The sequence below is a fragment of the Nonomuraea sp. B19D2 genome (genome assembly GCF_040137845.1).
Lineage (GTDB): Bacteria > Actinomycetota > Actinomycetes > Streptosporangiales > Streptosporangiaceae > Nonomuraea.
This window is the reverse complement of the sequence record NZ_JBEFAK010000004.1, coordinates 56,109-282,809: the sequence shown is the minus strand read 5'-3', so window position 1 is coordinate 282,809 and position 226,701 is coordinate 56,109. Positions and strand designations below refer to the sequence as shown.

The 226,701-nt window shown below is 69.9% G+C and carries 214 protein-coding genes, 2 tRNA genes and 2 pseudogenes (2 of these 218 running past the window's edge); 100 read left to right on the top strand and 118 right to left on the bottom strand.

Features of this window, described 5'->3' with window-relative positions:
- A protein-coding gene (locus ABN273_RS10650; RefSeq protein ID WP_349448516.1) for an alpha/beta fold hydrolase crosses the window boundary here: on the top strand, positions 1-1,233 show its 3' portion. It extends 168 nt beyond the left edge of the window; only the last 1,233 of its 1,401 coding nucleotides appear in the window; its start codon lies beyond the left edge, outside the window; it ends in the stop codon at positions 1,231-1,233.
- 34 nt (positions 1,234-1,267) lie between these two features.
- Here the strand turns inward: ABN273_RS10650 and ABN273_RS10645 are convergent, their stop codons facing one another.
- Positions 1,268-1,717 carry a MarR family winged helix-turn-helix transcriptional regulator gene (locus ABN273_RS10645; protein ID WP_349448515.1) on the bottom strand — a complete coding sequence of 150 codons (450 nt, stop codon included), beginning with the start codon at positions 1,715-1,717 and terminating at the stop codon, positions 1,268-1,270.
- A gap of 67 nt (positions 1,718-1,784) precedes the next feature.
- Here ABN273_RS10645 and ABN273_RS10640 point away from each other — a divergent pair, with 67 nt between their 5' ends.
- The gene (locus ABN273_RS10640) at positions 1,785-2,663 is read left to right on the top strand and encodes an MBL fold metallo-hydrolase (RefSeq protein WP_349448514.1); all 879 of its coding nucleotides are present in this window, start codon (positions 1,785-1,787) and stop codon (positions 2,661-2,663) included.
- A gap of 267 nt (positions 2,664-2,930) precedes the next feature.
- On the opposite strand, the gene ABN273_RS10635 is transcribed toward ABN273_RS10640, so the two are convergent.
- The gene (locus tag ABN273_RS10635) at positions 2,931-4,688 is read right to left on the bottom strand and encodes an ABC transporter ATP-binding protein (RefSeq protein WP_349448513.1); all 1,758 of its coding nucleotides are present in this window, start codon (positions 4,686-4,688) and stop codon (positions 2,931-2,933) included.
- Positions 4,689-5,098: 410 nt separating this feature from the next.
- A complete protein-coding gene (locus ABN273_RS10630; protein ID WP_349448512.1) occupies positions 5,099-6,787 on the bottom strand; it encodes an ABC transporter ATP-binding protein in 1,689 nt (562 codons plus the stop codon).
- A 142-nt stretch (positions 6,788-6,929) separates the two neighbouring features.
- Here ABN273_RS10630 and ABN273_RS10625 point away from each other — a divergent pair, with 142 nt between their 5' ends.
- From ABN273_RS10625 to ABN273_RS10605, 5 genes are all read left to right on the top strand, one after another.
- Positions 6,930-10,421, top strand: a complete 3,492-nt coding sequence (locus ABN273_RS10625) for a nitrate reductase subunit alpha (protein WP_349448511.1) — start codon at positions 6,930-6,932, stop codon at positions 10,419-10,421.
- An 81-nt stretch (positions 10,422-10,502) separates the two neighbouring features.
- Positions 10,503-12,149: a nitrate reductase subunit beta gene (gene narH / locus ABN273_RS10620; protein WP_349448510.1), complete on the top strand. Its 1,647-nt coding sequence runs from the start codon at positions 10,503-10,505 to the stop codon at positions 12,147-12,149.
- Positions 12,146-12,712, top strand: coding sequence for a nitrate reductase molybdenum cofactor assembly chaperone (gene narJ, locus ABN273_RS10615; protein ID WP_349448509.1), 567 nt, complete (start codon positions 12,146-12,148; stop codon positions 12,710-12,712). Before narH ends, narJ begins: the two co-directional genes overlap by 4 nt.
- The gene (gene narI / locus ABN273_RS10610) at positions 12,709-13,389 is read left to right on the top strand and encodes a respiratory nitrate reductase subunit gamma (RefSeq protein ID WP_349448508.1); all 681 of its coding nucleotides are present in this window, start codon (positions 12,709-12,711) and stop codon (positions 13,387-13,389) included. The genes narJ and narI overlap by 4 nt, the downstream gene beginning before the upstream one ends.
- A 48-nt stretch (positions 13,390-13,437) precedes the next feature.
- Positions 13,438-14,058 carry a phosphotransferase gene (locus ABN273_RS10605; protein WP_349448507.1) on the top strand — a complete coding sequence of 207 codons (621 nt, stop codon included), beginning with the start codon at positions 13,438-13,440 and terminating at the stop codon, positions 14,056-14,058.
- Between the two features lie 8 nt (positions 14,059-14,066).
- Here ABN273_RS10605 and ABN273_RS10600 read toward each other — a convergent pair whose 3' ends face one another.
- On the bottom strand, positions 14,067-14,750 hold the full coding sequence (locus ABN273_RS10600) for a phosphotransferase (protein ID WP_349448629.1): 684 nt from the start codon (positions 14,748-14,750) through the stop codon (positions 14,067-14,069).
- Between the two features lie 101 nt (positions 14,751-14,851).
- Between ABN273_RS10600 and ABN273_RS10595 the strand changes: the two genes are divergently transcribed.
- The 3 genes from ABN273_RS10595 to ABN273_RS10585 all read left to right on the top strand — a co-directional run bounded on the left by ABN273_RS10595 (position 14,852) and on the right by ABN273_RS10585 (position 16,931).
- Positions 14,852-15,067: a hypothetical protein gene (locus ABN273_RS10595; RefSeq protein ID WP_349448506.1), complete on the top strand. Its 216-nt coding sequence runs from the start codon at positions 14,852-14,854 to the stop codon at positions 15,065-15,067.
- Between the two features lie 173 nt (positions 15,068-15,240).
- Positions 15,241-15,780, top strand: a complete 540-nt coding sequence (locus ABN273_RS10590) for an RNA polymerase sigma factor (RefSeq protein WP_349448505.1) — start codon at positions 15,241-15,243, stop codon at positions 15,778-15,780.
- Positions 15,777-16,931 (top strand): CU044_5270 family protein, encoded by a 1,155-nt coding sequence (locus ABN273_RS10585; RefSeq protein WP_349448504.1) that lies wholly within the window; start codon positions 15,777-15,779, stop codon positions 16,929-16,931. Before ABN273_RS10590 ends, ABN273_RS10585 begins: the two co-directional genes overlap by 4 nt.
- 30 nt (positions 16,932-16,961) lie before the next feature.
- Here the strand turns inward: ABN273_RS10585 and ABN273_RS10580 are convergent, their stop codons facing one another.
- Entirely contained in the window at positions 16,962-17,585 is a 624-nt protein-coding gene (locus ABN273_RS10580; protein WP_349448503.1) for a TetR/AcrR family transcriptional regulator, read from the bottom strand.
- Positions 17,586-17,665: 80 nt separating this feature from the next.
- Here ABN273_RS10580 and ABN273_RS10575 point away from each other — a divergent pair, with 80 nt between their 5' ends.
- Entirely contained in the window at positions 17,666-19,099 is a 1,434-nt protein-coding gene (locus ABN273_RS10575; protein WP_349448502.1) for a DHA2 family efflux MFS transporter permease subunit, read from the top strand.
- On the top strand, positions 19,096-19,881 hold the full coding sequence (locus ABN273_RS10570) for an SDR family NAD(P)-dependent oxidoreductase (protein WP_349448501.1): 786 nt from the start codon (positions 19,096-19,098) through the stop codon (positions 19,879-19,881). Before ABN273_RS10575 ends, ABN273_RS10570 begins: the two co-directional genes overlap by 4 nt.
- A gap of 1 nt (position 19,882) precedes the next feature.
- Here the strand turns inward: ABN273_RS10570 and ABN273_RS10565 are convergent, their stop codons facing one another.
- From ABN273_RS10565 to ABN273_RS10525, 9 genes are all read right to left on the bottom strand, one after another.
- Positions 19,883-21,037 carry an RtcB family protein gene (locus ABN273_RS10565; protein ID WP_349448500.1) on the bottom strand — a complete coding sequence of 385 codons (1,155 nt, stop codon included), beginning with the start codon at positions 21,035-21,037 and terminating at the stop codon, positions 19,883-19,885.
- A 101-nt stretch (positions 21,038-21,138) separates the two neighbouring features.
- Positions 21,139-23,931, bottom strand: coding sequence for an RNA repair domain-containing protein (locus ABN273_RS10560; RefSeq protein WP_349448628.1), 2,793 nt, complete (start codon positions 23,929-23,931; stop codon positions 21,139-21,141).
- Complete coding sequence (locus tag ABN273_RS10555) at positions 23,931-25,727, bottom strand: RNA ligase family protein (protein WP_349448499.1); 1,797 nt, start codon at positions 25,725-25,727, stop codon at positions 23,931-23,933. The genes ABN273_RS10560 and ABN273_RS10555 overlap by 1 nt, the downstream gene beginning before the upstream one ends.
- Positions 25,728-26,045: 318 nt before the next feature.
- Positions 26,046-27,554: an AAA family ATPase gene (locus tag ABN273_RS10550; protein ID WP_349448627.1), complete on the bottom strand. Its 1,509-nt coding sequence runs from the start codon at positions 27,552-27,554 to the stop codon at positions 26,046-26,048.
- A gap of 103 nt (positions 27,555-27,657) precedes the next feature.
- Entirely contained in the window at positions 27,658-27,783 is a 126-nt protein-coding gene (locus tag ABN273_RS10545; protein ID WP_349448498.1) for a hypothetical protein, read from the bottom strand.
- Positions 27,784-28,073: 290 nt separating this feature from the next.
- A complete protein-coding gene (locus tag ABN273_RS10540) occupies positions 28,074-28,823 on the bottom strand; it encodes an SDR family oxidoreductase (protein WP_349448497.1) in 750 nt (249 codons plus the stop codon).
- A 14-nt stretch (positions 28,824-28,837) separates the two neighbouring features.
- Positions 28,838-29,425, bottom strand: a complete 588-nt coding sequence (locus ABN273_RS10535; RefSeq protein ID WP_349448496.1) for an NADPH-dependent FMN reductase — start codon at positions 29,423-29,425, stop codon at positions 28,838-28,840.
- A complete protein-coding gene (locus ABN273_RS10530) occupies positions 29,422-29,724 on the bottom strand; it encodes a hypothetical protein (protein ID WP_349448495.1) in 303 nt (100 codons plus the stop codon). The genes ABN273_RS10535 and ABN273_RS10530 overlap by 4 nt, the downstream gene beginning before the upstream one ends.
- 23 nt (positions 29,725-29,747) lie before the next feature.
- Positions 29,748-31,253, bottom strand: coding sequence for an MDR family MFS transporter (locus ABN273_RS10525; RefSeq protein ID WP_349448494.1), 1,506 nt, complete (start codon positions 31,251-31,253; stop codon positions 29,748-29,750).
- Between the two features lie 86 nt (positions 31,254-31,339).
- Here ABN273_RS10525 and ABN273_RS10520 point away from each other — a divergent pair, with 86 nt between their 5' ends.
- Positions 31,340-32,083 carry a TetR/AcrR family transcriptional regulator gene (locus tag ABN273_RS10520; protein ID WP_349448493.1) on the top strand — a complete coding sequence of 248 codons (744 nt, stop codon included), beginning with the start codon at positions 31,340-31,342 and terminating at the stop codon, positions 32,081-32,083.
- Positions 32,084-32,222: 139 nt separating this feature from the next.
- Here ABN273_RS10520 and ABN273_RS10515 read toward each other — a convergent pair whose 3' ends face one another.
- Positions 32,223-32,570 (bottom strand): darcynin family protein, encoded by a 348-nt coding sequence (locus ABN273_RS10515; protein WP_349448492.1) that lies wholly within the window; start codon positions 32,568-32,570, stop codon positions 32,223-32,225.
- A 40-nt stretch (positions 32,571-32,610) separates the two neighbouring features.
- Here ABN273_RS10515 and ABN273_RS10510 point away from each other — a divergent pair, with 40 nt between their 5' ends.
- Both ABN273_RS10510 and ABN273_RS10505 read left to right on the top strand, forming a co-directional pair.
- Positions 32,611-33,186 carry a TetR/AcrR family transcriptional regulator gene (locus tag ABN273_RS10510; RefSeq protein ID WP_349448491.1) on the top strand — a complete coding sequence of 192 codons (576 nt, stop codon included), beginning with the start codon at positions 32,611-32,613 and terminating at the stop codon, positions 33,184-33,186.
- A gap of 20 nt (positions 33,187-33,206) precedes the next feature.
- A pseudogene (locus tag ABN273_RS10505) lies at positions 33,207-33,654 on the top strand (NUDIX hydrolase).
- 284 nt (positions 33,655-33,938) lie between these two features.
- On the opposite strand, the gene ABN273_RS10500 reads toward ABN273_RS10505, so the two are convergent.
- Entirely contained in the window at positions 33,939-34,622 is a 684-nt protein-coding gene (locus ABN273_RS10500; RefSeq protein ID WP_349448490.1) for a carboxymuconolactone decarboxylase family protein, read from the bottom strand.
- An 80-nt stretch (positions 34,623-34,702) separates the two neighbouring features.
- Between ABN273_RS10500 and ABN273_RS10495 the strand changes: the two genes are divergently transcribed.
- Together ABN273_RS10495 and ABN273_RS10490 are read left to right on the top strand one after the other, a co-directional pair.
- Positions 34,703-34,900, top strand: a complete 198-nt coding sequence (locus tag ABN273_RS10495; protein WP_349448489.1) for a hypothetical protein — start codon at positions 34,703-34,705, stop codon at positions 34,898-34,900.
- A 16-nt stretch (positions 34,901-34,916) separates the two neighbouring features.
- Complete coding sequence (locus ABN273_RS10490; protein WP_349448488.1) at positions 34,917-35,093, top strand: hypothetical protein; 177 nt, start codon at positions 34,917-34,919, stop codon at positions 35,091-35,093.
- A 343-nt stretch (positions 35,094-35,436) separates the two neighbouring features.
- Here ABN273_RS10490 and ABN273_RS10485 read toward each other — a convergent pair whose 3' ends face one another.
- The 3 genes from ABN273_RS10485 to ABN273_RS10475 form a co-directional block, all read right to left on the bottom strand.
- Positions 35,437-36,177 (bottom strand): succinate dehydrogenase/fumarate reductase iron-sulfur subunit, encoded by a 741-nt coding sequence (locus tag ABN273_RS10485; RefSeq protein WP_349448487.1) that lies wholly within the window; start codon positions 36,175-36,177, stop codon positions 35,437-35,439.
- Between the two features lie 85 nt (positions 36,178-36,262).
- Positions 36,263-38,191, bottom strand: a complete 1,929-nt coding sequence (locus ABN273_RS10480; protein WP_349448486.1) for a fumarate reductase/succinate dehydrogenase flavoprotein subunit — start codon at positions 38,189-38,191, stop codon at positions 36,263-36,265.
- Positions 38,188-38,937, bottom strand: coding sequence for a succinate dehydrogenase cytochrome b subunit (locus ABN273_RS10475; protein WP_349448485.1), 750 nt, complete (start codon positions 38,935-38,937; stop codon positions 38,188-38,190). Before ABN273_RS10475 ends, ABN273_RS10480 begins: the two co-directional genes overlap by 4 nt.
- Before the next feature lie 134 nt (positions 38,938-39,071).
- Here ABN273_RS10475 and ABN273_RS10470 point away from each other — a divergent pair, with 134 nt between their 5' ends.
- From ABN273_RS10470 to ABN273_RS10440, 7 genes are all read left to right on the top strand, one after another.
- A complete protein-coding gene (locus ABN273_RS10470; RefSeq protein WP_349448484.1) occupies positions 39,072-40,001 on the top strand; it encodes a LysR family transcriptional regulator in 930 nt (309 codons plus the stop codon).
- 33 nt (positions 40,002-40,034) lie between these two features.
- Entirely contained in the window at positions 40,035-41,168 is a 1,134-nt protein-coding gene (locus ABN273_RS10465; protein WP_349448483.1) for a PP2C family protein-serine/threonine phosphatase, read from the top strand.
- The gene (locus ABN273_RS10460) at positions 41,165-42,310 is read left to right on the top strand and encodes a sensor histidine kinase (RefSeq protein ID WP_349448482.1); all 1,146 of its coding nucleotides are present in this window, start codon (positions 41,165-41,167) and stop codon (positions 42,308-42,310) included. The genes ABN273_RS10465 and ABN273_RS10460 overlap by 4 nt, the downstream gene beginning before the upstream one ends.
- Complete coding sequence (locus tag ABN273_RS10455; protein ID WP_349448481.1) at positions 42,303-42,752, top strand: response regulator; 450 nt, start codon at positions 42,303-42,305, stop codon at positions 42,750-42,752. The genes ABN273_RS10460 and ABN273_RS10455 overlap by 8 nt, the downstream gene beginning before the upstream one ends.
- 186 nt (positions 42,753-42,938) lie before the next feature.
- Positions 42,939-43,724, top strand: a complete 786-nt coding sequence (gene sdhC / locus ABN273_RS10450) for a succinate dehydrogenase subunit SdhC (protein WP_349448480.1) — start codon at positions 42,939-42,941, stop codon at positions 43,722-43,724.
- Positions 43,725-43,736: 12 nt separating this feature from the next.
- Positions 43,737-45,635 (top strand): fumarate reductase/succinate dehydrogenase flavoprotein subunit, encoded by a 1,899-nt coding sequence (locus tag ABN273_RS10445; RefSeq protein WP_349448479.1) that lies wholly within the window; start codon positions 43,737-43,739, stop codon positions 45,633-45,635.
- The gene (locus ABN273_RS10440; RefSeq protein WP_349448478.1) at positions 45,632-46,384 is read left to right on the top strand and encodes a succinate dehydrogenase/fumarate reductase iron-sulfur subunit; all 753 of its coding nucleotides are present in this window, start codon (positions 45,632-45,634) and stop codon (positions 46,382-46,384) included. The genes ABN273_RS10445 and ABN273_RS10440 overlap by 4 nt, the downstream gene beginning before the upstream one ends.
- A 44-nt stretch (positions 46,385-46,428) precedes the next feature.
- Here ABN273_RS10440 and ABN273_RS10435 read toward each other — a convergent pair whose 3' ends face one another.
- The 12 genes from ABN273_RS10435 to ychF form a co-directional block, all read right to left on the bottom strand.
- Positions 46,429-47,712: a hypothetical protein gene (locus ABN273_RS10435; RefSeq protein ID WP_349448477.1), complete on the bottom strand. Its 1,284-nt coding sequence runs from the start codon at positions 47,710-47,712 to the stop codon at positions 46,429-46,431.
- A 79-nt stretch (positions 47,713-47,791) separates the two neighbouring features.
- Positions 47,792-48,358, bottom strand: a complete 567-nt coding sequence (locus ABN273_RS10430) for a hypothetical protein (RefSeq protein ID WP_349448476.1) — start codon at positions 48,356-48,358, stop codon at positions 47,792-47,794.
- Positions 48,359-48,422: 64 nt separating this feature from the next.
- Complete coding sequence (locus ABN273_RS10425) at positions 48,423-48,827, bottom strand: (deoxy)nucleoside triphosphate pyrophosphohydrolase (RefSeq protein ID WP_349448475.1); 405 nt, start codon at positions 48,825-48,827, stop codon at positions 48,423-48,425.
- Positions 48,824-49,918: a C40 family peptidase gene (locus ABN273_RS10420; RefSeq protein WP_349448474.1), complete on the bottom strand. Its 1,095-nt coding sequence runs from the start codon at positions 49,916-49,918 to the stop codon at positions 48,824-48,826. Before ABN273_RS10420 ends, ABN273_RS10425 begins: the two co-directional genes overlap by 4 nt.
- Positions 49,915-50,556, bottom strand: a complete 642-nt coding sequence (locus ABN273_RS10415; protein ID WP_349448473.1) for a hypothetical protein — start codon at positions 50,554-50,556, stop codon at positions 49,915-49,917. The genes ABN273_RS10420 and ABN273_RS10415 overlap by 4 nt, the downstream gene beginning before the upstream one ends.
- 2 nt (positions 50,557-50,558) lie before the next feature.
- Positions 50,559-52,778, bottom strand: coding sequence for a type IV secretion system protein (locus ABN273_RS10410; protein WP_349448472.1), 2,220 nt, complete (start codon positions 52,776-52,778; stop codon positions 50,559-50,561).
- Entirely contained in the window at positions 52,775-55,255 is a 2,481-nt protein-coding gene (locus tag ABN273_RS10405; RefSeq protein ID WP_349448471.1) for an ATP-binding protein, read from the bottom strand. Before ABN273_RS10405 ends, ABN273_RS10410 begins: the two co-directional genes overlap by 4 nt.
- Before the next feature lie 47 nt (positions 55,256-55,302).
- The gene (locus ABN273_RS10400) at positions 55,303-57,960 is read right to left on the bottom strand and encodes a TcpE family conjugal transfer membrane protein (RefSeq protein ID WP_349448470.1); all 2,658 of its coding nucleotides are present in this window, start codon (positions 57,958-57,960) and stop codon (positions 55,303-55,305) included.
- Positions 57,961-58,015: 55 nt separating this feature from the next.
- Positions 58,016-58,261 carry a hypothetical protein gene (locus ABN273_RS10395; RefSeq protein ID WP_349448626.1) on the bottom strand — a complete coding sequence of 82 codons (246 nt, stop codon included), beginning with the start codon at positions 58,259-58,261 and terminating at the stop codon, positions 58,016-58,018.
- A gap of 81 nt (positions 58,262-58,342) precedes the next feature.
- Complete coding sequence (locus ABN273_RS10390) at positions 58,343-59,062, bottom strand: conjugal transfer protein (protein ID WP_349448469.1); 720 nt, start codon at positions 59,060-59,062, stop codon at positions 58,343-58,345.
- A gap of 623 nt (positions 59,063-59,685) precedes the next feature.
- Positions 59,686-59,985, bottom strand: a complete 300-nt coding sequence (locus ABN273_RS10385; protein ID WP_349448468.1) for a hypothetical protein — start codon at positions 59,983-59,985, stop codon at positions 59,686-59,688.
- A gap of 223 nt (positions 59,986-60,208) precedes the next feature.
- On the bottom strand, positions 60,209-61,285 hold the full coding sequence (gene ychF, locus ABN273_RS10380) for a redox-regulated ATPase YchF (RefSeq protein WP_349448467.1): 1,077 nt from the start codon (positions 61,283-61,285) through the stop codon (positions 60,209-60,211).
- A gap of 79 nt (positions 61,286-61,364) precedes the next feature.
- Between ychF and ABN273_RS10375 the strand changes: the two genes are divergently transcribed.
- Positions 61,365-62,621, top strand: coding sequence for a DNA recombination protein RmuC (locus tag ABN273_RS10375; protein WP_502910990.1), 1,257 nt, complete (start codon positions 61,365-61,367; stop codon positions 62,619-62,621).
- A gap of 14 nt (positions 62,622-62,635) precedes the next feature.
- Complete coding sequence (locus ABN273_RS10370; RefSeq protein WP_349448466.1) at positions 62,636-63,142, top strand: DUF6542 domain-containing protein; 507 nt, start codon at positions 62,636-62,638, stop codon at positions 63,140-63,142.
- Here the strand turns inward: ABN273_RS10370 and ABN273_RS10365 are convergent.
- Positions 63,139-64,104, bottom strand: a complete 966-nt coding sequence (locus ABN273_RS10365) for a 4-hydroxy-3-methylbut-2-enyl diphosphate reductase (protein ID WP_349448465.1) — start codon at positions 64,102-64,104, stop codon at positions 63,139-63,141. The genes ABN273_RS10370 and ABN273_RS10365 overlap by 4 nt on opposite strands.
- Positions 64,105-64,204: 100 nt before the next feature.
- On the opposite strand from ABN273_RS10365, the gene ABN273_RS10360 reads away from it, so the two are divergent.
- Positions 64,205-65,113 (top strand): hypothetical protein, encoded by a 909-nt coding sequence (locus ABN273_RS10360; RefSeq protein ID WP_349448464.1) that lies wholly within the window; start codon positions 64,205-64,207, stop codon positions 65,111-65,113.
- Between the two features lie 26 nt (positions 65,114-65,139).
- Entirely contained in the window at positions 65,140-66,354 is a 1,215-nt protein-coding gene (xseA, locus tag ABN273_RS10355; protein ID WP_349448463.1) for an exodeoxyribonuclease VII large subunit, read from the top strand.
- A gap of 55 nt (positions 66,355-66,409) precedes the next feature.
- On the opposite strand, the gene ABN273_RS10350 is transcribed toward xseA, so the two are convergent.
- Positions 66,410-67,027 carry a TetR/AcrR family transcriptional regulator gene (locus ABN273_RS10350; protein ID WP_349448462.1) on the bottom strand — a complete coding sequence of 206 codons (618 nt, stop codon included), beginning with the start codon at positions 67,025-67,027 and terminating at the stop codon, positions 66,410-66,412.
- 79 nt (positions 67,028-67,106) lie between these two features.
- On the opposite strand from ABN273_RS10350, the gene ABN273_RS10345 reads away from it, so the two are divergent.
- Positions 67,107-67,523, top strand: coding sequence for a nitroreductase family deazaflavin-dependent oxidoreductase (locus tag ABN273_RS10345; RefSeq protein WP_349448461.1), 417 nt, complete (start codon positions 67,107-67,109; stop codon positions 67,521-67,523).
- A gap of 144 nt (positions 67,524-67,667) precedes the next feature.
- Here ABN273_RS10345 and ABN273_RS10340 read toward each other — a convergent pair whose 3' ends face one another.
- From ABN273_RS10340 to ABN273_RS10330, 3 genes are read right to left on the bottom strand one after another with little or no spacing between them, the layout of a single operon-like run.
- The gene (locus tag ABN273_RS10340; RefSeq protein ID WP_349448460.1) at positions 67,668-67,937 is read right to left on the bottom strand and encodes an exodeoxyribonuclease VII small subunit; all 270 of its coding nucleotides are present in this window, start codon (positions 67,935-67,937) and stop codon (positions 67,668-67,670) included.
- A 33-nt stretch (positions 67,938-67,970) separates the two neighbouring features.
- A complete protein-coding gene (locus ABN273_RS10335; protein ID WP_349448459.1) occupies positions 67,971-68,501 on the bottom strand; it encodes a DUF4245 domain-containing protein in 531 nt (176 codons plus the stop codon).
- Between the two features lie 11 nt (positions 68,502-68,512).
- Complete coding sequence (locus tag ABN273_RS10330) at positions 68,513-69,121, bottom strand: TetR/AcrR family transcriptional regulator (protein WP_349448458.1); 609 nt, start codon at positions 69,119-69,121, stop codon at positions 68,513-68,515.
- Between the two features lie 233 nt (positions 69,122-69,354).
- Here ABN273_RS10330 and glpX point away from each other — a divergent pair, with 233 nt between their 5' ends.
- Positions 69,355-70,389 (top strand): class II fructose-bisphosphatase, encoded by a 1,035-nt coding sequence (gene glpX / locus ABN273_RS10325; RefSeq protein WP_349448457.1) that lies wholly within the window; start codon positions 69,355-69,357, stop codon positions 70,387-70,389.
- A gap of 51 nt (positions 70,390-70,440) precedes the next feature.
- Here the strand turns inward: glpX and ABN273_RS10320 are convergent, their stop codons facing one another.
- Positions 70,441-71,091 carry a DUF1707 SHOCT-like domain-containing protein gene (locus tag ABN273_RS10320; protein WP_349448456.1) on the bottom strand — a complete coding sequence of 217 codons (651 nt, stop codon included), beginning with the start codon at positions 71,089-71,091 and terminating at the stop codon, positions 70,441-70,443.
- A gap of 121 nt (positions 71,092-71,212) precedes the next feature.
- On the opposite strand from ABN273_RS10320, the gene ABN273_RS10315 reads away from it, so the two are divergent.
- The 3 genes from ABN273_RS10315 to ABN273_RS10305 all read left to right on the top strand — a co-directional run bounded on the left by ABN273_RS10315 (position 71,213) and on the right by ABN273_RS10305 (position 73,876).
- The gene (locus ABN273_RS10315) at positions 71,213-71,827 is read left to right on the top strand and encodes an SDR family oxidoreductase (RefSeq protein ID WP_349448455.1); all 615 of its coding nucleotides are present in this window, start codon (positions 71,213-71,215) and stop codon (positions 71,825-71,827) included.
- A gap of 70 nt (positions 71,828-71,897) precedes the next feature.
- Entirely contained in the window at positions 71,898-72,605 is a 708-nt protein-coding gene (locus ABN273_RS10310; RefSeq protein ID WP_349448454.1) for a DUF998 domain-containing protein, read from the top strand.
- 98 nt (positions 72,606-72,703) lie between these two features.
- Positions 72,704-73,876 carry an MFS transporter gene (locus tag ABN273_RS10305; RefSeq protein ID WP_349448453.1) on the top strand — a complete coding sequence of 391 codons (1,173 nt, stop codon included), beginning with the start codon at positions 72,704-72,706 and terminating at the stop codon, positions 73,874-73,876.
- Between the two features lie 51 nt (positions 73,877-73,927).
- Here the strand turns inward: ABN273_RS10305 and ABN273_RS10300 are convergent, their stop codons facing one another.
- A complete protein-coding gene (locus ABN273_RS10300) occupies positions 73,928-74,866 on the bottom strand; it encodes a Gfo/Idh/MocA family protein (RefSeq protein WP_349448452.1) in 939 nt (312 codons plus the stop codon).
- Positions 74,867-74,917: 51 nt separating this feature from the next.
- Positions 74,918-76,312, bottom strand: a complete 1,395-nt coding sequence (gene pdxR / locus ABN273_RS10295; RefSeq protein ID WP_349448451.1) for a MocR-like pyridoxine biosynthesis transcription factor PdxR — start codon at positions 76,310-76,312, stop codon at positions 74,918-74,920.
- Between the two features lie 68 nt (positions 76,313-76,380).
- Between pdxR and ABN273_RS10290 the strand changes: the two genes are divergently transcribed.
- The gene (locus ABN273_RS10290) at positions 76,381-77,262 is read left to right on the top strand and encodes a DMT family transporter (protein ID WP_349448450.1); all 882 of its coding nucleotides are present in this window, start codon (positions 76,381-76,383) and stop codon (positions 77,260-77,262) included.
- Between the two features lie 26 nt (positions 77,263-77,288).
- Positions 77,289-78,941: a fumarate hydratase gene (locus tag ABN273_RS10285; RefSeq protein WP_349448449.1), complete on the top strand. Its 1,653-nt coding sequence runs from the start codon at positions 77,289-77,291 to the stop codon at positions 78,939-78,941.
- Between the two features lie 216 nt (positions 78,942-79,157).
- Here ABN273_RS10285 and ABN273_RS10280 read toward each other — a convergent pair whose 3' ends face one another.
- Positions 79,158-79,346 (bottom strand): DUF5999 family protein, encoded by a 189-nt coding sequence (locus tag ABN273_RS10280; protein WP_349448448.1) that lies wholly within the window; start codon positions 79,344-79,346, stop codon positions 79,158-79,160.
- 490 nt (positions 79,347-79,836) lie between these two features.
- Between ABN273_RS10280 and ABN273_RS10275 the strand changes: the two genes are divergently transcribed.
- The 4 genes from ABN273_RS10275 (at position 79,837) to ABN273_RS10260 (ending at position 84,842) form a co-directional block, all read left to right on the top strand.
- The gene (locus ABN273_RS10275) at positions 79,837-80,445 is read left to right on the top strand and encodes a superoxide dismutase (RefSeq protein WP_349448447.1); all 609 of its coding nucleotides are present in this window, start codon (positions 79,837-79,839) and stop codon (positions 80,443-80,445) included.
- A 70-nt stretch (positions 80,446-80,515) separates the two neighbouring features.
- Entirely contained in the window at positions 80,516-81,628 is a 1,113-nt protein-coding gene (locus ABN273_RS10270; RefSeq protein WP_349448446.1) for a serine/threonine-protein kinase, read from the top strand.
- Positions 81,629-81,663: 35 nt separating this feature from the next.
- Positions 81,664-83,409 (top strand): serine/threonine-protein kinase, encoded by a 1,746-nt coding sequence (locus tag ABN273_RS10265; protein ID WP_349448445.1) that lies wholly within the window; start codon positions 81,664-81,666, stop codon positions 83,407-83,409.
- A 47-nt stretch (positions 83,410-83,456) separates the two neighbouring features.
- The gene (locus ABN273_RS10260; protein WP_349448444.1) at positions 83,457-84,842 is read left to right on the top strand and encodes a class II fumarate hydratase; all 1,386 of its coding nucleotides are present in this window, start codon (positions 83,457-83,459) and stop codon (positions 84,840-84,842) included.
- Here the strand turns inward: ABN273_RS10260 and trpD are convergent.
- Complete coding sequence (trpD, locus tag ABN273_RS10255; protein ID WP_349448443.1) at positions 84,839-85,891, bottom strand: anthranilate phosphoribosyltransferase; 1,053 nt, start codon at positions 85,889-85,891, stop codon at positions 84,839-84,841. The two genes, ABN273_RS10260 and trpD, sit on opposite strands and share 4 nt — an antisense overlap.
- A gap of 240 nt (positions 85,892-86,131) precedes the next feature.
- Between trpD and ABN273_RS10250 the strand changes: the two genes are divergently transcribed.
- The 5 genes from ABN273_RS10250 to ABN273_RS10230 are packed head-to-tail and all read left to right on the top strand — an operon-like array spanning position 86,132 to position 92,198.
- The gene (locus ABN273_RS10250) at positions 86,132-86,884 is read left to right on the top strand and encodes a 3-hydroxybutyrate dehydrogenase (protein WP_349448442.1); all 753 of its coding nucleotides are present in this window, start codon (positions 86,132-86,134) and stop codon (positions 86,882-86,884) included.
- Positions 86,869-88,725, top strand: coding sequence for a helix-turn-helix domain-containing protein (locus ABN273_RS10245; RefSeq protein ID WP_349448441.1), 1,857 nt, complete (start codon positions 86,869-86,871; stop codon positions 88,723-88,725). Before ABN273_RS10250 ends, ABN273_RS10245 begins: the two co-directional genes overlap by 16 nt.
- Before the next feature lie 55 nt (positions 88,726-88,780).
- Positions 88,781-90,055 (top strand): MFS transporter, encoded by a 1,275-nt coding sequence (locus tag ABN273_RS10240; protein WP_349448440.1) that lies wholly within the window; start codon positions 88,781-88,783, stop codon positions 90,053-90,055.
- A complete protein-coding gene (locus tag ABN273_RS10235; RefSeq protein WP_349448439.1) occupies positions 90,052-91,053 on the top strand; it encodes an alpha/beta fold hydrolase in 1,002 nt (333 codons plus the stop codon). The genes ABN273_RS10240 and ABN273_RS10235 overlap by 4 nt, the downstream gene beginning before the upstream one ends.
- Positions 91,053-92,198, top strand: a complete 1,146-nt coding sequence (locus tag ABN273_RS10230; RefSeq protein WP_349448438.1) for an alpha/beta hydrolase family protein — start codon at positions 91,053-91,055, stop codon at positions 92,196-92,198. Before ABN273_RS10235 ends, ABN273_RS10230 begins: the two co-directional genes overlap by 1 nt.
- Here ABN273_RS10230 and ABN273_RS10225 read toward each other — a convergent pair.
- Positions 92,188-94,185, bottom strand: coding sequence for a glycosyltransferase family 2 protein (locus ABN273_RS10225; RefSeq protein ID WP_349448437.1), 1,998 nt, complete (start codon positions 94,183-94,185; stop codon positions 92,188-92,190). The two genes, ABN273_RS10230 and ABN273_RS10225, sit on opposite strands and share 11 nt — an antisense overlap.
- Positions 94,186-94,255: 70 nt before the next feature.
- Positions 94,256-94,900, bottom strand: coding sequence for an aggregation-promoting factor C-terminal-like domain-containing protein (locus tag ABN273_RS10220; RefSeq protein WP_349448436.1), 645 nt, complete (start codon positions 94,898-94,900; stop codon positions 94,256-94,258).
- A 338-nt stretch (positions 94,901-95,238) separates the two neighbouring features.
- Between ABN273_RS10220 and ABN273_RS10215 the strand changes: the two genes are divergently transcribed.
- The 3 genes from ABN273_RS10215 to ABN273_RS10205 are packed head-to-tail and all read left to right on the top strand — an operon-like array spanning position 95,239 to position 97,822.
- Entirely contained in the window at positions 95,239-95,913 is a 675-nt protein-coding gene (locus tag ABN273_RS10215) for a response regulator (protein WP_349448435.1), read from the top strand.
- Positions 95,910-97,322 carry an ATP-binding protein gene (locus ABN273_RS10210; RefSeq protein WP_349448434.1) on the top strand — a complete coding sequence of 471 codons (1,413 nt, stop codon included), beginning with the start codon at positions 95,910-95,912 and terminating at the stop codon, positions 97,320-97,322. Before ABN273_RS10215 ends, ABN273_RS10210 begins: the two co-directional genes overlap by 4 nt.
- Positions 97,319-97,822 carry a hypothetical protein gene (locus ABN273_RS10205; RefSeq protein WP_349448433.1) on the top strand — a complete coding sequence of 168 codons (504 nt, stop codon included), beginning with the start codon at positions 97,319-97,321 and terminating at the stop codon, positions 97,820-97,822. The genes ABN273_RS10210 and ABN273_RS10205 overlap by 4 nt, the downstream gene beginning before the upstream one ends.
- Positions 97,823-97,826: 4 nt before the next feature.
- Here the strand turns inward: ABN273_RS10205 and phoH2 are convergent, their stop codons facing one another.
- The 11 genes from phoH2 to ABN273_RS10150 all read right to left on the bottom strand — a co-directional run bounded on the left by phoH2 (position 97,827) and on the right by ABN273_RS10150 (position 108,118).
- Positions 97,827-99,095, bottom strand: coding sequence for an RNA 5'-3' helicase PhoH2 (gene phoH2 / locus ABN273_RS10200; protein ID WP_349448624.1), 1,269 nt, complete (start codon positions 99,093-99,095; stop codon positions 97,827-97,829).
- Positions 99,096-99,352: 257 nt separating this feature from the next.
- Entirely contained in the window at positions 99,353-100,114 is a 762-nt protein-coding gene (locus tag ABN273_RS10195; protein ID WP_349448432.1) for an isoprenyl transferase, read from the bottom strand.
- A gap of 51 nt (positions 100,115-100,165) precedes the next feature.
- Entirely contained in the window at positions 100,166-100,666 is a 501-nt protein-coding gene (locus ABN273_RS10190) for a hypothetical protein (RefSeq protein WP_349448431.1), read from the bottom strand.
- Positions 100,667-100,776: 110 nt separating this feature from the next.
- A complete protein-coding gene (locus ABN273_RS10185) occupies positions 100,777-101,139 on the bottom strand; it encodes an SCO6045 C-terminal-like domain-containing protein (protein ID WP_349448430.1) in 363 nt (120 codons plus the stop codon).
- A complete protein-coding gene (locus ABN273_RS10180; protein WP_349448429.1) occupies positions 101,136-101,999 on the bottom strand; it encodes an MbnB/TglH/ChrH family RiPP precursor modification enzyme in 864 nt (287 codons plus the stop codon). Before ABN273_RS10180 ends, ABN273_RS10185 begins: the two co-directional genes overlap by 4 nt.
- 1 nt (position 102,000) lies before the next feature.
- Positions 102,001-102,924 carry a TIGR04222 domain-containing membrane protein gene (locus tag ABN273_RS10175; RefSeq protein WP_349448428.1) on the bottom strand — a complete coding sequence of 308 codons (924 nt, stop codon included), beginning with the start codon at positions 102,922-102,924 and terminating at the stop codon, positions 102,001-102,003.
- Between the two features lie 167 nt (positions 102,925-103,091).
- Complete coding sequence (locus ABN273_RS10170) at positions 103,092-104,885, bottom strand: phosphoenolpyruvate carboxykinase (GTP) (RefSeq protein WP_349448427.1); 1,794 nt, start codon at positions 104,883-104,885, stop codon at positions 103,092-103,094.
- Positions 104,886-105,133: 248 nt separating this feature from the next.
- The gene (gene abmR / locus ABN273_RS10165; protein WP_349448426.1) at positions 105,134-105,655 is read right to left on the bottom strand and encodes an ATP-binding transcription factor AbmR; all 522 of its coding nucleotides are present in this window, start codon (positions 105,653-105,655) and stop codon (positions 105,134-105,136) included.
- A 133-nt stretch (positions 105,656-105,788) separates the two neighbouring features.
- A complete protein-coding gene (locus ABN273_RS10160) occupies positions 105,789-106,967 on the bottom strand; it encodes a C40 family peptidase (RefSeq protein WP_349448425.1) in 1,179 nt (392 codons plus the stop codon).
- A gap of 122 nt (positions 106,968-107,089) precedes the next feature.
- A complete protein-coding gene (greA, locus tag ABN273_RS10155) occupies positions 107,090-107,590 on the bottom strand; it encodes a transcription elongation factor GreA (protein ID WP_043628806.1) in 501 nt (166 codons plus the stop codon).
- A gap of 108 nt (positions 107,591-107,698) precedes the next feature.
- A complete protein-coding gene (locus ABN273_RS10150) occupies positions 107,699-108,118 on the bottom strand; it encodes a DUF4307 domain-containing protein (RefSeq protein ID WP_349448424.1) in 420 nt (139 codons plus the stop codon).
- A gap of 135 nt (positions 108,119-108,253) precedes the next feature.
- Here ABN273_RS10150 and mca point away from each other — a divergent pair, with 135 nt between their 5' ends.
- The 3 genes from mca to ABN273_RS10135 are packed head-to-tail and all read left to right on the top strand — an operon-like array spanning position 108,254 to position 109,634.
- Positions 108,254-109,138 (top strand): mycothiol conjugate amidase Mca, encoded by an 885-nt coding sequence (gene mca / locus ABN273_RS10145; RefSeq protein ID WP_349448423.1) that lies wholly within the window; start codon positions 108,254-108,256, stop codon positions 109,136-109,138.
- Positions 109,139-109,172: 34 nt separating this feature from the next.
- Positions 109,173-109,337 (top strand): tumor necrosis factor receptor family protein, encoded by a 165-nt coding sequence (locus ABN273_RS10140; protein ID WP_349448422.1) that lies wholly within the window; start codon positions 109,173-109,175, stop codon positions 109,335-109,337.
- Entirely contained in the window at positions 109,338-109,634 is a 297-nt protein-coding gene (locus ABN273_RS10135) for a GNAT family N-acetyltransferase (protein ID WP_349448421.1), read from the top strand. It begins immediately after the preceding gene.
- Here ABN273_RS10135 and ABN273_RS10130 read toward each other — a convergent pair.
- Positions 109,617-110,765, bottom strand: a complete 1,149-nt coding sequence (locus ABN273_RS10130; protein WP_349448623.1) for a hypothetical protein — start codon at positions 110,763-110,765, stop codon at positions 109,617-109,619. The two genes, ABN273_RS10135 and ABN273_RS10130, sit on opposite strands and share 18 nt — an antisense overlap.
- A 90-nt stretch (positions 110,766-110,855) precedes the next feature.
- Here ABN273_RS10130 and ABN273_RS10125 point away from each other — a divergent pair, with 90 nt between their 5' ends.
- Entirely contained in the window at positions 110,856-112,808 is a 1,953-nt protein-coding gene (locus tag ABN273_RS10125; RefSeq protein ID WP_349448420.1) for a thioredoxin domain-containing protein, read from the top strand.
- Positions 112,809-112,812: 4 nt separating this feature from the next.
- On the opposite strand, the gene ABN273_RS10120 is transcribed toward ABN273_RS10125, so the two are convergent.
- Both ABN273_RS10120 and ABN273_RS10115 read right to left on the bottom strand, forming a co-directional pair.
- Positions 112,813-114,852, bottom strand: a complete 2,040-nt coding sequence (locus tag ABN273_RS10120; protein WP_349448419.1) for a transglycosylase domain-containing protein — start codon at positions 114,850-114,852, stop codon at positions 112,813-112,815.
- A 219-nt stretch (positions 114,853-115,071) separates the two neighbouring features.
- Positions 115,072-115,545: an Lrp/AsnC family transcriptional regulator gene (locus tag ABN273_RS10115; protein WP_349448418.1), complete on the bottom strand. Its 474-nt coding sequence runs from the start codon at positions 115,543-115,545 to the stop codon at positions 115,072-115,074.
- Between the two features lie 103 nt (positions 115,546-115,648).
- Between ABN273_RS10115 and hppD the strand changes: the two genes are divergently transcribed.
- The 3 genes from hppD to ABN273_RS10100 are packed head-to-tail and all read left to right on the top strand — an operon-like array spanning position 115,649 to position 118,706.
- On the top strand, positions 115,649-116,758 hold the full coding sequence (gene hppD / locus ABN273_RS10110; protein WP_349448417.1) for a 4-hydroxyphenylpyruvate dioxygenase: 1,110 nt from the start codon (positions 115,649-115,651) through the stop codon (positions 116,756-116,758).
- 34 nt (positions 116,759-116,792) lie between these two features.
- Entirely contained in the window at positions 116,793-117,233 is a 441-nt protein-coding gene (locus tag ABN273_RS10105) for an RDD family protein (protein ID WP_349448416.1), read from the top strand.
- Between the two features lie 45 nt (positions 117,234-117,278).
- Positions 117,279-118,706: a M1 family metallopeptidase gene (locus ABN273_RS10100; RefSeq protein WP_349448415.1), complete on the top strand. Its 1,428-nt coding sequence runs from the start codon at positions 117,279-117,281 to the stop codon at positions 118,704-118,706.
- Between the two features lie 10 nt (positions 118,707-118,716).
- On the opposite strand, the gene ABN273_RS10095 is transcribed toward ABN273_RS10100, so the two are convergent.
- Entirely contained in the window at positions 118,717-118,968 is a 252-nt protein-coding gene (locus ABN273_RS10095) for a hypothetical protein (protein WP_349448414.1), read from the bottom strand.
- A gap of 25 nt (positions 118,969-118,993) precedes the next feature.
- Positions 118,994-120,163, bottom strand: a complete 1,170-nt coding sequence (locus tag ABN273_RS10090) for an FIST signal transduction protein (protein WP_349448622.1) — start codon at positions 120,161-120,163, stop codon at positions 118,994-118,996.
- A gap of 171 nt (positions 120,164-120,334) precedes the next feature.
- On the opposite strand from ABN273_RS10090, the gene ABN273_RS10085 reads away from it, so the two are divergent.
- From ABN273_RS10085 to ABN273_RS10070, 4 genes are all read left to right on the top strand, one after another.
- The gene (locus ABN273_RS10085; RefSeq protein WP_349448413.1) at positions 120,335-121,726 is read left to right on the top strand and encodes a sigma 54-interacting transcriptional regulator; all 1,392 of its coding nucleotides are present in this window, start codon (positions 120,335-120,337) and stop codon (positions 121,724-121,726) included.
- A 62-nt stretch (positions 121,727-121,788) separates the two neighbouring features.
- Positions 121,789-122,529 (top strand): hypothetical protein, encoded by a 741-nt coding sequence (locus ABN273_RS10080; protein ID WP_349448412.1) that lies wholly within the window; start codon positions 121,789-121,791, stop codon positions 122,527-122,529.
- Between the two features lie 66 nt (positions 122,530-122,595).
- Positions 122,596-124,560 carry a vWA domain-containing protein gene (locus ABN273_RS10075; RefSeq protein ID WP_349448411.1) on the top strand — a complete coding sequence of 655 codons (1,965 nt, stop codon included), beginning with the start codon at positions 122,596-122,598 and terminating at the stop codon, positions 124,558-124,560.
- Positions 124,561-124,731: 171 nt separating this feature from the next.
- Entirely contained in the window at positions 124,732-125,142 is a 411-nt protein-coding gene (locus ABN273_RS10070; RefSeq protein ID WP_349448410.1) for a YkvA family protein, read from the top strand.
- 3 nt (positions 125,143-125,145) lie between these two features.
- Here the strand turns inward: ABN273_RS10070 and ABN273_RS10065 are convergent, their stop codons facing one another.
- Positions 125,146-126,252 (bottom strand): hypothetical protein, encoded by a 1,107-nt coding sequence (locus tag ABN273_RS10065; RefSeq protein WP_349448409.1) that lies wholly within the window; start codon positions 126,250-126,252, stop codon positions 125,146-125,148.
- 124 nt (positions 126,253-126,376) lie between these two features.
- On the opposite strand from ABN273_RS10065, the gene ABN273_RS10060 reads away from it, so the two are divergent.
- A complete protein-coding gene (locus ABN273_RS10060) occupies positions 126,377-126,931 on the top strand; it encodes a hypothetical protein (protein ID WP_349448408.1) in 555 nt (184 codons plus the stop codon).
- A gap of 57 nt (positions 126,932-126,988) precedes the next feature.
- The gene (locus ABN273_RS10055) at positions 126,989-127,303 is read left to right on the top strand and encodes a hypothetical protein (protein WP_349448407.1); all 315 of its coding nucleotides are present in this window, start codon (positions 126,989-126,991) and stop codon (positions 127,301-127,303) included.
- A 61-nt stretch (positions 127,304-127,364) separates the two neighbouring features.
- Here the strand turns inward: ABN273_RS10055 and ABN273_RS10050 are convergent, their stop codons facing one another.
- The gene (locus tag ABN273_RS10050) at positions 127,365-127,787 is read right to left on the bottom strand and encodes a DUF6292 family protein (protein WP_349448406.1); all 423 of its coding nucleotides are present in this window, start codon (positions 127,785-127,787) and stop codon (positions 127,365-127,367) included.
- A gap of 139 nt (positions 127,788-127,926) precedes the next feature.
- Here ABN273_RS10050 and ABN273_RS10045 point away from each other — a divergent pair, with 139 nt between their 5' ends.
- On the top strand, positions 127,927-128,052 hold the full coding sequence (locus ABN273_RS10045; protein ID WP_349448405.1) for a hypothetical protein: 126 nt from the start codon (positions 127,927-127,929) through the stop codon (positions 128,050-128,052).
- Positions 128,053-128,062: 10 nt separating this feature from the next.
- Positions 128,063-128,497: a hypothetical protein gene (locus ABN273_RS10040; RefSeq protein WP_349448404.1), complete on the top strand. Its 435-nt coding sequence runs from the start codon at positions 128,063-128,065 to the stop codon at positions 128,495-128,497.
- Positions 128,498-128,511: 14 nt separating this feature from the next.
- Here the strand turns inward: ABN273_RS10040 and ABN273_RS10035 are convergent, their stop codons facing one another.
- Positions 128,512-129,651: a cystathionine gamma-synthase gene (locus tag ABN273_RS10035; protein WP_349448403.1), complete on the bottom strand. Its 1,140-nt coding sequence runs from the start codon at positions 129,649-129,651 to the stop codon at positions 128,512-128,514.
- Positions 129,652-129,774: 123 nt separating this feature from the next.
- A complete protein-coding gene (locus ABN273_RS10030; RefSeq protein ID WP_349448402.1) occupies positions 129,775-129,963 on the bottom strand; it encodes a hypothetical protein in 189 nt (62 codons plus the stop codon).
- A gap of 108 nt (positions 129,964-130,071) precedes the next feature.
- Here ABN273_RS10030 and ABN273_RS10025 point away from each other — a divergent pair.
- Positions 130,072-131,178, top strand: a pseudogene (locus ABN273_RS10025) (sensor histidine kinase); the annotation flags it as partial.
- On the opposite strand, the gene ABN273_RS10020 reads toward ABN273_RS10025, so the two are convergent.
- Positions 131,101-134,262, bottom strand: coding sequence for an AfsR/SARP family transcriptional regulator (locus ABN273_RS10020; RefSeq protein WP_349448401.1), 3,162 nt, complete (start codon positions 134,260-134,262; stop codon positions 131,101-131,103). The pseudogene ABN273_RS10025 and the gene ABN273_RS10020 sit on opposite strands and share 78 nt — an antisense overlap.
- A gap of 63 nt (positions 134,263-134,325) precedes the next feature.
- On the opposite strand from ABN273_RS10020, the gene ABN273_RS10015 reads away from it, so the two are divergent.
- Positions 134,326-135,183, top strand: coding sequence for an NAD(P)-dependent oxidoreductase (locus ABN273_RS10015; protein ID WP_349448400.1), 858 nt, complete (start codon positions 134,326-134,328; stop codon positions 135,181-135,183).
- Here ABN273_RS10015 and ABN273_RS10010 read toward each other — a convergent pair.
- Positions 135,180-136,550 (bottom strand): cystathionine beta-synthase, encoded by a 1,371-nt coding sequence (locus ABN273_RS10010; RefSeq protein ID WP_349448399.1) that lies wholly within the window; start codon positions 136,548-136,550, stop codon positions 135,180-135,182. The two genes, ABN273_RS10015 and ABN273_RS10010, sit on opposite strands and share 4 nt — an antisense overlap.
- Before the next feature lie 128 nt (positions 136,551-136,678).
- Between ABN273_RS10010 and ABN273_RS10005 the strand changes: the two genes are divergently transcribed.
- The 3 genes from ABN273_RS10005 to ABN273_RS09995 all read left to right on the top strand — a co-directional run bounded on the left by ABN273_RS10005 (position 136,679) and on the right by ABN273_RS09995 (position 140,418).
- Positions 136,679-137,704 (top strand): SGNH/GDSL hydrolase family protein, encoded by a 1,026-nt coding sequence (locus tag ABN273_RS10005; RefSeq protein ID WP_349448398.1) that lies wholly within the window; start codon positions 136,679-136,681, stop codon positions 137,702-137,704.
- 93 nt (positions 137,705-137,797) lie between these two features.
- A complete protein-coding gene (locus tag ABN273_RS10000) occupies positions 137,798-139,156 on the top strand; it encodes an outer membrane protein assembly factor BamB family protein (protein ID WP_349448397.1) in 1,359 nt (452 codons plus the stop codon).
- Between the two features lie 44 nt (positions 139,157-139,200).
- Complete coding sequence (locus tag ABN273_RS09995; RefSeq protein ID WP_349448396.1) at positions 139,201-140,418, top strand: acetyl-CoA C-acetyltransferase; 1,218 nt, start codon at positions 139,201-139,203, stop codon at positions 140,416-140,418.
- A 73-nt stretch (positions 140,419-140,491) separates the two neighbouring features.
- Here ABN273_RS09995 and ABN273_RS09990 read toward each other — a convergent pair whose 3' ends face one another.
- The 19 genes from ABN273_RS09990 to ABN273_RS09900 all read right to left on the bottom strand — a co-directional run bounded on the left by ABN273_RS09990 (position 140,492) and on the right by ABN273_RS09900 (position 157,684).
- Positions 140,492-140,899 carry a PPOX class F420-dependent oxidoreductase gene (locus tag ABN273_RS09990; protein WP_349448395.1) on the bottom strand — a complete coding sequence of 136 codons (408 nt, stop codon included), beginning with the start codon at positions 140,897-140,899 and terminating at the stop codon, positions 140,492-140,494.
- Positions 140,900-140,952: 53 nt separating this feature from the next.
- A complete protein-coding gene (locus ABN273_RS09985) occupies positions 140,953-141,186 on the bottom strand; it encodes a DUF4287 domain-containing protein (RefSeq protein WP_349448394.1) in 234 nt (77 codons plus the stop codon).
- Positions 141,187-141,354: 168 nt separating this feature from the next.
- The gene (locus tag ABN273_RS09980) at positions 141,355-142,146 is read right to left on the bottom strand and encodes a Bax inhibitor-1/YccA family protein (RefSeq protein ID WP_349448393.1); all 792 of its coding nucleotides are present in this window, start codon (positions 142,144-142,146) and stop codon (positions 141,355-141,357) included.
- A gap of 534 nt (positions 142,147-142,680) precedes the next feature.
- Positions 142,681-142,753, bottom strand: a tRNA-Leu gene (locus ABN273_RS09975).
- A 49-nt stretch (positions 142,754-142,802) separates the two neighbouring features.
- A complete protein-coding gene (locus ABN273_RS09970; protein WP_349448392.1) occupies positions 142,803-143,360 on the bottom strand; it encodes a peptide deformylase in 558 nt (185 codons plus the stop codon).
- Entirely contained in the window at positions 143,357-143,869 is a 513-nt protein-coding gene (locus ABN273_RS09965; RefSeq protein WP_349448391.1) for a glycine cleavage system transcriptional repressor, read from the bottom strand. Before ABN273_RS09965 ends, ABN273_RS09970 begins: the two co-directional genes overlap by 4 nt.
- 78 nt (positions 143,870-143,947) lie before the next feature.
- Entirely contained in the window at positions 143,948-145,264 is a 1,317-nt protein-coding gene (locus ABN273_RS09960; RefSeq protein WP_349448390.1) for an NAD(P)/FAD-dependent oxidoreductase, read from the bottom strand.
- Positions 145,265-145,359: 95 nt separating this feature from the next.
- Entirely contained in the window at positions 145,360-146,154 is a 795-nt protein-coding gene (locus ABN273_RS09955) for a uracil-DNA glycosylase (RefSeq protein WP_349448389.1), read from the bottom strand.
- A gap of 18 nt (positions 146,155-146,172) precedes the next feature.
- Positions 146,173-147,042 (bottom strand): hypothetical protein, encoded by an 870-nt coding sequence (locus tag ABN273_RS09950; RefSeq protein WP_349448388.1) that lies wholly within the window; start codon positions 147,040-147,042, stop codon positions 146,173-146,175.
- The gene (locus ABN273_RS09945; protein WP_349448387.1) at positions 147,039-147,365 is read right to left on the bottom strand and encodes a PadR family transcriptional regulator; all 327 of its coding nucleotides are present in this window, start codon (positions 147,363-147,365) and stop codon (positions 147,039-147,041) included. The genes ABN273_RS09950 and ABN273_RS09945 overlap by 4 nt, the downstream gene beginning before the upstream one ends.
- A gap of 97 nt (positions 147,366-147,462) precedes the next feature.
- A complete protein-coding gene (locus tag ABN273_RS09940) occupies positions 147,463-148,566 on the bottom strand; it encodes a hypothetical protein (RefSeq protein WP_349448386.1) in 1,104 nt (367 codons plus the stop codon).
- 172 nt (positions 148,567-148,738) lie between these two features.
- Positions 148,739-149,686, bottom strand: a complete 948-nt coding sequence (locus ABN273_RS09935) for a Ppx/GppA phosphatase family protein (protein ID WP_349448385.1) — start codon at positions 149,684-149,686, stop codon at positions 148,739-148,741.
- The gene (locus ABN273_RS09930; RefSeq protein WP_349448621.1) at positions 149,677-150,141 is read right to left on the bottom strand and encodes a DUF501 domain-containing protein; all 465 of its coding nucleotides are present in this window, start codon (positions 150,139-150,141) and stop codon (positions 149,677-149,679) included. Before ABN273_RS09930 ends, ABN273_RS09935 begins: the two co-directional genes overlap by 10 nt.
- Before the next feature lie 82 nt (positions 150,142-150,223).
- The gene (locus ABN273_RS09925) at positions 150,224-150,643 is read right to left on the bottom strand and encodes an FtsB family cell division protein (protein WP_349448384.1); all 420 of its coding nucleotides are present in this window, start codon (positions 150,641-150,643) and stop codon (positions 150,224-150,226) included.
- Between the two features lie 143 nt (positions 150,644-150,786).
- Positions 150,787-152,064: a phosphopyruvate hydratase gene (gene eno / locus ABN273_RS09920; protein ID WP_349448383.1), complete on the bottom strand. Its 1,278-nt coding sequence runs from the start codon at positions 152,062-152,064 to the stop codon at positions 150,787-150,789.
- A gap of 105 nt (positions 152,065-152,169) precedes the next feature.
- Positions 152,170-153,108 (bottom strand): nucleoside triphosphate pyrophosphohydrolase, encoded by a 939-nt coding sequence (locus ABN273_RS09915; protein ID WP_349448382.1) that lies wholly within the window; start codon positions 153,106-153,108, stop codon positions 152,170-152,172.
- Positions 153,109-153,111: 3 nt separating this feature from the next.
- Positions 153,112-153,711, bottom strand: coding sequence for a hypothetical protein (locus ABN273_RS09910; protein WP_349448381.1), 600 nt, complete (start codon positions 153,709-153,711; stop codon positions 153,112-153,114).
- Positions 153,712-153,740: 29 nt separating this feature from the next.
- Positions 153,741-157,229, bottom strand: a complete 3,489-nt coding sequence (gene mfd, locus ABN273_RS09905; RefSeq protein ID WP_349448380.1) for a transcription-repair coupling factor — start codon at positions 157,227-157,229, stop codon at positions 153,741-153,743.
- A gap of 92 nt (positions 157,230-157,321) precedes the next feature.
- Positions 157,322-157,684 (bottom strand): signal peptidase I, encoded by a 363-nt coding sequence (locus tag ABN273_RS09900; protein ID WP_349448379.1) that lies wholly within the window; start codon positions 157,682-157,684, stop codon positions 157,322-157,324.
- Between the two features lie 62 nt (positions 157,685-157,746).
- On the opposite strand from ABN273_RS09900, the gene ABN273_RS09895 reads away from it, so the two are divergent.
- From ABN273_RS09895 to ABN273_RS09885, 3 genes are all read left to right on the top strand, one after another.
- Entirely contained in the window at positions 157,747-158,466 is a 720-nt protein-coding gene (locus ABN273_RS09895; RefSeq protein ID WP_349448378.1) for a class I SAM-dependent methyltransferase, read from the top strand.
- A gap of 70 nt (positions 158,467-158,536) precedes the next feature.
- Positions 158,537-159,751: an adenylyl-sulfate kinase gene (gene cysC, locus ABN273_RS09890; RefSeq protein WP_349448377.1), complete on the top strand. Its 1,215-nt coding sequence runs from the start codon at positions 158,537-158,539 to the stop codon at positions 159,749-159,751.
- A complete protein-coding gene (locus ABN273_RS09885) occupies positions 159,748-160,623 on the top strand; it encodes a sulfite exporter TauE/SafE family protein (protein ID WP_349448376.1) in 876 nt (291 codons plus the stop codon). Before cysC ends, ABN273_RS09885 begins: the two co-directional genes overlap by 4 nt.
- Here ABN273_RS09885 and ABN273_RS09880 read toward each other — a convergent pair.
- Positions 160,568-161,641, bottom strand: coding sequence for a glycoside hydrolase family 26 protein (locus ABN273_RS09880; protein WP_349448375.1), 1,074 nt, complete (start codon positions 161,639-161,641; stop codon positions 160,568-160,570). The genes ABN273_RS09885 and ABN273_RS09880 overlap by 56 nt on opposite strands.
- Positions 161,642-161,900: 259 nt before the next feature.
- On the opposite strand from ABN273_RS09880, the gene ABN273_RS09875 reads away from it, so the two are divergent.
- The 6 genes from ABN273_RS09875 to ABN273_RS09850 are packed head-to-tail and all read left to right on the top strand — an operon-like array spanning position 161,901 to position 168,446.
- Positions 161,901-163,181, top strand: coding sequence for a Wzz/FepE/Etk N-terminal domain-containing protein (locus tag ABN273_RS09875; RefSeq protein WP_349448374.1), 1,281 nt, complete (start codon positions 161,901-161,903; stop codon positions 163,179-163,181).
- 8 nt (positions 163,182-163,189) lie between these two features.
- Positions 163,190-164,458 carry a hypothetical protein gene (locus ABN273_RS09870; protein WP_349448373.1) on the top strand — a complete coding sequence of 423 codons (1,269 nt, stop codon included), beginning with the start codon at positions 163,190-163,192 and terminating at the stop codon, positions 164,456-164,458.
- Entirely contained in the window at positions 164,455-165,351 is an 897-nt protein-coding gene (locus ABN273_RS09865) for a hypothetical protein (RefSeq protein WP_349448372.1), read from the top strand. Before ABN273_RS09870 ends, ABN273_RS09865 begins: the two co-directional genes overlap by 4 nt.
- Complete coding sequence (locus ABN273_RS09860; RefSeq protein WP_349448371.1) at positions 165,348-166,202, top strand: sulfotransferase domain-containing protein; 855 nt, start codon at positions 165,348-165,350, stop codon at positions 166,200-166,202. The genes ABN273_RS09865 and ABN273_RS09860 overlap by 4 nt, the downstream gene beginning before the upstream one ends.
- A complete protein-coding gene (locus ABN273_RS09855; RefSeq protein ID WP_349448370.1) occupies positions 166,199-167,536 on the top strand; it encodes a lipopolysaccharide biosynthesis protein in 1,338 nt (445 codons plus the stop codon). Before ABN273_RS09860 ends, ABN273_RS09855 begins: the two co-directional genes overlap by 4 nt.
- 16 nt (positions 167,537-167,552) lie before the next feature.
- A complete protein-coding gene (locus ABN273_RS09850) occupies positions 167,553-168,446 on the top strand; it encodes a sulfotransferase (protein ID WP_349448369.1) in 894 nt (297 codons plus the stop codon).
- Here the strand turns inward: ABN273_RS09850 and ABN273_RS09845 are convergent.
- The 12 genes from ABN273_RS09845 to ABN273_RS09790 all read right to left on the bottom strand — a co-directional run bounded on the left by ABN273_RS09845 (position 168,436) and on the right by ABN273_RS09790 (position 180,119).
- Entirely contained in the window at positions 168,436-169,350 is a 915-nt protein-coding gene (locus tag ABN273_RS09845; RefSeq protein ID WP_349448368.1) for a WecB/TagA/CpsF family glycosyltransferase, read from the bottom strand. The genes ABN273_RS09850 and ABN273_RS09845 overlap by 11 nt on opposite strands.
- Positions 169,351-169,517: 167 nt before the next feature.
- Positions 169,518-170,417: a glycosyltransferase family 2 protein gene (locus ABN273_RS09840; protein WP_349448367.1), complete on the bottom strand. Its 900-nt coding sequence runs from the start codon at positions 170,415-170,417 to the stop codon at positions 169,518-169,520.
- A complete protein-coding gene (locus ABN273_RS09835; protein ID WP_349448366.1) occupies positions 170,414-171,310 on the bottom strand; it encodes a sulfotransferase family protein in 897 nt (298 codons plus the stop codon). Before ABN273_RS09835 ends, ABN273_RS09840 begins: the two co-directional genes overlap by 4 nt.
- A gap of 89 nt (positions 171,311-171,399) precedes the next feature.
- Positions 171,400-172,662, bottom strand: coding sequence for a sulfate adenylyltransferase subunit CysN (gene cysN, locus ABN273_RS09830; RefSeq protein ID WP_349448365.1), 1,263 nt, complete (start codon positions 172,660-172,662; stop codon positions 171,400-171,402).
- Positions 172,662-173,576 (bottom strand): sulfate adenylyltransferase subunit CysD, encoded by a 915-nt coding sequence (gene cysD, locus ABN273_RS09825; protein ID WP_349448364.1) that lies wholly within the window; start codon positions 173,574-173,576, stop codon positions 172,662-172,664. The genes cysN and cysD overlap by 1 nt, the downstream gene beginning before the upstream one ends.
- Positions 173,577-173,595: 19 nt before the next feature.
- A complete protein-coding gene (locus ABN273_RS09820) occupies positions 173,596-174,360 on the bottom strand; it encodes a 3'(2'),5'-bisphosphate nucleotidase CysQ (protein WP_349448363.1) in 765 nt (254 codons plus the stop codon).
- Complete coding sequence (locus tag ABN273_RS09815) at positions 174,360-175,799, bottom strand: sugar transferase (protein WP_349448362.1); 1,440 nt, start codon at positions 175,797-175,799, stop codon at positions 174,360-174,362. The genes ABN273_RS09820 and ABN273_RS09815 overlap by 1 nt, the downstream gene beginning before the upstream one ends.
- Positions 175,800-176,063: 264 nt before the next feature.
- The gene (gene pth, locus ABN273_RS09810; protein ID WP_349448361.1) at positions 176,064-176,648 is read right to left on the bottom strand and encodes an aminoacyl-tRNA hydrolase; all 585 of its coding nucleotides are present in this window, start codon (positions 176,646-176,648) and stop codon (positions 176,064-176,066) included.
- A gap of 65 nt (positions 176,649-176,713) precedes the next feature.
- Positions 176,714-177,328, bottom strand: a complete 615-nt coding sequence (locus tag ABN273_RS09805; protein WP_349448360.1) for a 50S ribosomal protein L25/general stress protein Ctc — start codon at positions 177,326-177,328, stop codon at positions 176,714-176,716.
- 100 nt (positions 177,329-177,428) lie between these two features.
- A complete protein-coding gene (locus tag ABN273_RS09800; protein ID WP_349448359.1) occupies positions 177,429-178,406 on the bottom strand; it encodes a ribose-phosphate diphosphokinase in 978 nt (325 codons plus the stop codon).
- Between the two features lie 64 nt (positions 178,407-178,470).
- On the bottom strand, positions 178,471-179,922 hold the full coding sequence (glmU, locus tag ABN273_RS09795; RefSeq protein WP_349448358.1) for a bifunctional UDP-N-acetylglucosamine diphosphorylase/glucosamine-1-phosphate N-acetyltransferase GlmU: 1,452 nt from the start codon (positions 179,920-179,922) through the stop codon (positions 178,471-178,473).
- Between the two features lie 125 nt (positions 179,923-180,047).
- Positions 180,048-180,119: transfer RNA gene (locus ABN273_RS09790), tRNA-Gln, on the bottom strand.
- Between the two features lie 301 nt (positions 180,120-180,420).
- Between ABN273_RS09790 and ABN273_RS09785 the strand changes: the two genes are divergently transcribed.
- The 4 genes from ABN273_RS09785 (at position 180,421) to ABN273_RS09770 (ending at position 185,378) form a co-directional block, all read left to right on the top strand.
- Positions 180,421-181,359 (top strand): acyl-CoA desaturase, encoded by a 939-nt coding sequence (locus ABN273_RS09785; RefSeq protein WP_349448357.1) that lies wholly within the window; start codon positions 180,421-180,423, stop codon positions 181,357-181,359.
- A 43-nt stretch (positions 181,360-181,402) separates the two neighbouring features.
- Complete coding sequence (locus tag ABN273_RS09780; protein WP_502910993.1) at positions 181,403-182,311, top strand: TetR/AcrR family transcriptional regulator; 909 nt, start codon at positions 181,403-181,405, stop codon at positions 182,309-182,311.
- 171 nt (positions 182,312-182,482) lie between these two features.
- Positions 182,483-184,543 (top strand): RNA degradosome polyphosphate kinase, encoded by a 2,061-nt coding sequence (locus tag ABN273_RS09775; RefSeq protein ID WP_349448355.1) that lies wholly within the window; start codon positions 182,483-182,485, stop codon positions 184,541-184,543.
- On the top strand, positions 184,536-185,378 hold the full coding sequence (locus ABN273_RS09770) for an NUDIX hydrolase (RefSeq protein WP_349448354.1): 843 nt from the start codon (positions 184,536-184,538) through the stop codon (positions 185,376-185,378). The genes ABN273_RS09775 and ABN273_RS09770 overlap by 8 nt, the downstream gene beginning before the upstream one ends.
- Here the strand turns inward: ABN273_RS09770 and ABN273_RS09765 are convergent.
- The 4 genes from ABN273_RS09765 to ABN273_RS09750 are packed head-to-tail and all read right to left on the bottom strand — an operon-like array spanning position 185,353 to position 188,639.
- Positions 185,353-186,006, bottom strand: coding sequence for a cytochrome P450 family protein (locus tag ABN273_RS09765; RefSeq protein WP_349448353.1), 654 nt, complete (start codon positions 186,004-186,006; stop codon positions 185,353-185,355). The two genes, ABN273_RS09770 and ABN273_RS09765, sit on opposite strands and share 26 nt — an antisense overlap.
- On the bottom strand, positions 186,003-187,493 hold the full coding sequence (locus ABN273_RS09760) for a CYTH and CHAD domain-containing protein (RefSeq protein WP_349448352.1): 1,491 nt from the start codon (positions 187,491-187,493) through the stop codon (positions 186,003-186,005). Before ABN273_RS09760 ends, ABN273_RS09765 begins: the two co-directional genes overlap by 4 nt.
- Before the next feature lie 40 nt (positions 187,494-187,533).
- Positions 187,534-187,872, bottom strand: coding sequence for a VOC family protein (locus tag ABN273_RS09755; RefSeq protein WP_349448351.1), 339 nt, complete (start codon positions 187,870-187,872; stop codon positions 187,534-187,536).
- The gene (locus ABN273_RS09750) at positions 187,869-188,639 is read right to left on the bottom strand and encodes a trans-aconitate 2-methyltransferase (RefSeq protein ID WP_349448350.1); all 771 of its coding nucleotides are present in this window, start codon (positions 188,637-188,639) and stop codon (positions 187,869-187,871) included. Before ABN273_RS09750 ends, ABN273_RS09755 begins: the two co-directional genes overlap by 4 nt.
- Before the next feature lie 57 nt (positions 188,640-188,696).
- On the opposite strand from ABN273_RS09750, the gene ABN273_RS09745 reads away from it, so the two are divergent.
- Positions 188,697-189,200 carry a MarR family winged helix-turn-helix transcriptional regulator gene (locus ABN273_RS09745; RefSeq protein WP_349448349.1) on the top strand — a complete coding sequence of 168 codons (504 nt, stop codon included), beginning with the start codon at positions 188,697-188,699 and terminating at the stop codon, positions 189,198-189,200.
- 238 nt (positions 189,201-189,438) lie between these two features.
- Here the strand turns inward: ABN273_RS09745 and ABN273_RS09740 are convergent, their stop codons facing one another.
- The 3 genes from ABN273_RS09740 to ABN273_RS09730 form a co-directional block, all read right to left on the bottom strand.
- On the bottom strand, positions 189,439-191,286 hold the full coding sequence (locus ABN273_RS09740) for an ABC-F family ATP-binding cassette domain-containing protein (protein WP_349448348.1): 1,848 nt from the start codon (positions 191,284-191,286) through the stop codon (positions 189,439-189,441).
- 220 nt (positions 191,287-191,506) lie between these two features.
- Positions 191,507-192,409: a 4-(cytidine 5'-diphospho)-2-C-methyl-D-erythritol kinase gene (locus ABN273_RS09735; protein WP_349448347.1), complete on the bottom strand. Its 903-nt coding sequence runs from the start codon at positions 192,407-192,409 to the stop codon at positions 191,507-191,509.
- Between the two features lie 473 nt (positions 192,410-192,882).
- A complete protein-coding gene (locus ABN273_RS09730; protein ID WP_349448346.1) occupies positions 192,883-193,341 on the bottom strand; it encodes an NlpC/P60 family protein in 459 nt (152 codons plus the stop codon).
- A gap of 517 nt (positions 193,342-193,858) precedes the next feature.
- Between ABN273_RS09730 and ABN273_RS09725 the strand changes: the two genes are divergently transcribed.
- From ABN273_RS09725 to ABN273_RS09705, 5 genes are all read left to right on the top strand, one after another.
- Positions 193,859-194,419, top strand: coding sequence for a hypothetical protein (locus ABN273_RS09725; protein ID WP_349448345.1), 561 nt, complete (start codon positions 193,859-193,861; stop codon positions 194,417-194,419).
- A gap of 87 nt (positions 194,420-194,506) precedes the next feature.
- Positions 194,507-195,043: a hypothetical protein gene (locus ABN273_RS09720; RefSeq protein WP_349448344.1), complete on the top strand. Its 537-nt coding sequence runs from the start codon at positions 194,507-194,509 to the stop codon at positions 195,041-195,043.
- Positions 195,044-195,052: 9 nt separating this feature from the next.
- The gene (locus ABN273_RS09715) at positions 195,053-196,081 is read left to right on the top strand and encodes a COG1470 family protein (protein ID WP_349448343.1); all 1,029 of its coding nucleotides are present in this window, start codon (positions 195,053-195,055) and stop codon (positions 196,079-196,081) included.
- A gap of 1,350 nt (positions 196,082-197,431) precedes the next feature.
- Positions 197,432-198,469 carry a helix-turn-helix domain-containing protein gene (locus ABN273_RS09710; RefSeq protein ID WP_349448342.1) on the top strand — a complete coding sequence of 346 codons (1,038 nt, stop codon included), beginning with the start codon at positions 197,432-197,434 and terminating at the stop codon, positions 198,467-198,469.
- A gap of 35 nt (positions 198,470-198,504) precedes the next feature.
- A complete protein-coding gene (locus ABN273_RS09705; RefSeq protein WP_349448341.1) occupies positions 198,505-198,648 on the top strand; it encodes a hypothetical protein in 144 nt (47 codons plus the stop codon).
- A 768-nt stretch (positions 198,649-199,416) separates the two neighbouring features.
- Here the strand turns inward: ABN273_RS09705 and rsmA are convergent.
- Entirely contained in the window at positions 199,417-200,256 is an 840-nt protein-coding gene (gene rsmA / locus ABN273_RS09700; RefSeq protein WP_349448620.1) for a 16S rRNA (adenine(1518)-N(6)/adenine(1519)-N(6))-dimethyltransferase RsmA, read from the bottom strand.
- Between the two features lie 67 nt (positions 200,257-200,323).
- On the opposite strand from rsmA, the gene ABN273_RS09695 reads away from it, so the two are divergent.
- Together ABN273_RS09695 and ABN273_RS09690 are read left to right on the top strand one after the other, a co-directional pair.
- Positions 200,324-202,342: a serine/threonine-protein kinase gene (locus ABN273_RS09695; RefSeq protein WP_502910987.1), complete on the top strand. Its 2,019-nt coding sequence runs from the start codon at positions 200,324-200,326 to the stop codon at positions 202,340-202,342.
- A complete protein-coding gene (locus ABN273_RS09690) occupies positions 202,342-203,535 on the top strand; it encodes a hypothetical protein (protein ID WP_349448340.1) in 1,194 nt (397 codons plus the stop codon). The genes ABN273_RS09695 and ABN273_RS09690 overlap by 1 nt, the downstream gene beginning before the upstream one ends.
- 64 nt (positions 203,536-203,599) lie before the next feature.
- On the opposite strand, the gene ABN273_RS09685 is transcribed toward ABN273_RS09690, so the two are convergent.
- From ABN273_RS09685 to ABN273_RS09670, 4 genes are all read right to left on the bottom strand, one after another.
- Entirely contained in the window at positions 203,600-204,508 is a 909-nt protein-coding gene (locus ABN273_RS09685) for a ubiquitin-like domain-containing protein (protein WP_349448339.1), read from the bottom strand.
- A gap of 81 nt (positions 204,509-204,589) precedes the next feature.
- On the bottom strand, positions 204,590-205,444 hold the full coding sequence (locus ABN273_RS09680; RefSeq protein ID WP_349448338.1) for a TatD family hydrolase: 855 nt from the start codon (positions 205,442-205,444) through the stop codon (positions 204,590-204,592).
- Positions 205,445-205,526: 82 nt separating this feature from the next.
- A complete protein-coding gene (gene metG, locus ABN273_RS09675; RefSeq protein WP_349448337.1) occupies positions 205,527-207,308 on the bottom strand; it encodes a methionine--tRNA ligase in 1,782 nt (593 codons plus the stop codon).
- 138 nt (positions 207,309-207,446) lie between these two features.
- Positions 207,447-208,667 (bottom strand): glycosyltransferase, encoded by a 1,221-nt coding sequence (locus tag ABN273_RS09670; protein ID WP_349448336.1) that lies wholly within the window; start codon positions 208,665-208,667, stop codon positions 207,447-207,449.
- 99 nt (positions 208,668-208,766) lie between these two features.
- Between ABN273_RS09670 and ABN273_RS09665 the strand changes: the two genes are divergently transcribed.
- The gene (locus ABN273_RS09665) at positions 208,767-210,314 is read left to right on the top strand and encodes a hypothetical protein (RefSeq protein ID WP_349448335.1); all 1,548 of its coding nucleotides are present in this window, start codon (positions 208,767-208,769) and stop codon (positions 210,312-210,314) included.
- Here ABN273_RS09665 and ABN273_RS09660 read toward each other — a convergent pair.
- Both ABN273_RS09660 and rsmI read right to left on the bottom strand, forming a co-directional pair.
- Entirely contained in the window at positions 210,250-211,839 is a 1,590-nt protein-coding gene (locus ABN273_RS09660) for a dolichyl-phosphate-mannose--protein mannosyltransferase (protein WP_349448334.1), read from the bottom strand. The genes ABN273_RS09665 and ABN273_RS09660 overlap by 65 nt on opposite strands.
- 7 nt (positions 211,840-211,846) lie before the next feature.
- Positions 211,847-212,716, bottom strand: coding sequence for a 16S rRNA (cytidine(1402)-2'-O)-methyltransferase (gene rsmI, locus ABN273_RS09655; protein WP_502910986.1), 870 nt, complete (start codon positions 212,714-212,716; stop codon positions 211,847-211,849).
- A 67-nt stretch (positions 212,717-212,783) separates the two neighbouring features.
- On the opposite strand from rsmI, the gene ABN273_RS09650 reads away from it, so the two are divergent.
- Positions 212,784-214,415 (top strand): dolichyl-phosphate-mannose--protein mannosyltransferase, encoded by a 1,632-nt coding sequence (locus tag ABN273_RS09650; protein ID WP_349448332.1) that lies wholly within the window; start codon positions 212,784-212,786, stop codon positions 214,413-214,415.
- Between the two features lie 113 nt (positions 214,416-214,528).
- Positions 214,529-215,713, top strand: a complete 1,185-nt coding sequence (locus ABN273_RS09645) for a hypothetical protein (RefSeq protein ID WP_349448331.1) — start codon at positions 214,529-214,531, stop codon at positions 215,711-215,713.
- On the opposite strand, the gene ABN273_RS09640 is transcribed toward ABN273_RS09645, so the two are convergent.
- On the bottom strand, positions 215,705-216,100 hold the full coding sequence (locus ABN273_RS09640) for a MerR family transcriptional regulator (RefSeq protein ID WP_349448330.1): 396 nt from the start codon (positions 216,098-216,100) through the stop codon (positions 215,705-215,707). The two genes, ABN273_RS09645 and ABN273_RS09640, sit on opposite strands and share 9 nt — an antisense overlap.
- A gap of 49 nt (positions 216,101-216,149) precedes the next feature.
- Here ABN273_RS09640 and ABN273_RS09635 point away from each other — a divergent pair, with 49 nt between their 5' ends.
- Positions 216,150-216,941 (top strand): MBL fold metallo-hydrolase, encoded by a 792-nt coding sequence (locus tag ABN273_RS09635; protein WP_349448329.1) that lies wholly within the window; start codon positions 216,150-216,152, stop codon positions 216,939-216,941.
- A 217-nt stretch (positions 216,942-217,158) separates the two neighbouring features.
- On the opposite strand, the gene ABN273_RS09630 is transcribed toward ABN273_RS09635, so the two are convergent.
- Positions 217,159-217,464, bottom strand: coding sequence for a hypothetical protein (locus ABN273_RS09630; protein ID WP_349448328.1), 306 nt, complete (start codon positions 217,462-217,464; stop codon positions 217,159-217,161).
- Between the two features lie 3 nt (positions 217,465-217,467).
- Positions 217,468-218,166, bottom strand: coding sequence for a TetR/AcrR family transcriptional regulator (locus ABN273_RS09625; protein ID WP_349448326.1), 699 nt, complete (start codon positions 218,164-218,166; stop codon positions 217,468-217,470).
- Positions 218,167-218,241: 75 nt separating this feature from the next.
- Here ABN273_RS09625 and ABN273_RS09620 point away from each other — a divergent pair, with 75 nt between their 5' ends.
- The 3 genes from ABN273_RS09620 to ABN273_RS09610 are packed head-to-tail and all read left to right on the top strand — an operon-like array spanning position 218,242 to position 220,423.
- Positions 218,242-218,874, top strand: coding sequence for a class I SAM-dependent methyltransferase (locus ABN273_RS09620; protein WP_349448325.1), 633 nt, complete (start codon positions 218,242-218,244; stop codon positions 218,872-218,874).
- Positions 218,837-219,589: a PIG-L deacetylase family protein gene (locus tag ABN273_RS09615; protein ID WP_349448324.1), complete on the top strand. Its 753-nt coding sequence runs from the start codon at positions 218,837-218,839 to the stop codon at positions 219,587-219,589. The genes ABN273_RS09620 and ABN273_RS09615 overlap by 38 nt, the downstream gene beginning before the upstream one ends.
- 54 nt (positions 219,590-219,643) lie before the next feature.
- The gene (locus ABN273_RS09610; RefSeq protein ID WP_349448323.1) at positions 219,644-220,423 is read left to right on the top strand and encodes an alpha/beta fold hydrolase; all 780 of its coding nucleotides are present in this window, start codon (positions 219,644-219,646) and stop codon (positions 220,421-220,423) included.
- Here ABN273_RS09610 and ABN273_RS09605 read toward each other — a convergent pair.
- Positions 220,374-221,342 (bottom strand): helix-turn-helix transcriptional regulator, encoded by a 969-nt coding sequence (locus ABN273_RS09605; protein WP_349448322.1) that lies wholly within the window; start codon positions 221,340-221,342, stop codon positions 220,374-220,376. The two genes, ABN273_RS09610 and ABN273_RS09605, sit on opposite strands and share 50 nt — an antisense overlap.
- A 63-nt stretch (positions 221,343-221,405) precedes the next feature.
- Here ABN273_RS09605 and ABN273_RS09600 point away from each other — a divergent pair, with 63 nt between their 5' ends.
- Positions 221,406-221,879, top strand: a complete 474-nt coding sequence (locus ABN273_RS09600; protein ID WP_349448321.1) for a VOC family protein — start codon at positions 221,406-221,408, stop codon at positions 221,877-221,879.
- On the opposite strand, the gene ABN273_RS09595 is transcribed toward ABN273_RS09600, so the two are convergent.
- Together ABN273_RS09595 and ABN273_RS09590 are read right to left on the bottom strand one after the other, a co-directional pair.
- Complete coding sequence (locus ABN273_RS09595) at positions 221,869-222,516, bottom strand: haloacid dehalogenase type II (protein WP_349448320.1); 648 nt, start codon at positions 222,514-222,516, stop codon at positions 221,869-221,871. The genes ABN273_RS09600 and ABN273_RS09595 overlap by 11 nt on opposite strands.
- The gene (locus ABN273_RS09590) at positions 222,513-223,103 is read right to left on the bottom strand and encodes a TetR/AcrR family transcriptional regulator (RefSeq protein ID WP_349448319.1); all 591 of its coding nucleotides are present in this window, start codon (positions 223,101-223,103) and stop codon (positions 222,513-222,515) included. Before ABN273_RS09590 ends, ABN273_RS09595 begins: the two co-directional genes overlap by 4 nt.
- A gap of 268 nt (positions 223,104-223,371) precedes the next feature.
- Here ABN273_RS09590 and ABN273_RS09585 point away from each other — a divergent pair, with 268 nt between their 5' ends.
- Genes ABN273_RS09585 through ABN273_RS09570 form a run of 4 tightly spaced genes read left to right on the top strand, consistent with a single transcriptional unit; the run spans position 223,372 to position 226,201 of the window.
- The gene (locus ABN273_RS09585) at positions 223,372-224,562 is read left to right on the top strand and encodes a Cmx/CmrA family chloramphenicol efflux MFS transporter (protein ID WP_349448318.1); all 1,191 of its coding nucleotides are present in this window, start codon (positions 223,372-223,374) and stop codon (positions 224,560-224,562) included.
- A gap of 5 nt (positions 224,563-224,567) precedes the next feature.
- On the top strand, positions 224,568-225,368 hold the full coding sequence (locus ABN273_RS09580; protein WP_349448317.1) for a maleylpyruvate isomerase family mycothiol-dependent enzyme: 801 nt from the start codon (positions 224,568-224,570) through the stop codon (positions 225,366-225,368).
- A 15-nt stretch (positions 225,369-225,383) separates the two neighbouring features.
- Positions 225,384-225,509, top strand: a complete 126-nt coding sequence (locus tag ABN273_RS09575; RefSeq protein WP_349448316.1) for a hypothetical protein — start codon at positions 225,384-225,386, stop codon at positions 225,507-225,509.
- Positions 225,510-225,547: 38 nt separating this feature from the next.
- Positions 225,548-226,201: a LysE family transporter gene (locus ABN273_RS09570; protein ID WP_349448315.1), complete on the top strand. Its 654-nt coding sequence runs from the start codon at positions 225,548-225,550 to the stop codon at positions 226,199-226,201.
- 201 nt (positions 226,202-226,402) lie between these two features.
- Here the strand turns inward: ABN273_RS09570 and pip are convergent, their stop codons facing one another.
- Positions 226,403-226,701, bottom strand: partial view of a prolyl aminopeptidase gene (gene pip / locus ABN273_RS09565; protein WP_349448314.1) — the 3' end only. It continues 661 nt past the right edge of the window; only the last 299 of its 960 coding nucleotides appear in the window; the start codon falls outside the window, past its right edge; the stop codon is at positions 226,403-226,405.

The following is a 226,701-nucleotide window of genomic DNA, read 5'->3' as shown; positions in this document are numbered from 1 at the left end:
AAACCCGACGGCCGCAAGATCACCCTCAAGCTGGGCCGACTGAAGGCCACCGGCAAGTCGGAAGGCTCGGTCCTGGTGGCCTACGGCGGCCCGGGCGGCCCCGGCATCGCGATCACCCAGTCCAGCCCCGGCTGGTGGGCCAAGCTCCGCGAACGCATGGACATCGTCACGTGGGACACCCGCGGCTACGGCGAGCAGTTCAGCGGCCTCAGCACGGGCCTGCCGTGCGCGTGGACCCGCATCCCCATCCCTGACGCCCCCCGAGACGACGCCGACTTCGGCCGCCTGTCCGACACCAACCGCGGCTACGCCGAGGCCTGTCGCCTCAAGGACCGCGAGCTGTTCGCCAACATGAGCTCGGCGGACCAGGCCAGAGACATGGAGGCGATCAGAAAGGCCCTGGGTGAGGAGCGTCTCAACTACTACGGCGCCTCCTACGCGGGCTTCTACGGCCAGGCGTACGCCCGTCTCTTCCCCAGCCGGGTCCGCACGATGGTCCTTGACGGCACCTGGAACCACAGCGCCGCCGACTGGGGGCACGAGCTGGAGGAGATGGCCAAGTCCAACGAGCAGTTCCTGCGGCGCTTCTTCACCTGGTGCGCCACTAACGACTGCGCGGACGTGCCCGGGCTCTGGCGCACGCTGATCGCCCGAGCCGATCGCACGCCCATCCCCACCAAGACCGCCAATGTCGCCTACAAGGCCCGCGACCTGCAGAGCTTCGCCCTGGCGCTGGCCCGCCAGGGCGCCACGGCCTGGCCCAAGCTGGCCCAGGCGATCCGCAAGGCCGCCAAGGGTGACGCCTCCGACTTCGTGCCGGAGCGGGGTGCCCGCTACCCCGACCAGGCCACGGGTGTCACGGAATGCACCGACTGGCCACGCTTCGCCAACCGCGCCGAAATGTCCGCCACCACGAAACGCCTGCTCCGCCTGGCCCCCAACACCGGCACCGCCAACACGATGGCCTCGGCCACTCTGGGCTGCATCGGCTGGCCCCAGCCCGTCACCAACCCACCCGCCCCTCTCCCCAAGGGCCTGCCGCCGATGCTGGGAGCAGGCGCATGGGGCGAGTCGGACGCGGTAGAACGTGTCCTGTCCCAGGTGCCGGGCAGCGCCACCATCCGCCACGACGGGCCAGGCCACACGCTGTACGGGTTCAATGCCTGCGCCCGCGACAGCATCAACCGCTACTTCACCGACCGCACCCTCCCATCCGCCAAGACGGAGTGCTGACTTGCCGCGGACTCGAGTGAACTGATCAGAGCGTTTACTGCAGCGCCCGGAGGATCAGATCGTTCAGGGCGGCCTGCTCCTGCGGCGTGAACTTGGCCAACGGGGAATCCTCGCTGAGCAGCTCCAGCAGGCGTCCACGCAGGGCGATGCCTTCGGCGGTCAGTACGAGCTGTTTGGCCCGGCGGTCGCTCGGGTGAGGGCGCCGTTCGACGATGCCCTGCTCCTCCAGCCGGTCGACGACGAACGTGGCGTTCGACGGCTCGCACCCCATGCGGTCGGCCAGGTCACGCATGGTCAGCGGGCCGGTGAGCTCGCGTAGCGCCACTGCTTGGGCGGCGGTCAGGTTCAGCGCGCCGGCCCGCTCCCTGATGTGGCCCTCGATCTGCCTGGCCAGAGCGTTGACGAGCCCGCACAGGTTCCGCTCGGCGGCGGCAAGGGCCTCACTGTCGGCGGCGGCAGTGCTGGTGGGCTGGGGCCGGGTCATAGCTAGAAGGATACCTCAAGTGTGCACATTTGCAGCTTGAATAGTTCTAGTTGTAAGTTTCCGAAGCATGAGCACTCACGAAGAGCGTTTGCGTCGGCCGTCCCCCATCCGTTCGCTGGAGCTGGGCGATCTCAAGGTCACCTACGTGCCTGATGGCGTGGTGCGGTTGAAGCCGTACGGATGGTTGCCTGGCACGACAGAGCGGGACTGGTCGGACAACGCCGCCTACCTCGACGACACGGGCAACTTGGTGGCCAGCATTGGTGGCCTGCTGGTGGAGCACGGCGAGAGAGCGCTGCTGATCGATGCCGGGGTGGGACCGCTGTCCCAACCCGACGACCCGGGCAACCCGAGGATCGGCGCGATCGGCGGCGGCGACCTGCTCGACAACCTCGCCAAGCTTGGCCGGCGGCCCGAGGAGATCGAGGCGGTGGCCTTCACCCATCTGCATCTCGACCACATCGGCTGGGCCTGGCACCCCGCGCCCGGCAGCGACCGGCCCGCGTTCACCGGGGCTGACTATCTGTTCGCCGAGCCCGAGTGGGACCAGCGCCACCTGAGCAACGAACAGGGGACGACCAACGAGATGCTGGCCGGGCTCGCGCCCCACGTACGCACTGTGCGCGAGGGCGAGGAGATCTTTCCGGGGGTCCGGGTGCTGCTGACGCCTGGGCACACGGCCGGGCACACCACGTACATGATCACGTCCGGCGACCGGCGGCTGATCGCTTTCGGCGACGCCCTGCACACCTCGGCTCAGATCCGCCACCCGGACTGGTCCGCCGCCCCAGACCTGGACTCGGCGGAGTCCACTGTGCACCGGCACCGACTGGTCAAGGAGCTGATGCGACCGGACACGATCGGCTTCGGCGGGCACTTCGCCGACGTGGTGTTCGGCCGCGTCGACGACACCGCCGACGGCCCCATCTGGGTTCCCGTGGCCTGAGCCCCGCCCCCGACTGCCACCCACTCAGGAGCAGGGGGCCGTCGGGATGCTGTCCGCCACCCACCTCACGAGCCGGTAGCAGTCGAGACACAGTGCGCCGCTCCCCACCCAGGAGGGGCGCACGTCGGGAGGCGGCGCACCAGACGCTCAGGGCGGGATGACCGTCCCAGGGAGGGTGGCTGTCCCAGAGGAAAGGGTGACAGTCCCAATGCGAGGCGACCGTCCCCAGGCGAGGTGGTGCCGCCATCCCCAGACGGGTGGACGTCCTCAGGATGGGGTGGTTGTCGGGGTGCCGTGCCAGCTGGTCCACAGGGCCGCGTACGAGCCGCCCTTCGCCACCAGTTCCTCGTGCGATCCCAGCTCGCTGATCCGCCCATCCTCCACAACAGCCACCCGATCGGCATCGTGCGCCGTGTAGAGCCGGTGGGCGATCGCGATCACCGTGCGCCCATCCAGTACGGCGGCCAGCGACCGCTCCAGGTGCCGGGCCGCGCGGGGGTCGATGAGCGAGGTGGCCTCGTCCAGCACCAGGGTGTGCGGGTCGGCGAGCACCAGGCGGGCGAGGGCGAGCTGCTGCGCCTGGGCGGGCGACACCGCCAGGCCGCCGGAGCCCACCTCCGTCTCCAGGCCCGACGGCAGGGCGAGCACCCAGTCCAGCGCGTCCACCGCCTCAAGCGCCTTCCGCACGGCCGCGTCGTCGGCGTCCGGGCGGGCGATCAGCAGGTTGTCCCGCAACGAGCCCTTGAACACGTGGTGCTCCTGCGTGACCAGCGCCACGTGGCCCCGGAGCTCGGCCAGCGGCAGGTCCACAAGTGGCACCCCGCCCACGGTCACCGATCCGGTACGCGGACCGTGGATGCCCGCCAGCAGCCGCCCCAACGTGGATTTGCCTGCCCCGGAAGGCCCCACCATGGCCAGCCGTTCCCCGGGCTGAACGGTCAGGGACACGCCGTGCAGCACGTCGCGGCCCTCGCGGTACGCGTAACGGACATCAGCCGCCTCCAGCAACTCCTCGGAGGGGCGCGAGGAGCCGGCCACCCGGTCGTCGGGCACGTTGGACACGCCCAGCAGCCGGGCCATGGACGCGCCGCCCACCTGCAGCTCGTCGATCCAGCTCAGGAACCTGTCCAGCGGGTCGATCAACTGCTGCGCGTAGAGCGTGGCGGTGGCCACCTGGGAGAGCGACACCCACCCGTTGGTGTAGAACAGGCCGCCGACCAGCAACGTGGCCACCACCGGGATCACGTAGCCCAGTTCGACGGTGGGATACCACGCGGTGCGGAGCCCGAGCGTGTACCGCTCGGCCGCGAAGGAGCGGCTGATGTCGGTGTCGGTACGCGATCGGCGGCGGGCCTGGAGCCCGAGCGCCTCCACGGCCCGGGCGCCCTCGACGGTTTCGGCCAGTCCTTCGGTCATGTCGGCATAGGCGGCGTTCTCGCGGAGATAGCCGTCCCGTGCCCGTTTCAGGTACCACCGGGTGGAGATCCAGATCACCGGGCCGGCGATCAGCATCGGCAGCATGAGCAGAGGGCTGACCAGCAGCAGCGCGCCGATCGTGATCAGGAAGGTGACCAGGGCGATCAGCGTCTCCGGCACGGCGTGCCGTACGGTCCGGGACAGTGAGTCCACGTCACGGGAGGTACGCGTGATCAGGTCGCCGGACCCGGCCCGCTCGACCGTGGACAGCGGCAGCCCGAGCACCCGGTCCACGAACTCCTCCCGGAGCTCGGCCAGCACCTTCTCACCGAGCCTGGACGAGGCCTGCACCGCGTACCGCACGAGCGCGCCCTGCAGCAGCAGGAAGCCGCCGATGGCGGCGGCCACCACGGCGATGTTGACCCTGACCCCGTACTGGACGTCCTCCACCAACCCGCCGAGCTGCCACGGCACGACCAAGCCCGCGACGGCCGCCAGCCCGTGGAGGGCGAGCGCGATCGCGAGCTGGCGTGGGTAGCGGAGCGTCAGCCGCCTGGCGTAGGCACGCACCTGTTTCCGATCAGCGACCGGCAAGATCTCACGAGCCATCTGGTCTCGCCTCTCCCCCGCATGTCAGACGAGCCGGCTCCCCGCCGGCCGCCCGCTCCCCGCCGGCCGCCCGCTCCCCGCCGGCCGCCCGCTCTCGCCGGCACGCCTGCTCTCCGCTCCAGCCACACCCACACCGCAGAAACACACCCACGCAGCGCACGGACGCGAGAAACACGCCCACGCAGCGCATGGGACCGAACCCACAACTCAGCGGCGGCGCGGTCGAGCCGTGCCCGTGGGTTCGGAACGGTCCCACCGCGGGCCGGGATGTTTCCAGAGAGGCCGACGAGGGCGGCCGGCGAGGAGGGCCGGCCACGAGCGGGCCCTGCCCACACGCCCGGGACACGAGCCGGCCCCGCCCACACGCCCGGAACACGAACGGGCCCTGCCCACACGTCCGCAGCATGGGCTCAGCCCTCTTCACGGGTCACGGTCGCGGCGTACTCCGGCGAGTCGTCCAGCAACTGCCGGTGCGTGCCCTCCGCGAGCACCCGCCCGTCCTCCACGTAAACGACGTGGTCGGTACGGTCGAGCACCAGCGGGCTGGTCGTGCAGACCAGGGTGGTCTTGCCGGCCCTGGCCTTGGCCAGGCGCTCGGCGATGCGGGCCTCGCTGTGGGCGTCGACGGCGCTGGTGGGCTCGACCAGGATGAGCACCTCCGGGTCGGCCAGCAGCGCCCTGACCAGGCGCAGCCGCTGCTGCTGCCCACCTGAGAACTCCCGCCCGCCCTCGGCAACCATGGAAGAGAGGCCGTCGGGCAGCGCCTCAACGATGTCCTCGGCGCAGGCCGCGTGCAGGGCCTGGCGCAGCTCCTCGTCGGAGGCCTCGCCGCGCACGTCCAGCTCGTCGCGCAGGCGGCCGGAGAAGAGCCGGGCGCTGTTGTCGGCGACCAGGATCCGGGAGCGGACCTCCTCGATGGGCAGCGTGGACAGCTCGGCCGCCCCGAACATGACGTCGCCGTCGGCGTAACGGCCGAGCCGGTCGGCGATGGCGATGGCGTCCTCGGGCGCGTTCGCGGCGATCGCCGTGAGGCAGCCGGGCTGGAGGGTGACGCCGCTGTACGAGTCGCGCAGCACGCCGCCCGCGCTGCTCCCGGTGCCGCCGGTGATCTCGGGCTCGATGGACAGGATCCGGATCACGCGCCCGGCCGCCACGTGGCCCTTGGTGAGCTTGTCGGCCATCTCGGTGAGCGTGCGCATGGGCCCGATCAGGAAGACGGCGTAGAGGTAGAAGGCGACGAGCTGCCCCGTGGGGATCTCCCCGGCGACGGCGAACGAGGCGCCGATGCCGGTGACGAGCGCGATGAGCAGGCCGGGCAGCACGATCTGGGCGCCTTCGAGCACCGACTCGACCCCGGCCACGCGTACCCCGGCCTGCCGGACCCGCTGGGACCCGGCGCGGTAGCGCTCGGCGAAGACCTGCTCCCCGCCGATGCCGCGCAGCACGCGGAGCCCGGCGACGATGTCGGCGGCCCTGGTGGACAGGTCGCCGGTCAGCTCGCGCTGCCTGGCCTGCCGCCTGTGCAGGGGCCGGAGCAGCGGCCCGACGGCGACGGCCATCAGCGGCACGCCGAACAGGACCAGCAGCCCCAGCGGCAGCGAGGTCGAGATGAGGATCACGGTGACGGTGACGATCGCCACGACGGAGCCGGTGCCGCGCAGCAGGATGTCCATGGAACTGCCGATGTGGGCGATGTCGGAGTTGCCGACGCTGACGACCTCGCCGGTCGAGAGCCGCTTCGGCAACGTGGCGCCCAGCCTGGCGGCCTGCCGAGCGGTCAACTGCACGGTGCGGTACGCGGCGGCCAGCCAGTTGTAGACCGCCATCCGGTGCCGCATGATCCCCGTGAACGCCTGCAGGAGCCCCAGCGCGAACAGGATCGACGCCCAGCGCAGCAGCGCCCCGGTGTCCTTGGCGGTGACCGCCTCGATCCCCTTCCCGAGCACGGCCGGCATCAGCGCCTGCACCAGCCACCACAGCGTCGCGAAGCCGATGCCCGCGATAAGGGGCGCGCCCTGCCGCCGCGCGGTCCACCACAGGTAGCGGAGCGGGCTGCGTATGTCGGGCACGCCGGGATCGGCTTCAGGAAGGGAGCGCATGGCCTGACAAGGTTGGCAAGGCGCCACCCGGCCCGGCAAACCATTTTCCCCGCCCCGGCACCCTTACAGGCACGTGACCTTTACGAAGTTCAGACATGCACCCTGTGTAACAGAGGGTCACTTTCTGTGATGGAGTGGGGGTATGAGCGCGGAGGATCTCCTGCTGAAGACCGGCCGATTCCTGCGCAGGTCGGTCACCAGCTCCGACTTGCGCACTCTCCACCTGAAGGGCGGCACGGAAGGCGACACCTTCTACCGGGACCGGTGGAGCCACGACAAGGTGGTCCGCTCGACGCACGGCGTGAACTGCACGGGATCGTGCTCGTGGAAGGTGTACGTCAAGGATGGCATCATCGCCTGGGAGACACAGCAGACCGACTACCCGAGCGTGGGCCCGGACCGCCCCGAGTACGAGCCGCGCGGCTGCCCGCGCGGCGCCGCCTTCTCCTGGTACACCTACTCGCCGACCCGGATCCGCTACCCGTACGCCAGGCGCGTCCTCGTCGAGATGTACGCGGAAGCGAAAAAACGCCTGAACGGCGATCCGGTCGCCGCATGGGCAGAAATCACGACAAATCCGGAAAAAAGGCGTAAGTACCAGAGCGCCCGAGGCTGCGGCGGCCTCATCCGCATCACCTGGGACCAGGCCGTCGAGATGATCGCCGCCGCCCACGTGCACACCATCAAGACGTACGGCCCCGACCGGATCGCCGGATTCTCCCCCATCCCCGCCATGTCGATGGTCTCCCAGGCCATCGGCTCCAGGTTCGTGTCGCTGATCGGCGGCACCATGCTCTCCTACTACGACTGGTACGCCGACCTGCCCGTGGCCTCGCCCCAGGTCTTCGGCGACCAGACGGACGTGCCGGAGTCGGCCGACTGGTGGGACGCGGCGTACCTGATGATGTGGGGCGCGAACGTCCCCGTCACCCGCACCCCCGACGCCCACTGGATGGCCGAGGCCCGCTACCGGGGCCAGAAGGTCGTGGTGATCTCCCCCGATTTCAGCGACGCCGCCAAGTTCGCCGACGAGTTCCTCAGCGTGCGGCCAGGCACGGACGGCGCCCTGGCCATGGCCATGGGGCACGTGCTGCTGAAGGAGTTCTTCGTCGAGCGCGAGACGCCTTATTTCACCGACTACGTCAAGCGCTTCACCGACCTGCCGTTCCTCGTCCGGCTCAAGGAGCACGCGGGCGCGTACGTGCCAGGCAGGTTCCTCACGGCCAAGGACCTGGGCTCGGAGCAGGAGGCGGCCGAGTGGAAGACCGTGCTCATGTCGCAGACCGGCGAGCCGGTCGTGCCGAACGGCTCGATCGGCTTCCGCTGGACCGAGTCCGGCGCGGGCCGCTGGAACCTCGACCTGGGCACCGACCCCAAGCTCACCCTGTACGGCGGCGAATCGGCCGAGGTCCTGCTGCCCCGCTTCGACGGCGGCCATTCGGTACGCAGGGGCGTCCCGGTGGCCCGGGCCGGGGACCACCTGGTGACCACGGTGTTCGACCTGCTCCTGGCCCAGTACGGGGTGGGGCGGGACGGGCTCCCCGGCGACTGGCCGGACGGCTACGACGCCGACGAGCCGTACACGCCGGCCTGGCAGGAGAAGATCACTGGCGTGCCCGCGCGACGGGCGGCGAGGATCGCCAGGGAGTTCGCGAGGACGGCCGAGTCCACCAAGGGCCGATGCATGATCATCCTTGGGGCGGGCACCACGCAGTGGTTCCACGGCGACACGATCTACCGGGCGTTCCTGTCACTCCTCCTGCTGACCGGCTGCCAGGGCCGCAACGGCGGCGGCTGGGCGCACTACGTGGGCCAGGAGAAATGCCGCACGCAGAGCGGATGGGCGCTGCTGGCGGGCGCCCTGGACTGGTCGCGGCCGCCGCGGCAGGTGCCCGGCACGCCGTACTGGTACCTGCACACCGACCAGTGGCGTTACGACCACTTCGACGCGGGCGAGCTGGCCTCGCCGCTCGCCACCGGCGAGTTCCGCGGCAAGCGCACCGCCGACCTGGTCACCGAGGCCGTCAAGAACGGCTGGATGCCGATGTCCCCCGCTTTCGACAGGAACCCGCTGGACCTGGGCGACGCCGACGACCCCATCGCCTACACCCTGGAGGAACTCCGTTCGGGCCGGCTCAAACACGCCGCGGAGAACCCGGACGACCCGCGCAACTGGCCCCGCGTGCTCACCCTGTGGCGCTCGAACCTCTTCGGCTCGTCCGCCAAGGGCGACGAATATTTCCTGCACCACCTGCTCGGCACCACCTCCAACCTGGAACACCCCGAGGAGGCGGCCCCGCGCGGGAAGCTGGACCTCCTGGTCACGCTCGACTTCAGGATGACGTCATCGACGGTCTTCTCCGACATCGTGCTCCCGGCCGCCACCTGGTACGAGAAGCACGACCTGTCGACCACGGACATGCACCCGTTCGTGCACGCGTTCAACCCGGCGATCAACCCGCCCTGGGAGACAAAGACCGATTTTTCGGCCTTTCATGCCATCGCTGGGGCCTTCAGCCGGCTCGCCAAGGAGCAGCTCGGCGTACGCAGGGACGTGGTGGCGACGGCGTACCAGCACGACACGCCGGGCGAGCTGGCGGTGACCGGCGGGCCGGAGCTGACGGTGGTGGAGCGCGACTACGGCGCCGTCGCCGGGAAGCTGGCGGCACTCGGCCCGCTCACGGAGCAGCTGGGGCTGCCGGTCAAGGGCGTGACGTTCATGCCCGACGAGGAGGTGGCCTGGCTGGGCCGGCGCTGCGGCCTGGTGCCGTGGGGCGTGGCCAAGGGCAGGCCCGAGCTCGACACCGACGCCAAGGCGTGCGAGGCGATACTCGCGCTCTCGGGCGTGAGCAACGGCAGGCTGGCCGCGCAGGGCTTCAGGCAGCTCGCCCAGCGCACGGGCACCGGCTTCGACGACCTGATCAACGTACGGCACCGCATCGACTTCGCCGACACCCAGGCCAGGCCCGTGCACGTCGCGCCCAGCCCCGAGTGGTCGGGCAAGGAGTCGCACGACCGCCGCTACTCCCCCTTCACGATCAACGTGGAGAACGGCAAGCCCTGGCACACGCTCACCGGGCGCATGCACTTCTTCCTCGACCACGACTGGATGCAGGAGTACGGCGAGTCGCTGCCGATCTACCGCCCCCCGCTCGACCTGGCCGCGCTGTACGGCGAGACCGGCACCCTGCGTTACGTGACCCCGCACAACAAGTGGTCACTGCACTCCGAGTACCAGGACAACCTCCTCATGCTGACCCTGTCGAGGGGCGGCCCCACGATCTGGATGTCGGTGGAGGACGCGGCCGAGCTGGGCGTGGCGGACAACGACTGGATCGAGGCGGTCAACCGCAACGGCGTGGTCGTGGCCAGGGCCGTCGTCTCGCACCGCATGCCGCGCGGCACGGTGTACATGCACCACGCGCAGGACCGCCTGATCGACGTGCCGAAGTCGGCGGCGACCGGCCGGAGAGGCGGCATCCACAACGCGCTGACCAGGGTGCTCATCAAGCCCACCCACATGATCGGCGGATACGCCCAGCTCTCGTACGGCTTCAACTACCTCGGCCCCACCGGGAGCCAGCGCGACGAGATCACCACGATCCGCCGCCGATCGCAGGAGGTGAGGTACTGATGAGCGAACCCGACGCAGTGAGCGGAGTGGACCGTGCGGAACGAACGGGCCGCGTAGCGAAGGAGGAGTGGTGAGCGACCAATGAGCCCGCGGATCATGGCCCAGGTCGCCATGGTGATGAACCTGGACAAGTGCATCGGCTGCCACACCTGCTCCGTCACCTGCAAACAGACCTGGACCAACCGGCCGGGCGTCGAGTACGTCTGGTTCAACAACGTCGAGACCCGCCCGGGACAGGGCTACCCCAGGCGCTATGAGGACCAGGACCGCTGGCACGGCGGCTGGGTGCGCGACAAGAAGGGCCGGCTCAAGCTCAGAGCGGGCGGCCGCCTCCACAAGCTGCTCACCATCTTCGCCAACCCCCTCATGCCCTCAATCCAGGACTACTACGAGCCCTGGACCTACGACTACGAGCACCTCACCAGCGCCCCGCTGTCCGGCGACGTCCCCGTGGCGGCGCCCAGGTCCCTGATCAGCAACGAGCCGATGAAGATCCGCTGGAGCGCCAACTGGGACGACAACCTCGGCGGCGACCCGACGCCCGACCCCGTGCTGGCCAAGGTCTCCGAGCAGGTCAAACTGGCCTTCGAGCAGGCGTTCATGTTCTACCTGCCGCGCATCTGCGAGCACTGCCTCAATCCGTCGTGCGTGGCCTCCTGCCCGTCGGGCGCCCTGTACAAGCGGGTCGAGGACGGCATCGTGCTGGTGGACCAGGACAGGTGCCGGGGATGGCGCATGTGCGTGACGGGCTGTCCGTACAAGAAGGTGTACTTCAACCACAAGACCGGCAAAGCGGAGAAGTGCCATTTCTGCTATCCGCGGGTGGAGGTCGGGCTCCCGACGGTCTGCTCGGAGACCTGCGTCGGGCGTCTGCGCTACCTCGGGGTCCTGCTGTACGACGCCGACCGCGTGAGCGAGGCGGCCTCGGTCGCCGACGAGCGCGACCTGTACGAAGCCCAGCTGGGCCTGTTCATCGACCCGCACGACCCGGCGGTGTCCAGTGCCGGGCTGCCCGCGGACTGGGTGGCGGCCGCACGCAGATCACCCGTGTACGACCTGATCAAGAGGTACCGGATCGCGCTCCCCCTGCACCCGGAGTACCGCACGCTGCCGATGGTCTGGTACGTCCCCCCGCTCTCCCCCGTCGTGGACGCGCTGGCCGAAGGGGGCCACGACGGCGAGGACGCGGGCAACCTGTTCGCCGCCATCGAGTCGCTCCGCATCCCGATCGGTTACCTGGCCGAGCTGTTCACGGCCGGCGACCCGGCGCCCGTGACCGCCGCGCTGCGCCGCCTGGCCGCCATGCGGTCGTACATGCGCGCGGTCAACCTGGGCTACCCACCAGTACTCGCGGACGCGGGCCTGCCGGAGGACGACGTGCGCGACATGTACCGGCTGCTGGCGCTGGCCAGGTACGAGGAGCGGTACGTGATCCCGACCGCCTACGGCAACATCCCGCCGGGCGTCGTGGAGGAGGGCGGGTGCCCTCTCGACTACGACGCGGGACGCGGCACGCAGAGCCCGTTCGGCGAGGCGTCGGGCCGGCCCGTCCCGGTCTCGATCGAGAGCTTCCACGGCCTGAAAGAGCGCCAGACCAGCGACGAGGTCACCCACGACCGGGTGAACCTCCTCAACTGGGACGGCCGCGGCACCCCCGCTGGCCTGTTCCCGCCCAAGAGAGGCCCCAAGAGAGGCCCCGAGAGAGGCCCCGAGAGAGGAAGGCCATGAACAGCGTCATCAGCGGGGCCGTCATCTGGCAAGCCGCCGCGCACCTCCTCGCCTACCCCGACGAGCGCTTCTGGCGCCGCCTCCCGCTGATCAGGGAGGCCGCAGAGCCGCATTTCCGGACGTTCCTGTCAGTCGCCTCCGAGCTCGGCCCCGGCGAGCTGGCCGCGCACTACGTGGAGACGTTCGACCTGCACCGGCGCTGCTGCCTCTACCTGACCTACTACACCGACGGTGACACCCGCCGCCGCGGCCGGTCGCTGGCTGAGCTGAAACAGCGCTACCGCACGGCGGGCTGGGAGCTGATGGACGACGAGCTGCCCGACTTCCTGCCGGTGATGCTGGAGTTCGCCGCGCACGACTCCTCGGGGGCCGCGCTGCTCAAGGAGCACAGGCCGGGGCTGGAGCTGCTGCTCACCGCCCTGACCGACCGCGACTCGCCGTACGCGTACGTGATCGGCACGGTGTGCGCGAGCCTTCCGCCGATCACCGCCGCGGAACGGCTCCAGGCCACGCGCCTGGCCCAGGGCGGGCCGCCGGCCGAGACCGTGGGGCGCTACCTGTGAGGTGGCCGGAGCACCTGCTCTGGGTGGTCGCCCCGTACGTCACCCTGGTGGTCTTCGCAGGCGGGCTGATCTGGCGTTACCGCTACGACAGGTTCGGCTGGACCACCCGTTCGTCGCAGCTCCACGAGAGCCGGCTGCTGCGCGTGGCCAGCCCGCTCTTCCACTACGCCCTGCTCTTCGTGATCGTCGGCCACATCACCGGGCTGCTCATCCCGGTGAGCTGGACGGACGCGATCGGCGTGAGCAACGACGCCTATCACATGAACGCGCTCGTCTGGGGTGGTCTCGCGGGCCTGGGCACGCTGTTGGGGCTGGTCCTGCTGATCTACCGCCGCCGCACCAGCGGCCCGGTGTTCATGGCGACCACGGCCAACGACAAGACGATGTACGCGGTGCTGGCGGCGTCGATCGTGGCGGGCGTGGCGACGACGGTCGCGGGGTTCGTACCGACCGAGGTGAGCTACCGGACCACGGTCGCGCCCTGGTTCCGCGGCGTCTTGATCCTCCAGCCGGACGTCATGGCGATGGGTCAGGCCAACATTCTTTACAAGGTGCACACCGTCATCGGGATGGCGTTGGTCGTTCTTTTCCCGTTCAGCCGCCTGGTGCATGCGCTTTCGGCCCCGTTGGGCTATTTGTTCCGTCCTTACATCGTGTATCGGAGTCGTGTTCGATAGCGTGCCGGGGCGTCTGGGAGGGGCGCGGGTGCGCCAGAATCGACCCTTGTGAAGCACGGGTACACCAACAGCACAGTCGGCGACGGCGCCCTGGTCGTGAAGTGCTACCAGGGCCCGGAGGCGGCTTTCAGGCTCGGCACGGAGAGCAGATACCTGCGCCGCCTGCGCGGCCGCCTCCCGGTGCCCCGCGTGCACAAGGTCACCGAGACGAGCCTGACCACCCGTTTCGTCTCCGGCAGCCACGGCCAGGACCTGCTCGACGAGGGCCACGCCGTGGAGGTGCTCACCGAGTGCGGCCGGATCCTGTCCGACCTCCACCGGCTGGGCATCGTGCACGGCGACTTCGGCCCGCAGAACATGCTGTTCGACCCGGCCACGTTCCGGACGACCGCGATACTCGACTGGGAGTGGGCCCACCCGGGGCGCCCGATCGAAGACCTGGCGTGGTGCGAGTGGATCATCCGCAGCCACCATCCGGAGCACGTCCCACTGCTCCGCCACTTCTTCGCGGCCTACGACGGCCCGGTCCCCGAGTGGGCCGAACGCCAGGAGGCCATGCTGGCGCGCTGCCGTGACCTGCTCGACTTCTGCGCCCGCTGGGAGCCCGGCAGTGGCGGCGAGAAGCTCTGGCGCGAACGCATCGACGCCACCGCGGCCTGGACCGAGTAGCCGCCGCCTCAGCCTGCGGACGGTGCCCGCAGGGCGCGGATCAGCCTCGCGGCGTCGTCAAGCAGCGAGATTTCGCGTTCGGTGAGCGTCGGATTCGCGCCCCTGGACGCCTTGGCCCGCTCGAGCCCCTCGCCGAAGTCCATGGCGCCACCGAGCCCGGCGAGCAGCGCGGCGAGAATCGCCCGCGCCGTCCCGGCGAGCTCGCTGTCCTCATCCACCGCCACCTGCGCGATGATCACGGCCGACATGGCGCAGTCCACCCCTGGCGGCCCTTCCCGGCTGTTGCCCCAGTCGATCACCACGGGCCCTCGGGGCGTCAGCATGACGTTGTCCGGATGCAGGTCGAGATGCAGCACCCGATCATCGGGACCCTCGGACACCCGGGCCGGGATCTCGTGCAACCGCAGCAGCAGCCGCGCGAGAACCTCGCCCACCTCCTCGGGCGTGATCCCCCCGTCGAGCAGCGCCCGCAACATCGTCGGCCCGGTCAACCGCCCCATCACCAGGTCGGTGGCCTGCTGCGCACCGGGATACAGCTCGGGCACCGGGAAGCCGTGCGCGGCCACGTACGCGATGACCTCCGCCTCCCGCCGCGCGTCGAGGTCCACCCGGTAGCGCCGTAACACCCGCTCGCCGTCGATCGCGTATACGTCCGCTGTACGTCCGGACCCCAGCAGCTCACCGACCTCCATACTCACCCGCACTCTCGCTGTATAGCTGCTCTATGGCCCTCATATGGTCCCAACACTGATCGTGGATCAAGAAACACCCCCGGGAGAAAGGCAGATCACGCATGCGCGTTCGTGCAGGCATCGTCGCAGCGGGTATCGCGGCGCTGGCCGCCATCGGCATCGCCGCCCCGGCCCAGGCCGCCGGCTGGACGTACATCGGCGAGTACACCAGCCGCAGCAAGTGCATCGACATGGGCCAGTCGTACCAGCGTGAGGGCTGGGACGAATACAAGTGCGAACAGAACGCCACCGGCTGGTACTACCTCTGGGTCAGGTAGCCCCGAGTACGAACGGCGCCTCCTGATCAAGGGGGCGCCGTTCGGCGTGTGACCAGTGCTTTTCGCCGGACCCCGACGGGCGGAATGGAAATTTCGGCGGAGGTGTAACAACGGGAGGGTTCGGACCACTTCGTGGTGTCAGAAGAACGCATCCCGAACGAAGGGGCTGGGCGGTGACGGATGATGCGCACCGGTTCACCGGCATGTACGACGAATGCCGGCAACGCGTGTGGGCCTACGTGGTCAGTCGCGCCGGGCGGCAGGTGGCGGACGAGGTGGTGAGCGAGACGTTCGCGATCGCCTGGCGGCGGCTGGACGACGTGCCCGAGCCGGCACTGCCGTGGTTGCTGGGCGTCGCCAGGAACGTGCTGCGCGACAACGTACGCGCCGAGGTACGCCGGGAGGCGGTCGCGGCCGAGCTGCGGGCCTGGACCGAGGGCGACGTGGCCGATCAGGTGACCGAGCGACTGGGCGTGCTGCGTGCCCTGGCCACCCTGGCGGAGGACGATCGGGAGATTCTCGTCCTGGTCGCGTGGCACGGGCTGTCGCCGAAGGAGGGCGCGCGGGTCGTTGGCTGCTCGTCGGCGGCGTTCCGCGTACGGCTGCATCGGGCCCGCAAACGGCTCAAGCAGGCCATGGAGGCCAAGGCCACACTCAGGCCGGAAGCATCCTCCCTGCCCCACGTGCGGAACCTCAGCGAGGAGTGGTCATGAACCCCATCGACGAGCTCAGGGCCGCCAGGCCCGCCCATCTCGACGACGACCGGCCCGTCGACCCGCGCACCAGGGCCGCCGAGCTCTCCTGCGCCATGTCGATCCCCAGACCGGCCCCCAGGTCGGCCCCCAGGTCGGCGCGGCGCAGGCGCGGGGTCGCACGGCCCGCGTGGGGGCTGGGACTGGCCGGGGCCGCGGCGGCCGTGACGGCGGCGGCCGTGGTCCTCTCCATGAATGGCACGGCGCCGACGCCGCGCCCGCCCGTCGGCAGCCCCGCAAATGTGCCGAGCACCCAGAAGGTGACGTTGTCGGCCCGGGACGTGCTCCTGGCCGCCGCCGCGAAGGCGGACCGGCAACCGGAGGGCAAGGGCGAGTACTGGCACACCGTGTCGGTGCACCGGACCCTGTTCACCGCCGCCAAGGGCGGTTACCGGGTCCTGGACCAGCGACTAGACGAGGGCTGGACGCCCAGCGCCACCGGCGAGGACCAGAAGCAGTGGGGTCGCATGCAGCCCCTCGGGGCGCGCCCGGCCAGCGAGGAGGACCGGCAGGCGTGGGAGCGGGCCGGGTCCCCCACCGCGATCGAGGTCACGGTCCCCGGGAAGAGCCGGCCCATGGTCCTGCAGACGTCGCCGCGACGGGCCATGACCGGTCACAGCCCCCTGGGGGACGACGACACGGTGTTCTGGCTGGGCCGCAACGTCACCATAAAAGACCTGCGCGAGCTGCCCACCGACCCGGACGGGCTCAAGAGGCGGCTGCTGTCCTGGAAGGGTAAGGACACCGACGTGCCGAAGTCGGGCGACGCGTGGCTGTTCGTGGTCAGCAAGGGGTTGATCATGGACATGCCGGTGACGCCCGAGGTGCGCGGGGCCGCGTTCCGGATGCTGGCCGAGCTCGATGACGTGCAGGTCATCGAGAACGTCACGGACACGCAGGGACGCCGGGGCACGGCGGTGGCGATCAAGGAGCCCACCCAGGGCAACGGCGTGTCGGAGAATCGGCTGATCTTCGATGAGGCGACCGGGCGCGCGCTGGCGAACGAGAACGTCGTGGTGCAGCCGGGCAGCTTCCAGGCCGGCCTCGAGCCGGGCACGGTCTGGAACTCCAACGCGCTGATCGAGGCGGGCTGGACCGACGCCAAGCCCTAGGAGACCTGGCGGGACCCGTCGCGGGCATGATCAGTCCGTACCCCAGGCTCTCATGAAGGTCTGCACGGCGGCGCCCGCCACGTCCCGCAGCTCGCCGGCCGGGATCGTACGGGTGCCCATCTGGGAACGGGCCTCAAGCGGGCCGATGAGCAGCGCCATGAACTGCTCGGCCGCCACGTCGGGATCGGCCGCCCGCAGTCGCCCCGCGAGCGCGAGCCGGGCCAGGCGGTCGGCCAGGGCCTGGTTGAGGCGGTGGGGACCGCTCTCCTTGACGATGCCGAGCACGTCGGGGAAGCGGATCACCTCGGAGTAGAGCAGGCGGCGCAGCGCGCACGAGCGCTCGTCGGTGTGCAGCCGGAGCAGCTCGCCGGCGACGCCCTCCAGCGTGGCGCACAGGTCGTCGCCGGGGCCGGCCAGCGGCTCCAGGGCCGCCAGGCGCTCGTTGAGCGCGGTCTGCGCGGCGGCCTCCATGGCGTTCCTGAACAGGGTGGCCTTGTCCGTCATGTGGTTGTACACCGTCGGTTTGGCCACGCCCGCCTCGTCCGCGATGTCCTGCACGCACGCCTGCGCGTAGCCCAGGCGGGCGAACACGGTGAACGCTCCCTCCAGGATCGCCTGCCGCTTGTCGATGCGTCCCCGCGAGATGGTGGCCATGCCTCCAGATTGTACTTCCGGGTTCAACTTCATGGACATGCCGGTTGCATGCGAACGCATGAGATAACTATGTTGAACCCATGAGTTCAAATGATGATGATCGTCTGGACCCACGGCTGCTGGGGATCATCGGCGTGATCCTGCTCGGCGGGCTGCTGGGCATCCTCAACAGCACGATGGCCGCCGTCGCCGTCGACACCCTGGCCGGAGCCTTCGACACCTCGCTCAGCACGATCGGCTGGACGTCCACCGGGTTCCTGCTGGCCGTGACCGCCACCATCCCGTTCACCACCTGGGCCGTCGACCGGTTCGGTGGCAAGCGGCTGTGGCTGGCGGGACTGGCGCTGTTCCTCGCCGGGGCGCTCGGGGCCGGGCTGGCCTGGAACGTCGGCGCCCTGATCGTGTTCCGGGTGCTGCAGGGGTTCGGGGCCGGGCTGCTGGACCCTCTCGTACTGATCCTGCTGGCCCGCGCCGCCGGGCCGCGCCGGGCCGGGCGCGTGATGGGACTGATGGGCGTGGTCCTGTCGCTGGGCCCGGTGCTCGGGCCGATCGCGGGCGGCGCGGTGCTCTCCGGCCTCTCGTGGCGGTGGATGTTCCTGCTCAGCGTGCCCGTCGGCCTCGTGGCGCTGCTGCTGGCCCTGCGTGCGATCCCCGCGGACGCCGAGGGCGAGGGCCCGGTCCTTGCCCGCCTGGACGTGCTGGGGCTGGCGCTGCTCGGGCCGGGGTTCGCGGCCGTCGTCCTCGCGCTGTCGCAGACGGCCGAGCAGCGCGCGTTCACCGCCTGGCAGGCGCTGCTCCCGCTGGGCGTGGGCGTGGTGCTGCTGCTCGCCTACGCCGGCCACGCACTACGCGGCCGTTCGGACGGCCGCACTCCGCCCCTGATCGACCTGCGGCTGTTCACCAGCCGGGGCTTCAGCGCGAGCGTCACGATCATGGGACTCGGCGGGCTGGCGCTCTTCGCCGCCCTGTTCGCCCTGCCCCTGTACTACCAGCAGGCACACGGGCACGGCGTGCTCGCCGCCGGGCTGCTGATGGCGCCGATCGGGCTCGGCGGGGCGGTCGCCATGCCGCTGGCCGGCCGGCTGTCGGACCGCGTCGGCGCCCGCGGCCTCGCCACCGGCGGCGCGATCGTGGCCGTGCTCAGCGCGCTGGCCTTCACCGGGATCGACGCGTACACACCGGAGGTCTGGCCGGCGCTTGCGGCGTTCACGATCGGGCTGGGCAGCGGGTGCTTCAGCGCGCCCACGATGGGCTCCCTGTACCGGGCGCTGCCGCCGTCCATGGTGGCGCAGGGCAGCTCGGTGCTCTACATGCTCAACCAGCTCGGCGCGGCGCTCGGCGTCGCCGTCGTCACACTCATCCTCCAGACCGCCGGAGACGTGATGACCGGCTTCCACGGCATCTTCTGGCTCGTCGTGGCCGTGATCGTGATCGTCCTGGCCGCCGTCCCGCTCCTGCCGGGCAACCCGCGTACGCAGGCCGTACCGGAAGAAGAGCTGGCGAGGACCGTATGAAGACACTGGTGATCAGCGGCGGCACGGACGGCATGGGGCGGGCGCTCGCCCGCACCTACCTCGAACGCGGCGACGCCGTGGCCGTCATCGGGCGCGACAAGTCCAAAGCCGTCCCCGGGGCGGCGTTCATCCCCGCGGACCTGAGCCTGATCAGCGCGAACCGGCGGGTGATCGAGGAGGTCAACGCCAGCTTCCCGGTCGTGGACGCGCTCGTGCTGTGCGCGCGCTTCTTCCGTACGCACCGGTTCGTGACGGCCGAGGGGGTGGAGGGCACGTTCGCGCTGGACTACCTGAGCCGTTTCCTGCTCAGCTACGGCCTCACCGCGCCCCGGCTCATCGTGAACGTGTCAGGCCCGGGACAGCCGACCGAGCTCATCCGCTGGGACGACCTCATGCTCGAGCGCGGGTACGACGGCGTGGCCGCCCAGTTCCAGGCCGGAAAGGCGAACGACCTGCTGGGCGTGGCCTTCGCCGCGCGGCACGGCGACCGTACCCGATACGTCCTCATGCACCCCGGCGGCGTGTCGACGAGCCTGGCCGGCGAGTACGACCGGGCGACCGCCGCGCACGTGGCGAGACTCAAGAGGCACGGGCTGCCGGTCGGCGAAGGCATCAAACCGATCGTCGCCATGATCGACGCCCCGCCCGCCGAGCCGCTCAGCGCCTTCCTGCGCGAACGCCGGATCAGCGTGGACCACCCGGCGTTCGCCCCTGCCGCCGCAGAACGGCTCCACTCCCGCACGCTGGAGCTGATCGAATCGAGCGTGGCCCCGGCGAGGTGAGCTACCCCTTGTAGTTGAAGATCTGGCGCAGCGTGTGCTGAACCTCCACCAGATCCTCCTGGTCCGCCATCACCTGGTCAATGGGCTTGTACGCCTCCGGGTGCTCATCGACCAGCGCGGCGGCCCGGTTCGCGTTCCAGGTGCGGCCGCTCATCGCCTGGGTCAGGGAGGCCACGGACAGCTCCTTCTTCGCCTTGGTACGCGACATACGCCGCCCCGCGCCGTGCGCGCAGGAGTTGTACGACTCGGGGTTACCGCGACCGCGCACGATGTACGACCGGGCGCCCATCGAGCCCGGGATCACGCCCTCGTCACCGGTGTCGGCCTTGATGGCACCCTTGCGGGTGATCCACAGGCTCTTCCCGTAGTGGGTCTCCTGCTGGGTGAAGTTGTGATGACAGTTGATCGTACGCACCCGCTCCCCCTTGCCGACGACCCGGAACAGGGCGTTGATCAGGACCTTGTCCATCCGGGCACGCGAGGCCATGGCGTAGTGCTGCGCCCACAGCATGTCCTCGATGTACGCGGTGAACTCCGGCGTGCTCTGCACGAGGTACGCCAGGTCCGGATCCTCCAGGCCGACGGCCTGCTGCTTCATCAGCTTCTTCGCGCCCGTGATGTGCATCTGGGCGAGCTGGTTGCCGATGCCGCGCGACCCCGAGTGCAGCACGGTCCAGACGTGGTCCCGCTCGTCGAGGCAGACCTCGACGAAGTGGTTGCCGGACCCGAGGGTGCCGAACTGTTCGGCGACCTTCCTGGTCTGCTTCGGGTTGAGGTCTGTGTGCGGTAGCCCGAGGTCGCTGAGTGCGAGGTCGATGGACGGGTCATCGTGCCCCTTGCCGACGCCGGCGGGAATGCGGTGCTCCACCATCGGCATCAGGGCGGCGAGCGTTTCCGGCAGGTCCGCGGCCGTGAGCGAGGTCTCGGTGGCCACCATCCCGCAACCGATGTCCACGCCGACGGCGGCGGGGATGATCGCGTTCTCGGTGGGGATCACCGAGCCGACTGTCGCACCGATGCCGACGTGCGCGTCGGGCATGAGAGCGACGTGGCCGGAGACGAACGGCAGGCGTGCGGTGCGAGCGGCCTGCATGATCGCGCCTTCGTCGATCTCGCTGGCCCACGACAGCAGGTTCGGTGCGGGCTGGTTCGGCATGGGATGAATCTCCTCACTGGTTCTTGATCAGTGTGGCGTGACCAGGTAAGGAAATCCCACCTATTTTATCGAACGGGGAGTTTCGAGAGGTCCGGAGCTCGTCAGGTCAAGGTGGGTACGGCGCCGCACTCAGCCCGCTCCACCCTGACCCCGGGCAGGCCCCTGGCCCACCGACTGGTGATCTCGGCGAGCTGCGCGGCCTGCGGGGGCGTGTGGCCCAGGCCTATGGCGTACCGCGCTGATCGGGGGCCGGTCCCGAACGCGCGCGGCCAGGCGTGGGCGTCCGGCGCTCCGCTCTCTTCCAGGGCGGCGAGCAGTTCCAGCAGCCGCCCCCGCACCCGGCCGAGGGTCGCGTCAAGCTCCTCGGCACGGTCGGCGCTCACGGTCAGCACCGCCCAGGCCGCGTGACGGCGGTGGAGGGGCGGAGGGGCGAGCAGTTCCGCTGAGCGGCCCTTCTCCGTGAGCTCCCATGCCTCATAGAGCTCTTGAGTGATCAGTTCGAGGCCGCCGGGGGTGACCTGGCGGGCGCAGTTGCGTATGGGATCGCTGGGGGTCATCACCGTGATCGGGGCCGGTTCCTGCGGGGCGGAGATGGGGGTGAGGGCGATCGGGTCTCGCCAGTTCCAGGCGGCCCACGTGCTGAAGAAGAGGCCGGGCAGGTCGCCGGCGGGGCGGTCGCTCTCGCGTACGGTGTGCGCGGCCATGACCGTCCAGGCCAGGCCGGGAAGTCCGCCGAACGGGGCCGAGTCCAGGCCGCGTGCCCGCGCCCACGCCTTCACCTGCCGGGCAAGGCGGGCGAAGCGGGCGTGGTCATGGTCGGCGAAGGCGCGGATCGTGTCCGCGTCGCTGACCGCGCTCATGGCGAGCGCGGCCGCCGGACCCATTTCGGCGCGGCGGGCCAGCGCCTGCTCGGAGGAGAGCGCCCCGGTGGAGACCACGGTCAGATCCACGTCCAGGCCGGCCGCGCGGAACCGCAGGCCCGGCACCCGGGCGCCGATCACCTGGCGCAGCCGGGCGGCGGCGGGCAGCGCCGTCCGTACCCGGGCTTCGACCTCGGCCATGTCCGTTTCGCCGGGCAGCGCCGCCACCAGGTCCAGGTCCGCTTCCGGGAGCTCGCAGCCCATGCGCCGGGATCCGGCGACGTACACGATGCCCGGCTGCAGCACCTCACGCAGCCGCCGCTCCACCTGCCCAGCGTCCGAATCCGGCCGGCTTCCCTCGCCGGCCGCAGCCTCGGGCAGCCAGCGGAGCTCCCCCGTTCCCAGGGTGATCAGCGCTCGCGGGCGCATGGGCTCGTCGGCGCGACGGGACAGCAGCACCAGCTCCCCGACCTGCGCCGTCATCCCGTCCAGGCGAGTCGTGGCGAGGTGCTCCGGATCTTCGGCGCGGCCGAGCGTCAGGTGCGGGGTGAAGCCTTCCAGTCGTCCCTTGCAGCGGGGGAAGCGCCGTTCCAGCGCATGTCGTAACCGAGCCCAGGGCTCCGAGCCGTCGGCGGCGGGGTCGAGCCAGACGGTCGCGTCGTCGCGATGCCGGAAGGCACGCACCCCTTCCAGCCGGGCTGTGAAGGGTTCGACCTCGGCGCTCGCCGCTGCCAGCAACGGCGCCGCCGCCTCGAACTCCGACTCCGGCACGAAGCCGAAGAGCAGGTTGACGTGCGGCGGCCAGCGGTCGTGCTGCGGATCGTGCTTGCGGCGGACGTCCTGGATCGGCGGCCACAGGTCCCGCGGCGGTATCCACGCCACCGCCGTACGTGCCGTCGGCGACACGTCGAGCACGTCGTCGCGGTCGCCACCGGTGACGTCAAGGACCGCCTCGACCCCGTAGTGGTCGGAGACGTACAGCCCCTCGGGGGTGGGTGTGTCGCCGTGCAGGGTCGCCGAGATGACCCGGGGCCGTCCACGGAGCAGGACCCGATCCAGGCGCGCGGCCCGACCGGATCGCGAGGAGATCGCCGCCAGCGGGTTGGCCTGCGGGTCGAAGGTGGGGGTCTGGTCGGGCCCGTGCGCCTCCGTCCAGGCGTCGCGGAGGGCGAGCGCGGATGCGGGGGTATCCGTGCCGTCGTTGAAGTCGCCCAGCAGGATCAGGTCGCCGTCCACGCCGGCCAGCCCTTCGGCGATCCGGGCCAGCTCGGCTCGCCGCCTGGCCTCCCCGTCGCTGGAATGGTCGCTGGTCAAGTGAGTGGCGGCGATGACGAGAGCGCCGGTGGCGGTGTCCACGGTGATGGCGGCCACCGCCTTGTGCGGGCCGAGCTCGTGCCGGGCTGCCTCCCGTACGTGCAGCCGGCTGAGCAACAGCAGGCCGCTGTCGTCGACGTCCGAGCCGTTCGGGTCGGTGCCGATGGTGTAGTGGGCGCGTACCCAGGGGGCGGCCATCAACATCGACAGCAGCGCGGGCTCCGCCTCCTGCAGTGCGATGACGTCCGCGTCAGCCTCCTCCAGGGCCGTCAAGAGCAGCGGGCGGCGCCGGGCAGTGTCGATGCGGTCGCTGTCGTAGCGGTCCCACAGCGTGTTCCACGTCAGCACGCGCGGGGCGGCCGTGGGGGGCCTGTGTCCGGAGTGCTCGCGCCCCGAGACGGGCCGCCATCCGCCGGCGGGGTCCCAGGCGTGCGGGGTCCTGGCCGTGAAGAACGGCGGTCGCAGGCGGCGTGGGTCCCGTGCCCGGCCGGCCTCGCAGCTGTCGATGAGGTCCACGCCTGTGGCGCGGTCCCAGACCAGCTCGCCGTCCGCTTCGACGAACAGCACCCGGTGCCAGGGGATGTCGCCGCCCGGCGTGAAAGCGGGCAGCGGGACACGCTTGGGCGCCGCGTCCCGCTGGCCGACTCCCAGGACGAACCGGGACTGGTCGAACCGCGGGTCCCAGCGGACCCGGTGGTAGATCTCCTCGCTGGTACGCATCACGTCTGCTCCCCGTCCAAGGCGCCGTCCACGTCCTCGACCGTTCCGGACACCCCGACATACCAGATGCGATGGGCATGGCCGGGATAGGGCGGTACGAACCGGCGCAACTGCGCGGCGAGCACGTGCGACGGCACCGGATGGGCACGGCGGGCGTTGCGCCGGTGGAGTTCGTCCTCCTCCACCAGCACGACCGCGTGCGTCGTCAGCGCGTCGCGGCGGCGCGCCACAGCGTGGACGAGTGAGCGCTGGTGTTTGTTGAGCGAGGTGGCGTCCCACACCACGCTGCCGCCGGCGGCCAGCGCGGCGTCGAGCCGGTCCAGGCCCTCGCCGAGCACCTCCTGGTTGTCCCGCTGGTCCGCCCGCGAGCCCCTGGCCTGGCGCAGGTCGTCCAGCGAGAGGTACGCGTCGATCCCCGGCAGCCCCGCCGCGAAGGTGCTCTTCCCGCTGCCCGACGGCCCGACCAGATGCACCAGCCGGGGGAACCGCCCGGACCGCCACCGCCAGGTCGCCGCCACGGCCTCCTCCGCCGTGGCGACCCGGCCCCTGGTCCAGGCGTCGCGCGCCTCCGCCCAGCACCGGTCGGCCACCTCGGCGCCGAGCCCGGACAGGGCTTCGCGCAGGCCGGCCCGCAAGGGCTCCAGCGGCGCCGGCCCGAGGAGCCCGGCGTCCTCGGCGTGCAGGGCCGACCATTCGACCTGCTCGCATGCCTGGCCGGCGGCGCCGTCCGCATGCCCGGTCAGCACGGCCGCCGCGACGGCGTGCAGCACGCCCAGGTCGGCGGCGAGTGCCATGTGCGCCAGTCCGGCACGCCGCTCCTCGTCCGGGTACGGCCGGTGGAGGGCGACGTGCAGCCCGGCCAGGTCCGCGACCTGCCGCGCCAGCCGCATGCCCAGCGGCCCCGCCAGCCGGGCCGCCAGCCAGGCCCGCGGCATGGGATGCAGCGCGGCGGCCAGCACGCCCGCCAGCCGGGCATCCCCATGCCGCCCGATCACGTCGAGCCGACCCGCCACCGCCGCCGCGGCCCTGGCAAGGTCCTCTGGGACGGCATCCCCGGCTTCGGCACGGGCGGGATCCGCCACCCTGCCCAGAGCCGGGTCCTCGGCGGCGATGCCCGCGGCGGCCAGCAGGGCGGTCACGTCGGGGTCAGCGCCCGAGCGCACCGACCACAGCGCCGCGGCCGGGCCCAGACCGTTCGGCACGACGGTGGCGTGCATCCAGTGCGTGCCGGTCCGTACGTGCTGCGGCCGCACCCACTTGGCCACCCTCCCCGCGAACTCCTCCCGCGGGAACCCCTCGACGGCCCGCACCACGTAGCCTTCCTGCCGCTCCGTGTCCAGCCGCAACCCCCGCAGCGCCCGCTCGTCGAAGACGCCGCGCCACAGCACCGGCGGCGCCGGAATCCCCAGCTCGCGCAGGAAGGCGACCGCGCGGTCCCAGTCCAGGCACCGATCGCCGGCCCAGACCGAGAACCCGTAGAACCAGCTCTCCAGCTCCTGGTAGGCGATGGAGTGCCGGGCGTACACGTTCTCCCCGCACACCCGCCACCCGGCCGGGAGCCTCGGCCCGATCCGCCCCTGCAGGCCCTTGACCCATGCCTGGGAGGGATGGTGGGCCGAGTCCAGCGACCGGGCGTGCATCCCGTCGGAGTAAAGAGTGGTGTTCTCCCCGTCGAGCTTCTCGGTGACCACGACCTCCTGCCCCCGCAGCCCGGACAGGTCGCCCGCGCGCACGTCGTCCGGGGTCGCACCGGGTGACCAGGGCAGGTGAGGGGTGCGCGGGTAGTGCACGCGCATGATTCCCTCCCCTGACGAGCCTTCGGCCCGGGTCACTGTACAAGTGGCGAGAAAAGCGGATCCATCGAATAAACCCCGCTCAGTTGCATCACTCCCCGGAATACATCCGGTTCAGGTCCACAAGCTCTACGTCCGCGCCCTCGCGCCGCCTCCGCCAAATCGTCGGTGAATCCGGAGCGTGCGAACAGCACCAGCTTGGGCTGCTTGTCGATCCGGGCGTCGGGAAGCAGCGCACGCAGATGCTCCAGCCTCTGAAGCTGGAGACGTCCATGGGCGTGAGGGTGGCCTTGGCCGCACCGATCGCGATGATCCGATCGGTCAGCGCGGAACGACCACAGGGTCGCCGATGTCGAGCAGGGCAGGCAGATCGACCAGCAGAACATCTCCCCTGCGACGTGCCGTACCGACGAGATCCGGCTGGAAACCCTCCATCGAGAAAAGAGCCAAGACCGCCGACGCGGTGCCATGCCCATGTTCTGTCAGCACTTCTTTGAGCCGGTCCAGCCGGTCGAGATCCCCCATGCTCCGTTGGGTGACCGTCGCCTTCGCCTCGCCGATGAGGCTGATAGTCGCCCTCCCTGACCGCTTGTCCAGCGCAATGACGTCGATCTCATGCTTGGCCTGCCCCTTCCTGTCGTTGACGACGGTTCCCGTCACCAGAGCAGCATTTCCCCGCAGGGCCGGGTCAGCCTGTCCCCGGAGCCATGCTCGGGCGCAACTCTCGAAATGCGGTCCCAGAATGCGAACGACAAACGTAGGCCGAGAGCGCTGCCATGCCTCCGCCGACTGTCCGGTCTCGACGAGATCGCGCTGCGGCACAGTGATCAGGTTGTGGAATCGGATGATGGGATCGGCAACCGTGATGACCGGACGCCTTTCCCATAGCGGGTCACTCTCGTACCGCAGATATCCCGCGGCCACCAGCGCGTCGATCGGCCGAGCCATGGACGAGCGCGGCTGCTCCAGCAATCCGCCGATCTTCGCCGGACTGGTGGCCCCATTAGCGACCGCATTGATGATTGCGTAGTGCAACGCGCTGCCGGTGAATTTGGGATCCTCCCGCAGCAGATACTCCGCTGCACTTCCAGAGAAGAGCGCCTGTCGCGGGTCCAGCACGGTCGTGGGAACCCAGGCATCCACTTCCTCGGAGGTCTGCGGAGGGCTCACATTGGACAGATTGCGATAGCCGGGAGCACCGCCGAGAATCGCGTGCACTCGCAAGGCCGCTGCCGGGTCTTCGATTCCCCAGTGCCGTGCCGTGGTGGCCAGATCGAATGGATGGAGCCGGAGATCGATCGCCGCCCGCCCGCGCAGCGCCTTCGTACCGGAGAGCAGTTCGTTCATCACGGACATGGCCGACCCGCAGACAATCACTCGTCCGCCCGTCACGCCCTGACCAGCCTGGGACTGGTCGTAGAGCAGTTGTAGAAGACCAGGCAGTTCCGGGGAGTGTGCCATCCAGTACGGCAACTCATCGATGATGAACACACCCGGCGTCCCTCCTCTGCGGCGACGAGCCGTCAGCTCGATCGCTGTCTGGAGGAGCGACTCCCAACTCGCATCGGCTATCAACTCGGGACCGATACCTGCATAGCGCGCGATCTCTGCAGCCAACCGCCGCCGCGCCGCGACAACGCTCTCCTCCGCTACAGCCGAGACATAAAGCCCGTCGGCGGCCTCCGCGAGCGCACGGAGCAGGAAACTCTTTCCGATCCGGCGCCGCCCGGAAACGACGCCGAGTCGGAGGTGAGGGTCTGGGTGCTGTACGAACTGGGCCAGCGTGGCCCACTCGGCATCACGGGACAGGACTCTCGAGGGCTTCGGCATGAGCGTCACCTAATTAGTATGCTCCAAGTCATACTAATTAGGAAACACCAGCCACGGTGGAAGTGACATCGCTTGCGGCTCTCCAGCCCGCCGATACGCCACTTCACCGCGGCACTCCCGCGCGGTGGGCACGGGCGATCACCTCCTCGGGCTCGCGGTGGAGGTGGTCGGCCTGGCGGGCCGCCGCCGACAGTGGGTCGGGCCTGGTCTCACCCACGACCAAGGCCACGCGTGTCCGAAGCGGAGCAGGGCCCTGCCAATCGACCACTTGGGGTGGTGGCCGATCTCAGATTGTCGGTGCGGCCCGCCACCATTACAACACCGCCGTGCCAAGGGCCTTCGCGCTGGCAGCGAAGGTCACCGGGGTGCCGTTCACGCCGGACATGCTCGGCCGCCCGATGCTCGTGGGATCCATCGCTGCGGTTTGACCCGGCTACCTTCTGCTCGCTGATCCACCCCTTTTGGATGTCGTACGTCTCAGCGATGTACTCCGGGTTGCCGTGATTTCACCAGCGTGCGCTACATGGTTGTCCCGCCTGAGACGTCGAGGCGGTGTCCGGTGATGTAGCGGCTGTCGTCGGAGGCCAGGAAGGCGACGGTGTCGGCCACGTCCTCCGGGGTGCCCAGCCGCCCAAGGGCGGTCTGCGACGACAGCCAGGTCAACGCCTCGCCGACCAGGCGTCCTTCGTGCATGTCGGTGTCGATGACGCCGGGGGCCACGATGTTGACCGTGATGCCGCGTGGCCCGAGCTGCTTGGCCAGCGCGGCGGTGAGGACGTCGAGTGCGGCCTTGGACATGGCGTAGTCGATCGCCCTGGGCATGGCCGCTCCTCGGGTCAGCATGGTGCCCACGGTGATGATCCGGCCGCTGTCGCGCAGCCGTGGCAGGGCTTGCTGGGTGATGAAGAACGGGGCGGTGGTGTTGACCGCGAACAGGTGCTCGAAGCCTTGCCGGGTGACGCCGTCGATCTCGGCCTGGCCTCCGAGGATGCCCGCGTTGTTGACCAGGATGTCCAGCCCGTCGGCGTGGGCGTCGAAGCCGGCCCACAGGGCTTCGGCGTCGCCCGGCGCGCCCAGCTCGGCCTGGATGGCGAAGGCCTGTCCGCCGGCCGCTTCGATGGTGGCGACGGTGTCCTTGGCGGCGGCGTGGTTGCTGCCGTAGTGCACGGCGACGCGGGCGCCTTCGCGGGCCAGCCGGGTGGCGATCGCGCGGCCGATGCCCCGGCTGGCGCCGGTCACCAACGCCGTCTTTCCGGTCAATGTCATCATGATCACGCCTTTCGTCATGCGGTGTAGGGGGTGGTCGCTTTGGCGTCGCGCAGGATCCGCGCCCACCACGTCACTTGGTCGAGAAGGGTCTTGGCGGCCGTGGCCGGTCCGACGGAGTCCTTCGGCTGCCCGTCGTTGTCGAAGCACTCCCAGGCGCCGTAGAAGCTGACGGTGTCCCGGGTGGTGACGGCGTGCAGCTCGGCGAAGACGGCACGCAGGTGCTCCACCGCGCGCAGGCCCCCGGAGATGCCGCCGTAGGAGACGAACGCCACCGGCTTGGCATGGAACTGCTGGTTGTGCCAGTCGATGGCGTTCTTCAGCGCGGCCGGGTAGCTGTGGTTGTACTCGGGAGTCACCACCACGAACGCGTCGGCGGCCGCCAGCCGCGGAGTCAGTGCCCCCAGGGCTTTCAGCACCGGCTCCGGCACGGACATCGACGGGGCCGCGGCCCCGATCGGCACGTCGGCCAGATCGATCACGTCGACGTCGAGGTCAGGGCGCGCTGTGGCCTGGCCGGCGAACCAGGTGGCCACGGTCGGGCCGAGGCGCCCGTCACGGACGCTGCCGACGATGACGGCCAGCCGCAGCGGGTCATCGGTCACGGGTGTTCTCCCTTCATGGCGGCGGCCTGTCGCAGGGCCGCCAGCAGTGTGGTCTCGCTCTGGGATCCGGTGAGCGGGGGCAGGTCCTCGATGAGGAAGACCGGCACGCCGGAGGTCTGTTCCAGGACGGCGAGCAGCGGCTGTCCCTCGGTGGAGGCGCCCGGAGCGAGTTCGAAGGGCAGGAACTCCACCGCCACCTCAATGCCCTCGGCCCTGATCCGGTCGGCGGCGCGGGCGAAGCGGGTGTAGCCGAGGTAGGAGTGCACGCAGATGACATCCACCACGAGCTGGGCTTTCACGCTATGCGGCATGAGTCCCTGCCTCACGCGGCCGCGGTGGCGGGTTCGGCCGACGGGGTCCGGTCACGCAGGGGGACCTCGCGGACGAACCAGGCCAGCGCGAAGGCGAGGACGCCCAGCGCGGCCGCGCCGAGGGCCATGGCGTGGATGCCGCTGGAGACGGCGAGGTGAACCGCCTCCCGGGTGGCGGCCGGAAGGTGGGCGAGCGCGCCGGGGGTCAGCTGGCCGGAGGCGATCCGGGTGCCGTCGGCTGCGCCGAGGCGGTCGATGAGGGTGTCCTGCAGCCGGGCGGTGTACAGGGCGCCGAGGGCGGCCACGCCCAGCGAGGCACCCATGGTGTGCCAGAGGGTGACCGAACCGCTGGCCGCCCCCATGTCGCGCGGCTCGGCACTGTTGATGGTGATGATCGTGGTGGACTGCATCAGCAGGCCCACGCCCAGGCCGCCGATCAGCGTGAGACCGGAGGCGAGTGCCAGGTTGGTACCGGGCCGCAGCATGAGCAGCACGAGCATGCCGACGGTCACGGTGGCGCCGCCGAGGATCGGGTAGATCCGGTAGCGGCCGGTGCTGCTGATGAGCCGGCCGGTGCCGATCAGCACGGCGACCATGCCCAGCATGGAGGGCAGGATCAGCATGCCGCTGGCGACCGGTGAGACGCCCTGCACCAGCTGCATGTACTGCGGCAGGAAGGTGGCCGCGACCACCATGCCGACACCACCCAGGAAGCGGATGACCTGGGCGAGGGTGAAATTGCGGTCGGCGAACAACCGCAGCGGGACGATCGGTTCGGCCGCACGCCGCTCTGCGAACACCAAGGCGACCAGCGCCGCCGACCCGATCAGCAACAGCCCGAGAATCGGAGTCGAACCCCAGGCATACCGGGTGCCGCCCCAGCTGGCGACCAGACTCAGCGCCACCAGCGCCGCCGTCAGCAGCAACGCCCCCAGGTAGTCGATCCGCGCTCTGATCCGGCGCGGCTCCAGCCGTACGGCGGCGCCGATGAGCAGCAGGGCGACCGCCCCAATGGGGAGATTGACGAAGAACGCCCACCGCCAGCCCAGTTGCTCGGCGAACAGGCCGCCGAGCAACGGCCCGGCGATGAAGGCGATCGGCATCATCGTCCCGAACAGCCCCATGAGCCTGCCGCTGTGCCGGGGCGGCACCAGTTCGCCGATCAGCGCCAGAGCCCCGGTCATCAGGCCTCCCGCGCCCAGCCCCTGCACCATCCGGAAGCCGACGAGCTGGATCATGTCCTGCGCCACCCCCGACAGGCCCGATCCCAGCAGGAAGACCACGATCGAGGCCGTGTAGACCGGCTTGCGGCCGTACAGGTCGCCGAGTTTCCCCCAGATCGGGGTCGCGGCGGCCATGCAGATCAGGTAGGCCGTGGCCACCCAGGAGAAGTACTCCAGGCCGCCGAGATCCCGCACGATCGCGGGCAGTGCGGGCCCGAGCATCATGCCGTCCAGCGGGGCTGTGATCATGCCGAGCAGCACCCCGATCACGCCCGTGCGAAGCGATCGATCCACGCGTCCCCTCCATTCGCGTACTGCGTACTCGAAATGGGACCATAGCCATTCAGGTACCATGTACGCAAATAGGGAGAGGGGCACAGGTGGCCGACGAGGAACCGACCAGCATCTGGATGCGGCCAGAGCGGCAAGAACGCTCAGGGCCGGGACGGCGCCCCGGCTACAGCCGCGCGCAGGTCACCCGGACGGCCGTCCAGATCGCCGACGCCGAGGGGGTGGAGGCCGCGACCATGCGGCGGATCGCCTGCGAGCTGGGCACCGGCGCCATGTCGCTCTACCGCTACGTGCCCCGGCGCGACGACCTGTTCGACCTCATGATCGACCTGGCGATGGGCGAGCTCGAGCTTCCCGGCAGCCCCTCCGGTGACTGGCGAGGCGACCTGACGCTCCTGGCCCGGCAGATCCGCGCCGCGGGCCTACGTCATCCCTGGCTGATCGCGCTGCTCACCAGCCGGCCGACCCTGGGCCCCAGTCTGCTGCGCGCGCATGAGTTCGCGCTCGGCGCGTTCGACGGGATCGGACTCGACATCGACGACGTCACCGGCTTCGTCGGCATGCTCAACGACTACGTCAACAGCGCGGTCCGCCGCGAGATCGGCTGGCTGGAAGAGGCCCGCCGCACCGGCCTGGACCCCGAGCGCTGGAAGCGCGACTACATCGGGCCGTACGTGCGCCAGGTCGTCGAATCCGGCGCCTTCCCGCTGTTCAGCCGGTCAGTTCTCGACTCACGCACCGCCCATCTCACCCCCGACGAGCGCTTCCAGCACGGGCTCGACCGCATCCTCGACGCCATCGCCGCGCTCATCACATCGCCCCGCTCCGGCTGACCAGGAAGGCAGTTCCGCTCCCGCGCAGGAGCAGGGGGATGTGCACGAACGGACCGACCTTCGAACGCTTCCTCCGCCGACAGCCGTCACTGGTGCCCCTGAACGCAGACGCGCCCGACCCTACATGCGTGATCACTCTCTAGGCGGCAGTGCTCTCGTAGTCACGGTAACCGTCCTCGATGCCGGTCAAGATCCTCTCCAGCCGGAAATAGGGCGTCGCGAACAGGACGCTGTCGCGCAGTGCCTCGAAAAGGTGGTTCCATGTCCGCAGTTCGGAGGTCTCGGCGATCAACAGGTCACTGCAGTCGGCAGTGAACGACTCCGTGTCGATCCACCTCACCTGCACGTCCCGATGGGCACTCAGCACCGGCTCGAGTGAGGCCACGACGGCGCGGCGCTGCCCGCGGTCGAGGGCGAGCCAGGCCGGCAGGGCAGTCAGCTGCACGACGATCACCCAGCGCATTTCTGTAGCACTCGCTTCACTCATGATTCCGGACTATACATGTAGCGACTGGTACAGTAAAAGCATGGCTCGACCGATCGACAGCGCCCGCCGCGCCGACCTGCTCGACGCCACGATGCGCTACGCCGCCGAGCACGGGGTGGCCACGCTCTCCCTACGCCCGCTCGCGACCGCGCTGGGTACGAGCTCCCGCATGCTCATCCACTACTTCGGCAGCAAAGAGGAGCTCGTCGTCCAGGCGCTCGCCACGGCACGACCCGACATCCCCGCCCTGCTCGCCGAACGGCAGCAAGCCGGTCACTCGCCCGCCGAGATCGCCACCGCTCTGTGGCGCGACCTCACGACCGGTGGCGAGCAGGAGCCGCGCACCCGCCTGCTTCTTGAAGTGATGGCGCTCGCCGTCACCCAGCCCCACCTCTACGGCCGGCACGCGGCCGACGCCGTCAACCAGTGGGTCACCCCGCTCGCGCACAGCCTGCATACGGCGGGCCGCGACCGGCGAGACGCCCAAGCGAGGGCGACGATGCTGGTCAGCGGCCTGCGCGGGCTCGCCCTGGACCGCTACGTCACCGGCGACCGGCAACGCACGGACGACGCCGCCCACCTGCTCATCCGCACCGCGACCGCGGACAGTGACTAATCCACCCAGGGAGCAGCCGCATGCGCCGGCAGGTCCACTCGGAAGAACCGCTGTACGCCGGCCGCTGGCTCGATGTACGCGTGGCCGATGTGGAGCTTCCGGACGGAAGACATCTCGATCACCGGCTCATCCGCACCGCGCCGGGAGCCGGCGCAGTGGTCATCGATGAGCAGAACCGCGTGCTGCTGATCTGGCGGCACCGCTTCATCACCGACACCTGGGGCTGGGAGATCCCGATCGGCAAGATCGATGACGGCGAGGAACCCCACCAATGGCATCTCCGACTCCGAGCACCACATCTTCCGCGCCGACAGCGCCGAGTACATCGGGCCGCCCACCGAAGCATGGGAAGCCGAGCGCATCGAACGGGTACCGCTCGGCGACGTCCGCCGCCTGATCGACAATCGCGACATCGTCAGCGGCACCAGCATGAACGCACTGCTCCACCTCCTCAGCGCAGTCAGCTGAACGGTGCCGAAGGCCGACTGAAGCCATGACACGGTGCATCCCGCAGCGACTCACGTCGGCACAGACCAAGACCATGCCAACGCATTGTCGATTCGCGCCGGTCGGACGTCGGGGCAGAGGTCTTCCTCTTCGATGCGGTCGCCGCAACCGGCAGCCGCGCGTGCGGCGTATTCGGCATCCAGGTCAATACTGGGGTTGAGCAGGCGGACGGCGGCGGAGCTACTTGCTCCGCCGCCAGACGCACAGCGTTTCTCCTGGCCGGGCCCGCGAGCGCGTCCCCCGTGTCAGACCCGGGCAGCGCTGAGTTCGGTGAGCAGGGCGTCGAGCACGTGCATGGCGCGCCATGCCTTGGTCATGCCGAACTGCGCGGAGAACCGTACGACGGCACGAGCCTCCTCCGGTGTGGCGCCGGCGCCCAGGGCGCGCGTCAGGTGGGCGCGGAAGCTCTCCTGCAAGGTCTGGAAGAGCACGTCAACGGTCATCGTGATGAACGCGCGCTCACGGACCGACAGCAGCCGCATGTCGGCGCGCATCCGTGACTGCAGGTCCATGTAGATGCCGAACGGCGCGTCGAGGGCGGCCACAGCCTGCCGCATCGGCTCGGGGAGCGGGCTGCCCGAGCCGTTGGCGTTCACCTCGTGGCCCTGGCCGGTGGGGGCGGGCACGGCGTGCTCCCGCTCCAGCTCGATCAGGCGGGTGAGCGCCGCCAGGGCGGCGGGGTAGCCGCTGTCGTAAGCGACGAAGCGGAGCAGTTCGCGCAGGTCGTCGGCCGACAAGCCGCAGTCGACCGCCCTCGCCACGTGCTGTTGGAAGGGCAGGCCGAGGGTCTGCTGACAGACGTCGGCGGTGAGGCACAGCAGGACCTTCTCGCGCGTGGTCAGCTCCGGGATCTCTTCCCAGAGCAGGCGGTCGGTGGCGGCGCTCATCTCAGCGAACACCGGATCCAATGCCTTCACCTGGTTCTCCATGGGAAATTCTCCTTATGAAAACGACTGTAGCGCTACGAGCGTAACGCAACAGTCGTTCACCTACAACACGGAGCCATGGCATGAGACCGTTACTGTTCATCAACCACAAGCCCTCCTTTCGCCTTGGCCACGAGCATGAGCGTGAACTGCAGGCCCTTCAGGCAGCGAAGCTGATCGAGGAGGTGCTCGCTGATCGGAATCTGCACGTGGTGGTGGCCGGAGACTTCGACGCGCCGCCAGAGGCGGGCAGCATCCGCTTCTGGAGCGGCCCGCAATAAGAACGGAAACTGGCCATTGGAGACGGGTAGACGCATCGACTACCTCTTCGTCCGCTGTCACGGAAACGGCCCGACGCTACGCCTGGTGGACTGCTGGCAGATCTTCAACCAGTCGGTGAACGGCGTCTGGACCAGCGACCACTTCGGCCTTGCAGCGGATCTGGAAGAGGCCCGGCAACGTCGCTGCCAGTGATCTGAGAGCGCGCTGCACAAGGTGGTGCCATAGCCGTGATGTTGCATTCACGGCGGATCTGCGGTTCCGCGTGGTGGGGTAACTGGACTGCCTGAGCCGACATCAAATCTGGACGGGTTTCAACGCTGAAACGGCCAAGCAGGACGCGCAGGCGGAGCCTGCGCGTTGGGGAGAGCGTCTTCGCGAAGCGAAGCCCTACAGGGGTCGAGGCTCCGACTCGACTGGGAGCGACGCCTGAGCCCCGAGCGCGAAGCGCCTCTTTGCGAAGCCCTTTTGCTCGGGGCGGGCATCAGACGGCTCACCACCCAGATGGGGCAACGGGCGGGAGGAGCCGGTCCGCCTACTACTTGGCGTTGGCCTTGAGGTAGTCGGAGTTCATGCGGGCGATCGTGTCCAGCGGGATGCCCTTCGGGCACACCGCCGTGCACTCGCCCGTGTTCGTGCAGCCGCCGAACCCCTCCGCGTCCATCTGGTCCACCATGGCCTTGGCGCGCGAGAGGCGTTCCGGCTGGCCCTGGGGCAGGAGGCTCAGGTGGGTGATCTTGGCGGCGGTGAAGAGGGAGGCCGAGCCGTTGGGGCAGGCCGCCACGCAGGCGCCGCAGCCGATGCACGTGGCCGCGTCGAAGGCCGCGTCCGCGTCCTCCTTGCGTACGGGGACGCTGTGGGCGTCCGGGGCCGAGCCGGCCGGGACCGAGACGAAGCCGCCCGCCTGGATGATCCGGTCGAAGGCGCTGCGGTCCACGACCAGGTCCTTGACGACCGGGAAGGGGGCCGCACGCCACGGCTCGATGGTGACCTCGGCGCCGTCCTCGAAGTGGCGCATGTGCAGCTGGCACGTCGTCGTGGCGCGCTGCTCGCCGTGCGCCACGCCGTTGATGACCATGCCGCACATGCCGCAGATGCCCTCGCGGCAGTCGTGGTCGAAGGCGATCGGGTCGTCGCCCTCCAGGATGAGGCGCTCGTTCAGGACGTCCAGCATCTCCAGGAAGGACATGTCCGGGGAGATGTCCTCCACCCGGTACGTCACCATCCGGCCGGAGTCGGCAGGCCCGCTCTGACGCCAGACCTTAAGGGTCAGGTTCATGCCCGGGGCTCCTTCGCTTCGCTCAGTCGCCCGAACCCGGGCATGAACAGGTTGCTGTGTCTGATGGTTCGCTCGCTCCGCCCGCTCACTTGTAGCTCCGCTGGGTCATCTTGACGTACTCGTACTCGAGCGGTTCCTTGTGCAGCACCGGCTCACCGGAAGGGGAGAACTCCCAGGCCGACACGTGCGCGAAGTTCTCGTCGTCGCGCAGCGCCTCGCCGTCGGCGTCCTGGGACTCGGCGCGGAAGTGGCCGCCGCAGGACTCCGTGCGGACCAGGGCGTCCAGGCACATGAGCTCGGCCAGGTCGAAGAAGTCGGCGACGCGTCCGGCCCGCTCCAGCACCTGGTTGAGCTCCTCGGCGGTCCCGGTCACCTTGACGTCGCGCCAGAACTCCTCGCGCAGCTCGGGGATGCGCTCCAGAGCCTTGCGCAGCGACTCCTCCGTACGCTCCATGCCGCAGTAGTCCCACATGAGCTTGCCCAGCTCGCGGTGGAAGGAGTCAGGGGTACGCTCGCCGTTCACGGACAGCAGCCGGTCGATCTTCGAGCGGACCTTGATCTCGGCCGCCGCCACGGACTCCTCGTCCACGTCGCCGAACGGCCCGGACGCCAGGTAGTCGCCGATGGTGGTCGGAAGCACGAAATATCCGTCGGCCAGGCCCTGCATCAGCGCTGACGCGCCGAGGCGGTTGGCGCCGTGGTCGGAGAAGTTGGCCTCACCGATGACGAAGAGCCCCGGGATCGTCGACTGCAGGTCGTAGTCCACCCACAGCCCGCCCATCGTGTAGTGGACGGCCGGGTAGATGCGCATCGGCACCTCGTACGGGTTCTCGCTCGTGATGCGCTCGTACATCTCGAACAGGTTGCCGTACTTCTTCTCCACGGCGTCGCGCCCGAGGCGGTTGATGGCGTCGCGGAAGTCCAGGTACACGCCCAGGCCGCCGGGGCCGACGCCGCGGCCCTCGTCGCAGACGTTCTTGGCGGCGCGGGAGGCGATGTCACGCGGGACCAGGTTGCCGAAGGCCGGGTAGATCCGCTCCAGGTAGTAGTCGCGCTCCTCGTCCGGGATGTCGCCGGGGGCACGGTCGTCGTTCTTGCGCAGCGGCACCCACACGCGGCCGTCGTTGCGCAGCGACTCCGACATCAGCGTCAGCTTCGACTGGTACTCGCCGGAGACGGGGATGCAGGTCGGGTGGATCTGCGTGTAGCAGGGGTTGGCGAAGTACGCGCCGCGCTCGTGCGCCCGCCAGATCGCCGTCGTGTTGCAGCCCTTGGCGTTCGTGGACAGGAAGAACACGTTCCCGTAGCCGCCCGTGGCCAGCACCACGGCGTCAGCGACGTGGCGCTCGATCTCACCGGTCACCATGTCGCGCACGATGATGCCGCGCGCCCGCCCGTCGGAGACGATCAGGTCGAGCATCTCGTGCCGCGTGTACATGGTCACGTTCCCGGCCGCGACCTGCCGCTCGAGCGCCTGGTACGCGCCCAGCAGCAGCTGCTGCCCCGTCTGGCCGCGGGCGTAGAACGTACGGGAGACCTGGGCGCCGCCGAACGAGCGGGTGTCCAGCAGGCCTCCGTACTCGCGGGCGAAGGGCACGCCCTGCGCCACGGCCTGGTCGATGATGTTCACCGATACCTGGGCGAGGCGGTAGACGTTCGACTCGCGGGCGCGGAAGTCGCCGCCCTTCACCGTGTCATAGAAAAGGCGGTAAATGCTGTCACCGTCGCCGCGGTAGTTCTTCGCGGCGTTGATCCCGCCCTGCGCGGCGATGGAGTGCGCGCGGCGCGGCGAGTCCTGGTAGCAGAACGACTTGACGTTGTAGCCCAGCTCGCCCAGCGTCGCCGCGGCCGAGCCGCCCGCCAGCCCGGTGCCGACCACGATCACGTTGAGCTTGCGCTTGTTGGCGGGGTTGACCAGCTTCGCGCTGAACTTCCGCTTCTCCCACCGCTCCTCGACGGGCCCGGCCGGAGCCTTGGTGTCCCGGATCTCCGGGCCTTCCGAAAACCTAATCACTTCACAACTCCGAACGTGATCGCGAGGGGCGGGGCCAGGAAGCCGAGGACCAGCACGATGGACAGCAGCCCCGCGATCGGCCGAAGAGCCTTGTCACGCGTGTGGTTGGCCCAGCCGAGGGTCTGGAAGGCACTCCAGACGCCGTGCCGCAGGTGCATGCCGACCATGACGACGGCCACCACGTAGATCAGGGTCACCCACCACCGGGACGGGTCGAAGCCGGCGATCATCCGGTCGGCGGGGGCGGAGTCGTACCCCTTGGGGTTCACGACGCCGAAGGTCAGGTCGAGCAGGTGCCAGATGACGAAGAACAGGATCGTGAGGCCGCCGAACCGCATGATGTGCGTGGCGTAGCCGTTCGCCTGCGACTTCTTGGCGACGTACTTGACCGGCCTGGCGTGGCGGGCCCGCCGCGCCAGCGAGATGGCGGCCCACATGTGCAGGACGACCGACGCGACGAGCCCGATCTCGAGCACGGTCAGCACCGTCCGGTACGGCACGATCGGCTCGAGGAGCGTGCGCAGCGCGTACGCGTACTCGTTGAACGAGTCCTTGCCGAGGAAGATCTTGAGGTTGCCCAGCATGTGGAGGACGAGGAACGACACCATCACGGCCCCCGTGACGGCCATGACGACTTTCTTGCCGTTCGACGAGCGCAGGAACCCGCCGGGCCTCCTGCTCGTTGGAGCGTTCTTGGGAGATGTAACAGGCGCGGTGGCTGCGCCGCGCTCTATCGTGGCAGTCACATCTTCAAACGCTAGGTATCCAGCAATGATCCGTCCAAGTCATGATGGGTCTGGTTTCGATAGCCTCCGGCTATGAGGCTTGGTTTGTACGGTCGCGTACGCTGAGGACACCCACTGGGTGCGAGGAAAATCACATGCAGTTGCAGCAGCTCGCGTACTTCGTCGCCGTCGCGGAGGCCCGGCATTTCACCCAGGCCGCCGAGCGCATGCGGGTCGCGCAGCCGTCGCTCAGCAAGCAGATCAAGGCCCTGGAGGCCGATCTGGGCGCTCGCCTGTTCTCCCGGGCGCGGGGCAACGTCACGCTGACCGCCGCCGGCGAGGCCCTGCTGCCGCTCGCCCGCCGGATCCTCGCCGACGCCGACACCGCCAGGCAGGAGGTGGCCCAGCTCGCCGGGCTCCGCAGGGGCCGGGTGCGGCTCGGGGCCACGCCCTCGCTCTGCGCGGGGCTGCTGGCCGACGCGCTTGCCCGCTTCCACCGCGCGTACCCCGGCATCGAGCTGCTGGTGGAGGAGGGCGGCTCGCGTGACCTGATCAGGGCGCTGGCCCGGGGGCAGCTCGACATGTCGCTGATCATCATGCCGCTGCAGAGCGACGACCCCGCGCTGGTGACCGAGGAGATCCTCAGGGAGAACCTCGTGGTCGTCTCCCCCTCGCACGAGCGGTTGAAGGGCCCGTACATGGAGATCGAGGCCCTGCGCGGGCGCCAGATGGTGATGTTCAGGCGCGGCTACGACCTGCGGGAGGCCACGCTGGCGGCGTGCCGGCAGGCGGGGTTCGAGCCCCGGTTCGCGGTGCAGGGCGGCGAGATGGACGCCGTGCTGAGGTTCGTGGAGGCCGGGCTGGGCGTGGCCGTGGTGCCCTCGATGGTGCTCGACGGCCGCCCCGGGCTCTCGGGCACGCCGCTCGCTCCGCCCGGGCTCAGCCGTACGATCGCGCTGGCCCACCGGAAGGACGTCGAGCCGACCAGGGCCGCCCAGGCGTTCAGGGAGACCCTGCTGTCGTTCGTCGTGGAGGCCGGTCACGAGGGCACGCTTCCACAAGGGGTGGAGCTCATCGCAGAATGAACATCGACAGCCCGACTCTCCCGTGAGGCGTTTGTGACGGCAAATCTTTCAGAGACGCTGACGCTGCTCCTCGTCGAGGACGACGACGGCGACGCCTTCCTCGTGGAGGAGCTGCTCAAGCAGGCCGACGCGCCGCCGAGGATCTTCTGGGCGCGCAGCCTGCAGGAGGCCAAGGCCAAGCTGACGCCCCAGATCCAGTGCGTGCTGGTCGATCTCTCGCTCCCCGACGCGCACGGGCTCGAGGCGCTGGAGGAGGTGCTGGTGCTGGCGCCGCACAGCGCCGTGCTGGTGCTCACCGGGCTTCGGGACACGCACGTGGGCGTCGCCGCCGTGCAGGCCGGCGCGCAGGACTTCCTGGTCAAGGGGGACATCGACGCGCGGCTGCTGGCCAGGGCGATCAGGTACGCGATGGAGCGCAAGCGGGCCGACCTGGCTCAGCTCAGGCTCGTGCAGGCGGAGCTGACGGCCCAGGAGAACTCCAGGCTGGAGAGCGCCCTGCTCCCCGACGCCCTGCTGCACACCCAGGCGATCGAGCACGTCACCCGCTACCTGCCCGGCAGCGGCGGAACGCTGGCCGGCGACTTCTTCGACACCGTGCAGACCCCCGACGGCTCGGTGCACGTCGTGGTCGGCGACGTGTGCGGGCACGGCCCCGACGAGGCCGCGCTCGGCGTGGCGCTGCGCATCGCCTGGCGCACGCTGGTGCTGGCCGGCCAGACGGACGACACGCTGCTGCGTACGCTCGACGCCCTGCTGCGTGCCGAGCGCAAGGCTCCCGAGATCTTCACCACCCTGTGCATGGCCACGATCACCCCCGACCTGCGCAACGCCAGGATGCGGGTGGTCGGGCACCCGCCGCCCGTGCTCGTGCGTGACGGCGCCGTCCAGGTGGTGGACGGCACGCCCTCCGGCCCGCCGCTCGGGATCTTCATGGACGCGGAGTGGTCGGTGATCGACGTGCCGCTGGGCGAGGAGTGGTCGATGATGCTCTACACCGACGGGCTGATCGAGGCGGTCGTGGGCGAGCGCGACGAGATGCTCGGCGTCGAGGGCCTGCTCGACCTCGTACGCGAGCACGGCGCCATCGACCTCGACCGGCTCATCACCCGGGTGGGCACGCTGAGCGACGACCTCGCCGCGGTCCTGGTCCGCAGGAGGAGACCATGAGCATCCACCCGCTGCCTCCGCCCAAGGAGCCGACCGGGCTGGGCAGGCTGCCCGTGGCCCGCTGGTTCCTGATCATGGGCGTGGTGGCCTTCGTCGTGCTCCTGGCCGGGATCGTGGTCGCGATGATGATGAGCTCGCGCGCCCGCGCGCTGGCGAAGGTGCCCGCCGTCGAGGCGCAGCTCGACCGGCTCAACGTGGCGCTGATCGTGCTCTTCGCGGTGATGCTCGTGTTCGTCGCGGCGCTGGCGTTCATCATCCGGTACGCCGTGCTGAAGCCCGTCGACCAGCTCACCCAGCAGGTGCGCAAGGTCGCCGCCGGCGACTTCGACCACACCCTGCACGTCGACAGGCCGGCCGAGCTGGCCGAGCTGTCCAGCCACGTCGACTCCATGCGCGACCGCATCGTGTCGGCCTGGCGGGTGGCCACCGACCAGGCGGAGGAGCTGCGCAGATCCAACGGGGAGCTGGAGCAGTTCGCGTACGTGGCCAGCCACGACCTGCAGGAGCCGCTGCGCAAGGTCGCCAGCTTCACGCAGATGCTGGAGCAGCGCTACGGCACCCAGCTCGACGAGCGGGCCAAGCAGTACATCCACTACGCCGTCGACGGCGCCAAGCGCATGCAGCTGCTGATCAACGACCTGCTCGACTTCTCCAGGGTCGGCCGGGTCCCCGGCGAGAAGACCGCGATCGACTCGGGCGCGGCCCTCGACAGGGCGCTGGAGAACCTGTCGGCCACGATCGAGGACACCCAGGCCACCGTCACCAGGGACGAACTGCCCAAGGTCAGGGCCAACCGGCTCCAGCTCGCCCAGCTGTTCCAGAACCTGATCGAGAACGCCGTCAAGTTCCGCTCCGAGGCGCCGCCGCGCATCCACATCGGGGCGAGCAGGTCCGGCGACATGTGGGAGTTCAGCTGCTCGGACAACGGCATCGGGGTCGAGCCCAAGTACGCCGACCGCATCTTCCTGATATTCCAGCGACTCCACCCCCGCGACGTGTATCCGGGCACTGGCATCGGGCTGGCGCTGTGCCGCAAGATCGTCGAGTACCACGGCGGACAGCTCTGGCTCGACGGCGGTGCCGAGGGCCAGGGCGCGACGTTCCGCTGGACGTTGCCGGCGGCTGGAGACGACGATGAATGACTGGCGCCCGATCGAGGTGCTGCTGGTGGAGGACGACCAGGGCGACATCCTGCTCACCAAGGAGGCCTTCGACTTCAACAAGGTGCGAAACCGGCTCAACGTGGTCAACGACGGCGAGCAGGCGATGGCGTACCTGCGCAAAGAGGACGGCTTCGCCGACGCGCCGCGCCCCGACCTCATCCTGCTCGACCTCAACCTGCCCAGGATGAGCGGCATGGAGGTGCTGGCGGAGGTCAAGGCGGACGCCACGTTGCGGACGATCCCGGTGGTGATCCTGACGACCTCCGAGGCGGAGGAGGACATCCTGCACAGCTACCGGCTGCATGCCAATGCGTATGTGTCCAAACCGGTGGATTTTGAGCAATTTATCCGGGTTGTCCGGCAAATCGATGATTTTTTCGTGACAGTGGTTAAGTTGCCTGCCCAAGGGCAGCGTTCCTGACGGGCCTACGTGACAGGAATCACAGCAAGTCATCGAAATTGTGAGTGACCCCGCTCACAATTTCCCATGCTGTCGTCGTAACGTATCCCCCACCAACGCGCGCCTGAGCGGCTACCGCACGCGCGCCCAGCGAAACGAACCACGGACCCCATGCGCGATGGTCCGCGGGAGGTGGAGAGGTCCGCGATGACCCAGACGACGCCCGAAGCCCCTGTCAGAAGGCAGCGAGCGCAAGTCAAGGTGCGCACGCTGCGCACGGACAGATGGTGGCTGGTCCCGCTGCTGACATTCCTCGGGCTCAGCTCGTTCCTTGTCTATGGCGTGTGGGCGATCATCGATAACAGCTATTTCGTCGATCCCTACATAGCGCCGTTCTCCTCGCCGTGCCTGGCGACGTCGTGTCCCGAGGGGGCACGGCTGTTCGGCTGGGCGCCGTTCGGCGACTGGTACGCCCTTCCGCCGGGGCTGCTGATCCTCGGCCTGCCGGGCGGGTTCCGACTTACCTGCTACTACTACCGCAAGTCCTACTATCGCTCGTTCTGGCTGTCACCGCCGGCGTGCGCCGTCCAGGAGCCGCACGGCAAGTACACCGGTGAGCGGCGCTTCCCGCTGATCATCCAGAACATCCACAGGTACTTCTTCTACGCGGCCATCGTGATCGGCCTCGTCCTGGCCTACGACGCCGTCCTGGCGCTCATCCACAAGCCGCTCGGCCTGGGCACCTGGATCCTGATCGCCAACGCCGTCCTGATCAACGCCTACACACTGTCGTGCCACTCCTGCAGGCACATCACGGCGGGCCGGCTCAACCACTTCTCCCGTCACCCGCTGCGCTACCGGGCCTGGACGTTCGTCTCCAAGCTCAACGCCAAGCACCAGCCCCTCGCGTGGGCCTCGATGTTCTCCGTCATGGGCGCCGACCTGTACGTCCGCCTGGTGGCCAAGGGCATCATCGCCTTCCCGTACGCGTAAGGACCAGCTTCAGTGGAAAACTCGCTTAACACAGAGCGTCACGAATACGACGTCGTCGTCATCGGCGCGGGCGGCGCCGGCCTGCGGGCCGCGATCGAGGCCCGCCAGCAGGGCAAGAGGACCGCGATCGTCTGCAAGTCGCTGTTCGGCAAGGCCCACACGGTCATGGCCGAGGGCGGCGCGGCCGCCGCGATGGGCAACGTCAACCCCGACGACAACTGGATGGTGCACTTCCGTGACACCATGCGGGGCGGCAAGTTCCTCAACAACTGGCGGATGGCCGAGCTGCACGCCAAGGAGGCGCCCGACCGCGTCTGGGAGCTGGAGGCCTGGGGCGCGCTGTTCGACCGCACCAAGGACGGCAAGATCAGCCAGCGGAACTTCGGCGGGCACGAGTACCCGCGGCTCGCACACGTGGGCGACCGTACCGGGCTGGAGCTCATCCGCACGCTGCAGCAGCGCGTCGTCGCACTCCAGCAGGAGGACTACGAGAAGCACGGCGACTACGAGGCCTACATCAAGGTCTTCGCCGAGTGCACGGTCACGCGGCTGCTCAAGGACGGCGACCGGATCTCCGGCGCGTACGGCTACTGGCGCGAGTCCGGAAATTTCGTGCTCTTCGACGCCCCGGCCGTGGTCCTGGCCACCGGCGGCATCGGCAAGTCGTACGTCGTCACGTCCAACTCGTGGGAGTACACCGGTGACGGCCACGCCCTGGCCCTGCTCGCCGGCGCCAACCTGATCAACATGGAGTTCATCCAGTTCCACCCCACCGGGATGGTCTGGCCGCCGTCCGTGCGCGGCATCCTCGTCACCGAGTCCGTACGCGGTGACGGCGGCGTGCTGCGCAACTCCGAGGGCAAGCGCTTCATGTTCGACTACATCCCGGACGTGTTCAAGGACAAGTACGCGACCACGGAGGAGGAGGGCGACCGCTGGTACACCGACCAGGCCAACAACCGGCGCCCGCCGGAGCTGCTGCCGCGTGACGAGGTGGCCCGCGCCATCAACGCCGAGGTGAAGGCCGGTCGCGGCTCACCGCAGGGCGGCGTCTTCCTCGACGTCTCCACCCGGCTGCCGGCCGAGGAGATCAAGAAGCGGCTGCCGTCGATGCACCACCAGTTCAAGGAGCTGGCCGACGTCGACATCACCGCCGAGCCCATGCAGGTGGGCCCGACCTGCCACTACATCATGGGCGGCGTCGAGGTGGACGCCGACACCGGCGCGGCGGCCGTCCCGGGGCTGTTCGCCGCGGGCGAGGTGTCCGGCGGCATGCACGGCTCCAACCGGCTGGGCGGCAACTCGCTGTCCGACCTGCTGGTGTTCGGGCGGCGGGCGGGCGCGGGCGCGGCGGCGTACGTCGACTCGCTCGAGACCAGGCCCAAGGTCTCCCCCGAGCTCGTGGCGGAGGCCCGCGAGGAGGCGACGGCGCCGCTGGGGCGCGACGGCGAGAACCCGTACGAGGTCCACCACGAGCTCCAGCGGACGATGAACGACCTGGTCGGCATCATCCGCAAGGCCGAGGAGGTCGGCGAGGCGCTCCAGGTCGTGGAGAAGCTCAAGGAGCGCGTGCGGCTGGTCGGCGCGGCCGGGTCCCGCATCTACAACCCCGGCTGGCACCTCGCGATCGACCTGCGCAACATGGTGCTGGTCTCGGAGTGCGTGGCGCGCGCCGCGCTGTTGCGCGAGGAGAGCCGCGGCGGCCACACCCGCGACGACTTCCCCGGCATGAACCCGGAATGGCGCCGCAAGCTGCTCGTCTGCTCCACCGAGGACGGCTCCGCGGTCAAGGTCGAGGAGAAGCTCCAGCCGCGCATGCGCGACGACCTGATCACCCTGTTCGACGGGGACGAGCTGAAGAAGTACCTCACCGAGGAAGAGATGACCGATTTCGACGGGATTTCGAAATGAGCTACAAGGCGAAGTTCAAGGTCTGGCGCGGTGAGGGCGGCGAGGGCAAGCTCGAGGACTTCACCGTGGAGGTGAACGAGGGCGAGGTCGTCCTCGACATCATCCACCGGCTGCAGGCCACGCAGGCGCCCGATCTGGCGGTGCGCTGGAACTGCAAGGCGGGCAAGTGCGGCTCGTGCAGCATGGAGATCAACGGCAAGCCGCGGCTGGGCTGCATGACCCGGATGTCCACCTTCGAGGAGGACGAGACCATCACGGTCACGCCGATGCGGACGTTCCCGGTCATCAAGGACCTCGTCACGGACGTGTCGTTCAACTACCAGAAGGCCAGGGAGGTCCCGTCCTTCACGCCGCCCGCGGGCGTCCAGCCGGGCGAGTACCGGATGCAGCAGGTCGATGTCGAGCGGTCCCAGGAGTTCCGCAAGTGCATCGAGTGCTTCATGTGCAACAACGTCTGCCACGTGATCCGCGACCACGAGGAGAACAAGGCCAATTTCTCCGGCCCCCGGTTCCTCATGCGGATCGCCGAGCTGGACATGCACCCGTACGACGTGGCGGACCGGCAGGAGGCCGCCCAGGACCAGCACGGACTGGGCTACTGCAACATCACCAAGTGCTGCACCGAGGTCTGCCCCGAGCACATCAAGATCACCGACAACGCGCTGATCCCGATGAAGGAGCGCGTGGTGGACCGCAAGTACGACCCGCTGGTGTGGCTCGGCAACAAGATCTTCAAGCGCGCCAAGTAGGCACGCACGAATGAGGGGGGCTGGATCTCCAGCCCCCCTTTCGTTCACTTCTTGCGGCCCCAGCGCCTGCGCTTGGGGTCAGGCATCTCCTTGGTGGTCTCAGGACGCTCCTCCTGAGCCTGCTCCTCCTGAGCCTGTGGCAGCGGCTGGATGGCCGTCACGTCCGCCTCGGGGGCCAGGTAGGGCGGCGGCTCGTACTCCTGCTGCCGGGACTCCGGCTGGAACAGGGACTGGCCCTGCCACGGCTCCGTGTCGCCGGACTCCGCCGCCGAGGCCGGCCCGAGCGGGCGCTCCTGACCCGCGCCCTCGTAGGGCTCGGAGCCGCCCGGCGGGATGTCCGACGGCGGCGCCGGCGGGACCAGGGGCTCGAACGGGTCGCGGTACTCCTTGGGCGGCTCGTGGTTGAAGGAGTCGAACTCGTCCGGGTGCAGCACCACGGGCTCCGCCGGAGCCTCCGGCACGTACCCCTGAGGCGGGTACCCGGGCTCCTCGTACACGGGGACAGGCCCGGCCGGGTACGTCTGCACCGGCACGAAGCTGATGATCGGCGCGTACGCCGTGCCGCCCGGGTAGCCGGGCGCGGGGAAGCCGGCCGTGGCGTAGTAACCGGGCCCGGCGGGGTAGCCGCCGCCCGGAGGCATGTCCGGGCGTCCCGCCTGCGGCCCCGCCTTGCGTACGGCCGCCGCGTGGGCCATCCTGCGCAGCCGCCCCTCGAAGATCAGGACGGCGAAGAGCGCGAGCAGGACCAGCACCAGCGCCGGGATGCTGAGCTTCTGCGCCAGCGACTTCTGGTCGAACTCCGGCGCGGCGTTACGCAGCTCCAGCGGCACCTCCTCGGAGGAGGCGGGCTGCGTCTCGGTCGGCGTCGGAGGGGCGCTGGTCGCCGTCTCGACCGGCGCGATCGACGGCATGTCGACGGACGCCTCGGCGGTGTTGCTCGGCGAGATACTCGGCTCAGGCACCTCCACGCTCTGCGTGGGCAGAGGCTGGAGGTTCTGCGTGGGGGTGCTCTGCGGCGGGGTGGTCGCCGGGGGCGGCGTGGTCTTCTTCGGCGTGGAGGTCTTGGTCGGCTTCTTCGGAGTCGAGGTGACGGTCCTGGTGACCGTCGTCTCCGGCTGCTCGGGCTCCGGCGTATCCGCCGTCTCCGTGACCGTTACGGTGGTCTCCGGCGGGCTGTCGCACAGCTCGCTGGCGTCACAGGGGTCCACGGGCTCGTACGCCGACACGGAGGCGCTCGCGCTCTGCATGATGAACGGAGTCACTCCGGCGCCGGCCAGACCCAGCGCCAGGACGATAGCGGACACGGCCGTCGCTCGAGTGCGTGCCACCGGTGCCCTCCGCGCAGTCCCGAAACCTTGGTCAAGGGAATACTAGTCGGGTCAAAGTAAGAGTAAAGCCGGGATTAACCTACGTTTTGCGTTTTTGACGTCTTTGTACCGTGCCAATCAGCCACAGAGCGCCCAGCAGCACACCGATGCCCATGGCGGCGAACGGCAGCCCCGTTGCGCCGCCGTCCAACGGGCTCGCCCATCTGACGGGCTCGACCCGCTTGCGCGCCACGGCCACCCCCCACGGCCACGGCGCCACCCCCTGTGCCGCGTCCGCACCGAGCGAGGGCAACACCGCGGGACGGGCTCGCATGGGCTGCCGCAGCGCGTCGGCTCCGTGCTTGTGCACGCCCGCCTGCCGCTCTTTGGCGCAGTCCTTGTCGCTCTCCTGCCGGCCGGGTTCTGGGCTCCTCGTCGCGATCCCGGCCCCTGCCGCCAGTGCCGGCGCCGGGCCGGACGCGACCGCCGCCCGGTCCGCGTCGGCCATCCCGTTCACGCGCACCCCGAAGCGCTGAACGTCTCCCGTCCTGATCCACTTCCCCGGCCCGCGCGCATGCTCGAGCACCAGTGACATCCGGTCAGCCGCCACGGGGACGGTCGGCACCGCCAGGATCAGCGCCCCCGCAATGACCCAGCCACGCCGCATCACTCCCCACTCCCTCGCGACAGATGTCACCCGTAGTAGTCATTGTGTCACGCAGGGGGATGTCTTAATCGCGGGAAAGCAGGAGATTTTCCACCGTTTTCATAACAGGCAGATCCGCGCCCAGCCAGTCGACGGAGTAGTACTCGCCGGGCCCCAGCCACCGCAGCGCCAGATGCTCGCGGGCCTCGGGCACGCCGGAGGCCAGGGAGCAGAGCCAGACGCGCAGAACGTACCCGTCGGAGAGCGGCCAGTCCCCGCCCACCCGCTCGCCCACCGCGACCTCCACGCCGAGCTCCTCGCGGCACTCCCGCACCAGTGCCTCCGCCTCGCTCTCGCCGGGATCCACCTTCCCGCCAGGGAACTCCCAGCCGCCCGCGAGCGCGGCGGGCTCCGCGCGCTGGGCGGCGAGCACCTGGGCCCCCGGGGCGACGATCACCGCGGCCACCACGACCGTGTCGAATTCGTTCACAAGGAAGGATTCTGCAGCTTCTTGAGCTGCGCGAGAACGTCGGGGTTCTGCAGGGGACGGGTGAAACCCATGCGATTGGCACGCGCCTGGTAGCTCGTGACCTTGATCGGCCCGCACAACCGGCACCTGGCCTCCAACATCTTGCCCTTCGACACGACCAGCCCCACATGGCCGGGGTTGTCGGCGGAGGTTCCCGGGCCGGCGTTGAAGAACACCAGGTCTCCCGGCTGCTCCTGGCCGCCTAAAACCTTCTCCCCGAACGGCCACTGCGTGAACGTCGTACGCGGGATCGTCAGCCCGGCCGCCCGGTACGCGGCGTAGATCACGCCCGAGCAGTCGAAGGCGTCGGGCCCCGTCCCGCCCCAGAGGTACGGCTTGCCGCGCTGCGCGAGCGCGTACTCGAGGATCTTGGCCACGACGTCGTTCGGCGCGGCCTCCACCAGCGGCTCGTCGCACTCCTCCGAGGCCTGCGGCGGCACCTTGACGTCGCCCGACTTGGCATATTTCCTGGCGATCTCCACGACCTGGTCGACGTACCACCAGGCCCGGTTGTAGACGAACAGCGCCTGCCGCACGTTCTCGGGCGCGCCGTTGCGCTTGAGCATCCTCGCGGCGCCCAGAATGGCGTCGGCCGGGTTGTAGATGTCGCCCACGCCGTCACCGTCGCCGTCGGACGCGTACCCGGTGAACTTCGACGACATCGGGACCTGGGCCTTGCCGCCCCACGTGGAGATCAGGAACTGCATCGGCCCGGCCGCGCCCGCGTAGTTGGTGCCGCTCTTGACGCCGGGCAGGTTGGAGCGGCCGTGGTCGGTCTCGCGCTTGCCCACGGCGGCCAGGATGTTCCACTGGACGCCGATCTTCTTGCCGTACTCCTTGTACAGCTCCAGGTATTTGGGAGGAATGTCGGCCGTGCCCGAGTCGGACACGTCCTCCACCTGCTTGCTGTCGTTGCAGTCGGGCGAGGTGCCGCCGTCGCTGAGGAACGACGGCATCGAGATCAGCAGCATCGGCGACACGATGACCGCCGCGAGCAGCAGCAGCCCGGCGGCGCCGATCAGCAGGGCGAGCCGGGCCCGGGAGAGCTTCACCCCGAGGTGTCCCCCTCCTCGTCGCCTTCCTGGCCCTCCGTGGCAGGCCGGATGTCGAAGATCCGCCAGTCGTCCACGAGCTGGCTCACCGTGACCGCGTACTCCTCCGTGAGCTGCTTGGCGCCGCTCTTCGCGGCCTCCTGCCGGGTCGCGGTGACCACGAAGACGATGGAGGTCTTCTCGATCTGCCTGATCTCCTTCAGCCTGGCCGTGGCCGTGGAGACGATCTGGTCGTCGCGGTTGTGCTCGACGGTGCCCGCCGAGGTGACGGTCCTGGTCAGCTCGTTGCCGAGCTCAGGCGTCGTGAACACCTTCACGCGGGCCGCGTACGCCGCCGGGTCCTCGTCGTACCTGAAGGTGCCGTACGCGGCGGTGAACCGTTCGGCCAGGTCCGCCGCCGCGGCGAGCTGCTCCTTCTTCATCGGCAGGTACGAGTACACGTCGAACGGCGCGTTGCTCGCGGTCGCCAGCGGCGTGCTCGGCCCGGCAGGCGCGCTTGCGGCCCGGGCCGGCTCCTGCTTCGACTCCGCCGGGTCGTCACTCGAGTCCGGCCACATCGTCAGGTAGATGCCGACCGCGGCGATGACCACGACGATGGCGGCGAAGGCCACCCCGCGCTTGTCACCTCGCTCCGCCATGTTCAGTCCTTGTCCTTGCTCGGTTTGAGCCAGAACGGCACGGAGGGGCTGTCACCTCCGGAGCCGTTGCCGTTGCTGCTGCTGCGCAGCCAGAGCGGCGGGGCCTCGGAAGTGCGGGACGACGGCTCGTCGGAACCGAAGATCCGGAGGCCCGGCGAGCTGCCCGGCACCCTCGAACCGCCGTTCGGCCGGGACCCGCCGCCGGACCTCGAGCCGCCGCCCGACCCGGAGCCGCCGAACAGCCCGCCGCCGGACCCGCGCGAGCGCGTGCCGCCCGAGCCGCCGAACCGGGAGCCGCGCGCCCCCCCGGACGAGCCGCCCCTCGACGGCGAGCCGCCACGGGACGCCCAGCCGCCGCCGGACCCGCCGCCGAACCAGCCGCCCCCCGAGCCGCCGGACCCACCGCCGGACGGGGCGGCGCCGGACGTGCCGGCCACCCGAGGGCCGCTCGCCGCGGGACCGCGCGTGCGGGTGGGCGTGCCCAGGTTGAGCGGCGGCGCCGTGCCCCTGCGCGGCTCCAGCGGCGCCCTGGCGCCCCCCTTGCCGCCCTGCTGGTCGGTGTCCAGCGGCGCCGCCGTGGCGGGGATCCTGGCACCCGTGGTGGCGCCCTCGCCCTCCTCGGCGCGTACCCGGGCCTGCCCCGCGGTGGCCGCGGCCGTGGCCGCCGCTCCCGCCGGGTTGCCCGCGCCGGCCGCCCTGATGAGCGGCTCGGCCTTGCGCAGCCCCCATCGGCCGATCCTGGCCGAGGCGACCGGCGGCAGCACGCCTGCCGAGCGCTCGAGCACGGACGAGCTCGCGGCCTCGCCGAGCATGCGCGTGGCGACCGAGTGACCGCTGATGGAGGCGAACAGGTGCTGGAACGGCCTGCGGTAGAAGAACACCGCGATCGTCAGCAGGGCCATGAACAGCACCTGCATGCCCCATGGCATGGCCGTGGAGATGATCAGCGCGTACCCGTACACGAGGACGCTGAGCACCAGCGTGAGCACGGCCTGCCTGAGCAGCGTGCCGATGAGCATCTCCACCCAGCGCATGGCGACGATCCGGCCGCTGCCCGGATGCACGCCGATCAGCAGGAACACGGGCCCGAGTATCAGCAGCAGCAGGAAGCCCACCTTCAGCACCAGCAGCGAGACCGCCACCAGGAAGATGAGCACCCCGGCCACGATGGCCGCGATGAACGCGCCGACGGCCACGCCGAGCCTGTTGGACCAGTCGCGGCCGGAGAAAACCGCGTAGACGGGGTCGTTCTTCAGCTTCTCCGCCAGCGAGGCGTACTCCGACTGGCGGGCTCCCCTGTCAGGCGCCGGCTGGCCGGCCGCGGTCCGCGGGATCGACTGCATCTCCAGCACCTTGCGGCCCCAGTCGCGCACGATGGGCTGCTGCGGGTCGGCGGTGCCGAACAGGCCCACCAGCCACGGCTTGCAGACCAGCGTGGACCACAGCGCGTCGGCGTTCTGGTCGACGCCCGGCGTGCCGGCCTGGGCGTACCCGCCGGGCTTGACCTCCGGGGCGGCCTGGCCGGGAGGGGGCAGGCAGGAGGCGCCGCCCGCGCCGGGCAGACCGGAGAAGGCCGAGTTGACGACCTCGCCGGTCTTGTCCGTGACGACCTTGCCCAGGCCGGTGAAGTCGCCGGGACGGCTGAGGAACCAGACCGCCACGGTGACGGCCAGCACCATCCAGATCACGCCCTCGGCGGTCGTGGTGGCCCGCTTGCGGATCAGCCCGTACCAGGCCAGCCAGATGGCGCCGAGGATGACGACCGGCTGGAGGAAGGGCCAGTACATGGCCTTGGAGAGGTTCGTGACGATGTCGTCGACGACGTCCTTGATCGACTGGAGCGGTCCCTCGGTCGCGGCGGCCTGGTACGTGGTGATCGTCAGCCGGTCGACGGCCTTGGCCGCGGTGAAGATGCCGTTGGCCCACATGTTGCCGAGCACGGCGACGTAGTCGGAGCAGCTCAGGTCGTGGGTGTGCCAGAACTGGCCGCTCATCCCGAACTGGGAGTAGTTGGTGGTCGGCGCCTGCGCCCCGGCCTGGGCGGGCGCCTGGATCAGGCCGTCCAGGCCGCCCCCGACCATCTCGGGGTTGAGCGGGCCCGACAGGTCACACGGGGCCGCGGCGGCCGGGGCCGACAGGCCGCCCACGACGATCGGCACCACGAGGATGCCTGTCACGAGCGCGAGAGCCAGCGCGAGTCGTCGCGATAGCCGGATCTTCATGACCGTACCTCCTGCGCTCTGCTCACGCCCCCTTGAAGATCATCATGCCCGGCACCGTCGGGTTTGTCGTGTGTCGGGTTCGTGTCGAGCCATCGGAGAAGTTCCTCGGAGATCAGGTCTACTCCGATCCGCCCCGCCCTGCCATCCAGATCACGGAATACGCATTCGCCGTTTCCGAGCGAGCGCAGCACGGCCTTGTGCTCCTCCGACGGCTCCACCCCGAGCAGGGACATGACGTGATCCACCTCCACCCGTTCGGTGGACCTGAACGCGAAGACGGACGACAGGCAGTTGGTCACCTGCTCGTTCAGCAGGTCTCCCGCGTTCTGGGAGACCAGCACGAGAGCGGTGTTGCGGGAGCGGCCCATCCGGCTGACCTCGGGCACCAGCTTGGCGCCCTCGGGCGTGGAGGTGATCGCCCACGCCTCGTCCAGGAAGATCGCCTTGGGGGCACGCCGGTCGAGGCCGTTCATCAGCCTGCGCGCGAACTGGGAGACCAGGTAGAGCAGCGCCACCGACAGCCGCTGCTCGTAGGAGTAGTCGTCCCTGGTCGTGGCCACGTCGGGCAGCGTGAGCCCGCCCAGCGTGAACACCGTCGTCCACCCCTCGCTGTCGATCTGGTCGCCGCCGGAGGGGTCGAAGCAGAGCCTGGCCAGGTGCATCTCCGACATGGAGCGCAGCACGGCGCCCAGGTTCTTCGACGCGGGGTCGTCGGCCTGCTCCAGGAAGTCGACGACCTTGCCGAGCGAGGGGTCGGGGCCGTTGGACACCGCGGCCACCGCCTGGATCATCGCCGACTCGCGCTCCTCCGACATGCGCGGGAGCAGCAGCCGCAGCGTCTCGGTGGCCATGGTCTTCTTCGCCGCGATGTCGTCGCCGAACGAGAACGGGTCGAGCAGCCCCGGCGCCGCCGACCCCAGCGGGATGACGCGGGCCTTGCGGCCGCGCTTCTCCAGCAGCCGCACCAGCGACTCCGCGTCGCCCTTCGGGTCGATCACCGCGACCGTCACGCCCCTGAGCGCCATCTGGTAGATCATCAGCAGCGCGAGCGTGGTCTTGCCGCCGCCGGGCTCGCCGGTGATCGCGATGGCGGTCGGCCGGTTCCGGGTGGCCGCGACCAGCGGGTCGAAGTGCACGATGCTGCGGGCCCTGCCGACGGTCTCGCCGATGTACGGGCCGAGCCAGCCTTCCTTGCCACCGTCGTCGAGCCGGTCGCCGAGGTCGACCGTGGCGGTGGCCATGCCGCCCGCGATCGTGCGCAGCGGCTGCCGCTGAGCGTAGGCGTTGACGCGTACCTTCTCGCCCGGCAGCGACTCGCAGAACAACGAGAACTGGTCGCCCGTCGAGTTGACCACGTCGATGCCCATGTCGCGGTAGTGCTCGACGACCGCCTCGACGCGCTGCACGCAGATGTCCTCGGTGGGGGCCGACACGACCAGGCGGTGCCAGCCGTACACGAAGGGCAGCCGCTCCTTCGTGATGCCGTGCTCAAGCAGCCGGGCCGCGTCGATCTGCTCGGCCAGCGCGAGCGGCGCCTCCGCGCCGGCCTCGCGGATGTGGTGGTCCATGTCGCGGGCGTGCGCGAGCTTGCGCGCGACGTCCTTGGACGCCTTGACCGGTGGGATGAGCCGCATCCGCGAGGAGATCTCCACGGGGAACGGGAGCTGGTCGGCGAAGTGCATCCACGGCTCACCGTCGGGGAACGGCATGAGGTCGGGGAAGCGGGCGAACGACAGGTAGGCCACGTACGAGTCGCCCTGCGGCTGCACGATGCGCAGCAGCGACCTGCCGTTGTGGATCTCCCCCTCCACCAGCGCCTCGATCTCGCCCCTGCCCCAGCGCCGCTTCGGGCTGGCGCTCGGCGGCGGGTCGCCGAGCGCGCCCGCGGCCGCGTGCTGGAACAACCACGCCACCTCGACGGAGGTGGCGTGCCTGGCGTAGAGGGCGCTGGACGCCAGCGCTCTGCCGAGGCGTTCGGCGGACTCGGTCCACCGCCCGATCTCGCTGTCGGGCACGTGGTCGTCGTCCATGCCGAGCGCCTTCTCGGTCTTCTGGTAGAAGCCGAAGACCTGGGCGAGCACGCCGGCGCCGAGCTGCTTGCCGCGCGGGCCGAGCCGTACGCCGAGGAAGACCTCCTTGGACCAGAAGTCCTTCGCCCAGACGTGCCGGTACATCTCCTCCAGATAGTCGCGCCAGCCGGGCCCCTCGTCGGACGTGGCATTGAGCGCCATGGCCCACTCCGCCGCGGGGTACGTGCGGTGCGCGACCCTCAGGTGGACCTCCGCGTCGGGCATCCTGATCGCGGCCAGCGCGATCGTGATGTTGGTGGCCAGCGCCTCGCGCTCCTCCGGGGTGACGAACTCGTAGCTGACCGTCGGGAGGCGGAAGTACGCCCATGCGCTGGTGTCTGTGAGCAGGATGCGGTCGTCGAAATAGCGGACCGCGAGGCGCTGGTGCGCTCGTGACGCCCTGCTCATGCCGCCCCCTCGGCGCATGAACGGGCCAGACCTGCTCGCTTGTTCACTTATCGCTCACCGATTCTCGTGCCCGGGGGGTCACTCGCCAACTCCTCTTCGCTCGCTCGGACGGTCTGTGCCTGTGCCGCGAAGCCCGCGACCACGACGCCGGCGAGGGCGAGGAAGGCCCGCCTACCGGCCGCGCGCAACTGCCCGGGGTCGACGACCTCCGCGCCGTCGGGCGCCAGGCCGTCCTCCCAGGGGACCCTGACGATGGCCCGGCACCTGCCCCTGGCCACCGACTCCGCCTGCTCGACGTCGGCCATCGAGCGCCTGCTCACGCCGTTGACCACCATGACCGCGCGCCTGCGCAGGTCCGCGCAGCCGTGCCCGTCGAGCCACTCGTACGTCATCGCCACCGCCTCGGACGCCTCCTCGCTCGCGGGGACCACGAGGACGAGCTGGTCCGCGTACGGCAGCAACCTGGCCGCCAGCGCGGGGGCCGGGTCGATGACGGCGAGCTTGTAGTGGCGGTCGAGCAGGCGCATGGACTCGCCCAGCCGGTGGTCGGAGAAGAACGACCGGTCCGCCAGCCGCTGCTCGGCACCCGCGTCGGTGTCCGCGCTGATCACCTCGAGCCCCGAGGCGGTCCTCGTCGTGTACCCACGCATCGTGAGATACCCGCTGACGCGGTCGAGCCCGGACAGCAGCGAGGTGAGGGTTTCGGGCGTCTCCGGCTGGATCTTGCTGGTCAGGGTGCTGCCGCCGGTGCTGGCGTCCACGGCGACGACCCTGTCGTCGCGGTATGTGGCGAAGGTGTGGCCGAGCATGAGCGCCGTCGTGCTCTGTCCCGCGCCGCCGGTGCAGCCCAGGACCACGACCCTGCGGCTGCCGCTGAACACGCCCCTGGCCCTGGCCTCGTCGATCTCGGAACCGTCGGTGCGCACCCCGCCGCCGCCGACGACCACCTGAGCGATCCGCCGCCACCCGCCGGAGTCGCGTCCCACCACGGACTCGACCCGCCGCACCCGGCCCTCACTGGGCCTGGGCACAGGCACGGGCGCCACCAGCCCACCGGCCCCGTCACGCCGATCATCACCCGACCCACCACGGTCGGCGTCCGAGTCGCCCGCCGGCTCTGCGGTTCGACGGGTGTCCGAGTCCCCCGCCGGCTCGGCGAGCCCTTGGGCGTCGGCATCATCGGGCACGGTGGCAATCCCCTGCGGGCCGCCGCTCTGCGACGCGTCATGCGCCACGCCCTCCGGCACAGCGCCCGGGCGCCGCGCCACCGACCGCTCCAATTCGCCGCCTGCCGCACCGGATCCCGGCGCCTCCACACCGCCTCGCGCGTCAGCGACCTCGCCATCCTGCCGCGGGCTGCCGGCACCGATCGGGACACCGGCCACTTCCGGGGCGCCCGACGCGGTGCCCGGCGGCTCGGCCGGGTCCTGCGTGGCGGGCGAGTCAGCGGCAGTAGGGGCGTCCTCCGTTCGGGCGTGCTTGGGGGCAGCGGGTCGGGGCAGCGGCTTGGCGTCGGGGTTGAGCGGGGGCCAGACGCGCTTCGTGCCCGGCAGCACCGGCGCCGGGCCCAGCCGGGGCGGTTGTCCCTTCCTGTGCTGGTCTCGCGCGACCTCGTCCTCGGGCCGCTCGTCCTCACGCCGCTCCCCCTCCGGGCGTCCCGCCGGCTCGGGAGGGGCGTCGGCGCTCGCCGCGAGCTTCCTCAGCCGCCGCAACGCCTCGGTGTCGATGGGCTTGCCGGTGGCGGCCTTGCGGTCGTCCCCCGCGTTGAGCGGCACAGCGGCCGCACGCGCGGTCGGCGCCTCATCGGGCGATCCGTCCCCGGCCCCCGGTACGGCCTCCTGGCCCCGCTCCTCGACAGGGGGCTCCTGCGCCGCGACGTGTGCCCGGGCAGCGGGGGCGGCCTCCCTGGTGCCGCCACGCTCCCGCACAACGGCGGCCTCTCCCGCGCCACCACGCTCCCGGACGCCGGCGCCCGTTGTGCCGCTGCGCTCCAGGGCGACGGGCTCGGCCGTCAATCCCTCGTGCGCCGCGGCCCGCGGCGCCTCCTGGCGGCGTCCAGAGCCGCCTGGAAGGGCTTCCTCGCGCCGCAGCACACCCGACTTGGACCCTGGGGCCGGGGGCGGGGCCGCCTGGCGTGTCCGGGCCTTGAGAGCGGGCGCCGTACCGCGGCGGGTGCCCCAGCGGCTGGTGGTCGGCTCCGCCACGGGAGCCTGGGAGGCGGCGGCAGCCGCGGCCGCGACCGCAGGGCGGACCTGGCGGGGACCGGCGATCCGCTGGCCCTCGCGCCACCGCTGCGGCTGGCGGGCCTTGCGGGGCGCCTTCGACTTGGCCCGAGCGGGCATGGTGCGCCAGACGCGGGCGGAGAAGGTGATCGTCTCGGGCTCCGACGTGGGCGCGAGGCGGTACCACGCCTTCGGCTGGCCCAGATAGCGGAGCTGGGACTCGAGGAGCTCGGTGAGCCGCTTGCCCTCGATGACGGGACGGGTGGACAACCAGGTCACGATCCCCGGCGGCACGAGGAACAGCACGTGCCAGGGCATCTCCACCGGCACGCCCACCAGGACCAGCAGGAGCGACCACGGGACGAACACCCCGACGAACACGCCGATCCAGACGATCGGGAGCGGCATCGGCAGCCGTAGGTCGTACAGCTTGTAGAGCCGCTTCTCGATCCGCCAGATGTTCGTATATGTGGGCAGGTCCACGCCGGTCCTCCTCTCCACCCGCTCGTACATGACCGCCGCGGAGCGGTCTCAACCCTTACTTGATGCCCAGTGCGCCGGCGATCGCCTTCGCCGTCACCTCGATGATGTTGGGAACGTAGAAGATCACTCCGATGGCTACAGCAAGTATGAGGAACTGCACGAATCGCGTGATCTCGCGGGTGAAGAGAAAGAAGAGCGCGACCACGGAGACGACAACCAGGAACAAAGGGGCGAAGAAGCTGCGCAGGAAGTTGGCAAGCCCTCCGGTGTCCGGGCCTGTCGGTGCCGGCGTCGGCGACATTTCGATCAAGGTGAGCACTACGGTCTTCAAGGTCACTTCTTGTCCTCCCGGGGGGTATCGATCAGCAGCGCGGCCGTGCCTCTATCCAACGACCCGACCGGCGCCGCGGATGTCGGCGACGAACCACTTGTCGCCCTGCTTCTCGACGGTCAGCCGGTAGGCCATCTCCAGCGTGCCGCCCACCGTCGCCGGGTCGGTGGTCCCGGGGGTGGCGGGCGTCTCGTTGTTGGGCACGACCCACACCACGACCGCCTGGATCTCTCGTGTGGCACCCCCCACAGGCACCACGACCTTCTTCAGCTCCTTGAACGTGAACGTGCCGCCGAAGCTCGGCAGAGTCTTGCCCGCGGCGACATAGCGCTGCAGGCCGGCGGTGTCACCGAGGGCGTAGTCGGTGAAGAAGCCCTTCAGTTGCTCCTTGAGCTCGCTCGCGGTCGCCTCGTCGGTCTCCGGCGCGGCCAGTTGCGGCACGTCGGCCGGGGCAGGGGCGGGCAGGACCGCGGGCCGGCCGACGACGGCGAACCTGCCGCCGGCGTCATCGCCCGAGTAGTAGACCGGGACGGACAACATCAGCCTGCGCCGGCCTGACTGGAAGGCCACGCTCACCACCGCGTTGCGGGCGTCGCTCGCCTCGATGTCGTACGGCTGGATGGCGACGGCCGCGAGCTTGCCGTAGCCGTCCCACCCCATTTGCGGGTCCATGCCGTCGGCCAGGAACGCGGCGAGCTTGCCCGACCTGCTGGCCGCGTCTTCCGGATTGAAATTGAGATAGACCCCGGCGAACTGGGCGGCGAAAGCCATGCCCCGGTCCGCGGGAAATCCATGGTGAGCTGGGGTAACGGCATTGGGCGTCGCAGTCTCTTGCTGGGTAAATCGCTCAAATGGGGCACGAACCCCATTCACTACGATAACCACAATAAGCGCCCAGAGAACGATGCGGCCGACCCATACCAGCCACCGTCCGCCGCCGCCCGACCAGCCGCCGCGCCGCGGCCTTGGGGGCGGCGGCGCGTCGAAGTCAGCTGTGTCGAGGCGCGCGGAAAGCTCGGGGTCGCCAGCGATCCGAGGATCGTGCTGGACGGTAGACCTACGAGCCATCACGCCTCCGCTCGCGCCGATCCCCCCGGCTGGCGCGGTGTCGTCCGTTGCCGATCCCCATCATCCGCGGTGAAGTAGTCACCCTATCCGGTCTCCGCCATTCTTCCAGGAAAGCCACGCCCATGCTGCGGCATGACCGACCTGACGGCAAACCGGATCGGACGGCAGGCGCCATTGCCGATTCCTGTCAGTTCCCAGTGGAATCGGCTTTTGACCAGGCCAGACGCCTGAAAGCGCATAGCGCGACAGTCACGAATTCCTGTCCAACAGGCATGGACTCTCGCGACCTGCGGATTTGGTATGGATCGCGCGGCGACCCCCGGCCGTCAGGCGGGCTCCGGGTCCTGAGTGGGCCTCGGCGGCCGCCTGCTGTGCAGGTCCACGACCGTCGGCTGCACCGCCCGCTCCAGGGAGCCGCGCAGGTCCGCCAGCATCTCGGCGGCATCACGCTCACGCATGCGCGTCGCCATCTCGTTGCGCTCGTCGACCTTCCTGCGGAGGTACGCCTCGCGGTTGACGCGCAGGCCGTACATGAGCTCGACCCTGATCAGGGCGAGCTCCTCCTCAAGGCTGATGCCCGCGAGCGTGGGCGCGGGGCGTCGTTTCCGGATGATGCGACGGATCATTGAGGGCCTCCCGAGTCAGCGTGAACGCCGTGACGATTCGACGCGCGGGGGCCCAAAGTGGTTGACGCATCAGTTTTCCCGGCATCAGAGACGTCGTATCAAATCCCGGGACCAGACGTCTGAGGGGGCTTCACCGCCGTCCACCGTGGCAACTTAGCGTAGCGAATGACAACGCTGCGTGATTGACCCGGAGACACGCGGCAGCCCCCGTCGGCTGAGGCGCTCAGACGTTGAAGCGGAACTCCACCACGTCGCCGTCGCGCATCACGTAGTCCTTGCCCTCGATGCGGGCCTTGCCCGCCGAGCGGGCGCTGGCGATGGAGCCGGCCTCGACCAGGTCGTCGAAGGAGACGACCTCGGCCTTGATGAAGCCGCGCTGGAAGTCGGTGTGGATCACGCCGGCCGCCTCGGGCGCGGTGGCGCCCTTGGGGATCGTCCAGGCCCTGGTCTCCTTCGGCCCGGCCGTGAGGTATGTCTGCAGGCCGAGCGTGTCGAAGCCGACCCTGGCCAGCTGCCGCAGCCCCGACTCCTCCTGGCCGACGGACTGGAGCAGCTCCAGTGCCTCCTCCTCGTCGAGCTCGACCAGCTCCGACTCGATCTTGGCGTCCATGAAGACCGCCTCGGCGGGCGCGACCAGCGTCGACAGCTGCTCCCTGAACCCGGCGTCGGTCAGCTCGTCGGCGTCGAGGTTGAACACGTACAGGAACGGCTTGGCCGTCAGCAGGTGGAGGTCGCGCAGCCCCTCGCGGTCGAGCCCGCTCTCGAAGATGGTCTTGCCGGTCTCCAGCACGCTCAGAGCGGCCTCCGCGGCCTCGAGCGCGGCCTTCTTGTCCTTGTTGTTGCGCGCCTCCTTCTGCAGGCGCGGGATGGCCTTCTCGACCGTCTGCAGGTCGGCCATGATCAACTCGGTGTTGATGGTCTCGATGTCGCGCTTGGGGGAGATCTCGCCGTCCACGTGCGTGACGTCCGGGTCGCTGAAGACGCGTACGACCTGGCAGATCGCGTCGGTGTCGCGGATGTTGGCGAGGAACTGGTTACCCCTGCCCTGCCCCTCCGACGCTCCCTTGACCAGGCCCGCGACGTCGACGAACTCGACCTTGGCGGGCAGGATCCGGACCGAGCCGAAGATCTCGGCCAGCTTGGGCAGGCGGTCGTCGGGCACGCCCACGATGCCCACGTTCGGCTCGATGGTGGCGAACGGGTAGTTCGCGGCGAGCGCGTTGCCGGACTTAGTCAGCGCGTTGAAGAGCGTGGACTTGCCGACGTTGGGCAGACCGACGATACCGATGGAGAGACTCACGGGTGTCAAGTTTACGTGCTGTGCGTAACGGGCGTGTCGGGCGGGAACGGTGCGCCGGAGTCCTGCAATCATCGATCGAGTGGACATCGTCTCGCTTCTCATCGGTCTGGCCGCCGGTCTCGTCATCGGGTTCCTGGTGGCCAGGACGCGGGCGGCGGTGCGGGTGGCCGAGGCCGACGCGCGGGCCAAGTCGGCCGCCGACAAGCTGGTCTATGTCGAGGAGCAGCTCGCCGAGCGCTTCCAGGCCCTGTCCACGCGCGCCCTCGACGTCAACAACGTGCGATTCCTCGAGCTGGCCGAGACCAGGCTGGCGGCCACGCGCGCGGAGGCCGCGGGCGACCTGGAGCAGCGCAGGCAGGCCGTCGAGCACCTGGTGGAGCCGCTGAAGGACGCGCTGGCGCGGGTCGAGTCGCAGCTGCGCGACACCGAGTCGGGCCAGCGCGCGGCCCGCGCCGAGCTGGCCAAGCAGATGGAGTTCGTACGGCAGAGCAACGAGCAGCTGCGTTCCCAGACCACCGCCCTCGTCAGGGCCCTGCAACGGCCGGAGGCGCGCGGCAGGTGGGGCGAGCTCCAGTTGCGCAGGGTCGCCGAGATCGCCGGCATGCAGCGCCACTGCGACTTCGACGAGCAGGTCACAGAGGGCTCCATGCGGCCCGACATGGTTGTCAGGCTCGCCGGGGGCAAGAACATCGTGGTCGACTCCAAAGTCTCGCTGGCGGCCTATCTGGAGGCCGCGGAGGCCGCCGACGAGTCACTCGCCTCGGTCCGGCTCGACGCCCACGCCAGGCACGTACGCGAGCACATCGACCGGCTGGCGGCCAAGTCCTACTGGCAGGGGTTCAACCCGTCGCCGGAGTTCGTGGTGCTGTTCATCCCCGGTGAGGCGTTCCTGGCCCCGGCGCTCGAGCGCGATCCCGGGCTGCTGGAGTACGCCATGACGCGCCGGGTCCACATCGCCACGCCGACGACGCTGATCACGATGCTGCGCACCGCCCACTACGCCTGGCAGCAGGCCGCGCTGAGCGAGAACGCGCGGGCGGTGTTCGAGCTGGGCAAGGAGCTGTACGAGCGGCTGTCCTCCCTGGGCAGGAACGTCGACTCGCTCGGGAGGGCACTGACGCGGGCCGTGGAGGCGTACAACAAATCGGTCGGGTCGCTCGAAAGCCGCGTCCTGGTCACCGCGCGCAAGTTGCACGATCTGGGCGTCGTGGACCGCGATCTCGACTCGCCCGACATGCTCGAAGACCTGCCCAGACCCCTGGCATCCCCGGAACTGCTGGAAACCTCGCCTCTGCTTTCCCACTCGAACGGTAAGTTGGCCAACGGGTCGCAATAAATGGGGGTGGGGCATTGGGTGAGAAAAGGCGTTCCGCGGTCAGGCTGACCGCTCGCGGCGCCATCGCGCTCGCCCTGGTCTCCACCTTGGCGGGATACGTGCTGGCGGCGCTGCTCGGCATCCAGCACATCGTGGGCGCGGCCTTCGTGCTGTCGAGCCTGCTGGGCGTGCTCATGGTCAACCGGCGCGAGCTGCTGTCGCTGGTGGTGACGCCGCCGCTGGTGTTCTTCTGCGCCACGCTCTTCGTCGAGCTCGGGCGGGCGTTCGGCTCGGTGTCGATCGTGCAGTCGCTGGCGCTGGGCCTCTACACGTCGCTGACCAGCGGCGCGCCCTGGCTGTTCGCGGGCTCGGCCGTCGTGCTGGGCGTCGCCTGGCGGCGCGGGCTGCGCGACAACGTACGCGACCTACGGGAAGAGCTGAAGGCGGGCGCGGAGGCACCGCGCCCGCGACAGACGTTCGTGCCCGAGCCGGAGGGCTACTTCGAGCCCAAGGTGTACGGGACGCCGCGCGGGGACGACTAGGACGCCCGCAGGTCCTTGCGCAGCTCGTGGGGCAGGGCGAAGCGCATGCTCTCCTGCACCGACTCGACCTCGGTCACGTCGCCGAACCCGTGCTGGGCCAGCCGCGCCAGCACCTCCTCGACCAGCTCCTCCGGGACGGAGGCGCCGCTGGTGACGCCGACCGTGGTGACGCCTTCGAGCCACTCGTCGCGGATGAAGGTGGCGTTGTCGACCAGGTATGACGCCTGCGCGCCGTAGTCCTTGGCCACCTCGACCAGACGCTTGGAGTTTGACGAGTTCTCCGAGCCGACCACGATGACGAGCTGCGCCTCGGCGGCGATCTCCTTGACCGCCACCTGCCGGTTCTGCGTGGCGTAGCAGATGTCGTCGCTCGGCGGGTCGATCAGCGTGGGGAAGCGCTCCTTGAGCCGGGACACCGTCTCGGTGGTCTCGTCGACCGACAGCGTGGTCTGCGACAGCCACACCAGCTTGCTCGGGTCCTTCACCTGCACCTTGTCGACCGCGTCGAGCCCGTCGACGAGCTGGATGTGGTCAGGGGCCTCGCCGGAGGTGCCCTCGACCTCCTCGTGGCCTTCGTGCCCGATCAGGAGGATGTCGTAGTCCTGGCTCGCGAACCGTCTCGCCTCGTTGTGCACCTTGGTGACCAGCGGGCAGGTGGCGTCGACGGTGCGCAGCCCGCGCTGTCTGGCCTCCTCGTGCACGGCCGGGGACACGCCGTGGGCGGAGAACACCACGATCTCACCCTCGGGGACCTCCTCGGTCTCGTCCACGAAGATGGCGCCCCTGGCCTCGAGCGTCTTGACGACGTGGGTGTTGTGGACGATCTGCTTGCGTACGTAGATCGGCGCACCATACTGCTCCAAAGCCTTCTCGACCGCTACCACGGCTCGATCGACTCCGGCACAGTAGCCGCGGGGCTTGGCTACGAGTACTCGGCGGGAAGTAGGGGTCTGGGGCTCCATACTTTCTATGCTACGTGGAGCGGCCATCAGGCCCGCGCGTGCGTGGTTGCCCGCGGTTTGCCAGACTAGCCGTCCCATACTGACCTCCCAGGGAGACGTCATGTCCCTCAGCGACGTGATACGCAACATCGCTAAGACCGTCACCAACAAGGACGAGTTGAAGGAGAAGGCCAAGGACCTTCCGCTCCTCGTCATCCAGACCACGCTCAGCGCGGCCGGCCAGGCGCTGCTGGTCGTCGACCGGGTGAAGAACTCCATCAAGAACCTGGGCAACAAGGAGGAGCGCGAGGAGGAGTCGCACGACTCGCGTCCCTCCGCCGCCGACCAGGTGGCCGCGGCTCCGGCCGCGGAGGAGGACAAGCCCGCCCGCAAGGAGCCGGTGATCTTCGCGCCGCGCCCCGGCGCGGCCGAGCCCAACGGCGCCGCCAAGACCAAGCCCGACCCGGTCATCTTCACCCCGGCCGGCAAGTCCGAGTCCGCGGCCACCGCCGACGCCGAGACCCCCGTCGCGTCCAAGCCCGCGGTCGCGGAGGAGCCCGCGGCCGAGCCCAAGGCCGCCGCCGAGCCCACGGCCACCGTCGTGGAGCCCGCCGCCGCGGAGGAGCCCGCCGTCGCGGAGAAGACTGCCGTCACGGAAGAGCCTGCCGTCGCGGAGAAGCCTGCTGAGGCCGAGGCGAAGGCCGCCGTCGTGGAGGAGGCACCCGAGGTCAAGCCGAAGGCCGCCCGCAAGACCACCAGGAAGCCCGCCGCGGCCAAGAAGCCCGCGGAGAAGCCGGCCGAGGAGCCCGCGGCCGCCGCCGAGCCGACCGCCGCAAGCGTCCCCGCGGACCTGGCCGAGCCGCTGCCCGGCTACTCCGAGCTGACCGTCGCGTCCCTGCGCGCCAGGATGCGCGGCAAGACCGCCGAGCAGATCGGCGACTTCCTCGCCTTCGAGAAGGCCACGAAGGCCCGCCCCGAGGTGATCAAGATGTTCGAGAACCGCCTGGCGAAGCTGCAGGCCGGAGAATAGTCACTCCGACCCCGTAGCCTTTCGCCATGACCGAGAAGACCTCACCCGAGTCTCCCCTGCCGATCCGCACGGTCCTTCAGATGGTGGGCGGATGGATCGGCAGACTCGGCACGGTCTGGGTCGAGGGCCAGATCACCGACCTCAGCGCGCGCGGCGGCACGGTGTTCATGACGCTGCGCGACCCGGTCGCCAACGTGTCGGCCAAGGTCACCACCCCGCGCGGCGTCTACGAAGCCGCCACGCCGCGGCCGGCCGACGGCGCCAGGGTCGTGATGCAGGTCAAGCCCGACTTCTGGGTCAACAGAGGCTCGTTCGCCTTCACCGCGCTGGAGATCCGCCCCGTCGGCGTGGGCGAGCTGCTGGCCAGGCTGGAGCGGCTCAGGCAGCTGCTGGCCACCGAGGGGCTGTTCAACGCCGACAGGAAGCGGCGGCTGCCGTTCCTGCCCAGCACGATCGGGCTCATCTGCGGCCGTGACTCCGCGGCCGAGCGCGACGTGCTGGAAAACTCCCGCAGGCGCTGGCCCGCCGTGCGGTTCAAGGTCGAGGAGGTGGCCGTCCAGGGCCCCTACGCGGTGGGCGAGGTGACCGAGGCGCTGCGCAAGCTCGACGCCGACTCCTCGGTCGACGTGATCGTCATCGCCCGCGGCGGCGGCTCGCTGGAGGACCTCCTGCCGTTCTCCGACGAGACGCTCGTACGCTCGGTGGCCGCCTGCCGCACCCCCGTGGTGAGCGCCATCGGCCACGAGCAGGACAGCCCGCTGCTCGACCTGGTGGCCGACCTGCGCGCCTCCACCCCCACAGACGCGGCCAAGAAGGTCGTGCCCGACGTCGGCGAGCAGCTCACGCTGGTGCGCCAGCTCCGCGACCGGGGCCGCAGGGTGATGAGCGGCTGGCTCGACCGGGAGATGTCCTGGCTCACGTCAGTACGCTCGCGGCCCTCGCTGGCCGACCCGGTCCGCGAGCTGGAGCGCCGGGCCGAGCAGGTCGACTCGCTGCGCGAGCGGGCCAGGCGCTCGCTGTCGGGCTCGCTCGACCGGGCCGGCGACGACCTCACCCACCTGCGTGCCCGCCTGATCGCGCTGTCCCCCGCGGCCACGCTGGAGCGCGGTTACGCCATCGTCCAGCACCCGTCGGGCGAGGTGGTGCGCCTGGCCAAAGACGTCTCCCCCGGCTCCCTGCTGACGATCCGCCTGACCGACGACCGGCTGACCGTACGCACGGAAGAACCCGGCGAAACGTGAGCGATCCGGGGTCCGCGTCCGGCACACGAGAGTGCCGTGCAGGGCGCGCCCTCCCCTAGCGGCCCTGCTCCTGGCCGCGTATGACCGTCTCGGCCAGCCACGCCAGCCTGGCCTTGATCTGCTCGTGAGTCATGGCGCGCTGCTCCTGCTGGAAGGCGATCAGGCAGGCGTTGGCCTGCGCGAGGAGGGCGTCGGCCAGGTAGGTGGCGTCGGCGCGCGGGCAGGCCTGGGCGATCAGGCCGGCCAGGTGGACGTGATGGACCTGGTACGGCCCCCCGAACCTCTGCGCCTTGTCCCCCTTGTCCAGCAGCAAGAAGAGCCCCTGTTGCGCCACGATGCGGTCGACCAGCGCGTACAGGAACGCCGTGATCCGCTCGGCGGCGGGTGCGCCGGGGCCGAGGGGCGGCGGCCCGGAGAAGAAGGCGGTCTGGAAGCGCCGCTCCTGCTCGTCGATCAGGGCGTAGACGAGCCCGCCCCGGTCGCCGAAGCGGCGGTAGACGGTGCCGACCCCGACGCCGGCGACCCTGGCCACCTCGTCGAGTGAGAGTTCGTCGGCGCCGTGCTCGGCGATCATCCGGGCGGCCACCTCAATGATCTTCTGCCGGTTTCGCGCGGCGTCGGCCCGCTCCGGCTGGGGTTGCCCGACGACGGGCAACAATCGACGTCCGCACACAGCTGCAGCATACCGATGACAACCGGAGCGATCTCCGGTTAAGCTCCGAACCGGAGAGTCCTCCGATTCACGGGAGTAAATGATGCCCAGCGAGTTCAACCAGCAGATCATTGACGAGTTCCGCGCCAACGAGGGGCGGGTCGGCGGCATGTTCGAGGGCAGTCCCCTGGTGCTGCTCACGACCACAGGAGCCAAGAGCGGCAAGCCGTCGACCACGCCGATGTTGTATCTGGCCGACGGCGACCGCTACGTCGTCATCGCCTCGAACGCCGGCTCGGACCGTCACCCTGCCTGGTACCACAACCTGCGCGCCACGCCTGAGGCGACGGCGGAGGTGGGGACGGAGACGTTCGAGGTCAAGGCCGTGGTCGTGGCGGACGCCGAGCGCGACCAGCTCTATGCGCAGATGGCGGAGAAGTGGCCGGGCTTCCGCGACTACGAGGCCAAGACGAGCCGCCGGATCCCCGTGGTGGCGCTCTACCGGACCGCTGCCTGACCTCCGCCACCGGTGCCGCCGGCGCCGTCGTGAGGACACGCCGCCGGGAAGGCGGCTGGCCGGCGACGGAGACGCCGCCAGTGGGACGAGCCGTCAGAAGGGTGCGTTCATGGGAGGGCGAGGCTCATGGAGGGGGCGGGACTGTCAGAACGGCGCGTCGTTGGAGTTGCCCGCCGTGGGCTCGGAGCGGCGCGCCATGGCGGCGGCGAGCTTGACCCTGGCCCCCTGGAGCCACTCCTCGCAGACGGCCGCCAGCTTCTCGCCGCGCTCCCACAGCTCGATGGACTGCTCCAGGGTGAGCCCGCCGGTCTCCAGCCGGCGCACCACCTCGGTCAGCTCCTCGCGCGCCTGCTCGTATGAGGGTGCCTTCTCGTCTGCTGCCACGAGCACCACCCTAGACGCGCCGGCCGACATCCGCAGAGCAGGCGTACGTGAAGCGCGGCGCGGTCAGCCCTTGGGGCGCTGCTGCAGGACGGAGGCGAGCTCGGCCAGCTCCGGCCAGTCGGCCGTACCGGTGATGACGAGAGTCACCTCGGGCAGGACACGGATCAGCGAGCGCTGGTTCTTGTCCTCGCGGAAGCGCTGCTCCCACGGCACGCCGCCGACCTGCTGCGTGCCGACGGCCTTGTCGGAGTTGGCCATGCGGCTGGCGAACCCGGCCGCCGGCTGCTCGTTGCTCTGCGCGAACATCACGTGCTGGCGCTTGGCCGTGGCGTAGCCGAGGTAGAGGACCTGCGCGCCGTTCTCCCCCTTGGCGATCTTGTTGCTGTTGGGGATCCAGCCCGCCGGGTCCTTCTGCGGGGCCCACACGCCGTACGGCACCGAGTGGCCGAAGTTGGCGACGGTGATCGAGTAGTCGAGCCGCGGAATGTGCTCCTCCCGGCTCTGCGGGGTGACCAGCAGGAACAGCGCGGCCGCCGCGAGGCAGACGAACAGCGCTACCGCGTAGCCGTAGAAACCTTGAGTGAACCGTCGCACAGTTGGCGAGGTTACCCGCTGGTGGGGGCGGTCGCCGAAGTGGCCGGACGGATCTGGCCGATGATGGCGAGCACCTCCTCGGCCAGGCCGCGGTCTCCCGTACGCACCACCTCGGACACGGCCGCGGCCAGCGCGCCCGTGACCACCACGACCAGCGCGCTCTCGTCCTCGAACAGCGCCGCGTTGAGCTGCGCCCACTTGCGCAGCCTGTCACGCATGACCACGTCGAAGCCGGGCGGCCCGTCGCCGCGCAGGAACAGGTCGGCCAGCTCGCGCTCCTCCAGGCACCCTTCGAGATAGGCGTGGGCGGCACTGATGAACACGCGCATCGGGTCGGTCTCGCCGGCGGCGCGAGCCGCGCGGGCGGCCTGCTTGGTCCGCTGCGTCTGCCTGGCCTGGAACTCCTCAAACAGCGTGAGGTAGAGATCGGCCTTGCCGGAGAAGTGGTGATACAGGCTGCCCACACTGGCGTCGGCCCTGGCCACCACGTCGGTCACGCCCGCCTCGGCGAACCCCTTGGAGACGAAGACCTCCCTGGCGGCGCCCAGGAGCGAGCTCCGCGTGGCCGCGCCGCGCTCGGACGTGCGCGGCTGGACCGCCATGTTCTCCACATCGCTCATTCAGATCTCCTCCATGGCGGGGCGCCATGCCCCATGGTGGAGGCAAGATCCTTCACGTGCACACGGTATGGCGCAAAATCCGTTCCCCGTTATCACAGGGCAACCCAGTCGAAGCTTACCCAGGTCGCCCTCCATGAAGAATCCGTCGGAGTCTGAGCAGATTATCCCCCTCTGGGCGGGAATAGAGGGGCAACTACGATCGACGTAGATTTCCCACAAGGAGGCTGCTCATCATGTCCGATCAGACATCCGTACCGCCCGCGCTCGCCACGGGAGAGCACGCCCCTGACCGGAACCTGGCGCTGGAACTGGTCCGCGTGACGGAGGCGGCCGCGATGGCGGCGGCCAGGTGGGTCGGCCGGGGCGACAAGAACGGCGCCGACGGCGCGGCGGTGAACGCCATGCGCCAGCTGATCAACACGGTCTCCATGAACGGCGTGGTGGTCATCGGCGAGGGCGAGAAGGACCACGCCCCGATGCTGTTCAACGGCGAGCAGGTGGGCGACGGCAGCGGCCCCGACTGCGACGTGGCCGTGGACCCCATCGACGGCACCCGGCTGACCGCGCTGGGCATGCCCGACGCGGTTTCGGTGATCGCGGTGAGCGAGCGCGGCTCGATGTACGACCCGTCGGCCGTGTTCTACATGGAGAAGCTGGTCACCGGCCCCGAGGCGGCCGACGTGGTCGACATCGAGGCGCCCGTCTCCGCGAACATCAACGCGGTCGCCAGGGCCAAGCACTGCTCGCCCTCCGACGTGACCGTGGTCGTCCTCGACCGGCCCAGGCACGAACGGCTGGTCAAGGAGATCAGGGAGACGGGCGCGCGGATCAAGTTCATCACCGACGGCGACGTGGCCGGCGCGATCATGGCGGCCCGTACGGGCACCGGCATCGACCTGATGCTGGGCATCGGCGGCACGCCGGAGGGCATCGTGGCCGCGTGCGCGCTCAAGTGCCTGGGCGGCGTGATCCAGGGCAAGCTCTGGCCGCGCGACGACGCCGAACGCCGCAAGGCCCTGGACGCCGGGCACGACCTCAACCAGGTGCTCACCACGAACGATCTGGTCAGGTCCGACGACGTGTTCTTCGCGGCGACCGGCATCACGCACGGCGAGCTCATGCAGGGCGTACGGTTCCGCGCGGGCTCGGCGGTGACCGAGTCGCTGGTGATGCGCGGCCGGTCGGGAACCATCCGGAAGATCGAGAGCGAGCACCAGCTCTGGAAGCTGCGGGCGTACAGCGCGATCAACTTCGACACCGCGGGCTGAGCGCACCGCCGGCGGCCGGGCGCGCCCCTGAGCGGCGTGGCGGAGCGGTGGTCAGCGGCGGCGCTTGCGGCGGGGGGGCTCCTTGACCTTGATCTCGCCCACGAAGTTCGTGGTCCGCACCTCGACGACGGGCGCGCCGGGGTCGGTCGGCTGCTTGGTCAGGCGGACCGACTTGCCCTTGGCGACCCTGATCACCTCGAGCCCCTCCGGCACGTGGATCTCCAGCCCGCCGAAGACCAGAGTGGCGTTGATGATGACCTGCCGGTTCTGCAGGATCGCGTCGCGGAAGTCCAGCTTGGTGGTGCCGAACATGGCCGTCACGTCCAGCTCGGCCGGCACGACCCAGCGCCCGCCGCGCTGCTCCTGCTTGAAGATGGCCGACACGGGGCGGCCGTCCAGGTTGAGCGGCTGCTGGTCGGCGGGCAGCAGGTCGGCGGTGAGCTCGGCCAGCTGGCCGAGCGTGCGCGCGGAGTAGAGGACGCCCAGCCGCTCCTCCAGTTCGTCGAGGGTGAGCCGGCCGTCGGCGTGCGCGTCCTGGAGCACCTGGGCGATGCGCTCACGGTCGGCGTCGGACGCGCGGAGCTCGTGGGGTGGCGGCACGTCGTTCGCCGCCGGCGGTCGCCGGGCCGACACAAACTCCTCGGCCAGCCGCTCTCCGACTTCCTGCAGCTTCGGCAGCCACGATCCCGCGCGTTCGTTCACACATCCGACGATAACCGGCGCCCGCGAGAATCGCTCGCGCCAAACGGACCCGCATCAGCGGATTCGCGCCAGAAGTCCGGCAATCTCCTCTGCCAGGTCCACGTTCACCTCGGCGTGGCGGTTGAGCAGCCGGTACCACAAGCAGCTCGGCGACCAGGCGAGCGGCCCAGTGCGCGGACAGGTCGTCGACGCCCGTGACACCGGCGCGACGCGGGCGCTGTTCGAGCGGCTCGGCACCGTCGATCATCTGATCATCACCGTGACGGGCCGCAGCGGCGCGGGGCCGCTGAGCTCGCTGACCAGCGAGACGCTGACCGGCGCGGTGCAGAACAAGCTGGTCCCGCACCTGCTGACCGCACAGGCCGCGCTCGGCGCGCTGAGCCCCGGGGGCTCGATCACCTTCGTGACGGCCGCGTCGGCGGGCGCGGCCCTTCCCGGCATCGCCGTGCTGGCGGCGGTGAACGGGGCACTCGAGGCCGTGGTTCCCGGCCTGGCGGTCGAGCTGGCGCCCATCAGGGTGAACGCGGTCTCCCCTGGCGTGATCGACACCGACTGGTGGTCGGAGCTGGGCGACGAGGCCCGGGCCACGTTCCTGGAGGGCGCCGCCGCGAGCCTGCCGGTCGGGCGCGTCGGCAGGCCCGAGGACGTGGCCGCCACGATCGAGTACGTCGTGCGCAACTCGTTCGTGACCGGGACCGTGCTGACCGTGGACGGAGGGGGAAGGCTGAAGGCATGAGGTCAGTCCTGACCTGAGAGGAATCTCCGCGCACTCCTCTCCGTTGATCTCGGAAAAGGGAGGTTTGCGCGTGCATCAACCGGCGCGATGGGGTCTCGGCGCGGCAGGCGCGGGCATAGCGGTGATCGTGGTCCTGGAGCTGACGAGCCTCGACGAGATGAACCCGCTCAGGCGGACCATCAGCGAGCACGGCCTCGGCCCCGACGGGTGGATCTTCGGGTTGGCAGTGGGGCTGCTCGCGGCCGGGTCGGCGGCCATCGGGGTGTCGCTGGCACGCAAGAGGCTGGCCGGGATCTTCGGCACCATCGCGCTCATGGGGTGGAGCGTGGGGCTGTTCCTGACGGCGTGGTTCGAGAAGAACGACTGGTCGGTGGGGCCGAGCCTGCACGGGAGCATCCACCGGGTGGGCAGCTTCATCGCCTTCCTCAGCCTGCCGCTGGCGGCCGTGATCATCGCCAGGCCCTGGCGGCACCGGGAGCGGTCGCGGGCCACGCTGGTGGCGTTCGGGCTCGGGATCTGCTCGGTGCTGTGGGTCGTGGGCATCGCCACGCTCATGCTGATCGGGGCGACAGACGGGCTGCCGTGGTGGCGCGCCATGCCACTCGGTCTCGTGGAGCGCGGCCTGGCCGTGACGGAGGTGGCCGCTCTCCTCGCGCTCGGCGTGTGGGCCGCGGCCAGGCAGCTGGGCACGACAGGGCAGGCCGATCAGCTCGGTGATGCCGGGAGCGGCGAAGGAGCGAGGCCGAGGCCGGCGGGCGAGTTGGACGGGGTGCGGTGACGGGTTGGACCCGGTGCGGTGACGGGCTGGCGGAACGGAGTGGCGGGCCGCTAACCTGACCCCGCCTCACGTTTGATTCCCCCCATCAGGAGGCCGTCGTGCCGTCCTCGCGTGATCGTCAGGCCCGCGTCGCCACGTACGTCGTCTATGCCGTACAGGGCCTGTCCTTCGCCTCGCTGCTCATCCAGGTCGCGAACCTGCAGACCAAGCACGGCCTCAGCGAGGGCGCGCTGACGCTCCTGCTGCTGATCGTGCCTGTGTTCGCGGGGGTCGGCAGCGTGGCGGCGGGCACGTTCGCCGCCCGGTTCGGCAGCAAGGTGCTCCTGCGCGTCGCCCAGCCGGTGGTCGCGGTCGCCGTGGTGCTCGCCGGGCTCGCGCCCAGCGTGCCGCTGCTGGTGCCGGTGCTGCTGCTGTTCGGCGTGGCGGTGGGCGCGGTGGACGCGGGCATGAACATGCAGGGCGTGGCGGTCGAGCGCAGGTACGGCGTGCAGATCCTGAACGGCTTCCACTGCGTGTGGAGTGTGTTCAGCATGCTCGGGGCGGCGTGGGCGTCAGTGGCCGCCGCCCTGCCGCTGCCGGTGATCATGTCGGCCCCGATGGTGCTGGCGCTGGTGGGCTCGCTCGTGTCCGGGCGCGATCTGTGCACGCCGGAGGAGGAGAAGGCCGAGGACGCCCCCGCGAGCGCCGCCGCGGGCCGGTTCCCGTGGCGGCCGATCATTCCGCTCTGCCTGGCCATGGGGTTCCTGTACGTCGGCGACGCCGCCGTGTCGAACTTCAACACCGTGTTCATGAAGAACGTGCTCTCGGCAGGCCCGCAGGTGGTCCCGCTGGCCTACGTCGCCTACCAGGCGACCACGCTGGCCGTCCGGCTCGGCGGCGACCTCGCGGTCCGGCGGTACGGGCCCGCCGCCATCGTCAGGATCGGCGGCGTGATCGCCACCCTGGGCTTCCTCGGCGTCGTCCTCGCCCCGAACCAGCCGCTGGCCATCGTCGCCTTCGGGCTGACCGGGGTGGGGCTGTCGGTGGTGGCGCCGCAGTCGTTCTCGGCGGCGGGCAAGCTCGATCCGGCCGGGACCGGAGTGGCCATCGCCCGGGTGAACCTCTTCAACTACATCGGCTTCATCGTGGGCGCGGCCCTGGTGGGCGGCATAGCGGACGCGGCGGACATGCGATGGGCATTCGCCGCGCCTCTGGCGCTGGCCGCCGTCATCATCGTCCTGGCCCCGGGCTTCGAGCCCAGGCGCCGAACCGCCAACCCCTCCGCCGCCTGACCCAGCCGCCATGCCGGCCATCGGGCCGGGCGCCGCGGCGGGGCGACGGCCTCAGCCGCGCACCTCGGCGACCTCGACGGTACGGCGTTCGCGCAGCGACAGGTCGGCGGCCTCGGCCACGTAGAGTGCCTCGAGCGCGTCCTCGATCGTGCAGAGGCTCTTGTCGCTGGTCAGGAAGCCGTCGATCTCGCTGCGGTAGGCGGCCTCGAACCGGGTGACGAAGTCCGGCCAGGGCTCATCGAGGCCGGGCAGGCCCTCGGTCGAGTGCAACGGGGCACGCGGGCCGAGGCCGACGGCCTGGGTGCGCTTGGTGCCGGCCAGTTCCATGCGGACGTCGTACCCGGCGCCGTTGTAGCGCGAGCCCTGCAGGGTGGCCAGCGTGCCGTCGTCCAGGGTGAGCAGCGCGGCGCTGTTGTCGACGTCGCCCGCCTCCGCGAAGAACGACGCCCCGCGGTTCGCCCCCGTCGCGTGCACCGAGACCACCTCGCGGCCCGTCACCCAGCGCAGGATGTCGAAGTCGTGGATGTGGCAGTCGCGGAAGATGCCGCCCGAGGTCGCGACGTACTCGGCGGGCGGCGGCGCGGGGTCGGCGGTGATCAGGTGGACGCGGTGCAGCTCCCCCAGCTCCCCGCCGCGCAGCGCGAGCGCCGCCGCCACGTAGCCGGGGTCGAACCTGCGCTGGAACCCGATCTGCACCCGGTTGCCGGCGCTCGCCTCCAGCACCTTGACGGTCTCGGCCACCGTGCTCGCGACCGGCTTCTCACAGAAGACCGGTATGCCCTGCTCGCAGGCCTTCATGATGAGCTCGGCGTGGGTGCCGGTCGGGGTGGCGATGACCACGGCGTCCGACTCGAAGGGGTCCCCGGGCCTGCCGTACGGCGACGTACGCACGGGATCGGCCACGATCAGCTCGTCCACCAGCGGATGCGCGGCCAGGGTCGCGGCATGAAAGGCTCCGATCCTGCCCAGACCCAGCAGTCCCACACGCATGGCGCCTCCAATCGGGAATCAGGCTTTCTTTTCTAAGGGAGGTCTTCTCCCTCAGTCAACGTTTTGTCCTGACATTCTGACCTTCAAGCCTCGTACGGCCTCAACTGCCTTGTGCGCCGGCAGCCTGGCGAAGCCCACCACCACAGCCGCGAGCCCCGGCGAGTCGCGCATCGGCCCCACCGGCTCGGTGGACAGGCCGAGTTCCTGCGCGGCACGCGTGGTCTTGAGCTCGGCCCAGCCGTCCGGCAGCTCCAGGTAGACGTGCAGGCCCGCCTCGATGCCCTTGACCCGGATCTCGGGCAGCTCCTCGGCCAGCGCCCTGACCAGGGCGTCCCTGCGGCGGCGGTACTCCCGGCGCATCCTGCGCAGGTGCTTGTCGTAGCCGCCGGTACGCAGGAAGTGCGCCAGCGCGTACTGGTCGATGACCGGCGAGCCCAGGTCCAGCTCTCCTCGTGCCCGGCGCACCGCCTCGGCCAGGTCGGGCGGCGCCGCCACCCAGCCAAGGCGCAGGCCCGGCGCCATGGCCTTGCTCACGCTGCCCGAGAGGATCACCCGGTCGGGGGCCAGGCCCTGGAGGCAGCCGACCGGGTCGCGGTCGAAGCGGAACTCGGCGTCGTAGTCGTCCTCCAGGATCGTCCGGTCGCCCGCGTACGCCCACTCCATCAGGGCGGCCCGGCGCGGCGGCGAGAGGACCACGCCCGTCGGGTACTGGTGCGCCGGCGTGACCAGGACGGCGTCGCCGCTCAGCCGCCGCACGTCCAGGCCCTCCTCGTCCACGGGAACCGGCACGAGGTGCGCGCCCGCCCGCCTGAGCAGCGGCGCCTGGCGATGGCTCGTCGGGTCCTCGACGGCCAGCCGGAGCGGGCGCTGCCGGCTCAGCACGTGCAGGACCAGGCTGAGGCCCTGGGCCACACCGCCCACGATGACGAGGTTCTCCGGGCGCACGTCCGCCGCCCTGACCCGCCTGAGGTAGCCGGCCAGCTCTTCGCGCAGCTCGGGCACCCCGCCGGGGTCGCCGTAGTCGAGGGCTTCCGACGGGACGGTGGTCAGGACGTGTCTGACGGCGGCGAGCCAGCGCTCTCGGGGGAAGTGGCTGAGGTCGGGAGAGGTGGGGCGGTGCCCGTAGTACGGCGCGCACGCGGGTGCGCCCGGGCGCGCCGGCTCAGGGCGGGGCGAGGCCCGGATGACAGGCCTCGCGGCGGCCTTGGGGGTGACCTGGGTGCCGACGCCCACCCTGGACACCAGGAAACCCTCGGCGACGAGCTGCTCGTACGCCTCCACCACCACGCCCCTGGAGACCTGGAGGTCGATGGCCAGGTCGCGGGTCGCGGGAAGGCGGGTGCCAGGGGTCAACCGGCCACCCCTGATGGATTCGCGCAGCTCAGCGGCGATCTGCCCGGCGATCCCTCCCCTATCACGATTTATTTGGATATGGAGGTCAGCCATAATGGTCCTGTCTTTTGGCGGGACATTGGACTGTTTGTGCGAACCATTGTCTCCCTAGCATCCTTCGCATGAGAAACGGCATCGTCGGGGCCGCCTCGGCCATGTTCCTCGTCGGGACGCTGGCCGGAGTGTCGGGACTCGTGGACGGCTATCCCATATACGGCGGACAGGCGGTCCGGTATCTCGCCGCCTCGGTCGTTCTGCTCCTCGTGACGCGAGCACTCGGCCTGCGGTTCGTCCGGCTCACCCCGCGCGAGGCCCTCTGCCTGGGCGGGCTCACCATGCTCGGCCTGGTGATGTTCAACGTCTGCGTGGTCGAGTCGACCCGCGCCGCCGGTCCCGCTCTGGTCGGGACCGTGCTCGGCACCGTGCCGCTGGCCCTCGCGCTGGCCGGTGGCCGCCCGGCGCCCCGCCTGCTGGCCGGGGCCTGCGTGGTGGTGGCCGGGGCGACGCTGGCCACCGGGCTCGGCAGCGGCAACCTGCCAGGACTGCTGTGGGCGCTGGGCGCGCTCGTGGGCGAGGTGAGCTTCTCCATGCTCGCCATCCCGCTGCTGCCGAAGCTGGGGGCGATCAGGCTGTCGGCCTACTCGACGGCGCTGGCCGTGCCCCTGCTGGCCGTGGCCGGGCTGGCGGATGACGGGGTGGCCGGGATGTTCAGGCCGCCGACCTGGGCGGAGGTGCTCGGGTTCGCGTACCTGGCGGTCGTGGTGACGGTGGTGGCGTTCTTCCTCTGGTACAGCTCGCTGCCCAGGCTGGGCCCCGGCCGGGCCGGGCTGTTCGCGGGGCTCATCCCGGTGGGCGCCATCGTGACGGGGGTGGTGCTCGGAGTCGCGACGCCGTCCGCATACGACCTGCTGGGCGCGGGGTTTGTGATCGCGGGCATCCTCGTGGGCCTGACCGCGGAACGGCCACGAACGGTCTCTGAAGTGCCCGCACCGGAAGGCGCGTAATCTCTTGGGGGATCGAAAGGATGGACATGGGCGACTTCGACTACACCGACCTGCTGCCGCTGGGAGCCGATGAGACCGAGTATCGGCTGATCACATCGGAGGGGGTGCGGAAGGTCGAGGCGGCCGGGCGTACGTTCCTCGAGGTCGAGCCGGAGGCGCTGCGGCTGCTGACCGAGACGGCCGTCCATGACATCTCCCACTTCCTGCGGGCCTCGCACCTCGCCCAGCTCAGGAAGATCGTCGATGACCCCGAGTCCAGCGGCAACGACCGGTTCGTGGCGCTCGACCTGCTCAAGAACGCCTCCATCTCCGCCGGCGGCGTGCTGCCCATGTGCCAGGACACCGGCACCGCGATCGTCATGGGCAAGCGCGGGCGCCACGTGCTGACCGACGGGCTCGACGCCGAGCACATCTCGCGGGGCGTGTACGACGCGTACACCAAGCTCAACCTGCGTTACTCGCAGATGGCCCCGCTGACCATGTGGGACGAGAAGAACACCGGCAACAACCTGCCCGCCCAGGTCGAGCTCTACGCCGAGGACCCGCACGGCCATCCGGACGAGTACAAACTGCTGTTCATGGCCAAGGGCGGCGGCTCGGCCAACAAGTCGTTCCTGTACCAGGAGACCAAGGCCGTGCTCAACGAGAAGCGCATGATGGCCTTCCTGGAGGAGAAGATCCGCTCGCTGGGCACCGCGGCCTGCCCGCCGTACCACCTGGCCGTCGTCGTGGGCGGCACCTCCGCCGAGTTCGCGCTGAAGACCGCCAAGTACGCCAGCGCCCGCTACCTCGACTCGATCCCCACGGAAGGCTCGGCCTCGGGGCACGGGTTCCGCGACCTGGAGATGGAGGCCAAGGTCTTCGAGCTGACGCAGAAGCTGGGGATCGGGGCGCAGTTCGGGGGCAAGTACTTCTGCCACGACGTACGCGTCATCCGCCTGCCCAGGCACGGGGCGTCCTGCCCGGTGGCCATCGCGGTCTCCTGCTCGGCCGACCGCCAGGCGCTGGCCAAGATCACGCCTGAGGGCGTCTTCCTGGAGAAGCTGGAAACCGACCCGGCCCGCTTCCTCCCGGAGACCACCGACGAGCACCTCTCGGACGACGTCGTACAGATCAACCTCAACCGGCCCATGCCCGAGATCCTCGCCGAGCTGACGAAATATCCGGTCAAGACCCGCCTCTCCCTCACCGGCCCCCTCGTGGTCGCCCGCGACATCGCCCACGCCAAGATCGCCGAGCTCCTCGACAACGGCGGCGAGATGCCCCAGTACATGAAGGACCACGCCGTCTACTACGCCGGACCGGCCAAGACTCCCGAGGGGTACGCCTCCGGCTCGTTCGGGCCGACGACCGCCGGGCGGATGGACTCGTACGTGGAGCGCTTCCAGGCGGCGGGCGGATCGATGGTCATGCTGGCCAAGGGCAACCGGTCCAAGCAGGTCACCGAGGCCTGCCGGGAGCACGGCGGCTTCTACCTGGGATCCATCGGCGGGCCCGCGGCGCGGCTGGCGCAGGACTGCATCAAGAAGGTCGAGGTGCTGGAATATCCGGAGCTGGGGATGGAGGCGGTCTGGAAGATCGAGGTGGTGGACTTCCCGGCGTTCATCGTGGTGGACGACAAGGGTGACGACTTCTTCACCGACCGCACCGGCCCGGTCCTGACCATCGGCCGCCGCTGAGCCGACGCGATGCCGGGCCGCCGCCGCCCTTGAGGGCCGGCGTCCCGGAGGGCCGAACGGCCACCGCGGGCGACGCGCCTCCTGAGGCCCGTCCCCGCGGCCGGCTGTGGGTCCAGGCCGCGGTGGTGGCGATGCGGCAGAACCCTCAGCCGCGGACGGTGAGTCGTGGGGGGTGCGCCGGGAGGGCGGCGCAGGGGGCGGGAAGCGAGTAGACGTTCACGCGGCCACCGGGGACCGGTGCGGTGCCACGACGGTGCCGTCGGGCAGCAGCAGACCGGTGTCCTCGAACAGCACGACGCCGTTGCAGAGCAGGCTCCAGCCCTGGTCAGGGTGGGCCGCGATGACGTGCGACGCCTCACGATCGGGCGAGTCGGCGCTGGGGCAAACGGGGTAGTGACTGCACATCGCGCACCTCTCAGATTGCGCTCCTGATTGCTGGCATTCAAAAGGGCAGCGGGCGCCCCGACGGCGTGCGAAGGTCCAGCGTGGTGGCTCCGGTCGGCTTCTTGGGCCGGCGGCGAACCCGGGTCTGGCGCATCTTCATCACGTCCCTCAATAGCCTGTCGTTAGTGGTGGAGCCTGGCGTACACCCTCAGTCTGACCGTCTGGACCGACAGTTTGCGGGCCTTTGGGAGAACGCCCTCTCTCTTGGCTGTACCATGCCCCGCCCCCCTTACGGCACCCTTACAAGCTGCTGACAGCATCCCTGAAGTTCCTGACAGTCAGCCTGCCGTACGCCTGAAAGCCCTTACCAGGCATCATGCACATTTATCGGCGCGACAGGTGTGCCGGACGACACACATGCCCAGCGAGCTGCACAAACGCGCTTAGGTCGCAAGTCTGATGCAATTGCAAATAACTTGCAATAGTGTCCTGCCAACGACAAGGAGGACACATGGGGGACTACACCCTTCCCGACATGCCCTACGACTACGCGGCGCTGGAGCCGGCCATCACCGGCGAGATCCTGGAGCTGCACCACGCCAAGCACCACGCGGCCTACGTCAAGGGCGCCAACGACACGCTGGAGCGCCTGGCCGAGGCCCGCGACAGGGCCGAGTTCTCGAACCTGGTGGGCCTGGAGAAGACGTTCGCCTTCAACCTGTCCGGGCACGTCCTGCACTCGATCTTCTGGGAGAACCTGTCACCGGACGGCGGTGACCGCCCGGACGGGCCGCTCAGGGACGCCATCGACGAGCACTTCGGCACGTTCGAGGCGTTCCAGAAGCAGCTCACCACCGCCACCTCGACGGTGCAGGGCTCCGGCTGGGGCGTGCTGGCCTGGGAGCCGCTGAGCCGCAGGCTCGTCATCGAGCAGGTCTACGACCACCATGGCAACGTCGGCATGAACACCACTCCGCTGCTGGTGTTCGACGCCTGGGAGCACGCGTACTACCTTCAGTATCGCAACGTCCGCCCGGACTACGTCGAGAAACTGTGGGACCTCGTGAACTGGACCGATGTGGCCCAGAGGTTTGCTGACGTGACGAGTCAGGCAGGTTGACTTAAGTTCGCAACAATTTATCGGCCGCGCCTCTACTGGTCGGTTTACACAAATAGGTAAGCTGCCAGGCATGCGTGCGCCCTCTGGTTACCTACTCGCCGCGCGCTACCGGCTTGTGGAGCCGGTTGGCCGCGGTGGCATGGGCACCGTTTGGCGAGCGCATGACGAGCTGCTCGACCGTGAAGTGGCGGTCAAGGAGGTGCGCCTGCCGTCCGTGCTCGACGAGGAGCTGCGTGCCGAGCTGTGCGCGCGGACCGAGCGCGAGGGCAGGGCGACCGCGATGGTCGCGCACCCGTCGGTCATCACCGTCTTCGACGTGGTCACCGAGGACGACCGGCCGTGGATCGTGATGGAGCTGCTCCGGGCCAAGTCCCTGGAGCAGCTCATCCAGGAGGAAGGACCGCTCCACCCGCGAAGGGCCGCCGAGATCGGCCGGCAGATCCTCGGCGCGCTGCGCGCCGTCCACGCCAAGGGCATCCTGCACCGCGACGTCAAGCCGAGCAACGTGCTGGTGACCGAGGACCGCGCGGTGCTCACCGACTTCGGGCTGGCCGCACTCGAAGGTGACGTTTCCATCACCCAGGTGGGCATCGTTCTCGGGTCCGCGGGCTACATCGCTCCAGAGCGGTTGCTTGGCACGAAGGCCAGTCCCGCGGGGGATCTGTGGTCGCTCGGCGCGACCCTCTACACCGCCGTCGAGGGCAGGGGCCTGCACGGTCGCCGTACGGCCGCCGCCGCGCTCGCGGCGCTCACCAGTGGCGAGCCGATCCCCATGACCAAGGCGGGGCCGCTGGCCCCCGTGCTTGACGCGCTGCTCAGGATCGACCCGCAGACCAGGCTCGACTCCGTACGGGCCTCGCTCATGCTGGCCAGGGTGGCCGCGGGAGGCTCGGCCGAGGAGCCCCTGCCTCCGCGCAAGTCCATCCGAATGGGCACGTCGTCCATCACGCCGCCGTCTTTCACACGCAGGCCCGCGCATCGCGGGCTGCACCGGGCGGACGTCACCGCGACAGCGCTGTCGGTCCCGGCGCCGCGGCAGGAACGCAAGCCCGGTGAGGGCGTGCACAGGAAACGCGTTGACGCGCGGCCGACGCCGTCCGCTTATGCCCGTTTCAAAGCGGCGGTGATAAAGTTGTGCCTTCCTCGACGGTTCTGGCCAAGAGAACTTCGCAAGCGAGGTTAAAGCACTTCCCAAGCGAGAATCGATATCTTCTTCTCATGCCGGAACAGCAGACCCGCCTGCTCGCGGAGCGCTACGAGCTCATAGCCCCGCTCGGCCGGGGGACCATGGGCACCGTGTGGCGCGCCCGCGACCGCGCGCTCGGGCGCGAGGTGGCGGTCAAGGAAATCCGCCAGGACCCAGGGCTCACCGAGGAACAGCGGACCGAGCTGCGCGAACGCATGGTCCGTGAGGGGCGCATCGCCTCACGCATCAATCACCCCTCCGTCGCCGCCATCCACGACGTGCTGATCCAGCACGACAGCCCGTGGATCATCATGGAGCTCATCAAGGCCCGCTCGCTGGAGCAGGTGGTCGAGGAGGAGGGGCCGCTGCCGCCCCGGCTGGTGGCCGAGATCGGCGTGGATCTGCTCGGGGCGCTGCGCGCCGCGCACGCCCAGGGCATCACCCACCGCGACGTCAAGCCGGGCAACGTGCTCATCACCGAGAACGGGCGCGTGGTGCTGACCGACTTCGGCATCGCCAAGGCCGAGGGCGACTCGCGGCTGACGAAGACGGGCATGGTGATCGGCTCGCCCGGCTACACGGCCCCGGAACGTGCCAGGGGTGAGTACACCGGCCCCGAGTCCGACATCTGGTCGCTCGGGGCGACTCTGTACTTCGCCGTCGAGGGCCGGCCCGCGTACGAGCGGGCCACGATCGCGGAGACGCTGGCGGCGCTGCTCACCGAGAGCGCCGACCCGCCCACGCAGGCGGGGCAGCTGCGCCCCGTGCTGAACGGGCTGCTGAGCAAGGACTACCGGCAGCGGCTCGGCGCTGCCAAGGCGGAGACCCTGCTGCGCATGGTCGCCGACACCCCCACGAGCGAGATGCCGGTGCTCACGGCGGAGGCTCTGATGGCGCAGGAGGCTGCCGTGCCCGATCCGTTCGCCCCCAAGAACCCCGCCCCTCCCCAGCCTCCCGCCCCCGCGGGTCAAGGCCGTCCCGGTGCCCCAGGACCTTGGGGGCCGGGCCGGCGTCCCGCCGGTCCGGGGATGCAGGGACCTGCCGGTCCTGGCGGCCCGATGCCCGCAGGACCCGGTGGACCGGTGGGCGCTCCCGGCCGTCCCGCGCCCGCAGGCCCGGGTGGACCCGCACCTGCCGGGCCGGGCGCGCAAAGGCCCGCCCGACAGGGACCCGGCGGACAGGGACCCGCTGGACAGGGACCCGCTGGACGACAGGGGCCAGGGCAGCGACCGGTTCCGGGGCCCGCCTCGGGGGCGCAGGGGCCGAGCGGCCCCAACGCGCCCACCGTGCCGCGGGTCACCCCGCCCGCCTACCCCCCGCCTGGCGGCGTGCCGCAGACCGGCGCCTTCGCCACCCCGGGCGCCTCGTCCCCTGAGGCGGGGTACGACCCCGAGCGGACGGTCAGCATCGCGCGGCCCAAAGGACCGCTTCCCCCGTCCACCGAGCGGGCACAGCCCCCGCGGCAGCCGAACGACGAGGGCGCCGTCGCCACCCAGCGCATCCAGCTCCCGAAACCGCCGGGCCAGCAGGTGTATCCGGTGCCCGGGTCGGCGACGGGCCGGCCCCAGCCCGCCTCCCAGCCGCAGCAGCCGCCGGTCACGCCGCGGCCGCAGGTCCCGCATCAGGGGAAGGGCCTGGGCACCGACCTGTTCGCCATCGCGGGGAACCCGGAGCAGAAACCCGCCGGCCGCCGCAACGGCATGCTGGTGCTCATGACCGTGGCCGCCGTCGCGGCCGTGGTGATCGCCGTGCTCATCGTGGCCCTGTTCTCCGCCTGACCACCCGCGCCGCGGCGAGTGCGCGGCCGTGGGTCAGACTGGAAGTCATGAGCGAGTTCAGAATCGAGCATGACTCGATGGGCGAGGTACGCGTGCCGTCCGGCGCCAAGTGGCGCGCGCAGACCCAGCGGGCAGTGGAGAACTTCCCGGTCTCGGGACGCCCTCTTGAGCCGTCCCACATTGCCGCGCTCGGCCTGATCAAAGCGGTGGCCGCCGAGGTGAACGGCGAGCTGGGCGTGATCGACAAGGACATGGCCGAGGCCATCGCCCAGGCCGCGGCCGACGTCGCCGAGAACGAGCACGACGCCCACTTCCCGATCGACGTCTTCCAGACCGGCTCGGGCACCTCGTCCAACATGAACGCCAACGAGGTGATCGCGACGCTGGCGGAAGAGCGCCTCGGCCGTCCCGTGCACCCCAACGACCACGTGAACGCCTCCCAGTCGTCCAACGACGTCTTCCCGACCTCCATCCACGTGGCGGCGGCGACCGAGGTGACGTTCCACCTACTGCCCTCGCTCCAGCACCTGGCGGCGGCGCTGCGGGAGAAGGCGATCGAGTTCGACGGGGTGGTGAAGTCCGGGCGCACCCACCTGATGGACGCGACCCCGGTGACGCTCGGCCAGGAGTTCGGCGGGTACGCCGCCCAGATCGAGCACGGGGTCGTACGTGTCTCCGCGGCCCTCGAGCACGTGCTCGAGCTGCCCCTGGGCGGCACCGCCGTCGGCACCGGCATCAACACCCCGCCCGGCTTCGCCCAGGAGGCCATCGCCAAGCTCCGCGAGGCGACCGGCATCCCGTTCGTCGAGGCCGGTGACCACTTCGAGGCCCAGGGCGCACAGGACTCGATCGTCGAGCTGTCGGGACAGCTCAAGGTGGTGGCCGTCTCGCTCACCAAGATCGCCAACGATCTCCGCTGGATGGGCTCGGGCCCGCGCGCGGGGCTCGGCGAGATCAACCTGCCCGACCTGCAGCCCGGCTCGTCGATCATGCCCGGCAAGGTCAACCCGGTGATCCCCGAGGCCACGACCATGGTCGCGGCCCAGGTCATCGGGAACGACGCGGCGATCACGTTCGCCGGTGCGTCCGGCAGCTTCGAGCTGAACGTGCAGCTCCCGGTCATCGCGCGCAACATCCTGGAGTCGATCAGGCTGCTGGCGAACGTGTCGCGGCTGCTCGCCGACCGCTGCGTCGCCGGCATCACGGCCAACGTCGAGCGCCTGCGCGAGTACGCCGAGTCGTCCCCGTCGATCGTCACCCCGCTCAACAAGTACGTCGGCTACGAGGAGGCCGCGAAGATCGCCAAGCAGGCCCTGGCCGAGCACAAGACCATCCGCGAGGTCGTCATCGAGCGCGGCCACGTGGCCAGCGGCACCCTGACCGAGGAGCAGCTCGATGCCGCGCTCGACGTGCTGTCGATGACCAGGCCCTAATGATCGGGGGCTGATGCCAGTGCCTGGGTGGCTTCGGCCCAGCGGGTGAGCAGGGACAGCGCGGCGCCGGAGTCGACCGCGTCCGCGGCGCGCTTGTAGGCGGCGCCCAGGGCGGCCGTGAGGTCGGGCGCGGGCGGCGTGCCGTCCGCGGCCACCACGGCGGCGGCCGCGTTGAGCAGCACGACGTCGCGCACCGGCCCCGGGTCCCCGGCGAGCACCGCCCGTGCCACGGCCGCGTTGTGCCGGACGTCGCCGCCGCGCAGGTCGTCGGGGCGGGCTCGCGGGATCGACAGGTCGGCCGGGTCGAAGGCGGTACGCGTCACGGCGCCGCGGCGTACCACCCAGACCGTGGAAGGGCCCGAGGTGGTGAGCTCGTCGAGCCCGTCGTCGCCTCTGAAGACGAGTGACGAGCCGCCGCGCTCGGCCAGCACGCCCGCGATGACCGGCGCCATCCCGGGATGGAAGACGCCGACCGCCTGGGCGGGCGGCAGTGCGGGGTTGGTGAGCGGGCCCAGGAAGTTGAAGACCGTGGGGACACCCAGCTCGCGGCGCGGGCCGGAGGTGCGCCTCAGCCCGGGGTTGAACGCGGGCGCGAAGCAGAACGTGATGCCGACCTCGTCCGCCACGCTGACCACGGCAGCCGGCGGCAGGTCGATGACCACGCCGAGCTCTTCCAGCACGTCCGCCGCGCCCGCCATGGAGGAGGCGGCCCTGCCGCCGTGCTTGACCACCTTGGCGCCCGCGGCGGCGGCGACGATGGCGGCCATCGTGGAGATGTTCACCGTGTTGGCGCGGTCGCCACCGGTGCCGACGAGGTCGACGGGATCGCCGGAGACCCTGATGGCGGCCGACCTGGACAACATGCCGTCGGCCAGCCCGGACACCTCCGCCACGCTCTCGCCCTTGGCCCGGAGCGCGACCGCGAACGCGGCGATCTGGGCGTCCGTCGCCGTCCCCGAGATGATCTGCTCCATCGCCCATCTGGCCTGGCGTGTGGTGAGCGACATGCCCTCGAGCAGCGTGGTGAGCAGTGCGGGCCAGGTGGTCATGGTGTGCGCCCCTTTCGTCAGTGCTCGACGGGGGCGCCTGTGACATGCCGACGGCCGCCTCGTCGAGGCGGCCGTAGTGCGTATACGCCGGGAGGTCCGCCTAGGAGGCGGGCCACCACTGGGACGAATACGCGATCATGCGCTCAACATAGCAGACTCCGATGATCCACATAGAACGGCACTCATCTATGTTGCCAGCACCCATGCGTCTAGGCGCGGAGACCGCCTAGGGTTCGGGGTATGGCGAAGGAGCTGACGGGGCGGACCGCGCTTGTGACGGGGGCGGGCGGCGGCATCGGGGCGGCCTGCGCCCGCCGACTGGCCGCCGAGGGGGCCAGAGTGCTGGTCGTCGACATGCGGGCCGAGCCCGCCGAGAAGGTGGCCGCCGAGATCGGCGGCCAGGCCGTGGTCGCGGATCTGAGCGATCCCGGCTTCGTGGCGTCGCTGCCCGACGAACCGGTGGACATCGTGGTGAACAACGCCGGGTTCCAGCACGTCTCGCCGATCGAGGAGTTCCCGCCCGAGGTCTTCTCGACGATGCTCAAGGTGATGGTCGAGGCGCCGTTCCTGATCGCGCGCAAGGTCCTGCCCGGCATGTACGCCAAGGGCTGGGGCCGGTTCGTGCACCTCTCGTCCGTGCACGGGCTGCGCGCCTCGCCGTACAAGTCGGCCTACACGGCGGCCAAGCACGCGCTGGAGGGCTTCTCCAAGGTCGTGGCGCTCGAAGGGGCGCCGCACGGGGTGACCTCGACCTGCGTCTGCCCCGCGTACGTGCGGACCGGGCTGGTCGAGGCGCAGATCGCCGACCAGGCTAAAGTGCACGGCATCGAGCCGGACGAGGTCGTGGAGAACATCATGCTGCAGCCCGCCGCGATCAAGCGGCTGATCGAGCCGGAGGAGGTGGCGGAGCTGGTCAACTACCTGTGTGGCCCCGCCGGGTCGTTCATCACCGGTGTGTCGCTGCCTGTGGACGGCGGTTGGACGGCGCGCTAGTGGCCAGACACTTCCTCGAACTGCTGGCCAGGGAGGCCTCCGCGGTCGAGTTCGAGGGGCCGATCATCGAGGCCAGGGCGGCCGGCGCGGATCCGGCCACGATCGAGGAGCTGGAGCAGGCCAAGGTCGAGGCGCTCAGGGTGCGCGAGCTGCTCAAAAGGCGTGCCAGGCGCGAGGCCGAGCTGTCGGCGCTCTACGACACGGCCGGCGACCTGGCCGCGCTGCGCGACCTCGACGCCGTGCTCGAGGCCATCGTGCACCGGGCCAGGCAGCTCCTGGCCACCGACGTCGCCTACATGACGTTGCACGACCCCGAGCGGGGCGACACGTACATGCGGGTCACCGACGGCTCGATCTCGGCCAAGTTCCGGGCGTTGCGGCTGGCCATGGGGGCGGGGCTGGGCGGGCTGGTCGCGCAGACGGCCGTGCCGTACTCGACCGCCGACTACTTCGCCGACGCCAGGTTCCGGCACAAGAACGACATCGACGAGGCCGTCAAGGAGGAGGGCCTGGTCGCGATCCTGGGCGTGCCGCTGCGGCTGGGCCAGCGGGTGATCGGCGTGCTGATGGCGGCCAACCGCAGCGCGCGGCCGTTCCACCAGGAGGAGGTGTCGCTGCTGGCCAGCCTGGCAGCGCACGCCGCCGTCGCGATCGACAACGCCAGGCTGCTGCAGGAGACCAGGAACGCGCTGGAGGAGCTCTCCCAGGCCCACAGGATCGCCAGGGAGCACGGCGACGCCGTGGAGCGGGGCGCGCTGGCCCACGACAGGATGACCTCGCTGGTGCTGCGCGGCGGCGGGATCGAGGATGTGGCGGCCGTGGTGACCGACGTGCTCGGCGGGTCGCTGGCCGTGCTCGACGACCTGGGACGGCCGCTCACGGGCGACGTGGGCGAGCTCGACTCGGGCGTGTTCGAGGCGGCGCAGGCGTCCAGGGCGCTGGGGCGTACCGTGCGGAGGGGCGACCTGCTGATCGCGTCCGTGGACGTCGGCGCCGAGCCGCTGTGCACGCTGATCCTGCGCAGCGACGACGCCGACGAGCGCATCCTGGAGCGGGCGGCGCTGGTGTGCGCGCTGCTCCTGCTGTTCCGCAGGAGCGTGGCGGAGGCCGAGGGCCGGGTCAGGGGTGAGCTGCTCGACGACCTGATCTCCCGGCCCGACTCCCCCGGGCTGACCGACCAGGCACGGAGGCTGGGCGTGGACCTCCACGCGCCGCATGTCGTGGTGGTGGCCAAGCACGGCGGGCAACGGGAGCGGGCCGCGTTCTGGGCCTCGTCGCAGGCCGCGCTGCGGCACGGGCTGGCGGCGGGCCGGGGTGACGAGGTCGTGCTGCTGCTGCCCGGCGAGAACGCGGGCCGCATCGCGCAGAACGTGGCCGCGGAGCTGAGCGCGTCGCTGCACAGCCCGGCCACGGCGGGCGCCGGAGCCGCCGTCGAAGGGAACGTGGCCGGCGCGTACCAGGAGGCCCGCAGGTGTGCAGAGGCGCTGATCGCGCTCGGCCGGGCCGGTGACGGCGCGAGCGCGGCCGAGCTGGGGTTCGTGGGGCTGCTCGTCGGCGACGGCCGTGACGTGCGCGGCTTCGTCAGCAGGGTGCTGGGCGCCGTGATCGACTACGACGCCCGCAGGGGCACCGCGCTCGCCGACACGATGGCCGCCTACTTCGGCTCGGGCGGCTCACCCTCCCGTACGGCCGAGGCCATGCACATCCACGTCAACACCGTCACGCAACGGCTCGACCGGATCGGCAAGCTCCTCGGCGACGGCTGGCTGGAGCCGGATCGCGCGCTCGAGATTCAGCTCGCGCTCCGCCTGCACCGGCTCGGCCACACATCCACCCCATAGACTGTGGGCTTCGGCCCCATATGAGTGATGCCGGTCACTCCCTACCGTGACCGGCATGGCCACTTCCATCAAGAAGATCGTCGCCGCGAGCCTGATCGGCACCACCATCGAGTGGTACGACTTCTTCCTGTACGGCTCGGCAGCCGCCCTCGTCTTCAACAAGCTCTTCTTCCCCGAGTCCGACCCGCTCACCGGCACGCTGCTGGCGTTCCTCACCTACGCCGTCGGATTCATCGCACGCCCGCTCGGCGGCCTGGTCTTCGGCCACTTCGGCGACCGGCTCGGCCGCAAGACGCTGCTGGTCGTCAGCCTGCTGACGATGGGCGCCGCGACGTTCCTGATCGGCTGCCTGCCGACGTACGAGACCCTGGGCCCGGCCGCGGCGCTGTTGCTGACCGCGCTCAGGCTCGTGCAGGGCTTCGCGCTCGGCGGCGAGTGGGGCGGCGCGGTGCTGATCGTCTCCGAGCACGGCGACACGGCCCGCCGCGGCTTCTGGGCCTCCTGGCCGCAGGCCGGCGCCCCCGGCGGCAACCTGCTGGCCACCGGCGTGCTGGCGGCCCTGGCCGCCTGGCAGTCGGATGAGGCGTTCCTGGCGTGGGGCTGGCGGGTGCCGTTCCTGCTGTCGGGCGTGCTGGTGCTGATCGGGCTCTGGATCCGGCTGACGATCAGCGAGTCGCCGGTCTTCCAGCAGGCCCCGCCGGAGAAGGCGCCGCCCATCAAGGGAGTGTGGCGGTACCACCGGAAGGACGTGATCACCGCGATCGGCGCGCGCCTCGCGGAGAACATCTCGTTCTACCTGCTCACCGTCTTCGTCATCACGTACGCCAAGTCAGTCAAGATCGAGAACTCCACCGTGCTGAACGCGGTGCTGATCGCCTCGGCCATCCACTTCGTCACGATCCCGATGTGGGGCGCGCTGTCCGACCGGATCGGCCGCCGCCCGATCTACCTGGCGGGCGCCGCCGGGATCGGGGTGTGGATCTTCGCGTTCTTCCCGCTCGTGGACACGGGCAACTTCCTGGTGATCACCCTTGCCGTCACCGTCGGCCTGCTCTTCCACGGCATGATGTACGGCCCGCAGGCGGCCTTCTTCTCCGAGCTCTTCGGCACGAGGATGCGCTACACCGGCGTCTCCATCGGCGCGCAGCTCTCGGCGATCGTGGCCGGCGCGCTCGCCCCGATCATCGCGGTCGCACTGCTGAAGAGCTACGGGAGCAGCGTGCCCATCTCGGCCTACCTCGGGGTGGCCGCCCTGCTCACCCTGGTCGCGGTCTACGCCGCGCGCGAGACCCAGGGCCGCGACCTGGCCGAGAGGATCCACGCGAAATGAAGGTCCGTACGCCCAGGCTCACCCAGAATGTCCTGACCGTCGAGGGCCGGGACACCGGCGAGCCCGTGCTGTTCGTGCACGGCAACGTCTCGTCGTCCGCCTTCTGGCGCGACAGCATGGCGGCGCTGCCCGGCGGCTACCGCCCGCTGGCGGTGGACCTGCGCGGGTTCGGCGAGAGCGACCCCGCGCCCGTTGACGCCACGAGGGGCCTGCGTGACTACTCCGACGACGTGATCGAGCTGGTCGAGGCGCTCGACCTGGACGGGGTGCACCTGGTCGGCTGGAGCCTCGGCGGCGGCATCGTCCTGCAGGTCCTGCGGGAGCGGCCGGCCGCGGTCAGGAGCGTCACCCTGGTCAACCCGATCTCCCCGTACGGCTTCGGCGGCACGGAGGGACCGGACGGCCGCCTCACGCACCCCGACGGCACGGGGGCGGGGGCCGGGGCCGCCAACCCGGACTTCGTGGCCCGGCTCAAGGCGGGCGACATGTCGGACGAATCGCCTACGTCGCCCCGTAACGTCTTCCGCTCCGCGTACGTCAAGCACCCCGAGGTCCCCGACGAGGACTTCTACGTACGCTCGATGCTCACCACCCACGTGGGCGAGGCCAACTACCCCGGCGACCCCGTCACCTCCACCGAATGGCCCGGCGTGGCCCCCGGCAAGACCGGCCTGCTCAACGCCATCGCCCCCACCCACTTCCGCCTGGACGACCTCCACGAGATCGACCCCAAGCCGCCCATCCTGTGGATCAGGGGCGCCGACGACGTGATCGTCTCGGACACGTCGCTGTTCGACCTGGCCCACCTGGGCGCGCTCGGCGTGGTGCCCGGCTCCCCCGGCACGCCGGCCCAGCCCATGGTGACCCAGACCAGGGCCGTGCTGGAGCGCTACGGGCCGTACCGCGAGGTCGTGCTCGACGACTGCGGCCACAGCCCGCACCTCGAACACCCCGAAGAGTTCCAGCGCCTGCTGGCCGCCCACCTCGAGGAGTCGTGATGCTTGTCGCGCTGAGCTTGGTGGCGAGCCTGCTCACGCCGGCCCCGCAACTCACGGTGCCGGGCGCGGAGCATGCCCTGGTCGCCACGCTGGACGACCTGACCACGGCGGGCACGGTGAAGACCGGCCACACCGACCCGGCCGACTGGGCGGGCCTGCACTCGGCCGCCACGGTGAACCCGACGGGCGTGCCCGGCACCCAGATCGACGGCTACTTCCCCGACACCTCCACCACCAACGCCACGCACGGCTGGAACCACGACTCCCAGTTCGTGATCAGGCTTCCCGACGACTGGAACGGCGGCCTCGTCGTCAGCGGCACCCCGGGCAACAGGGAGCAGTACGCCAACGACTACACGATCTCCGATTGGGTCCTGGCCAAGGGGTACGCGTTCGCCGCCACCGACAAGGGCAACGTCGGCGTGAACTTCCACGAGGACGGCCGCCGCCCGGGCGACGCCATCGCCGAGTGGAACGACCGCGTCACCCAGCTCGCGGTGGCCGCCAAGGCGGTCGTCAAGCAGCGGTACGGCAAGCGGCCGGAACGCACGTTCGTGGCGGGCCTCTCCAACGGCGGCTACCTGGTCAGATGGCAGCTGGAGAACCGCGGCTGGCTCTACGACGGCGGCGTGGACTGGGAGGGCACGCTCTGGCGGGTCAAGGGCGACAACCTGCTGAGCTTCCTGCCGCCCGCCCTGAAGGCGTACCCGGACGAGGCCGGGGTGCGGGCGGCCGGGTTCGCGGCCGGCTCGGAGTTCCTGTGGCCGTTCCACCGGCAGTACTACTGGGAGCTCACGCAGCAGCTCTACCAGAAGGAGCTGGACCCGTCCTACCAGGGCGCGGCGGCCGACTACGACTACGACGAGCGCAGGCCCTATGCGGCGGTGTCGAAGATCGCGCTGACCGGCAGGATCACCAAGCCGCTGATCACGATCCACGGGACGCTCGACACGCTGCTGCCGATCTCCCGCGACTCCGACGTGTACGCGAAGATGGTCGGCCCGAACCGGCCGTTCCGCTACTACCGCGTCGAGGGCGGCAACCACCTCGACAGCCTGGTCGACGTTCATCCCGAGCGGCTCAAGCCCATGCTGCCGGTCTTCAGGAACGCCTTCGAGGAGCTGGCGGGCTGGGTCAGTCCTTGAGGTAGCGGTGCTTGCCCGCGCGCGCCAGGCGCACCAGGTGACGCGCGCCGGGCAGCCGCCTGCCGATCCTGTGCAGCATGGTGTCCCTGCCCATGGGCGAGCGCCGTCGCGGATCGACGGCGGCGGCGGGCCGTACCTGGATCCTCCCCCTGCGCAGCTCCAGCGCGAACCTCAGTCCGGTCTCCTCCTCCGAGGAGCGCAGCGACGACACCCACCTGCCGGGGCCGAGCTGGTCGGGGGTCGGCATCATCCACTTGACCGGCACCTTGGCGACGAGCTGCCCGGCGAGCTTGCCCGGCACCCCCGCCTCGACCAGCGCCGGGGCGCACACCTCGCGGCCGCGCCGCCCGGTGCCGCGCAGCACCAGCTCCAGCGGCGGGCCTCCGCTCGGCGGCACGTACGGGACCGGCAGCACGACGTACACGTGTCCGTCCAGCTGCTTGATCTCCACCCCCGGCGACACCAGCGCGATCGACTCGGGGAACGAGCGCGGCTCGACGGCCAGGCCCAGCTCGCCGTGGTCGGTCCAGCACGGCACCACCAGCCGTACCCTGGGGCGCTGGGCCAGCACGCCCAGGCAGTTGAGCGGGCCGTCGGAGCGCCCGACCCGGCTCCTGGCCTGGTTCGCGCCCCCGAACATGCGGACGTGCACCTCCCACTGGCCAGGTTTGAGCGGCTCGCCGTGCGCGGCTTTCGTCACGTCGAGCCGGCCCTCGCCCCTGACCTGCACCCTGATCTTGCTGCGGCCGTCGGGCACGCGCTCCACGTGCTGCGTCATCGGCAGGAAGTGGATCGCGCCGGTCTCGGAGTGGCGCACGTAGAGCTCGACCCGGGCCCGCTTAACCGCGTCGGTGATGTCGGTGACGCTGTCGTCGAGCGAGCCGGTCTCCAGCGCGCGCGGCGGTATCCAGTGCACGCGCTCGCCCTGCATGCGGTACCTGTCGAGCGTGCCGTCGCCCGCCAGGACCTCCACGGTCAGCCCGAGCACCAGCACATGGGCGTCCCAGCGCACCTCGGTCAGGTCGGCGCGGAGCCCGGCACGCTTGGAGGAGTTCGACAGGAGCACGATCTGGTCCAGGCGTCCCATGCGGACGTACGCGGCCAGCACGCGGAGCTGGACCGGCAGGTAGCGGTCGAGCCGCGCGGGGAACCGCTCCGTGACGAGTTCCTGCACCACCCGGAAGTGCAGGCCGCGATCGACGGAGGAGTTGGCGAACCTGGCGGTCAGCAGCGGGCGCAGGACGGCGTACCGGAACCAGTGGGCGTACATGCGGTCGCGCTGGCGGCCCTCGCCGACGTAGGTGTCGATGTCGTCGAGGAGCCCGATCAGCTCCTTGACCATCGCCCGCGGCTCCTCCTCGTCCCCGCGCGGCTCGCCGAGGTGGCAGCAGATGTGCTCGGACAGCACGGCGATGACCTTGGCCCGCAGGTAGGCCCGCATTACGAACGCCTGCTCGGCCATCCGGCCGCCGGGCACGGCGAAGCCCAGCTCGTGCTCCTCCAGGAAGGCGCGGCGGTAGAGCTGCTGCGGCGCGAGCAGGCTGAGCAGCCGGTCGCGCAGGATGTCGGCGCGGGCCGTGCCGCGCTCGAAGGCGGTCATCGGCGGCCCGAAGTCCCGGATCAGGCGGCCGATCAGGATGTCGGCGTCGGTCTCCACGGCACGCTCGTACATGCGGGCGATCGCGTCCTTCTCCAGCCGGTCACCCTGGTCGAGGAAGTACACGTACTCGCCGACCGCGGCCGCGAGGCCCACGTTGCGTCCGCGCATGGCGGAGCCGGTGTGCGGCAGGTGCAGCACGCGGACGTTCCGGCGGGCCGCGGCGATGGTGTCGAGCCGCTCTCCGATCCCGTCCGTGGAGCCGTCGTCCACGAAGATCACTTGATATTCGTCCGCGGGCATGGTCTGCTCCACGGCCGAACGGATGCACGCGTTGGCGGTGCCACCCGGATTGTGGACATTGACGATCACACTGACCTTCACACCCATGCGGCCAGCGTGCGCGGACCTACCCCGTCCGGCGCGGCGGCTTGCCGATTAGAGAAGGAAAGTTGACCCTCTAATACCAACCCACCGACTGTGAATGGCCCCAGGCAGCGCACGGCGTGCCGTAACGGCCCTTGATATAGCCGAGGCCCCACTTGATCTGGGTCTCGGCATTGGTCTGCCAGTCGGCGCCCGCGCTGGCCATCTTGGTGCCGGGCAGGGACTGCGGGATGCCGTACGCGCCGGAGTAGCGGTTCATCGCCCGCTCGTTCCAGCCGCTCTCCTTGTGCCAGAGCCGCTCCAGGCAGCCCCACTGGTCGTCGCCCCAGCCGTAGGAGGCGAGCATGGCCTTGGCGGTGGCCTTGTTGCTGCCTGGCGAGGGATCGCTGCCGGGCGGGAAGTTCATGGCGGGAAACCCGTCGCCGCCCGGCGCCCTCTTGGGCACGACCCAGTCGAGGTCGCCCTTCTTGCTCGCGCCGGTGCGGCCCTTCTTCAGCTGGTCCGCCTTGTATGCCTGCTGGGCCGCGTTCTTGAGCGCGTCGCTCTTGGGGTCGGGCACGTAGGGGTCGCCGTTGAGGATGGAGCCGAGCTGCTCCGCCGTGAAGGTGTCGCCGGCCGGCCTGTTGGCGTTCTGGATCGCGCGGTAGGCGACGAAGCCGCCTCCGCCGACGACGACCACCAGCGAGGCGGCGATGACGACGATGCGCTTCGGGGTCAAACGCGCAGGCCGACGTGCCGAGGGCAGATCTTCCTTCGGCGGGCGCTCACTCAACTGCGGACCGGGGCTCACGAACCATGAGCTTGCCCTGTCCTGGGGGGTGGTTGGCAACCGAAACGCGGTAATCGCTTGGCTCTACATTGATTAACCGGCAGGTAAGCATGACGTTTCGAAACGGTGTGATTTTCGTCACACGGGCCCCAGGCTTCCCTTCGGGCACCCGTAACCGAAGGGAAGCCAGTTCCAGGGTGCCGTGCCTACTTCGGGATCCCGTCCGCGACATGTCACAGTTTGGTGACTTAGTTCGGGCATTCGGGACATGGAATAATAATGTGCGCGTGGCCGGCATCCTCCTTGTTGAAGACGACCCCTCCGTCCGTACCGCTCTAGAGCTGGCACTGACCCGGCAGGGGCACTCCGTCACGTCCTATGCGACGGGCGAGGAGGCGCTCGACCACATCAGGGCCCGCCGCCCGGAGATCGCGATCCTCGACGTGATGCTGCCGGGTATCGACGGGATCGAGGTGTGCCGCCGCGTACGCAAGCTCGACCAGCTGCCCGTCATCCTGCTGACGGCCCGCGGCGACGACCTGGACGTGGTGGTCGGGCTGGAGGCCGGCGCCGACGACTACGTGGTCAAGCCGGTCGAGCCCAGGGTCCTGGACGCGCGCATCCGCGCCATCCTGCGCAGGGCCGAGTCCGCCGCCTCCGATCGCATCACCTTCGGCGACCTCGTGATCGACCGGGGCGCGCTCAAGGTCACGCTGGCCGACAAGGAGATCCACCTGACGCCGACCGAGCTGCGGCTGCTGCTGGAGCTCGTCCGGCACCCGGGCCAGGTGCTTAACCGCCGCTACCTGCTGCGTGCGGTGTGGGACCACACGCACATCGCCGACTCGCGGCTGGTGGACGCCTGCGTGCAGCGGATCCGCGCGAAGATCGAGCCGAAGCCGGCCGAGCCCGTGTTCATCCACACGGTGCGCGGGTTCGGCTACCGATTCAGCCCTCCGTGATCCCGCTGCCCACCGGGCTGCGCGCCCGCCTCGTCATCACGTTCACGCTCGTCGCCGTCACCGCGTCGACGCTGGTCGCCACCATCGGCTTCGAGCTCGCCAAGACCGCGCTCGTGACCCGGGCCGAGAACACCTCGCTCGACCTGGTCACCAGGGAGCTGAGCGGCATCACGTTCCCCGTCGGCAAGCTCCAGCCGGGCGAGGCCGCGCCGACGACCAAGGATTTGGAGCGCGTGACCGCCGCGCTGAGCGGGCCGGGCAGAAGCGTGCTGGTCGAGTACGGCAACATGGTCTCCACCGAGGGCCCCTTGACCATGAACGACGTGCCCAACGAGCTCTACGGCCGGGCCAAGCAGAGCGTCGTCACCCAGCGCAAGATCATCGATGACCAGCTCTGGCTCATCGTCGGCGCCGAGGTCTACCGCGACAACGGCGGCGTGCCAGAGGCCACTGGGCTGCGCGCGTTCGTCTTCTTCCCGATGCACGACGACGAGAGCCAGCTAGACACGCTCAGGACCACGCTCATTCAGGGCGGCGCGGCCATCGTGCTGATCGCCTTAGTCGTGGCGCTGCTGTCGGCCAGGCAGGTGCTGCTGCCGGTCCGGCGGCTCAGCGCGGCCGCGCAGGCGCTCGGCCAGGGCAGGCTCGACACCCGCCTGCCCGTCCACGGGCAGGACGAGCTGGCCGAGCTGACCGCCAGGTTCAACGACGCGGCCGCGGCGCTGGAGCTGAGCGTGTCGGAGCTGCGCGCCCTGGAGGCCATGTCGCGCCGGTTCGTGGCGGACGTCTCGCACGAGCTCCGTACGCCCCTGACCGCGATGACGGCCGTGGCCGACATGCTGTCGGAGGAGGCCAACCGGCTGCCCGAGGCGCCGGCGGAGGCCGTGCGGCTGGTGCTCAGCGAGATCGAGCGCCTGCGCGAGCTGGTCGAGCACCTCATCGAGATCAGCCGCTTCGACGCGGGCACGGCCACGCTCAACCTCGAGCCGGTGAACGTGGCCGACGCCGTCATGGACTGCCTCGAGGTACGCGGCTGGAGCGACCGGGTGGCAGTGAAGGCCTCCCAGGGCTTGACCGTGAACCTCGATCCGAGGAGGTTCGATGTCATCGTGGCCAACCTGGTCGGCAACGCGCTCAAGCACGGCAAGCCCCCGGTCGTGGTCAGCGCCAGGGGCACGGAGAACGGCCTGGAGGTGAAGGTGCGCGACCACGGCAAGGGCATCCCGCCCGAGGCCATGCCGCACGTCTTCGACCGCTTCTTCAAGGCGGGCGCGGGCCGGGCCCGCAGCCAGGGCAGCGGCCTCGGCCTCGCGATCGCCAGGGCGAACGTCCACCTCCACGGCGGCACGATCTCCGTACGCCCCCAGAGCCCCGGCACCCTGTTCACGGTCTGGCTTCCGCACTCATGACGGCCATCCGCGTAGTGTCGTTCATCTGCCTGCTGGCCCTGGCGGCCTGCGGCATCTCGCCCACGGACGTCCAGGATCGCGGCAACGTGCCCACCATCAAGGTCCCGCCGCCGTCCAAGACGATCTACCTGATCAGGGACGGCAAGCTCGCCCTGGAGCCGGCCGACGTCGAGAACGACACCGTGGGCAGCCTGCTCGGCGCGCTGTTCGCGGCCTCCACGCAGCCGCTCGGCGACCGGGACACCGCGCTGCGCGGCTTCACGTACCTGGGGATCAAGGACTCGCTGAACCCCGTGCAGCGGGACGAGGTCCAGCTGCCGCGCACCTCGACGCTGACCGTCTACATCAGGGGCGACGGCACGCTGACCAGGCTCGGCAAGGCGCAGATCGTCTGCACGGCCCAGCAGGACGCGGCGTTCGAGCTGGTCAAGATCGTCCGCGAGAACGAGAACCGCCCCTCCAGGTCGGAGGGGCGGTACACCTGTCCCGAACTCAAGTGAGCTGTCAGAGGCTCAGATCCTCCAGCATCTCCGTCACCAGCGCGGCGATCGGAGAGCGCTCAGAGCGGGTCAGCGTGACGTGTGCGAAGAGCGGGTGGCCCTTGAGCTTCTCCACGACCGCCACCACGCCGTCATGCCGGCCGACCCGGAGGTTGTCGCGCTGGGCGATGTCGTGGGTGAGCACGACCCGCGAGTTGGCGCCGATCCTGCTCAGCACGGTCAGCAGCACCCCGCGCTCCAGCGACTGGGCCTCGTCCACGATCACGAACGCGTCGTGCAGCGACCGGCCGCGAATGTGCGTCAGCGGGAGCACCTCCAGCATGCCCCTGTCGAGCACCTCCTCGATGACCTCGGGTGAGGTGATCGCGCCGAGCGTGTCGTAGACCGCCTGCGCCCACGGGCCCATCTTCTCGCCCTCGGTGCCCGGCAGGTAGCCGAGCTCCTGGCCGCCCACGGCGTAGAGCGGGCGGAAGACGACCACCTTGCGGTGCTGGCGGCGCTCCAGGACCGCCTCCAGGCCCGCGCAGAGCGCCAGCGCCGACTTGCCGGTGCCGGCCCGGCCGCCCAGCGAGACGATGCCGATCTCCGGGTCCATCAGCAGGTCGAGCGCGATGCGCTGCTCGGCGGAGCGGCCGTGCAGGCCGAACACCTCGCGGTCGCCGCGGACGAGCCGTACCGACTTGTCCGGCTGCACCCGGCCGAGCGCCGAGCCCTTGGCCGACAGCAGCCGCAGGCCGGTGTGCGTCGGCAGGTCCCTGGCCTCCTCGACGTCGGCGGTGCCCTGGTCGAAGAGCGAGTCGACGTCCTCGGCGGTCACCTGGACCTCGGCCATCCCGGTCCAGCCGGACTCGTGCACGAGCTCGGCGCGGTACTCCTCGGCCGCCAGGCCGATCGAGGCCGCCTTGACCCGCAGCGGCAGGTCTTTGGACACGAGCACGACGTCGCAGCCCTCGGCGGCCAGCGAGCGGGCCACGGTCAGGATGCGTGTGTCGTTGTCGCCCAGGCGGAACCCCACGGGCAGAATGGAGGGATCGCTGTGATTGAGCTCAACCCTGATCGTGCCGTCCCCCGTAGGCATCTGCTCGTCGAGCCTGCCGTACTGGATCCGCAGGTCGTCGAGGTAGCGCAGGGCCTTCCGCGCGAAGTAGCCGAGCTCGGGATGGTGCCGCTTTCCCTCCAGCTCGGTGATGACCACGATGGGAAGGACCACGTCGTGCTCGGCGAAGCGGGTCATTGCCGCCGGGTCGGCCAGCAAGACCGAGGTGTCCAGCACGTACGTCCGCTTGGCCGACTGGTGAGTAGGGTTGCTCGAGGACACTGCCACACGTTCTCCCCCGGGCGCCCATTGGGGCGGGCACCCTGCAGACGAGGCGGGAATCGGACCGGACCCGCTTCCCCGACCGCGAGCCGCCGTCGGCGCCGGTTTCCGGCCCCCTCGGCAGATCATGGTGCAAAGGCGGGCCCTCTCCGAAATATCCGACCTTCGGCCGGATATTTACTACGTTAGGTTCTGAATGCCCGTTTGTCGCCTCATGAACCGTAACGTCGGTGTCTCGCAGCGTAGTCGCGCAGCGCCCGCAGGAAGTCGACCCTGCGGAAGTCAGGCCAGTAGGCCTCGTGGAAGTAGAACTCAGAGTGAGCGCTCTGCCAGAGCATGAAGCCGGACAGACGCTGCTCGCCCGAGGTCCGGATGAGGAGGTCCGGGTCGGGTTGGCCGCGAGTGTAAAGATGCTCCGCGATGTGCTCCACATCGAGCACCTCGACGAGGTCCTCGATGCTCGCTCCCCTGCTCGCGTGCTCTTGGAGCAGTGAGCGCACCGCATCGGCAATCTCACGTCTTCCTCCATACCCAACTGCAACGTTCACAATCAGGCCCGGACGGTGTGATGACGCTTCCTTTGCATTTTTTAGGACATTCGCCGTTCGGTCGGGCAGGAGGTCGAGCGCGCCGACCGGGCTGATCCGCCAGCCCTCCTCCACCAGCTCCTGCGTCACGTCCTCGATGATGCGCAGCAGCGGCTCCAGCTCCTCCTTCGGCCGGTTGAGGTTGTCGTTGGACAACATCCACACCGTGACGACCTCGACGCCGGTCTCGCGGCACCAGCCGAGGAGCTCGGAGATCTTGTCGGCGCCCTTGCGATGGCCGCTGGCGACGTCCCGCATGCCCATCGCGCGCGCCCAGCGGCGGTTGCCGTCGATGATGACCCCGACATGCCGGGGGATGCTGTCCTTCGACAGCTTGGACTCCAGCCGGTGCTCATACAGCCGGTAGACCAGATCGCGCAGGCCCACGGAGTTCCTCCCCAGCGGTCGCCTTTGGTCGCTTGACCCAACAGGCAATTATCACCGCGATTCGCCTGTGCCTGCTCCTTCTATCGGATTCCTCGCCAGATCTCTACCTTCTAGACATCCCTCAGCCTCGTTCACGAGACCTCGTACGAACTTCGCCAGCTCGGCCGACGTCAGCACCGCACGCATGCCCACGCCCGTCGAGCCCCACGCCTCCACGTACGCCCTCCTGGTCAGCCGCCACTGGCCCTTGGCCGCCTGCCACACGGGGATGGTCCTGAGCTGGCAGCGCAACTCGCCGCCGCCCACCAGGCCCGCTCTGGTGCGGTAGCGGAAGGAGAACAGCTCGCTGTCCGGCTCCTCGTCGGGGAACCTGTCGTCCGGGTCGGTCCACCGCCTGGCCGCGCCCCGACCCGCGCGGGCGTCGTCCACGCCGCGCGCCAGTCGCGCGAGCAGCCAGCCACACCGCTCTCCGACGCTCCCGTACGGTGTGCCGTCCCGATGGAGCTCGAGGGTGACCTCGTACGGCGTGCCGACGCTGTCCTTGCATGCCACCGGCGTGACGGTCAGAAAAGATCCGTCGACGCAACGCAGTCCCCCCATTCCCTCACGGTTTCCGGCCCAATGTCGGCTAAACCGCCTTTGCCGGATCCGCTCCCGCCCAGCTAAGGGAGTAAGCGGGACCACCATCGGGGCTTGCGGGGCGGGTCGGGCATGCGGCCGCGGTCGCGCAGCCAGGCGGCGAAATCGTCGGCGTCGGCGCGGTAGCCGGGCGGCGGCGCGCTGCGGGAGCGGGCGTAGGCGGCGAACTCCGCGGCCAGGTCGGCGCCGGCCGCGGCGGCAGCGTCGGGCCGGAGCCTGGCCACGATGCCGCGCCGCTTGGCGATGAGGCTCAACGCCTGCACGCGCATCCGATCGGGATCGAATCCCGCCGGCACGGCGGCCCCCGCGACGAGGGCCGCCACCACCCGCCCCTGCGCCTCCGCCAGCCGCCGCCGAGCCTCCGCGAGGTCGGGTTCGCCGGTCATCCGGCCTCCCGGCCCAGGGACATCGCGGCCCTGATCCTGGACAGCTCGCTCACCAGGGCCGCGTCGCTCGGATACGCGTCGTCCCACTCCAGCAGCACGCCCGGCGGGGTGGCTCGGGCGCACAGCTCGGTGAGGACGTCGAGGACGGCCTGGGGCGCGGCGGCGGTGTGCGTGTCGTGCCAGATCCCGTGATGCTCCTCTCCTCCGGCCACATGGACGTACGCGAGGTGCTCGAGCGGGAGCGCGTCGAGCGCGGCCACGGCCGACAGGCCCAGGTTGACCTGGTTGGTGTAGAGGTTGGCCACATCGATCAGCAACCCGACCCCGGTGCGCTCGACCAGTTCGGCGAGGAACTGGGCCTCGGTCAGCTCGTCGTCGGGCCAGCCGAAGATCGCGGCCACGTTCTCCAGGGCCAGCGGCACCGGCAGCGCGTCCTGCGCCCGGCGTACGTTCTCCGTGATGACCCGCAGCGACTCGCGTGTGCGGGGCACGGGCAGCAGGTGCCCGGCCTCCAGCCCACCGCCCCGTACGAACGCCAGGTGCTCGCTGACCAGCGGCGAGTCCAGCGCCTGCGCGCAGGCGGCCAGGTGGGCCAGCCGGGCCGGCGAGGGCGGCTCGGCGCCGCCGACCCCCAGCGACACGCCATGCGGGATCACCGGCAGGCCCCTGGCACGCAGCAGACGTAACGACTCGGGCAGGTCAGCGGGATTGATGTGCTCGGCGACCACTTCGAGGAAGTCGACGCCGGGCATCCGCTCGATCGACAGATCCAGCTCGGCCCGCCAGCCGATGCCCACCCCGAGCTCGGTCCTCGGCTCGCTCTCTGGGACGGCCCGCCGTCCCGCCTCCGGCTGGGACATGTCAGCTCCCTCCGCCCCCGCAACCACCGCCGCCGCATCCGCTCCCGCCGCCGCAGCCAGAGGAGCCGCTGCCGCAGCCCGACCCGCTGTGGGCCGATCCGCCGCAACCGGCGTAGGAGCCGCCGCCACTGCTGCTGCTGGACGTCGACCGCCGCGTGCGACGAGGCGCGGCCGGCGGGACGTAGTCGTCCAGCGCCCTGCTCAGGTCAGAGTCGCGTAGCGCCCAGTGACCGTGCAACGCGATGTGCACCCGCCCGTTCCCCGAGCCCGCCGGATGCGCCTTCCTGGCCCGGTCCAGCTCCTCCGTCCCGTCGGCGGTGAGCGCGGCCCGCCTGAACCTCCTGTCGCCGGCGAGCGCGACCACCGCGCCGATCCCGGCCGCCACCAGGACGAGCAGGGCGAGCATCGAGAGCAGTGCCGGACCTCCGGCGAGTGCAACCGCGATCCCGGCGACCGCCAGGACCGCTACCACCCTCAGCCCGGCGGCCAGCCGCCTGAGCCGGGCGAGACGGACGTCGGACACGATCAGGCCCAGCTCGGCGAGACGGCGCTCGAGCTCTCCCATGGCCGGGCCACGGCTCACCGCCTGGTTCACCAGGAACCTCGACGGGCCGCCGTTCCGCGCGACTGCGGTGATCGTCTCCCGCTCGATGGGGTCGTCCGTGGCGGATCTCTTGGAGAGGGGGTGGAAGCGCGGCCCCCGTGACACGCGCAGGGCTCCACTCTCGACCAGGAGCGTGAGGGCCGTATCGGCCACCCGCGCAGGCCCGCCCGCCAGATAGGCGAGCTCGTAGTGATCGAGGTTGCGAGCGCGGGCTCCGGCCGCGGCCGCCCGGGTGGCGGCATGCTCGCGTTTGATCGCGGAGGCGATGGTGACGGCGATCGCCGCCAGGGCCACCGAGAGAATCAGCAGGACAAGGTCCATTACGGCCTCCCTCCGTGCAGCCGATCAGGCTGGTTACCGAAGAGACGCGTAAAGGGACGGTAAAGGTTTCGTTCTGCTCATTTAGATTACCGGCACTTTTTCAAACTGCCGGGACAGCACGGCGGCGCCGTCAAATCAGACGGCGCCGCCGTACCGCAAACGAGGGGTCAGCCGAGCCGGTCGAGCAGGGCGTTGTACTCGTCCCACAGCTCCTTGGGCAGATGCGAGCCGAACTTGTCGAAGTGGGCCGGGATCAGCGACGCCTCCTCGCGCCACACGTCCTTGTCGACCGACAGCAGCGTGTGCAGGTCCTCCTCGGACAGGTCCAGGCCCTCGGTGTCGAGGTCGGCCGGCAGCAGGCCGATCGCCGTCGGCACGGCACTGGCCTCGCCGTTGAGCCGGTCGACGATCCACTTCAGCACGCGGCTGTTCTCGCCGAAGCCCGGCCAGATGAACCTGCCCTCGGCGTCCTTGCGGAACCAGTTGACGTAGTAGATCCGGGGCAGTTCGGCGCCCTTGCGGCGGCCGATGTCGAGCCAGTGGTCGAAGTAGTCGCCCATGTTGTAGCCGCAGAACGGCAACATGGCGAACGGGTCGTAGCGCAGCTCGCCGACCTTGCCCTCGGCCGCGGCGGTCTTCTCGGAGGCGACGTTGGCTCCGAGGAAGACGCCGTGCTCCCAGCTCAGCGACTCCGTCACCAGAGGTACGGCGGTGGCGCGGCGACCGCCGAACAAGATCGCCGAGATGGGCACGCCCTTGGGGTCCTGCCATTCGGGTGCGATGGTCGGGCACTGGGAGGCCGGGGTGGTGAAGCGGGCGTTCGGGTGGGCGGCCGGCTCGCCGCTCTCGGGCGTCCAGGAACGGCCCTTCCAGTCGGTCAGGTGTGCCGGCGGCTCCTCGGTCAGCCCCTCCCACCACACGTCGCCGTCGTCGGTGAGCGCGACGTTGGTGAAGATGCTGTTGCCCCAGAGCGTCTTGATCGCGTTGGCGTTGGTCACCTGGCCGGTGCCGGGCGCGACGCCGAAGAAGCCGGCCTCCGGGTTGATCGCGTAGAGGCGGCCGTCGTCGCCGAAGCGCATCCACGCGATGTCGTCACCGATCGTCTCGACCTTCCAGCCGGGGATCGTGGGCTGGAGCATGGCGAGGTTGGTCTTGCCGCAGGCGCTCGGGAAGGCCGCGGCGATGTAGCGGGTCTCGCCGGAGGGCGGGGTGAGCTTGAGTATCAGCATGTGCTCGGCCATCCAGCCCTCGTCGCGGGCCATGACGCTGGCGATGCGCAGGGCGTAGCACTTCTTGCCGAGCAGGGCGTTGCCGCCGTAGCCGGAGCCGTACGACCAGATCTCGCGGGTCTCCGGGAAGTGGCTGATGTACTTGGTCGAGCTGCACGGCCAGGGCACGTCCTCCTGGTGCGGCGCCAGCGGCGCGCCCACGGAGTGAACAGCCTTGACGAACTCGCCCCTTTCCTCGATGAGCTGGAGCGCCCTGTCGCCCATCCTCGTCATGATCCGCATGGAGACGGCGACGTACGGCGAGTCGGTGATCTCGACGCCGAGCTGCGAGATCTCGCCGCCGAGCGGGCCCATGCAGAACGGGACGATGTACATCGTGCGGCCGCGCATGCAGCCCTTGAACAGCTGCCCGAACGTCCGGCGCATCTCGTCCGGAGCGATCCAGTTGTTGGTGGGCCCCGCGTCCTCCTCGCGCTCGGAGCAGATGAAGGTACGGTCCTCGACCCTGGCCACGTCGCTGGGATCGGACGTGGCGTAGAAGCTGTTGGGCCGGGCGGCCAGCCGCGTGAACGTGCCCTGCTCCACGAGGAGGTTGGTCAGGCGCGTCCACTCCTCCTCAGACCCGTCGCACCACTCGATCCGGTCTGGCTGGGTCAGGGCGGCGATCTCCTTCACCCACGCGGCCAATTCGCTATTGCTGGTCGGTGCGGGCACTTCCACGGAAACGGACACGACTGCGACTCCTCCACTCTCTCAGGGCCCAGTCATCATTAACGACGAAGCGGCAAAAGGCCAATTGGCGTAGACCTGTTGGCTTTGGCCGTCGTCGCAGGCAGCGGCCCTGACGATTGGGGGAGCCTACCCACGCGGAGCGGATTTAAAAGAGAATTATCCCGCAGTGGTCCAGTCCAATTGTGCTGGTCTAAACCAATTTCCCAAGTGGTTTAGTCCATTTCCGCGACCGTTTCCGCTGGACCGTCTCAGGAATTGACGTCCGGCCCCGCCGAGCGAACCCGGTCGACATGCTGGAGAGCGTCCCGCAGATCCGCCAGCCAGGTGTCGGTGTGCTTTCCGACCAATCGGACACACCAGGCAAGCGCGTCACTGCGGCTCCGGGCCACTCCTGCCGCCACCAGCGTGTCGAGGACCTGCCGCTCGGTCTGGCGCAACCTGGTCATCACGGGCACGGAGAGCGTGGTGAACATCACAGTCTCACCACCGCAGACCACCCCCCAGGACACCTTCTGCCGGAACTTGCGCTCGGCCTCCCTGGCGATCTCGATCCGCCGCTCCCGCGTCTCTTCCCTGAACCTCCTGGCCAGCCCTTCGATCAGCGCGGCCCGCTCCGTCTCGGACACGTCGTCGGGGGGATCGGGCAGCGTGCCGAGCACCGCGATCTCCTCGCGGTCCCTGACGATCTCCGGCGCCCCGGTGAACCACCCTTCGGGCAACCGCCCGGTGAACCAGCCGTGAATCTGTGCTGTCTCGTTGTCTGTTGCCATGTAATCACCATTACACAGTTGCAGACAGAATGCACGCACCGAACACGCGCAGCTTCCGGCACTGGCCAGCGCCGCACGGCATCGCGCGACGGCGCGGTGGGTGGGAAGACGGGACGATCGTCAGAACGCCGGGTTAGCGGACCTTGACCGCCATGACGGGGCTGACGCGGACGACGCCCGCCAGGTTGCGGGTGTGGACCGGGGAGATCTTGACCACGTCGCCGGTACGCGGCGCCTGGATCATTTTCCCGTTACCCCAATAAATCGCCACATGGGAGATGTAGTCCGGATTAGTCGGATCTAGGCGCCAGAAGATCAGATCACCCGGCTGGGCCTGCGACAACGGAACCTGGGGACCGGCCACCCACTGCTGGTGCGTCACCCGGGGCATCCGCACCCCCGCCCGGGCGAAGGCCCACTGGACCAGGCCGGAGCAGTCGAACGTGTCGGGCCCCTCGGCGCCCCACACGTACGGCCTGCCCAGCTTGGAGGCGGCCGCCTTCAGTGCCACGGTGATCTGGTCGCCGGTCATGAACGACCCCGCGGGCCAGCTCCGCGCCTTGGTCTGCTGCGGCTTGGGCAGCACGGGGTTGACCATCGCCACCTGCGCGCCCTTGGGCAGCGCCTCGAGTATGGCCTTGCGCAGCGTGTCGGAGTTGCTGTCCGGGGCGCTCACGATGAGCGCGTTGTCGCGGGGCAGCCCCAGCGTGCGGCCCACGTCCTTGGACACGACGGCGTCCACCGCGCCGAATCCGGTGGTGGCGTACGCGCCGATCCGCAGCGTCCCCACCGGGCCCGCCACCCGCCTGTGCAGCGCGAGCCCGCCGTCGTTGCCCAGCACGAACGACACGGCCACGTCACCGGCCGCGACGTTCTGCCAGAGCGCGTCGGATGAAGCGGTCACCTTGGGCGTGTACGAGCGAAACGTGGACGGGTTGACCGCCAGTGTCTGCACCCGCTTGCCGTCGAGCGTGATCGACGCCGCGTCGGCCAGCTCGAGTGCGCGCACCCCGCGCAGCTTGGCGACCTTCCGTAACAGCTCGTTGGTGAACGGCTTGCGGGTGAGCACGAACAAGTTGGGCTTGTGCAGCTTCTTCAGCGGCGTCACGGGCTGGATCGTCTCGGCGGGCTGCTGCTGCGCCGGCGGCTGCTGCTGTTGCTGCTGCTGCGGCCGGCGCTGCTGCTGCGCCATGAGCGTCGACTTGGGCGTGGCCTGGGCGCGTACAGGCTGCCCGGCCTCCAGACCGGATCTCGTGAGCAGCAGCACGTCGGCGGTCAGCACCGCGACCAGCGCCACCACGATGAACGGCACCAGCTTGTAGGTGTCGCGCCGCTTACGAGACTTGACCAGGAAGCTGAGATCCTGCCGGATCCCGGAGGCATGCGAAAAATCCGCCGGGCCAACGTGGGCCCGGCGGTCGTCCTGCGGGGGAGTCAGTTCCCGATGTACGGCACTGCCTCGAGGATCTCGACGGTGTTCTGCCGTCCGTTGGGCAGGGAGTAGGTCGCCTTCTCCCCGATCTTCTTCCCGTTGATCGCCGCGCCCAGGGGGGACTTCGGCGAGTAGACGTCGATTGGCGCTCCGCTCTCCTCGCGGGAGGCGAGCAGGAAGGTGACCTCGTCGTCGTCGCCGACGAACCGGATGGTCACGGTCATGCCGGGGCCGACGACGCCCTCAGCCTTGGGGGCCTCTCCCACCTGGGCGTTGTCGAGAATCTGCCGGAGATGGAAGATGCGGGCCTCCATCTTGCCCTGCTCGTCCTTGGCGGCGTGGTAGCCACCGTTCTCACGCAGGTCGCCCTCTTCACGGGCGGCTTCGATCTTCTTGGCGATGTCGACGCGCCCGGGGCCAGAGAGATATTCGTACTCCGCCTTCAGGCGGTCGTACGCCTCCTGCGTCAGCCATGTGACGTTCTCATCGCGAGAGTCGGCCACGGGTTCTCCTTGCTTGCCTAGGGGGCCCTGAGGTCACTTGAGGTTACGTGTGGTTGAATTGCGAAAGGCTAACAAGTCAACCGCTCCAACGCTTCCCCAAATGTCTCACTATACGAGATTGCAGTACTGGACGTGGACGGAAGTGGCCTCACCGCTCGTGTCGAGGCTTTCCTTGATCTGCTTACTACCCCCACCAGCCGGGATTCTTACTTCCTTGCTGCCCACTTCCGCGTGATAGACGTCCAGCGCCCTGATCCGGCAGACCGCCACCCTATCGTCTGGCTTGTACACCTCAAAGGTGATCTCCGCGCGATTCGCGCTTTCCACCTTGAACGTCACCACCTGCGCCGGCGCCTCAGAGCCGCCCGCCGTCATCGACCACATGACGTATCCCCAGCCACCGGCGATGATGGCCACCAGCACGCCGATCACGACGTGGACGACGAGCCGGCCGCCTCGCTTGGGACGGTCCTGGAACTCGTCGGGTGTGCCGAGAACTGGCCCGTTCTCGACATCTCTGGTCGCCATGGCGGAATCTCCCTGCACTCCCTGAGCGTTATCCGAGACAATTGTCGCCCGCGGGGGGTGTGCCCTCGCGACCGCCCAGCAGAAACTAGCCTCTCTGGGCGAGTGACCGGTCCCTACTGAGGAGACATCGAGCCCGTGAGTGCACCGCTGAGGCTGATGGCCGTCCACGCCCACCCCGATGACGAGTCGAGCAAGGGCGCCGCCACAATGGCGCGTTACGTGCGCGAAGGCGTGGAAGTGCTGGTCTGTACCCTCACGGGCGGTGAGCGCGGCTCCGTGCTCAACCCGAAGATGGACCGGCCCGAGATCGTGGCCAACATCGCCGCGGTGCGCAAGGCCGAGATGGACCGGGCCCGCGAGATCCTCGGCGTGCAGCAGCGTTTCCTGGGCTTCGTCGACTCCGGCCTGCCGGAGAACGAGGACGAGGCGCTGCCCGAGGGCTGCTTCGCCGTGCAGAAGCTGGAGGACGCCGCGGCGCCGCTGGTGGCGGCCGTACGCGAGTTCAGGCCGCATGTGATCATCACGTACGACGACGACGGCGGCTACCCGCACCCCGACCACATCATGACCAACAAGGTCTCCGTGGAGGCCTTCGAGGCGGCCGGCGACCCCGACCGCTACCCGGGCACGGGCGACCCCTGGCAGCCGCTCAAGCTCTACTACCAGATGGGCTTCACCAAGGAGCGTTTCGAGGCGCTGCACGAGGCGATGACCTCGCGCGGCCTCGGCTCCCCTTACGCCGACTGGATCGCCCGCTGGGAGGACCGCCCGGCCAAGTGGCCGGTGACCACGCGGGTGCCGTGCGGCGACTACTTCGAGATCCGCGACCAGGCCCTGCTGGCCCACGCCACCCAGATCGACCCCGACAGCTGGTGGTTCGTCTGCCCGCGCGAGCTGCAGCAGGAGATCTGGCCGACCGAGGACTACCACCTCGCGCGCTCGCTGGTGGACACCGAGCTGCCCGAGGACGACCTGTTCGCCGGCATCCACGCCGAGGACGTCTCCCCCGCCTGCCACTGACGGGACCACCCGCCCCCGGTGGCAGACTGGAACTGTGAACGTTCTAGCAGCAGGTGAGGTGAGTCCGGGCCTGCTCGGCTTCCTCGTGGTCGCCTTTCTCGGGTTCGCCCTCTACTTCCTGATCAAGTCGATGAACAAGCAGATGTCGAAGATCCAGGTGCCGCACGAGGGCGACACGGACGACAAGAAGGCCGAGTAGATGTCGCTCGAAGTGGTCGACAACTCGACGGAGAGCCGGTTCGAGGTTCTGGTGGACGGCAAGGTCGCCGGGTTCGCCGACTACCGGCTGCTGCCCACCAAGATCGTGTTCACGCACACCGAGGTGCTGCCCGCGTACGAGGGGCAGGGGCTGGCGAGCAAGCTGGTCGGGTACGCGCTGCAGGCGAGCGCCGATACCGGCCTGCGCGTCGTGCCCCTGTGCCCTTACGTCGCCAAGTACATCGAGCGCCACCCCGAGTTCCAGGAACTGGTCGACACCTCATTCGGCAGCAGGTGACCAGGCTCGTTCCAGAGCTTTGGGCAGCCCCCACCAGCCCAGCGGGGTGAGCACCTCCCTCCCGTCGACGATGCCGAGATAGCCCCACAGGCTCACCACCGACAGGAACAACGCCTCGATCGCGTCGAGGTCGTCGACGTCCTGGCCGTCGACGTCGATGTCCTCCGACTCGGAGATGAGCCGCGCGATCCGCTCGGGCGAGGCGAGCACGCCGGGGCCGAGCCTGGTCAGCGCCGCCACCCCGGCCAGCCAGTCGGCGTGCTGGATCGCGCAGAGGTTTGCCAGCGTGGCGTCCTCCAGGCTGAGCTCCCTGTCGAGATCGGCGAACTCCTCCAGCACGTCCGCGTTCTCCGACAGGTCCGAGACCGGCCCCGCGATGCCCGCCGCCACCGCCAGCCACAGCTCGCGGTCGTCGTCCGGCATCGGTGCGTCGTCGTACCCGGCGCAGGCCCGCAGCACGTTGGCGGGATAGCCGGGCTGGGCGAGCAGCTCGCGCAGCCGCGCGGCGGCCTGTTCCAGCTCGCCGGCCGGCAACTCTGGCTGTTTAGGCAGGCCCGCGACGATGCGCCGCAGCTCCTCCAGCGCGAACGCCTCCTCCTCGTCCCAGGCCGCGAACAGCTCCTCGTCCTGCTCGTCGTTCACCGCGAACCCGGGCACCCTGCCGTCCGGCAGCGGCGTGCCGAGCCAGCGCTCCTGCAGCTCCTCGTACGCCCTGCGGGCCTCCTGGTCGCCCGTGGCCAGCGCGTCGGGGTCGATCTCGCCGGCCTCCACCCGCTTCTCCAGGTGGGCGACCAGCCGGTCGAACATCTCCTCCGCCACGGGGCCGCGCTCGTCCTCCTCCGGCCAGACGAAGTAGCTGGGCGTCATGAGTATCGGCTCGGTGCCGGTGGACTCGACCCAGCGCTGCACGTCCCCGACCGTGGCGACGCCGGACTCGATGGAGCCGAGCGTGGCCTTGGCGGACTCCCAGAACGGGAGCGACAGCGGGTTGCCCGCCGACATCATCGCCCGTCGCAGGTCGGGCAGCGCCACGAGCGCCACCCCTGACGGTACGGCGAGCAGCGCGCGTGCCACGTCCCGGCGCGTGATGGCACTCGCGGGGCGTCCTGCGTGGGCGCAGACGAAGTCCATATCCACGTCCCGTAACCTACGCCGTCCGGCCCTCCTGGGTCAGCCGCCCGCCGCGTCGGGGGCGGACTAGGCTGATCAGGGGAGGTCCTGATGAACCGCTTGAAAGACGCCACGAGCCCTTATCTGCTCCAGCACGCGGACAACCCCGTGGACTGGCACCCCTGGGGCGAGGAGGCGTTCGCGGAGGCCAGGCGGCGGGATGTGCCGCTGCTCATCAGCGTCGGCTACTCGGCGTGTCACTGGTGTCACGTAATGGCACACGAGAGTTTCGAGGACGCCGGCACCGCGCGCCTCATGAACGAGCACTTCGTCAACATCAAGGTCGACCGCGAGGAGCGCCCGGACGTGGACGCCGTCTACATGGGCGCCACCCAGGCCATGACCCGCCAGGGCGGCTGGCCGATGACGGTGTTCGCGACGCCAGAGGGCCACCCGTTCTACTGCGGCACCTACTTCCCGCGCCCCCACTTCCAGCGCCTGCTCACCGAGGTGCACAACGTGTGGGTGGGTGACCGGGAGACGGTGCTGGAGCAGGGCGCCAAGGTGGTGGAGGCGCTCAACGCGGGCACGACGCTGCCCGGCGGAGCCGTGCCCAACGAGGAGACGCTGGCGCGGGCCATGCGGAGTCTGCGCGAGGAGTTCGATCCGGCGCACGGCGGGTTCGGCAGGGCGCCGAAGTTCCCGCCGTCCATGGCGCTGGAGTTCCTGCTGCGCTCCGGTGAGCGCGAGATGAGCGGCAAGACGCTCGAGGCGATGGCCCGCGGCGGCATGTACGACCAGCTCGGCGGCGGGTTCGCGCGCTACAGCGTGGACGCGGAGTGGGTCGTGCCGCACTTCGAGAAGATGCTCTACGACAACGCGCTCCTGCTGCGCGTCTACACGCACTGGTGGAAGGCGGGCGGCGGCGAGCTGGCGCGGCGGGTGGCGCTGGAGACGGCCGACTGGATGCTGCGCGAGATGCGCACGAAGGAGGGCGGGTTCGCCTCGGCGCTCGACGCCGACAGCGAGGGCGTGGAGGGCAAGTTCTACGTCTGGACCCCCGAGGAGCTTCGCGACGTGCTCGGCGAGGACGACCGCCGCTGGGCGCAGGAGCTCTTCGAGGTGACGGTGACCGGCACGTTCGAGCACGGCGCGTCCGTGCTGCAGCTCCCGCGAGACCCCGACGACGCCGTGCGCTACGCGGGCGTCCGCGGGCGCCTGCTCGCCGCCAGGGACCAGCGGGTCCGCCCCGGGCGCGACGACAAGGTCGTGGCCTCGTGGAACGGCCTGGCCATCGCGGCGCTGGCGGAGACCGGCGTGGCGTTCGAGCGGCCCGACCTCGTGGCGGCGGCCACGGCCGCGGCCGAGCTGCTCGCGAGCACGCACGTGGTGGACGGCAGGCTGCTGCGTACCTCCAAGGACGGCAGGGCCGGGACGAACGCCGGCGTGCTCGACGACTACGCCAACCTGGCCGAGGGCCTGATCTCCCTGTACGGCGTGACCGGCGAGGTCAGGTGGCTGCGGCTGGCGGGATCCCTGCTGGACACCGTGCTCGACAGGTTCGCCGACGGCGCGGGCGGCTTCTACGACACGGCGGACGACGCCGAGCGGCTCTTCCAGCGGCCGCAGGACCCCACGGACAACGCCACCCCGTCCGGCCAGTACGCGGCCGCGGGCGCGCTGCTGTCCTACGGCGCGCTGACCGGCTCCACCCGGCACAGGGAGGCCGCCCACGCCGCGCTCGGCACCGTGTCCGTGCTCGCCACGGGGCATGCCAGGTTCGCGGGCTGGGGGCTGGCCGTGGCGCGGGCGGCGCTGGACGGACCCGTGGAGGTGGCCGTGGTCGGCCCGGCCGACGATCCGCGTACGGCGGCGCTGCACAGGCAGGCGCTGCTGGCTGACGTGCCTGGGCTCGTGGTCGCCCGCGGCCCCGGCGACTTCCCTGAGCTGCTGGAGGGGCGCGGGCTCGTCGGCGGGGCGCCCGCCGCGTACGTGTGCAGGGGGTTCACCTGCCGCATGCCCGTGACCACGGTCGAGGAGCTCCGCGCCGAGCTGGCCGGGTAAGCCGCTAGCCGGTTTGCGGGCGGCCCGTGGTGGGGTCGGTCCCCGTGTCGTCACCCGTCGTGGGGACGGGGGCCTGCGTGGCCGGCGGCGCCGTCTGCTCGGGCTGCTGGTCCTGCTGCCCGTTCTGCCCGTCGTTGTCGCTCGGCGCATCGGTCGACGGCGGGTCCGTGATCGTGGGATCGGTGGTGTCGGGCCCAGGCGTGCTGTTCCAGTCGTTAGGGTTCGTCGGAGACGTGTAGTCCTGCTGGGGAACGTCCTGGTTGTCGTCGGGCGCCGAGTAGTCGGGTCCCCAGCCGTAGTCCGACGGCTCGGGGAACTCCTCCACCGGCTTGCCCGCCATGGCCTCGGTCATGAACGCCCGCCAGATCTGCGCCGGCAACTGGCCGCCGAACTGCGTGCCGTACCCGGGGATCGTGACGGTGGCGTTGTCCTCCCTGAACATGTCGACCGCGACCGCGAGCTGCGGCGTGAACCCGTTGAACCAGACGGACTTCGACTGGTCCGTGGTGCCCGTCTTGCCGGCCACCGGGCGGTCGTAGAGCCGGGCGGCGGTGCCGGTGCCGTACTTGACGACCTGCTGCATCGCGTACGTGGTGTCCGCGGCGGCCTGCTCGCTGACCACCCGCGTCGCGACCGGCTCGATGACCTTCTTCTGGCCCTTCGCGTCGGTGACCGACATCACCACGTGGGCCTCCATGTGCACGCCCTTGTTGGCGAACGTGGAGAAGCCCGAGGCGTTCTGGACGGCGCTGACCGAGGAGACGCCGAGCGGGAAGGACGCGTAGCTCTGCTGCGGCTCGATCTGCGACTTGGGGATGCCCGCCTTCTCAGCCACGGCGGCGACCTTGTCCAGGCCGACCTTCTGGCCGAGGTCGACGAACGCGGTGTTGACGGAGTTCTGGGTGGCCCGCACCAGGTTGATCTCGCCGTACGACCGGTCGCTGTCGTTGGGGATCGGCTTCGGGTCCGACGCCACGCGCATCGGCGAGTTGCCGTTGACCCTGGTGGACAGGTCGAAGCCGTTGTCGAGCGCCGCCGCCAGCGTGTACGGCTTGAAGGTCGACCCGGCCTGGACCTTGGCCGAGAACGCGCTGTCGTACTGCGACTGGGCGGGGCTTCCCCCGTAGAACGCGACGATCTCGCCGGTGGCCGGATCGACGGCCGCGAGCCCCGCGTGGACCTTCTTGGGCGTGGCGTCGGGCAGCACGTCCTTGACGGCCCGCTGGGCCGCCTGCATGAGCTTCTTGTCGAACGTCGTGACGACCTTCAGGCCGCCGCCGTTGATGTCCTCGTCGGTGTAGCCGCGCCGGTTGAGCTCGGCCGTCACCTGCTCCAGCATGTACTGCGCCTGGCCCTTGAGCTCGAACGGCTTCTTCGGGGCCGTGAGCTCGGGGAACCGCTGGGCGGCGACCTGCTCGGGCGTCAGCGCGCCGGTCTGGCCCATCGCGTCGATCACCGACTGCCAGCGCTCCTTGGCCGCCGCGAGGTCGGGGCCCTTGGGGTCGGCGAACCTGCTGGGCTGCTGGATCACCGCCGCGAGGTAGGCGCCCTCGGCGACGCTGAGCTGGTCGACGTGCTTGCCGAAGTAGGCGCGGGCGGCCGACTCGACGCCGTTGGCGCCGCGGCCGAAGTAGATCGTGTTGAGGTACTGCTCCAGCACCCAGTCCTTCGACTTGGACTGGTCGACCTTCATCGCGATGAGGATCTCTTTGAACTTCCGGGTGACGGAGCGCTCCTGGCTGAGGCCGCTGTAGTAGTTGCGCACCAGCTGCTGGGTGATCGTCGAGCCGCCCTGGAGCTGCTGCCCGCTGACGGTGGACCAGACGGCCCTGGCGGTGCCCTTGACAGAGACTCCGCCGTCCTCGTAGAAGGAGCGGTTCTCGGCCGCGATGACCGCGTCGCGCACGTGCTCGGGCACCTTGGCCAGCTCGACGTTCTTGCGGTCGATGCCCTGCCGGGCGAGCACGCTCTTGCCGTCGCGGTAATAGATCACCGAGCCCTGAGCGGTGGCCTGCTTCTGCGTGGAGTCGGGAATGGGCGTCATCGCCCACGCGATTGCGAAAAGCCCGACCAGTACGAGGATTCCCGCGCCCAATGAAATCAGTAGAAGTCGGAGAACTCGCCGCTTTCGCATCCCGTTACCACCACCACTCCGCACCTCGACCCCCCTCGTCAGCCTCGGCCAGCCCCCGCTAGCTGGGCGAATGCCAAGGGTAAACGATCGATATCGGTGCCCCGTCCCTAAGCGATAGTACGGCCGGAACTAGCCTCTGCGCGGGACATCGGCGACCAACGGCAGCACTCGGTATGGAACCGGCGTGTCCAGGGCGATGATCGAATTAGTCCTGAGCACCCCCTGAACGTCCACAATCCGGTCGATAACCCGCTGCAAATCGGCATTCGTCCGCGCGACCACGCGGCAGAGCAGGTCGCTGTCGCCGGTGATCGTGTGCACCTCCAGCACCTCGGGGATCGCGGCCAGCCGGTCGGCCACCGGATCGTGCCCGGCGACCTGTCTGATCTCCATGGTGACGAACGCGGTGACGCCGTAGCCGAGGGCCTCAGGCGACACGTCAGGACCGAACCCCGTGATCACGCCTTTGGCGATCAGCCGGTCGAGCCGGGCCTGCACGGTGCCGCGGGCCACGCCGAGCCGGCGCGAGCATTCGAGCACGCCCAGGCGCGGCTCCTCCGTCAGGAGGGCGATCAACCGGGCGTCCAGCTCATCGATCATCATACTGTACAGATTTACCCAACATTTCACGGAGAAGCTAGGCAGGTTGTCCACCAATTCAGGTAACTGTTGCGCAGCCCGTCCAGGAAAATCGACAGTTGGACTTATGAATGATGCTTTTCCGGTCAACGGGATGGACGCCGTCGTGTTCGCCGTGGGCAACGCCAAGCAGGCGGCCCACTACTACTCGACGGCATTCGGCATGAGGTTGGTGGCCTACCGCGGGCCCGAGAACGGCAGCCGGGACGAGGTCGCGTACGTGCTGGTCTCTGGCGGCGCCACGTTCGAGTTCCGCGCCTCGCTCCGCCCGGGCACGGACCTGTCCAGGCATGTCGCCGAGCACGGTGACGGGGTGATCGACCTGGCCATCGCGGTGCCCGACGTCGAGGCAGGGTACGCGTACGCGGTCGCCCATGGGGCCAAGGGACTGGTGGAGCCGTACACGATGGAGGACGAGCACGGCAAGGTGCAGCTCGCGGCCATCGCCACCTACGGCGAGACCCGGCACACGCTGGTCGACAGGTCCAACTACGGCGGCCGCCACCTGCCGGGGTACGTGGCCGCAGAGCCGCTGGTCGCGCCCCCCGAGACGAGGAACGGGCGACTGTTCCAGGCGATCGACCACTGCGTGGGCAACGTCGAGCTCGGCAAGATGGACGAGTGGGTGGAGTTCTACCGGAAGGTGATGGGCTTCACGAACATGGCGGAGTTCGTCGGCGACGACATCGCCACCGAGTACTCGGCGCTCATGTCCAAGGTCGTGGCGGACGGCTCGCGCAAGGTCAAGTTCCCGCTGAACGAGCCGGCGGTCAGCCGCAAGAAGTCGCAGATCGACGAGTTCCTGGAGTTCTACGGCGGGCCGGGGGTCCAGCACATCGCGCTGGCCACCAACGACATCCTGACCACGGTCGACCACATGCGGGCGGCCGGCGTCCAGTTCCTGGACACGCCTGACTCGTACTACGACGACCCCGAGCTGCGGGCACGCATCGGAAAGGTGCGGGCGCCGATCGAGGAGCTGAAGAAGCGGAAGATCCTCGTGGACCGGGACGAGGACGGCTACCTGCTGCAGATCTTCACCAAGCCGGTGGAGGACCGGCCCACCTTGTTCTTCGAGCTGATCGAGCGCCACGGGTCGCTCGGGTTCGGCAAGGGCAACTTCAAGGCCCTGTTCGAGGCGATCGAGCGCGAGCAGGAACGGAGGGGCAACCTTTAGTTTGTCCCGACTTAGTGGTGGTCATCAGGACATCATGGGATCACCACCGGGGCTGGCGGGACGCTGGCGACGGCTGTTCGCCGGCGTCCTCGACTGGCTCATCGTCAACGTCGTCTCCGTCCCCTTCAACTTCTCGAGCTGGGAGTACGTCTGGGACCGGGGCAGAGGCGCGTGGGACCGTTATCCGGTGGAGCACACCTTCCTGGCCGGACTCGTGGCCTTCCTGTACTTCTGGCTGCTGCACGCCTTCTGGAACGGTCAGACCCTGGGCAAGAGACTTTTCGGCATACGAGTCGTTCAGGAGCACGGCGGCAGGATCACCGTGACGCAGGCCGCGGTACGGCAGGCCGTGGCGGCCGCGTTCGCCTGGCTCTGCTGCTTCGGCCTGCTGGTGGACCTCGTCTGGATCCTCTTCGACCCCCGCAAACAGGCCCTGCATGACAAGGCGGCCAGGACGGTCGTCGTCAACGCGTAACCCAGCGTAAGCTTCTGGTCACGATTGAAGGGGGATCGTTAGCCGATGCGTTCCAACAAGCGCTGGGTGGCAATGCTGGCGGCGCTGATCAGCGTGCTGGGCTGCTCGCCCGCGGACAAGCCACCGTCGCTCGCCGACCACCGGCTCGACGACCCGCCGTCGCTCACCGGCCACCGGCCGGGCGCGGCCGGCATCGGCGACACCGACTTCCCCACCGACGGCAACGGCGGCTACGACGTCTCCCACTACGACCTGGCCGTCGACTACACGCCGATGACCAAGCAGCTCCAGGGGGTGGCCACCATCCAGGCCGCCGCCACCCAGGACCTGTCGAGCTTCAACCTCGACTTCTCCGGGCTGACCGTGAGCAAGGTCGCCGTGAACAACTCCACCGCGACGTTCCGGCGCCAGGGCGAGGAGCTGACCGTCACGCCTGCCAAGCCGATCGACGTCAAGTCCCGCTTCTCCGTCAAGGTCGTCTACTCGGGGCAGCCCAAGCCGATCCAGGACAGCGCCAACCTGGGCACGTTCGGATTCGTCGCGACCCCTGACGGCGCGTTCGTGGCCTCCGAGCCCGACGGCTCCAAGACCTGGTTCCCCAACAACGACCACCCGGCCGACAAGGCCACGTACGACATCACGATCACCGTCCCCGCCGGGGTGACCGCCCTGGCCAACGGCGAGCTCGTCGGGCGGCCCACGACCGCCCAGGGCAAGACCACCTTCCGGTGGCGCGAGCGGCATCCGATGGCGAGCTATCTGGCGACGGCCACGATGGGCAAGTTCGCCCTGCGCGAGGGCCGCACGCCCGCCGGCATCCCGGCGATCGCCGCCGTCGATCCCAAGTTCAAGACCTCGCTCGACAAGCTGTTCACGCTCACGGGCGAGATCACCGACTACTGGTCCACGGTCTTCGGCCCCTACCCGTTCTCCTCGACCGGGGGCATCGTCGACGACTTCGCCGCCGGCTACGCGCTGGAAAACCAGACCAAGCCGCTTTACGGCGGCTTCGCGCCCGACCAGAGCATCATCGCCCACGAGCTGGCCCACCAGTGGTTCGGCGACAGCCTGTCGATCAAGCGCTGGAAGGAGCTCTGGCTCAACGAGGGCTTCGCCACGTACGCGGAGTGGCTCTGGTCGGAGCACAAGGGCGGGAAGAGCGCCGAGGCCATCTTCAACGAGTTCCACGCCCGCCCGGCCGACGACCCGATGTGGGCCTACCCGCCGGGCCGGGCCAGGCCTGACGACCTGTTCAACTTGTCTGTCTACAATCGCGGCGCCATGACGCTGCACGCCCTGCGCAAGGCCATCGGCGACGCCACGTTCTTCAAGCTGCTCAAGACGTGGACCGCCGATCACCGCCACGGTCACGTCACGACGGACGAGTTCATCCACCTCGCCGAGCAACTGTCCGGCCAGAACCTCCGGCCGCTGTTCGACGCCTGGCTCTTCCAGCCGCGCCGCCCTGCCTGATTCTTGGGCCTCAGCCGTAGTGCTCCCCCGCCAGGATCAGGGCGGCGGCGCCGACCAGCCCGGCCTCCTGTCCCAGGGCGGCGGGCACGACCTCCAGTCGGCGGGCGAAGCGCATCCTGGCGTGCTCCCGCAGCGTCTTCCACAGGGTCTCGGCGTCCGCGCCCTGGGGCGTGGCGGCCCGGACGGACCTGGTCACCGTGCCGTCGCGGGCGACCAGGCCGGCGGCCATCTTGGTGCCGCCGACGTCGATCGCGAGGATCACGGACGGCCCGCCGTACGGAGCCGGCTCATGGACCGGCGCTGGAGAACACCAGGACGGACGCCGTGAACCCGTGCACATGGTTGTGGCCGGCGACCGGGCCGACCTCGCCGGCGGCGAAGAAGCCGGCCATGCCGATGGGCCCCAGCGTGTCGCGCAGGGCGACCGGGTCGTGGTCCGCCGTGCCGAACATGGCCGACCCCCGGCCGTTGCAGGAGAACAGCAGCGCCCCGTCCACCTTGCCGAGTTGCTCCCGATGGGCGTCGAGCAGGTCGTACAGGTCCTCGTCGGCGGTGGCCGCGTCGCGTACCTGGAAGCGCACGGTCCTGCCGATCTCCACGATGTCGCCGATGGCCACGGCCTCGCGTTCGGGGTCGATGCCGATGACCCCCCTGATGAGGAAGTCGCCGCGCTCGTGGCGCTCGGCGTACTCGTTCATGGCCACGCCGATCTGCAGGCCGGAGGCGACCAGCTCGCGGTCGTCCTCGTCCAGATCGCTGACGATGTCCTCCAGCCGGGCCAGTGCCGGCTGACCGGCCAGCTCGAGCAGCAGGTTGTCCTCCGACGCGGTGACGACCATGCTGGGGCCGATCGGGCGGCAGCCCTGGCTCACCACGGTGCTGATCCTGACCGGGCCGCTGATCAGCACGCCGATCGCGCCCTCGGTGTAGACCTCGCCGTCGGCGAACAGCCGTACGGAGCCCCGGCCCTGCAGCCCGTTGGCCAGCCCGCCGATCAGCGGCAGCTCGCCGAGCACATCGACCGAGCGCTCCACGAAGGCGTCGGTCGGGAAGGTGTACGGGTCGGCCAGCAGGATCGCCACATGATCGTCCCCACCCCGCTCGGGCAGCCCGACCACCACGAACCTGTCCTCGGCGGCCAACGTCTCCAGAGCGAAGGTCGTCAGCCTCGCGCCGTCCAGGGTCGCCGCCCACGCGCTCACGGCAGGCGTCAGCTCGACTCCTTGCCCGTCGCCGATCACCCCCGTGGCGCTGCAGCCGATCACGTGCGCGTCGGGTGCGAGCTTCATCGCGGCCTCACCGGCCCGCGCGACGGCATCCGGGTCGTCGCCGCAGATGAAGAAGCAGACCAAGTCAGCTCGGCCGCTGAGCCTCGACAGTGCCCGGCCGACGGCGGTCTCCGCGGCCTCCACCAGGTCGGAACCCACGGCGAGGCCGTCGGCGAAGCGGCTTGTCATCAGTGCCACGGGTCTCGCCTCCCTCGACATGTCAAAGTTCCCTAGGCCGCATTCTCCCCACTAAAAGGACAAGCACGCACACGAACCATCACTCAGTGGTTGATCTCCGAAATCTCCGCCAGATGCGAAACTCTCTGCCGCATTGCTCGCGGGCGACGTAGTCTCGATCCCGTGCATCAGCCACGTATTCTCCGCGAGTTGCGAGAGAGCGGCCACGTTCATCGCACCGTCAAAGCCGAAGTCCGGGAAAACCTGCTGGCCAAGCTGCGGGCGGGTGAGCCCCGTTTCCCCGGCATCGTGGGCTTCGACGACTCCGTCCTGCCGCATCTGGAGCGGGCGCTGCTCGCCGGGCACGACCTGGTGCTCCTCGGCGAGCGCGGCCAGGGCAAGACCCGGCTCATCCGCACCGTCACGGGCCTGCTGGACGAATGGACCCCGGTCGTCGAGGGTTGCGAGATCAACGACCATCCGTACGCGCCGGCCTGCACGCGTTGCCAGGCGCTCGCGCGGGAGCTGGGTGACGACCTGCCGGTCGCGTGGAAGCACCGCGACGATCGCTACGGCGAGAAGCTCGCCACGCCTGACACCTCCGTGGGCGACCTGATCGGCGACGTCGACCCGATCAAGATCGCGGAAGGGCGCACGCTCGGCGATCCCGAGACCGTCCACTACGGCCTGGTCCCCCGCACCAACCGCGGCGTCTTCTCCGTCAACGAGCTGCCCGACCTGGCCGAACGGATCCAGGTGTCGCTGCTCAACGTGCTGGAGGAGCGCGACATCCAGGTACGCGGCTACAACCTGCGGCTGCCGCTGGACATCCTGCTCATCGCCAGCGCCAACCCCGAGGACTACACCAACAGGGGCCGGATCATCACCCCGCTGAAGGACCGCTTCGGCGCGGAGATCCGCACCCACTACCCCCTGACGGTGGAGGACGAGCTCACGCTCATCCGCCAGGAGTCCATGCCGGACATCGGCGCCGACGTGCCCGAGCACCTGGTCGAGGTCATCGCCAGGTTCACCCGGCTCGTACGCGAGTCCACGGCCGTGGACGCCCGCTCCGGCGTGTCGGCGCGCTTCTCGATCGCCGCCGCCGAGACCGCCGCGGCCTCGGCCGTGCGCAGGGCCGCGATCGCGGGCGAGGAGCAGGCCGTCACGCGCGTGGTCGACCTGGCCTCCGTGGTCCACAGCCTGCGGGGCAAGGTGGAGTTCGAGGTCAGCGAGGAGGGCAGGGAGACCGAGATCCTCGCCCACCTGCTGCGCAGGGCCACGGCGGAGACGTTCAGGACGCGGCTGGGCGGCATGGACCTGTCCGCGATCATCGACAAGTTCTCCGAGGGCACCCAGGTGGAGTCGGGCGAGCTGGTCCCCGCGGGCGAGCTCCTGCACCGGATGGGTCCCGTCCCCGGGCTGGCGAAGGTCATGTCCCGGCTCGGCATGGGAGCGGGCGAGGAGTCGCCCGGGCACGCGGCGGCGGCCCTGGAGTTCGCGCTGGAGGGTCTTTACCTCATGCGGCGCCTCTCCAAGGAGGACATGGACGGAGTCTCCGTCTACCGCACGTGAACAACCTGGCGGTCTCCGGCGTCAAAGTGGTCAGCTGATCTACCCTGACGAGGAGACCGCCCATGCGTTTGCTTGCCTGTGCCACCGCTCTCGCCATGAGCTTCTCCGCCGCGCCCGCTTCCGCGCAGGCCACCGAGGTCGTGTACGGGTACGCCTGGGCCGACGGCGAGGGGCATCTGCGAATCGTGCCCAAGTCGGCCACCTTCGTGCGGAAGGACGGCTTCCTGGGCTACCGGCTCAAGGCGGTGACGAAGGCCAAGGAGGTGCGGCTCGGCTACACCCGCGCGTCCTACGGCCGCGTCACGGTGGCCTGCGACCTGAAGGAGACCGAGGGCCGGGTGGCCCTCGACGCCAAGGGGCTGGGCAGGACGGCCTGCAAGCCCGGCGACCTGGACGACGCGCTGGGCCGCGGCCCCGTTCCGCTGCGCGTCGAGTACCGCGGCGCCAATGCCGTCAAGGTCAACGAGTTCCTGGTCACGGAGTGGCCCGGCTCGCGTACCGCGCGCGGCACGCTCGAGCGCGTCAACGACACCACCGTGCTGTTCGCGACCGGCGGAAAGCAGGTCAAGCTCGGGTACACGTACGCCACGTCCTTCCACCGGACCACGGCGCGATGCCGGGACGGGTGGCTGGCGGGCGAGCCGGTCAACGCCGACAAAAAGGGGCTCGGCAAGAAGTCGTGCACCTCGGCCGACCTGACCAGAGCCCTCAAGACGGTCAAGCACCCCGTACTCGTGAAGATCGACTACACGCCCGGGGTCGACGGCGTGAACGAGGTATGGGAGGTCTTCGGGGACGCGTAGCCGGCCCCGCGGAGAAGGCCGGCAGGGGACGCATAACCGGGCGGATCGGGTTAGCGTGGGTGCGTGATGGCCTTTCGCTATGGCGAGTACCACGACGGCCCCGACCCCCTCGCCCCGCCCTACGACGTGCGGGCGGCCCTCGACGAGATGGGCGACGCGATCCTCTCCGGCTCGACGCCGGTCCACGCCCTGCGCGACCTGCTCAAGCGCGGGCTCCCCGGCACGCAGGACCGCCGCGGGCTCGACGACATGCTCAGGGAGGTACGCAGGCGCCGGCGCGACCTGCGCGAGCGCGGGCGGCTCGACGGCACCCTCGAAAAGGCGCGGGCGCTGCTCGACAAGGCCATCGGGCAGGAGCGGGCCGAGCTGTTCCCCGACCCGTCCGACGACGCGCGGCTGCGGGAGGCCGGGCTCGACACGCTGCCCGATGACACGGCCAGCGCGATCCAGGAGCTGAGCACGTACGACTGGCGCTCGTCGGCGGCGCGCCAGACGTTCGAGGAGCTGCGGGACCTGCTGCGGCGGGAGGTCCTGGACAGCCAGTTCAGGGGCCTGCGAGACGCCCTCGCCAACCCGGACCCCGAGGCGATGGAACGCGTCCGGCAGATGATGTCGGACTTGAACGACATGCTGGACAAAGACGCTCGGGGCCAGCACACCCAGGCGGATTTTGACGCCTTCATGGGGAAATACGGCGATTTGTTCCCCGAGAAGCCGCGCAACCTGGAGGAGCTCGTCGACATCCTGGCCCGCCGCGCCGCCGCCACGCAGCGCATGCTGGCCTCGATGACCCCGCGCCAGCGCGAAGAGCTCGCCAACCTGATCAACCAGACCCTCGACCAGACCGGGCTCTCCGACGAGATGCGCCGGCTCGGCGAGGCTCTCTACGCCCGCCGCCCCGACCTGGCCTGGAACGCCCCCGAGCGCCTCACCGGCGAAGAGCCCCTGGCCATGGGCGACGCCGTCACGGCCCTGGAGGAGCTGGCCGACCTCACCCAGCTGGAGACCGCCCTGCGCCAGGACTACCCGGGCGCGCGGCTGGACGACATCGACGAGGCCGCCGTACGCCGCGCGCTCGGCCGCTCGGCCGTGGACGACCTGGAGGCGCTCAAGCGCATCGAACGCGAGCTGGAGGAGCAGGGCTATCTCCTGCGCCGCCGCGGCAAGCTGGAGCTCACCCCCAAGGCCGTCCGCCGGCTGGGCGAGACGGCGCTGCGCCGCGTGTTCGCCTCCCTCGACGCGGGCCGCCGCGGCGACCACGACCAGCACGACGCGGGCTCGGCCGGAGAGCTCACAGGCTCGTCCCGGCCGTGGCGCTTCGGCGACGAGCAGCCCATCGACGTGGTCCGCACGCTGGTGAACGGCGTACGCAGCGGCGGCGTCACCCCCAAGGGCAGCGGGGGGACGGCCCTGCGGTTGTCGGTGGACGACTTCGAGGTCGCCGAGACCGAGCGCCGCACCGCCGCGGCCGTCTGCCTCCTGGTGGACCTGTCGTACTCGATGGCCCTGCGCGGCACCTGGGCCGCCGCCAAGCAGACGGCCCTGGCGCTCCAGGCCCTGGTGGCGGCCAAGTTCCCGCAGGACGCCGTCCAGATCATCGGCTTCTCCAACTACGCCAGGGTCCTGCAGCCGGACGAGCTGGCGGGCCTCGACTGGGACATGGTCCAGGGCACCAACCTGCACCACGCCCTCCTGATCGCCGGCCGCCACCTCGACCGCCACCCCGACTTCGAGCCGGTGGTGCTGGTGGTCACGGACGGCGAGCCCACGGCCCACCTCATGCGCAACGGCAGGTCGGCGTTCGAGTGGCCGCCCTCGCACGAGACCCTGGAGCTCACGCTGGCCGAGGTCGACAAGATGACCCGCCGCCGGGCCACGCTCAACGTCTTCATGCTGGCGGCGGACGACCGGCTGAAGGAGTTCGTGGACGAGGTGGCCCGCAGGAACGGGGGCCGCGTCTTCTCGCCGAGCGCCGAACGTCTGGGCGAGTACGTGGTCAGCGACTTCCTCCGCCTCCGCCGCGCCCGCTGAATTGTCAGCGGCCTTTGGCAGTCTTGCTGAGCACATCATGCTGGTGCTCCACCCGGCACCATAGCTTGCACCCGACCGGCGGGGCCAGAGCCCGATGTCACGGATGTAGCATGACGGCGTGACGGACGCCGCCGCGGACCTGACCGCGTTCGAGCAGGCTGGCGGGCGGGCATGACCGGCTGGTGGGGATGGGACCTGCTGATCGGGCTGACGGTCGCGCTCCTCGCCGTCTGGGCTGCGCTGATCGCGGCGCTGGTGATCGTACGGCCACGCGGCGGCATGCTGCGTGAAGCGCTCCGGCTGCTCCCCGACGTGCTGCGCCTGGTCCGCCGCCTGGCCGCCGACCCCGCCCTGCCCCGTGGTGTCCGCGTGCGGCTCGGGCTGCTGCTGGCCTACCTGGCCATCCCCATCGACCTGGTGCCCGACTTCATCCCGCTCCTCGGTTACGCCGACGACGCCATCATCGTCACCGCGGTGCTGCGCTCGGTCGTACGGCGTGCCGGGATCGACCCGGTACGCCGCCACTGGCCCGGCACCGACGACGGCTTCGCGGCGCTGTGCCGACTGACCGGCCTGAAGTGATCTCTAGCGGTACTCCACGATCTCGTCCTCGGCCAGGCCCCACAGTCTCCTTCCGCCCGAGGCCTGCGTCAGCGCGGTCAGTGGCAGCTTCGAGCTGACCTGGGACCACCGCCCACCCGCATGCGTCAACAGGAAATAGTCGTCATGTGAAAGCTCGGGGTTCACCACATCGCCGGCTATCCAGACCGAGCCGCCGCCGTCCTGGGCGACCCCGGTCAGTCGTCCCTCCTTGAGGGCGAGGGCGCGCCAGGCTGTGCCGTTCCATCGATACAGCAACGGCCAGAACCGCGAGTCCGATGTCGAGTAGCTGCCCACGGCCCACACGTCATCGGCGGCCACGGCCAGGACCGCGGTGAGTTGCGCGTCGAACGTGCCGGCAGGCGCCACAGGGGGCAGCGGCGTCCGCTGCCAGGAGCGGCCGTCGAAGTGCGCTGCGGCAGGCCCGTCAGCTGTCGCCCCTACCGCCCAGATGTCCTGTGGTGACAGGGCGGAGGCCGCGTTGGTGGTGACGGGTGTCTCGTATCTGCCCCATTTCCGGCCGTCGAAGTGCTTCGCCCACCGCTCGCCGAACGTCCATGCCTGGTCGTGGCCCAACGCGATCACTTCCAGCGTCGATACAGGCTCGTCGTTCTCATCGATCTCATCCGGGAGGAAGGACCAGCGTCGACCGTCGAAGTGCAGCAGTCCGGAATCACCCCCCTCGTTGTCCTCGGCGACGACCCACACGTTGCCGGGGGCTGAGGCGTCGACCTTGGAGAGGGTCCGGGAACGGCCCCTTTCCGGCAGTTCCTGCACCAGCCGGCGCCACTGCCGGCCGTCCCAGTGGACCAGCACGGATTCGTGATAATCAACTTCGACCCGCTCGCCGACCGCCCATGCATCGCTGCCGTCGGCCACGATGTCCAGGAAATTCGCACCGTTCGCGAGGCCTTTCTGCCGGTAGACCCTTCGCCAGCGCCCGTCGGGGATGACGTCCACGGGGTCCACCGCGGCGGGGCTCTGGCTCGGCGGCCGTCCGTGACCCGGAGGGGGCTCGTGCCCTGCGGGTGCGGCGGCGGAACACCCGGCGAGCGTCAGGACTACAGCGACGACTGCCGATCGTGCGCTCACGAGGGTCCTCCAAAATCCGGAGTACGCGCCAGCATAGCGATCTCCGTCTGGGAGTCGGCTCACAGCGGAGCCGTCTCAGCGCCGTGTGACCGCCGTATCAGCGGGTGGCGCGATCGTCTGCCACATGGAGAACACCAAGTCCCAGACCCGTCCCCGCACCGTCACCGTCGCCGGCGTCCTGCAGCTGCTGTTCGCGCTGGCCTTCTTGATCGCCCCCGTGGCGGGCCTCGTCCACGGCGCCGACGTCAAGGCCGCGATCGAGGCCGAACTCGTCCGGCAAGGCCTGTCCCCCTCCATCCTGGCCGAGAACGGCATCCAGCTCGACGAGGGCGGCTATGCGCTGGTGCTGCCCTTGGCCACCACGGCGATCGCCGCGATCCTGGCGTGGCTGAACCTCGCGGGGAAGCGCATGGGCCGGATCCTGACGCTGCTCGTTCAACCGATCTTCCTCGCCCTGGACGTCTTCATCCTCGCCACCCAAGTGTCCAGGGTGCAGGATTTCCAGGCGATCCTCGGTGAGACCGCGGACGTGCAGGCGATCTTCGATGCCGGCGGGCGCGTCTACCCCGCCTGGCTGCTCGCCGTGTCCAACGGCCGCCTCGTCTTCACCATGCTGGCCTCGCCGGCCGTCATCGTCCTGCTCCTGCTCCCGTCGGCCCGTGCCTACTTCCGCAAGTGACGCGGCGCCAAGAAAGCACTTGTCAAGATCGGCCCTGACACGCGATCATGGACGTCCGTGACGAAAAAGATCCTTTCCAGCGTTGCCGGCATCGCTCTCGGGGCCGCCGCCCTCATCGGTGGCACCGCCTCCCCCGCGGCCGCGATCAGCGGCTGCTCCAAGACCGGGAGCACCGACCACTCCGTGAGTGTCAAGTGCACCAGCGGGCTGGAGACCTACTTCCGGGTCTACGGCTACTTCTGTTCCACCTCGTCCTGCTCCTACATTCCAGGCAGCCTGGTCTACAAGGGCAGCACGAGCAAGGCCTCCAGCAGCGCCTACTACAGCGGCAAGTGGTACGTGAAGGGCTGCTACGTGACCGACGGCTGCTGAGTCGCCCGGGCCTGGGCCTCTCCTGGAGGTCCAGGCTCTCCACCCGCCTCGCGAGTCGGCGCTAGGCGTCGATGAATCGGGCGTAGAAAGCGAGGGCCACGTCGAAGCCGTCGCGGCAGTTGCGGTGGGAGCGGTAGCAGGGCCGCCAGGCCGAGCTGGCGCCGACTCCCGCCCTCGCGTCGCTGAGAGCCGGCGGTACGCGTTCCGGTTTGGGCAGGAGGCCGTGGCCCAGGTAACGGATGCCGTTCAGCTCGGTGTGGGCGCCGCGGCCGCCCGAGACGAACGTGCCCAGGCGCCAGCCGCTCTCCTCGTCCCACACCAGCGCGGTGCCGTCGGCGAGCCGGAGAGTGGCGTCGCGCGGATCGCAGGGGCCCTCCCACCAGTCCGCCACCTCAGGTCCAAGTACGTCGATGACCTGCCGCACATAGCTGGTCGGCTGCTGCAGCCACTCGTCGGTGTACGGCTCGACGTGCCTGATGGCCACGGACGGCACCCCCTTGTGCCCAAACGGTAAGAAGAAAAAGACAGTTAGCAACCATACCCGGGGCGAACTTATTCCGTTGCACGGACGTCTAGTCATTACGGACGATATTTAAGTCCGGCACGGGGAAGGAGGAGCGCCCATGATAGCCACGGTTCTCCTCATCGTCCTGATGGTCGTCGCCGTCGCGACCACAGAGATGATCATGCGGTGCTCCGAGAAGAGCAAAGAGGGTGTCGAGTCCCCCAGCGAGATCACCGGCGACTAGTCTCTGCGGCATGTCGTCCCTGCTTCTCTGGCTGCACATCGGATTCGCGATCTTCACCATCGGCCCGGTCACCGCCGCGACGATGGCCGCGCCGCGCGTCATCCGCAACAAGAACGTGTCCGCGCTGCAGTTCATCCAGCGCCTGACGAGGATCTACAGTCTCGGCACCCTGGGCGTGTTCGTGTTCGGGCTGGCGCTCGGCGCGGTCATCGGCCAAGGGCTGCTCGGCAAGTGGTACATGACAGCGTCGATGACGCTGTTCATCGTGGCCGCGGTGCTGCTCGTCATCATCGACCGCGACCTGCGTACCGCCGTCCGGGCGCTCTCGAGCGAGAGCGCCGAGGACGACGCGAAGGTGCAGAACGGGCGGATCGCCGCGATCAGCGGGCTCCTGTCCGTGATCTGGCTGGTGATCCTGTTCCTGATGGTGGTCCCGACCGGCTGAGGGCCTTCAGACGCTTACCCGAGCGCCTGCGTGAGGTCCGCGAGCAGGTCGTCGATGGTCTCGATGCCGACCGACAGCCGCACCAGGTCGCTGGGCACCTCGAGCGGCGACCCGGCCGCCGAGGCGTGCGTCATCCTGCCCGGATGCTCGATCAGCGACTCCACTCCGCCCAGCGACTCGCCCAGCGTGAAGAGCTTCGCCCGGTTGCACACCTCCACGGCCTCCGCCTCGCCCCCGGCGACGCGGAACGACACCATGCCCCCGAACCGCCTCATCTGCTTGGCCGCCACCTCGTGCCCCGAGTGCTCGGCCAGCCCCGGGTAGAGCACCTGGGTCACCCGGGGGTGGGCCAGCAGCAGGTCGACGACGCGCTCGGCGTTGTCGCAGTGGCGGTCCATGCGTACGCCGAGCGTCTTGAGCCCGCGCAGCGTCAGCCACGCGTCGAAGGGCCCCGCCACCGCGCCCATCGCGTTCTGGTGGTAGGCCAGCTCCTCACCCAGCCCGCGATCGACGGTGATCAGCGCGCCGCCGACCACGTCGGAGTGCCCGCCCACGTACTTGGTGGTCGAGTGGACGACGACATCCGCCCCCAGGGAGAGGGGCTGCTGCAGGTACGGCGACGCGAAGGTGTTGTCGACCACCAGCAGCGAACCGTTGTCGTGGGCCAGCTGCGCCAGCCCGGCGATGTCGGCGATGCCGAGCAGCGGGTTGGTGGGGGTCTCGACCCAGACGATCTTCGTCTTCTGCGTCATCGCCGCCGCCACGGCGTCGAGGTTGTGCAGCGGGACCGGGTCGTAGTGCAGGTCCCAGCGCTGGTGGACCTTGGCGAACAGCCGGTACGTCCCGCCGTACGCGTCGTTGGGGATGATGACGTGGTCCTGCGGCTTGCACACTGTGCGCAGCAGGGTGTCCTCGGCGGCCAGCCCCGAGGCGAACGCCAGCCCGCGCACGCCGCCCTCCACCGCCGCCAGCGCCTCTTCCAGCGCCGTCCTGGTGGGGTTGGCCGAGCGGCTGTACTCATATCCGGAACGCAGGCCCCCCACACCGTCCTGCTTGTACGTGGACGTCGCGTAGATAGGCGGAACGACCGCGCCCGTCACCGGGTCGGGCTCTTGACCTGCGTGGATGGCCAGCGTCTCAAAACCGTTGCTCATAGAGGCCACGTTAATGGAAGTCGGCCCGCGATCCGTCCCCTCCGGATCGCGGGCCGCTCGCGGGACGCCGTCCCCCAACGGCCCCGCGATGGCTCGTGCACCATGCCCGCGCGAGCCAGGTCCTCAGGCCGCCTGCGGCTCGTTGCGGTCCTGGCGGCGCTCGAGCCGTACGATGTCCGCCTCGACGAACCGGCCGCTGCCGCCCTCCGCGGCCTCCCCGTTGATGCGGGAGAGCAGAACTGGGTCGGCCAGCGCGAGCAGCACCCCGACCAGCAGCCCGACACCCAGCAACACGAACCCGATAACCACCATTTGCTGTCCCCTTCCGACATATCCCAGCATCGGGTACGCCCCCTGGCTTCCGCCTCCGCTGAAGGATTGGTCTCTGGCGGCCCGGCTCGGCCGAACGGTTGATACGACATGTACGACTTCCGGCCTAGGCTCGGGGCCGTGGGGGAGACCAAGCGCATCGTGTACTGGATCCGGCGGCTCAGCGAGATCGCCATGATCGGCTGGCTGGGCATGATGCTGCTGCTCGACCTCGCGCTGGCCGTCGGCATCGGGAGCTTCCAGTGGCTCGTGCCCTTCTGCGGCGCGAGCGGCATCGCGGCCGTGATGCTGCGGCGCAAGCGCCGGGTCGAAGGGTTCAGCGCCCTGCTGGCCCTGTCTCTCTGCACGTCGATCGTGCTCGGGAGCAGCGGGCTCGTGGCCGCGCCCGGCATGGCGGAGACCGGGTCTCTGCTCATCCTGATCATCGGCGTGCTGCGGCACGTGGAGCCGGTCCGGCGGGCGGCGGTGCTCGCGTGCGTGGGACTGATCGTGCTGATGGCCGAGGCCGTCGGGCGCCAGTACCACAACGCGGGGTTGGTGTTCTCGTTCCTGCTGTTCGCGGGGTGGTCGACGGCGGCGGGCGTCGGCGGCTACCTCCGCTTCCAGCAGGAGCGCCGCGTGGAGGCCGTCCACTCGGTACGGCGGGCGGAACGGCTCGAGCTGGCCAGGGAGCTGCACGACCTGGTGGCCCACTACATCACGGGCATCGTGGTCCAGGCCCAGGCCGCGCGAACGGTCGCCGAGACCAGCCCGGAGGCGGTCACGCCCGCGCTCGACGCCATCGCCGCGGCCGGTTCGGAGGCGCTGACCTCGATGCGGCGCATGGTCACGGTGCTGCGTACCGAGGACGACGCGGCCCGCAAGCCCGGCGTCACGCTGGCCGACCTGCGGATGCTGACCGACCGGTTCTCCGCTGACGGGCCGAAGGTGGCGTTCGAGATCGGGCAGGGGCTGGACGATCACACGCTGCCGCCGGAGGTCATGACCACCCTGCACCGGGTGCTCCAGGAGGCGCTCACGAACGTGCGCAAGCACGCCTCCCGCGCCGCCTGGGTCGAAGCGGATCTGCGGCGCCGCGAGAAGGCGGTGGTGCTGCGGGTGCGGAACTTCGGGGCCGCGTCAGATCCGCGGGTCTCCCGCCTCGGCGGCGGGTTCGGGCTGGTGGGGATGGCCGAACGGGTCGAGGCGCTGGGCGGCCGGCTCTACGCGGGCCCCTCCCCGCAAGGCGCCTGGGAGGTGGCCGCCGAGTTCCCGCTCCCCTAGAGCCTGCTCGCGTCCCTCCCTCAGCGCCTGCTCGAACGCCTCGTCGCCCAAGATGGCACGTAGCCTCCGGCCGATCCGCTCCACGTCGTGCCGCTCGCCCACCGGCAGGGGCGCTCCCACGGCTCGCCGCGTGGCGGCGGCCACCCCGATCAACCTGGCCGCCTCCAGGGGCGTCCCAGAGCGGCTGCCGGGCGCGAGTGACAGGGCTCCGGCCAGGCCCTCGAGTGCCAGCGCGATCGCGCGGGGATCTGCGGTCGCCCGCGCGGCCTCGTACCCTTCGCGCTGCCTGGCCAGCGCGGTCGCCGCGGCACCGCGCTGCTCGGCGGCGAAGCCCAGCTCCGCCATGACGAACGCGATCCCCGGCGTCCCCCGCACCCGCCGCAGCCAGTCCAGCAGCGACAGCAGGTACGACTCCGCCTGCTCGTACCTGCCCTGCCGCCTGGCGCTCATGGCGAGGCCGAGCACGGCGTTCTCCTCGGCCGACTTGTACGACTGCTCGACCGCCACCCTCCTGGCGCGCTCGTGGTAGTCGTCGGCCCGCTCGTAGTCGCCCGCCAGCATCGCGATCCTGCCCAGGGCGGCCAGCTTGAACGACACCTCGAACCCCAGCTCCTCGGCCGGCCGCAGCGCCTGCTCGCGCAGCCGGGCCGCCTTCGGGTAGTCCCCCCGGATCTCGGCCGCCCGGTCGAGCACATCCATGGCCTCGATCTGCCCCCACTCGTCGCCCAGCTCCCTGAAGATCGCCAGCCCCCGTTCCCCGTCCCGCTCCATCGCCGCCAGGTCGCCCCGGCCGACGGCGAGCTTGCCGCGCAGGCAGAGCGCCGCCGCCACACCCCACTGATCGCCCAGCTCCTGGTACGCCGCCAGCGCCCGCTCGGCCGCGGCCTCGTGCGCCTGCCTGTCGCCGTAGGCCCACCGGACGTGACTCAGGAACCAGTCGGCCAGCGCGGCGCCCGCCGGATCGAGCTCGGCCTGGCGCACCGGCGAGGCCGGCTCGCCGATCAGCAACTCGATCCCGGCCAGCCACACAGAGACCCGCGCCGCCTCCGCCGCCGCCACGCCTTCAGTGGCAGCCGGGCTGGGCGTGCTGTGTGTCGCCAGGGCCGCGGCCAGGGAGCGGCGGGCCTCGCGGAGCCGGCCGCGCAGGAACCAGTACCAGGCGAGGGCGTTGACCAGGCGTAGCGGCTCCGGTCCCGCGAGGGCGAGCCGGAGGTTGGCGCTCTCGGCGTCGAGCCGGGCGAGCCACTCGCGCTGCCCCGGCCCTCTGAGGTCGGCCCGTTCGGCCAGGGCGGTGTAGTAGCGGGCGTGGCGCTCCCTGATCGCGTCGTGCTCGCCCGCCTCCCGCAGCCGCTCCACGCAGTACGCCGTCACGGACTCCAGCAGCCGGAAACGCGGCCCGGGCACGCGTACGACCAGTGACCGGTCCACCAGCCTGGCCAGCGTGTCGAGCACGTCCACGCCGGGCTCGGCGCACACCTGCTCGGCCGCGTCCAGCGTGCACCCGTCGGCGTGTACGGCCAGCCGCCGCAGCACGACGCGCTCGGGGCCGGAAAGCAGCTCCCAGCTCCAGTCGATCATCGCCCGGAGCGTGCGCTGCCTCGCGGGCGCGTCCCGCATCCCGGCGCTGAGCAGCCTGAACCGGTCATCCAGCCGGTCCGCCAGCTCCTTCACCCCCAGGGCGCGTACGCGGGTGGCGGCCAGCTCCAGGGCCAGCGGGATGCCGTCGAGCCGGCTGCAGATGGTGGCCACGCTCTCGCTCGGGTCGACGTTCGCCCTGGCCGTGAAGAGCCGTACAGCCTCGGGTTCGGGCAGGGGCGGCACCACGCGTACCTGCTCGCCCGTCACGCCCAGCGGCTCCTGGCTCGTGGCGAGCACGCGGAGCCCCGGGGCCGTCCGCAGCAGGGCGGAGACCAGCCCGGCCGCCTGGCCGACCAGATGCTCGCAGTTGTCGAGGACGAGCAGCATGCGCTTGCCCGCCAGCGCCCCGGCCAGCCTGGGCGCCAGCGCGACTGCGTCGTCGTCCCGGACGCCCAGCACGGCTGCGACCGCCTCCGCCACATCGATCGCGCCCGCCAGCTCGACCAGCCACACCCCGTCGGGGAAGCCCGATACGGCCGCGGCGGCGGCCAGGGCGAGCCTGGTCTTGCCGACGCCGCCCGGCCCGGTGAGCGTCACCAGGCGGGAGCTTGCCAGCAGCTCGCCCACCTCGGCCAGCTCGGCGTCCCGCCCGATCAGTTCGGTCAACGGCGCGGGCAGGTTGGTACGAGGCCCGGGCGCGTCCGGAACACGGGCGAAGTCCCGGGTCGCCAGCCCCCGGTCCTGGCGGAGGATGGCCTGGTGGAGCTCGGCCAGCGCGGGCGACGGGTCCAGCCCGAGCTCCTCCCCCAGCCGCCGCCGCAACTCGCCGTAAACAGCCAGGGCCTCGCTCTGCCGCCCGCCCCGGTAGAGCGCCTTCATGTGCGAGGCCACCAGCCGTTCGCGCAACGGGTGACGAGCCACCAGGTCGCCCAGGTCCACCGGCTCGCCCAGCTCCAGCCGCACCTCCGCCTGCTCCTCCAGCGCCGCCAGGCGCGTCTCCTCCAGGCGCGCCGCCTCGGCGCGCGCGAAGCCGGCGTCGGCGAAGTCGGCGTACGCGGGCCCGCGCCACAGGCTCAGGGCGTGGTCCAGCTCGGCGGCGCGCAGACGGAGACCAGGGGATCGCCGCTCCACCAGGGACCGGAAGCGCAGAGCGTCGGAGTCGGCAACGGCCAGGCGGTATCCGGCGGGCCCGTGCACGACCGAACGAGGATCGCCGAGCGAGTGGCGGAGCTGGGAGACGCGGGCCTGGAGAGTGCCGACCGGGTTGCGGCCGGGCCGGGCGCCCCAGAGGTCGTCGATCAGCCGGTCGGCGGAGACCGGCCCGCCCCCGTGCGCCAGCAGGTCGGCCAGGAGCGCGCGCACCTTGGGCTCGGCCACCCGGACCGGCGAGCCGTCCTCCGCCCAGACCTCCAGCGGCCCCAGCACCCCGAAACGCACCACGTCATGACCAACCCGTAGCGGGGCCGAAGGATTTCCGTAGCGGCGTATCCGAGGGTGAGGGGCATGAGTCATGTGACAGTCGTGGGACTCGGCCCGATGGGGTCGAAGATGGCAGAGACGCTGCTGGCCGCCGGGCACGAGGTGGCGGTGTGGAACCGTACGGCGAGCAAGGCAGCGCCGCTGGTCGCCAAGGGCGCCAGGCAGGCGGCGAGCGCGGCGGACGGCGAGCTGCTGGTGGTCAGCCAGATCAGCTACCAGGCGATGTACGACAGCCTCGGCGACGCCAGGCTGGACGGGAAGGTGGTGGTCAACCTCAGCTCCGACACCCCGGAGGCGCTGCGCAGGGCCGCCAGGTGGGTGGAGGAGCGCGGTGGCACGCTCATCACGGCGGGCATCATGGTCCCGCCGCCCGGGATCGGGCAGCCGGGCGCGTACACCTTCTACAGCGGCCCCAAGGAGGTCCTCGACCGGCACGCCGGGACGCTTGAGGCGCTGAGCGAGGTCACCTACGTCGGGCCGGACCAGGGCCTGGCGATGATGTACTACCAGGCCCAGCTGCTGATCTTCTGGTCGAGCCTGACCAGCTTCATGCACGCCATGGCGCTGCTGCGCACGGCCGGCACCTCGCCGATGGAGTTCCTGCCGTTCGCCCGGGATCTGTTCACCCAGCTCGGCAGCGACGGCCCCATGGGGTACGCCAAGATCCTGGCCGACGCCTTCGAGGCCGGCGAATATCCGGGCGGGGAGAACTCCCTGCACATGCAGGCCGTCGGCCTCGGCCACGCCGTCGAGGCGCTGGCCGAGGCCGGGCTGGAGACCACGGTGCCGGGCGCGCTCAAGGCGCTGTTCGAGCGCGCCGACGCCGAGGGCCGCGGCCACGAGGGCCTCGGCACCGTGATCGAGTCGATCAGAAAGCCCTAGTGGTTCGCCAGGAAGGCGAGCAGGTCCTGCCTGGTGATCAGGCCCGATGGCTTGCCGTCCTCCAGCACGACCGCCGCATCGGCCTTCTCCAGCGCTTCAACCGCACGGGACACAGGTTCACCGCTGCCGATCATGGGTAGCGGCGCTGACATGTGATCGGCGATCGGGTCATCGGAGGAGAGCCTGCCGTGATAGAGGGCTTCGAGGAGGTCGCGCTCGACGATGGAGCCGACCACCTCGGCCGCCATGACCGGCGGCTCCTCCTTCATCACCGGGAGCTGGGAGACCGAGTATTCGCGCATGATCGAGATGGCGGTCTTGACGGACTCGTGCGGATGCGCGTGCACGAACTCCGGCAGCCCCGGCCCCTTCCTGGACAGCACGTCGCCGACCAGCCCCTCTTCGGAGGACGTGGTCAGGAAGCCGTAGTCGGCCATCCAGTCGTCGTTGAAGATCTTCGACAGGTAGCCGCGGCCGCCGTCGGGCAGCAGCACGACGATCACGTCGTCGGGCGCTGCCTTGGCCGCCACGCGCAGCGCCGCCACGACCGCCATCCCGCACGAGCCGCCGACCAGGAGCCCCTCCTCGCGGGCCAGCCGGCGGGTCATGTTGAACGACTCCTTGTCGGACACCGCGATGATCTCGTCGCAGATCTTGGTGTCGTACGTGGCCGGCCAGATGTCCTCGCCGACCCCTTCCACGAGGTACGGCCGGCCGGTGCCGCCCGAGTAGACCGAGCCCTCGGGGTCGGCCCCGATGATCTTCACCCGCCCGTCGGAGATCTCCTTGAGGTAGCGGCCGGTGCCGCTGATCGTGCCGCCGGTGCCGATGCCCGCGACGAAGTGGGTGATCCGGCCCTCGGTCTGCTCCCAGATCTCCGGACCCGTCGAGTGGTAGTGGGAGTCGGGATTGTTGACGTTGGAGTACTGGTCGGGCTTCCAGGCGTTCGGCACCTCGCGGGCCAGCCGGTCGGACACCGAGTAGTACGAGTCAGGGTGATCGGGCGAGACAGCGGTCGGGCAGACCACGACCTCCGCCCCGTACGCCCGCAGCACCGAGATCTTGTCCTGGGCCACCTTGTCCGGCACCACGAACAGGCACCGGTACCCCTTCTGCTGAGCCACGATCGCCAGCCCCACGCCGGTGTTGCCGGAAGTCGGCTCGACGATCACGCCGCCGGGACGCAGCGCGCCCGACGCCTCCGCGGCCTCGATCATCCGTACCGCGATGCGGTCCTTGACCGAGCCTCCCGGATTGAGATACTCGACCTTGGCCAGCACCTGGGCGGGCAACCCCGCATTGACTTTGTGCAGCCGGACGAGCGGAGTGTTCCCGATCAGATCGACCAGGGAATCGTAAACGCGCACCGAGGTGTTCACCTTCTTTGCCGAAGCTTGGTCAGCTTGTCTGTGGCCGAGATCCATTGGGGGTGGCAGGCCCTCGACTAGTTTTCAAGCAAACGCTACCGCCGAGTCCGACTAGGAGGACACGTACCGTGGTCTGGCCAGCTGGTATGGCGCGCGCGGCACGCAAGATCGCCGCCGCGGCGGCGCTCGGTGGTGGCGGGCTGACCGCGCTCGGCGCCACGGCATACGGTCTGCTGATCGCCGAAGGGCTGCTCGCGCGCAAGGCCATCGGGCGCCCGCACGGGCTCGACGGGCCGCCGTCCGACGGCACGTACGGCGACTTCCCCGGCGAACCGCTCAAGATGGCCATGCTCGGCGATTCCACCTCCGTCGGGCTCGGCATGACGGAGCACGGCGACACCCCGGGTGTGCTGCTCGCGAACGGCCTGGCCTCGGTGGCGGAGCGTCCGGTGCACCTGCTCGTCGTCGGCAAGTCGGGCACGCCGTCGTCCGAGCTGGGAGAGCAGGTGGACAATGCCCTGGCCATGGAGCCCGACGTGGCGGTGATCTTCGTGGGGGCCAACGACATCATCACGCAGACGCCGCCGGCGATCGCCGTACGCCATCTGACCAAGGCCGTGCGGCGGCTGCGTGACGCGGGGGCCGAGGTGGTCGTGGGCACCTGTCCCGATCTCGGCACGGTGCGGCCGATCGCGCAGCCGCTGCGCTGGGTGACGCGGCGCTGGAGCCGCCAGCTCGCGGCGGCGCAGACGGTGGCGGTGGTCGACGCGGGCGGCCGTACGGTGGCGTTCGCCGACGTCCTGGGGCCAGAGTTCGCTACAAATCCGACAGAAATGTTCGGACCGGATCGATTCCATCCATCTGCCCGAGGTTACGCGCAGGCCGCTAACGCAGTGCTACCGTCGGTGTGCGCTGCGTTGGGGCTGTGGCCTGAGCCGCGTCCCGCACGTGGCGAAGCACTGCAACCGATCTACCTCGCGGCGGCTACGGCCGCGGAGGAGCCCGGCACCGAGGTCACCGCGACCCGGGTCGACGGGCGGGCGACGGGCCTGCACGGGAAGTGGGCGACGTTGCTCCGCCGGCGGCTCGGCGTGACGTTCGACGACGGCCGGCGTCTGACGTCCAGGCTCGACGAGACGCTCGACGACGCCTGACGTCCGACGCTCAGGCCAGGCGGGACACGCCCGGTGCCGGTTACTCTGCGCGCCGGAGTCGCCACTCCTCGTCCTCTTTGGAGTGGATTGCCCGTGCAGCGGCCCCCCTGGAAACCGTCCATCGCCCTCGCAGGAACCCTCATAGGAACCCTCGCCGCGACCGCCTGCTCCGGCAGCGACGCGGCCACCACCACGAACTTCCCGACCTGGCAGAACACCCAGGTCAACGTCGTCAGCCGGATGGCGGTGGCGGGCGGGGTGGTCGCCGCCACCGCCATGAAGCCCGACGGCACACTCGAGACCGTCGCCGTCGGCCTCCGCGACGGCAAGCGGCTGTGGGCGCACCCGGCGACGATGGCGGGCCGCCTGCCCGGCATGGGTGTCTCGACCCCCGCGATCGTGGAGACGGCCCAGGGGCAAGGAGTGGTCGTCGCGCTCGACCCGGCCAAGAGCGGCCGCTGGAACGCCACGCTCATCGCCCGCGACGCCCGTTCGGGGGCGCAGAAGTGGACCAGGCCGATGCACTCGACGTTCGGGCCGCAGCGCTGCGGCCCGTACGTCTGCGTGTCCGAGCACACCGCCCTGGCCAAGGCCCGCACGGTGGTGCTCGACCCGGCCACGGGCAAGCTCCTGTGGAAGCTGCCGGGGATCTCCGAGGTGGAGTGGTCGGACCCGGCCCGGGTCCTGCTGCTCAGGCTGGCCGCCAACCCCATGATCGAGTCGTACGAGCTCAAGACCGGCAAGCTCCAGTGGCAGCAGCCGATCGAGCAGGCGCTCGGCCCGGGCATCGACATGTCGGGCGGATGGGCGTTCGGCGCGGCGGGTGACAACCTGGTCGGCTACGTCGCCCCCTACACCAACCCGCAGACCAAGAAGGTCTCCACCTTCGGCCTCTTCTCCGTCAAGATCGGCGACGGGACGATCAGCTGGATGCGCCCCTCTGTCGTCCGCGTCTACCCCAGCGGCAACCCCGGCTACGCGCCCGTCGTGCGCCCCGTCGACCGCCAGGGGGCCTACGGCGGCTTCGCCCGGCTGGAGTCGGAGAGCGGCCGGGTGCTCGGGCAGATCACCGCGACCGACGTCCCCGGCTCCGGCTGGTGGCTGGCCTTCCCCGACCGGATGGACAAGCTGGGCTTCCTCAAGCACAACGCCAAGGGCTCGGCGTTCGACCTGGCCTCGGGCAAGCCCGTGCCGGTCGAGGAGCAGCGCGGCTGGTCCTTCTGCGTCACCGATCCCAAGCCACTGGCGCTGCGGGGGCAGGCACCGGGCTTCTACTCGACGGCCGCCGTCTGCGAGTACGACCTCGCCACCGGCAAGCGGGTCCAGGGCGACGTCGTGCCGCCCCCGTGGTTCACGGGCAGCCAGGACGGGTGGCGGCTGTGGCGCGACGAGAAGGGGGCGATCCACGCCGTCAACGACCAAACCGCGACCGCTCCGGGTATGTACGGATAGGACCCGAATATAGTTCTATCTGTAGCACCGACAAAGGAGGGGCCATGCCCGAGGCAGTCATCGTCGCTACCGCGCGTTCCCCGATCGGCCGGGCCTTCAAGGGCTCGCTCAAGGAGATCCGCCCCGACGACCTGACCGTGCAGATGATCCAGGCGGCGCTGGCCAAGGTGCCCCAGCTCGATCCCTCGTCGATCGACGACATCATGCTGGGGTGCGGGCTGCCCGGGGGCGAGCAGGGGTTCAACATGGCCCGGGTGGTGTCGGTGCTGCTCGGGCTGGACAACGTGCCCGGCACGACCGTGACGCGGTACTGCTCCTCGTCGCTGCAGACCACGCGGATGGCGTTCCACGCGATCAAGGCGGGCGAGGGCGACGTGTTCGTGTCGGCCGGGGTGGAGACGGTGTCCCGGTTCACCAAGGGAAACTCCGACTCGCTGCCCGACACGCAGAACCCGATCTTCACGGAGGCCGTGGCCCGTACCAAGGCCTTCAGCGAGGGCGGGAGGGTGTGGCACGACCCGCGCGAGGACGGCGACGTTCCCGACATCTACCTCGCGATGGGGCAGACTGCCGAGAACCTCGCCCAGCTCAAGGGGGTCACGCGGCGGGACCAGGACGAGTTCGGGGTGCGCTCGCAGAACCTGGCGGAGAAGGCGCTGGCCGACGGGTTCTGGGCGAAGGACATCACGCCGGTGACGCTGCCCGACGGAACGGTGGTGGAGAAGGACGACGGGCCGCGGGCGGGGACGACGTACGAGAAGGTCGCCGCCCTCCAGCCGGTCTTCCGGCCCGACGGGACCGTGACCGCCGGCAACTGCTGCCCGCTGAACGACGGCGCGGCGGCCGTCGTCGTGATGAGCGACGTGAAGGCCGCCGAGCTGGGGATCACGCCGCTGGCCCGGATCGTCTCGACCGGCGTCACGGGGCTGTCCCCGGAGATCATGGGGCTGGGGCCGGTGGAGGCCTCCAAGCAGGCGCTCTCGCGGGCGGGGATGGCGATCGAGGACATCGACCTCGTGGAGATCAACGAGGCCTTCGCGGCACAGGTGATCCCGTCCTATCGTGATCTGGGGATCCCGCTGGAGCGGCTCAACGTGAACGGCGGGGCCATCGCCGTGGGGCACCCGTTCGGGATGACGGGGGCGCGCATCACGTCCACGCTGATCAACAGCCTGCAGCACCACGACAAGTCCATCGGGCTCGAGACGATGTGCGTCGGCGGTGGCCAGGGCATGGCGATGATCCTTGAGCGGCTGAGCTGAGTTCCGGCCCTCCGTCCGTCACGGCGCAGGCGCCGTACGTGTAGCGCCGGCGCCGTGCGGGCTCCAGGTGGAGTCAGCCGCGGAAGTCCGGACCGGCGTGGGCCGGGGAGATGCGGAGAAGGACGCGGCGTTCGCGGATCATGGCGGCGCGGTAGTCGTCCCAGTCCGGGTGCTCGCCTGAGATGTCGCGATAGTACGACACCAGGCTCTCCATGGCGTCCGGGAGCGAGAGGATGTCGGCCGTGCCGTCCACCTGGATCCAGTCGCCGTAGAAGGCGTTCGTGAAGACGCAGAGGGCGACGTTCGGGTCGCGGCGGACGTTGCGCACCTTGACGGCCGTCTCCCGGGTGCTGATGACGATCTGGTCACCCGCCACCCCGGCGGTCACCGGAGACATCTGCGGGCGCCCATCGCGATGCCTGGTGAGAAGGATGGCGTGGTGGTTGGTGCGGAGGAAGGCGAGTGCCTTGTCGAGATCCATCCAGCCATGATGACGCGCCCGCGCTTCGGGCACGGGCGCGAGGTTGGATGGGCTTAGATGAAGCCCATGCGGTTACGGCGGTGCCGCTCGTGCTCGTGCACGATCGCGGCGGCATAGCCGTGGGACAGCCCGTGCTCGTCGGCGAGCCAGTTGGCCCGTTCGTCGCACCTCAGGAAGGCCGGGCCGTTGTCGATGGCTTGGAACCACTCTGGGAGTTCGCGTCCCGTGATGGTCGGGACTCTGGCGATGAGCTTTGTCTGCGTCTCCGGTGAGTGGTTCAAGGACATGGGCACCTCCGCGGATAACGGTCCTTGGCTCGACATTGCAACACCGACGTCCGAATGGCAACCCCCCAACCAGGCATCATTTTGTGACGGCAAGTAGATTTTCGGTCGCATACGGCGAGGGCCCCGCCGGAACGGCGAGGCCCTCGATGGTGAAGCAGAGGTTAACGATCAGTCGCTACTGGTGAAATAGCTGACGAAACGGAGCACCTCGAGGTAGATCCAGACCAGGCTCAGCGTCAGGCCGAACGCGCACTGCCAGGCGAACTTCTCCGGCGCGCCCTGCTTGACGCCCTGCTCGATCGAGTCGAAGTCGAGCAGCAGGAAGAAGCAGCCGATCAGGATCATGACGATGCTGAACGCCCAGCCGATCGGGCTGTCGGTGCGCAGGCCGAGGCCGCCCTCGGCGAACAGGCCGACGAGCATGTTGACCAGCAGCAGCCCGAGCGCCGCGATGCCGGCGGCGAGGCCGAACTTCACGAGCTTGGGCGTGACGCGGATGATCCGCAACGAGTAGACCGTCAGCACCGCGCCGAACGCGAAGGCCGTGCCGAGCACGGCCTGCAGCACGATGCCGCTGACGAGGCCCTCGAAGACGGAGCTGATCTTGCCGAGGAACACGCCCTCGAAGGCGGCGTACGCCAGGATGAGCGCCGGGTTGGTGCTCTGCGTGAACGAGGCGATCAGCCCCAGGACCATCGCGACCACGGCGGCGCCGATGGCGACCATGGGCGGGACGTTGAGGATCCACGCCGCGGCCGCTGCCACGACGAGCGCCCCCAGGGTGAGGAATCCGCGCACGACGACGTCGTCGAGCGTCATGGTGCGGTACGCGGGCCGGGTGGGCTGAGCGTACGACGGAGCGTCGTACATGTTCTGCAACTGGCTGGGTGACGGTGTCGGCCCAGCCCAGCCCGCGGCCTGCTGCCGCGACCTGCTGAAAACGGGGTTCTTGCTCTCCATCGCTGCCTCCTGTGACGCCGAGCCTACGGGGCGCAGCGGCACCTTGGTCAACTGGCGTATCAGATCGATGTTCATTCGGGACTTCGGCAGCGATCTCAACGAACGGGCCCGCCGCCGAGTTCCCAAGGTCATCGGGCTTATTTCAAGATCATCCAGCCTCCGGCGGCGGGCGCAGGGCGGGCGAGCCCGGCGCAAGCGCCTTTTACTGTCCGTCCGCGCGAAAAGACCGGCAGTAAGGTTGTAGCCGAGCATTCACAGAAAGAAACGCCCTGGAGAAGCCGGAAGATGCAGAAAAACCGCGCCTTGTCAATATGGTCAGAGGTTAAAAGCAAACGACGCCCATCTGAGCTTACTCGCCCTCTCCACGAGCGGCTCGACCGGCACCTCGCCAACGCCGGCATCCCCTGCAACCAGGGGCGTTGCGGCCGCTGAGCGCCCGGCTCCGTAACAACTCGATATCGGCCGTAGCAAGGCCGTCCGACGATCGCGGTAAACCTCCAGGTCAGAGACCCAAAGGCGATGGAAGACGGCAAGTGCCCCCGGCGGGATTCGAACCCGCACGTCAACCCTTTTAAGGGGTTTGCCTCTGCCATTGGGCTACGGGGGCGCCGCAATCATACGAAACAGACCATACTTCCGAGGAGCACAACTTCGCATCAAGAGTCACAACTGTGAAGTCTGCGGTGAAGGGATAGCGCTCCAGGCACTCTGTCCAAGAAGAGTAGGCCGTCCAGATGGTCCAGTTGGTGCTGAATGCAGCGGGCTTCGAGGGCGTCCGCTTCGATGGTGACGGGCTCGCCCGTGCCTGGCAAATGCCCATGCACGGTGATACGGCCGGCGCGCAGGACATCTGCGGTGAGCCCCGGGATTGACGCGCACCCCTCCCGCCCGGGGTCCCAGTGAGAGGCGCTGGCGAGCCGTGGATTGGCCAGGACGAGCTCTCCGGCCCACGAACGGCTTCTGGGGTGGAGCCGGGTGTCAAAGGCGATCAGCCGCCAGCTCAGGCCGATCTGAGGGGCCGCCAGGCCGGTCGTGGAGGTCTCCCGGCGCAGAGTGGCGAGAAGGTCGGCGGCGGCGGCCACGATCTCGGGGTCGGTCGGATCGACCGGCTCCGCCGTGGCGGCCAGGAGAGGGTGGGGTGCGCCGAGCACCTCGCGCGGGGTCCCCGCGCGAGCTCCGGCCACCGCCCAGCGCGAGCCGACCCACCCGTTCACAGCAGATCCGGTTCGACCGGGCGGAAAGTGATCTCTGAGTCCAGACTCGTGCCGACGGCCGCCAGCCTGCGCATGAGCGCCGCCACGTCCACCTCCTTCGGCAGCTCGACGTCGGCGATCAGCACGTACAGGCGGCCGGTGAGCCTGGTGCTCATCCCGGTGATGTTGCCGCCGTCCGCGGCCAGCACCGCGCTGATGGCCGAGATGATCCCCGGCCGGTCCGGCCCGTGCACGGTCAGCACATAGCCGAGGCCGCCTCCCTCCTCGCAGAAGTGGCGCTGGGCCTCGATGGCGGAGGCGGTCACCACGAGGTCGGGTGCGCACAGGCGTTTGAGGAGCTCGGCGGAGTCCAGATCGCCCGACACCAGCAGCATCATCGCCACATGGCCGCCGAGCAACGTCATCGTCGAGTCCTGGATGTTCGCTCCGCAGTCGGCGAGCGAACCGGTGACTGCGGCGATCACGCCGGGCCGGTCGACGCCGAGCACGGTCACCGCTGAGAGCCCCACCCGTGGTACCCCTTCCGCTTGCGACCAGGGGTGCCGAAACGCCCCGGCGAGGCTCGCCGGGGCGCTGCCTTGCCTGGGCTAGCGGCGGGTCGTCGCGACCGCGGCCTTGAAGTCCTCACGCGGGTGCTCCATCTCACCCAGCGAGATCGTCTCCCGCTTGAAGAACAGGGCCAGGGTCCAGTCGACGACGACGCGGACCTTGCGGTTCAGCGTCGGCACCCGCGACAGATGGTAGGTGCGGTGCATGAACCACGCAGGGAATCCGCGAAGCTTGACGCCATAGACATTGGCGACGCCTTGGTGAAGGCCCAAACCGGCGACCGATCCGACATACTTGTGGCGGTATTCGACCAGTTGCTGTCCGCGCAGGTGACGGACGATGTTGTCGGCCAGCACCTTGGCCTGCCGGACGGCGTGCTGGGCGTTCGGGGCGCAGAATTGGCCGGGGTTCGTCACGTCGGGCACCCCTGCGGCGTCTCCGGCCGCGAAGGCGCCGGAGACGCCGGCGACCGTGAGCATGGCGGTGGCCTTGATCCGGCCACGCTCGTCGAGCGGCAGGTCGCTGTCGTTCACGACGGGGCTGGGCTTGACGCCCGCGGTCCACACGAGTGTCTCCGCCTCGAACTCCGAGCCGTCCGAGAGGATCACGTGGCCGCCGACGCAGGACTCCAGCCGGGTCTCGAGCTTGACCTCGATGCCGCGCTCGCGCAGCTGCTCCAGCGTCCACTTGCCCATCTCGGGGCCGACCTCGGGCAGCACCCGCTTGGTCGCCTCCACGAGCACCCAGCGGATGTCCGACGGCCTGATGTTGCGGTAGTAGCGCGTCGAGTGCTTGGCCATGTCCTCCAGCTCGGCGAGCGCCTCGACGCCGGCGAACCCGGCCCCGACCACGACGAACGTGAGCGCCCTGCGCCGCACCTCGGGGTCGTCGGTCGACTCCGCCAGGTCGAGCAGGTACAGCACGCGGTTGCGCAGCGCGATGGCCTCGCCCACGGTCTTGAAGCCGATGCCGATGTCCGTGAGACCGGGGATGGGCAGCGTGCGCGAGATCGATCCGGCCGCCATCACGATCACGTCGTAGGACACCTGCCGCGAGGCGCCCTCGGCCGGTTGGAACGTGACAGTGCGCTCAGAGTGGTTGATCTTGGTGACCGTGCCGTTGAGTATCTGCACCTTGGGCAGGATCCGCCGCAGCGGCGCCACCATGTGCCTGGGTGAGAGGTTACCCGCAGCCGCCTCAGGCAAGAAGGGCTGGTAGGTCATGTAGGACTGGGGGTCGATGATCGTGATGCGTGCCTCGCCGCCGCGCAGCTCCCGATGGAGTTTGCGCTGCAGCCGGAGCGCTGTGTACAGGCCGACGTATCCACCGCCGACGATCAAGATGTGCTTGTTCATCCTGAGGCCCCATCCCTCGTGGAGTGCTTGTGAAAGCATTCACAAGCTTACGTCAAGCGCACTTGATGAATCCAATCCGGGGGTGGTGCAACGCGTCACACAGCCAGTGACCTGGCCCTGGTGAAGATGTCGTCCAGCATCTGGGCGGTGACGCGGCCGGTGAACGTGTTCTGCTGGCTGGGGTGGTAGCAGCCGATCAGCGTGACGGGCGCGCCGGCGTACCGGGCCTCGACCTCGACGCCGTGCCCGAACGGCGGCCTGCTGCGCGGCAGCTCGTAACCGGCGTCCTTGAGCGCGGGCCACACGGCCTGCCAGGCGTAGCCGCCGAGCGCCACCACCACCCGCACGTACGGCGCGACGAGCTGCACCTCGCGCGCCATCCACGGGAAGCACGTGGTTTTCTCCGCGGGCGTGGGCTTGTTCGCGGGCGGGGCGCAACGCACCGACGCCAGGACCCGCGCGCCGATGAGCCGCTGCCCGTCGCCCGCGTGCGTGCTGGTCTCCTGTACGGCCAGGCCGCTGCGGTGCAGCGAGGCGAACAACCAGTCGCCGCTGCGGTCCCCCGTGAAGATGCGCCCGGTCCTGTTGCCGCCGTGCGCGGCCGGCGCGAGCCCGACGATCAGGATCCGCGGCCGCTCGTCACCCCAGCCGGGGACCGGACGGCCCCAGTACGTCTGGTCCGCGAACGCGCGCCGCCTCACGTCGGCGACCTGCTCGCGCCATTCCACCAGGCGGGGGCAGGCACGGCAGACGGACTGCCGGGCCGTGAGCTCCGCGAGGGTGCCACTGGTGGCGGCGAGGCGGCGCACGTCCGCGGGGTCGAGCGCGACCGGGGTGTCGGCGGTCGCCGGGTCGTCAGGCCAGCCGGTGCCAGGAGGTACGAAGCTCATGACACCGATGGTGCCCGATCACTTGGTGGGTTTCGGACCGGGCGTGGCGGTCGGGCAGGTCGGCCTCGGCTCCGGAGCGGTCTCCGGGTCCTCAAAGCCGTCTCGGACCAGCGGCAGCGGGTAGCGGTTGAGTATGGGCTCGCCGCACGACCGGTCGACCGTGTAGCCGTAGTCCTCGGGGTTGGTGGTCAGCGGCTTGCCGTCCTGGTCGTAGAGGTAGACGTCGGTGAGCGGGGTGCCGTCCTTGGCGTAGGGCTTGATGTTGTAGACGCCCTCGTTGGACGACGCCGGGTCCACCCACACCTGCTGGGGCGCCACCATGGCGACGGACGCCTGGTCCGAGTCGTACGAACTGGCCGAGATCATCCCGGCGAACAACGTCAGCGCCGCGACCAGGTTGAGCGCCGCCACGAGCCCCGCGGCCAGCCGCCCCCTGCGCCGCCTGCCGAGCCAGACCGAGGCGCACACGCCCGCCGCGACCAGGGCCCAGCCCGTGATGTTCGCGGGGACGAGCCCGCCCTCGCTGGTGGCCGCCAGCAGCAGCATGGCCAGCAGGTAGCCGCGCAGCACCCACCATCCGGGCCGCAGCTCCGGCAGGAAGCCCACAAGGCTCCGGTACGGGCCCTGGTCCATCAGCCTGGTGTGCGCGCCCAGCACCCACGCCCGAGGGCTCCGACGGCGCTTCCTGCGGCTCTCAGGCCGGTCTCCGTAGGCCGCCGCCAGCTCCTCCGCGTAGACCTCCGGCCGTCCCAGCCGGTCCTCCAGCGGCAGATCCGACTCCGCCGCGATCTCGGCCAGGTGGTCGTCGAGGTCTTCGAGCAGCTCCTCCCGGTCGGGATGGCCGGCGAGGGCATCCCGTACGGCCTGCGCGTACTGGTCGGGGGTCATGCTTGTCCCTCCTTGAGCAGGGAGGCCATGGTGGCCGAGAAAGAGGCCCATGTCTTGGTCGAGGCGGCGTACATGTCCCTGCCGACCTCGTTGAGCCCGTAGTACTTGCGGTGTGGCCCCTCGTCGGAGGCCACCACGTATGACGTCAGCGCCCCGGCCTTGAACAGGCGCCGCAGCGTGCCGTAGACCGAGGCGTCGCCCACCTCTTCCAGGCCCGCCTCCCTGAGCCGGCGCACCACGTCGTATCCGTAGCCGTCGCGCTCGTGGAGCACGGCGAGCACGGCGAGGTCGAGCACGCCCTTGAGAAGCTGGCTGTGATCCACGGAAAGAACACTACTGTGCAAAGCGAAGTAGTGGCAACAAGAAACCGGGCGGCGCCCTAGGGTGCCGCCCGGTTCTCAGTCAGTCACGCGACCTCGGTCACACCCCGGTGGAGCTGGAGGGGGTGGGAGTCGGGGTCGGCGTCGCGCAGGGCGCGTAGGACTTGGTGATCGTGGCGCTGTTGTTCGGACCCGTGATCGACAGCGTCACGGTGCCGCCCTTGGCGTCATCGCCGGTCAGTGCCTTGGAGAACGAGTCAACGCTCTTCGTGCCACCGTCCCAGCCGAAGTACTCGGCGCCGCTGGAGACCGTCTTGCCGTTCAGCGACCAGGTGTAGGAGACCCGGGCGCGACCGGTCGAGGTGATGGTGCCCATGGCGTTGAGCGTGCAGGCCGAGGTGGTCGACACCGAGGCGGAGGCGGAGACCCTGGCGTCCGGAGCCTCGTCCTTGCACCAGACCCGGTAGTAGGCCCGGTTGGAGGAGGTGCCGTCGGGGCTCAGGATCTGCAGCTGCGCCCAGCCGCGCTGGCTGTGACGCGGCGAGATGCCGAAGTAGACCTTGCGCGAGTCGTAGACCTTGACCTTGCCGTAGTCGACCACGTCACCGTTGAGAACCCAGCGGTAACGGACCCAGCTCGGCGTGTTGGCCTGGATCAGGCCGACGAAGTCGATCTTGTCGCCGGGGGTGCAGGGGCCGACGTACGAGTCGGGGCTGGCCCACGCGCGGGCCGACACCCGCGGGTCGAGGTGCGAGCGCACCTCCTTCGGCTCCTGACAGGTGACGGAGAAGTAGGTCTTCTTGGAGGTGACCTTCCTCGGACCGAAGACCTGGACGGCCTCCCAGCCCTCGACGTCGTCCCTGAAGGTGAGGGACTGCTTGACCGTCACCCACTTGGTGCCCTTGCCCCTGAGCGTGAACGACTTGATCCTGCCCTTGGACCCGTCGCCGTGGAGCCAGCGGTAGACCACCTTCGTCTTGCTCTTGACCGTGGTGACCTTGACCTTGGCCGCGAAGTTGACCGTGACCGGGCAGGATCCTTCGTAGTTCCGGTCCGACGCGTAAGGCGTCGCCACCGAGACCTTGGGCTTGGCCTTGGTCGCCGCCTGGGCGGGGCTGGCGACCAGGCCCGCCGCCATGGCGGCCAGCATCGCGGCGGACGCGCCGAACGCCGCCACCCTACGTGCTAACCCAACAGACTTCATGTGAGAGTGCTCCATTCCGTGAGGGAAGGTACGCGCTCGGGAACGGTCGCCACGCCAGCACCTTCCGTGCACAGCGATATGGCAAAGCCCCCGTAATGCCTCTTTACCTAATCACAATACTGATTGCACACTCAACTCATGACATGTACCGGAAATGTCCGGATTTCTTCAGTTATCGGGCGATTGTCCATGCAATGCCGTCAAGGATGTCGTGCTCGCTAACCACGACCTGGGAAAACGCGAAACGTCGTACGATCCGGTCAAGTATTAGCGCCCCTGCGCCAATCACATCGACCCTTCCCGGATGCATGACCGGCACCTCGGCACGCTCACCATGGGTCATCGCGAGCAATCGCCGCGTCACTTCGTGAACCTGCTCGGCAGTAATCCGGGAGTGGTGAATCCTGGACGAATCGTAGGCAGGCAGGCCGAGCGCCATGCCCGCGACCGTCGTCACCGAGCCCGCCAGGCCCACGAGCGTGCGAGCCCGCTGGACGGGCACCTCCGCCTCGACCCGGTCGAGCGCCGCCTCGATGTCGGCCACCACGGCCTCCAGGGCCGGCGCGGAAGGCGGGTCTCCGGCGTCCTTCAGGTGCCGCTCGGTCAGGCGTACGCAGCCGATGTCCACCGACAGCGCGGCCTGGGCGTGCTCGGCGCCGACCACGAACTCGGTGGACCCGCCCCCGATGTCCACGACCAGGTAAGGGGGCAGCGGCCCCTGCGGCATCTCGGTCTCGGGCGACAGCCGCACCAGGCCCTTGGTCGCCCCGACGAACGAGAGCTCGGCCTCCTCGGCCCCCGGCACGACCTCCGGCTCGACCCCGAAGATCTCGCGGACCCCGTCCACGAACTCCTGCCGGTTGGCCGCGTCCCTGGTCGCGCTCGTGGCCACCACGCGGGTCCTGGTGGCGCCGTGTCGGTCGATCAGCTCGCGGTAGGCGCGCATGGCCTTGAACGTGCGCTCCAAGGCGTCGGGGGCCAGCCTGCCGGTCCTGTCGACGCCCTGGCCGAGGCGTACGATCTCCATGCGCCGTTCGACGTCGTCGATGAGATCGTCACCCACGTCGGCGACGAGCAGGCGTACGGAGTTGGTGCCGCAGTCCACGGCGGCTACACGCATGGTCCGTCACTCCACCACTCGGGAAGCGCGTCGAGCGCCTCCCTGCCGAACGGGTTGACTCCCGGCGCCGCCAGCTCGTGCGCGACGAGCGCGTGCAGGCACTTGACCCGCAGCGGCATGCCGCCGGTGCTCTGCATGTCGCGCGGCAGCGGCTCGAGGCCCTCCTCCTGCGCGGCCTTGTCGCGCCTGGCGACGTAGTCCTCGTGCGCCGCCCGGTAGGCGGCGGCCAGCTCGGGATCGGTGGCCAGCCTGGCCTGCATCTCCCGCATCAGCCCCGAGCCTTCCAGCGTGCCGATGGCCGAGGCCGCCTTGGGACAGGTCAGGTAGTAGAGAGTCGGGAAGGGCGAGCCGTCGGGCAGCCGCGGCGCGGTCTCCACCACGTCGGGGTTGCCGCACGGGCAGCGGTGCGCCACCGCGCGCAGCCCCCTGGGCGGCCGCCCGAGCTGCCGTCGCACCGTCTCGACGTCGCGCTCATGGTCGCGCCCGCTTCGGCCCTCGCCGGCTCGTCCCTCGCTCTCTCGGGCCGAGCTCCTGCGCTCAGGACTGTCCAACGCCTTCCTTCCCCGTCACGGCCCGGCGCCCCGTGCCCTTGTCGACGGCCTCCACCGACTCCCAGAGCGTCTGGTACCACGGCGGCACCGCCGGCTGCTGCTGCACGGCCGCCTGCTCCTTGGTCGGCTGCCGCTCCATCACCACGTAGCACTTCTCGCCCGGCCCGCAGTAGAACAGCCGCTCCTTGGCCGTCTTCTTGATCCAGTTGGGATCGTAGGTCTGCCGGTCGCGCTCCAGCAGCGACTGCTTCTCCGCCTCGACCCTGGCCTTCTCCGCCCGGAGCTCGGCGATGCTGCGGCGCAGGCTGATGTACTCGCGCACGGGGTAGGCCAGGCTCATCGCGATCGCGCACACCACAATGGCCAGGATGGCGGCCCGCCCGGTCAACTGCGGTCTCTTCGCCAACTGTCTACCCCCTGCTTATGGCCTCCGCTCCGCGGAGGCGGCTCGGTCGCTGGGGAGCCGTCGCTTTCCTCACCATTCCGGTCGCTACGCTCCCTCCATGGCGAGGAAAGCGACGGCGCTCCCTCGCGGGGCCGTACTCGAAACTAGCGCCGGAAACGCGGGAACGCGGCGCGACCCGCGTAGCGGGCGGCGTCGTCGAGGAGCTCCTCGATGCGCAGCAGCTGGTTGTACTTCGCCACGCGGTCGGAGCGGGCCGGGGCCCCGGTCTTGATCTGGCCGCAGTTGACCGCGACGGCCAGGTCGGCGATCGTCGTGTCCTCGGTCTCGCCGGAACGGTGGCTCATCATGCACCGGTAGCCGCTGCGGTGGGCCAGGTCCACGGCGTCGAGCGTCTCCGACAACGTGCCGATCTGGTTGACCTTGACCAGCAGGGCGTTGGCGGTGCCCTCCTTGATGCCGCGCTCGAGCCGCTCCGGGTTGGTGACGAACAGGTCGTCGCCGACGAGCTGCACCTTGTCGCCGAGCGCCTCGGTGATGGCCTTCCAGCCCGCCCAGTCCTCCTCGTCGAGCGGGTCCTCGATGGAGACCAGCGGGTAGTTGGCGACCAGGTCCTCGTAGAACGCGATCAGCTCCTGCGCCGACAGGCCCTTGCCGTCGATCGTGTAGACGCCGTCCTTGTGGAACTCGGAGGCGGCCACGTCGAGCGCGAGAGCGATGTCGTCACCCGGCACGTAGCCGGCCCGCTCGATGGCGACCAGGATGAGGTCGAGCGCGTCGCGGTTGGACGGCAGGTTGGGCGCGAAACCGCCCTCGTCGCCCAGGCCCGTGGCGTAGCCCTTCTCCTTGAGCACGCTCTTGAGCGCGTGGTAGACCTCCGTGCCCATGCGCACGGCCTCACGGAACGTCTCCGCCCCGATCGGCGCGATCATGAACTCCTGGATGTCGACGTTGGTGTCGGCGTGGGCGCCGCCGTTGAGGATGTTCATCATCGGCACGGGCAGCACGTGGGCGTTCGGCCCGCCGACGTAGCGGAAGAGCGGCAGGTCCGCGCTGTCGGCGGCGGCCTTCGCGACGGCCAGCGACACGCCCAGGATGGCGTTGGCGCCGAGCTTGGCCTTGTTGGGCGTGCGGTCCAGGTCGATCATGATCTGGTCAATGATGCGCTGGTCCTCGGCCTCGATGCCGTTGATCTCCTCGAAGATCTCGTCGGTCACGGCGAGAACGGCCTTCTCCACGCCCTTGCCGCCATAGCGCTTGCCGCCGTCACGCAGCTCGACTGCCTCGAACTGGCCGGTGGACGCCCCGCTCGGCACGGCCGCGCGACCGGTGCTGCCGTCGTCGAGCACCACCTCGACCTCGACCGTGGGATTGCCTCGGGAGTCAAGGATCTCGCGGGCGTATACGACCTCGATGGTTGCCACGGGATGCGCTCCTAAATCGGAAAGGCGATATGCCATCAGAGCCTATCGGTACGTCCGCACGCCACACCGCCCGGTCATGCCCGTGCCCTGGTGAAGCCCGACGTGTCAGGCGGATTCCCAGGCGTGGACGCGGTCCCGGTACGTGCGCGCCGCGGCGCGGAGCTCGGCCTCGGCGTCGAGACCGCCGTCGGCGGCACGGCGGACCAGGTCGAAGAGCTCGCGGGCCACCCCCTGCCCCACGGCGGCCGCCAGCGAGTCGGGCGCGCCGGCGCGGGAGGCGCGGCGCAGGAGCTGGGCGACCAGAGACAGCGCGGGCTGCCCCATGGGCACGCCGTCGAGCACCGACTCGCGCCCCTTGGCCGCCCGCTCGGCCGCCTTGATCGCTTCCCAGTTGTCGTTGACCTCGTCGGCGCTCTCCGCCCGTACGGAGCCGAAGACGTGCGGGTGGCGGCGGACGAGCTTCTCCACGATCCCGGCCGCCACGTCGTCCATGTCGAAATCGTCGGCCACCCGCGCGTGGAAGACCACCTGCAGCAGCAGATCGCCCAGTTCCTCGCGAAGCGCCGGGTAGTCGCCCTGCTCGATGGTCTCCAGCACCTCGTACGCCTCTTCGAGCAGGTACGGCACCAGCGACTCGTGCGTCTGCTTACGGTCCCACGGGCACTCGGTGCGCAGCCGGTCCATGACCGCCACCAGGTCGAGCACCCGCCCCCCTGGCAGGTCGTACGAGCCCGGCACCACCTCGATCAGCGGCGGCTCCTCGAGCGCGATCGCGGCGTGCCCCACCGCGCGCATGAAGTCCTCGGACTCCTTCTCGGACGTCGAGGCGAGCCACACGACGGTCTCGCCGACCGCCCGCACCGCCAGCACTCGCGGATCGACCTCCGCGACCTCGACCGATACGCCGGCCTCCGCCAGGTACGGGAGCTGCGGATGCGCGGCTGAGCCGGTCAGCACCGGCCCGGAGCGCAGCGCCTGCCAGGCCTGGTGGCTCAGCAGGCCCGGCGCGACCCTGGGCGAGGTGGTGACGACGATCAGCGGCACGACTCAGCCCTGCTGCGGTTGCTGCGCCTGCTGGGGAGCGGCCTTGCCGAACCTGCCCGTGTCGACGAACAGCGCCGGGTTCTCCTGCGACGGCGCCGGGTTCACCACGCCGAAGCGGGGGTTGAAGGTCGCCTTGATCTCGGCGAACTCCTTGCGCAGCTGGTCCGTGCCGCCCTGTCCGGCCGCCTGCTGCAGCTTGGTCATCCCGACGGTCGTGCGCGCGTACTCGCGGGCATAGGTCGGCGCGACGCCCATGGCCAGCAGGTTGATCTCGGGGTTCTGGTACTGGCCGGGATCCTGGAGCTTGGCGTCGATCTCCTTCTCGGTCACCTGCACGTTGCGGCGGGCCATGAACTGCCTGGCCGCGCTGATGTCGGCCAGCCGCTGCAGCACGTACTGGGTGACCGGCACACCGAGTGCCGTCTCGTCCAGGTTGTTCTTCTTCAACGCGACCTTGTACGCCTCCGCGTCCGCGGTGAGCTGGCTCGTCGAGATGCGCTCGCTCCCCACCACGGCCGCGGCCCCGGCGTGCATGGGGGAGGAGCAGGCGGTCAGGGCGATGCCCACCGCCGCGGCGGCCACAGCCACTCGTATCGACTTCACGTGCGTCCCTTTCCGACCGAAAACCGCCGCTAGCTTACCCGCGCTGGCTCGAGGAACATCGCCTCGACCAGGTCACCGCACCATTTGAGCAGGTCAAGATCGCGTAGTGGCTGCCCCCCGAGCGGCTTGGTCTTGGGGACCGGCACCAGCAGCGTCTCGGCCGCCTGCTTGTATATCGCCTTCTTGTAGAGCCGGTCGAGCCGGACCTGCTGCGACTCCCTCAGCCTGGCAGGACCGAACTTGATGTTCTGCGCCTGCAGCGTGACGTCCGTGAGCCCGGCCTTGCGCGCCTTGATCCGGAACCTGGCCACCTCCAGGAGGTTCTCCACCTCCGCGGGCGGCTTGCCGTAGCGGTCGGTCAGCTCGTCGCGCACCTCTTCGATGTCGGCGTGGGTGGCGATGGCCGCGATCCGCTTGTACGCCTCCAGCCGCAGCCGCTCGGACGTGACGTAGTCGTGCGGGATGTGGGCGTTGATCGGCAGCTCGACCTTGACGTCCTGCTGCTCCTCCTGCACCTCGGCGCCGTTGAGCTTGGCCTTCTGCTCCTGCACGGCCTCGGCCATCAACCGCACGTACAGGTCGAAGCCGACGCCCGCGATGAACCCGGACTGCTCGGCGCCCAGCACGTTGCCTGCGCCGCGGATCTCCAGGTCCTTCATCGCGACGTACATGCCCGCGCCCATCTCGGTGTGCTGCGAGATCGTGGCCAGCCGCTCGTGGGCGGTCTCGGTCAGCGGCTTCTCCGGCGGGTAGAGGAAGTACGCGTAACCGCGCTCCCTGCCTCGCCCGACGCGCCCGCGCAGCTGGTGGAGCTGGGACAGGCCGTAGTTGTCCGCCCGGTCCACGATCAGCGTGTTGGCGTTGGGCACGTCGAGCCCGGACTCGACGATCGTGGTGGAGACCAGCAGGTCGTACTCACGTTCCCAGAAGCCCACCATGATCTTCTCGAGCTGGTGCTCGTTCATCTGCCCGTGCGCCACCGCGATGCGCGCCTCGGGCACCAGCTCGCGCAGCCGCGCGGCCACGCGGTTGATCGAGGCCACCCGGTTGTGCACGAAGAAGATCTGCCCGTCGCGCATCAGCTCGCGCCTGATCGCGGCCCCGATCTGCTTCTCCTCGTACGGCCCCACGAACGTGAGGATCGGGTGCCGCTCCTCCGGCGGCGTGAGGATCGTGGACATCTCGCGGATGCCGGTCAGGCCCATCTCCAGCGTGCGCGGGATCGGCGTGGCCGACATGGCCAGCACGTCGACCTGCGTACGCAGGTGCTTCATCGCCTCTTTGTGCTCGACGCCGAACCGCTGCTCCTCGTCGATGATGATCAGCCCCAGGTCCTTGAACCTGACCTCGGGGCTGAGCAGCCGGTGCGTGCCGATCACCACATCGACCGCACCCGACCTGAGCCCTTCGAGGGTGCCCTTGACCTCGCCGTCGGTCTGGAAGCGGGAGACCGGCTTGAGCGTGACCGGGAAGCTGGAGAAGCGCTCGGTGAACGTCGACATGTGCTGCTGCACCAGCAGCGTCGTCGGCACCAGCACGGCCACCTGCTTGCCGTCCTGCACCGCCTTGAACGCCGCCCTGACCGCGATCTCGGTCTTGCCGTAGCCGACGTCGCCGCAGATCAGCCGGTCCATCGGGACGCCGCGCTCCATGTCGCGCTTGACCTCGTCGATGGCCTCGAGCTGGTCGCCCGTCTCCGCGTACGGGAAGGCGTCCTCCATCTCCCGCTGCCACGGCGTGTCGCCCCCGAACGCGTGCCCCGGCGAGGCCATGCGGGCCGAGTAGAGCCTGATCAGCTCCCCGGCGATCTCCTTGACCGCCTTCTTCGCGCGGGACTTGGCCTTGGCCCAGTCGGCGCCGCCCATGCGGTTGAGCGTGGGCGCCTCGCCGCCGACGTAGCGGGTGACCTCGTCGAGCTGGTCGGTCGGCACATAGAGGCGGTCGCCCTTGGCGTATTCGATGACCAGGTATTCGCGGGTGGCGCCCTGGACCGTGCGCTGGACCATCTCGATGTAGCGGCCCACGCCGTGCTGCTCGTGCACCACGTGGTCGCCGACCTTGAGCTGGAGCGGGTCGACCATGTTGCGGCGGCGCGACGGCAGCCGCCGCATGTCCTTGGTGGACGCCTTCTGCCCGACCAGGTCGAGATGGGTGAGCACGGCCAGGGCAGGGGTGATGAAGCCGTGCTCGATGAGCCCCGTCGTGACGTGGACGACCTTGGGCTCGGGCGCCTTGTCCAGGAACTGCTGGAGCCTGGCGGGCACATCGACGCCCTTGAGCAGCTCCACCATGCGCTCGGCGGGCCCGTGGCCCTCGCTGAGCAGCACGACGGCCTTGTCGTCGGCCAGCCAGCCCTTGATGTCGGCCAGCGCCTTGGCGGTGTCGCCCCGGTAGGCCTCGGAGTCTTGAGCGTCCAGCTCGACCCCGCCGCCGAACGGCGCCATCGTCCACCACGGCTGTCCCAGCACGTCGGCGTGGTCGCGGATCTCCTCCAGCGTGCGGAACGCCGCCGCGCCCAGGTCGATGGGCGCCTCGCCGCCGGCCGCCGCGTTGATCCAGGAGGCTTCCAGGAACTCCTGCGAGGTGCGTACGAGCTCCTCCGCCCGCCCCCTGATCCGCTCGGGGTCGCACACGAACACCGCGGACCGCACCGGCAGGTGGTCCAGCAGCAGGTCCATCTCCCCGGCCAGCACGGGCGCGAACGCCTCCATGCCCTCGACCGGCGTGCCCTCGGCGAGCTGGTCGAGCACCTCGGCCAGCGGCGGGTACTGCGCGGCCAGCTCCCGCGCCTTGGCCCTGACCTCGTCGGTCAGCAGCAGCTCCCGGCACGGCGGCGCGAACAGACCGCCTTCCGCGGCCTCGAGCGAGCGCTGGTCGGCCACCTTGAACCAGCGGATCTCCTCGACCGTGTCGCCCCAGAACTCCAGCCGCAGCGGGTGCTCCTCGGTCGGCGGGAACACGTCGAGCAGCCCGCCGCGCACGGCCACCTCGCCGCGCTTCTCCACCATGTCGACCCGGTGGTAACCGTTGGTCACGAGCCGGTCGACGACGTCCTCGAGGTCGGCGTCGTCGCCCGCACGCAGCCTGATCGGCTCGAGATCGCCGAGGCCCTTCACGATCGGCTGCAGCAGCGCCCGCACCGGCGCCACGATCACGCTGAGCGGCCCGGCCGCGGCGTCGCCCTTGATGGGGTGGGCCAGCCGCCTCAGGACCGCCAGCCGCTGTCCCACCGTGTCGCTGCGCGGCGAGAGCCGCTCGTGCGGCAACGTCTCCCACGCCGGGAACACCGCCACAGAGGCCGGCTCGATGAGGCTGGTCAGGGCCGCGGCGAGGTCTTCGGCCTCACGCCCCGTGGCGGTGACCGCGAGCACGGTCCGCTGGTCGTGCGTGGCCAGCGCGGCCACGCCGAACGGCCGCAGCGCGGAAGGCGCGATCAGCGCGACGTCGCCGCCCTCTTCGAGAGCGGCGGTCAACTTCGGGTCGGCGCGAACAAGGTCAAGTAGCCCGGAAAGACTCATCAGATACGCCCACAGCCCCACGACGGCAACACGACTACCCCCGGCCGAGTCAGGTCGCGGGGGTCCTCTCCAAGGGTACTCGCCGGCTCCCCTCAACCGATCCGATAACCAGGCACGGATGGCCAGCGCACGGTGAGCACGGTCGAGGCCTCCTCCGCACGCCACGAATGGTCGACGCCCTTGCCCCAGACCACGTAGTCACCGGGCTCGGACAGAAGCACGCTGCGGCCCGGCAGCTCCACCCGGAACCTGCCGCTGATCAGCACCAGCAGGGCGGTGCGCGCCTCGCCCCTGACCCACTCCGCCCGCTCGTCGCCCGGCGGGTGCACGCCCCACTTGATCTCCACATCGTCGCTGTGTCTTGGATCTCCGAGGGGTTTGAAATGGCCCAGCAGCCAGCCACGGTCCGCGGCCGCGTCGACGCCGGCGTTCCCCACATAGACCTCATCGCTCACGTGCCAGGACGCTAGCAGGGAAATGCCTTACTGATTCGGATCGATTGATTACTGTAGGTGACATGTCTGAGGTGCGATCGATCGCCCAAAGAGGCGATCTCTTCGGTCAGCGGGTCCGCGAGCACTGGGCCGGCCTGCTCGGCAGGCGGCTCGACGTGCTCGTCGCCGGTTGCGCGCACGACGAGCCGCTCGTCCCGGAGCGGCTCGAGACGAGGGTCACCGGGGTCGACGAGGACCACCCCTCGATCAGGGCCGTGCTGGGCGAGCGTGCCGACCTGGTGTCGTGGTCGCTGGGCGACCTGCGCTGCGTACCGCTGCCGCCCAGGTCGTACGACGTGATCCAGGTGTCGTTCCTGCTGGAGCGCGTCAGGCACGCCGAGCTCGTGTTCGACCGGCTGCTGCAGTCGCTGCGCCCCGGCGGCCTGGTGCTGCTGCGCATGCGCGACCGCAGGTCCGCCTACGGCCTGCTCGACCGGATCACGCCGTCGTGGCTGCGCCGCCCGCTGTGGCGCCTGCTCTCCGCCCCCGGCACGCCGGGCCCGTTCCCTCCCGTGTACGAGCCGCTGACCTCGAGCGACGGCATGCACGCGTTCTGCCTCAGCCGCGGCCTCATGATCACCGAAGACCAGCGGAACACCAGCGGTCCTGCACGCAGGCACAAGATGGCCGTCGCCGCGGTCGCCGCGGCCGCCAGGCTGACCAACGGCCGCTACCCGGCCACCCACGATGAGATCACCATGGTGATCAGGAAGCCTCAGCATCACTTCGCCCGGCTCCTCTAGCGACACGCTTGCATCAATCGGTAGACTCCTTTCCTACCAATTCAATCGGAATAGTTGGGATGTTGGAGACGTGGAGTGGACCCCCGACGCGCGCGAGCTGGCCGATCTCGAGCTGCTGCTGTCCGGCGCGTTCGAGCCGCTGACCGGGTTCCTCGGCCACGATGACCTCCACGCGGTGCACGAGCAGGGCACGCTCGCCGACGGCACCCCGTGGCCCGCGCCCGTCACGCTCCACCTGCCCGCCGACGTCTCCCCCGGCGACGAGGTCACGCTGCTCGACCCGGAGGGCCTGCCGCTGGCCGCGCTCACGGTGAGCGCCCACGGGCCCGACGGGCTGACCTCCGGCCCCGTCAAGGGCCTCGGCGCGCCCGAGCACGGCCCGTTCGCGCGCCTGCGGCGCACTCCGGCCGAGGTCAGGGCCGAGCTCGGCGGCCGTCCCACGCTCGCCGTCACCATGCGGGGCCCTCTCGACGACCTCTCCGAGATCGTCGCCACCGCGAAGGAGCTCGACGCGGTGATCATGCTGCTCCCCCTCTCGTACGGCGAGCCGGGCCCCGCGGTCGTACGCGCCGCGCTCCGCGCCAAGGAGAAGCTGCCCGAGGACACGATCGTCGTCTCCGTGCCCCTGGCGCCCCGCGACGAGCCCGAGATCGACCTGGAGCTGCGCGAGCACGTCGCCACCGCCTACGGCGCCACCGAGCACCTGGCGGGGCCCGACCCCGTGCACATCCCCGGTCCCCCGCACCGCCGGGGCCTCCTGGTCTTCTTCACCGGCCTGTCCGGCTCCGGCAAGTCCACGATCGCCCGGGGCCTGCGTGACGCGCTGCTTGAGCTCGGCACCCGCACGGTGACCTACCTCGACGGCGACGTCGTACGCCACCTGCTGTCCAAGGGCCTGACGTTCTCCAAGACCGACCGCGACCTGAACATCCGCCGCATCGGCTTCGTCGCCGCCGAGGCCGCCCGCCACGGCGGCCTGGCCATCTGCGCGCCCATCGCCCCCTACGCGGCCACCCGCGAGGAGGTGCGCGAGATGGTCGAGTCGGTCGGGGCGGACTTCCTGCTCGTGCACGTCGCGACGCCGCTGGAGGAGTGCGAGCGGCGCGACCGCAAGGGCCTGTACGCCAAGGCCCGCGCCGGGCTCATCCCCGAGTTCACCGGCATCTCCGACCCCTACGAGGAGCCGGACGACGCCGACCTGGTGATCGACACCACGCACATCTCGATCGACACGGCCGTCTCCCAAGTGCTGGGGGCCCTGAAGTCCGGAGGATGGGTTCGTTGATCGATTTTGCCTTGATCGGCGGGTCCTTCCTCGTCGCGATCGTGGTCGGGCTGACCGGGATGGGCGGCGGGGCGCTCATGACGCCGATGATGATGCTGTTCTTCAACGTCCCGCCGCTGGCCGCGGTCTCCAGCGACCTGGTCGCCTCGGCCGTGATGAAGCCGGTCGGCAGCTTCGTGCACCTGCGCCGGGGCACGGTCAACCTGCGCCTGGTCGGCTGGCTGTGCGCGGGCTCGGTGCCGGCCGCCTTCTGCGGGGTGTTCCTGGCCCGCGCGTTCGCGGTCACCGACGCGGTCAAGTACGCGCTCGGCGTGGCGCTCCTGCTCGCCGTGGCGGGCATGGCACTCAAGAGCTGGCTGGGCGGTCGGGGCGGCACGTCGAGCGCGCACGAGATCGTCGTGCGCCCAATTCCGACCCTACTGGTCGGTACGGTGGGCGGATTGGTCGTCGGCGTCTCGTCCGTCGGATCCGGATCGCTCATCATCGTGGCCCTGCTCGCCCTCTACCCGGCGCTCAAGGCCAACCAGCTCGTCGGCACCGACCTCGTACAGGCCGTGCCGCTGGTCGCCGCCGCCGCGCTCGGGCATGTGCTGTTCGGCGACTTCAAGCTGGACCTCACGGTGTCGCTGCTCATCGGCTCGATCCCGGGCGTCTACCTCGGCGCCAGGATCTCCTCGCGCGCCCCCGGCGGCCTGATCAGGGCGCTGCTGGCCATCGTGCTGCTGGCCTCCGCCCTCAAGCTCCTCGACGTGAGCAACACGCTCACTGTCTGGGCTCTTGTCGGGGCCACGGCTGTCACTGTCGTCGGGTGGCGGGTCAGGGCCTCGGGACGGGCGTCGAGCGGAAATAGGGATCTCGAGCCAGCTCGCTGAACGCCCGGCCGGCCCCCGTACCGGCGTCGAAGCTGGTGTCCCCGCGCGGCGCGTGCGGCGAGTCGAAGTACAGCAGCGCCTTGATCTGCGGATATCGCTTGATCTGCCGCCGCACCGACTCGAAGAACGCCCGCTTGAACGACGGGTCCTCCGCCCGCTCGAACACCCCCCACTCGGCCACCATGACCGGCTTGCCGGGGAAGCGCGCCTGCATCCACCGGTAGAACCCCGGCCAGTCCGGATATTCCTTGCGGGTCTTGTTCACCAGGCCCTCGAAGTCCTCCACCCGCCCGTCGGCGTACGGGTCCATGGCCACCCAGTCGACCACGTCGTCACCCGGGTAGAGGTCCTCGAACCACGGCTCGGCCGCCCAGTTGGGCGCCCCCATGTAGGTCATGACCATGACCGCGTTCTTCACGCCCTCGGCCCGCAGCCTGAGCACGACGTGCCGGAACATGGCCGCGTAGTCGGTGGCCTGCATGCCCGAGCCCGACGCGGCGTCCACGTCGTTCTCCGGCTCGTGGTGGAGGGTGAGGAAGAACCGCTCGGGAAAGGTGCGCCTGAGGTATCCGGCCAGCCGGTCGATCCTGGCGTCGAGCGCCCCGTCGGCGATCTCGGCCCAGGTGCGGTCGAACGACGGCTTCCAGTTGATCATGAGCAGCCGGGGCCTGGCGGGGTCGCGGGCCATCCTGATCTCCGCGTCGGTGGGGAACAGCTCGCTGCCCCGGTGGTAGACGTGCACCACGTCGGCGGAGGTCCCCATGCGCGCCTCCGCGCCGCGGAGGGCGTGTTCCACCTGGGCGCCGGTGAAGACCTCCGGCGCGATGCCCCACCAGGCGCCGCAGGACGGGATGAGCCTGGAGGTCGCCGTACAGGACGGCGAGCCCGAGGCGTCCTTGACCGCTACGGGCGGCCGCGTGTTGGAGCCCTCGGCCGTGGAGCAGGCGGCCAGCACCGCGATAACGACCAGAATGACCGCGGCGTTCGTGGTGGTATGAGAAATTCCCCGTAGCTGCAAAGCCTTTCAACCCCCTCCTCGAATGACCCCCGCCTATCAACCCTGAACCTTGCCATGTCATTCCTGGAACTTCAGCCAGTGTGCCGAGTCTCTCCAGCTCACAGCGAACAAGAGCGGACAGAATTTCCGGACATTTCAATTCATAGACGGCTTTACCTTGTGCCCGTACTGGAGAAAATCTTGGGTATTCGGCTTCGCTGATAATCGTCCGCCCTATAGTGGGCGCACATCTCAACGCATTTCCAGGAGACCCTCCCCCATGAGCTCCGGCACGGACCTGGACGAGCACCTTTCGCTGCTGCGCAGGCGATGGCTGCTCCTGCTGGGCTGCCTCGTGTTCGGCGGCACGGCCGGCCTCGCGCTCATGCGGCTCACGCCGCCCTCCTACACCGCGACCACGCAGGTGCTGGTCATGCCGGTCGGCTCGCAGGAGCCGGCCAACCAGGTGACCAGCCGCCAGCGCGAGCCACTCAACCTCGACACCGAGGCCCAGATCGCGCAGTCCGCCGTGGTCGCGACGCGGGCGGCCAAAACGCTGGGCGTCGAGAGCCCCGAGCCCGCCGAGGTCTCGGTGCCGCCCAACTCGGCGGTGCTGTGGATCTCGGTGACCGCCTCCGACGCCGAGGTCGCGGCAGCCCAGTCCCGCGCGTACGCAGAGGCATACCTCGCCAACCGCCGCGAGAGCACGCTGGCCGCCCTGGGCGAGCAGCAGCGGGCCGTGCTGGCCAAGCTCAAGCAGGTCAACGCGGCCATCGACACGGTGATCAAGCAGCTCGGCGGGCTGGCCAAGGGCAGTGCCGAGCACGCGATCGCCGCCCAGCGGCAGAGCGTGCTCAACCGGCAGGCCGCCGGGCTCGCGCTGAAGTACGACGCGCTCAGGACGGTCGCGGTGACCCCCGGCACGGTCATCAGCCAGGCCACGCCGCCGTCCGCGCCCGCCTCCCCCAGCCTGCCGCTCTACCTCGGGACCGGGCTCATGGCCGGGCTGCTGGCCGGCTCGGCCGCCGCCTACGTCCGCGACCGGCTGGACAGGCGGCTACGCACGGCCGCCGACGTCGGGCGGCTGACCGGCCTGCCGGTGCTGGGCGACCTGTCGAGCCCGCGCGAGCCCGGCGCGGCCCACGAGCTGGCCTGCGCCCTGGTCGCCGCGTGCCCCGGCAAGCGGCTGCTGGTCAAGGCGCTGCCCGCCGGCCTGCGCGACTCGACGCAGGCCGACCCGGTGGCCGTCAGCGTGCCGCTGACGGTGCTCGACGGCTCCGACGTACGCGATCTGGCCAGGGCGGACGCGGCCCTGCTGCTGGTCGGCCTTGGCCAGGTCACCTCCGACCAGGTCACGGCCGCCGTACGCCAGCTGGGCAGGCACGACGTGCCGATCATCGGCGTGGTGACGGCGACCGACGCGCTGCCGTTGTTCGTGCCCCTGCTCGAGCCGCGTACGCACACCCCGCTCGGCAAGCTGGTCGCGACCGGTGAGCTGGAGGTGGCCGAGACCACGCCCATGCAGGCGATGCACCCGCGGCGCCCCGGCCAGCCGACGTGAGGGGGGCCGTGTGGCCGATCACGGCGCTGCTCGTCGGCTATCCGGTGTGGTGGGCGCTGGGGTTCGGCGGGCTCTCGGTGATCGTGCTGGCGGTGCCGATGGCGATGGTGCTGTGGCGGCGCCGGCCGATCAGGGTGCCGCGCGGGTTCGGGCTGTGGCTGCTGCTGCTCGCCGGCTACCTGGTGAGCGGGCTGATGCTGACGGAGATGCCGCCGGACACGTACGGCGACTTCGGGCCGGGGCGGCTGATCGGCTACGTCATGCGGCTGGCGCTCTACGTGGCCATCCTGATCACGGTGCTCTACCTGGGCAACCTGACCGAGCACGAGCTGCCGCAGCTGCGCCTGGTGCGCATGCTCGGCGTGCTGTTCGTCACGACGGTCGCGGGCGGGCTGCTCGGCGTGTTCCTTCCCTCGTTCGCGTTCACCTCGCCGATGGAGCTGCTGCTGCCCGACTGGGTGGCCGGCAACTCGTTCGTCCAGAACCTCATCCACCCCACCGCCGCCCAGACGCAGAAGGTGCTGGGCTTCGCCTCGCCGCGGCCGGAGGCTCCCTACGAGTGGGCCAACGCGTGGGGCAGCAACGTGTCGGTGCTGCTGGTGTGGTTCGTGGTCGGCTGGTGGGTGTACGGCGGGCCCCGGCAGAAGGCTTTCGTGGCGGCCGTGCTCGCCCTGGCCGCGATCCCCATCGTCTACTCACTCAACCGGGGCCTCTGGATCGGCCTGGGCCTGGCCCTGGCCTACCTGATCGTCCGGCTCGGAGGCCGCACCAGGATGGCGCTCTGCGGGGCGGCGGCGGTGGCGGCGACGGTGTTCGCGCTGAGCCCGCTCGCGTCGCTGTTCGCGCAGCGACTGGACAAACCGCACTCGAACGACATCCGGGCCTTCACCGTGTCGGCCACCGTCGCGGCCGCCGCGCGCTCGCCGATCATCGGCTACGGCAACACGCGCAACGCCATGGGCAACCATCGCACGATCACCACGGGCCGGACCCAGTGGTGCGAGGGCTGCGGCCACCCGCCGCTGGGCAGCGACGGGCAGCTCTGGCTGCTGCTGATCACGCAGGGGTTCACCGGGGCGGCGCTCTACGTGGCGTTCTTCCTGGGCGCGATCCGGCGCCACTGGGGTGACCGCAGCCCCATCGGGCTGGCCGGGGTGCTGGTGATGGGGCTGGTGCTGCTCTACATGTTCATCTACGACGGGCTGGTGACGCCGCTCAGCCTGTATCTCATCTCGTTCGCCCTGCTGTGGCGCAACCATCTGGGAGACGTCTCGTGAACGACGCCGCCATCCGGCTCGGCTATCTCGCGGAGACCGTGCGGCTGCTGTATCCGGGGCCGGGGTCGCCCCGGCCGTACACCGTGCTGCCGCACGCCGCCGTGCCCCGGCGGCTGGTGCCGCGCCGCTGGTGGCATCCGTGGTCCTCGGTCATGGTGCCGGGCGAGGGGTCCATCGCCGCATACCTGAGCGAGGTCTTCGGGCGGCCCGTCGAGACCGTCCTGCACGTGCGTCCGGCGCTGCGGGCCAACCGCAAGCCCATCCTGGAGGCCCGTTCGGGCGGCCGGCGGCTGGCGTTCGTGAAGGTCGGCGACAGCGCGCGGGCGCGCTCGCTGATCACCACGGAGGCGGCGGCACTGCACAGGCTGGCCGGGCTCTCGCCGGCCACGTTCGCCGCGCCGGAGGTGCTCCACCACGGCGTCTGGCGCGGGCTGGCGGTGCTGGCGCTCTCGCCGCTGCCGGTGCGGCGCGGCCGGGTGCCCCGGCCGCTGCTGATCGAGGCGGTCAAGGAGATCGCGGGCACCGGAGGCCCGTGCGCGGCCTGGCACGGGGACCTCTCGCCCTGGAACATGTGCCCGTCCGCCGACGGGCGGCTGCTGGTGTGGGACTGGGAGCGGTACGAGGTCGGCGTCCCCTACGGCTTCGACCTCGTGCACCACTTCTTCCAGCGGGCGCTGCGCTCGATGGCCCCGCCGGTCGCGGCGCGGGCGTGCGTGGCGCGGGCCGTACGCGAGCTCGCGCCCCTGGGGTTGTCGGCGGCGGTGGCCAGGCAGACCGCGGTGCGTTACCTCATCGCGCTGGCCGACAGGCACGCCGTCGACGGCCACGCGCCGCTCGGACCGCCGGAGACCTGGCTCAATCCGGCCGTCGACCACGAGGAGCTGCTCACATGAGGGCGATGAAGCAGTCGGTGCTGTCGTTGTCACGCGCCACGGGACGGCTCACGTCGGGGGCGCGGGTGCTGCCGTCGTTCCTGATCGCGGGGGCGCAGCGATCCGGCACCACCTCGCTGTACCGGGCGCTGGCGCAACATCCGCTGCTGCTCAAACCGGTGCTGCACAAGGGCGTGCACTATTTCGACGTCGGCTACTGGCGGGGATTGCCCTGGTATCAGGGGCACTTTCCGCTGCGGATGAGCGCGGGGCTGGTCGAGCACCGGTACGGCTCGCGGGCGCTGGCCTTCGAGTCGTCCCCCTACTACCTGTTCCATCCGCTGGCCGGCGAGCGGATCGCGGCCGACCTGCCCGGCGTTCGGCTGATCGTGCTGGTGCGGGACCCGGTGGAGCGGGCGTGCTCGGCCCACGCGCACGAGCTGGCCAGGGGGTTCGAGACGGAGTCGCACTTCGAGTCCGCGGTCGAGCTCGAGCCGGCGCGGCTGGCCGGGGCCGAGGAGCTGCTGCGCGGCTCGCCCTTCGCCCTGCACCACTCCCACCAGCACCACGCGTACCTGGCCCGCGGGCGCTACGCCGACCAGCTCGACCGGCTGGAGACGCTGGTCGGGCGCGAGCGGATCCTGGTGCTCGACAGCCACCGCTTCTTCGCCGAGCCGGAGACCGTGTACGACCAGGTGCTGGAGTTCCTCGGCGTGCCGCATCTCGGTTATCCGGTGTTCGAGCGGCACAACGGGCGTCCCTCGCCACAGCCGGTGCCGCGCGAGCTGGGGCGGACGCTGCGGGACCACTTCGAGCCGTACGACGCGCGGCTGGTGCGGTGGCTGGGTGGTGAGCCGTCGTGGCGGCGATGACCGCGAGCCTTCGGCGGGGCGGGATCGCGGGGGTCTCCGGGGCGGCCTTCGGAGCTTTTGCGCAGTTCGTCCTCGTCATGGTCGTGACCAGGGCGTTCCCTCCCTCTGACGCCGGCGTGTTCTTCGCGGCGACCGCGCTGGCGCTCATGGCGGCCGGGATCGCCAAGCTGGATGCGGGGAACGGGCTCGTGTACTTCATCGCACGGGCGAAGACCTACGACTACCTCGGCATTTCCGGATATATCCGGGCAGCCCTGGTGCCCTGCGTGGTGGTCTCCTGCCTGGCGGGGGTGCTGCTGTACCCGCGGCTGGGTCCGGTGGCCGCGGTGCTGCCGGTCATGGTGGTGGGCGATGTGCTGCTGGCGGCCACCCGCGGGTTCGGGGCCATGCGGCCCACGGTGCTCGTCGACGGGGTGCTGGTGCCCTGCTCCCAGCTCGTGCTGGTGGCCGTGGTCTGCGCGACGGACGCGGTCTCGTGGTTGCCGGTGGCCTGGGGGGCGCCGTACGTGCCGGCCATGGTCCTGGCCTGGGCCGCGCTGCGCGGACGGGCGCCGCGGACGCCGTACCTGCCGGGCACGGCGCGCGACCTGTGGCGGCACACGGCTCCCCGCTCAATGGCGGGGGCCATCCAGGCGGTGTTCCAGCGGCTGGACATCGTGATCGTCGCGCTGCTCGCAGGTCCGGCGCAGGCCGCCGTCTACACGGCCGCCACCCGGTTCAAGGTGGTCGGGCAGCTGGCGAACCAGGGGCTGGCGCAGGCCGTACAGGCTCGGCTGGTCGCGGCGCTCGCGAACGGGGAGCGGGCCCGGGCCGGGGAGCTGTACCAGGCCGCCACGCTCTGGCTGGTGCTGCTGACGTGGCCGGTGTGGCTGGCGTACGCGGCGCTGGCGCCGTGGCTGCTACGGCTGTTCGGGCCCTCGTACGGGTCCGCGGCGCCCGTGGCGCTGGTGCTGGCGGGCACGATGATGGTGGCCACGGCCTGCGGGATGGTGGACGTGGTGCTGACGGCCGCGGGCCACACGGGCACGAGCCTGCTCAACCTGGTGGCGGCGATCACGTGCACGGTGGCGCTGGACGTGGCCCTGATCCCCGTCCACGGGGCGTTCGGGGCGGTGCTCGGCTGGTCGGGCGGGATGCTGGTCAAGAACCTCCTCCCGCTGTGGCAGCTCCACCACCGCTACGGCCTCCACCCCTTCGGCCGCCACACCCTGACCGCTCTGCGAGGGAGCGCCGTCGCCTGGACTGAGGAACGCAGGGAGCGAAGCGACCGGAGTGACGAGGGAAGGCGACGGCTCCCCAGCGACCGAGCCGCCTCCACGGAGTGGAGGCCATGAACGCGAAGGCTGTCCTGTGACGGGAGCTCCTGTGCTGGTGACGGGCCTGCCGAGGAGCGGGACGAGCTGGGCGGGCAAGATGCTCGCCGCCGGAGGCGACCTGGTCTACGTCAACGAGCCACTCAACCCGCAGCACCCGCCGGGCCGCTGCCCCGGGGTGCTCAGGGCCTCCGTGACCCACAGGTTCCAGTACATCTGCGACGACAACGCCGCCGACTGGTTGCCTGCCTTCCGCGACACCGTGGCCCTGCGCTACCGCTGGCTCTCCGAGCTGCGCGCGAACCGCTCCCCGTACGACCTGGCCCGGCTGCTCCGCTACGGCGCCGCCTTCTCCTTCGGCCGGCTGACGCGGCGACGGGCGCTGCTGGACGACCCGTTCGCGGTGCTGAGCGCCGGCTGGTTCGCCGCTGCTCTCGGGTGCCGGGTGATCGCGCTGCTGCGGGATCCGGTGTCGTTCGTGGCGAGCTGGCAGCGGCTGGGGTGGACGGTCTACTTCCACGAGCTGCTCGAGCAGCCGCTGCTGGTACGCGACCACCCCGAGCTGCTCGAGCTGCGTGCCCTCGTCGGCTCCCAGGACCGTGTACTGAAGGCGGCCCTGCTGTGGCGGGCGACCCGTACGGTCCTGACCCGCACTCCCGGCATCCTCATCGCCTCGTACGAGTCGCTGGCCGCCGACCCGCTGGGCGGTTTCCGGCGCCTGTACGACTACGCGGGCCTGTCCTGGACGCCTGCCGCGGAGCGCCGCATCACGCGGGCCTGCACAGGGCCGTCCAGGGGCGGGACGGGGTTCGCCTGGTCGGGCCTGTCACGCACCGCCTTCCGGCCCATGGACTCCCGCCGGGCGCTGGACGACGCGGCACGGGGGCTCAGCTCCTCGGATGCCGCCCGCGTACGCGACCTCACGGCCTGACCCGGCGGGCCAGGCAGGCGGCCAGCAGCCGTGCCGCGAACGGCAGGTCGTCCACCAGATAGCGGCGCGCCAGCCGCCCCGGCTCGCAGAGCAGCCGGAACGCCCACTCCAGCCCTATCCTGCGCATCCATCCCGGCGCCCTGGAGACCGTCCCGGCGGCGAACGCGATCGCCGCCCCGCAGCCCAGGAACCATGCCTCCGGCAGTTCCTCCCTCAGGTCGGCGATGAGCCGGTCCTGCCGGGGGAAACCCAGCCCGACGAACACCACCCGCGGCCGCGCGGCCACCACCTTCCTCCGGACCCTCGCGCTGCCCTCGGGGGTGGCGTCGAAGTGGTAGGGCGGCGCGTGTACCCCGCACACCTTCAGGCGCGGGTGGCAGCTCGTGAGCTCGTCCGCGGCCTTCCGCGCCACGCCCGGGGGGCCGCCGAGCAGGTAGACGGGCCAGCCGCGGCGGGCGGCGAGCTTGCTGAGCGACCAGATGAGGTCCGCGCCCGTGACCCGCTCGGGCACCGGGGTGCCGAGCAATCTGGCGGCCCACACCAGGGGCATCCCGTCGGTCACCACCAGCTCGGCGGTGCACACCAGCTCTTTGAGCGCGGGATCCTTGGCGGCTGCCCGGCAGATGTCGATGTTCGGGGTGACGATCCGCCCGCCCCTCCCGGCCTCCAGCTCGGCCTCCACCCACCGGACCACCTCGTCCTCGGTGAGCGCATCCACTCCGATCCCGCCCACCTGCACCCGCCGCTTACCCGGGACGGCTGCCCGCACGTGCTCTGGACCGGCGGCGGGCGTCTGGGGACTCGGGTGCTCGTCCGTGTCCGGCGCCGCCTGAGCGCTCGGGCCGGGTCGACGGCCGGTGGCAGCGGCCGTGGGGCGCGCGTGCGGTGCGTCCGTGAGCGGCACAGGCGACGCGTCCGTGAACGGCGCGAGCGACGCGTCGTCACGCGGTGCCTCGCCATGCGAGGTATCCCCGGGCGGCGCCCCGTCCCCGAGCGTTATGGCCGGGAGTGGGCCTGTGTCCTCGGGGTGGCGTTGCGGTGGGACGGGTGGCGTGGTGGTTCTCGGCGGAGTCAAATGCCGTGCCCCCTACGGTGAAGGGCGGAAAGGATCATTGGCGCGGAGACGAGGCCGGCCGCCACCGCCAGGGCGATCGGGGCGCGTGGCTCCCCCGGACGGGTCGCCAGGGCGCGAAAAGCCCAGCGGGTGGCCTCGCGGCGGTGGCCGAGTGCCGCGTGGCCGAAGGCCAGCTGACCGTAGACCCGCGCCGCGCCGCGCGGATCCACGGCCAGTTCGGGGTGCCGGGCGAGCATCCAGTCGAGCCCGGCAATGCGGTCCGCCCAGCGGGCGACATAGTGGGACGCGCCCCAGCGAACCCGGACGAGCGGGCGGTCCACATACGTGAGCGGTTGCCGCTTGGCGGCGCGCAGGGCCAGATCCCAGTCCTCGTTCTGGCCGTTCGGCGCGCTCTCGTCGGCCCACAGGGCACCGCGCTCGAACAGGAACGTCGACGAGTGCACCATCACCATCCGCGAGCGGACCAGGTCGTCCGCGGTCACCGTGTCGCGACCGGCCAGGCGGGGCACGCGGCGGCGCTCCCGTACGTACTCCACCTCGATGCCGCAGCTCGCGAACGCGCCGCCCCGATCACGCAACGCCCGCACCTGGGCGGCGAGCTTGCCGGGCAGCCACAGGTCATCGTCGTCGCAGAAGGCGACGAGGTCGGTGTCGCAGGCCGCGATGCCGGTGTTCCTGGCACCGGGGAGGCCGGGGGTGCGCGCGTTCGACACGACCTGGACGGAGGGCGGCACGTCGACGTCCACCGGGGCGACGCCGTCGGCCACCACCACGACAGACAGGCGCCCCGGGTAGTCCTGGGCCAGCGCCGACTCCACCGCCTCGCGCAGTTGCGCCGCCCGGTCGCCTCTGGTCGGGATCACGACGCCTACCGAGGGGCCCGCCGAAGGGGTCACGGCGCCTCCCGGTAGCCGTACCGGACCCTGAGCGGCCACGTGAGCGCGTCGACCACCCGCCGGTCGCCGTCGGGCAGCCCCCTCACCCACGAGTCGTCCCTGCGCAGCTCGACCCGCCCCACGAGGAAGCGCATCGGGTTGCCAGACGCGGTGTGGGAGGGGCCGAGCCAGGCCGTGCGGTCGTCGAGGAACGGCCGGTCCGGCTCTGTCAGGCCGAGGCTGAGCGCCAGTGCGGCGATCGTGGGTCCGGGAGCGGCGAGCAGGTCCTCGTAGCGGACCCTGGTGACGCGGGCCCCGCGCCCGGGCAGGAGCTCCAGAGCGGTGTTCTGGGCGGTCCAGTGGATCGCCGTGCGGGCGGGGCCCCACTGGGTCATGGGCCGCCCGTCCTCAGGGCGCTGCACGGTCCTGGCCCAGGAGTGGGCGACGGCGCGCGGGTCCCTGACCACGTGGACGATCCGTACGTCCACCCCGCCGGCGACCAGGCAGCAGGCCAGCGACGCGTGCTTGCTGGAGTCGATCACGACCGGGGCGCCGGTGGCCTCGTACAGGAGCCGGTACGCCTGCACGTACTCGGCCAGCTCCGGGTGCGCGATGCGCGGGATCCTGCGGGTGCGGTCGACCCTGCGCCGCAGCGTCAGGACCCTCCTCACCAGCGCATGGGTCCATCCGCCGAACGCGCGCTCCCCCACCTGCCGCCAGAAGGGACAGACGGGAAACGGTGTGCCGCACCCGCAGAGCTCCTCCGCGAGCACCCCCCTCTCCCATAGGTGCACTACCTCCCCAAGCGCGACCACGCCGGGCAGCTCGCCCAGGAGCCTCTCGAGCAGTGTTGTGCCACTGCGTCCGAGGCCGCCCAGATAGATGACCCGGGTGGTGGTCGCACGGTCGGTCACGGAGGAGGGCCTTCACGTCGTGAACACGTAACGCGATGACTCTAGCGCGGAGAGTAATCAGGGGGTCGGCGAACCCCGAAAAGATCTACCTAGGTGGCGTCGATGACCATGCCGGCGCCGACGGTGCCGTTGGTGGCCTCGTCCACGAGGATGAAGCCGCCGGTGAGCCTGTTACGTGCGTAGTCGTCCACGAACAGCGGCTGCGTGACCCGCAGCGACACCCGGCCGATCTCGTTGAGGCCGAGCGACGTCGCCTCCTCGTCCCTGTGCAGGGTGTTGACGTCGAGCCGGTAGTGCAGGTCGCGCACCAGGGCGCGGGCCGTACGGGTGGTGTGCTTGATCGTCAGCTTGGAGCGCGGCGTCAGCTTGACCCCGTCGGCCATCCAGCAGACCATCGCCTCCAGCTCCTGCGCGGCCCGCGGCTGGTTGTTGGGCCGGGCGATCATGTCGCCGCGCGAGATGTCGAGGTCGTCCTCGAAGCGCAGCGTCACCGACATGGGCGGGAACGCCTCCTCGACCGGCCCGTCGAAGGTGTCGATCGAGGCGATGCGCGTCGTGAGACCCGACGGCAGGTGCACCACCTCGTCGCCGGGCTTCAGCACGCCGCCCGCCACCTGACCCGCGTAGCCGCGGTAGTCATGGAAGGCGTGCTCGGTGGCCCGCTGCGGGCGGATCACGTACTGGACGGGGAAGCGCACGTCGACCAGGTTGCGGTCGGACGCGATGTGGACGTTCTCCAGGTGGTGCAGGAGCGACGTGCCGAGGTACCAGGGCATGTTCTCGGAGCGCGAGACCACGTTGTCGCCGTTGAGCGCGGAGATCGGGATGAAGGTGAGGTCGGCGACGTTCAGCTTGGACGCGAACGCCGTGAACTCCTCCCTGATCTCCTCGAACCGCTCCTGTGAGTAGCCCACCAGGTCCATCTTGTTTACGGCCAGCACCAGGTGGGGCACCCGCAGCAGCGTGGTCAGGAACGCGTGCCGCCGCGACTGCTCCAGCACGCCCTTGCGCGCGTCGATGAGGATGATGGCCAGGTCGGCCGTGGAGGCGCCGGTGACCATGTTCCGGGTGTACTGGATGTGGCCGGGCGTGTCGGCGATGATGAACTTCCGCTTCGGCGTGGCGAAATAGCGGTACGCCACGTCGATCGTGATGCCCTGCTCCCGCTCGGCCCGCAGGCCGTCGGTGAGCAGCGACAGGTCGGTGTATTCGGTGCCCCGGTCACGCGAGGTCCGCTCAACCGCCTCGAGCTGGTCCTCGAAGATCGCCTTGGAGTCGAAGAGCAACCGTCCGATGAGGGTGGACTTGCCGTCGTCGACGCTTCCCGCAGTGGCAAAGCGAAGAATGTCCATTAGAAGTAACCTTCCCTCTTCCGGTCCTCCATGGCTGCCTCCGACGAGCGGTCGTCGGCCCTCGTGGCGCCGCGCTCGGTGATCCGGGTGGCCGCGATCTCCTCGATGATCTCCTCGACCGTGGCGGCCGTGGACTGCACGGCGCCCGTGCAGGTCATGTCGCCCACCGTGCGGTAACGCACCACGGCCTCGAACAGCGGCTCGTCGTCGCCGCGCTGGACGACGTCGGAGTCGGGCAGCAGCATGCCGTCGCGCTCGAACACCTTGCGGGTGTGGGCGAAGTAGATGGAAGGGATCTCGATGCCCTCACGCCTGATGTAGTCCCAGACGTCGAGCTCGGTCCAGTTGGACAGCGGGAAGACGCGGATGTGCTCGCCCTTGCGGATGCGCGAGTTGTAGAGATTCCACAGCTCGGGGCGCTGGTTCTTCGGGTCCCACTGGCCGAAGTCGTCGCGGAAGGAGAAGACCCGCTCCTTGGCGCGGGCCTTCTCCTCGTCGCGGCGTGCGCCGCCGAAGACAGCGTCGAACTCGTGCTCCTCGATCGCGTCGAGCAGCGTGGTGGTCTGCAGGCGGTTACGCGAGGCGCGCCGCCCGGTCTCCTCCACCACGCGTCCGGCGTCGATGGACTCCTGCACGCTGGCCACGATCAGCCGCGTGCCCAGCTCGGCGGAGCGGCGGTCGCGGAAGTCGATGACCTCGTCGAAGTTGTGGCCCGTGTCCACGTGCATGAGCGGAAAGGGGATCGGCGCCGGCCAGAACGCCTTCTCCGCGACGCGGAGCATGACGATCGAGTCCTTGCCCCCGGAGAAGAGCAGACAGGGACGCTCGAACTCGGCCGCCACTTCACGCATGATGTGAATGGCCTCGGCCTCGAGCACGTCGAGCTGCGACGTCGTGTAGTCGCGCTGGAGCATGGGCGCTTCCTCCGGCGGTTTAGCGGTGCAGGTCCCGAATCCCGGCCAGCAGCGATGCCGCTAGCTCAGGTAGGGAAACCAGGATATCCGGTAGTGACGGGTCGGCTTGGTTGTAGGTCAGCTCTGAGCCGTCGATGCGGCTCGCGTGAGCCCCGGCGGCCAGGGCCACGGCGACAGGTGCGGCGGAATCCCACTCGTACTGACCCCCGGCGTGTACGTACGCCTCGACCTCGCCGGTGAGCACCGCCGAGATCTTCGCCCCGGCGGACCCGATGGGAACCAGGTCGGCACCGACGAGGTAGGCCAGCTTCTGCACGAACTCGGGCGGCCGCGTGCGGCTCACCGCGATGCGGAACCGCCCCCCGTCATAGGAGGGCGGCTTGGGCGCGGCGGCCGTGGTCAACGTACGGCCCTGGGCGGGCAGCGCCACCGCGCCCGCGGTCAGCCTGCCGCCTTCCCACAGCGCCACGTGGACGGCCCAGTCGGACCTACCTTCCTCGGAGAACTCCCGGGTGCCGTCGAGGGGGTCGACGATCCAGACCCGGGACGCGCCGAGCCTGCGCGGGTCGAGCCGCTCCTCGCGTGTGGCCTCCTCCGACAGCACGCTGTCACTCGGCCGGAGCCTGGCCAGCGACTCCATGAGGAAGACGTGGGAGGACCGGTCGCCTTCGGCCCGCAGCGCGGACGGGTCGGCGAAGCCGATGCGCTCGCGAACCCGCAGCAGCCGCTCACCCGCCTCGGACGCCAGATCAGCGGCGAGGGCGTGGTCGTCGCGAATCGTCATCAATATGCTCCTTGCCCGCGGGCGACGGCCGACCAAGTTTTCCACAGGATCTGGAGGTCGAGCGTGAGGGACCAGTTCTCCACGTAACGCAGGTCGAGACGTACGGATTCCTCCCAAGATAGGTCAGATCTACCACTGACCTGCCACAGTCCGGTCAGCCCGGGTCGTACGAGGAGCCGTCTGCGCACGTCATCACCGTAGCGGGCCACCTCGTCGGGCAGCGGAGGACGGGGGCCGACGAGCGACATGTGACCGAGCACGACGTTGATGAGCTGGGGCAGCTCGTCGAGCGAGTGGCGGCGCATGAGCGTGCCCAGCGGCGTGACCCGTGGATCGTTCCTAATCTTGAAGAGCACGCCCTCGCGGTCGCTGACCAGGGTGATCTTCTGCTGCTCCGAGCCGCGCCGCATGGTGCGGAACTTCAGGATCGTGAACAGCCTGCCGTCCCTGCCCACCCTGGTCTGCCTGAACAGCGCGGGCCCCGGACTCGTCATGCGTACGGCCACCGCCAGCCCCGCCAGCACGGGCGCGAGCAGCACCAGGAGCACGGCCGCGACGAGCCGGTCGAAGACGTTCTTGACCAGTTGCCTGGCCCCGGCCAGCTCGGGATGCTCCACGTGGAGCAGCGGGAGCCCGGCGACCGGTCTGATCATGGTGCGCGGCCCGGCCACGTCCATCAGCGCGGGCGCCACCACCAGCTCGGTGTGGGTGCGCTCCAGCCGCCAGGCCAGCCGCCGCAGCGCCCGCCCGTCCATCTCGGGACAGGCCAGCACGGCCACGGTGTCGGCGGCGAGCTGCTCGACCACGATCGGCACGTCGCTGAGGTCGCCCGCGACGGGCACCCCGCCCACGCGGTCGCCCGGCGTGCCGCCGGGCAGGCAGGCGGCCACGACGTCCATGCCGTGGTGACGCTCCTTCTGGAAGAGCCGCACCAGCTCCTCGACCGAGGCCGCGTGGCCGACCGCGACGACCTTGCGCATGCACTCCCCGGCCGCCCTGCGGCGGTGCAGAGAGCGGCGCAGGGCGTATCTGAGGACCAGCGTGAGCAGGGTGACCAGCGGCAGCGCGAGCACGACGTAGCCGCGGGCGACGTCGGTCTTGGTGACGTAGGAGCCGATGGCGGTGCCCGCGGTCAGCGCCACACCCGCCTGCACGACCCTCCGGAACTCCTCGGAGCCGACGCCGAGCATGCGCGGCTCATAGGCCCGGTTGAGCGCCACCGCGCACCCCCACACCACCGGCAGGGCCAGGCTGACCAGCAGGTACGGCAGCACGTACGGCGTGAACCCGCCGAACCGCACGTAGAAGGCGATCCCGGCCCCCGCCCCCGCGCCGCAGAGGTCGGCCAGCACGGCGCGCAACCGGTAGGAGCGGACCCAGGACGGCGTGCGCGGGCCGACCCGCCAGGAGGCCCCATGGCCAGGTCTGACGACGGTCATGAGTCCCTCATCGCGCACACGTGCCTCCAGGTGACCGTTCGTCAACGACGCGGGCCCGACGGCCGGAAGACGGCAGCCCCGACATGGCGAACCACGCCTGATGCGGTTGCGATGACAGACCACAAAGCCGTACCCCGGCCAGGCCGGGTGCGTTCGATCCCGCAACCGTGTCACCGAGCGTAACATACCCGCCACGAAGAGGTATGTGGTTCCTCTCGAGTCAGAGATCGTGGCCGCGGAGCGGGTGGAGAGCCGGTGCGGCGATCAGCGCGGAGGGCCCGAAATGTGGAGATCAGCCCGGTGGAAGTCGTTCTGCGTGGTCTCCAGGCCGCGGGTCATCAGCGACTCCACGACGTCGGCCGCCCGGTCCACGAGAAAGGGCAGGTCCTTGCGCTCCATGGTGGCGAAGTCCCTGAGCACGAAGGAGGCGGGGTCCATGCGCCCGGGCGGCCGTCCGATGCCGAAGCGGACGCGCAGGTAGTCGCGGGTGCCGAGGACCTTGGTGATCGACTTGAGCCCGTTGTGGCCGTTGTCGCCGCCGCCGAGCTTGGCCCTGAGGGCGCCGTACGGGACGTCGAGCTCGTCGTGGACGACGATCAGCCGGTCAGGGCCGATCTTGTAGAAGTCGGAGAGCGCCTTGACGGGCCCGCCGGAGAGGTTCATGTAGGTGAGGGGCTTGGCCAGGATGGCCGTGCTGGTCTCGCACACGTCGGCCCTGCTCTTGTGCGCCTTGAACCGCCCGCCGGCCCTGGCGGCGAGCTCGTCGAGCACCATGAAGCCCGCGTTGTGCCTGTTGCCCGCGTATTCGGGCCCGGGATTGCCCAGTCCGGCGATCAGCCAGCGATCCATTTACACCCCCTCACAGCGGAACGGGGCGGCTCGAGTCCGGCCGCCCCGTTCACGAATCGGACCCGTTACTCGGCGGCCGGGGCCTCTGCGGTCTCGCCCTCGGCGGCGGCCTCGGCGGCCTCGGCGGCCTCCGCCGGCGCCTCGACCGGCTTGGCGATCACCTGGAGCACGACGGCCTCGGGGTCGGCGGCCAGCGTGGCGCCCTGCGGCAGCGCGAGCTGCGCGGCGGTGATGGAGGTGCCGACCTCCAGGCCCTCGACGTCCACCTCGACGCCGGTCGGGATGTGGGTGGCCTCGGCCTCGACGGCGACGGCGACGAGCTGCAGGTCGAGCAGGCCGTCGGAGTGGACGTCGCCGACCGTGGTGACCGGGATCTCGACGGTGACCTTCTCGCCGCGCTTGACCAGGAGCAGGTCGACGTGCTCGACGAAGCCCTTGATCGGGTCACGCTGCACGCCCTTGGGCAGCGCCAGCTCGTCGACGCCCTCACCCTTGAGGTGGATCAGCACGTTGGGCGTGCGGAGCGCGAGCAGAACCTCGTGGCCGGGCAGGGTCAGGTGCTTGGGGTCGATGCCGTGCCCGTAGAGAACGGCGGGCACCTTGTCGGCGCGGCGGATCTTGCGAGCGGCGCCCTTGCCGAACACGGTGCGCGGCTCGGCGGCGATACGTACTTCAGACACGACATCTCCTAGGGATGCTCTGGGGATCGGTGTGTCGGCGCCCACCCTCACCCGCCCTAGCGGAAGGCGTTACGAGCGCAACCGTGCCAGTCTACTCGTTTCAGGTGTCACCCTCGAACAAGCTCGTGACCGAGCCGTCCTGGAAGATCTCGGTGATCGCGCGCGCGATGAGCGGCGCGATCGACAGGACCGTCAGCTTGTCGAACCTGTTGGCCTCCGCCAGCGGCAGCGTGTTGGTGACGATGACCTCGGAGATGCGGGAGTTCTTCAGCCGGTCGACGGCAGGGTCGGAGAAGACCGCGTGGGTCGCGGCGACGATCACGTTGGTGGCGCCCTGGTCATAGAGGGCGTCGGCGGCCTTGCAGATCGTGCCGGCGGTATCGATCATGTCGTCGATCAGCACGCAGGTGCGGCCGCGTACCTTTCCGACGACCTCGCTGACCTTCACCTGGTTGGCCACGTCGAGGTCGCGGCGCTTGTGGATGAACGCCAGCGGCGTGCCGAGCGTGTCGGCCCAGCGCTCCGACAGGCGCACGCGCCCGGTGTCGGGTGAGACGACGGTCGTGTTCTCCAGGTCGAGCTTGTTCTTGAGGTAGCTCTCCAGCACCGGCATGGCGAACAGGTGGTCGACCGGGCCGTCGAAGAAGCCCTGGATCTGCGAGGTGTGCAGGTCGATCGACATGAGCCGGTCGGCGCCCGCGGTCTTGAACAGGTCGGCCATCAGCCTGGCCGTGATCGGCTCGCGGCCGCGGCCCTTCTTGTCCTGACGGGCGTAGCCGAAGAACGGCATGACCACGGTGATGCGCTTGGCGGAGGCCCGCTTCAGCGCGTCGACCATGATGAGCTGTTCCATGATCCACTGGTTGATGGGGGCGGTGTGGCTCTGGATGACGAAGGCGTCACAGCCGCGTACGGACTCCAGATAACGGGCGTAGATCTCGCCGTTGGCGAAGTCGATCAGCTTGGTGGGGGTCAGGGAGACGCCGACGTGCTCGGCGACCTCCTCAGCCAGCTCAGGATAGGCCCGGCCGGAGAAGAGCATGAGGTTCTTCTCGCCCGGTTGTTTGATGCTGGTCATGAGCCCTCCTTCATCGGTCTCATGACCGGGCTGCTGTGCTTGTTGATGACCTCGACAAGCTCGGTCATGTCCCACTCTCCTGCTGCTCTTGCTCGGCCAGCGCCCGCTCGGCGGCCGCGGCCGACTTCGTGCCCGCGCGCCTGCGCAAGACCCATTTCTCGATGTTGCGCTGCCGCGCTCGGGCCACCCCGATGGCGCCAGGGGGCACATCGCTGTCGATGACGGAGCCGGCGGCCGTGTAGGCGCCGTCTCCGACGGTCACGGGAGCGAGGATCATCGAGTCGCATCCCACGAACGCGCCATCGCGCACGGTGGAGCGATGCTTGTCGACCCCGTCGTAGTTGACGAACACCACGGCCGCGCCGATGTTGACGTCGTCGCCGATCGTGGCGTCTCCCGCGTAGGACAGGTGCGGCACTTTGGAGCGCTCGCCGACCTTGGTGTTCTTCATCTCGACGAACGTGCCGGCCTTGGACTTGCGGCCGAGCACCGTGCCGGGGCGCAGGTAGGCGTAGGGGCCGACGTTGGCCTCCGGGCCGATCTCGGCGCTGTCGCAGACGGCGTTGCGGACTGTCGCCCCCTCGCCGACGCGGGTGTCGGTCAGCGTGGTGGCGGGGCCGACCTCGGCACCGGTCTCGATGACGGTGTCACCGTGGAGCTGGGTGCCGGGGTGGATGACGGCGTCGGGCGCGATCCGCACGCCGACGTCGATCCAGGTGCTGCCGGGGTCGACGATCGTCACCCCGGCGCGCATGTGCTTTTCGAGCAGGCGCTGGTTGAGCACCTTACGGGCGAAGGCGAGCTGCACCCGGTCGTTGACGCCCTCGACCTCGACGAAGTCGCCGGCCACGCAGGCGCCGACCCGGTGGCCGTCGCCACGCAGGATGGCCAGGACGTCGGTGAGGTACTCCTCGCCCTGGGCGTTGTCGCTGGACACGCGCTTGACGGCGTCGGCGAGCAATGAGCCGTCGAAGGCGTAGATGCCGGAGTTCATCTCCTTGATGGCGCGCTGCTCCGGGCTGGCGTCCTTCTCCTCGACGATCTCCAGCACGGCACCGCTCTCGTCGCGGATGATCCGCCCGTAGCCGGTCGGATCGGGCACATGGGCCGTCAGCACGGTGACCGCGTTGCCGTCGGTCTCGTGCCGTTCGAGCAACTCGGCGAGGGTCTGGGTACGAAGAAGCGGCACGTCCCCGTACGTGACCAGCACCGTGCCGGAGATCTCGCCGACCTCCTCGAGCACGGTGCGGACCGCGTGGCCGGTGCCGCGCTGCTCCCGCTGGACGACGGCGCGCGCGTCGGGACTGGTGGCGGCCAGGTGGCCGCCGACCCGCTCGAGCGCGTGGCCGATGACGACGATCAACTGCTCGGGATCGAGGTCGCGGGCGGCTGCGAGCATGTGGTCGACCAGCGCACGGCCACATAGCTCGTGCAGGACCTTGGGGGTCTGGCTCTTCATCCGGGTGCCCTCGCCGGCGGCGAGGACGATGACGGCTGCCGGGCGCGGCACACTCACGGACTGAGGCTCCCTGTGACTGGACGGATCAGGGTGTTTGGTACGGCTACCGCACCGCAACCCTCCCGACACCGTGAGGATACCTGGCCGCGCACCGAACATTCGCGCCGGGGAGCAGGTCACAGCTCCCGGAAGAGGACTCGAACCCCTACAAAGTGGACCAAAACCACTTGTCCTGCCGATTAGACGATCCGGGACGGATCGGACACGTGGTGTCCGACGCATCCCCTACGATACCGAGCCCGCACCCCGGCGCGCGCCCGTAATTACCCCCACGCGCGAGACGAGGGGCAAGTCTCCTGGTGGCAGGGACGCACGGCGCGTCAACCCACATAACAGACCACCCCAAAAGGCGCAAGGTGCGAACCCCACCCACCTTGCACGCCAGAGCGTCACCTTCCCCACATTCACTGCTTAGGGCTTCCTTACTTACGCTGGCGTAGGTTACGGTGGCGTAGCCCGGACATACATCCTCATTCATGTTGTTGGAGGTCGTCCATGACCGTTATCGCCGAGCGCCCAGCGCCAGCCCCGAAGCCCGAGTTCGAGCCCGAGCCGAAATCCAAGGCAGAGCTGTTCACGTTCGGGCTCGTCGTCGGGCTGCCGCTGATCGCGATCGCGAGCGCGGTGCCGTTCGCATGGGGATGGGGACTCGGCTGGACGGACATCGCCATCTCCTTCGTCTTCTACGTGGTCTCCGGGCTCGGCGTGACCGTCGGGCTGCACCGCTACTTCACCCACGGCTCGTTCAAGGCCAAGCGGCCGCTGAAGATCGCGATGGGCATCGCGGGCAGCCTGTCGCTGGAGATGTCGGTGCTCGACTGGGTGGCCACGCACCGCAAGCACCACAAGTTCTCCGACAAGGAGGGCGACCCGCACTCGCCGTGGCGCTTCGGGCCCGGCTTCAAGTCCATGTCCAAGGGCCTGCTCTATGCGCACATGGGCTGGCTGTTCGAGAGCGAGCGGACCAACAGGGAGAAGTACGCTCCGGACCTGTGCAAGGACCAGGACGTGCTCAAGCTGCACAAGTGGTTCGGCACGATCGCCGTCACCTCCATCGTGCTCCCCGGCGTGATCGGCGGGCTCGTCACCTGGTCCTGGCAGGGCGCGGTGACCGCGCTGTTCTGGGGCTCGATCGTCCGCATCGGGCTGCTGCACCACGTGACCTGGTCGATCAACTCGATCTGCCACGTGTTCGGCGAGGAGGACTTCCAGGTACGCGACAAGTCCCGCAACGTCTGGTGGCTGGCCATCCCGTCCTTCGGCGAGTCGTGGCACAACCTGCACCACTCCGACCCGACCTGCGCCCGTCACGGCGCGCTCAAGGGCCAGATCGACCTGAGCGCCGGACTCATCCGGATCTTCGAAAAGCTCGGCTGGGTGTACGACGTCCGCTGGCCGACGCCCGAGCGGCTGGCGGCGAAGCGCATTGCCTGATGCCGATCAGCCGATGAGCGGTCACGCATCGGTGGCCGTCATTATGGAGACCGTGACCGAACCCCGATCTCGCAGGCGTATGTCCGGCAGCGAGCGCAGAGAGCAGCTGATCCGCATCAGCCGCACCCTCTTCGCGGAGAAGGGGTTCGACGGGACCTCTATCGAGGAAATCGCAGCTACCGCACAGGTGTCGAAACCCGTGGTATACGAGCATTTCGGCGGCAAGGAAGGCGTCTACGCGGTCGTGGTCGACCGCGAGATGCAGAAGTTGCTCGGCATGATCACCGAGGCTCTGGCCGCCTCCCATTCACTGGTCAAGCTGGAGCGGGCCGCGCTGGCGCTGCTCCAGTACATAGAGGAGAGCAGCGAGGGCTTCCGCATCCTCGTACGCGACTCGCACGCCGCCTCGGGCACCGGCACGTTCGCGAGCCTGATCAGCGAGATCGCCAGCCAGGTCGAGGACGTCCTGGCCGACGAGTTCGCGGCGCGCGGCTACGACCCCAAGCTCGCGCCCATGTACGCCCAGATGCTGGTCGGCATGGTGGCGCTGACCGGGCAGTGGTGGCTCGACGTGCGCAAACCCGGGCGTGAGGAGGTCGCCGCCCACCTGGTCAACCTGGCGTGGAACGGCCTGACGGGACTCAACCCCAACCCGTCGATCACCGCCATGACCCGCGAGCAGTCCGCCGTCCCGGCCAAGCCGCGCACCACCAGCGAGAAGGAGCTGCGCGAGCTGGAGAAGGCGCGCGAGAAGGAGCTCAAGGAGGCCGAGAAGGCGCGCCAGAGAGAGCTGAAGGAGGCGGAGAAGGCGCGGGTGCGGGAGCTCAAGGAGCGGGAGCGGCTGCTCAAGGAGGCGGAGAAGGCGCGCGAGCGCGAGGAGAAGATCCGCCAGCGCGAGGCCCGCCTGGCCGAACGCGCCGCCCGCCTCGAACAGGTGGACCACCCGGAGTAAAGGACGTCAGCGCACATCGGCGGGACAGCCGGGTGCGGCGGGCTGGAGCCGCGGGCTTGAACAGCGGGGATGGCTTGGATGACGATTGTGTAGAGCGTGGCTGACCATCCGGGATGAGCCGTTGCGGCCCTGTTAACGTTCTGTTCAACCAAACGGGGCAATATAGGTCATATGTCCGCGGAACCGTTCCAAGCCGCCAACGACCTTCCCCTACCACAGGAGCGTTTTCTCAATCGCGAAGAGAGCTGGCTCCAGTTCAACGAGCGCGTACTCGAGCTGGCCGAGGACCCGTCGATCCCGCTGCTGGAGCGGGTGCGCTTTCTGGCGATCTTCGCAAGCAACCTCGACGAGTTCTTCCGCGTACGGGTGGCGGGCCTGAAACGGCGCATGGCCACGGGCCTGCTGCTGCGCACCAAGAGCGGGCTGAAGCCACGCGAGGAGCTGGCCAGGATCGGCACGATCGCGGACGAGCTGGCCAGGCGGCACGCGGCGACGTTCCACGAGCAGATCTGCCCGCAGCTCGCGGCCGAGGGCATCGAGATCGCCAGGTGGGACAATCTGGGGCGCGAGGAGCGTACGGAGCTGCGCAAGCTGTTCAGGGAGCGCATCCGGCCGGTGCTGACGCCGCTGGCCGTGGACCCCGCGCATCCATTTCCCTACATTTCGGGACTCAGCCTGAATCTTGCGGTTCTGGTGCGTAATCCGGCGACCGATCACACGGTCTTCGCAAGGGTCAAGGTTCCGTCGCAGCTGCCCCGATTCGTACCTGTCTCCAAAAACAGATTCGTCCCGCTCGAGGATGTCATCGCGGCGCATCTGGGACAGCTCTTCAAGGGCATGGAGATCCTCCAGCACCACGTCTTCCGCGTCACCAGGAACGAGGATCTCGACGTGGACGAGGACGTCACCGAGAACCTCATGCAGGCCCTCGAGAAGGAGCTGCTCAAGCGGCGCTTCGGCCCGCCCGTGCGGCTGGAGGTCGAGGACACGATCACCCCGGAGGTGCTGGCGCCGCTGGTGGAGGAGCTGGAGCTGGCGCCACACGAGATCTACCGCGTGCAGGGCCCGCTCGACCTGTCGGGCCTGCACGCCATCGCCGACCTGGAGCGGGGCGAGCTGAGCTACCGGCCGTTCGTGCCCGCCGAGGTGATCACCGCCGAGGACGACCTCTTCTCGATCCTGCGCGAGCGGGACGTGCTCCTGCACCACCCGTACGACTCGTTCGCCACCAGCGTGCAGCGCTTCATCGAGGTGGCCGCGGCCGACCCCAAGGTGCTGGCGATCAAGCAGACCCTCTACCGCACCAGCGGCGAGTCCCCCATCGTGGACGCGCTGATCGACGCGGCCGAGGCGGGCAAGCAGGTCGTGGTGGTCGTGGAGATCAAGGCCCGCTTCGACGAGCACGCGAACATCTCCTGGGCCCGCAAGCTGGAGAAGGCCGGCTGCCACGTCGTCTACGGCGTGGTCGGGCTGAAGACCCACTGCAAGCTCGCGCTCGTGGTCCGCCAGGAGCCCTCGGGCGAGCTGCGCCGCTACTGCCACATCGGCACCGGCAACTACAACCCCAAGACCGCCAGGCAGTACGAGGACTTCGGCCTGCTGACGGCGGACCCGCTGGTCGGGGAGGATGTGACGGACCTGTTCATCCACCTGACCGGCTACTCCAACCACTCCGCCTACCGCCGGCTGCTGGTCGCACCCCACTCCATGCGCAGCGGGCTGCTGGCCAGGATCGAGCGGGAGATCGCCCACGCGCAGGCGGGGCGGCCCGCGCGGATCAGGATCAAGACGAACTCGCTGGTGGACGAGCCGATCATCGACGCGCTCTACCGGGCGTCCAGGGCCGGTGTCCCGGTGGACCTGTGGGTGCGGGGCATCTGCAGCCTGCGCCCAGGAATTCCAGATTTGTCCGAAAATATCCGCGTAAGGTCGGTCTTGGGGCGCTTTCTTGAGCACTCCCGGGTGTACGAGTTCGGCCTGGGCCGCCGGCCCGAGCTGTGGATCGGCAGCGCCGACCTGATGCGCAGGAACCTCGATCGCCGCGTCGAAGCCCTGGTCAAGGTCACCTCGCCGCAGCACAAGGCCTATCTCATCGAGCTGATGGACCTGGCCATGGCCGACACCACGAACGCGTGGTGGCTGAACTCCGACGGCACGTGGGCACGCCATCCGGGCGAGGACCCGCAGAGCCATCTCATCGGCACGCGCCGCTGGAGGACCGTTGATGACTGACCTGCTCCGCGCCGCCGGAGCCGTGGTCTGGAGGGGTGAGGAGAGCCGCCCAGAGGTTGCCGTCATCCACCGCCCGAACTACGACGACTGGACCTTCCCCAAGGGCAAGCTGAAGTCCGGGGAGCACGAGATCGCCGCCGCCCTGCGCGAGGTACGCGAGGAGACCGGCCTGACCGTGCGGCTCGGCCGCGCGCTGCCGGCCGTCCACTACCTCAGCACCGGCCGGCTCAAGCGGGTCGACTACTGGGTGGCGCGGGTGGCCGGCGACGACGGGTTCTCCCCCGGCGACGAGGTGGACGAGCTGCGCTGGTTGCCGCTGGAGGAGGCCGGGCGGCTGCTGACGTACGAATGGGACATGGGGCTGCTGCGCGCGCTGCGGGCCGCGCCGCTCGAGACCGTGCCCCTCGTGCTCGTCCGGCACGGCTCGGCCGGCGCCAGGAACGAGTGGCAGGACGACGACGCGCTGCGCCCGCTCGACGCCGACGGCCGGGCCCAAGCGGCGAACCTGGCCACCGCGCTGCCCGCCTACCGGCCCGAGCTGCTGATCAGCTCCCCCAGCGCCCGGTCCGTCCAGACCCTGGAGCCGTACGGTGCCGAGACCGGGGCGGACATCAAGCTCGAGCCGCTGCTCAGCGAGGAGAGCTACGATCCGCACAAGACGGCCGCCCTGGTCGGGGAGATCGCGGTGCCGGCGGCCGTGTGCAGCCACCGCAAGGTGCTCCCCGGCCTGGTCAAGGCGTTGAGCGGCAACGGCTTGCACCTGCGCAAGGGCGCGTTCGCCGTGCTGCACAGGGTGGGCGAGGACGTCGTCAGCGTCGAGCGTTACACGGCCTGATCACCAGGTCACCGGAAGCCGGGCGAAGCCGTCCGCGACGCCCACGAGGACATCGAGATCGGCGGCCGCACGATCCGCAAGGGCGCTTCTGCATCGGCGCCATCTCGTTCGCCAGGTCCGACAGCACGTCCTCGCCCGGCTCGCGCCGCTTGCGCTCGATCAGCCCCGCCATGTACCCCATGTACGCGCTCAGCTCCTCGCGAGCGGCCTGGCTGCGCTCCATGTCCAGCATGTCGCCCATGCGGGACGACACGCCGCCGAAGTACTCCCTGTCCTCGTACGGCACGCCCAGGAGCCGGCAGATGACCAGCACGGGCGGCGGGAACGACAGCTCGGCGTGCAGGTCCACGGGCGGCGTCAGCTTGGCCAGGTGGTCGAGCCGCTCATCGACCAGGGAACCGACGTGGTCCCTGAGCGCCTTCATCCTGCGAGCGGAGAAGGACGGCATGAACAGCTTGCGCATGCGGTCGTGCTCGGCCTTCTCCGTGGCCACGTCGCCTTGGGGGCCGCCGAGCAGCGCCGAGCCCGACAGCCGCGCGGCCTTGTCCGGCTCCGGATGCGAGCGGCCGAGCCTCGGGTCGTTGAACAGGCTGCCGCGTTCGAAGGGGATGGTGGGAAGGTTCCTCACAGAACCTTCTTAACCGCCTTCAGGGTCTTGGCCCAGACTCTGGGGAACTCGGCGTGTGCCCGCTCGGCGGTGTTCCGCTCGATTCCGATGAGCAGCCCGTACGTGAACGTGTCCTCGCCTGCCTGGCGGGCGCTCTCGGCCTCCTTCGCCAGCGTCTCCTGCGCGACGACGCCGTCCTGGTGCGCACCCAGGACTTCCTGGACGTCCTCGGCCAGCTTGGCCAGCTTGCCCATGTTCGCGCCGAGGGTGGGCTGGAGCGCTTCGGCGGTGTAACGAGCGCGTTTGGCGGCCTTGCGCACGTCATGCATGGCTATTTCACGACGTTCCGGATCTTCGATGGCCTGAGCGGTGTCGTAGGCCTTCGTCACCCTCGCCCAGTTGGCCGCGGCGACGGCGGAGAGCCGGTCCTTGGCCGGCTTGGCCGCCGCCTTGCCAAGCTGCGGGGCCGATACGAGCTGGTCGAGCGCGTTGAGCAGGGTGTAATAGCGGTCGCTGCTGAGCGTGTCCTTGATGCGGACGTACGCCTCTTGCTCGCGTTTGTGCAGATCCGCGCCGAGCCGGGTCTGGATGGGCCCGGCGACCAGCTCGGGCTGCAGGCCGGCCAGCTCCCTGCCGAACCTGGCCCTGATCACCTCGAGGTCGCGGGCCTCGCCGAGCACCGTGCCGAGCCAGCGCAGCTCGTCCTGGATCGGGCCGGTGTCGGTCACGATGCTCTTGAACGCCTTGAGCGCGCTGCGCAGCCTGCGGGCGGCCACGCGCATCTGGTGCACGGCGTCGTCCTCGGCCCTGCGTACCCGGGGATCCTGGGAGAGGAGGGCGGCCACCTGGCCGGCCAGGTAGGCGACGACGGTCTCACCCGCCGTGTCCGGTTCGGTGGGGGCCTTGGGGAGCGGGGCGGGTTCGAGCAGTTTGACGAGCTTGCTGGCGGACGTGGAGGGCATCGCCCCGGCCTTCCTGAGGCGCTTGCCGACCTTGGCGAGGAATGCCCGGCGATCCGCGGCGAGCAACTCTGCCTCGACCTCGCGCCACCGCACGACCTTGGGCTCGTCCTGGAACACCGTGCCCTTGACGCGGTCGTCGGCGATCTCGACCAGTCTGGTGTCGCCGTCGAGCAGGACGGTGACGCTCCTGCGAGTGTCCAGCTCGGCGACCGGCTGGAGCTCCGCGCCGCGGGTGAAGGCGCGGACGAGTTCGGCCAGCTCGGGGGGCACGATCTTGGTGCTGCGGGTGAGCGGGTGCGTGATCTCCTGGCGCACGCCCTTGGCCTTGGGCAGCTTCAGGTGCCAGCCGGCATCGGAGCCGCCTCGTCGCCGCCTGAGCGTGACGCCTCGGGTGGCCAGTCGAAGGTCAGGGGTGTCGTAGTAGAGGGCCACGAGCTGGTGGCTCTTCGGGCCCACGACGTCGGCCAGACCGCTCAGGTCCGGGATAGCGTAATCGGGAGGAACGTCGAACTTGTCCTCGATCTCGATGCCCACTACACCTCGCAAGAGTCCGATTTCGGAACATCATGCCACTTTGAGGTGAACATCACACGGCCTGCAGAAGCTCAATCCTGTTGCCCACGGGGTCCGAGACGTAGATCCGCCGATAGCCGGGGAACAGGTCGTCGATTTCCACGCCGGAGGCGTAGGCGTCGAGGTCGTCCACCAGGAACGCGGGGTGGGCCTTTCGCGCGGGCCTGAAGTCGTCCTCGATGCCGAGGTGGACCTCCACCCCCTCGCCCCTGAACCACACACCGCCGCGCTTGGCCAGCTCCGGCGGCTTGGGCACCTCCCGGAGCCCCAGGACGCCCGTGTAGAAGCGCCTCAGCTCGGGCTCACTGCCCCTGGGCGCGGCAAGCTGGACATGATGAATCTGCCTGATCACTTCTGCACCACCACAAAGATTCTCCGGAACGGGAAGGGCGTGCCGTAGCTCCTGGCCGGATACGCCTCGGCGAGCGCCTTGGCGAGGTCCTGCCTGAACCGGCGCTGCTCGTCGGGGGCGAGCCGGTCGAAGACGGGACGCAGGGCGGTGCCGGAGACCCAGTCGAGCACCGGGTTCTCGCCCTGGAGCAGGTGCAGGTAGGTCGTCTCCCACGCGTCCACCTGGGAGCCGCCGTGGTTGAGCAGGTCCAGATACTCGATGGGGTCGTCGACCGGATGCGCCCTGACGACGTCGCTGAGCTTGTCGGACCAGGCGCGGGAGGCGCACAGCTCGCGGATCGCCACGTGGCTGGGCGCGTCGAAGTTGCCGGGCACCTGGAACGCCAGCCAGCCTCCCGATGCCAGCTCCTCGACCCAGTGCTCCAGCACGGCGCGGTGCTCCGGAACCCACTGCAGGACGGCGTTCGAGACGATCACGTCCATCGGCCGGTCGGGGCGCCACGTGGCCACATCCGCCACCGCGAACCTGACACTCGACTGCAACTGGCGGGCCTTGGTGATCATCGCGGGCGAGGAGTCGAAACCTTCGACGGTCGCACGGGGCCAGCGCCGGGCCAGCTCAACGGTGAGTTCCCCACTGCCGCAGCCCGCGTCCACGACATAATCGGGATCGACCGCCCCCACCCTGGAGACCAGCTCGACGAACGGCCGCGACCGCTCGTCCGCGTAGACCGCATAGGTCACCGGGTCCCAGATATCTCTTGACATGAAGATAATTGATATCGAGAGAGATATCTCGATGTCAAGACAGTACACTCTTGTGTCATGACGGAGGATGCTAGGGACGAGGTGGACCGCCTCGTCGCGGCTTGGCGCGCGGAGCGTCCCGACCTCGACGTCGAGCCGCTCCAGGTGCTCTCCAGGGTGTCACGACTGGCCAAGCATCTCGACCGGGCCAGGCGGGCGGCGTTCGCCGAGCACGACCTGGAGCCGTGGGAGTTCGACGTGCTGACGGCGCTGCGGCGGGCCGGCAAGCCGTACGAGCTCAGCCCCGGGGCCCTGCTGCGGGCCACGCTCGTCACGTCCGGGACCATGACCAACCGCATCGACCGGCTCGCGCAGGCCGGCCTGGTGCGGCGCCGCCCGGATCCGGAGGACCGCCGCGGCGTGCTGGTGTCCCTCACGGACACCGGCCTGGCCCGGGTCGATGCCGCCTTCGCGGACCTGCTGCGCCGCGAGCGCGACCTGCTCTCCGGCCTGGGCGCCGACGATCAGCGGCTCCTTTCCTCCCTTCTCCGCATGCTCCTCGCCCCCTTCGACGCGTCTTGAGGCCCTCAGCCTTTTACGGCGGGGGCTTATGCCTGTACACCTTCACCGCGAGCGCCCCTCCTGGAGCCGCCCACCTTCACCGCGAGCATCCCTCCCGGGGCCGCCCACCTTCACCGCGAGCGCCCCTCCCGAAGCCGCCCGCCTCGGGCAGGGGCCACGTCCCAGGGGCGCCCGACTTCACGTCGCGCGCGCGTTCCGGAGCCGTCGCTCGCATCCCGCGTGGGCGGATGGGGAGATGTCAGTCGCCCAGGCGGTCGGCGAGTTCGAGCCACTCGGCTTCGATCGTGTCCTTCTGGGCGGAGATCTCGCGTAGCTGGGCGTCGAGGGAGCCGAGCTTGGCGTAGTCGCTGGCCGCTTCCGCCATGGCCGCGTGGAGGCGGGACTCCTGGTCGCTCAGCTTGTCGAGCTGGCGTTCCAGGCGGTTGAGCTCCTTGCGCAGCTCGCGTTCCTCCTTGGCCGACAGCCCGGCGCCTGGCTGGCCCGGCGCGGACGTGGCCCTGGAGTGGTCCGCACCACCGGATACCGCGCCGTCAACATCCGGTACGGAAGGCGGTCCGGCAGGAGTGCTCAGGCGGGCGGTCACGGCTGTGCCGGCGGCGCGTCGTTCGAGGTATTCGTCCACCCCGCCGGGCAGCAGCGAGAGCTTGCCGTCACCCAGCAGCGCCACGCACCGATCGGTCACCCGCTCCAGGAAGTAGCGGTCGTGGCTCACCAGGATCAGCGTGCCGGGCCAGCCGTCCAGCAGGTCCTCAAGCTCGTTGAGGGTCTCGATGTCGAGGTCGTTGGTGGGCTCGTCGAGCAGCAGGACGTTCGGGTCGTCCATGAGCAGCCTGAGCAGCTGCAGCCGCCGGCGCTCGCCACCCGACAGGTCGCCGATGACCTTCCACTGCGCCTCGCCCCTGAACCCGAGGCGTTCAAGCAGCTGGGAGGCCGTCCACTCCCTCTTGCCGACCTGGAGGTACTTGCGTACTTCCTCGACCGACTCCAGCACCCGTCGCGTCGGGTCGACTTCGGCGAGCTCCTGGGACAGGTGCGCGAGGCGTACCGTCTTGCCCCTGATCACGCGCCCGGAGTCGGGCGTCACCGTGCCGGCGAGCAGGCGCAGCACGGACGACTTGCCGGAGCCGTTCACCCCGATCAGCCCGATCCGGTCTCCCGGGCCGAACTGCCACGTGAGATCCCCGAGCACCAGCGGCCCGTTGCCCGGCCCGCCGGCGTGCAGCGTGACGTCCTCGAGGTCGTAAACGGTCTTGCCGAGGCGGGCCGCGGCGAACCGCATCAGCTCGACGGTCTCGCGCGCCGGCGGCTCATTCGCGATCAGAGCTTGGGCGGCCTCGATGCGGAACTTCGGCTTGGACGTACGGGCGGGCGGGCCGCGCCGCAGCCAGGCGATCTCCTTACGCATGAGGTTCTGGCGGCGCTCTTCCGCGGCCTGCGCGATCCGCGCCCGCTCGGCCTTGGCGAGCACGTAAGCGGCATATCCCCCCTCGTACCGCTCGACCCGCCCGTCCACGACCTCCCACGTGCGGGTGGACACGGCGTCGAGAAACCACCGGTCGTGCGTCACGACCACCAGCGCGCTCTTCCTGCCCGCCAGATGGCCGGCGAGCCAGGCGATGGCCTCGATGTCGAGGTGGTTCGTGGGCTCGTCCAGCATGATCAGGTCATGGTCGTCGATGAGCAGCTGCGCCAGCGCCGTACGCCTGCGCTCCCCACCTGACAGGTCGGCGGCCCTGGCGCCGAGGTCGAGGTCGCCGACCAGGTTGGCGAGGATCTCGCGTACCTGCTGATCCCCCGCCCACTCGTGCTCGGCCAGCCCGCCGAGGACGATCTCCCGTACGGTGGCGCTCGGGTCCAGCGCGTCGTGCTGCGACAGGAATCCGACTCGCAGGCTCCGGTTATGCGTGACCCGTCCCTTGTCCGGCCGCACCGCTCCCGCGATCACGGACAGGAGGGTCGTCTTCCCGCCTCCGTTACGCCCGACGACGCCGATGCGCTCGCCTGCCTCGACGCCGAGGGATACGTCGGTGAGGAGGGGCTTGGGCCCATAGGCATGGGAGACCGACTCAAGATTGACCAGATTCATGACCTCCCCAGGGTATCGGCTCCCCATCCATCTCCCGCCCGCCGAACTCGGTGGTGTCAAACTCGGTCGTGCCGAAGTTGTCGGTGGTGCCGAAGTCGATGGTGCTGGAGGCGTCACCGCACGCATACGGTGGGCCCGCGCGTCACCTCAGCCTCGGCACCCTCGGGCACGGCGAGTTGCACACTCGCCGCCTTGGACCGGCCGTGGGCGAATGCCGTGGTCAGGCCAGGGTTGCACCCTGGACCGGGCCGTGGGCGGCTACGGCGGTGTGGGCGGCTCCCGTGCTGGTCAGGCTGAGGGCCAGGTCGCGGGCGTGGAGTGCGTCGATGGCCAGGAAGGCGCACGTCGGGCCCGACCCCGAGACGATCGCCCCCAAAGCCCCGTGCTGGCGGCCCGCCTCCAGGGTGGGGCCGAGCTCCGGTCTCAGGCTGAGCGCGGCCGTCTGGAGGTCGTTGCTCAGGTGGGCGCCGAGGGAGTATGCGTCGCCTGTGCCCAACGCCTCCATCAGGGAGTCGTCCAGCTGAGGCCAGGGGACCTCGGCGCCTGACGCCGCTCTGAGGCGGTCGCATTCGGCGTAGACGCTGGCCGTGGAGAGGCCGCCGTCCGCCAGTGCGAACACCCAGTGGAAAGTGCCCCCAGTGGGCAGCTCGCTCAGCTGCTCACCCCGGCCGGTGCCGACCGCCGTGCCCCCGAGCAGGGAGAACGGCACGTCGCTGCCGAGATCGCCGGCGATCTCCATGAGGTCCTCGAACGGCAGCCCCAGCCCCCACAGCTCGTTGCAGGCCACCAGCGCCCCGGCGGCGTCGGCGCTGCCACCCGCCATGCCGCCCGCCACAGGGATGTCCTTCTGGATGATCAGGTCGGCGCCGTAGGTGCGGCCCGCGTGTTTGGCGAGCGCTCGGGCGGCCCGGATCGCCAGGTTGCTGTCATCGGTCGGCACCTGGTCGGACCACTTGCCGTTCACCACCACGGTGATCGACTCGGACTCCTTCGCCACCACCTCGTCGAAGATCGATACCGCGTGGAAGACGTTCACCAGGTCGTGGTAGCCGTCTTCCCTGAGCGGGCCGACAGAAAGCTGTACGTTGACCTTCGCAGGCACACGTACGGTCACCGAACTCATCGATCTTGTGCCACTCTCATCACTTGCCGGGGTCAAGGACACTAGATGTTATCGGGGCCCGGAGCCCTGACATGCGGTTCTCGCAATATGACCTCCAGAACGACCGCCTCTGCAACACGCAGAGTCAAGTTGATCCCTCCTTTGCCCCGAACGTCATAGGTGACAAAGAGTGATCCGGGTTGCCGGGAAATGCCCCCTACCCTCCGAGCCTGGGCGCGCACCCCGGTGCAGATGCTCGCGGGCGGCCCATGACGACGTGATCGCAGGATGGCGAAGCGGACCGAGAGAGCGCGATCGAACGACCGCACGGCGTGCACGCACGCGACGAGCAACGAGTGCATGGCGTGCAAGCGGGCGGCGAGTGCATAGCGCGGACACGAGCGGCGAGGAGCGAGTGCACGGCGTGCACGCGGGAGACGAGGAACGAACGCACCCGCGCCGGCGTGTCGGCGGTGGCGAGGGCGGTGAGCGGCTCAGCCGGGACGTGTCATGCCGCGGAAGACGGCACGGTAGTAGGGCGAGCTGAGGAAGTCGGTCGTCTTCACGACGTCGCCGGTCTTCGGGGCGTGGATTATCAGTCCACCGCCCAGATACAGCGCCACGTGGGTGGGGTCGCCTGTGCCGCCGCCGAAGAAGAGCAGGTCGCCTGTGCGGCGCGCGCTGAGCGGAACACGGCGGCCCTGGCGGAACTGTGTGCCCGTGTAGTGGCCGAGGGCCACGCCCGCCCGGGCCCAGGCGTAGAGGGTCAGGCCGCTGCAGTCGAAGCCTCGCGTTCCCGCTCCCCTGCCTATGCCGAAGGTGGGGCCGCCCGCTGAGCCGCCGCCCCAGGAGAACGGCACGCCCAGCTGGGCGAGAGCTGCGGCGGCGGCGATCTCGCCGCGAGTGCGCCTGCTCTGCTTCGGGGGTGTCAGTGGCCGCCAAGGTTCTCGCATGCAGAGGTCACCAGGGCCCGGCTCGGGGACCGCTCGTGAGCATGGATCCGGCGGGAGGGAGGCTGCTCGAGCAGGGCGCGCGGACAGGGCGAGGGCTGCGACGAGCGCTCCGGCGACGGCCGGCCTTAGCTTGATCATTTTGGCCTCCTGTTGGGGATGGGAGGCCAGGATCACGCGCCGGAGCGGGGCGGCTTGAGGCCGAACGCGGTTCTGTGGAGGACGCCGGGTTTTCCACAATCAGGAGGTTGACCTGGGGTTTTAGAGCTATGCTGCCCCGTGTTGACCCGGTTGGCCCGTGAGTGGCCCGTCAGGTTCTGTGACGGCGGACATGAAAGGCTCCCTGCCAGCAGCGGTCTGATCGTCTCCCCGCCCGCCCATCTCCAAGTGGTTCGTGATCTGCCGCTAAAGGCAGGGGCATATGCAGGCGTGCACGCCTGTCCCGGAGAGGTGCCTACTTCCATGATGGAGATCGTTGTTGCTGGAGATGATGTGGCGATCCCGAGGGTGGGGGCGGTCGATGTCGTATGTGGCGCCGGTGTGGCGTTGTGGCTTTGTTCACGTGTGCGGCGGGCTGGCGCTCCTGGCGGCCGGCATGGCCTTGGTGGTGCTGGGCGGGTCGGGGCCTGCCCGCGGCGGCAGCGACATGCAGCTCACCGGGCCGGGCGTTGGAGCTGCCGGACTGCGGCAGCCGATCAGCATGTCGGATCTGACGTCGAGTTTCACTTTGGACGGCCTGCCGAATACGACGCAGACGCGCATCGGCGTGGTCACCATGCGGGTATGGACGCCCAACCACACCGGCTACCGGGTAACCGTGCAGGCCGACGCCTCCATACTGGCGCCGGTCGCCCCCGGTAATCCCGATGCCATCGCGGTAGCGCGGTTGCAGGTGCGCGAGACCGGCACCACCACGTTCACGCCGCTGAGCAGTACCAGCGCGGTGACCGCGCACAGCCAGGCCACCATGACCGGGCCGCCGCCGGGTGATGCGATCAGTAACGATTACCGCGTGCAGATTCCGCTGGTCCGCCCGGGAATGTACCGGGTGACGCTCACCTACACGGCCATGACCAACTAGGTCCCGTTCACGCCCGCGCGCCTCCATAACAGTAAGTGCCCATTGTGTTACTTTCCGTTCCAGGTTCGGGGAGTGCAGGGGGCTGTCATGAGACGATTCACACCGTCCGCAGTGCTAGGTGCCTGCGGTGGCGCGTCGCTGGTTGCCGCAGGGCTGGTCGTGATGCTGGGCAACGGTTCCAGCGCGCTGGGAGATGAGGTCAACGGTCAGACGCAGGCCAACGTGAGCGTGGCCTCGGCGATCACGCTCACCGGCCTGACGCCCAGTTTCACACTGTCAGGGCTGCCCAACACCACCGCCACCCAGGACAAGGCCGTCTCCTACCGGGTCACCACGAACAACACGCTGGGCTATCTGGTCAGCGTGCGGGCCGACGCGGCCGCGCTGACCGCCCAGGATCCAGCCAACCCCGACACCATTCCCATCTCCGATCTCGAGGTCAAACCCGACGAGGGGGTCATCTGGAGCCCTGTGGGCAACAACGATGTCGACGTGGTGCACAGCAAGGACAGCCCCTCAGCCGCCGGCGGGGACCTGCTGCAAGATGACTACCGGGTGCACATCCGCAACGTGCGCTCCGGCACCTACTCGGTGACCCTCACCTACACCGCGGCCACCAGGTGAGCCGCCCGCGTGCCCACCTTCATCCACGCGTCCATCTGGCGCAGGTACGCGCATCTGGCTACCGCGATCCTGCTGGCCGCCGGACCCGTCGCCGCCACACGAGGTCTTGCGGCCGCACCGGCATACGCGGCACCGGAGCGGGCATCGGCACACGAGCCCGACCCGCAGTTCTCGCTGACCGTCTACCCCAGCCGCGTCGATGTGCCGCCCGGCGCTGGGCGGCATGCCACGGTCGTGCACATCAAGAACGGTGGCAACGCGGCGGTGCCCATCCAGATGTCGGCGGCAGAATTCACCCAAGCCCCGGATGGCACCCTGACCTTCCAGCCTCCCGGATCCTGGTCAGCCACCTCATGGGTACACACCCGCCCCCAGCACTTCACCCTCCCACGCGGCCGAACCCGCAAGGTCCACGTCCAGATCACCATCCCCGACCGGCCTGAACCGGGCGAGCGATACGTCGGGCTGCTGTTCAAGACACCGGCGGTGCCCGCAGCCGGCAACATCCTGCTGCAGCGGTCGATCGCCGCCAAGCTGTTCATCTCCGTACCCGGCACGATCAGCCGACACATCGAGGTCGGCCAGCTGCAGGCGCCCAGCCTCAGCATCGGCGGCGCCATCTCCCTGTCCCTGCCGATCCACAACCGAGGCAACATCCACCAGGACTACGTCCATCCCCACGGACTCAGTGCCCGGATAGGCGAGCAGACACTGCGGTTCGCCGACTTCACCGTCCTGGCCGGCTCCACCCGCCTCGTCACCGCCGAATGGCCCGACCCGCCGCTGTTGTGCCTGTGCCAGGCCACGATCAGCGTGCCCGACGGGACCGGCAAGACCATCACCCGCCAGGTACCCATCACCATCGTGCCGCTACGCGAAACAGCCGGACTGCTCCTGGCCGCCGCCGGACTGCTGCTGGTCCTACAAGCCAGCCGCCGCAGGCACCGAACTGCTCTGGCCCGCGCACGCCAGCAGGGCTACCACGACGCCCTCAACCAGGACGATGCCCCCCGCCACGACCACCACGACAGCAACTGACTGATATCAGCCAGCCCACCATTCCGGCACGCGGTGCCGACCACATCCGGTACGCGCTGGAGACCGCGTTCGGGGACGAGGCGGGCCACTGCCGGTCCTGGCACAGGCCCTTCGCCATACAGCGCCACTGCCGACGCGTGTTGACCGTCGTGAAGTCCGGCCGCCCCGCCCGCTCTGCTTCTGCCGCAACCGCAGAACACCTTGGGCATAGCCACCCCGGTGAGAGTCGGCATAGCTCAGCCGCACCCCACCCGCAGCAGGCACCCACACCAGGTGATGCGGCTCGGCCTCCCCCGTCCAGCCGATCACGTACGGGTAGCGGAACGCGGTCCCAGCCACGCTCTGGGTGCCGCTCACGCCCCACCCACACCAGCGACAAGGGAAGCCGTCCCGTACAGCCGCTCGTGGCGCTGCTCGTAGAAATGCGCCACCCGCCGCACAGCCGTCTCCATCGCCGAGCACGGACACGACGTGTAACCCCACTTACCCCGCTGAGTTGTCTCATGCAGGCACCAGCGGAAACGCCACCCGAACGGACCCCACTCACACCAAACCGCCAGCCCGACCGACCAGATCCCCACCAGCGCAATACCCTCGCACTCGCTGATCTGCGACTCGATCCCGTACCTCTCCAAGCCCTCCGCCAGCGTCCGCGCCAGATCGCCGGCCGGACTTCCGCGCCAACTCGCCGTCACCGCTCGATCCCTCCTTTGATCGACCCACAGCGCGGCAGCAGAGCCGGCACCACGCGTTCACCAACCTGCGTAAGGCCGGTCTCCCAGCAGCCGTGCGTAAGCGCGTCTACGAGCCACAGACCCTGCCCGTCATCTCGTTAGGGCCAGGCATGCGCGGCATCGGGACCGACGCCGACCCGCCAGGGTCTACGACGCTCAACCGCCAGTACCGCCGCTCGCCTTCTTCCACCGGCCGCAGGCTCATTCGCACCCATGCGCCGCCACCGTGAAGCACGGCGTTGGTCACCAACTCCGAGGCGATGACCTGAAGGTCCTTAAGCGCCGGATGGTCCCCCATCCACGCTCGAAGTTCCCGACGAGCAAGACCGGGCAGTAGGGCACTGTCGCCGATCTCGCTGGTCAGCCAGACCTTGATACCTGCGTACGGGGGATCTGACACGGCTGCTCGCATGAGGATTGCCACCTTTGTTCGCTCGCCTTAACTACGCGATCTTCATCCCTTGTGTTCTGGTGGGACGATGATTTCCCCGAGCTACTCGCAAGGTTTGCACTTCCGACACGCCTGAAGCCATTAACACAATTACTTGTGGCACACAGATCCTCGTGGTTCTGTGGTAAATGCAGAGCCCCCCGAGATGATGCGGCAGGAGACGCGATGCGCCCCCCGAAAGACCTGGATCCGGACGCAGGCGAAGACGCTCGATTCGGATATGAGTTGCGAAAAGCCCGAAATACGGCGAAGCTGACACTCGGACAGATGGGGACCAAAACAGGCTTCCATGCCAACACCATCGGAGCCGTGGAAAGGGCAGAGCGGAGGCCGTTTGAAGAGCTAGCAATCAAGGCAGAGGAGGCTCTAGGGCTGGAGTCGGGGAGCCTGGCTCAGTACCTACCCGACGACAGGCGGCCCTGGATCTACAAGAACATGCTCCCACCGTCCTGGCTGGAGTTCGAGGCGGGAGCTACCGAACTGTGGATCTTTACCCCTACCATCGTGCCCGGCCTCCTACAGACGGAGGACTACGCCCGCGCGGTGATGCTCGGTGCACCAAGGCCCGACCCGGCACAGATAGACGAGCGCGTGAGGGCAAGGATGCAACGTCAGGAGATCCTGAACTCTCCCGACGCCCCTATGGTCTGGGCCGTACTAGATCAGACCATCCTCGACCGCGTCATAGGAAGTGAAGAGATCACCCGAGCCCAGTTCGCCCACCTCCTCAAACTGGGCGAGAGTGCGAACGTCTCCATCCAGATCCTCCCGTTGGACGCCATGTCAACGACCGGTCTGCTTGGAGGCTTCACCATCGCTCACTCTCCCGAGAAGCCGGACGCGGCTTTCGTGGATGGGCCGGTAACTGGGAAAATGTGGGACACCGCCGCAGAGGTGGAGACTCTTAGGCTTCGTTCTCCGGGGACAACGGCGACTGCGTGGCGTTCAAGGACCTGGGCAACGGCTACGTTGCCATCAAGGACACCAAGAACCCCGACGCGGCACTACACGTGTACTCCTACCGTGAATGGCGGGCGTTCACCAAGGGAGTCCAGAACATGGAGTTCGAGGTCTAAGCTCCCCACAAGGAGGGACCCGCCAGACGTCGTGGCGGGTCCCTTTCTTGTGTCTGGATTTACCACCGCCGTGTGTAGCACTACACCCGTTTACCACATGGTTACCGTCAATAGCGTTATGGGATAACGCACAACGGAGGGCGGACCCGGAGGAGCGACGCCATGGCCAAGAAGGACGACGAGCCCCCGCCGATCTGCGATACCTGCATGGGTGCAGGCGGCGAATGGATCGACCAGAATGGAGATACCAAGAAGCAGCGGGTATGGAAGAAGTGCACCGCATGCAACGGAACCGGACGTAGATGACCGACCCCATCACATGCCCCGAGTGCCAAGGCCGCCGAGGAACCCGCTTCAGCGGCGGCCTCTTCCTACGCTGCCGCTTCTGCCAAGGACGCGGATGGGTCGGCGGCGAACACGAGCCAGCCGAACGCGGAGACCATCCATCACCAACACCCCCGCCAGCCTGGCAACACCCCTCCCTCCACGGCACAGGACTCTGCGGACACTGCCTAGGCTCAGGCGAAGTCATCCAACTCGGCGGCGGCGACGAACGAGCCACATCCATCGGGAAGGCACCCTGCCCACTCGGCTGCAAGAAGCCAGACCAGGCTCTTTAAAGCCCCTTTGGAACCCCCACGGGCTAGCCGCCGCACTGCGTGCCTCTGGCCCGCTGGACTCGCCATAGAGACGGCAAAGAACAAAGAGGACCCGCCTCCGGCAGGGGCTCGGACTCCGGGATGGCCAAGATCACCCGCGCGGGTAAGTCGTGGCTGCTGCGGGCCAACCCTGCGTACGGCCCGAGCAACTTGGCCCGTGTATGGCCCGCGAGGGAGAGCCGTCAGCGACAGCGAGTCTCAGTGAGACCCTATGGGACACTTTGATTTTGCCTCTCCCACCTTTCCGCAGTTCAGACAGCCGTCAACCCCCTGACCAGGCCCGCAACGGTCCTTTTCCAGAGTCCACAGACGACCTATGTTCTTCTGTGGATGGAAGGAGAACAGGACCGCGAGGTTGTGGAAAACGGTGGAAAGGCTCAGCTCAGGACCGAGCCGGCCCCTCCCGACTCAACGGTCACGGCCTGGACTCGGCGATGCGGGCGAAGGCGTGGATGTCCAGTTGCTCGCCCCGGGCGGACGGGTCCACTCCGGCCGCGCGGAGCGCCTCCTCTGCCTGGGCCGCGCTGCCCGCCCACGAGGAAAGGGCCGCACGCAGGGTCTTCCTCCGCTGCGCGAAGGCGGCATCCACCACCTGGAACACCTCCTCACGCGAGGCCGTCGTGGCGGGCGGCTCCCGTCGCACCAATGAGACGAGGCCGGAATCGACGTTGGGGACGGGCCAGAAGACGGTACGGCCAACCGGGCCCGCGCGGCGAACGTCCGCATACCAGGCGGCCTTGACCGACGGCACCCCGTACACCTTCGAACCGGGACCGGCGGCGAGGCGGTCGGCCACCTCCAACTGGACCATGACCAGGCCCTTGCGCAGCGACGGCAGGACCTCCAGGAGGTGGAGCACCACCGGGACGGCCACGTTGTAGGGGAGGTTGGCGACCAGGGCCGTGGGGGTGAAACCGGACAGGTCGTCGAGCGTGATCTTCATGGCGTCCGCGTTCACGACCGTGAGCCGCTCGGACGCCCCGCGCTCGGCGACGGTGATGGGGAGCTGGCGGGCGAGCACGGGGTCGATCTCGACGGCCACCACGTGCGCGGCCGACGGCAGGAGCGCGAGCGTGAGCGAGCCGAGACCCGGCCCGACCTCGATGACCACGTCGTTCTCCGACAGATCGGCCACGCGGACGATACGCCGGACGGTTCCTGCGTCGATCACAAAGTTCTGGCCGAGCTTTTTTGTCGGACGAAGATCTAGCTTGTCCGCCAAAATACGTATTTCTGCTGGGCCCAACAGCCTCATCATCCAATCAGTCTCTCGCATCGAAGAACCATCGATGGCGCTTGGGGAGACCAAAGGAGAGGATGGCGTGGAACAGGAAGGGACGTCCCTCATGGAGCCAACGGGCGCCGCGCCGCTCCGCCCGACGGACTTGCGGGAAATCGGGCCGTACCGGCTGCTGGGCCGACTCGGCGAGGGCGGTATGGGGACCGTGTTCCTCGCTCGTGCGCCGACGGGGCGATTTGTCGCGCTCAAGGTCGTCAAGGCGGAGTTCGCCAACCAGGAGGGGTTCGCGGCCAGGTTCCACGCGGAGGTCGAGAACGCCCGCCGGGTGGCGTCGTTCTGCACGGCCCAGGTGCTGGACAACGGCAACACCGGGGACGGGCGCCCGTACATGGTGACCGAGTACATCGCGGGCGCCCCGCTCTCCGATCAGATCGCGAAATACGGGGCTCTGGAGCCGGGGGCACTGCACGGCGTCGCGCTGGGCGTCGCGGCCGCGCTGGCGGCCATCCACGTGGCCGGGCTGGTGCACAGAGACCTGAAACCGGCAAACGTGATCCTCTCGCTGTCGGGACCCAGGGTGATCGACTTCGGCATCGCCAGGGCGCTCGACAGGGAGACCGGATTCACGCTTTCCGGTGAACTGTTGGGCAGTCCTGGATGGTGGGCTCCGGAGCAGGTACGCGGTGAGATCGTCACCCCGGCGGCCGACATCTTCGCCTGGGGCTGCCTGGTGGCGTACGCGGGCAACGGGCGGCACCCATTCGGGCGCGGCGACCCCATCACGCTGGCCACGCGCGTGCTGAACACCCCGCCCGAGCTGGGCGCGCTGCCCGCGCCCCTCCACGAGCTGGTACGGCGGGCCACCTCGATGGACCCGACCCTGCGACCGACGGCACAGGATCTGCTGATCGCCCTGGTGGGAGGCAGCACGCCAGCACGGGCCGCCGATCCGCCCACCCTGGTCGCGACCGAGATGCTCAACGACTGGCGGCCACCGCAGAACGTCGTGGACGAGCCGGACATCACGGCCACGTTCACGACGCCCCCACCGAGCGACACCACCGGCAGGGCGCCCGCCGCTCCGGGCGCTCAGACCGTTCCAGGCCCCAGCGTCGCAGGCCCCAGCGTCGCAGGTCCCAGCGTCCCAGGTCCCGGCGCTCCGGGAACCCCCGGCGTGCCCGGACCGCCGGGCGCGTTCGGCGGGCAAGCCGGTACGGCAGGCACGCCGCCCCCTCAGCAGAGTCAGGCGTCGCTCGAGGAGCTGGCCCGGAGAGAGGAGGAGGCGGCCAAGGAGGAGTTCGCGCGCTGGGAGGCCCAGGCTCGGCAGAAGGAGCAGGCCCAGGCCGAGGCTCTGGCGAGGAAGAAGGAGCAGGCCCGGTCGCGCGGCCAGGAGGCGCAGCTGCGGCAGTCCAGCCTCCCCGGCACCGAGAAGACCCGGCCGGGCCAGGGCCATACGGCAGCTCGGACGGGCCAGGGCCACACGGCGGCTCTGCCGGGCGAGAGCCGCACGGCGGCGCTGCCAGGAGAGAGCAGCACGGCGGCCCTGCCGGGTGACGAGCCCGACACCCTCGGCGGTTCGAGGACAAAGGGCACACGGTGGCTCATCGCCGCGGCGGCGGCCGTGCTGGCCATCGTCGTGACGACGGCCGTCCTGATCGTCACCTCTGGCCGCAGCACGACCGTCACCACGACCCCCGGCACCCCCTCCCAGGCGGCCGCCACCGCGGCCCCCAACGACGTGGGCCGCCGCTTCGCGCTGGGCGCCAACTTCGACGACCCCATCGCGATCGTCGCGTCGGCGCCGGAGTGCGGGCTGAAGGAGTACGAGGGCAAGACCGCGACCCAGGGCCAGCTCTGCGTGATCCGCTGGACGATGATCAACCCGGGCGGCGAGCGCAGGCAGCTGATCCAGCCCGTCGTCACCATGGTCGACGACCGGGGCGGCGAGCACGACCCGGCGGCCGTCACGCTGCCCCCGGCCATCCTGCCGGGCGGCCGGGTGGACAGCGCGTTCGTGTTCGACCTGGCCATGTACCGCAAACCCGTGAAGATGACGGCGACCATGCTCGAGAACGGCAATCAGATCGAGGTCGGGCTGTGATGATGATCCGACCTGCGTTGATCGCGCTCATGCTGGCCACCGGAGCACCCCTGACGTCCACGGCCACGGCGGCGGCCTGCGCCGGAGCCGCCGACTTCGACGGCGACGGCGTGGACGACGTGGCCGTGGGCGACCCGTTCGCCGACGACCAGAAGGGCTCGGTGAACGTGCTGTCCGGCGACAAGGTCGTCCCCGTCACCGTCCCGAACCTGGCCAGAGGCGACGCCTTCGGCTGGTCCGTACGGCTGGCCAAGGTCAACGCCGACGCCTGCGCCGACCTGCTGATCGGCGCGCCGTACGCGGACGTGGACGGCGCCGAGGACGCCGGGGCCGCGTACGTCGTCTTCGGTGGCGGCGCCGCGCCGCCGCAGCGCCTGACCGCGTCCCAGCCGCAGCGGTTCGCGCACTTCGGCTGGTCGCTGGCCGCGCGCGGCGACCTGGTGGCGATCAGCGCGCCGTACGAGGACGAGGCCCAGCTGCTGGACGTGGGCGCCGTCTATGTACGCAAGGGCCCGGGCGGGTTACGCAGGATCGGCCAGGAGTCCGACGACGTGCGGGGCAACAGCGAGGTCGGCGACCAGTTCGGCTGGTCCATGGCCTTCGGGGCGGGGAACGAGCTGGTCGTCGGCGTCCCGTACGAGAACAACGACGGCGCGGGCCGCCAGGTGGAGGCCGGCAGGATCGACTCGGGCTCCGTCGTCTTCATCGAGGACGTGCTGGCGCCCAAGCTCTCGACGTTGAAGCTGGACTCGTCAACCGACGCCTCCGGCGACCGGTACGGCTACGCGCTGGCGTACGCCGAGGGCTACGGCTACGCGGTGAGTGCGCCGGGGCCCGGGTACGTGGAGCTGCTCGACACCGGCCGGAAGCGCACGAGAAGGCTGACGGAGGCGGGCAAGCAGGCTTTCGGGTTCTCGCTGGCCGCCTCGGCGGACGGCAGGCTGGCCGTCGGCGCGCCCTACGGGGGCGGCGTCCGGGTGATCTCCTGGAAGAACGCCGCCGAGGACAGGCGGCTGCCTGCCGGTGACGGGCTGTTCGGCTGGTCGGTGGCCTTCAGCGGCAACAAGCTCTTCGTGGGGCAGCCGGATGCGCAGCCGTACGGGAAGGTCTCGGTGGCCGGGCGCAACGCCGACACCCTGCAGCCGGTCCAGCCCGCCAAGGGTGCCGACTTCGGCGCGTCGGTGTCCGGCTGAAAGCCTGCTGCGTTGTCGGCCGAGCTGAAGCCTGCACCGTCAGCCGAGCTGAAAGCCTGCACCGTCAGCCGAGCAGGCGGTCGCCGCAGGTCGGCCACTGGCTCTGCCACCGGTCGCCCATCTGCTGGTAGAGGACCTGTGCCCGGTACGTCTGCTCCTCCACCGGCCAGTCGCTGGGCAGCCCCATGCCGCCCACGGCCTGCCACACGGGCAGGCTGAACTGGTACATCCCGTAGTAGGGCCCGTCCGGGTTGTACGCCTGAGGGTCGCCGTTGGCCATGCACTGGGCCAGCGCCAGCCAGTCGAGTGCTATGACGTCCGGCCGGATCGGGATGGTGTGCGGTGGCGCGACCGTGATGACCGTTCCGTCCTTGGGGAAGCTGTCGAGCGGCGGCGTCACCAGGTAGTCGCGGCGCAGCGGGACACGGTTCTGCCTGAGCACCTCGCGTACGGTCCTGGCAGTGGTGCGCGAGGTGATCCGGGCGGTGCCCGCGACCACGTACACCTTGCGCCGGGTGTAGAAGGTGAGCCTCATCCCCGACAGCGGCACCGCGTCGTCCGGTGGCGCGGACACCCTGCCGGCCGCCGGGGTGAGGTCGAGCTCGGCCAGGGCGTCGCCGACGTTCGTGGCGGTGACCAGGCGCCTGCTGGTGCGGCCGTCCAGGGTCAGGGTGATGGGGCGCGCATGGCGTACCTCGATGGTGGACCCGTCGGTGACGTCCTCCTGCGCGCCCGGGCGTACGACGTCGCCGTACCCCACCGTGACACCGGCCTCGGCGAGCACCTCGTGCACGGTCCCCGCGTACGCGCGGATCTCCGTCGGCCGGCCGTCGACGATCACGACGACCTCTTTGACCAGGAACGACACCGCCACGAGTGCCCCGAGTGCCGCGGCGCCCGCCAGGCACACGACCGGCGTCCACGGTGAACGCCAGGGGATCGGCGGACGCGGCGCACGCCTTTTTCCTCGCACGAACCACCTCCGGTACGGTCAGGACCGCCCGAACGTTAGTGGCGCGTCACTCTCCGCATCCACGGGTTCACCAAAAGATGGTCACCACTCGCCGAAGACTGTGACTCCGTTGACGCTGATCGCCTCACACAACCGATCCGGATGGATCCCTTTGACCTCCGCCAGGCAGCGCAGGGTGAGAGGGATGAGGTAGGGGGCATTGGGTTTGCCCCGGTACGGCACCGGCGGCAGGTAGGGGGCGTCGGTCTCGACCAGCATGAGCTCCTGGGGCGCGGCATGGGCGGCCTCTCGGAGGTATCCGGCGTTCTTGTACGTGACCGGACCGGAGAAGGACATGAAATATCCAGCTTCGGCGCACTTTTTCGCCATTTCGGCGTCGCCCGAGAAGCTGTGAAAGACGACCTTCTCCGGCGCGCCTTCGTCACTCAGCACCTTGAACACGTCGTCGTGCGCGTCGCGGTCGTGGATGACCAGGGCCTTGCCGGTGCGCTTGGCGATCTCGATGTGCGCGCGGAAGCTCGCGTGCTGGTCCTCCTTGCTCGCCCAGTCGCGATAGTAGTCGAGCCCCGTCTCCCCCACCGCGCGCACGCCGGGCTGCCGCGCCAGCCGCTCGATCTCGGCCAGGACCTCCGGGGTGGCCTCGTGGGCCTCGTTCGGGTGGATGGCCACCCCGGCGTACACGCCTTCCTGCTCGGCCGCCACCTCGGCGTTCCACCTGGACGACTTCAGGTCGTAGCCGATCGTGACCAGCCGCGTCACGCCGACCGCCCTGGCGTCCTCGAGGATGCCGCGCACGCTGGCCTCCGCCGCCTGCGCGGCCTGCGCCACCGGGTCGCCGGACGACGCCTGCCTGTTGCCGACCATGATGTCGAGGTGGCAGTGGCTGTCGAACACGGGCGCGGAAAGCGGCTCAGGCGCGGCGGGAAGCTTGGTCACGGCATCCAAGGTAGCCGCCGCACCCGGTCATTCGCCCAGCCGGGCCGGTCCCGTCTCACTCGCCCAGCCTGGCGGTCCCGTCTCACTGGCCCAGCCGGGCCAGCTCCTCGTCCACGACCTTCGGGTCGAGCTTCTTGAACAGCGGCACGGGCGGCGCGAGCGGCGTGCCCGGCTTGATCGGCCGGTGCTCCCAGCGGGCCGCCCCGTCGTAGTCGCCGGTGATCACCGGGTATGCGGTGCCGCCGTCCTCGTCGACCTCGCGCATCTCCGGCATGCCGGACCACACGCCCTCGCCGCCGAGCATGGCGAAGACCTTGTTGGACGAGCCGGGCAGGAACGGCGTGAGCATCGTCTTGGCGTCGTCGACGACCTGGAGCGCGACGTGCAGGATCGACTTCTGCCGCTCCGGGTCCTCCTTGAGCTTCCACGGCTCCTGCTCGGCCAGGTATTTGTTGGCCTCGCGGACCACGTCGAACGCCTCGGTGATCGCGTTCTTGAAGCGCGACCTGGCCAGCTCCGCGCCCACCGGCGCGAACGCGTTGCGCGAGCGCTCCAGCAGCGCCCGGTCGGCGTCGGTCAGGTCGCCCGGCTCGGGCACGACCCCGAAGTTCTTCGCCGCCATCGAGATCGACCGGTTGACCAGATTGCCCCAGGCTGCCACCAACTCGCCGTTATTGCGGTTGACGAACTCCTGCCAGGTGAAGTCGGTGTCCTGATTTTCCGGCCCTGCCACCGCGATGTAGTAGCGCAGCGCGTCGGCGTCGTAACGCGCCAGGAAATCTCGTACGTAAATAACTACTTGCCGCGACGAGGAGAACTTCTTGCCCTCCATGGTCAGGAACTCGCTCGAGACCACCTCGGACGGCACGTTGAGCGCCCCGAGCGGGCCCGGCGAGCCGTCGCGGGCGCCCTGCCCGCTGTAGCCGAACAACATCGCCGGCCAGATCTCGGCGTGGAAGACGATGTTGTCCTTGCCCATGAAGTAGTAGCCGCGGGCGTCGGGATTTTGCCACCACTCGCGCCACGCGTCGGGGTCGCCCGAGCGCCTGGCCCACTCGATGGAGGCCGACAGGTAGCCGATCACCGCGTCGAACCAGACGTACAGCCGCTTGTTGGGCTGGTCGCGCCAGCCGTCGAGCGGGATCGGCACGCCCCAGTCGAGGTCGCGGCTGATCGCGCGCGGCTGCAGGTCGCCGAGCAGGTTGAGGGCGAACTTCAGCACGTTGGGCCGCCACTCGCCCTGCTTGGACTGCAGGTAGGAGCCGAGCACCCCGGCGAAGGCGGGCAGGTCGAGCATGAAGTGCTCGGTCTCGACGAACGTGGGCGTCTCGCCGTTGATGCGGCTCTTGGGGTTGATCAGCTGGATCGGGTCGAGCTGGTTGCCGCAGTTGTCGCACTGGTCGCCGCGCGCGCCGTCGTAGCCGCAGATGGGGCAGGTGCCCTCGATGTAGCGGTCGGGCAGCGTGCGGCCGGTCGACGGCGAGATCGCCCCCATCGTGGTCTTAGGGAAGATATAGCCGTTGTCGTAGAGGCCCTTGAAGATCGCCTGGGTGATGGCGTAGTGGTTTTTCGTCGTGGTCCTGGTGAACAGGTCGTAGGACAGCCCGAGCCCGGTGAGGTCCTCGGCGATGACGCGGTTGTAGCGGTCGGCCAGCTCCCTGGCGCTCACGCCCTCCTTGTCGGCCTGCACCTGGATGGGCGTGCCGTGCTCGTCGGTGCCTGACACCATCAGCACCTTGTTGCCCGCCATCCGCTGGTAGCGGCTGAAGACGTCGGACGGCACGCCGAACCCGGAGACGTGCCCGATGTGGCGGGGGCCGTTAGCGTACGGCCACGCGACGGCGGTCAAGATGTGCTGGGACATAGTCCTAAGCCTACGGGTCTCCCATCCCGCCTCGAACCCAGTTCCCCCACACGGCACGTCCTTCTCCGGAGGGCCTGCGGCGCAATGAGAACGGCGCCCACTCAGTGGGCGCCGCAACGGTCGATGGGGGTAGGAGGATCAGCGCTTGGACTCCTCGAGGGAGACCGCTTCCGCGGCCTCCTCCGCGGCCTTGGCGGCGACGTCGACGGAGCTCTCCCGGGTGCGCCGGATGCCCAGGATGCTGACGAACAGCGAGGCGAAGATCGTCTGGAAGCTCATGATCAGCGCGGTGGCGGAGGGCACCACGATACGCAGCGACTCCCGCGGGTCCAGCTCACCGAAGCTGCGCACCTGCCAGTGCACCAGCGACATCACCAGGCCGATCAGACCGGCCAGCGCCAGCAGCCCGCCGACCACGAGCCCCTTCTCCAGGCTCACGACGTCGATCAGCTTGCGGATGCGCGGCGACTCCGGCAGGAAGCCCTCCTCGGCCGCGTACACCTTCGTGAACACCGCGAACAGCGCCGCCTGGAAGCCGATCACCACCAGCGCCGACGACCCGACCAGGGTGTCGACGTCGAAGGCCAGCTCGCCGATCTCCACCGGCCCGAACGTCAGCGCCGTCCCGGCCACCAGGCCGAGGACCATCATCAGGACGCCGGGGTAGAAGAACAGCCACTTCGGGCTGTAGAGGAGCAGGAAGCGCAGGTGGCGCCAGCCGTCGCGCCATGAGCGCAGGTGCGGCGGGCGGGAGCGGCCGTCGGGCGAGAGCGTCGTGGGGACCTCGCGCACGTCGAGCCCCGACAGCGTGGAGCGCACCACCATCTCGGAGGCGAACTCCATGCCGCCCGTCTGCAGCTGCAGCCGCAGGATCGAGTCGCGCCGGAAGCCGCGCAGCCCGCAGTGGAAGTCGCCGATCTTCGAAGGGAAGAACAGCCGGCCGACGAACGACAGCACCGGGTTGCCGAGGTAGCGGTGCAGCGGAGGCATGGCGCCGGGTGCGATGCCGCCCTTGAAGCGGTTTCCCATCACCAGGTCCGCGCCGTCGCGTAGCTGCTCGACGAACGGCAGCAGCGAGGTGAAGTCATAGGAGTCGTCGGCATCGCCCATGATGACGTATTTGCCGCGCGCCGCCCTGATCCCGCCTATGAGGGCGTTGCCATAGCCCTTCTCGTCGACATGGACCACGCGGGCTCCGGCGTCGCGGGCGAGCTGTTGTGAGCCGTCCGTGCTGCCGTTGTCGGCGATCAGCACTTCGCCCTCGATGCCGTGCTCCTCCATGCACGCCAGTGCTTTGCGTACACAGACTTCCACGGTCTCCGCCTCGTTGAGGCAGGGCATGACCACCGTCAGTTCCACGTGTCTACCCTTCAGTTAAGGCTGTTCCAGTGAACCATCATGCACTGTGCCCGAGCCTGTTCGGGTCAAGACCCAAAAACGACTGGCATTCTTTACAGCATGGTGAGCGTCGCGGAGATTACCCGTGTGGACCACTCCGCCCCTGGCCGGGCAGCTCGCGCGCTGTCCATGTTGCGCCGGCATCGAGTGTTCGCCGCGGCTTTCGGCGTGGGCGCCGTGCTGCGGCTCATCGCCATGCTCGGCTACGGCCCGGCCATGTGGTTCAACGACTCGTACGAGTACGTCTCGGTGGCGCTGCACCCGAGGCCGCACCCGATCAGGCCCGACGGCTACAGCTTCTGGCTGCTGCTGCTCAAGCCGTTCCACAGCTTCACGCTGGCCATCTTCACCCAGCACCTGATGGGCCTGGCAACGGCCTGCCTGATCTACGCGCTGCTGCGGATCAAGTTCAGGCTGCCGAAGTGGGGCGCCACGCTGGCGGCGGCTCCGGTGCTGTTCGACGCGTACCAGATCCAGCTCGAGCAGATGGTGATGTCCGACACCATGTTCACGCTGCTCGTGGTGGGCGTGATCACGCTGGTGCTGTGGAAGCGGCGGCTGTCGTGGCAGGCGGGGGCGGTGGTCGGCCTGCTGCTGGCGCTCACGTGGCTGACGCGCTCGATCGGCCTGCCGATCCTGGCGCTGGTCGTGCTCTACCTGCTGGTCAAGCGGACCGGCTGGCGCCCGATCACCGCGGTCATCACCGCCTCCATGATCCCGGTGATGGCCTACATGGGCTGGTTCGCCTCCGCGTACGGGAAGTTCGCGATGACCAACAGCGACGGCCTCATCCTCTACATGCGCACGGCGATCTTCGCCGACTGCAACAAGATGCACATCGACAAGTACAAGGAGGTCCAGCTCCTGCTGCTGTGCATCAACGACCCGGCCAGCCAGCGCAAGGACTACGCGCAGTGGTACCTGTGGGGTCAGGGCAACGGCGACGGCACGGGCACCGGCGAGGTGCTGCACCGGTGGGGCATCAACAAGAAGTTCAGCGAGATCACCAACGACGCCGCCAGCGCGTTCGCCACCCGGGCGATCCTGTCGCAGCCCGGCGACTACCTGAAGGTGGTCACGCGTGACTTCTTCCGCTCGTTCCACTGGTCGCGGCCGCGGTTCCCCGACGAGTCGACGTACAACATGTACCAGTTCAAGCCCTACTACGACATCGACGAGAACGGCCAGCCCAAGCGGCTGCCGAAGTGGTCGTCGTACGCGGGCGGCCGGACCGACACCGACGCGTTCAGCTACGAGCAGGGCCCGCCGGAGACGCGGATCGTGCACCCGTGGGCCGACATCATGAGCGCCTACCAGAAGGTGTTCTACCTGCGCGGCATCATGCTCGGCGGGATCCTGCTGATCGGCCTGTACGGCGTCGCGGTCAGGTGGCGCAAGTTCGGCGGCCCGGTGGTGCTGCCGTGGCTGGGCTCGGTCGGGCTGCTGCTCGCCCCGGCGGCGACGGCGGAGTTCGACTACCGGTACGTGCTGCCCGCGGTCCCTCTGGCCTGCGTCGCGGCGGCGATCACGCTGCGCAAGGGCGTCACTTGGCCGCGGTGGTCACCCAGGAGCGCATCAGCATCCGAGCCCACCACTCTGCGTGTGTGATCGTCTCGGCGGTCAGCACCGGATAGAGCCACCAGAAGTTGACCAGCACGATGAGCGCGAACGCCCCCACCGCCGCCGCCCCGGCCGCCCGCCGGGCGGCCGGGGCGTCCTGTCTGCCCAGCACCAGCCCCGCCACCAGCACGAGCGCCAGCACCATGAACGGCACGACGGGGATCATGTAGAACAGGTACATCGTCCGGTTGTCGGCGATGGCGTAGTAGAACCACGGCAGCCAGCCGACCGCGAACCCCAGCAGCGTCGCCCCCGCCCGCCAGTCGCGCGTGGCCACGTACCAGGCGATGAGGCCGATCAGCGCCAGGATGGCGGCGTACCACAGGGCCGGGGTGCCGACGCCGTGCACCGCCTGTGAGCACGCGCTGGCCCCGCACGCCGACGGCGGCACGTTCGCCGGGTAGTAGAAGGCGACCGGCCGGATCAGCAGCGGCCACGACCAGGGCTCCGACATGTACTGGTGATATTCGTGCAGGTTGCTGTGGTAGCCGAGCACGTCCAGCTGGTACTGCAGCCACGACCGCACCGAGTCGAAGACGAAGAACGCCGGCCCGGACGAGGTGGCCTGGTCCCAGTTGCGCCCCCAGCCGCCCGCGGTGGCGAACCACCCGGTCCACGACACCGTGAACGTCACCGCGGGCACGATCGCCATCGCCGCGAACGCGCCCGGCAGGTCGTACGAGAAGGTGCCGCGGTAGGACCCGCGCACGCCCAGCGCCCGCCTGGCCCCCATGTCCCACATCAGGCTCATGATCGCGAACGCGATCAGGAAGAAGATCCCCGACCACTTCACCGCGCACGCGGCTCCCAGGCAGAAACCGGCGGCCAGCCGCCACGGCCTGAGCCCCAGCCGCGGCCCCAGCTCGGTGACCGGTCCGCTGTCGTACAGGCCGGCCAGCCGTTCTCGCGCCCAGTCGCGGTCGGCCACCAGGCAGGCGAACCCGGCCAGCACCCAGAACATCAGGAAGATGTCCAGCAGCGCCGTGCGCGACAGCACCAGGTGGAGCCCGTCGAGGGAGAGCAGCAGCCCGCCCAGGCACCCCAGCAGCGTCGAACGGGTCATCCTGCGCGCCACCCTGGCGATGATCAGGATGGACAGAGTGCCGGCCAGGGCCGCGACGAAGCGCCAGCCGAACGGGTTCATCCCGAACAGCCACTCCCCCACGGCGATCATCCACTTGCCCAGCGGCGGATGCGCCACGAACGAGGCGCAGTCGTCCGGCTGCGGGCACTGCTGGAAGATGTCCAGGTTGCCGGCCATGAGGCGCCGGTCGGCGATCGGGTTCTTGGCGTCGCCGAGCATGGTCCGCTCGACGCCGTGCGTGAGCAGCGAGTACGCGTCCTTGGCGTAGAACGTCTCGTCGAAGACGACGGCGTTGGGCTCGCCGAGCCTGATGAAGCGCAGGAGGCCGCCGAAGAGCGCGACCAGGAGCGGCCCCGCCCACCCCAGCAGGGCGCTCCCCTGCATCGGCGGAACCAGCCGTTGCGCGGAAACCCCCCAGTTCCTCACCATGCGCACCCTATGGCGTAGGGGATCTCCTGTGAACCAGGTCGTACAGCTCCCGTTTGGGGATCCCCGCCTCCTTGGCCACCTCGGCGACGGCGAGCTTACGCTGCGTGCCCTCGGCGACCCTGCGGTCCACCTCGGCGACCAGCTCGTCGAGGTCCGGCTCGCCCGCACCCGGCACGTGCCCGGCGACCACGATCGTGATCTCGCCCTTGACGCCCTTGGCGGCCCACTCGGCCAGCTCGCCGAGCCCGCCCCGGCGTACCTCCTCGTACGTCTTGGTCAGCTCGCGGCACACGGCGGCCTGCCGGTCGGGGCCGAACGCCTCGGCCATGGCCTCCAGGGAGCTCGCCAGCCGGTGCGGCGCCTCGAAGAAGACCATCGTGCGCTCCTCGCCCGCCAGCGCGGACAGGCGGCGGGTGCGGTCGCCCGGCTTGCGCGGCGGGAAGCCCTCGAAGCAGAACCGGTCGCTGGCCAGCCCTGACACGGCCAGCGCGGTCGTGACCGCGCTCGGCCCCGGCAGCGCGGTCACCGTGATGCCCTCGTCGACCGCGAGGCGCGTCAGCCGGTAGCCGGGGTCCGACACGCCCGGCATGCCCGCGTCCGTGATGACGACGACCGTGCGGCCCTCCTTGAGGGTCTCGATGAGCTCGCGGGCCCGGCCCGCCTCGTTCTGGTCGTAGTAGGACACCACCCGGCCGGTGATCTCCACGCCCAGCTCGGTCGCGAGCCTGCGCAGGCGCCTGGTGTCCTCGGCGGCCACCACGTCGGCGCTCCCGAGCACCTCCCGCAGCCGCGGCGAGACGTCGCCCGCCTGGCCGATGGGGGCTCCTGCCAGCACCAACTTGCCGTCTACAGTCACCTGACCATTGTGACAGGGCATCCCAATTACGCGCGTTTCTACGACGTTCCTGCAATTGCTATCGGCTTGGGGCCCGTACGATGTCCGAATGGCGGTGACCGATTCCCCGTACCAGGCCTACGAAAGTTCGGAGGTCGGCGAAAGCCTTCCTCAGACGCGGTCCGTACGCGATCGGGTCGTGCCTCCCATGCGCGGCAGCGTCCTGTGGGGATGGGTGGGCCCGCTGGTGGTCACCCTCTTCGGCGCTGTATTGCGCTTTATGAACCTGAGCCATCCCAAAGCCGTGGTGTTCGACGAGACGTACTACATGAAGGACGCGTTCTCGCTGATCACCTGGGGCGTCGAGCGGACCACGATCAAGGACGCCGACAAGACGATCATGGCCGGCAAGACCGGCATCTGGCAGTCGTGCGCGCCCGAGCAACTCGACAAGTGCGCCTCCTACGTCGTGCACCCGCCGCTGGGCAAGTGGATGATCGGCATCGGCGAGTGGCTGTTCGGGCTCAACCCGTTCGGCTGGCGCTTCGCCGCGGCGCTGATCGGGTCGTTGTCGATCCTCATCCTGGCCAGGGTGGCCCGCAGGATGACGCGTTCGACGCTGCTCGGCTGCTTCGCGGGCCTACTGCTGGCCCTCGACGGCCTGCACTACGTGCTGTCGCGCACGGCGCTGCTGGACATCTTCCTGATGTTCTGGGTCGTGGCCGCGTTCGCCTGCCTGGTGGCCGACCGCGACCAGGCCAGGGAGCGGCTCGTGACCTGGTACGAGACCTCGCCGATGTCCCAGTACGGGCCGTCGCTGGGGATCAGGTGGTGGCGCATCGCGGCCGGGGTCTGCCTGGCCTTCGCGATGTCGGTCAAGTGGTCGGGGCTGGCGTTCGCGGTGGCGTTCGCGATCATGTCCGTGCTGTGGGACTTCGGCGCACGCCGGGCCGTGGGGCTGCGGCATCCCTACGTGGGCGCGTTCAACAAGGACCTGCCGCAGGGGGTCCTGGCGTTCGCGGTGGTGCCCTTCGTGACGTACATGGCCACGTGGACGGGCTGGTTCGTCAACGCGACCGGCTACGGGCGCAACTGGGCCCAGGCGACCTCGTCGGGGCCGGGGTTCTTCATCTTCGACTCGGTACGGTCGTGGATCAAGTACCAGTGGCAGGTCTACACGTTCCACAGCGGACTGGAGTCCTCCCACCCGTACATGTCCGAGCCCTGGCAGTGGCCGCTGCTGCTGCGCCCCGTCGCCTTCTACTACGAGGGCAGGCAGGACACCTGCGGCGTCAAGGACTGCTCCGAGGCGGTGCTGGGCGTGGGCACGCCGGTGATCTGGTTCGGTGCGGTGGCCGCGCTGGTGACCCTGATCGGCTGGTACGTCTCCTCGCGCGACTGGCGGGCGGGGGCCGTGCTGCTGTCGTACGCGATGGGCCTGGTGCCCTGGATCTACTTCGCGATCGCCGACAACCGTACGATGTTCCTGTTCTACGCCATCCCGATGGTGCCGTTCATGGTGCTGGCCATCACGTTGTGCGCCGGGCTGCTGATAGGGACGTCGAAACCGACGGCCACGGGTGTGACGCCGACGCGGCGTACCATCGGGGCCGCCGCCGTCGGCGCCTTCGCGCTGATCGCACTGATCAACTTCTGGTGGTTGCACCCGATTCTGTCCGCCGAGCTCATTCCGTACACCGAATGGAAGGCCCGCATGTTGTTTGAAAAACGGTGGATATGACCGACTTACCGTCCGCTCATTAGTGCTTTCTTAGGGTAGTCGCCGTGCAAGACCCAATACGCACCGGATTCGGTCATCGTCAGGCCAGGGGTAGATACGGCAAACTTCGGGGCATGAGTGCACCGGATGTCGCCGCCCTCCTCGCGGAGTTGGAGCGATCACAGCCGGAGCTGGCCGAGGAGGCCAGGACCGCCGTCGAATGGTTGACGGGCGGGGAGCCGTTGGAGACGGTGACCCAGCTCGACGTCTGCGAGTTCCTCTGGTACACGTTGCCGCTCAAGGTGGGCGGCGACCACGAGCGCCTGGCACGTTCGCTCGGGCGGCTGCTCCAGCTCGGTGGCTTGGAGCGTTACGCCGCCATGTGCGTGTCACCCACGACCGTCCACATCCTGCGCACGTACGCCCGAGAGGGCGAGGAGGCGGGCACCAGCGCCTACCAGCAGGCGCTCGACGCCACGGGCGTGCTCCCGCCCGACGTGCCCGAGCTGCAGTGGAGCATGATCATGGGGCCCGAGGAGCTGGGCGCGCACCTCGCCTGCTCCGCCGCCCTGGAGCTGGCGATCGTCTCCGGCGAGAGCGTCGAGCGCACCGCGCTGACCCGCCGCTGGCTCACCGAGCCCCGCACCGACCTGGGCGGCGACAGCTGGCTCAACCGGGTGCACGGCGAGCGGCTCAACCGCTGGGTGCTGGGGCGCGGCCCGGCCAGGCGGGAGCTGGCCCAGCCGTTCGAGGTCCGCCTGCACGCGCCCGTGACCCCACAGCCCCTGCCCGCCCTGCACCGACTGCTCGCGCTGGCCGCCTCCGGGGAGAGCCTGCCGCTGCGGCTGGCGCCCTCGCCCGAGGCGCTCAGGTTGCGGGAGCTGGCCGAGCGCGAGCTGGGCGCGATCAGCCGCGACGGCGCGCGGCTGGCCATCACCGACTACGGCAGGCGGCTGCTCAAGTCGCCCGCGGCCATGTGGTCGGCGGTGACCAGGCTGCTGCTGGCCCGGGGCAAGCAGGAGTTCGAGGTGTCGGCGCGCGAGGCCGCGCTGATGCTGCTCGCCGACGGCACGCTGATGTCGCCCGCCAAGCTGCGCGAACGCGTGGCGGAGGTGGTCGGCGGCGAGGGCTGGCATCCCACCACGAGCGTGAAGGACGTGGCCGCGCCGGTGGCCGACCTGATCTCGCAGCTCACCGCCCTGGAGCTGGCGTTCAGCGACGACCTGGCGGTACGGATGGACCGCTCCGGCCAGCTCGCGGCCCTGGCGGCGCTTCGCGCCCACGCGCTGCGGCCGAGGAAGTACGTCAGCTCAGGCTGACACCCGGCGCACCGCCTGCTTGAACTCGGGACACTCGATGAGCGGGTCGTGGTCGCAGGTCACCGCGTGGCGCAGGCTGTCACGCAGCCGGGTGAGCTGGGCGACCCGCTCGGAGACCTCGCGCTCCTTGGCGGCCATGCGCTCGCGCAGCGTCGCGTCGGACGGCTTGGCCCGCAGGAACTCGGCGATCTCCGCCAGCGTGAACCCAGCGTCGCGGGCGCACGTGATCAGCGCCAGGCGCTCCAGCGTCTCCGGGCGGTACGCGCGGCGCAGGCCGTTGCGCCCCTCGGCCTGGATGAGCCCCTTGCGCTCGTAGAACCGCAGCGCCGACGCGGCCAGCCCGCTCTGCCTGGCCACCTCGCCTATGTCGATCAACGTGTCGTCCACGACCTGGCTCCTTGACTTGAACCGCACTTCAAGTAGCAGCCTAGCCCGCATGCGAATTCACCATTTGAACCTCGGCTCCATGCGCGAGATCGAATCCCTCGACGGCCGTCCGGCGGCACGCGCGGTGTGCCACGCGCTGCTGATCGAGACGCCCGCCTCCGGGCTCGTCCTGGTCGAGGCCGGGCTGGGGCTGGACGACGTGGCCAAGCCCGGCGAGATGCTGGAGCGTGAGTGGACGGAGCTCGTCCAGCCGCTGCTCTCCCCCGCCGAGACGGCCGTGCGGCAGGTCGCCGCGCTCGGGCACGACCCGCGCGACGTGCGGCACATCGTGCTGACCCACCTGGACGTGGACCACAGCGGCGGCCTGCCCGACTTCCCTGACGCCCAGGTGCACGTCATGGAGGCGGAGCTGGAGGACGCCATCGGCCAGGCCCCGAACCGCCGCTACCGCCCGGGGCACTGGGCGCACTCGCCGAAATGGGTGACCTATCCGGGCACGGGCACGCGGTGGCTCGGCGTGGCGGGCGTGCGCCCGCTGACGGGGCTGCCCGAGGACATCCTGCTCGTGCCGCTCGACGGGCACACGCGCGGGCACGCGGGGGTGGCGGTCAACGACGGAGACCGCTGGCTGCTGCACGCCGGGGACGCCTACTTCTACCACGGCGAGCTGGACCGCCGGCCCCAGCCACACCCGCTGATGGACGTTGTGCAGGTCAGCGCCCAGGTCGATCCGGAGCGCCGGGTGTCGAGCCAGGAACGCCTGCGCTCGCTCGCACACGACCACGGGGTCGCCGTCTTCTCCGCCCACGACCCCTGGGAGCTCGCCGATCACCTGGGTTGATCGCTACGGACACACTGAGCGCCCGCCCTCCGAGGAGGACGGGCGCTCAACGCGTGAGTACCGGTGTGCAGGTCGCCTCTCGGCGAAAGGCACAACGCGGCTCCAGCCGAACGGTAGTCCGCGAAGGCAATAAGTGAGGCCCGGGGACACTGGACACACCGGCCACGATCTATGTAACCACACCCGCCCGCCGAACATTCCCCGGCGCGACGCGAATTCAGCCGGATCGAGTGGGAACCCCGGCGGGGCCCGCGACGGCGACGTCCCGGGCGAGAAAAAGAGCGGCGAACGCGAGCAGCCCCGCCACGCCGCCGATCCAGGCGACGATGGAGCCCACCCCGGCGGCGGTGATCTCGGGACCGGTGAGCAGGGATTGCACACATGCGAGGCTGAAGAGACCGCCGAGCTGTTTGGTGAGCGCCGATCCGGCGGTCGCGGTGCCCATGTCGGCGCGGGGGACGCTGTTCTGGGTGGCGATCGTGAGGCCGCCCATGGCGGGGCCGGCGCCGAGGCCCACGAGCATCGGTCACCCGGCCTCGCCGCCCTTCACCGCGCCGTGCAGGAAGAGGTCCACCAGCTGGGCCGGGGTGAGCGGGGACGGCCCCCGGCCGGCTGCCATGACCAGGAACTGGAACGCCTCGGCCAGGCGCTCGGGCGGGAGCCTGAGGCTGTCGCGCTCGGGCTCGAACAGCTCGGCCAGCACTTCGCGGGTCGCCGCCATCGACGCGTCCCGCCCGAAGCCCCTCCGGCTGTCTCCCTCGGACTCTCCCTGGCCACCGTCGGCGGCTCGCACGTTTTCAGCGGCGGACCCGCTACCCGTCTGGTCGGTGGCGGGCATGCTCAGGAGGCGGCCGTCGCGGCGGAGGCCACCCGAGGCGGCGAGGGCGCCGGCGACGGCGCCCATCCGGGCCAGGTGGCCGCGCAGCGCCTCCGCCGCCTCGACCAGCCGCTCCTCCAGGGGCAGGTCGAGCGAGATCGCCGCCACATGCGCGAGCGTGTCGTCGGGGCGCACCGCCTCCGCCATGCACGCGGCCAGCAGCGCGTCCTTGTCGCCGAAGGCACGGAAGATCGTGCCCTCGCCGATGCCCGCCGCGCGGGCGACCTGGGCGGTGGTCACCGAGGTGCCGTACTCCACCACCAGCGGAAGGGCCGCCCTGACGATCATCTCGCGGCGCTGTTCGGGACTCATCGCCGGCGCGCGCCGCCGGCCTGTCGGGGTCGTCATGCCTATGAGCGTATGGAGTGAGTACTCACTCCGTCAATCCTCGTTTGACTTCCCCCAGGCGGATACGTGGATGGCATGGGAATCGCGTCCTGGGTCAGCGGCGGACCCGTCAAATCGCCCTTCGCCCTGCCCACCGGTCTGCTCGGCCACCTGGCGGGCCTGTTCATGCTGTGGACCAACCGCCAAGCCGAGCTCCTGCCCTGCCTCGGCGTAAAGCCCGGCGAGCACGTGCTGGAGGTCGGCTACGGCCCGGGCGGCCTGGTGAAGCTGCTCGGCAGGACAGGCGCCGCGCGGGTGTGCGGCGTGGACCCGTCACCCGAGATGCGCTCGCAGGCCGCGCGCCGGGCGAAGGGGGCCGACCTGCGACTGGGGGCCGCGGAGGACACCGGATTCGCCGAGGACAGCTTCGACTGCGTGGTCGCGGTGAACAACGTGGCGCTCTGGCCCGACCTGGAGGCCGGCCTGCGGGAGTTGCGCCGCGTGACCCGCCCCGGCGGCCGGGTGGTCGTCGCCTGGCACGGCGGCACGTCTCCTTCCATGATCGCCCGTCACCTGCTCCTGTCGGAGGACGAGCTGGACCGGATCCGGCGCGCGCTGGAAGAGACGTTCGACGAGGTCGATCGGACAGAACTGAAGAGCCTGACGGTGTTCCGGGCTAGGGTGATCGCCCATGGCGACAGTCCTGGCGTTCCACGCGCATCCGGATGACGAGGTGTTCCTGACCGGCGGCACGCTGGCCCGCGCCGCCGCCGAGGGCCATCGCGCGATCGTCGTGGTCGCGACGGACGGCGTCATGAAGTCCGTGGCGGAAGGCGGCACGACCCGCATGGAGGAGCTGCGGGCCAGCGCCGCCGAGCTGGGCGTGGCACGCGTCGTGCACCTGGGCTACGCCGACAGCGGCCACGGCAAGGAGCTGTACCCGGACCCGCCGGACCGGACGCGCTTCGTACGCGCAGGCACCGAGGAGGCCGCGGCCAGGCTCGCCGAGATCCTCCGCGAGGAGAACGTGGACCTCCTGCTCAGCTACGACCCCAACGGCGGCTACGGCCACCGCGACCACGTCAAGGTGCACGAGGTGGGCAGGCGGGCCGCCGAGCTGGCCGGAGTGCCCAGGGTGCTGGAGGCGACCATCCCCCGCGACGTCGTCGTCCGGCTGGTGCGCCTGGTCCGCCTGCTGCGGATCCCGTTCCGCTTCGACGACCGGGCGCTGGCGAAGGCGTACAGCCCGAGCGCGGCCATCACCCACAGGATCGACGTGCGCCGCTACGCCGGGCAGAAGCAGCGGGCCCTGGCCGCCCACCGCTCCGAGGTGGCGGGGAACGGCCGGATGGCCCCCGTCATGAGGATCCTCGTACGGCTCCCCACGCCCGTGTTCGGCCGGCTGCTCGGCCGCGAATGGTACGTCGAGTTGAAGCTGGGGTGACGGGGCCGGCGTCGGAGCCATGACCGTTCACCGGACACCTCTACGATGCTAAACATGCCTTTTGCGACAGCCGTGGACGGTGTCAAGCTGTCCTACCAGGTCCGCGGCGGCGGGCTACCGCTGGTGCTCCTGCAGGGACAGGCCAACAACCACCACTGGTGGGATCCCGTGCGCGCCGACTTCGAGGACTCCTTCCGCACCATCACCTTCGACTACCGCGGCACGGGCGACAGCGACAGGCCCGACGAGCCGTACACCACACGCGGCTTCGCCACCGACGTGCTCGCGGTGCTCGACGAGCTGGGCGTGGAGCGGGCGCACGTGTACGGGACGTCGATGGGTGGCCGGGTGGCCCAGTGGCTGGCGGCCGACCATCCCGCGCGGGTCGGGTCGCTGGTGCTCGGCTGCAGCTCGCCGGGCGGCACCCACGGGATCGAGCGGGACAACGACGTACGCAGGTCGCTGGCACAGCGGGACCGGGCGGCCGCCGAGCGCGCGCTGCTGGAGCTCATGTACACGCCTGCCTGGCTGGCCACCCACCCCGGCCCGCACCACACGGTCGGCGACCCCGACATGCCCGCGTACGCCCGCCGCCGCCACCTGGCGGCCAGCGGCGGCCACGACAGCTGGGACGCGCTGCCCTCCGTCGCCGCGCCCACGCTGGTCGTGCACGGCACCGACGACGTGTTCAACCCGGCGGCCAACGCCCCGCTGCTGGCCGGGCGCATTCCGGGGGCGGAGCTGCGGATGATCGAGGGGGCGCGGCACGCGTACTTCGAGGAGTTCAGAGAGGTCGCGAGCCCTCTGGTGCTGGAGTTCCTGCTGCGCGGGTGAGGCGGGCGGCCAGCGCGTGCAGGTGCGTGGCGAGCTCGGGCGGCTCGTGCACCTCGAACTCGCAGCCCAGCCCCAGCAGGTGGAAGGCGAGCCAGTCCAGGGTGTCGCCGTGCATGTGCAGCCGGCAGCGCTCCCCGTCGGCCGGGGTGACCTCGCCCAGCGCCCTGACCGCCTCCGTGGGCCGGGTGTGCAGCGTGACGACGGCCTCGTACGTGGGGGCGAGCGAGTAGAGCTGCTCGGCGACGTACGCGGCGGCGTCCCCGGCGGGTGGCTCGCGCGGCGTGCTCCTGGCGCCCGTCGCCCGCAGCTCGGCGATCCGGTCGATGCGGAAGATCCGCCAGTCGTCGCGGTCGCGGTCGTGCCCGAGCAGGTACCAGCGCCGCCCGGTCGCGACGAGGCGGTGCGGGTCGACCAGCCGCTCGCTGCTCGTGCCGTCGTTCGCCCGGTACCCGAAGCGCACCTGCTCCCGGTTCGCCACGGCCGCCGCCAGCGTGGTGAGCTGCCCGGGATCGACCCGCTGCCCGTACTCCGGGGGCAGCGGGACGGTGGCGCCGCCCAGTGACCTGACCCGGTAGCGCAGGCGGGACGGCAGCACCTGCTCCAGCTTGGCCAGGGCGCGCACCGACGCCTCCTCGATGCCCTGGACGGGGTGTCTGGCGGCGGTGGACAGGCCGACCGCGATGGCCACCGCCTCCTCGTCGTCCAGCAGCAGCGGCGGCATGGCCGCGCCCGCGACCAGCCGGTATCCGCCGGCGGCGCCCATGGTGGCCTCGACCGGGTAGCCGAGGTCGCGCAGGCGCTCGACGTCGCGCCGCACCGTACGGCGGCTGACCCCCATTCGCTCGGCCAGCTCGCTGCCCGGCCACTCGCGCGAGCTCTGGAGCAGCGACAGCAGGGCCAGCAGGCGGGACTCTGTCATGGATCCCAGCGTATGTGAGCATGTGGGACAGAATCTGACCTACATCCGGAATAGCCTCCAGGCATGAACATTCCAGAGGGCTACACCACCGTCACGCCGTGGATCATCGGCCACGACACCGCCGGGCTCATCGACTACCTCAAGACCGCGTTCGACGCCGTCGAGCTGGCCAGGGTGACCGACGACGAGGGACGCATCGGGCACGCGGAGGTGCGGATCGGGGACGCGGTGGTGATGATGTTCGACGCCGCCCCCCACTGGCCGTCCACCCCGGCCTTCCTGCGCCTGTACGTCCCCGACGCCGACGCCGCCCACCGCCGCGCCGTCGAGGCGGGCGGGACGTCGGTGACCGAGGTCACGCACCTGTTCTGGGGCGACCGGGTGGGACGGGTACGCGACCCGTTCGGCAACCTGTGGTGGATCCAGGCCCGTGTCGAGGAGCTCTCGCCGGAGGAGATGGAGCGCCGCATGAGCGACCCCGTGTTCACGAAGGCGATGGAGTACGTCCAGAGCGCGGATTTCTTTCCTAGCCGGTAATACTCCTCGCCAGCGACACGAGATCGGGGGCCGACAGGTGCGGGGCGCTCATCACGCTCGGGTAGGGCGTGCCGCGCCGCTCCAGCCACGCCCCCGACAGCCCGACCCGCTGGGCGCCGTCGATGTCCCACGGGTGCACCGCGACCAGGACCGCCTGGTCGGGCCGCACCCCGGCGTGGCCGACCGCGTACTCGTAGGCTGCGCGGGCGGGCTTCCACGCGCGGGGGCCGCTCACGTCCAGCGTGGCCTCCACCAGGTCGAACAGCCCTTCACGGCGCAGGATCCCCTCGGTCATGGCCGCCGCCCCGTTCGTCATGGTGAACAGGCGGATGCCGCCCTCGCGCAGCAGCCGCATGCCCTCGGGGACGTCGGGATGCACCCGCAGCTCGGTGAACCCCTTGAGCACGTGACTCACGGCCTCGTCCCCGGCCCCCATCTCCCTGAGCAGGTCGGCGGCGATCCGGCCGAACTCGGCGAAACCGCCCGCCGCCGTGATCGCGAACCCGTCGCGCAGCACGCTCGCGAACCACGTCCCCATCTGCTCGCCGGACAGCCCCACCTCCTCGAATCTGCCCCGCATCGGCTCCATGTCGGTGAGCGTCTCGTTCACATCGAAGATCACTACCTGTGGTTTCATCGTGTTTCCCTTCTGAGAGAGTCGAGTGCGGCGGACGCCCCCTTGCGCAGGGCGGCAGGGTCGGCGCCGGCGCGCGAGCGGAGGTTCACCCCGTAGGCCAGCAGGGTCAGGGACTCCGCGGTCGCGTCGAGGTCGAGACCGTCGGAGAGCTGCCCCTGAGCCCAGGCCGCTTCCAGGGCCGTGCGCATCGTCGCGCGGAGCCGGTCGTGGTGCTGGTCCAGCAGCCGGCGCACGTCCGGATCCGCGCCTTCCGCGTTGGCGTTGGTCGCCATGCAGCCCCAGCGCGCGTGCTCGCCCGCGCACCTGGTCTGGATGAGGCGGCCGAAGAACGCCTCGATGGCGGGCAGCCCGCGCCCGTCGTCGGCCAGGGCCTGGAACATCGGTTGCGAGCGCCGCTCGACGTAGCGGCGCAGCGCCTGCACGTACAGGTCCTGCTTGCCGCCGTAGGTCGCATACAGGCTGGAGCGGCTGAGGCCGGTCGCCGCGACGACCTCCGCGATGCCCGTGGTGGCGGCGCCACGCTGCCAGAACAGGCGCTCCACCTGCTCCAGCACCGCCTCGGGATCGAAATGCTTCACGTCCGGCATCGGCACCTCCGCGGCCAATCTTGGAACAATTGGTCCAAGATAGCAAATGCGTTGGACAGCACTCGTACGGGCTTGCTACGTTCGCGGCTATGTCCAGCCCCGAGGCGTCAAGACGCTAGCCACCGGTCATCCGGTGGCTGTCTCGCGTTGACGGGCTCTCCGCGAGCCGTGCGGATCATCGTGATGCGGCCGGTTCCCCAGGGGGCAGGACCTTCCCTCGGCCTGCCCGCTTCCTTGTCGATCCTCGATGCGGTCGCGGAGTTCTTTCATGCCTTTCGCTGTTTACCTGCTCGGACTGGCGGTTTTCGCCCAAGGGACGTCCGAGTTCATGCTGTCCGGGCTCATCCCGGGCATCGCGCGGGACCTGCAGGTGTCCATCCCCGCCGCGGGGCTGCTCACCTCGGCGTTCGCCGTCGGAATGGTGGTGGGGGCGCCGCTCATGGCGGTGCTCAGCCTGCGCTGGTCCCGGCGGTTCGCGCTGCTGGCCTTCCTGGTCACGTTCCTGGTCGTGCACGTGGTGGGCGCGGTCACCACCAGCTATGCCGTGCTGCTCGGCACGCGGGTGATCGCGGCGCTGGCCAACGCCGGGTTCCTGGCGGTGGCCATGGCGACCGCCATCGCGCTCGCGCCCCCGGACGCCAAGGGGCGCGCCACCTCCGTCCTCCTCGGCGGCGTCACGATCGCCTGCGTCGCGGGCGTGCCGGGCGGCGCGCTGCTGGGCGAGGTGTGGGGGTGGCGCTCGGCGTTCTGGGCGGTGGCCGTCGCGCTGATCCCGGCCATCGTCGCCGTGCTCCGGTCCGTGCCGTCCGGCGCCCCCGGTCCGACCGGTCCGCGTGCCCGCGGGGAGCTGCGGGCGCTGCGCCGGCCGCGGCTGCTGGTCCTCCTCGTGCTGGCCGCTCTGGTGAACGGCGGCACCTTCTGCACGTTCACGTACCTCGCGCCCCTCCTCACCGGGGACACCGGGATCGGGTCCTCCTGGATGCCCCTGATGCTGGCCCTGTTCGGGCTGGGCTCGTTCGCCGGGGTGACCGTCAGCGGGCGGGTGGCCGACCGGCGGCCGATCCGGCTGCTGGTGATCTGCGGGCCGGCGCTGGCCGCCGGCTGGGCCGTCTTCGCGTTGACGGCGGGGGCGCCGGTGCCCGCGGTCGTGCTCGTCTTCGTCCAGGGGACGCTCTCGTTCGCCGTGGGGTCCACGCTGATCTCGCAGGTGCTGTACGCGGCCACCGGCGCGCCCACCCTGGCCGGCGGGTTCGCCACGGCCGCGCTGAACGTGGGCGCGACGCTCGGGCCGTGGCTGGGCGGCGTGACCATCGGGGCCAGGCTCGGGCTGCGGTCGCCGCTGTGGGTGAGCGCCCTGCTGGTGGCCGCCGCCCTGGCCACCGCCGCCGTCGCCCACGGCGTCGGGCGTCCGTCATCCGCAAAGTCGGTGGAGCAGGACCATCCGTCTGAGGCAAAGTGAGTGTCATGGAACCCGCTGCACGCTTCCGCCGGGAGATCCGGGCATTCCAGGACGCCGCCCGGCGGGCGGCCGGGACCGGAGCCGCGCCGGCCGTGCCGTCCTGTCCCGGCTGGTCGGTCGCCGATCTGGTGATCCACCTGGGCTCCGTGCACCGGGGCGTGTTCAGCATCATCAAGGACCGGCGCGACGGGCCGCCGGACGCCTCCGACCTCTCCTTCGCCGGGCTGCCGCCGGACCTCACGGGGTGGCCCGATCCGCAGCACGCGCCCAACCTCGGGCCGATCCCGGACGGGGTGCTCGACTGGTTCGAGGAGGGGGCGGCCCGGCTGGAGGCGCTCTTCAACGAGCACGAGGCGGGCGATCCGGCGTGGACGTGGTCGAAGGAGCAGACCGTCGGGTTCTGGGTGCGGGTGCAGACCATCGAGGCCGCCGTGCACCGCTGGGACGCCGAGAACGCCGTCGGCGTCCCGCGCCCGATCCACGAGGACGTGGCGGCCGACGCGGTCACGCAGACGTTCGAGGTCATGGTGCCCGCGCGGCGGGAGTGGACGCAGGCGCCCGCCGGAGCGGGCGAGCGGTTCCGCTTCCGGCGCACAGACGGCGAGGGCGACTGGGCGGTCCACTTCGACGGCCCGGACGTGCGGCTCTCCTTCGAGGCGGACGGCGGCGCGTTCGACGTCGAGCTGGCCGGGAGCGCGTCGGACCTGATGCTGTTCCTCTGGCATCGCATCCCGGCCGACGGTCTCGACGTGCGCGGCGACAAGAGCAGGCTCGACCGATACTTTGCCCTTGCGCCTCCCGTATGACCTAATCTGACCGATATGCAGGTCAGGAACTTGAACGGCACGCAACTGGCCGTGATCAGGCCGGCGTCCGGCGGGTTCCCCCGGCACAGCCACGACGAGTACGTCATCACCCCGGGCCGCTTCCGGGCCGTCAACATCTGACAAGACCACGGATACCTTCGGCCACCAGAGTGAGCGCCATGTACGAGGTCTTCATGCTGGCCCTGTGGGTGGGGCTGCTGTTCAACGCGGCGCCGGGTGCGGTGTTCAGCGAGTCGTTGCGGCGGGGTGTGCGGGGCGGGTTCGGCCCGGCGTTCGCGGTGCAGGTCGGGTCGCTGGCGGGCGACGCCGTATGGGCGCTGCTCGGGCTGGCCGGGGTCGGCGCGCTGTTCACCCTGCCGGCCCTGCGCGTGCCGCTGACGATCGGCGGCTGCCTCCTCCTCGCTTGGCTGGGGCTGACGGGGCTGCGTGACGCGGTCTTCCCGCGTCACGCAGCTCCCGGCGATGTTTCGGGGCGGGGCGGCGTCACGGTCGGGGCCGCCATGTCGCTCGGCAACCCGTGGAACGTCGTCTACTGGTCGGGCGCGGCCGGCGCCGTCAGCTCCGTGCTGGGCGAGGACGCGGGCTTCGCGAGCCTGGCCACCTTCTTCACCGGCTTCATGACCTCCTCGCTGGCCTGGTGCTTCATCTGCGCCGGACTCATCGCGCTCCTGCGCAGGGCCCTGCCGCCGCTCGCCGTACGCCTCCTGGAGGCGGGGTGCGGGGCGGCGCTGCGTGTTCGCGGCCCTCCTCGCCGCCCGCCTCCTATGAGCCGCGCGCGGGGAGACGCCGTGGACGCAGGTACCGCCAAGTGAAGATTGTCTGACACGACCGATAATTCGGTGGTGTCCCGATGCCTGCAGAAGCTACCGTTACTGCAGGTCAGCGGCTGGACAAGCGCGCTGTCCCCGCAGACCCGCGGCTCAACCGTACGGAATCGACCGACGGCGAGGCGATGGTCACCACTGGCGCCGTCCTAACGCCCCAGACGATCGCGAGCCGCGGGTCCCGGCCTCTCACCGGCCGGCGAAGCCGTCGAGGGCTGCGAAGATCTCGTTCTGGAACGTCTCGCTCCCGGTGTGCCCGGAGTCGTCCACGACGACCAGCTTGGCATCCGGCCAGGCCTCGGCCAGCTCCCACGCCGTCTCGAGCGGCCCGCCCATGTCGAGGCGGCCGTGGATCAGCACGCCGGGGATCCCGGCCAGCCTCCCGGCCTCGCGCAACAGCACGCCTTCCGCCAGCCACGCGGCGTTGGAGAAGTAGTGGGCGCAGATGCGGACGAACGCGTGCAGGGCCTCGGTCGGCCTGTCGCTGT

What these genes read in the sequence shown, in the direction of transcription:
- pth (WP_349448361.1), bottom strand. Translation starts at nt 176,648, where the DNA reads ATGGATCGCTGGCTGATCGCCGGACTGGGCAATCCCGGGCCCGAATAC.
- ABN273_RS10290 (WP_349448450.1), top strand. Translation starts at nt 76,381, where the DNA reads ATGAGAAACGGCATCGTCGGGGCCGCCTCGGCCATGTTCCTCGTCGGG.
- ABN273_RS10600 (WP_349448629.1), bottom strand. Translation starts at nt 14,750, where the DNA reads ATGGAGGTCGGTGAGCTGCTGGGGTCCGGACGTACAGCGGACGTATAC.
- cysD (WP_349448364.1), bottom strand. Translation starts at nt 173,576, where the DNA reads ATGCTCCAGCGCGACTACACGACGTCGCAGCTCGACGTGCTCGAGGCC.
- ABN273_RS09895 (WP_349448378.1), top strand. Translation starts at nt 157,747, where the DNA reads ATGTCTGAGGTGCGATCGATCGCCCAAAGAGGCGATCTCTTCGGTCAG.
- ABN273_RS10460 (WP_349448482.1), top strand. Translation starts at nt 41,165, where the DNA reads ATGAGCATCCACCCGCTGCCTCCGCCCAAGGAGCCGACCGGGCTGGGC.
- ABN273_RS10260 (WP_349448444.1), top strand. Translation starts at nt 83,457, where the DNA reads ATGAGCGAGTTCAGAATCGAGCATGACTCGATGGGCGAGGTACGCGTG.
- ABN273_RS10185 (WP_349448430.1), bottom strand. Translation starts at nt 101,139, where the DNA reads ATGACCGGCGAACCCGACCTCGCGGAGGCTCGGCGGCGGCTGGCGGAG.
- ABN273_RS10075 (WP_349448411.1), top strand. Translation starts at nt 122,596, where the DNA reads ATGGCCTTTCGCTATGGCGAGTACCACGACGGCCCCGACCCCCTCGCC.
- ABN273_RS09855 (WP_349448370.1), top strand. Translation starts at nt 166,199, where the DNA reads ATGACCGCGAGCCTTCGGCGGGGCGGGATCGCGGGGGTCTCCGGGGCG.
- trpD (WP_349448443.1), bottom strand. Translation starts at nt 85,891, where the DNA reads ATGACCACCTGGCCCGCACTGCTCACCACGCTGCTCGAGGGCATGTCG.
- ABN273_RS09735 (WP_349448347.1), bottom strand. Translation starts at nt 192,409, where the DNA reads ATGAGTTCGGTGACCGTACGTGTGCCTGCGAAGGTCAACGTACAGCTT.
- ABN273_RS10070 (WP_349448410.1), top strand. Translation starts at nt 124,732, where the DNA reads ATGACCGGCTGGTGGGGATGGGACCTGCTGATCGGGCTGACGGTCGCG.
- ABN273_RS10515 (WP_349448492.1), bottom strand. Translation starts at nt 32,570, where the DNA reads ATGAGTGAAGCGAGTGCTACAGAAATGCGCTGGGTGATCGTCGTGCAG.
- ABN273_RS10205 (WP_349448433.1), top strand. Translation starts at nt 97,319, where the DNA reads ATGACGGCCATCCGCGTAGTGTCGTTCATCTGCCTGCTGGCCCTGGCG.
- ABN273_RS09860 (WP_349448371.1), top strand. Translation starts at nt 165,348, where the DNA reads ATGAGGGCGATGAAGCAGTCGGTGCTGTCGTTGTCACGCGCCACGGGA.
- ABN273_RS09635 (WP_349448329.1), top strand. Translation starts at nt 216,150, where the DNA reads ATGCGAATTCACCATTTGAACCTCGGCTCCATGCGCGAGATCGAATCC.
- ABN273_RS10410 (WP_349448472.1), bottom strand. Translation starts at nt 52,778, where the DNA reads ATGAAGATCCGGCTATCGCGACGACTCGCGCTGGCTCTCGCGCTCGTG.
- ABN273_RS10225 (WP_349448437.1), bottom strand. Translation starts at nt 94,185, where the DNA reads ATGGGTGTGAAGGTCAGTGTGATCGTCAATGTCCACAATCCGGGTGGC.
- ABN273_RS10440 (WP_349448478.1), top strand. Translation starts at nt 45,632, where the DNA reads ATGAGCTACAAGGCGAAGTTCAAGGTCTGGCGCGGTGAGGGCGGCGAG.
- ABN273_RS10130 (WP_349448623.1), bottom strand. Translation starts at nt 110,765, where the DNA reads ATGGACTTCGTCTGCGCCCACGCAGGACGCCCCGCGAGTGCCATCACG.
- ABN273_RS10230 (WP_349448438.1), top strand. Translation starts at nt 91,053, where the DNA reads ATGCTTGTCGCGCTGAGCTTGGTGGCGAGCCTGCTCACGCCGGCCCCG.
- narJ (WP_349448509.1), top strand. Translation starts at nt 12,146, where the DNA reads ATGAACAGCGTCATCAGCGGGGCCGTCATCTGGCAAGCCGCCGCGCAC.
- ABN273_RS09705 (WP_349448341.1), top strand. Translation starts at nt 198,505, where the DNA reads ATGGCCAAGAAGGACGACGAGCCCCCGCCGATCTGCGATACCTGCATG.
- ABN273_RS10365 (WP_349448465.1), bottom strand. Translation starts at nt 64,104, where the DNA reads ATGGAGCCCCAGACCCCTACTTCCCGCCGAGTACTCGTAGCCAAGCCC.
- ABN273_RS10300 (WP_349448452.1), bottom strand. Translation starts at nt 74,866, where the DNA reads ATGCGTGTGGGACTGCTGGGTCTGGGCAGGATCGGAGCCTTTCATGCC.
- ABN273_RS09750 (WP_349448350.1), bottom strand. Translation starts at nt 188,639, where the DNA reads ATGTCAAGAGATATCTGGGACCCGGTGACCTATGCGGTCTACGCGGAC.
- ABN273_RS09785 (WP_349448357.1), top strand. Translation starts at nt 180,421, where the DNA reads ATGACCGTTATCGCCGAGCGCCCAGCGCCAGCCCCGAAGCCCGAGTTC.
- ABN273_RS10015 (WP_349448400.1), top strand. Translation starts at nt 134,326, where the DNA reads ATGAGTCATGTGACAGTCGTGGGACTCGGCCCGATGGGGTCGAAGATG.
- ABN273_RS10640 (WP_349448514.1), top strand. Translation starts at nt 1,785, where the DNA reads ATGAGCACTCACGAAGAGCGTTTGCGTCGGCCGTCCCCCATCCGTTCG.
- ABN273_RS10030 (WP_349448402.1), bottom strand. Translation starts at nt 129,963, where the DNA reads ATGGTGGTTATCGGGTTCGTGTTGCTGGGTGTCGGGCTGCTGGTCGGG.
- ABN273_RS10235 (WP_349448439.1), top strand. Translation starts at nt 90,052, where the DNA reads ATGAAGGTCCGTACGCCCAGGCTCACCCAGAATGTCCTGACCGTCGAG.
- ABN273_RS09875 (WP_349448374.1), top strand. Translation starts at nt 161,901, where the DNA reads ATGAGCTCCGGCACGGACCTGGACGAGCACCTTTCGCTGCTGCGCAGG.
- ABN273_RS09595 (WP_349448320.1), bottom strand. Translation starts at nt 222,516, where the DNA reads ATGAAACCACAGGTAGTGATCTTCGATGTGAACGAGACGCTCACCGAC.
- ABN273_RS09720 (WP_349448344.1), top strand. Translation starts at nt 194,507, where the DNA reads ATGAGACGATTCACACCGTCCGCAGTGCTAGGTGCCTGCGGTGGCGCG.
- ABN273_RS10360 (WP_349448464.1), top strand. Translation starts at nt 64,205, where the DNA reads ATGTCCCTCAGCGACGTGATACGCAACATCGCTAAGACCGTCACCAAC.
- ABN273_RS09955 (WP_349448389.1), bottom strand. Translation starts at nt 146,154, where the DNA reads ATGAGCTTCGTACCTCCTGGCACCGGCTGGCCTGACGACCCGGCGACC.
- ABN273_RS10550 (WP_349448627.1), bottom strand. Translation starts at nt 27,554, where the DNA reads ATGCCGAAGCCCTCGAGAGTCCTGTCCCGTGATGCCGAGTGGGCCACG.
- ABN273_RS10280 (WP_349448448.1), bottom strand. Translation starts at nt 79,346, where the DNA reads ATGTGCAGTCACTACCCCGTTTGCCCCAGCGCCGACTCGCCCGATCGT.
- ABN273_RS10060 (WP_349448408.1), top strand. Translation starts at nt 126,377, where the DNA reads ATGGAGAACACCAAGTCCCAGACCCGTCCCCGCACCGTCACCGTCGCC.
- ABN273_RS10240 (WP_349448440.1), top strand. Translation starts at nt 88,781, where the DNA reads ATGGCCACTTCCATCAAGAAGATCGTCGCCGCGAGCCTGATCGGCACC.
- ABN273_RS09690 (WP_349448340.1), top strand. Translation starts at nt 202,342, where the DNA reads ATGATGATCCGACCTGCGTTGATCGCGCTCATGCTGGCCACCGGAGCA.
- abmR (WP_349448426.1), bottom strand. Translation starts at nt 105,655, where the DNA reads ATGGCAACAGACAACGAGACAGCACAGATTCACGGCTGGTTCACCGGG.
- ABN273_RS09570 (WP_349448315.1), top strand. Translation starts at nt 225,548, where the DNA reads ATGTACGAGGTCTTCATGCTGGCCCTGTGGGTGGGGCTGCTGTTCAAC.
- ABN273_RS10330 (WP_349448458.1), bottom strand. Translation starts at nt 69,121, where the DNA reads ATGAGCGATGTGGAGAACATGGCGGTCCAGCCGCGCACGTCCGAGCGC.
- ABN273_RS09775 (WP_349448355.1), top strand. Translation starts at nt 182,483, where the DNA reads ATGTCCGCGGAACCGTTCCAAGCCGCCAACGACCTTCCCCTACCACAG.
- ABN273_RS10045 (WP_349448405.1), top strand. Translation starts at nt 127,927, where the DNA reads ATGATAGCCACGGTTCTCCTCATCGTCCTGATGGTCGTCGCCGTCGCG.
- ABN273_RS10100 (WP_349448415.1), top strand. Translation starts at nt 117,279, where the DNA reads ATGCGTTCCAACAAGCGCTGGGTGGCAATGCTGGCGGCGCTGATCAGC.
- ABN273_RS09780 (WP_502910993.1), top strand. Translation starts at nt 181,403, where the DNA reads ATGGAGACCGTGACCGAACCCCGATCTCGCAGGCGTATGTCCGGCAGC.
- ABN273_RS10470 (WP_349448484.1), top strand. Translation starts at nt 39,072, where the DNA reads ATGCAGTTGCAGCAGCTCGCGTACTTCGTCGCCGTCGCGGAGGCCCGG.
- ABN273_RS09770 (WP_349448354.1), top strand. Translation starts at nt 184,536, where the DNA reads ATGACTGACCTGCTCCGCGCCGCCGGAGCCGTGGTCTGGAGGGGTGAG.
- ABN273_RS09590 (WP_349448319.1), bottom strand. Translation starts at nt 223,103, where the DNA reads ATGCCGGACGTGAAGCATTTCGATCCCGAGGCGGTGCTGGAGCAGGTG.
- ABN273_RS09625 (WP_349448326.1), bottom strand. Translation starts at nt 218,166, where the DNA reads ATGACGACCCCGACAGGCCGGCGGCGCGCGCCGGCGATGAGTCCCGAA.
- ABN273_RS09990 (WP_349448395.1), bottom strand. Translation starts at nt 140,899, where the DNA reads ATGGATCTCGACAAGGCACTCGCCTTCCTCCGCACCAACCACCACGCC.
- rsmA (WP_349448620.1), bottom strand. Translation starts at nt 200,256, where the DNA reads ATGAGGCTGTTGGGCCCAGCAGAAATACGTATTTTGGCGGACAAGCTA.
- ABN273_RS09610 (WP_349448323.1), top strand. Translation starts at nt 219,644, where the DNA reads ATGCCTTTTGCGACAGCCGTGGACGGTGTCAAGCTGTCCTACCAGGTC.
- ABN273_RS09630 (WP_349448328.1), bottom strand. Translation starts at nt 217,464, where the DNA reads ATGCTCGTGGGCCTCGGCGCCGGCCCCGCCATGGGCGGCCTCACGATC.
- ABN273_RS09605 (WP_349448322.1), bottom strand. Translation starts at nt 221,342, where the DNA reads ATGACAGAGTCCCGCCTGCTGGCCCTGCTGTCGCTGCTCCAGAGCTCG.
- ABN273_RS10540 (WP_349448497.1), bottom strand. Translation starts at nt 28,823, where the DNA reads ATGATGACATTGACCGGAAAGACGGCGTTGGTGACCGGCGCCAGCCGG.
- ABN273_RS09985 (WP_349448394.1), bottom strand. Translation starts at nt 141,186, where the DNA reads ATGTCCTTGAACCACTCACCGGAGACGCAGACAAAGCTCATCGCCAGA.
- ABN273_RS09645 (WP_349448331.1), top strand. Translation starts at nt 214,529, where the DNA reads ATGAGTGCACCGGATGTCGCCGCCCTCCTCGCGGAGTTGGAGCGATCA.
- ABN273_RS10265 (WP_349448445.1), top strand. Translation starts at nt 81,664, where the DNA reads ATGCCGGAACAGCAGACCCGCCTGCTCGCGGAGCGCTACGAGCTCATA.
- ABN273_RS10570 (WP_349448501.1), top strand. Translation starts at nt 19,096, where the DNA reads ATGAAGACACTGGTGATCAGCGGCGGCACGGACGGCATGGGGCGGGCG.
- ABN273_RS10405 (WP_349448471.1), bottom strand. Translation starts at nt 55,255, where the DNA reads ATGAGCAGGGCGTCACGAGCGCACCAGCGCCTCGCGGTCCGCTATTTC.
- rsmI (WP_502910986.1), bottom strand. Translation starts at nt 212,716, where the DNA reads ATGCCCTGTCACAATGGTCAGGTGACTGTAGACGGCAAGTTGGTGCTG.
- narH (WP_349448510.1), top strand. Translation starts at nt 10,503, where the DNA reads ATGAGCCCGCGGATCATGGCCCAGGTCGCCATGGTGATGAACCTGGAC.
- ABN273_RS09820 (WP_349448363.1), bottom strand. Translation starts at nt 174,360, where the DNA reads ATGACGATTCGCGACGACCACGCCCTCGCCGCTGATCTGGCGTCCGAG.
- ABN273_RS09580 (WP_349448317.1), top strand. Translation starts at nt 224,568, where the DNA reads ATGGAACCCGCTGCACGCTTCCGCCGGGAGATCCGGGCATTCCAGGAC.
- ABN273_RS10495 (WP_349448489.1), top strand. Translation starts at nt 34,703, where the DNA reads ATGAGACCGTTACTGTTCATCAACCACAAGCCCTCCTTTCGCCTTGGC.
- ABN273_RS10150 (WP_349448424.1), bottom strand. Translation starts at nt 108,118, where the DNA reads ATGGCGACCAGAGATGTCGAGAACGGGCCAGTTCTCGGCACACCCGAC.
- ABN273_RS10275 (WP_349448447.1), top strand. Translation starts at nt 79,837, where the DNA reads ATGGGGGACTACACCCTTCCCGACATGCCCTACGACTACGCGGCGCTG.
- ABN273_RS09940 (WP_349448386.1), bottom strand. Translation starts at nt 148,566, where the DNA reads ATGAAGTCTGTTGGGTTAGCACGTAGGGTGGCGGCGTTCGGCGCGTCC.
- ABN273_RS09745 (WP_349448349.1), top strand. Translation starts at nt 188,697, where the DNA reads ATGACGGAGGATGCTAGGGACGAGGTGGACCGCCTCGTCGCGGCTTGG.
- ABN273_RS10040 (WP_349448404.1), top strand. Translation starts at nt 128,063, where the DNA reads ATGTCGTCCCTGCTTCTCTGGCTGCACATCGGATTCGCGATCTTCACC.
- ABN273_RS10560 (WP_349448628.1), bottom strand. Translation starts at nt 23,931, where the DNA reads ATGCGTACCAGCGAGGAGATCTACCACCGGGTCCGCTGGGACCCGCGG.
- ABN273_RS10385 (WP_349448468.1), bottom strand. Translation starts at nt 59,985, where the DNA reads ATGATCCGTCGCATCATCCGGAAACGACGCCCCGCGCCCACGCTCGCG.
- ABN273_RS09650 (WP_349448332.1), top strand. Translation starts at nt 212,784, where the DNA reads ATGGCGGTGACCGATTCCCCGTACCAGGCCTACGAAAGTTCGGAGGTC.
- ABN273_RS09585 (WP_349448318.1), top strand. Translation starts at nt 223,372, where the DNA reads ATGCCTTTCGCTGTTTACCTGCTCGGACTGGCGGTTTTCGCCCAAGGG.
- ABN273_RS10585 (WP_349448504.1), top strand. Translation starts at nt 15,777, where the DNA reads ATGAACCCCATCGACGAGCTCAGGGCCGCCAGGCCCGCCCATCTCGAC.
- ABN273_RS09815 (WP_349448362.1), bottom strand. Translation starts at nt 175,799, where the DNA reads ATGACCGTCGTCAGACCTGGCCATGGGGCCTCCTGGCGGGTCGGCCCG.
- ABN273_RS10500 (WP_349448490.1), bottom strand. Translation starts at nt 34,622, where the DNA reads ATGGAGAACCAGGTGAAGGCATTGGATCCGGTGTTCGCTGAGATGAGC.
- mfd (WP_349448380.1), bottom strand. Translation starts at nt 157,229, where the DNA reads ATGAGTCTTTCCGGGCTACTTGACCTTGTTCGCGCCGACCCGAAGTTG.
- ABN273_RS10250 (WP_349448442.1), top strand. Translation starts at nt 86,132, where the DNA reads ATGGCGAAGGAGCTGACGGGGCGGACCGCGCTTGTGACGGGGGCGGGC.
- ABN273_RS10645 (WP_349448515.1), bottom strand. Translation starts at nt 1,717, where the DNA reads ATGACCCGGCCCCAGCCCACCAGCACTGCCGCCGCCGACAGTGAGGCC.
- ABN273_RS10580 (WP_349448503.1), bottom strand. Translation starts at nt 17,585, where the DNA reads ATGGCCACCATCTCGCGGGGACGCATCGACAAGCGGCAGGCGATCCTG.
- metG (WP_349448337.1), bottom strand. Translation starts at nt 207,308, where the DNA reads ATGTCCCAGCACATCTTGACCGCCGTCGCGTGGCCGTACGCTAACGGC.
- ABN273_RS09800 (WP_349448359.1), bottom strand. Translation starts at nt 178,406, where the DNA reads ATGACCAGCATCAAACAACCGGGCGAGAAGAACCTCATGCTCTTCTCC.
- ABN273_RS10625 (WP_349448511.1), top strand. Translation starts at nt 6,930, where the DNA reads ATGAGCGCGGAGGATCTCCTGCTGAAGACCGGCCGATTCCTGCGCAGG.
- ABN273_RS10125 (WP_349448420.1), top strand. Translation starts at nt 110,856, where the DNA reads ATGAACCGCTTGAAAGACGCCACGAGCCCTTATCTGCTCCAGCACGCG.
- ABN273_RS10270 (WP_349448446.1), top strand. Translation starts at nt 80,516, where the DNA reads ATGCGTGCGCCCTCTGGTTACCTACTCGCCGCGCGCTACCGGCTTGTG.
- ABN273_RS10485 (WP_349448487.1), bottom strand. Translation starts at nt 36,177, where the DNA reads ATGAACCTGACCCTTAAGGTCTGGCGTCAGAGCGGGCCTGCCGACTCC.
- ABN273_RS10415 (WP_349448473.1), bottom strand. Translation starts at nt 50,556, where the DNA reads ATGGCGGAGCGAGGTGACAAGCGCGGGGTGGCCTTCGCCGCCATCGTC.
- ABN273_RS10345 (WP_349448461.1), top strand. Translation starts at nt 67,107, where the DNA reads ATGATGCCCAGCGAGTTCAACCAGCAGATCATTGACGAGTTCCGCGCC.
- ABN273_RS09935 (WP_349448385.1), bottom strand. Translation starts at nt 149,686, where the DNA reads ATGCGTGTAGCCGCCGTGGACTGCGGCACCAACTCCGTACGCCTGCTC.
- ABN273_RS10175 (WP_349448428.1), bottom strand. Translation starts at nt 102,924, where the DNA reads ATGGACCTTGTCCTGCTGATTCTCTCGGTGGCCCTGGCGGCGATCGCC.
- ABN273_RS10575 (WP_349448502.1), top strand. Translation starts at nt 17,666, where the DNA reads ATGAGTTCAAATGATGATGATCGTCTGGACCCACGGCTGCTGGGGATC.
- hppD (WP_349448417.1), top strand. Translation starts at nt 115,649, where the DNA reads ATGAATGATGCTTTTCCGGTCAACGGGATGGACGCCGTCGTGTTCGCC.
- ABN273_RS09575 (WP_349448316.1), top strand. Translation starts at nt 225,384, where the DNA reads ATGCAGGTCAGGAACTTGAACGGCACGCAACTGGCCGTGATCAGGCCG.
- ABN273_RS10180 (WP_349448429.1), bottom strand. Translation starts at nt 101,999, where the DNA reads ATGTCCCAGCCGGAGGCGGGACGGCGGGCCGTCCCAGAGAGCGAGCCG.
- ABN273_RS09660 (WP_349448334.1), bottom strand. Translation starts at nt 211,839, where the DNA reads ATGGTGAGGAACTGGGGGGTTTCCGCGCAACGGCTGGTTCCGCCGATG.
- ABN273_RS09740 (WP_349448348.1), bottom strand. Translation starts at nt 191,286, where the DNA reads ATGAATCTGGTCAATCTTGAGTCGGTCTCCCATGCCTATGGGCCCAAG.
- xseA (WP_349448463.1), top strand. Translation starts at nt 65,140, where the DNA reads ATGACCGAGAAGACCTCACCCGAGTCTCCCCTGCCGATCCGCACGGTC.
- glpX (WP_349448457.1), top strand. Translation starts at nt 69,355, where the DNA reads ATGTCCGATCAGACATCCGTACCGCCCGCGCTCGCCACGGGAGAGCAC.
- ABN273_RS09600 (WP_349448321.1), top strand. Translation starts at nt 221,406, where the DNA reads ATGAACATTCCAGAGGGCTACACCACCGTCACGCCGTGGATCATCGGC.
- ABN273_RS10340 (WP_349448460.1), bottom strand. Translation starts at nt 67,937, where the DNA reads ATGTCGGCCGGCGCGTCTAGGGTGGTGCTCGTGGCAGCAGACGAGAAG.
- ABN273_RS09665 (WP_349448335.1), top strand. Translation starts at nt 208,767, where the DNA reads ATGGTGAGCGTCGCGGAGATTACCCGTGTGGACCACTCCGCCCCTGGC.
- ABN273_RS10630 (WP_349448512.1), bottom strand. Translation starts at nt 6,787, where the DNA reads ATGCGCTCCCTTCCTGAAGCCGATCCCGGCGTGCCCGACATACGCAGC.
- ABN273_RS10595 (WP_349448506.1), top strand. Translation starts at nt 14,852, where the DNA reads ATGCGCGTTCGTGCAGGCATCGTCGCAGCGGGTATCGCGGCGCTGGCC.
- ABN273_RS09980 (WP_349448393.1), bottom strand. Translation starts at nt 142,146, where the DNA reads ATGGAGAGCAAGAACCCCGTTTTCAGCAGGTCGCGGCAGCAGGCCGCG.
- ABN273_RS09725 (WP_349448345.1), top strand. Translation starts at nt 193,859, where the DNA reads ATGTCGTATGTGGCGCCGGTGTGGCGTTGTGGCTTTGTTCACGTGTGC.
- ABN273_RS09960 (WP_349448390.1), bottom strand. Translation starts at nt 145,264, where the DNA reads ATGAACAAGCACATCTTGATCGTCGGCGGTGGATACGTCGGCCTGTAC.
- pdxR (WP_349448451.1), bottom strand. Translation starts at nt 76,312, where the DNA reads ATGGCTGACCTCCATATCCAAATAAATCGTGATAGGGGAGGGATCGCC.
- ABN273_RS10135 (WP_349448421.1), top strand. Translation starts at nt 109,338, where the DNA reads ATGTCGCTCGAAGTGGTCGACAACTCGACGGAGAGCCGGTTCGAGGTT.
- ABN273_RS10510 (WP_349448491.1), top strand. Translation starts at nt 32,611, where the DNA reads ATGGCTCGACCGATCGACAGCGCCCGCCGCGCCGACCTGCTCGACGCC.
- ABN273_RS10285 (WP_349448449.1), top strand. Translation starts at nt 77,289, where the DNA reads ATGGGCGACTTCGACTACACCGACCTGCTGCCGCTGGGAGCCGATGAG.
- ABN273_RS09710 (WP_349448342.1), top strand. Translation starts at nt 197,432, where the DNA reads ATGCGCCCCCCGAAAGACCTGGATCCGGACGCAGGCGAAGACGCTCGA.
- ABN273_RS10555 (WP_349448499.1), bottom strand. Translation starts at nt 25,727, where the DNA reads ATGCGCGTGCACTACCCGCGCACCCCTCACCTGCCCTGGTCACCCGGT.
- ABN273_RS10120 (WP_349448419.1), bottom strand. Translation starts at nt 114,852, where the DNA reads ATGACGCCCATTCCCGACTCCACGCAGAAGCAGGCCACCGCTCAGGGC.
- ABN273_RS09615 (WP_349448324.1), top strand. Translation starts at nt 218,837, where the DNA reads ATGGCGACAGTCCTGGCGTTCCACGCGCATCCGGATGACGAGGTGTTC.
- ABN273_RS10565 (WP_349448500.1), bottom strand. Translation starts at nt 21,037, where the DNA reads ATGCCGAACCAGCCCGCACCGAACCTGCTGTCGTGGGCCAGCGAGATC.
- ABN273_RS10105 (WP_349448416.1), top strand. Translation starts at nt 116,793, where the DNA reads ATGGGATCACCACCGGGGCTGGCGGGACGCTGGCGACGGCTGTTCGCC.
- ABN273_RS10090 (WP_349448622.1), bottom strand. Translation starts at nt 120,163, where the DNA reads ATGACAAGCCGCTTCGCCGACGGCCTCGCCGTGGGTTCCGACCTGGTG.
- ABN273_RS10430 (WP_349448476.1), bottom strand. Translation starts at nt 48,358, where the DNA reads ATGCGGCGTGGCTGGGTCATTGCGGGGGCGCTGATCCTGGCGGTGCCG.
- ABN273_RS10390 (WP_349448469.1), bottom strand. Translation starts at nt 59,062, where the DNA reads ATGGCTTTCGCCGCCCAGTTCGCCGGGGTCTATCTCAATTTCAATCCG.
- ABN273_RS10395 (WP_349448626.1), bottom strand. Translation starts at nt 58,261, where the DNA reads ATGTCGCCGACGCCGGCACCGACAGGCCCGGACACCGGAGGGCTTGCC.
- ABN273_RS10080 (WP_349448412.1), top strand. Translation starts at nt 121,789, where the DNA reads ATGCGTTTGCTTGCCTGTGCCACCGCTCTCGCCATGAGCTTCTCCGCC.
- ABN273_RS10035 (WP_349448403.1), bottom strand. Translation starts at nt 129,651, where the DNA reads ATGAGCAACGGTTTTGAGACGCTGGCCATCCACGCAGGTCAAGAGCCC.
- sdhC (WP_349448480.1), top strand. Translation starts at nt 42,939, where the DNA reads ATGACCCAGACGACGCCCGAAGCCCCTGTCAGAAGGCAGCGAGCGCAA.
- ABN273_RS09620 (WP_349448325.1), top strand. Translation starts at nt 218,242, where the DNA reads ATGGGAATCGCGTCCTGGGTCAGCGGCGGACCCGTCAAATCGCCCTTC.
- ABN273_RS10115 (WP_349448418.1), bottom strand. Translation starts at nt 115,545, where the DNA reads ATGATGATCGATGAGCTGGACGCCCGGTTGATCGCCCTCCTGACGGAG.
- ABN273_RS10455 (WP_349448481.1), top strand. Translation starts at nt 42,303, where the DNA reads ATGAATGACTGGCGCCCGATCGAGGTGCTGCTGGTGGAGGACGACCAG.
- ABN273_RS09950 (WP_349448388.1), bottom strand. Translation starts at nt 147,042, where the DNA reads ATGACCCCCGACCAGTACGCGCAGGCCGTACGGGATGCCCTCGCCGGC.
- cysN (WP_349448365.1), bottom strand. Translation starts at nt 172,662, where the DNA reads ATGGACATTCTTCGCTTTGCCACTGCGGGAAGCGTCGACGACGGCAAG.
- ABN273_RS09995 (WP_349448396.1), top strand. Translation starts at nt 139,201, where the DNA reads ATGCCCGAGGCAGTCATCGTCGCTACCGCGCGTTCCCCGATCGGCCGG.
- ABN273_RS10635 (WP_349448513.1), bottom strand. Translation starts at nt 4,688, where the DNA reads ATGGCTCGTGAGATCTTGCCGGTCGCTGATCGGAAACAGGTGCGTGCC.
- ABN273_RS09730 (WP_349448346.1), bottom strand. Translation starts at nt 193,341, where the DNA reads ATGCGAGAACCTTGGCGGCCACTGACACCCCCGAAGCAGAGCAGGCGC.